Here is a 230,686-nt window from a genome sequence, read left to right as displayed (position 1 = left end):
GAGAGAAGCCTCCGAATACCACAGTGTGCACAGCGCCAATCCGGGTACAGGCCAGCATAGCAACTGCTGCTTCAGGCACCATCGGCATATACAGACAGACCACATCACCTTTACGCACGCCATTTTCTTTCAGGGCATTGGAGAACCGGCACACCTGCTGATGCAGTTCGTTAAAGGTCAGCGTTTTATCATCGTTCGGGTCATCACCTTCCCAGATGATGGCAACCTGATCACCCTTATCGGCAAGGTGACGGTCAATACAGTTTGCCGATACATTCAGAGTCCCGTCTTCAAACCAGCGGATATCGATATGCCCGGTATCAAACGAGGTGTTTTTTACCTGGGTGAAAGGCTTAATCCAGTCGACAATCTTTCCATGCTCGCTCCAGAAACCGGCAGGGTCGGTAACAGACTGCTGGTACATAGAAAGGTAAGTCTCGTTATCAACATGTGCCTGTGCTTTGATGCTCTCTTTTACCGGATACACACTCATTGCTCATCTCCTTGTGCGTTCAGCAAGATTAATATTCCGTTGGGGTAACTGTCGGGGAATATGTGGGATTTCTCAATTAGACTTTAGGATAAAAAGGGCCCTGGGCCCTGGGACGGGCTTCGCCCTAATGGGGGCTGGGGGTTTTTCCTTTTAGCTTCATAGCCAGTTCGATCTCATGGGCTTTTATCTTAAGTACGCTGAAGTCAGTGTCGGCAAGTCCCCATACTTCAGGCGCACATAGACCATTGCCGCAGATATCGCATCCTGTAAGGCGTCGTGTTTGTCTTCTTGCGGGGGGAGTTCCAGATGTTTGCAGATGGCGTCCAGGCTGAGGTCGAAATAGGCGTTGGGGAGGTGCCTTTCAAGGCGTTCGTGGTAGATATGGCTGACTTCAACCAGCCTGTTGGGCAAAGGAAAACCGAAATGTTTCTGGCAGGCGATATCTAAAATGGTTTTGTCATAGCGGATATGATAACCAACCAGAGGCCGGTTACCGATAAATTCAAGAAGGGCGGCTATGGCTTCCTTTTCCGATATTCCGTCCACCAGGTCCTGATGCCGGATTCGGTGGATCCGAACCGACCCTGAGTCCAGCGACTGAGGTGCTCTTAACCGCACGTAAAAAGGCTGACTGGTTATTATACGATTGTCTACAATCTTAGTGGCCGCAATCGTCACTAATTCCGCCCTCTGAGGATTCAGGCTGGTAGTCTCACAATCCAGCGACACAAATTCCCTGTGCTTACAGGCAGCAAAAAGATGGCGATAGGAAGATCCCTTCAACCGGTAATACCACCAAATTCGCTGTAAAAAATTCATTTTTCACTTGCCTTCAAAGAGCCAGAGCAAAACACTCCCCATAACCCCATAACCCCATAACCCCATAACCCCATAACCCCATAACCCCATAACCCCATAACCCCATAACCCCATAACCCCATAACCCCATAACCTTATTCCCTAACCTGATAATGATACCCAAGCCACTGCTTAAACTTCTTAACCACATGCAGACTATGCCTGAGCAGATCCCTTTCCGCCCGTTCCAGCAACTTAAGATCAATCAGGTTATTGCTGTGCTGCTGCGATAACTGCTGTGCCAACCGGAGTTTAAAGAACAGCTTTAATGCCTCAGACAGGTTATCTGCGGTCTCTTTCTCCAGAACCTTTCTTTTAAACAGAGCTTCAATCCGTTCAAAGGTGTTGTTGGGCTCAATGGCGTACTCCAGACTTAGCGCCCTTATGCCATGCACAATGGGAAAGATACCTCCCTGTTTCAGATCGACTCCTTCTTTGGAAGATTTCACATTGCCAAACAGAGTCAGAGGGGTGGAGAAATTGAGAGCCGGGCGGGTAAATTCGGTCAGAATGACCTCTTTGTCGGTCATTAAATGGGTTAAGTGCTGTTTTATGGGGGCAAGTAAGGCCTTATTACCCGCAACCGCGTGAGCGTCAGAAACGATCGCCAGCTTCATTACCTGTTCAGGTCCGGCTGAGTCTACCCATTCGGTTATGGTCTGTTTCCATTCTGATGAGCTTTGCACCCACTCGGGGTTGTTCACCATGACTTTGCCCGGACAAAGCGGATAACCAAGCTGTTGCAGAGTATGGGTAAAGATATCCAGTACCGGGCGATGATCCGGCCACTGAAAGCCATCGCGCAGGATCAGGGCGTTGTCCTGATCGGTTTTCAGGATCTGTTCTCCCCGGCCTTCTGAGCCGAGAACAATCAGACAAAGCTCATTATGAAGTAGCGGTGGGATCACCAGCTCAAAGGCTTTTTCTATAATCTGTTCATTCACCGCGGATATCAGCTCCATAATAAAGCGGGTGCGGATACCGTTGTTCAGCAGCCCTTCCACCAGTTTTCGCTGCCGGTTTGCGGCCAGTGCCAGTTCATCGACCGTGGTTGCCCGGGCAATACTCAGGGTCAGAACGTGGGAGTGAGTGGAGAAAGCACTCAGAATCTGGGTCATATCCAGCATACCCACAGCCTGATTTCCCTCGCAGACCATCACCCGCTTCATCTTGTTTTTGGTCATGTTAATCATGGCGTTAAACAGAAAGTCACCGTCATCCACATGCAGAACCGGGAATGTGGCAATCTCACTGATTCGGGTATCCAGAGGGAGGCCATCCAGCATGACAGCATGGAGCATATTGGTCCGGGTGATGATTCCGTATGGGTGCTCATTGGGCTTTTCGGCGAGTTTAGGGTCATCTTCGCCAAGTTGCACCAGAGCGGCGTCGTTGCCTTTTTCTTTCAGTAACCGGGTTACCTCAACAAGCGTCATATCTGGTGATAAAAGTAAGGGGGGATGATAGATGGATTTGTCTACCTTAGTCAGAATAAACTCAGCCAGATTCTGCTGTTGCTGCGCAGTTTCAATCAGCTCCTGACGCCTTGCCAGGTTGTTGTCAAAGTAAGCGGCAAATTCACCGTTCTGATTGTAGAGTTCCAGAAAAACGTTTTTAGGCAGCAGATAAGACAGGGTATCTTCAAGCGCCACATAGGTGTGCTTTGCCGGTGCTTCAAACTGCGAGCGCACATCAAACATATCGTCATTAGCGTAATGCGCAAACACCTCAGAGCCATCCGGAGAACGCTCTTCTACTGCACCTTTCATCAAAATATGCAACTGAGAACTGCTATCACCGGCCTTAAGCAGAACATCTTTACTCCGGTAATAAGCCACATCCAGCGAAGCTCGCAGATGCTGTTGCTGTTCATCAGACAGACGATCAAAGGGAGGGGAGTGCATATTGAATTTGTCAGGCATAGCTTTGACTTTTTCTTATCGAAGACCTGATGGTAAGTGTGGCAAATTTATGGGGAAGCTCCAGACGACTTTGGTCTAATGATTTTTTTTGGGGGGGGGACGGGGCTAGGGGGACGGACTTCGTCCTTGAGGGCTATAAGGGAAAGCTTAAAACCCCAAAAACAGGATCCCCAAGTAAAATTATTGTTCCCTTTTTTCCCTCCCCCAAACCGTGCATAATACGCCCGAATTCTCTACTACAATCAGGCTAGCGTATGTTTTCCCCCACTCCTTATGGCTGGATTTCCCAGTATTTTATCGGCTTCTTTTTTGCCTATGGTGTCTATCTGCCGTTTTGGGGATTGTGGTTTGAAGGGCAGGGCATGTCTGCTTCGGATATCGGTTTTCTGCTGGGGCTGGCATTTGCTACCCGTTGTATTTCTAACCTGGTTATTACGCCGAGAATTCACAGGGTTGAGCATCTTCTTCCGGCGCTGCGCCTGATTAGTCTGCTTTCTGCGGTGTTTATCGTGTTCCACCTGTTTGCCGGAGGGAATCTCTGGTTACTGGCGCTGGCAACTGTGGTGCTGAATATCTGCTTCGGACCTATTACCCCGCTGTCTGATGCTGTGGCGAACTACTATTCCCGTATGAAAATGCTGGATTATGGCCGTACCCGCCTATGGGGCTCGGCTGCGTTTATTGCCGGTTCTACAATCGTTGGTTATCTGGTGGCAGAGTTTGGTTCCAACATGATCGTTTATACCGCTGCTGTCGGTATGCTTCTCAGCACTCTTCTGGCTATGCGGGCTCCAAACCCGCTTCCTGTTTCGGAAAGTGATGCGGGAGTGGGCAGACCTAAGCTGCTCTCCATCCTGAAAAACAGAGAAGTGATTGGGTTCCTGGTTCTGATTTCTCTGATCCATGGCAGTCATGCCGCTTATTACAGCTTTAGCTCTATCTACTGGAAATCTGCCGGGCATCCGGAAAACATTATCGGCTATCTCTGGAGCTTAGGGGTGATTGCAGAGATCACTATATTTGCTACCAGTAAGCGCCTTTTTGCAGGCTGGAGTCTGAGAAGCATGTTCCTGGTGGCCTCCATCGGCTGTGCAGTTCGGTGGGGACTGACAGCGGGAACCACGGAAATCTGGGCGCTTGTACTTATCCAGTTACTGCACGGCGTTACATTTGCAATTGCTCACCTTGCCGCTATCCGCTTTATTCAGAGCGCACCGGCTAACCAGATGGTGCCGCTTCAGGCGCTTTATAATGCCATTCCGATGGGCGCTGTTATTGCGGTGATGACCACGCTAAGCGGCTGGGGTTATGAACTGTGGGGAGCCGGAGTCTTCTGGTTTATGGCGGCGATGGGTATTCTGGCCTGCTTTATCCGTGTTGAGCCTAAAAAAACCGCTCCGGAGCCACAAACTCAGAGCTAACATTCTGAATTATTGAGTTCTTTGCCTACACTTAAGCCACGGCTTTTTTGTTTGCAGGGAAATGCTGAATGCAGGGATGGATTGTAATTCCGGTATCTCTTGCCTATCTGGGGATACTGTTTTTAATTGCCTGGTATGGAGACAGGAAAACCAGATGGTTGTCTCGCTGGCGGCCCTGGATTTACAGTCTGTCCATCGCAGTGTACTGCACTTCCTGGACCTTTTACGGAACCGTGGGACAGGCGAGCAGTAATACCTGGTCTTTCCTGCCGGTTTATATTGCCCCGATCCTGGTTTTTGTCTTTGGCTGGCGCGTACTGGCCCGGCTGATACTGATTGCCAGGCGGGAGCATATCACCTCCATTGCCGACTTTATTGCAGCCCGTTACGGTAAATCGCAGGGGGTGGCCGTTTTAGTCACTCTTATCGCCGTTATCGGCATTCTGCCCTATATCGCCCTGCAGTTTCGTGGCATTACCATGGGGCTGAATATTCTTCTGCCCGATCTTAATATGCAGTCCGGCTACGGCGATACGATTGTTTCCTGGTTTGTGGTCGGTGCGCTGGCGGGCTTTACCATGCTGTTTGGCACCAGGCATATTGATACCACAGAGCACCACAGAGGCATGATGATGGCGGTGGCTTTTGAGTCCATTATCAAGCTGGCAGCCTTTCTGATGGTGGGGCTGTTTATCCTTTATCTGGCGGTAAGTCACAGCGAAGTCAATTTGCTGAGTATGGCGCAGGAAACCTATCAGCATCCGAATATCCCAAGCCTTATTGTGCATACCCTGCTGACCATGGCGGCGATTATCTGTCTTCCGAGACAGTTTCATACCATGGTGGTTGAAAATGAGCGGGCTCAGGATCTGCATGTGGCCCGGAAAGTCTTTCCCGGATATCTGATTCTGATGGGGCTGTTTGTTCTTCCCATCGCCTGGGTCGGGCAGAGTCTGCTTTCCGGCAGTTCTGCAGATACCTATGTGATTAGTCTGCCTCTTTCTTTCGGTGCCAATGATATTGCCTTGCTGGCTTTTTTGGGGGGCACTTCCGCTGCCAGCGGTATGGTTATTGTGTCTACCATTGCCCTGGCTATTATGGCTTCTAACGATCTGGTGCTGCCGCTTTTGCTTCGGCGGCTTCGCCTGTCTCAGGGGCATAAGCATATTTCGGGTTTACTGTTGAATGTCCGCAGAGTGCTGATTCTGGTGATTTTGTTTGCAGCCTGGGGTTTCTATCTGGTGCTGGATACCATTCCGTCGCTTTCGGTAATCGGCCTGCTTTCCTTTGCGGCTATTGCTCAGTTTGCGCCTGCGCTGATCGGCGGTCTGTACTGGCGGAGCGGAAATAAAAAGGGCGTTTATGTCGGCATGCTGCTGGGCTTTGCAGTCTGGCTGATTACCTTGATGGATCAGACCGGCATGCTGGCTGGTACTGAGGAGACCAATTTTCTTCTCTGGATAACCTATCCTCCGGAGCCCTTTGCCAGCTGGAATATGTCATCGGCTGACTGGGGGATGGCTTTAAGTGGAATAGTGAACTTTGGTGGTTATTTTCTGGTTTCACTCTTTACCCGTCCCAGCCTGAGTGAGCGCTTACAAGCGGCTGCTTTCGTGGGAGCTCCGTTGCCTGAAAGTGATAATGTCAGCCTGTATCAGAGCAGGGTAACTGTGGAAGAGCTGGAAATGCTGGCCTCGCGCTTTGTCGGCACAACCCGGACCCGCAATGCCTTTAACCATTTCTGGCGTCAGCAAAAGCAGACGCTTCTGCCCAATCAACAGGCGCCCTCTTCACTGATCCGCCATACAGAGCGGGTACTTGCCGGTGTGTTTGGCGCTTCATCTGCAAAGTTAGTACTTACTTCTGCGCTTCAGGGCAAGAAGATGCAGCTTGAAGAAGTGGCAACCATAGTGGATGAAGCCTCTGAGCTGTATGACTTTAGCCGTGGTCTGCTGCAGGGGGCGATTGAGCATATCAGCCAGGGAATTACCGTGGTGGACCGGCAGTTAAGGCTGGTGGCCTGGAACCAGCGCTATCTTGAGCTGTTTGAGTTTCCTCCCGGACTTATTCAGGTGGGCAGGCCGATCGCCGATGTGATTCGCCATAACGCGGAGATAGGGCTGTGTGGTCCGGGTGATCCCGAAGAGCATGTGCGCAAGCGGATCTACCATCTGGAGCAGGGCACTATGCATACCTCATCCAGAGTTTACCCCGATGGCAGGCATATTGAGGTGCAGGGAAATCCTATGCCGGGCGGTGGTTTTGTTATGAGCTTTACTGATATCACAGCGTTCAGGCTGGCAGAGCAGGCACTGAAGGAGGCCAATGAAAACCTGGAAAGCCGGGTAAAAGAGCGGACTAAAGAGCTGGAAGAGCTGAACAAACGTCTGGTTAGCGCGACCACCAAAGCCGCCAGTGAATCACAGTCTAAATCACGTTTTCTTGCTGCGGTCAGCCATGATCTTATGCAGCCTCTGAATGCTGCCCGGCTGTTTTCTTCTTCTCTTACCGAAACGGCAAAAGATGCGGAAACTAAAAGGCTCTCTTCCCATATTGAAAGTGCTTTGGGGGCGGTGGAAGATTTAATTGGTGACCTGCTTGATATCTCCAGGCTGGAGTCAGGAAAGCTGGAGGTTAATGTACGCCGCTTTAAACTTAACGATGTGCTGGACAACCTGAGCGCGGAATTTGGTGCGCTGGCAAAAAGTCAGCAGGTGGAGTTTAAAACCATCCCCTCTGATTTGGTGATTGAGTCTGATGCTAAGCTGCTCCGGAGAGTGCTGCAGAACTTTCTGACCAATGCCTTCAGGTATAACCCGGCAGGAAAAGTGTTGCTGGGAGCCAGAAGGGTTAACGGTAAGGTTCGTATTGAAGTCTGGGATAACGGTATTGGTATCGCTCCGGATAAGCAGGAGCAGATTTTTGAAGAGTTTACCCGCGGGGATGTGAATCATATCTCTCAGGGGCTGGGTATCGGCCTTGCTATTTCTCAGGGGATCGCCAGAGTACTGAAGCATGAAATCGGTCTGAGATCCTGGCCGGATGAAGGCTCCGTATTCTCCATTACGGTAAACCGGAGCGAGAAGGCGGAACCGGATTTGGTTGTCGCATCTCAGCCTGCAGCGACGGATACGCTGCAACATCTGAAGGTGCTCTGTGTGGACAACGAGGCGGATATCCTGACCGGTATGCGCGAGTTGCTTGAACGCTGGGGATGTGAGGTTAAGACAGCGCAGGATCTGGTGCAGAGTATGAAATGTCTGGAAGGAGAGTGGCTTCCGGATGTGATTTTCTCTGATTACCGGCTGGATAACGACAGAACCGGGCTGGAGGTGTTGCAGCAGTGCCGTCTCCGTCTGGGGAATTCATTTGAGGGGATCGTTATCAGCGCAGACAAAAACGCAGATATACAGGACGGAATAAAATCCAATGGCTTTGGTTTTATTGCCAAGCCGGTAAAACCTCTCAAATTGAGAGCGGTTCTAAACCGGTGCAAAGGTGCACCGGTTTAGCTTTAATTAGTGATCATGCGCCGCTCCGGCTCCTTTCGGATAGCGGATAGATTCAACCATATCCTGCACATTGTCCGGCACTTCAGCGGTAAACTTGTTCACCACGATAGAAACGGTGAAGTTTACGCACATGCCCAGTGTACCAATGCCTTCAGGGCTGATGCCGAACCACCAGTTATCCGCTGAGTTAGCTGCCGGGTTTACAAACTTAAAGTAGATAATGTAAGCCGCAGTAAATAGGATACCTGAGATCATACCGGCGATGGCGCCTTCTTTATTCATCTTCTTGTAGAAGATGCCCAGAATAATTGCCGGGAAGAAGGAGGAGGCGGCCAGACCAAAGGCGAATGCCACTACCTGGGCAACAAAGCCCGGCGGATTGATACCCAGATAACCTGCACCTATTACGGCGAGTGCGGCGCCTATCCTTGCAGCGGCGAGTTCCTGTTTATCTGTCATATCCGGTTTAAACCCTTTCTTGAGCAGGTCGTGGGATATGGATGTGGAGATAACCAGAAGCAGACCGGCAGCGGTAGACAGTGCAGCAGCCAGACCACCGGCCGCCAGCAGTGCCACAACCCAGTTAGGCAGTTTTGCCAGCTCAGGTGAAGCCAGTACGATAATGTCGCGGTTGATGCTCATTTCATTGCGCCCATCGCCTGAATAGAACATCTTGCCGTCGCCGTTCTTGTCTTCCCATGCGACCAGACCTGTGCTTTCCCAGTTCTTATACCAGCTTGGAGCCTCGGCAGCCGCTACCCCTTTCATGTCTGGGCCGTTGATGGTATCAATCATATTCACCCGGGCAAATGCAGCAACTGCAGGTGCTGTGGTGTAAAGGAATGCGATAAATACCAGAGCCCAGCCTGCTGAGATGCGGGCATCGGATACTTTAGGAACCGTAAAGAAGCGGATAATAACGTGTGGAAGTCCCGCAGTACCTACCATAAGCGCCGCACAGATAAAGAAGACGTCAACCATGCTCTTGGAGCCGTCGGTATAGGCGGTAAAGCCGAGCTCCTGGGTCAGTCCGTCCAGCTTATCCAGCAGATAGGTGTCCGAACCCGCCATGGTTGAACCAAAGCCAAGCTGAGGTACCGGAGTGCCTGTCATCATCAGAGAGGTAAAGATAGCCGGAACCATAAAGGCAAAAATAAGTACGCAGTACTGAGCTACCTGAGTATAGGTGATCCCCTTCATACCGCCCATAACGGCGTAGAAGAATACGATCGCCATACCAATGATGATGCCCATATTGATATCCACCTCAAGGAAACGGGCGAATACCACACCCACCCCGCGCATCTGGCCGGCAACATAGGTGAAGGAGACGAAGATGGCACAGAACACAGCTACCATACGTGCGGTTCTTGAGTAGTAGCGGTCACCGATAAAATCTGGCACGGTAAACTTACCAAATTTACGCAGATAGGGCGCAAGACACAGAGCAAGCAGCACGTAACCGCCGGTCCAGCCCATCAGGTAAACCCCGCCATCGTAACCGATAAACGAGATGATACCTGCCATTGAGATAAATGATGCCGCTGACATCCAGTCCGCTGCGGTTGCCATACCGTTAGCGACCGGGTGTACACCGCCGCCGGCAACGTAGAACTCACTGGTTGAGCCGGCGCGGGCCCAGATCGCAATGCCTATGTAAAGCGAGAACGACAGGCCGACAAGAATAAACGTCCAAGTTTGAATATCCATTTTATAAACCTCTAATTACTCTTCGTGTACGTTATATTTCTTATCCAGCGCATTCATACGCCAAACATAAACAAATATCAGTGCTACAAATGTGTAAATGGAACCCTGCTGGGCAAACCAGAAGCCAAGCTTAAATCCGCCAAACTGAATGGCATTTAGTGGCTCGACAAATAAGATTCCCGCTCCGTACGAGACCATAAACCAGATGGCAAGCAGTGTACCCATGATGGTCAGGTTTTCCTTCCAGTAGGCTTGTGCATGCTCCGTTGTTTCGAAAGACATCGCCTTCTCCTTCCTTTGTCTGAATGGTGTTAACAAACTGTTACGTCATTTAGGTTAGCAGCAGTGAATTCAGATCTCAGTCCAACTTTAGTCGGGGAGAAAAACGAAAAAACGCCCGGATTTCGGGCGCTTTTGGGAGGTTTACGACAAAATGACGCTGTCAATGAAGCGTTACTTTTAGCCTAAGGTCTAACCTTCGGGCTCCAATTGCTGAAGAAGAATAACCGCCTGAGTACGGTTCTGAACGCCAAGTTTGCGGAAGATGGCGGTCATATGGGCCTTAATGGTGGCTTCGGAGACATTCAGTTCGTAGGCAATCTGTTTGTTAAGCAGGCCATCGGAGAGCATACCGAGTACCTTGTACTGCTGGGGTGTCAGCGAGGCGATCTTTTCCGCCAGATCGCTGCAGCCCTGGCTGTTTTTCAGCAGCTCTTCCGGGAAGAAGGGATCGCCATTAAGTACCTGATTCAGTGCACTGACCAGAGAGCGCATATCGCTGGATTTGGGAATAAAACCGAAAGCGCCATGGCTTTTTACCTGACCGACAACACTGGGCTCTTCACTGGCAGAGATCACCACGATTGGCAGGTCAGGGTAGTCGGCTCTGAGGTGGATCAGACCTGACATCCCGTTTGCTCCCGGCATTTTAAGATCCAGAAGAAGCAGGTCCGGTTCAGACTCTTTTTTCAGGAGCTCCAGCAGAGCATCTAAGGAATCGGCTTCCAGCAGGTTGGCTCCGCTTATCGCCATATGAACAGACTGAAACAGTGCGTTGCGAAACAGTGGATGGTCGTCGGCTATTATAATAGTGTAATTTGAGTCCATGACTTTACTTTCTCTCCGTAGGCTCTGAAATTCGGATAAAGCACATCAGAGTAAGTATTGTATGGTTTTGAATATTGGCCAATATTTGAGCGTTAAAAGTCTGAGGAAGGTTGGGTTTTGTTTACAACTTATTAACTTTTAGTGCTGTCCGCTAGTGGTTGCTTAAGTGTTTAACCGGATTCGCAGCGGGTGAGTCGTCATCTCGGAATTGCGTGCAATATCCGAGATCTACTTTCTGGGTGTTGCAGAGTAGAAGGCTTTCTTCAGCTCTACAGCGCGTTGACAGTAGGTTCCGGATAGAAGCTTCGCAACTTCCGGAATGACGTCAGCGGCTAATTTATACCTTGAGCATCAATGTGCTGCAAAAACGGCTCAGCCTCCATAAAGCCGGTCAGTCTGGCTCCTGAGTGATAGTTGCCTTTTGCATCCCAGAAGTCGATTGTCGGCAGGCCCATCACTTGCAGGCGTTTATACAGGGCGATATCTTCCGCACTGTTTTTGGTGACATCAGCCTGAAGCAGCACAAAGTCTTTAAGTCGGGCTTCCACATCAGGGGTATGGAAGGTGTACTTCTCAAACTCTTTACAGGCCACACACCAGTCGGCGTAGAAATCCAGCATTACGGGTTTGTTGGCCTTATTGGCTGCAACCAGCTGTTTCTCAAGATCTTCCACAGACTTGATACGGATAAACGCCACCTGTGGCTGGTAAGCCTCTTTGCTTTCAGCATTAAACCACTGGTTGTAAACCGGCAGTGCTGAACCCAGAATCCCCAGTACCGCAATAATGCCAAGCAGACTCTGTTTCCAGCCGCCAAATTCCAGACTGTTTTTTACATGGTATAGCCAGCCAAATGTGGCAAGGCCAAGTGCTCCCCAGAGGGTGACAGCCCAGCTTTCCGGGATCAGTCTTTCAATAAAGAAAATCGGTGCGGCAAGAAGAATAAAGCCAAACAGAATTTTTACCCTGTCCATCCAGGCTCCGGCTTTAGGCAGTAGCTGGTTACCGAAAACGGCCACTATCATCAGAGGGATGCCCATTCCCAGACCAAGCGCATAAAGGGCGATACCACCGGTAAGCAGATCGCCGCTCTGAGCAACATAGAGAAGCGCACCAGAAAGCGGAGCTGTGGTGCAAGGTGAACAGACCAGACCGGAAATTGCCCCCATAACAAATACGCCGGTGACATTGCCGCCCTGCTGCTGGTTACTCTGGTTGTTCAGCCAGGTCTGAACCGAGGCTGGCAGCTGGATGGTGTACAGGCCGAACATGGAAAGAGCCAGCAGTACAAACAGAATGCTAATCCCGATTAATACATAAGGGTGCTGCAGTGCCGCCTGAAATTGCATGCCTGCGGATGCGACCACCAGGCCAAGAATGGTGTAGGTTAGCGCCATTCCCTGAACATAGATAAAGGAGAGGAACAGAGCCCTTGACTGGCTCAGCTTTCCGCCTCCCAGCACAATGCCGGTCAGGATTGGGTACATAGGAAATACACAAGGTGTCAGAGCAAGCCCGATTCCCAGCGCCAGAAACAGAAATGGTGTCCACCAGCTATCTTCCAGGTCACTGGCCAGAGAGGACTCCTGAGTCATGCTTTTTCTGGCTGGCTTAACCTGTTTCTGCTCAGGTTGCGCCGTTGGAGCGTTTGTGGCGGATGAAGCAACTATCGCCTGCAAAGGCACCAGTTTGGTTTCCGGCGGGTAACAGAATCCGGCCTTGGCACAACCCTGGTATTGAACGATCAGGCGGGCTCCTTCATTGACCGCTTTGAGTGGAACCACTATATGCAGTGGTTCTGTGTAGATATTAACTGCGCCAAAAAACTCATCCTCGTAGGGCTTTCCGTCTTCCATATCCAGAGAACCGATCTCTCCGTTTTCGATGGATACTGACAGTCTTTGCTGATAGAGGTAGTAATCCTCCATCACTTCCCAGTCGAGAAAGACTTTGTCATTTACCTGACTGGCAAGAAACGGAAAAGCCTGGTCAACAGTAACGAAATCTGAGTTGCTGTTACCGAATGCGTTTGAACTGTTGTTATTGCCAAACAGGGCAAGGGATGGATTGGAAAAGGAAAGCAATCCAAATAATAGCAATGAGATGAATGCGCGCATAAATAACTACTGGCAAAAAGCGATATAACTAAGACCGCATGAAAAAAAGAATTCTTACATCATACTAAAAAAAGAATGAAAAATAGTGAGCAATGGAGCAAAAAAGGGGCGAAGGCCCCTTTATCTTAAGGATTACCCCGAAAGGATTAGATGACCATTCCGCCGAAGGCAAAGCCCAGTGCAACCGCAGTAGCAATAGTTACCACGCCGGGAATAAAGAATGGATGGTTGAATACATAGCGTCCGATCCGGGTTGAGCCCGTATCATCCATTTCAACTGCGGCAAGCAGTGTCGGGTAGGTTGGCAGAACAAACAGGGCACTGACAGCGGCAAAGGATGCGACGGCAGTCAACGGTGCAACGCCGATAGCTAAAGCCGCAGGCATAAGCGCAGTTGTGGTTGCGCCCTGAGAGTAAAGCAGCATGGAAGCAAAGAACAGGGTGATAGCCAGCATCCACGGATGTTGTTCAAGGATATGTGCAGAGAACTCTTTTATTTCGCCAATATGACCCGATACAAAGGTATCGCCCAGCCAGGCCACACCCAGAACACAAACGCAGGCGCTCATACCCGATTTGAAGGTGGCGGCGTTGGCAATCTTTGAGGCATCGATCTTAGTATGCATAACAATCGCGGTTGCCGCTGTCAGCATGATTGCCATAATGGCCTGGTTCCGGCCGATGGATGGGTTTTCAATCAGGCCAACTGTGCCGCTGATCATGGTCGCGTAGGAGACAACCGCAATAATAGCGATAAGGAAGATGTAAACCGATGGTTTAGCGGAAGGCAGTATCTCGCGTTGAGTCTGCCCCTGTAGCTTAACCAGCCCCTTTTTCATGCGCTCCTGATAAACAGGGTCATCTTTCAGTTCGCAACCCATCAGGTTGGCAACAAAGGCTCCGACCATACAGGCAGCGAAGGTCGTTGGGATGCAGACGGCAAGCAGTGTCAGATAGTCCACGCCTTTGTCCTCCAGTATTCCCGAGAAAAACACTACAGCTGCTGAGATAGGTGAAGCTGTGATTGCAACCTGAGAAGCGACGACAGCAATAGAAAGCGGCCGGGAAGGGCGCACACCCTGCTCTTTAGCGACTTCAGCAATTACCGGTAGGGTAGAGAAGGCGGTATGTCCTGTTCCTGCCAGCAGAGTCATAAAGTAAGTCACCACCGGAGCGTAGAAGGTAATATGCTTTGGATTCTTACGCAGGAACTGCTCGGCCAGATCAACCAGCCACTCCATTCCTCCGGCAACCTGCATAGCTGCAATGGCGGTAATCACCGACATAATAATCAGAATGACATCAACCGGGATACTTCCCGCATCTAAGCCAAGCACTATGGTGAGTGCAATAACACCGGCACCACCGGCAAAGCCGATACCTATGCCGCCGATTCTGGCCCCTAAAAAGATAAACAGCAGTACTGTAAATAACTCTATGATTACCATTAATTTTTATCCTCTAAACGAATTTCTGAGAAACATGTTGAAACAAAATTGATGTTTTTTGAGCGTGAGTTAACCCTCAGGGCTCTTCGCAGAGCCCTGATAATGGATGGAATATTGGATTGAGGGGCTTAGCCCCGGAAGCTAGAAGTTAGTCGTAACGTTTCGCTTTATACTGAGGTCTCATCAGGTTTTCTGGTGAGAAGATGTCGTCCAGTTCGTCTTCTGTCAGAAGGCCGCGGTCCAGAACCACCTCGCGCACGCTTTTTCCTGTCTCAGCACAGATTTTTCCGACTATGTCACCTTCATGGTGACCGATATAAGGGTTCAGATAGGTAACAATACCGATGGAGTTAAAGACATAGCTTTCGCAGACTTCTTTGTTAACTGTAATGCCGTCAACACACTTATCGCGAAGGTTCACGCAGGCGTTAGTCAGGATGTCCAGAGATTCAAACATACACTGAGCAATCACCGGCTCCATAACATTTAACTGCAGCTGACCGCCTTCGGCTGCAAAGGAGACTGAGGTGTCATTCCCCAGAACTTTAAAGCAGACCTGATTAACCACTTCAGGCACAACCGGGTTTACCTTAGCCGGCATAATGGAAGAGCCGGCCTGCAGCTCAGGAAGGTTGATTTCATTTAAGCCGGCACGAGGCCCGGATGAAAGCAAGCGCAGATCATTACAGATTTTGGAAAGTTTAACCGCCAGGCGTTTTAAGGCGCCGTGCACCATAACGTAAGCACCGGTATCTGATGTGGCTTCAATCAGGTTCTCTGCAGGAGTGCACTCAAGGCCGCTAACTTCTGCAAGATGTTTAACTGCCAGTGTCTGATACCCTTCGGCTGCATTAAGACCGGTGCCGATAGCGGTAGCGCCAAGGTTGACTTCCAGCAGTAGTTTGGAGGTGTATTTCAGGTTCCGGATCTCTTCCTTAATAGTGACAGCATAAGCCTTGAACTCCTGCCCTACCGACATAGGAACGGCGTCCTGAAGTTGGGTGCGGCCCATTTTAAGCACAGTCGCAAACTCTTCGCTCTTAAGTTCAAAGGCACCTTTAAGGTATTCAACGGCATCGGTTAGCTTATGAATACTGTTGTAGACCGCGATACGGAAGCCCGTCGGGTATGCGCAGTTGGTGGACTGGCTTTTGTTGACATGATCATTGGGGTTAACGATATCGTACTGACCCTTCTCTTTCCCCATAAGTTCCAGTGCGACGTTGGCAATCACTTCGTTGGTATTCATATTCACCGATGTACCCGCACCGCCCTGAAAGACATCTGAAGGGAACTGATCCATGCACTTGCCTGTCTCCAGAATGGTGTCACAGGCCTGAATGATTACGTCTGCAATATCTGCGGGGATAACGCTAAGATCCTTGTTTGCCATCGTGGCCGCTTTCTTAGTCATTACCATGCCGCGTACAAACTCGGGAACATCGGAGATGGTGGTATCGGAAATATTGAAGTTTTCGATAGCCCTTAAAGTATGAATGCCGTAATAGGCGTCGGCCGGAACATGACGCTCGCCGAGCAGGTCGTGTTCAATGCGGGTAGAGGAGACATGAGTCGCTGATGGGGAAAGTTCGGAAACCTTAGTCATACGGATCGCCTTAGGAAATAATTATAAATATATAGATTATATAGCCTACTCTGCTTTTAGAATCCGTTCGTCAGAGGCCTGGTTGTTCTTTATCCCATAATTTAATGCGATGATAACGTATTGAGTTTACAAAAATAGTAACTAGGTCACTGTTTATGTCAGGCTTGCGTTAATTAATTTTCAGATCGTAAATTTAGGTAATACTTCTTTAGATTGGGTAGGTTTCGCGTACACTGTGGGGGATATTAAAAGCATTATTAAGATCTATTGAAGGAGAGCTTGTGTTTCCTGTATTACTTCTGTTGTTTATTTGTGTACCTATTATTGAAATTGGCCTGTTTATTCAACTGGGTGGGTTTCTTGGCCTCTGGCCGACCATTGCTTTGGTCATTATTACCGCCGTTGTGGGCGCCTCACTGGTGAGAAGCCAGGGTCTGCAGACTCTGTTATCCGTACAGAGCAGGCTGCAGCAGGGTGAAATCCCGGCTCAGCAGATTGTAGAAGGTGTGATGCTGGCAGTATCCGGCGTGCTACTACTCACCCCGGGCTTTATGACCGATGCCATGGGTATGCTTGTTCTTTTACCAGCTCCAAGGGCGGCTTTGGCTAAACAAATCATGTCCAGAGTGAAGGTAAACACCATCTCCGGCGGCAATGGTTTCCAGGGTGGCTTCTATTCTCAGGGCGGCTTTGACGAAAGCCCGTTTGGTCAGCAGGATCCTTTCCGCTCAAATCAGGAAGACGGAAATACGTTTGAGGGAGAGTATGAGAGGAAGGATGGGGATCAAAGCGATCGGGATAAGTTGAATTAGGTTTTATAGGGCTATGGGGAAAAGAACCGTAGCCTTATTCAAGCTACCCCCCCAACCTGGTTTGAGTATATAATTTTCCCCCTTTTAATCAGACAGACAATACCACATGCTTGATATCGCGCTTTACGAACCAGAAATTGCTCCTAACACAGGCAATATAATCCGACTCTGTGCAAACTGTGGAGCGAACCTTCATCTTATTGAGCCTCTTGGCTTTGACCTTGAAGAGAAAAAAGTGCGCAGAGCTGGTCTTGATTACCACGATCTGGCAAGGGTAAAACGTCACAAAAACCTGCAGGCTTTCATTGATTATCTGGAAAATGAACGTGAAGGAGAGTATCGCCTCTTTGCCTGTACCACCAAAACCACAGGCCATCATGTGGACGCAGAGTTTAGAAAAAGCGATGTGCTTCTGTTTGGTCCGGAAACCAGAGGTTTACCAGCAGAGCTAATTGAAAGCCTGCCAATGGAACAACGAATCCGTATCCCAATGGTACCGGACAGCAGGAGCCTGAACCTTTCAAATGCGGTAGCGATTATTGCTTTTGAAGCCTGGAGACAATTGGGGTTTGAGGGAGCAGTATAACTCTGTAGGACTTTTGCTATTTATAATAGATGAACGAAAAAGCGCGGAAAGGTATCTGACCTGACCGCGCTTTTTGTTGTTTTTACTGAGCCGGTAGCTGGATAAGTACCCGCAGGCCGCCCAGTTCGCTTCTGGATGCGGTTACGCTGCCATTGTGCTGGCGTACTGCGCTTTCGGTGATCGCAAGACCTAAGCCTGCACCTCCGGATTTCCGGTCGCGGGCGGTGGATACCCGGTAGAAAGGGCGGAAGATTTCCTGCAGTTCATGTTCGGGCACGCCTTCGCCGTTGTCTTCGACAGAGATATTCAGCATCTGCTCTTTTAGCTGGAAGTTAACCCGGATAGTGTCCTTTCCGTAGTGAACCGCATTGCGGATAATATTCTCCACGGCGCTCATCAGCAGGTTAGGGTTACCTGTGATCTTACAGTCGGGAATCGGGCTGTAGGTGAGCTCTTTTTCCACCTGCTCAGCTTCGAACTGTGCGTCCTTAACCAGATCATTCCAGAGGTCTGAAGCAGAACGTTCTTCACGGACCTGATGGCTGTTCACCTGCATACGTGAAAGCTCCAGCAGCTCTCCAATCATTTTTTCCAGACGTTCAGCTTCGGTATCAATGCGTTTTAGTTCATCGCTTTCACCCTGCTTCCGGGTCGCCAGGGCATTTGCCATGCGAAGCCGGGTGAGCGGAGATCTGAGTTCGTGGGAGATATCAGACAGCAGGCGCTGATTTCCGGAGATCATGCCATTCACCGCTAGCACCATCTGGTTAAAGGCGGCGCCTGCCTCACGAAACTCTGTGCTGCCTTTTTCCAGTGACGGATCCTGTTCAAACTCGCCGTTTGCAACGCGTCGGGCTGCTTGCTCCAGCCTTCTGGCTGGCTGGCTAAGCGCCCAGGCTAACCAGAGCAGCAATGGTGTACTGACCAGCATTACAGTGAGCAGCAGTTTTACCGGACTATCTAAAATCTGAATCAGGAAGGGGGCAGACAGTTCCTTTTTAGCTCCGATAAACAGCAGCACTTTCTGATTGGCAATGATCACTGGTTTGGGACCGGCAAACATAAACCTGCCGTATTGCCGCTGATGTGGCTTATCAAAGCTGTCAATTCCGGTGACAAAATTCTGGATAAACTTGGACTGCATACGGCCATAGTTGCCGAGCAGGTTTCCGTTAAGATCGGTTAAATAGATGCGTGGTTTATCGTCATCATCGTCATCTTTTTTATCCCAGTCTCTGCGGTTTTTGTTGTTGTCTTTATAACGGTTGTCGATCAGTTGCAGGGCATAGGACAGGCTGCTCATGTTTGAGAACCTGTCTTCAATACGTTCTGCTACCTCTTCAAGCAGCTCTATGTTCCCGCTTTGGGCTTCGTGAGTCTGCCTTGGATCCGACTGGGTGATACTGGTTACGGCCAGCAATACCAGAAACATGGTGAACCAGAATATGGCAAAAATCCGGCCATAGAGGTTAGAAACCTTAGGTATGCGCATTATCCCTCCTCAACCAGAAGATAGCCTCTTCCTCTGAGGGTTTTAATTCGTGGCTTTCCGTCACTTCTTTCCGGAAGTTTTTTTCTTAAGTTAGACACATGCATATCGATAGCACGGTCAAATGGAGCAAGACGTTTGCCGAGAACATCAAGACTCAGCGTTTCTTTTGTCAGGGTTTCTCCCGGATGCTGTATAAGATGAGCAAGCAGGGCGAACTCAGTTCCGGTTAGCTCAATAAGCTGTCCTGAGCAGTAGGCTTCCTGTTTGCCTGGAATGACTTTTATGTCCTGATACTGAATTGAGTCAGAAGATTTACTTTCATGCTTCTGAGTCCGGCGCAGAATGGCTTTCATACGGGCAAGCAGTTCCCGATCGCTGAATGGCTTTGGCAGATAATCGTCTGCGCCAAGTTCCAGGCCAATAACCCGGTCGCTCTCTTCTCCCTTAGCGGTAAGCATCAAAACCGGCGTTTCCCAGTTTTCACGCAGTTTTTTCAGCATATCCGTGCCACTCATTCTGGGCATCATAACGTCAAGCAGAATAAGATCGATCTCTTCTGAGACAGCGGCAAGGCCGGCTTCACCGTCATTGGCTTCGGTTACATTAAAACCTTCAAAGGTTAATACTTCTTTTAACAGGGAAGTCAGTTCTGTGTCGTCGTCGACAAGTAGTATATTGGCCATGCTGCTATATGCTCTTATTCTGAAGTCATAGAGTAAGTATCAACGATCTTACAGGGAAAATTAACCACTTCTTTCCTCTTTACGTATCTTTACGCTTTCTATACGTTGCTTTACTTAGCAGCCTCTATTCTATACTCAAGCGCTGTGAAGACAGCCTTTCCAAAATTATCTAGTAAGGGTTTATATTATGAAAACTGTTAAGAAAATCGTATTGGCTGCTGCTGTTCTTCCTCTGGCTCTAGGTACTGCAAGTGCTTACGCATTTGGCGGCAAGCAGGGTGGCGGTAAAGGTTTTAATGACTTCGGTGGTAAGTGTGGTGGTTTTGACAGAGGTGCTCTTCGTCAGTTAGACCTGACAGATGAGCAGGAAGACCAACTGAAAGCACTACGTGATGCAAAGCGTGAGCAAAGAAAAGCTGACCGTGGCACTCGTATGGCAGACCGTATGGCTGCAATGCAGGGCTTAAATACCGAGGTACAGGATCTGGTTCTGGCTGCTGATTTTGACGAAGAGCAGGCTAAGGCTCTTGCCGCTAAGATGGTAGAAAAACAGTCTGAGCGCCAGGTAGAAATGCTGAAAGCACGCCATGACATGATGAGCATTCTGACGGATGAGCAGAAGGCTGAGCTAAAAGAGATTCAGGCTGAGCGCATGCAGGAATGTACAGAGCGTATGAATGATCGTATGAACCGCAACTAATCAAATGCAATAGTCTTGCTACACTTGTGTTCCTAAAGCAGCCTTCGGGCTGCTTTATTTTTTGATACCCAAGTCACATATTCAAGGTTATAATCTGCGCAAATTAAATCTGAATGATTCTGTTATGAAAGATGAATACGCGCGTTTAGTCTCTTTAGCCGCGTGGCTTGCAACCGGGGTTGCATCAATACTGCTTATTTCAAAAGTCGGCGTCTGGTGGGTGACGGGTTCAGTCAGCTTGCTGGCATCGGTTATTGATTCTGTTCTGGATATCGGCGCTTCGGTGGTTAACCTGTTTGTTGTGCGTTATGCGCTTCAGCCAGCCGATGAAGAGCATACTTTTGGTCACGGAAAGGCCGAATCTCTGGCGGCGCTTGCCCAGACCATGTTTATCTCCGGCTCAGCCTGTTTCCTTATTTTAAGCGGTATCGACCGCTTCTTCAGACCTCATGAACTTGCTTCTCCTGAGTACGGTATTTATGTCAGCTTGTTCGCTATGGTGCTGACTTTCGGCCTTGTCCTGTTCCAGAAATATGTTGTGCGTAAAACGGGCAGCCAGGCGATTGCTGCGGATTCTCTGCATTATCAGACCGACCTGTATATGAACGTCGCGATTATGATTGCGCTTGGTTTGAGCTACTTTGGCGTGAAGCAGGCTGACCCTGTGTTCGCTATCGGTATTGGTCTGTTTATCCTGGTCAGCGCTTTTAAAATGATCAAAGAAGCGATTCAGTCTTTGCTGGACCGCCAGCTTCCGGAATCTGAGCTTGAAACCATCAGAACACATGTGGTCTCTGTGGAAGGCGTTCTGGGGGTACATCAGCTTCGTACCAGAAAATCCGGGCCTGTGCGCTTTATTCAGCTTCATCTGGAGCTCGATGATCATATTCCGCTGATAAAAGCACATAAGATCTCTGATGAAGTGGAAGATCTTTTGATGGAAATTTTCCCTCATTCGGATGTGCAGATACATCAGGATCCTGTATCTGTTGTCTATGGTACAGAGAAAGGACAGAAGGAATTAGGCTGGTAAGGGGAGTCTAAATCTGATAGAAATAGCTCCGTTTTGGCTGTTTCTTGTTCAAAGAGGCTATACTCAGGTTGATTCTGATATGAATCAACAAAGTTTTTGAGCAAAATTGTAATACTCTTACATAAGTAAAAAAATTTCAGTATTTCGTTCTGGCGCTCCTGGTTGATGAGCGAACAAAAGTATTACGGGATACATTCATATTTTCGCCAAATAAGGCAGTTAAATTTTTAATTTTGATTTATAAAATCGAGGGTGAGCATGATTAAGAAGATCGGTGTTTTGACAAGTGGCGGTGACGCACCTGGTATGAACGCAGCAATTCGTGGCGTAGTTCGTACTGCACTTTCTGCAGGTCTGGAGGTATACGGTGTTTATGACGGTTACCAAGGGCTATATGAAAACCGTATCGAGAAACTGGATCGTTCAAGCGTATCTGACGTAATTAACCGTGGCGGTACTTTCCTTGGCTCTGCGCGTTTCCCGGAGTTCAAAGAAGTTTCTATCCGTGAAAAAGCGATTGAAAACCTGAATGCGCACGGCATCGAAGCACTTGTTGTTATCGGTGGTGACGGTTCTTACATGGGTGCTAAGAAGCTGACTGAGATGGGTTACCCATGTGTTGGCCTACCGGGCACAATCGATAACGATATCGCGGGTACTGACTACACAATCGGTTACCTGACTGCACTTAACACAGTTATCGACAACATTGACCGTCTGCGTGACACTTCTTCTTCACACCAGCGTATCTCTATTGTTGAAATCATGGGCCGTCACTGTGGTGACCTGACTCTGATGTCTTCAATTGCTGGTGGTTGTGAGTACATCATTACTCCTGAAAAGTCATGGAGTAAGGAAGACCTGATCGACAGCCTGCTTGAAGGTCTGCAGAAGGGCAAGAAGCACGCTATCATCGCGCTGACAGAGCTGATGATGGATGCAAACGAGCTGGCTAAAGAGATCGAAGAAGCGACTGGCCGTGAAACCCGTGCAACTGTACTGGGTCACATCCAGCGTGGCGGCCGTCCGACTGCGTTCGACCGCGTACTTGCTTCCCGCATGGGTAACTACGCTGTACACCTGCTAATGGAAGGCCACGGCGGCCGCTGTGTAGGTATCCAGAAAGAAGAACTTGTACACCACGATATCATCGATGCAATTGAAAATATGCGTCGTCCGGTACGTGAAGATCTATATCAGGTTGCGGAAGAGTTGTTCTAAGTTTCGACGAAGCCGAAATAGTTAATAAAGACGATCGTGGGGGAGCCTGCGGTCGTTTTTTTGTTTTTGGCCCTGGGCCCTGGGAACGGACTTCGTCCTACAGGCCCTGGGAGTATAACCAACGATCTCCCAGGGCCCAGGGCCTAGCAGGGCGAAGCCCGACCCCAGGGCCCAAAAACTAAAAAAGGCCGACCAAAGCCGACCTTTCTTCAAAACTAAATTCTAGTAACGAACTAAAATTAAGCCTTAGCTTTAGCAGCCGCTTTAGCGATTGCTGCGAAGCCCTTAGCGTCCAGAGATGCACCGCCAACTAGAGCGCCGTCGATGTCTGGTTGTGCGAAGTAAGCTTCAGCGTTTTCTGGTTTAACAGAACCGCCGTACTGGATGATTACTTGCTCTGCTACTGCTGCGTCTTTCGCTGCGATTAGAGCACGGATAGAAGCGTGGATACGCTGTGCGTCTTCTGCAGTTGCTGCTTTACCAGTACCGATAGCCCAGATTGGTTCGTAAGCGATGATAGCGCCGTTCAGAGCTTCAACACCGTAAGCGTCGATAACTGCGTTGATTTGACGTGCACATACTGCTTCAGTTTCACCAGCTTCGTTCTGAGCTTCAGATTCACCGATACAGAATACAGGCTTAAGACCGTTTTCTTTTAGGAAAGCGAATTTCTTAGCAACGTACTCGTCTGATTCGTTGTGGTAGTCACGACGCTCAGAGTGGCCGATGATGATGTGAGAAGCACCGAAGTCTTTCAGCATTTCTGGAGACATGTCGCCAGTGAAAGCACCTTTGTTGTTTACGTCAGTGTTCTGAGCACCAAGGATGATGTCAGTACCTTCGATTAGACGCTCTGCAAGGTCAATGTACAGTGCAGGTGGAGCAATTGCCACGTCAACGCCAGTTACGCCAGCTAGCTCTGCTTTAAGTCCGTTTAGCAGCTCAGTAACCATTTCTTTGCTGCCGTTTAGTTTCCAGTTACCCATCACTACAGGTTGACGCATAGGGATATCTCCAAATGTATTTATGAAAAAAATTAACTTAATTGCGAAAGAATATAACAGATAAATGCGACCAGATCATGACGGTAATCATTTCTTTGGTTGATCTTTACGCTCATATGTACGGAATCGATTTACTGAAAGTGATCCAACAAACAGAATCATAGTCAATCTGTCGGATCTTGTCTCAAATCCGGTATGGTTGACCCCTCTTGTCTAATGTTGAGATAGCCATGCCAAATCTTGTACTAGAATATTCAAACTCGGTGGATGAGCGCGTTAATGTGCAGGGCCTGCTGGAAGACCTGCATGAGATTACTCTGGATTGCGGCTTATTCCAGGCTGAAGATGTTAAATCCAGGGCGCTTCGCTGCCATCACTGGCTGATTGGTCATACCGGAGACAGCGAGGATTTTATCCATATTACTTTCGAGCTGTTATCCGGCAGAACGGCGGAGCAAAAAAATACTCTGGCTGATGCTCTGATGGCTAAACTGAAGGAGCAGGCCGGCGCTGTGAAAAGCCTGAGTATTAACATCCGGGATATGGACAAAGAGACTTTCAAAAAAGTGATAAATGAATTAGGTGGATAAACAATGTCTTTAGCTGAATTACTTTTCTCGTTTAATGGCCGTATAGGGCGTCGTAAGTTCTGGCTGTGGAATGCGTCTTACTATCTGATTATTCTTGCGGTTGCGTCGATTGTCGGAAAACTGATGCCGGAGTTGGCGAAGTATGTGTTTACTGTGCTGCTGATTGTGTTGATTATTCCTGATCTGGCGGTAACGGCAAAACGCTGGCATGACAGAAATAAGTCTAACAAGTGGCTGCTGCTTAATATTCCTTTGATTCTGGGCCGGATGATGTTTCCTGCGGCTGGAGCGGTTGCAGAGGCGAGTCCGTTACAGGCCGGCATTTCATTATCGGCATTAGTCGCCGGCGCCTGGATTCTGGTCGAGTGTGGCTTTCTGAAGGGGGACCCAACCGACAATGACTACGGCCAACCCGACGTTTAACGCTACCCCGATGAACATTTAGAAGGGAAAGGTATCACGTCCGCGGACTGAGACTCATAGTCTTCGATATCTCCCTCAAGTACATCTTTGAATTTCCCTACCTGACTTGATAGCTCCCGCATCAGAACCACATTGGTATGGTGCGGGTTTTTGCAGCTTTTGATTACGCGGTTGATATGACTTTGCTGAGCTCTTAACCTGGGTTGCATCTCTTCAGAGGCGTAGGTGATAACTTCTTCACACATGTCCTGCCTGAACTGCTCAAAAGCGTCCGGGTGTTTTTCTGCAAGCTCTACCAGCTCGTCAAATGGCGGTAGTGGCTTGTCCAGTTCTGCATAGTTCATTATGTTTCTCCTCACCCTTTTTTAATAGGGCCTACTAAAAGTGTAGTCGCGGAAAAACGTTATTTACAAAGTTGTTAGTTGTGCAAAGGCTCTATTTTATAAGCGCAGCGCTGCTCACCATTAACAATATGTTCGGTTCTGGTGATGCTAACATCCTGACCTAAAAGAGAATGAAATACGTTTAGCTCCGACTGGCAGAGCCGTGGAGTATGCTGAGCTGCTTTACAAATCGGGCAGTGGTTTTCTATTAAAATGAACCCATTTTCCTCTTGTTTTAGCTCTATCATATAGCCGTCCTGTTCTCTGAGCATGGCCAGAGCAGAGACTTTTTCCTGTAGTGACTGGGATGGATTAAAGTGCTCAGCGTAGCGGGAAAGTGTTTTAGCTTCCCTGTCTGCAGCTACCTTTTCAAGGCCTTCTTCGCCAAACAGGTTTTCTACTGACTCGATGATCTGAACCGTTAAATCCGAATGCTTATCGGCAAACTGGGCGTGTCCTTTGCCTGTCAGTGACCAGTGTCTGGTTGGCCTGCCCACTTTGACTTTCAGATCGTAGAATTTGACCAGACCTTCATCTTCCAGCGACTGTAAGTGCTGCCTGGCTCCCATAGTTGTCATAGAGAGGTCTTCAGAGAGTTTTTTGGCTGTGATGGCGCCTTCGCGCTTTATTTTCTCAAGGATGATATCTATGGTTTTCACGGTTATGTTCTTATTCTGAGTCTTTTATTGATACTTCTTATTATGAAGCAAGTGGTTAATAAAGCAAATGCTTAACTAAGTTATTGAGAGGATTAAAAAACGCAGCCGGAGCTGCGCTTTAAAGCAATTAGCATTTATAACAAAATCAGCAGGAGAGGCATCTTACAGGATGATATCTCTTACTTCTCTGTCTTTACGATCAAGGTAGTGAGTTGACTTGATGCGGCGGATGGTACGGCAGCGGCCACGGATCAGCAGGGTTTCCGTTGTTGCGATATTGCCCTGGCGTGAAATACCATCCAGCAGATCACCTTTGGTGATACCGGTTGCAGAGAACACAACATTGTCGCTGCGAGCCATATCTTCCATTTTCAGAACCAGATTGGCTTCAACGCCCATCTCTTTACAACGTTCCAGCTCTTGTTCACCGTACTTGCGGTTTTCTTCTGTATCGCCTTTCACTTCGTGTCTCGGAAGAAGACGGCCATGCATATCACCGTCCAGTGCACGGATAACCGCAGCAGAAACAACGCCTTCAGGTGCACCACCGATGCAGTACATAACGTCAACTTCGCTGTCTGGCATACAGGTCAGGATCGATGCAGCAACGTCACCGTCCGGCACAGCAAATACGCGAACACCCATCGCCTGCATTTCTGCGATAACCTCGTCGTGACGTGGTTTAGCAAGGGTGATAACCACCAGGGTATCCAGAGTTTTATTTAGCGCCTTAGCGATGTTTTTCAGGTTCTCTGCAAGAGGAAGGTGCAGGTCAATACAGCCTTTTGCTCCAGGACCCACAACCAGCTTTTCCATGTACATATCAGGCGCTTTCAGGAAGCTGCCTTTTTCGCCTGCTGCAAGCACAGCCAGAGCATTTGCCTGACCCATTGCAGTCATGCGGGTGCCTTCGATTGGGTCAACCGCGATATCCACTGCATCACCGCCTTTACCAACGCTTTCGCCAATGTAAAGCATAGGTGCGTCGTCGATCTCGCCTTCGCCGATAACGATCTCTCCGCTGATCTCAGTTTTGTTCAGCAGGGTACGCATTACTTCAACAGCTGCGCCGTCTGCAGCGTTTTTGTCACCGCGGCCAAGCCATTTATAACCTGCCAGAGCAGCGCCTTCAGTCACTCGTGAAAAAGCCATCGCTAAATCGCGTTTCATGTAAACTCCAAATAAAAAATCGTCAACAGAGAAAAATCGGCGGGATTCTATCATACAAAATAGAAAACGTTTGCCTTTTTTCGCGTTGGTCTCTTGCAGACTTGGTTTCGCTGCAAAGTCAGGAAAACATCAAAATCTGATTTAAACTTGAGCATACGGGCATAATTGGTAAAGATAGGGAGTGCTATCCGCTCAGGCCTGAGTAGAATAAGAGATATTTACAAGGGTGCAACGCACCGCAGCAGAATTACAAAAAGGTAGGTTTAAATGTCGCTAGAAGTGCTAGAACAACTAGAAGCAAAAGTTCAGACTGCAGTTGATACTATTACTCTTCTTCAGATGGAACTGGATGAGTTAAAAGAGAAGAACGGACAACTGGAAGCGGAAGCAAACTCTCTGAAAGAAGGCCGCGAAGATCTGGAACGTCAGAACCAGCAGATGCGCGAAGAGCACGATGCATGGCAGGAGCGCATCCGCACGCTGCTGGGCAAAATGGAAAATGTTGAATAAGAGCTGTCAGCTATCAGCCGTCAGCTTTCAGGAGGGGAAGTTCTCAGGCTTTTATCTCGTGAGTGCATTCTAAGCAATAAAAAAGCTTGCCAACTTTTTTATATAAGTGGCAAGCTTTTTTGATAGCTGATAGCTGATAGCTGATAGCTGATAGCTGATAGCTGATAGCTGATAGCTGATAGCTGATAGCTGATAGCTGATTTACTTCTCTTCTTCCTCGATCTCTTCCAACGGATCTTCCGCGTAATCATCGTCGTCTTCTTCGATATCCAGCTTAGCATCTAATGGTTCCTGAGAAAGGATAATGCCTGTATTGTCAGCGTAGAGATAATCTTCAGGAAGGAAGGTGACACCACCAAAGTTTACCGGTACATCGATCTCGCCAATTTCTTGCGAAGCTGCACCAACAGGAATGGAAGCAAGAGCCTGAATACCCACGTTCATATCTTCAAGGTCGTCGACTTCGCGAACGCAGCCGTAAATAACAATGCCTTCCCACTCGTTTTCTTCTGCAAGTGCTGCCAGCTCTGCATCAATCAGGGCTTTTCTCAGTGAGCCACCACCATCAACTAACAGAACACGACCGTCTCCGTCTTCTTCCAGAATGGAGCGGATAAGTCCATTGTCCTCAAAACATTTGACTGTGGTGATTTGGCCGGCGAAAGAGGCGCTTCCACCAAAGTTACTGAACATAGGTTCGACAACATCAACCTGATCCAGGTAAATATCACATAGTGCAGAAGTATTGTATTCCATATGAACCGTCTTCTATTAGCTGGTTAACTCTTATTCGAGTATATCCGGTCATTAAGTCATTGCAATGACAAGGCGCAATTATCTCACCATAGTTTGAGCTACAACCACCAGCGAAAATAGAATGTTAGTAATTACTGCGCATTTTACCATTACCGGCATCATAGGTGCGATTTGCGCCGGGCGATCTGTGGCCAGTATGGCTTTGCCATGGTTTCTTAATAACAGGGCCGAAATAAGGAACGGAATAATCAGCCAGGTGTTGCTGAGCTGGGTCAGCAGGTAGGCTGAGAACGCGATAAAGGCAGTCCATAGAAGGATTTGGTGGTAGTACTTGGCATTTTTTTCACCAAGCCTTACCGGAACCGTGTACTTACCACATTCGCGGTCATTATCGATATCGCGCATATTGTTGATATTAAGTACGCCAACGGCCAGCAGGCCGCAGCCAAGAGCCGGTGTCAGCAGAGAAAGGTTAATGCTGCCGGTTTGCAGGTAGTAAGAGCCACCCACACCAAGCAGGCCGTAAAACAGAAGTACTGCCACATCGCCTAAGCCCACATAGCCATAGGCTTTACCGCCAACGGTATAAGCGATAGCGCTGACAATCGCCAGCAGGCCCAGGCCGATAAAGATAAGAATATTGGTCAGGCTGTCGAGAGAGTAGAAGATCAGGGCAAGGCCTGAAGCGATGGCCAGAATAACGTTAGCAATAATGGCTTTTTTCATATCACTTCTGGATATGATGCCTTTTTGCATACCACGGATATCGCCAAGACGGTTTTCGTTGTCTGTGCCTTTTTCTGCATCGCCATAGTCGTTTGCCAGGTTCGACAGAAACTGCAGCAACATGGTTGTCAGCAGGGCTAAAAATGTAGTGACTGCGGAAAATTGTCCATCGGCGTGCGCCAGGCTGCTTCCACAGATAATGGATACAAAAGCCAGAGGGAGAGTCTTTGGTCTCGCGGCATCAAGCCAGAAGGAAACTAACTTATTCATTAACTAGATACACCTGAAAATAGTGTATGCAAGTATATCAAGAGTGGAGGGAATAAAAAGCCCACCAAAAGGGGTAGGCGGGCTTTTTGTCTTTTGTGATACGGATTAACCTTTAAAGGATAAATCTGCTTAGGTCTTCATCTTCCACAAGCTCACCAAGGTGGGCTTTGACGTAATCCGCATTAATGGTAAGAGTGCTGCCTGATTTTTCTGTTGCATCAAAGGAAATTTCATCCATCAGACGCTCTAAAACGGTATGCAGACGACGAGCACCAATGTTCTCTGTGGTTTCGTTCACGCGCCATGCAGCCTCTGCAATCTGAGCAATACCATCTTCGGTAAACTCGACAGAAACGTTTTCTGTATCCATCAGAGCAATGTACTGCTCAGTCAGAGAAGCTCTTGGCTCCGTCAGGATGCGTTTAAAGTCATCAACAGACAGGGCTTCAAGTTCTACGCGAATTGGCAGACGGCCCTGAAGTTCCGGGATCAGATCCGATGGTTTCGCTACCTGGAATGCACCGGAGGTGATAAACAGAATGTGGTCAGTTTTCACCATGCCATGCTTAGTTGAAACCGTGCTTCCTTCGATCAGTGGCAGCAAGTCACGCTGAACACCCTCACGGGATACGTCCGGGCCTGAAACTTCACCGCGTTTACAGATCTTATCGATCTCATCAATAAATACGATGCCGTGGTTTTCCACGTTTTCGATGGCATTCTCTTTCAGCTCTTCCTGATTCACCAGCTTAGCCGCTTCTTCCTCAGTCAGTGCCTTGAATGCATCTTTGATCTTCATCTTGCGGTTTTTCTTGGTATTACCGGCAAGATTCTGGAACATGCCCTGCAGCTGGTTGGTCATCTCTTCCATGCCCGGAGGAGCCATGATTTCAACGCCCATTTGAGGTGCAGCTACGTCGATTTCGATCTCTTTATCGTCCAGTTTGCCTTCGCGCAGTTTCTTACGGAAGATCTGACGGGTGTTTGAGTTATCTTCGCCCTGATCTTCTTTCTGACCCCAAGCGTCGCGTGCAGGTGGCAGTAGCGCGTCCAGAATGCGGTCTTCAGCCAGTTCTTCGGCGCGGAATTTTACTTTTTCCATCGCCTGCTGGCCGGTCATTTTCACCGCTACATCGGTAAGGTCGCGGATAATGGTTTCCACTTCTTTACCCACATAACCCACTTCGGTGAACTTGGTGGCTTCAACTTTGATAAATGGCGCGTTTGCCAGCCTTGCAAGGCGGCGTGCGATTTCTGTTTTACCGACACCGGTTGGACCGATCATCAGAATGTTCTTTGGTGTGACTTCTGCGCGCAGGTCTTCTTCCAGCTGCATCCGGCGCCAGCGGTTACGAAGAGCGATGGCAACTGAACGTTTTGCTTTATCCTGACCGATAATGTGACGATTTAGTTCGTGAACGATTTCACGAGGTGTCATTTCCGACATGTGTTCTTCCCCAATTCTTTATTCAGCTGCGATTTCAAGTTCTTCAACAGTGTGGTGATGGTTGGTAAATACGCAGATATCACCGGCAATCTTCAGTGATTTTTCCGCGATTTCACGGGCATCCAGATCAGTGTTTTCCAGCAGAGCAGTTGCGGCTGCCTGGGCAAAGTTGCCACCTGAACCAATCGCGATTAAATCATTTTCCGGCTGAACCACATCACCGTTACCTGTGATGACCAGTGATGCCGTTTCATCAGCAACGGCAAGAATCGCTTCCAGTCTTCTTAGGGCGCGGTCACTGCGCCAGTCTTTTGCAAGCTCAACAGCGGCTTTAGTTAAATGGCCCTGATGCATTTGCAGTTTTGCCTCAAAGCGCTCGAATAGTGTAAAAGCATCTGCTGTGCCACCTGCGAAACCTGCAAGCACTTTATTGTTGTACAGGCGGCGAACCTTTTTGGCATTGCCTTTCATTACTGTGTTGCCCAGGGAAACCTGACCGTCACCGGCTATAACAACTTTGTTGTCCCGACGTACAGATACAATGGTAGTCACGAGATAGACCTCTTTATTTTACTTGTGTATTGCAAAGTATATGAGGATATTTAGAACTGAATTCAAGGATCAAAAAAGCGAGATTTCTTCTATCTCGCTTTTTTGTATGTCTATTTTGCTCTTTGCTGTGCGCTATTGAGCTTCTTTCCAGATTGCGCAAGGCTCAATCTTGGCTCTTTGCAGCTTATGCTTATCCTTCTCAGCATCCCGCTTCAGCGCATATGGTCCAAGTACAACCCGGTACCAGTTGCTGCCTTCTTTCTTGCGGATCTTGCTGCTGATCCCCTGGAATGCGATATCCACTTTACGGCTTTCTGCCTGCTTAAGTGTTTTATAAGCACCGCACTGCATGATGTAAGGGATCTTAGAAACCACCTGCTCTTTAGCCTGGACTTCAATTTCCTTTTTCGGCAGTGATTCCACATACTCCCACTCCTCTTCAGGAGGCGGAGGCAGGGGCTTGTTATTTTTCGCTTTGCTTTGGGTAGTTGCCTTGCTGCTTAATGCCGGAGCTTTAATGGTTTTTGGTGGCTCCGGGTCAGAACTCAGAAAATAGAGGCCATAACCAAACCCTCCAACAAGGAGTACCGCTAAAATTGTTGCTAACCAGGGGAATCTTGGTGAAGCATATTTACGGGTAGGGCTTTTCTTTCTGCCCTGACCGCGTTTTACATAATCTCTGTTTGCCACGTCTTTATTTCTAAACAGTTACCAGCTAAAAGGATATTAAACGAGTTTGTTGTGTGATGACAATCGGATTCAGAAAAACTGAAGCGATGCATAAATTATACATCGCTTTTGGGGTGTGTGTATTTTTCAGGGGAATATCTAGAGTCTTGGTGGCGCAGCGCTGTCACGCACCACAAGATTCGCTTCCAGAAGCCTTGAGCCAGCTCTTACATCACGGCCTTTTAACAGCTCCAGCATCATCAGCATGGCCTGACGGCCAATTTCATATCTTGGCTGCGAGATGGTGGTCAGCGGAGGATCGCAGTACTGAGCAAACTGAATATCATCAAAACCGACAACGGACAGATCCTGAGGTACTCTCAGGCCCAGCTTTTTCGCTTCCTGAATGGCACCAATCGCCATGGTGTCATTGTGACAGAAGATGGCTGTTGGCGGCTCAGGAAGAGCAAGGAGTTTTCTTAAGGCCTTCGCGCCACCGGCAAAGCTGAAGTCACTGTTTACGCAGTAGGTATTGTTCATGGTGATACCAGCCCGGCGCAGAGCCTGCTGGTATCCCTGATGGCGGAACTGGCAAAGAGCCGCGTTTTCCGGGCCGGAAATCTGGGCAACTCTTTTATGCCCCATCTGGGTTAAGTAGTTAACTGCTTCAAATGCTGAGGTCAGGTTATCAATATGGACAGTGGGCAGCTCCAGTTCAGGCGCGTATTCACAGGCCATAACCAGAGGAGGCAGGTTTTTCTGTTCTGGTTTGCTGACATCGAAAGGCAGATCTGTTCCAAGCAGAAGCATTCCGTCTGCCTGTTTGGTAAATACCAGATTTACAAAGGAGCTTTCACGGTTTTTTTGTTGTCCGCTGTCACCAAGAAGAACCAGATAGCCATTTTCCATGGCGGCATCTTCTATGCCCCGGATAATTTCAGTGAAGTAAGGATCACAGATATCAGGGACGATAGTGACGATGGTTTTGGATTCGTTGCGGCGCAGGTTTCTCGCCAGTGAGTTGGGGGAGTAACCCGACTCCATAACAGCATCTTCGACTCGTTTACGGGTAGAGGCTGAAACCTTTTCAGGATTCATTAACGCTCTGGATACCGTAGCAGTAGAGACCCCAGCCAGCTGGGCAACATCCTTCATTGTCGCCATAGAAAATACCCTCTTTCCGGCATGTTAATCGTTATTATTGGGCATGCATTTATATTAATTAACACTGATTTCATATATTGATGATTAGTGTAAGCTTTTGAGCTGCGCCAAATTACGGCAAGATTAACATATTTTACATTCCAGTTGTGATTATTGTCACATGACAGAAATCCAATCCGTACGCCTGTTGATTAGGAGAGATCCTGAGGCTCGATATCCAGTGACCAGCGCACCTTTTTCGCAGAAGGAAGCATATTTATCACAGGCCTGGCGCTGTAGAGCAGTTTTTGCATCTGGCTTCTTCCCGGCGTTTGCAGGATAAGCTGCCAGCGAGACTTTCCTGCTTTCTTCGCCAGAGGCGCAGGCGTAGGCCCCAGAGTCAGGCAGTAGCAGTCGAAGAGCGGGTGAGACTCAAGGGTATGCTTCACCTGACGCAGAAAGTCCTCAACCAGCTCGCTTTTATTGGCTTCTGCCCGGAACAGGGTGAGGAAGGTAAAGGGAGGCAAACCAGCCATTTTTCTCTCTTCCAGCGCGGTTTCGGCAAAGTATGCATAGCCTTTATAGAGCAGAGCCTGAAGCAGTGAGTGCTCCGGATGGTGGGTCTGAAGTATCACTTCACCCGGCTTACTGGCTCTTCCCGCCCGGCCTGCAACCTGAATAAACAGCTGAGCCAGTCTTTCAGAAGCTCTGAAGTCGCTGCTATACAGTGAGCCGTCAACATCCAGCAGGCTGACCAGTGTCACGTTGGGGAAATGGTGCCCCTTTGCCAGCATCTGAGTTCCGATAAGGATCTGGTACTGGTTTTTTCTTATGGATTCAAGGGCAGACTCAAGGCTGCCTTTTCTTCGGGTACTGTCCCGGTCAATACGGAGGGTTTTGTATTCCGGGAACAGGGCGGAGAGCTGAGTCTCCAGCTGTTCTGTGCCAACACCCACAGTGACAAGCTGAGAAGAGCCGCAATTGTTGCACTGGTGGATAACCGCCCGCTGAGAGCCGCAGTGGTGACAGCGGATCTCATTGCTGCTCTGGTGGTAGGTGTAATACGCATCGCAACGCTGGCATTCGGCAATCCAGCCGCACTCATGACACATAAGGGCAGGGGAGTAGCCTCTGCGGTTTAAAAACAGCAGAACCTGGTTCCCGGCACTCAGGTGTTTTCGCATTTCAGCAATAAGAGGCGCGGAAAGGCCACTTTCAAGATAGAGCCCTTTTACATCCAGAACCTTATGAGTAGCAGGTGTGGCAGAGCCCGCCCGCCGGGAAAGTGTTAAATGGTGGTACTTGCCGGTTTTAGCGTTATACAGGGTTTCCAGAGCCGGTGTCGCTGAGCCCAGCACAATAGGGATATTCTCTTTGTGCGCTCTCATAATGGCGACATCGCGGGCATGGTAGCGAAGGCTGTCCTGTTGCTTGTAAGAGGCGTCGTGTTCCTCATCAACAATAATAATCCCCAGATCTTTAAAGGGTGTAAAAAGCGATGAGCGGGTGCCGATGACAATGCCTGCGTCTTTATCCCTTGCAGAAAGCCATGCGTTTAACCTTTCGGTTTCGTTAAGACCTGAATGAATAACAGTAACCGGAACATTAAAGCGCTTTTTAAAGCGGTTAATTGTCTGAGGGGTAAGTCCGATTTCCGGCACCAGAACCAGCGCCTGTCTGCCCGCCTCCAGAACAGGTTTAATCAGGTTCAGGTAAACCTCTGTCTTTCCAGAGCCCGTGACGCCCTCAAGCAGGTAGCAGCCAAAAGCACTATTGCTGTTTACTGTGGCGATAGCAACGGACTGCTCGGTATTCAGCCTGGGTTTATCCTGACCCGTTTCCACATTGTCAGGCCATGGTGTGACCTTTGGCTTTATCTCTGAAGAGGAGATAAAGCCTTTTTCTTCCAGTGTTTTCAATACTGATGAAGAAACTTCTTCTTCCAGCATAACCTGATGTGATACCGGACCGGACTCAAGAAGGTGCAGGACTTTAGCTTGCTGAACCGCTCTTCCAAGTCCTGCCATTAGCCTGTTTTTGCCCTCTTCAGTGATCTGCCACTCTACAATGGAGGCAAACTCGGCCGCTTTACCTTTTCTTAGGGCGGTAGGCAGTGCGTTGGAAAAGGTATCCCCGAGAGGGTACTGATAAAACTGACTGGCCCAGGTAAGTAATCCGTAAAGAGAGTCTGACCAGATGGGGCTCAGGTCGATAACCTCTTTTATCGCCTTTAGCTGGCTTTCAGGAAAATCAGATTTGTGCACCATAGCCGTCACTACACCTACCAGTGTCTGTCTGCCAAAAGGCACAGATACCCGGCCGCCAACAACCGGAAACTGATAAGGCTGAATAAGGTAATCAAACTGTTTATCCAGGGGGACCGGAAGGGCTACCCGGGCTATGGTCGGACGCATAAAAAGAGGTTTACTTGGTCAATTCAGGTCGGAATAGTTTATACCAATTCGGGTAATTATCTAATACGCAAAATAATTGGTGAAAAAACTATCAAATCGGTTGATCCTGAGAGCAGTATTCTTTACTATACTGCGCCTTGACGGTATGGCTATAAACCGTACTATTATTTTTGACTATACGTGTGGTGTCCGGCTTAGAATCGGATGGCGACACGGCCTATTATGAGGTTTTCCCATGAAAACAGGTATCCACCCTGAATACAAAGCTGTAACAGCTACTTGCTCTTGCGGTAACACTTTCGAGTTCAACTCTACTCTAGGTAAAGAAACTATCCACCTGGACGTATGTGACAAGTGCCACCCATTCTACACTGGTAAGCAGCGTATCGTTGATACTGGTGGTCGTGTTGATCGCTTCAACAAGCGTTTCGGTGCACTATCTAGCAAGAAGTAATTACTTTTCTAGTAATACCGAATCTGAAAAGGACGCATTAGCGTCCTTTTCTCGTTTATGCACTAAAATATCCGTTTACTGAATAAAATAAATAAAAATTATTGGTGTGAATGCATTTCTAGTCGTTTTAGGTATAGGAAGTTGCAACAATATCGCTTAGAATTTAGCCCTTTTTATATATTCCTCAATTCAAGGTAACCCCAGTATGTCCGAAGATAACCGCCAAGACTCATTTCGCCAGCAGGCGCTTCACTATCACGCTTATCCGACTCCGGGAAAGATCTCTGTAGAGCTGAGTAAGCCGGCAGACTCTGTTGAAGATCTTGCCCTTGCTTACAGCCCTGGTGTGGCGGAGCCTGTTCGTGAAATCGCGCAGAATGTTGAAAATGTTTATAAGTACACAGCTAAAGGTAACATGGTTGCGGTTATCTCAAACGGTACGGCGATTCTTGGACTGGGTAACCTGGGACCAATGGCTTCTAAGCCGGTAATGGAAGGTAAGGCGCTGCTTTTCAAACGCTTTGCTGGTCTTGATTCGATTGATATTGAAGTTAAGCACCGCACAATCGACGAGTTTGTTGATACGGTAGCGAACATTGCAGATACCTTTGGCGGAATCAACCTTGAAGATATTAAAGCGCCAGAGTGTTTTGAGATTGAGCAACGTCTGATTGAGCGCTGTGACATTCCTGTATTCCATGATGATCAGCACGGTACTGCGATTGTAACTGCTGCCGGTATGCTGAATGCGATTGAACTTCAGGGCAAACAGCTTTCTGAGTCAACCATCGTTTGTCTTGGCGCAGGTGCTGCTGCGGTTGCCTGTATGGAACTGCTTATCAAGTGTGGTGCTCAGCGTGAAAAGATCTATATGCTGGACCGCAAAGGCGTCATCCACACTCGCCGTGAAGAACTGACAGAGCACAAGAAGCACTTCGCAAACAACACGGACAAGAGAACACTGGAAGACGTAATTACCGGTGCTGATCTGTTCCTTGGCGTATCAGGCCCGGATCTGCTACCACCAGAAGCGCTTAAGCTAATGGCTGACAAGCCGGTAGTATTTGCATGTTCAAACCCTGATCCAGAAATCAAGCCAGAGCTGGCACACCAGGTTCGTGATGACCTGATCATGGGCACCGGCCGTTCAGACTACCCGAACCAGGTAAACAACGTTATCTGCTTCCCGTTCATCTTCCGTGGAGCGCTTGATGTACGTGCCCGTGAAATCAACATCGAGATGAAACTGGCAGCAGTAGAAGCGATCCGCCAACTGGCAAAAGAGCCGGTACCGGAGGAAGTCAAGAAGGCTGCTGGTGTTTCTGAGCTTGAATTCGGCAATGACTACATCATTCCAAAACCAATGGACCCACGCCTGCTTCCTCGCGTAGCGAAGGCAGTTGCGCTGGCAGCGGTTGAGTCGGGAGCGGCTCGGATTGAGATGCCTAATGGGTATATGGAAGGTTGATATTTGGCCCTGGGCCCTGGGTTATAGGGCCCTAGGTTTAGATGTCGGAGCTTCAGTTGTTCCGGAGTTATAAGCCTTCAGAAGCGCAAATATTGTCTTTTCCCAGGGCCCAGGGCCGAGAAACCCAGGGCCCTTATCTTGTAAGCCATTTCCTAGGATTCTGCGTCTTACTATTCCTCCGAACCTCAAAATAAAGCGAAGCCTCAGGCTGCCCCCCCGTATCCCCGGCCAGCGCAATAGTCTCACCTGCTTTCACCTTATCCCCTTCCACTTTAAGCAGCGTCTGGTTAAAACCGTAAAGCGTCATATCGCCCTTACCGTGGTCCAGAAGTACCACCAGGCCGTATCCTCTGAGGTATTCAGCAAAGACGACCGTGCCTGAGTAGACCGCTTTCACCGGCTGGTCGTAGTAGGCGTCGATTACCATACCTTTCCAGTTCACCTGGCCGCTCTGTCTTGAGCCGTAGCTGTGCAGAATTTTGCCTTTAAGTGGCCATGGCAGTTTGCCTTTTTGTCTGCTTAGTCCGTCCATAGGAACAGCGCTTCGTTTTGCAGCTTTGGCGATCTCGGATTTCAGGCGGGTTTCGTTTCTTTGTAGTTCGGCCAGATAGTTCTTATTGCTTGAGATGTTTTTGCGGATCTTACCAACCGTGCCTTTACGCTGCTTCTGGGTTTTGGTCAGTTGGTCTCTTTTTTTTGTCTGCTGGGCAAGCAGATCAGCAATCTGGTTTTTTTCGTTGATAAGCTGGCGGTTTTTATCCGCAAGCTGTTTACTGGTTTTATCTAGTTCTGCAATGGCCTTGGCTCTGGCCTGGGCAAGGTGCTGGAAGTACTGACTGATACGAGCTTCTTCTTCACCGTTTTCTGATTCCAGCAGTGCTTTGGCTTCGTTCTGGCGTTTGGTGATGTAATAGGTGGTGATCAGCTTTTCCAGGGTTTCAGTCTGAGTGGCCTTCTGCGCTTCCAGTTTTGCTTTTTGCCCGTTGAACTTGCTGAGATTCTTATTGGCTTTATTGAGTTTGGCCTGGGTCTTCTTTATTTCCTGGCCCAGCTTTGAGATGGAGAGTTCGTGCTTTTTCAGATCCTTTTGCAGGCCGTTCAGCTCTTTTTGCTGGGAAGACAAACTGCTCTTTTGCCGGGATATCTCACTTTTTACCCCGGAGAGCTCTTCCTGACTGGCAGAGGTGCTCAGAGAAAAACAGAAAAGAAACAGACAGCTAATAACAGAGAGTCGTTTCCTGAAGAAATGTCTGAAAGCTGTTGATTTTAAAAGCGTCATCCTTCGCGTATCTCAAGTACCTTATCCAACCCGGATAGTCAGTATACCCAAAATAGCAGATAAAAAAACGCCAGCGTTTTGAAAACGCTGGCGTTGTTAACTATCTGAATAAGCCGTAACTTACTTAACCAGTACCTGACCAGTCATTTCAGCAGGAATTTCCATCTCTGTCAGGCTTAGCATTGTTGGTGCCAGGTCAGACAGTTTACCGCCTTTAACAAACTCAACTTCTTTGTTACCAACGTAGATTAGTGGTACAGGAAGGTTAGTGTGAGCAGTGTGAGTACCGCCTGTTTCAGGGTCTACCATCATTTCTGCGTTACCGTGGTCAGCTGTAAGCAGCATCTGGCCATCAGCTTCTTTGATAGCTTCAACAACTTTACCAACACATGCGTCAACAGCTTCAAGTGCTTTTTCAGCTGCTTCGTAAACGCCAGTGTGACCAACCATGTCCGGGTTAGGGTAGTTACAGATGATAACGTCGTACTTGCCAGACTTGATAGCCGCAACCAGCTTCTCAGTCAGTTCTTCAGAGCTCATTTCAGGCTGAAGGTCGTAAGTTGCCACTTTTGGAGAAGCAACAAGAGAGCGCTCTTCGCCTTCAAATTCTGATTCAACACCGCCGTTGAAGAAGAAAGTAACGTGAGCGTACTTCTCAGTTTCAGAGATACGTAGCTGAGTCTTGCCAGCCTTTGACAGCCACTCACCGTAAGTGTTGTCCAGAGACGCTGGTGGGAATGCGATAGCCAGAGGGATATCTGCTGCGTACTGAGTCAGCATTACAAACTCAATCGCAGGGAATTTAGCACGTTCGAAACCGTCGAATGCAGGAACGAATGAACGAGTGATCTGACGAGCACGGTCAGCACGGTAGTTCATAAAGATTACTGCGTCGCCATCTTCGATAGCTGCAGATTCCTGGCCTTCTGACTTGATAGCCGTTGGTTTAACAAATTCATCGTTTTCTTCACGAGCGTATGCAGCTTCAAGAGCAGCAACTGCTGAATCGAAAGTGAAGTCTGCTTTTTCTTCAGTAAGAAGTTCGTAAGCTTTTTCTACGCGATCCCAGTTGTTGTCACGGTCCATAGCGTAGTAACGGCCAACGATAGAAGCAACACGGCCTTTGCCAAGCTTAGCGAAAAGCTCGTCAAAACGCTTCAGTGAACCTTCAGCGCTACGTGGCGGAGTATCACGTCCGTCAAGGAAGCAGTGCAGGTAGATTTTTTCAGCGCCACGGTGAGCTGCCATTTCAACTGCAGCGTAGATGTGGTCTTCGTGGCTGTGTACGCCGCCCGGAGACATAAGACCCATAAGGTGAACAGCTTTACCAGCTTTGATAGCTTTGTCCATTGCTTCAACAAGCGCAGGGGTCTGCTCGAACTCACCGTCAGCAATAGATTTAGTGATACGGGTAAGGTCCTGGTAAACCACTCGGCCGGCACCAATGTTAGTGTGACCAACTTCTGAGTTACCCATCTGACCGTCAGGAAGGCCAACATCCATGCCAGAAGCAGAAATCAGAGTGTTTGGCTGGGTAGCAAACAGGTTGTCCAGTACAGGAGTGTTTGCGTTTGCAACTGCATTGTTTGCGGTATCTTCACGGTGTCCCCAGCCGTCAAGAATCACTAGAGCCATTGGCTTCTTAGCTGACATAGTATTAACCTCGTTAAATTCCAATTAACTTCAAAAATAAAATTAGCGTAACTTTACTACACTTTTAGGGTAAAACTGTAGGGTAAGATCAAATTATGATCGGTATCCGTTGTTGCTCGGTTACAAATTACAGCTACAAGTGTAGTCAGAAACTGACCTATATGGGATATTGTTGCGAATAATTCTCAACAAATAAAGAACATTTTACCAATTAAATCCATAGAGAAGGTGAACTTTCAAAGATCGCATTCCCATTTATTATTAAGAATTGCTTTCGCCACTCGCATCATACTTCCTTCCTCGTTATACTCACTGCTTCGACAGACTTAGGGCACAGTGCCCGGGCAAAAATAAGTAAGAGTGCAGGACATGCAAGAGTACATCGACTTTTTTCAGGGCAACATGATGCTATCCGTTCTTTGGGTGGGTCTGGCTGTTGCATTAGTTTTAAACATAGTGAAAACAAAAACAGCTGGCTACAAAGAGATTACCTCACCAGAACTAACTCACTTTATTAATAAAGAAGATGGTGTAGTGGTTGATATTCGTACCAAGGATGAATTCAAGCAGGGTCATATTGCAGGCTCAGTTCACGTTTTACCGGCAGATATTAAATCTGGCTCATTCGGTGACCTTGAAAAACACAAAGCTAACCCAATCATTGTGATATGTAAGTCAGGAACGGCTGCTCACGAGAGCGCAAACCTGCTTGCTAAAGCAGAATTTGAAAAAGTTTACTTGCTTAAAGGCGGCCTGATGTCATGGTCAGACGCAAAAATGCCGTTAGTTCGCGGTAACAAGAAGAAGTAAACTCCAGCGCCACTCGGCGCAACCAATATCGTATATATAAAGATTTAAGGATTACAAAATGGCTGAAGCAGCACCTCAAGATACCCAACAGAACTTCACAATTCAGCGTATCTACCTAAAGGACGTTTCTTTTGAAACTCCTAACTCTCCAGAAATGTTCCAGAAAGAGTGGAACCCAGATGTGAAGCTGGATCTTGATACTCAGAGCCGTGAACTGGGTGAGAACGTGTATGAAGTGGTTCTTCGTCTGACTGTAACAGTTAAGAACGAAGAAGAGACAGCATTCCTGTGTGAAGTTCAGCAAGCTGGTATCTTCACTGCAGAGCAAATGGAAGCAGGCCAGCTGGCACACTGCCTGGGTGCATTCTGCCCGAACATCCTGTTCCCTTATGCTCGTGAAACTATTTCAAGCCTGGTTGTTAAGGGTACATTCCCTCAACTGAACCTTGCGCCAGTTAACTTCGATGCTCTGTTCATGAACTACCTGCAAAACCAGGCAGCTCAGGAAGGCGAAGAAGCAGCAGACGCTTAATCGCAAAGATTTAGCTGAAGGCTACTTTATATGTAGTCTTAATATATGCACAGAGCATCTATAATTGGTGCGATGTGCATTTTTTTTCTCTCTATCAGGAAAGGCTATGACAGGTTCGGACGGTAACGAAATCTACGGAAAAGAGATTGAAATGACGGTGATTGGTGCCGGTTCATATGGTACATCTCTGGCAATATCTCTGGCGCGCAATGGCTCGAATGTTGTTATCTGGGGGCATGAAGAAGATCATATGGCGAGGCTGGAAGCTGACCGCTGTAACAATGAGTTTCTGCCGGGGGTCGATTTTCCGGATAACCTGATTGTGGAATCAGATGTTGAGAAAGCCGTAAAAGCGAGCCGGGATATTCTGGTTGTGGTGCCAAGCCATGTGTTTGGTATCGTAATGAATACGCTAAAGCCTCTCCTGAGAGAGGACAGCCGTATCTGCTGGGCCACCAAAGGGCTTGAGCCGGAAACCGGCCGTCTGTTGCAGGATGTAGCTTACGACTGTATCGGTGATAAGTATCCGCTTGCGGTGCTGTCCGGGCCGACCTTTGCCAAAGAGCTGGCAATGGGGATGCCGACGGCAATTGCAGTGGCTTCACCAGATGGTGAATTTCTTAAAGATCTGCAGGGAAAAATCCACTGCAGCAAAAGCTTCCGCGTGTATGCCAACCATGATTTCACAGGCATGCAGTTGGGCGGCGCGGTTAAGAATGTGATCGCGATTGGTGCCGGTATGTCAGATGGTATCGGTTTTGGTGCCAACGCCAGAACGGCGTTGATTACCCGTGGTCTGGCCGAGATGTCGCGACTTGGTGCTGCATTAGGTGCACACTCAGAGACCTTTATGGGTATGGCAGGACTCGGAGATCTGGTACTGACCTGTACCGATAACCAGTCGCGTAACAGAAGATTTGGTCTTGCCCTTGGCCAGGGAAAAGATGTACAAGTAGCACAGGATGAAATTGGTCAGGTGGTTGAAGGCTACCGGAACACCAAAGAGGTGTGGATGCTGGCTCAGCGTATGGGCGTTGAAATGCCAATCGTTGACCAGATTTATCAGGTGTTATATCAGGGTAAAGATGCCAGCCTTGCTGCAAGAGACTTGCTTGCACGGGATAAGAAGACTGAAGACTAATAACGGGACCCGGTCCGGGCCAGCAGACAGATATCGAACACAGACACGCATAAATACATCCATGTAGCTCGATCTCGCCATCCATGGCGAGGACGGTCTGCTTATCGATATCTATCTACTGACCCTCTGAAAGTGGGTATGGCAAACCGGAAGGCAGACAAAGAAACAAAGGTTAGTACAGATGGGACAATGTAAACCGTGCAATGTATGGCGCAGAATTGTAAAAGAAGCTCGTGAGCAGGCTGAGCAGGAGCCTATGCTGGCGAGTTTTTATCATGCCACCATTATCAAGCATGACAGCCTTGGCGCTGCACTGAGTTATATTCTTGCCAATAAGCTAAAGACAGCATCCATGCCGGCAATGGCGGTGCGGGAAGTGGTTGAAGAGGCCTTTGCCAATGACCCTGCTATTACCGAGTCTGCTGCCTGTGATATCTGTGCAACAGTAAGCCGTGACCCGGCTGTTGGTCTGTACTCAACCCCTCTGCTTTACCTGAAAGGCTATCATGCGCTTCAGGGCTACCGGGTATCAAACTATCTGTGGAAGCAGGGACGTATTGCATTGGCAACTTACCTTCAGAATCAGATTTCCGTTGCCTGTCAGGTAGATGCGCACCCGGCTGCACGCATCGGTAAAGGCATCATGCTTGACCACGCAACCGGTATTGTTATCGGTGAAACCGCGGTCGTAGAAGATGATGTGTCCATTCTGCAAAACGTAACCCTGGGTGGTACAGGTAAAGAGTGTGGCGACCGACATCCGAAGATCCGCGAGGGTGTTATGATAGGTGCTGGCTCTAAGATCCTGGGTAATATCGAAGTGGGCGTTGGCGCCAAAATCGGCTCCGGTTCAGTGGTTCTTCAGGCCGTTCCGGAACATACTACGGTAGCTGGTGTTCCAGCGAAAATAGTAGGCCGACCAACTTCAGACAAGCCTTCAGAAGATATGGACCAGCGATTTAATGGTAAGTCTGAACCGCTGGTTGATGGGAGTGGGATTTAATTGAAGGCGACAGGCTACAGGCGCGGACTTCGTCCTACAGGTAACAGGTAAAGTACGTATCTCCAAAATAACCTGTAACCCTGACTCTTATACACAAATATTAAAGTGACCAGAGAATGGTTCTCCCCCTTGAGCGAAAGGCCTAACTGGTTGATAAAGCTAATAGAAGGGGGAGTTAGAGGGGGTTGATTATGCTATGCATGGTTAAACCACCAAAACTTAAACCCATGAGAAACAACCCCTCCCAGCCTCCCCTTCGATGTTACTTCTTCGAAAATCCGGCCTTTCGAGACTAAGGGGAGGAGCATTCTTTGGCTCCTTAAACTTGTGTATAAGAGTCAGCCTGCAACCTGCAACCTAGCAATTTTCCACCCTAAGCTTCAAAGCATAAAAATACCCAAGCCCTCCCCCTACAATGTTCCCAACCGCAATCCCCACAAACAACCCCTGCACTTCATACAGTTCGCTGCCAATCCAGGCCGCCGGTATGGTGAAAACAAACAGCCTTAATACACTCCAGTAAAATGCGTTCAGCGATTTGTGCATGGCGTTTAGGGCGCTGATCAGCAGCATAATAATGCCCTGAAAACCGTAGCTGACCGGGACGATAACCAGATAGAGCCAGATAAGATCATTTACTTCCTGCTCCTGGCCGAAAAGGGCGGCGAGCGGGATGCTTAGCGGCACCATCATTATAAAAATCAGAAGCTGGAACAGTACTGAAAAGCGCATACTTAAGAACAGGGCTTTAAAGCTGCGTTTAGGGTTATCCGCACCAAGGTTCTGGGCCATAAAGGTGGTCAGGATGGAAGCCAGCGACATAATCACCAGCAGCAGAAGGGATTCAATTCTCTGTGCCGCGCCGTATGCAGCGACCGCGGCGGTGCCGTGGCCTGCCAGTAGCTTCATTAATACTGCGCCGGATAGGGGGGTCATTGCACTGGAAAGTCCGGCAGGCGCGCCTATTTTCAGTACCTGCTGCCAGTCTTTAACAACGGATGTCAGGCTTGGCGGTGCCAGCATTTTTTCCCGTTTGATAAGCAGATACAGCGAGCAGCATAGAGCGCCTAACCAGCTTACCGCGCTGGCGATGGCTGCGCCCTGAATGCCCAGCTCAGGAAACGGGCCGATGCCGAAGATAAGCAGGGGATCCAGCAGGCCGTTGATCAGGCCTGCAAGAATCATAATCTTGGCGGGTGTTCTGGTATCTCCCGTGGCTCTGATCACCGCATTGCCTGCCATTGGGATAACCAGGAGGGGAATGGTCAGATACCAGATCAGCATATAATCATTAATCAGAGGCAGCAGCTGGCTCTCGGCTCCGAGCAAAAGAAACAGCGGCTCGACAGTTAATAACCCGGCCAAAGAGGCTAAGGAGATTAATGCAATAGCCAGCAGTATTCCGTGGGAGGCAAATCTGGCAGCGCCATGATGTTCGTTTTGCCCCAACAACCTGCCGATACAGCTTGATAACCCGACACCAATTCCCATGGTGATACAGTTAACCGCAAAGGTCACCGGAAAGGTAAAGCTGATCGCCGCCAGTGCCTGGGTGCCCAGCAGAGAAACGAAGAAGGTATCCACAAGATTAAACAGCAGTATGGCAACCATGCCAAAAACCATAGGTACGGTCATTTGGCGGAGCACCAGTGATATTGGAGAGGTAAGCAGCCCGTGTTTATCTTGCATATGTTTTTGTTTTTATTTGGCGGAAGTGATTAAGAGTAACCTTTTTTTATTGAGCTTTCAGCTGTCAGCCGTCAGCTTTCAGCAGTTTTGAGCACTAAGGTATAAATGAGCAGCAATACAACAGAATCCAAATGTAAAAAAGCTTGTACCCAACTAAAGAGGCGGCAAGCTATTGATAGCCTGACTCTTATACGCAAGTCTAATGGGGCAGAGAAAAGTTCCTCCCCTTAGACACAACAGGTTGGTTTTTAGAAGAAGTTACATCCAAGGGGAGGTTAGGAGGGGTTGCTGCTTAGAGGCTTAAGGTTCTACGATTTAGTTAATCTTTGTATAACCAACCCCCTCTAACTCCCCCTTCTATTAGCTTTATCAACCAATTAGGCTTTATTACTCAAGGGGGAGAACCGTTCTTTGGCCACCTTAGTATTTGTGTGTAAGAGTCAGGCTGATAGCTGCTTAACAACCAGGCCCGCAATCCAGGCAATGCTTAATCATTTCAGGCCCTAAGTGCAGTTTCGCATTCAGGTCGCGAAGCGCTGTACGGACACCTTCTTCGATTACCGGATGGTAGAAAGGCATATCCAGCATCTCCGAAATGGTCATCTTGTTCTGATGTGCCCATGCCAGCAGGTGCGCAAGGTGTTCTGCGTTTGGTCCCATCATTTCAGCACCAAGGAACCGGCCTGTACCCTGTTCGCCGTATACGTGAAGTATGCCTTTATTTCGCAGCATGACACGGGAGCGGCCCTGGTTTTCGAATGAAACCTCGCCTGTTGCAAAACAGCCACATGTGCCCAGGCGCTGTGTAATCTGGCGGTAGGTTTCACCAACCATAGCAATCTGCGGGTCAGAGAAGACAGCAGATATCGCTGAGCGGCGTAATCCGGCTCTAATATCAGGGTAGCGGCCTGCGTTATCACCTGCGATACGTCCCTGATCAGCAGCTTCATGCAGAAGCGGGATCTGGTTGCTTGCGTCACCGGCAATAAAGATGTTGGCTGCTGATGTCTGCAGCGTATAGTGATCCGCAACCGGCACACCGCGCTCATCCAGTTCGATACTGGTGTTTTCGATAGCAAGTTTATCAACGTTGGGTCTGCGGCCTGTTGCTGCAAGCACATAGTCCACTTCAAAGGTTTCAAGCTCATCCTGTTTATTGATAAACATGATCTCAACTTTATCGCCTTTACGCTTCATGCTTTCCACTTTTACATCGGCATCCAGATAGAACTCTTCGCTGAAGGCTTTACCTGCATAGTCCATCACTTCCGGATCCGTTAGTGGGCCAACCTGGCCACCAAGACCAAAGAGTTTTACCTTCACACCCAGGCGGTGAAGTGCCTGACCAAGCTCAAGACCAATAACGCCCGGACCAAATACCGCCACGGACTCCGGCAGGTCATCCCACTCAAAAACATCGTCGTTGATAATCAGACGATCGCCAAGCTCATTCCAAACCGCCGGATAGGCAGGGCGGGATCCGGTAGCAATAACAATACGCTCTGCCGAGATTTCAGTATGATCATCAACAATCAGCGTATTGTTATCAATGAACTTCGCGTAACCGGCAATTTTATCTTCTGCAGGAATCTCATCCACACCTTCAAGAACAAAGCCAACGAAGCGATCACGTTCTCTCTTTACGCGGTCCATCACCTCACGGCCGTTGATATGGATATCGCCCTGCGGGTAAACACCAAAGCCCGGTGCTTTTTCGATCTGGTGAACACTTTCAGCTGCTGCTATTAAAAGCTTAGAAGGCATACAACCAACACGGGCACAGGTTGTTCCGTACGGACCACCTTCGATCATTACTACATTGTCTGTATGTGCTTTTGCAGCACGGTAAGCGCCTAGCCCGGCTGTGCCGCCACCAATTACGGCAACATCAACGTTAATCTTTTTCATGGTTTTTGTTCTCTTAAGTCAGGAGTTCTGGAATGTTTTGGATAACTTAGAAGGTTAATCAGCTTTTAGCCCTGAACCCTTGGGATTTCCCAGGGGCCAGGGCCTATAGGACGCAGTCCGTTCCCAGAACTACGCACCGAATGAGATATTACTTATTCAGGTAAGCTTCCAGCTCTTCGCTTCCCCCAATATACTCACCACCAATAAACACCTGAGGAACCGTTGTTTTACCGGTAATTGCGCGCAGAGTGACTGTTGTTGCATCTTTACCCAGAACCACTTCTTCGTATGCAAGGCCGTTATCAATCAGGTTCTGCTTCGCTTTGGCACAGAAAGGACAGCCTGGTTTTGAGATAACCGTGATGGATTCCTGCACTTTGTACTCCGGTGCAACATAACCAAGCATAGTGTCAGCGTCTGAAACCTTGAACGGGTCGCCCGGCTCGTTTGGTTCGATAAACATTTTTTCTACCACGCCGTTCTTAACCAACATGCTGTAGCGCCATGAACGCTTGCCGAAACCAAGTTCTGCTTTATCAACCAGCATGCCCATGCCGTCAGTGAAGTCACCGTTACCATCAGGAATGAAAGTGATGTTTTCTGCTTCCTGGTCGTCTTTCCATGCGTTCATTACGAAGGTGTCGTTTACCGATACACACAGGATTTCATCAACGCCGTGGTCCTTAAATACCGGGAACAGCTCGTTGTAACGCGGCAGATGGCTTGAAGAACATGTCGGTGTGAATGCGCCCGGAAGGCTGAATACGATAACGGTTTTGTCTTTGAACAGTTCATCTGTTGTTACATTAACCCATGCATCGCCCTGACGAGTTGGGAAAGTTACCTGTGGAACTGCCTGACCTTCTTTAGATGTAAACATAATCTTTATCCTTTTAGTTAAGCCAGCTGGCTTCAAATTTAGTGTAGAAGTCTTATCTCTGTTTCGTTGGGACTATTATTAAAAAAAATCGTTGATAGCTCTAATCGTTTGATACTATAGTAACGATAGTCAATATCTATGTGGTCGGAATTTAGTATGAATATTCGTGACTTTGAATACCTTGTGGCACTGGCTGAACATAAGCATTTTCGTAAAGCGGCAGAGGCTTGTTTTGTCAGCCAGCCAACGCTTAGCGGCCAAATCCGCAAACTGGAAGATGAGCTTGGTGCTCCGCTGCTGGAGAGAAGCAGCAGACGGGTCCTGTTTACCGAGTCCGGGCTTCTGATGGTTGAGCAGGCAAAGCGGATCCTGAAGGAAATTAAGACATTTACTGAAATGGCCAGTCTTCAGGGGAAAGAGATGAGTGGTCCGCTGCATATCGGCTTTATCCCTACGGTTGGCCCTTATCTGCTGCCAAAAATCGTTCCCGGTCTGAAAGAGGATTTTCCTGATCTTGAACTTTTCCTGCATGAAGCTCAGACACATCAGCTGGTTCGCCAACTGGAAGAGGGGAAGCTGGATTGTCTGGTACTTGCCGCTGTAGAAGAGACAGAGCCTTTTATTGAGCTGGAACTGTACGATGAGCCTTTGTGTATCGCCGTATCCTGCGATCACCCATGGGCTGAGAAAGACAAAATTCATATGAATGAGCTAAACGGCAAAACCGTGCTATCTCTGGGGCAGGGACACTGTCTGCGTGATCAGGCTCTGGGTTACTGCTTTGCTGCCGGTGCGAAAGATGATGAGCGCTTTAAGGCAACCAGTCTGGAAACGCTGAGAAATATGGTTGCCGCTGGAAGTGGCATGACACTGCTTCCTCAGCTTTCTGTCCCAGCAGAGAAGAAAAAAGACGGGGTTTGTTATCTGGAAGCGATGGAACCGGTTCCGTCCAGGAAGATTGTACTGGCATACCGCCCCGGCTCTCCGCTGAGAAAGCGATTTGAAGCACTGGCTAAGGTTATTGCCGGTTATGTTGAACTTTAACAGGCAAGAAAAACAAGGATAAAAAAGAGGGCATCAACTTGATGCCCTCTTTTTTACATTAGAACAGCGACTCTTCGCCAGCGTCTCCGCCATTGGAGTAGAGATTCAGGTCATCGCCTGTACTGTCTTCACTAAACTCCTTCGGCTCTGTGCCCCTGCGGAAGTATTCAAACATTGTGCTGCTTCCTGACTTGCGGGTAAGAAGGCCGGTTTCGCTGTCTATTCTTACTCTGACAATATCATTCGGAACAACCTTCTTTTGCTCCGGGACGTTTTCCATAGCCACTCTCATAAAGTCGACCCATGCCGGCTGAGCGGTTTTCGCACCAGCTTCGCCACCTGGATGCTGTTCATCTTTAGACAGGTTAGCGTTTTTGCTGGTGCGGCCAAGTTTACGGTCGTGAGTATCAAAACCAACCCAGACCGTTGCCACAATTCCCGGACCATAGCCGTTGTACCAGGTATCTTTTGAGTCGTTGGTTGTACCTGTTTTACCACCGATATCGCGACGTTTCAGCTTCTGCGCACGCCAGCCCGTACCGTTCCAGCCCGTACCGGCAGACCAGTTACCGCCACCCCAGACGTTGCTGTAAAGCATCTCTTTTACCAGGAATGCAGTCTGCTCGGAAATCACCTGAGGCGCATAGCGAAGTGCGAACTCACTATTTGCGTCAGTGTCTTCTGACAATGAAGGCTCAGCAACATCGGCTTCGTTTTCAGCCAGTTCAGTGTCGAACTTATAGGTTTTTTCCGGCTCAGGCTCTGCCACCTCTTCCACAGGCAGTTCCAGACTTGGCAGCTCTGTTTCCGGGCAGTTTTCACGACAGATAACCATAGGGTTGGACTGGTATTCCAGCTCACCAAACGGGGTTTCCACATGGTCAATATAGTAAGGCTCGATATAGTAACCACCGTTAGCAAATACAGAATAGCCCTGAGCCAGTTTAACCGGTGTTAAGCTGCCTGCACCAAGAGCGATAGTTTCAGAGCGTGGCAGTTTGTCCTCTTCAAAACCAAAGCGGGTCAGGTAGTGTCTGGTTTCATCAAGACCAACCTGACGCAGTACGCGCACAGCCATTACGTTTTTAGACTGTGCCAGACCAATTCTCAGACGGGCAGGACCAACATAAGTCGGTGGTGAGTTTTTCGGTCTCCACGCCGTGCCCATGCTGGAGTCCCACTGGTTAATTGGTGCATCGTTCACCAGAGAAGCCAGAGTCATGCCGTGATCCAGAGCGGCAGAATAGATAAACGGCTTGATACCTGAACCTACCTGACGGATAGACTGAGTTGCACGGTTAAACTTACTGTGAACAAAGTTAAAGCCGCCCACCATTGAAAGTACGGCACCGCTTTCCGGATCCATAGCGACAAATGCGGTGTTGGCATTTGGCACCTGGCTCAGTTTCCAGGTGTAGGCAAATTGTGGCTCTTCATTATAAGTGGTTTCAACCGGAGTTTTTGTCAGATGGCGGACCCAGATCTGCTCACCCGTTGTTAGTATGTCAGAGGCTTTTTCAGGAGCCGGCCCCTGTTTTTCATCGGTAATAAAGCGGCGAGCCCATTTCATTCCGTCCCACTCAATCTGAGCTGAGCCGATATCTTTTATCAGTACGCGAGCAGCCTTTTCGGATACGCCGGTAACAATTGCCGGACGCAAATCACCATAAGTTGGCTGCTTGCGAAGATGTTTGATCATTTCATCTTCGGACAGAGCAGGCTTACCTTCGGTCCATACTTCCTGTTCAGCACCGCGGTAACCGTGTCTTTCGTCGTAGCTTAGCAGGTTTTTGACCGTGGCTGTTTTTGCTGCGTTCTGCAGCTTAGAATCCAGCGTGGTATAAATTTTCATACCGGATGTGTAGGCATCTTCACCGTAACGTTCCAGCATCCAGGCGCGGGCGATCTCGGCAATATACGGCGCACGCAGCTGAATTTCAGCGCCATAGTAATGACCGTCAAGAGGCTCTGCTTTTGCCAGTTCATACTCTTCCTGAGTAATGTAGTTCTCAGACAGCATACGGCCTAAAACCACATTGCGGCGCACAGTTGCTCTTTCTATCGAGTAGATAGGGTTCATGGTTGAAGGTGCTTTTGGCATACCTGCCAGTGTTGCTATCTGGCTCAACGTCAGCTCATTCAGCTCTTTGCCGAAGTAAACCTGTGAGGCAGCACCAAAGCCATAGGAGCGGTAACCGAGGAAAATCTTATTAATGTAGAGTTCAAGGATCTCTTCTTTTGTCAGCAGCTGTTCGATATGGACTGCGATAAAGATTTCCTTAATCTTACGCATAATCCGTTTCTCATTGGATAAGAAGAAGTTCCGGGCTAACTGCTGAGTGATGGTACTTGCGCCCTGTTTGGCTGAACCTGAAATGGCAACAACAAAGGCGGCACGGACAATACCTATGGGGTCGATACCCGGATGGCTGTAGTAGCGGCTGTCTTCTGTTGCGATCAGAGCATCAATTAACTGTTGAGGGATTTCATCATAGGTAACAGGTACACGGCGCTTTTCACCGAACTGGGCAATCAGTTTGCCGTCGCGGCTGTAAACCTGCATAGGTGTCTGTAACTGAACATCTTTCAGCGTTGCTACATCCGGAAGCTCTGGTTTTACATAATAGTAAAAACCAATAATTGTCCCCACTCCAAGAATGATGCAAATCACTGAAAAAACTAATAAGTACTTTATGAACTTCACCGGATAATCCCTGATTAATAGAGGCTGCTAACTTCTAAACGCTGCTACATTTACCTGCAAGCTTAACACATAGCTCTGGGTAAACCTTTTCTGAAAATAATAAATTCATATTTATCGCAAATTAATCATCTTCGGAGTCTGAATTAATGAGAAGTTCTATCGTTACTGGTATCGATATCGGCCACCAAAGCATTAAAACCGTTACTGTCAGACTCGTGGACAAAGAGTTTACTCTTATCGGCAGCAATGAGCTAATTTTAACCAGTGCTATTTATACCGATAGTCATAAAGTCGATCATCAGCAGATTGTCAGTAAATTAAATCAACTGAAAAAACAACTTCCCCTTTTTTGCCACCGCGTAGCAGTTCTGCTGCCGGACGACTGCGTTATCAGCAAAAATGTCAGCGTGGATAGCGAGCTTGATGTTTGTGAAGAAGAGATGGCTATCTATGAGGCATTTTCAAGGCAATCGCTGACTTCAGCAGATAGCTTATCTCTGGACTTTATGAAGGTTGCCGGGTCTTCCGGGAGTATAAGGGAAGAAAGTACCGAATATCTGGTACACGGAACCCGAAAAGATATTGTCGACAGCTATATCAGCGCGGTTTCAGAAGCAGGCTTAAAACTGATTCTGATGGATAGTCAGGCTTATTCTCTGCTGCAGGTCCTGATATTAGCAAAGGATAAACCGGGCCTGGCAAACCGCATGTTGCTTGATATAGGTAAAACCAAAACGACGCTATGCAGTTTCACGCCGGACAAGAAACCATTTCATAAAAACATCGCCTTTGGCACTGATGAGCTCAGAGGGGCAGATGCTGAAAATATTGCTCTCTTCACTCAGTCTCTGGCTGAGCATCTTCAGAGGCAAATCCAGCTCTATTATTCGCCGGACTCATCAACCGGACCGCCGGAAATGATGCTGTGTGGTGGTGGCGCGTCCATTGCCGGTTTACCGGAAAGGCTGTCGGAACAGCTAACATTCAGATGTGTGACTCTCCGTCCTTTTAGTCTTATTAAAAATGAAGGTGCGAAGGGGCAGTTGCCGGAAGATGATGCCTGCTATTGCAGTGCGTTAGGGGTTGCCCTAAGAGCCGCTGGCTGGAGCGGAGGTCAGTATGATTCCTCCTGTTAACCTGCTTCCCTGGCGGGAAACTCAAAGAACAGCGCACCGAAAGCGTTACTGGCGTTTATTTACTCTGACACTGATGTTTGCCGGTGTTTGTCAGCTGATAGCGGCTGAATATATAGATGGAGAAACTGAACTGCGAGGCAGAGAGATAGCCGTATTAAAGCAGTTAACGCAGCAGTATCAGGAGAAGAAAAAACAGGCTGAAGTTACCTCTGCGCTTGTGGAAGAAGTTAAGCGTAAGTCAGATCTGATTTCTGACCTTAAGGATAAAACCAATAACCTGACCCGCCTGATGAACCTGCTTGCCTTCTCTGTGCCGGAAAATATGCATTTAGACAGGCTGAATGTCAGCGCTGGCCGGGTGGAAATAAAGGGAGCGAGCAAAGGGAGTGAAGCGCTGAAAGGCTTTATCACCGAGCTTGAAAAGTCCGGGCTTTTTGCTGAGGTGAAAACCGATGCCATTGCTCGTAAAGAGGGAAGCATGCTGGCTCAATCGCAGAAGTTTGAGCTGTCTCTCCGGCTTATCAGCGATGAAGAAACGGAGGGGGGAGCAGAGTGAATATCAGCCAGTTAGCGCATATAAATCTGGAAGAGGCCGCAGAATGGCCTTTAAAGCATCAGCTGGTGTTTCTGGTGTTGCTGTTTGTTTTTATCCAGGCGATTGCTTCCGGAGTTTATCTGTATCCTAAGATTCAGGAGCTGGAAACCGCTAAGCAGCAACAGGCTCAGCTTAAAGTGGATAACCTGATAGCCGGGAAAAGGGAAGCGTTATTCTCTGAACTGGGAGCCTCGCTGCTGAAAGCGCAAAAATATTACCGTTTACAGTCCACCCGCCTTATCGGTGAAAGTGAGCTTGCCGCTCTGCCAACCTCTCTCAGCCAGATGGCATTCAGGCATCAGCTGTTATTGCAGAAGATTGAATCAGGCCAGGCAAAAAATAGTGCGGGGTTGATTAAGTACCCCGTCAATTTTGAACTGACCGGAAACTATCATCAGCTGGGGAAGTTTGTTCAGTCCGTTTCAGAACTGCCGAAAATCGTACATCTGCAAAATGTGCGCATAGAAAGGCTGAATGCCGATAGTCAGAAAGTTCGGTTTATCGCAAAAGCCTGTCTTTATCAGTTTGATCCTGAAGAACAAAATCCGGCCTTGCCGGGGGCTGTCCCCGGAGAGTCCTTTAGCCTGCCTTATTCTGAAACCGTTCCCTACACGGCTCAAAGCAGCAGAGTTCCCTTTTTTAGCGCCGGTCTGCCGGTTGTTGAGGCCGAACCGGACCCGCAACAGGTTATCTGTGATAGGCCCCCTCAGGAACGGCTACCAGAGCTGTTTGCAGAGTATCCGGCGCATGAGCTAAGGGTGAAAGGTTTGATGGGAAAGGAAGATCATTTGGTGGCTCTGTTGCAGGCTCCGGATGGCCTTGTGGAAATTGTCAGCAAAGGACGGGTGATTGGCAGCAGTGGTGCGCTTGTGTCCGAAATTACTACCGAGTATCTCCTGGCCAGTGAGCTGGTTTCTGATGGTGCAGCTTGCTGGCAGAAAAGGGATGTGAAGCTTGCCGTTCAATAACTTAAACTTCAGACAGGATAACCTATGACCCTATACTTCCGTCGCCTGACGGTATTTGCTTTGTTTGTTTTCTCTCAGATATCCCTGGCAACTCCCGCCTGTCATCCTGAACATAAGCTGGTTTCTTATGATTTTCAGGACATCTCCATCCGCAGCGTGCTGCAATTAATGGGGCAATGTCATGACTTTGATATCGTGGTTTCTGACTCCGTGACCGGCAATATTACCCTGCGGCTGGATGGTATTACCTGGCAAAAGGCGCTGGAGATAATTCTCCGGTCCAAGGATCTTGGTCAGGTTGTGGATGGCCGGGTGATAATGGTCGTTCCTCTGGCTGAACTTGAACTTCGGAGGCAGAAGGAGCTGGAGCAGTACCGTCTGGCAGAAGAGCTGGGGGAGCTGCAATCGCGTATAGTGACGCTCAGCTATGCCGATGCGGAAGATATGGCGGCAATGATAGCCGGCGACAGTGTGACCAGTCTGCTTTCCCCCCGCGGTGCCATTTCAGTGGATAAACGCACCAATACTCTGATTATCAGAGATCTTATCAAAAATATTAATCAAACCGAGAAGCTGGTGAGGTCGCTTGATATACCGGTAAAGCAGGTTCAGATAGAAGCCAGACTGGTGACGGTCAGTGAAGGGGATCTTGAAGAGCTTGGTGTCCGCTGGGGAATTACCAGTGTTGATGACGGCTTTATTACCAGCGGCTCTTTGCAGGGGAATCATGCGCTGGCTAATCCTGAACCTCCGGAATCTGACACTCTTGAACAACTGCTGAACGTGAATCTCGGGGTAGCAAATCCGCAGGCGGCCGGGATCGCATTTTCTATCGGGAAGCTCAGTAATCTGATGCTTGACCTTGAACTGTCGGCACTGCAGGCTGAGTCCAAAGCGGAAATTATTTCCACGCCGCGCCTTATTACCACCAATAAAAAGCCGGCTTATATTGAGCAGGGGACAGAGATTCCCTACCTGGAGGCTGCCGAAAGTGGTGCCACTTCCGTCTCTTTTAAGAAAGCGGTACTGAGCTTAAAAGTGACACCTCAGATTACCCCGCATAATCAACTGATTCTGGATTTGCAGGTATCTCAGGATAAGCCGGGAGAGGTGGTTAAAACGGGGCTTGGCCAGGCGGTTGCTATCGATACACAGCGGATCGGTACTCAGGTTCTGGTAAATAACGGTGAGACAGTCGTGCTTGGGGGAATATACCAGCATGATGTAAGAAATACGGTGAATAAGGTTCCCGTGCTGGGGGATTTGCCGGTTTTGGGCCACCTGTTTCGCCGTAGCTATGAAAATCTGAGAAAAAGTGAGCTGCTGATTTTTGTCACGCCAAAAGTGATTGAGGGATAGATAAAAAGTCGCTTGTTTAACAGTGGATTACTTACCTCTGCGAGTTGGTTTTAAAAGGAATTACGAATTGCCTTCAAAATATAGTTGCAATACACCTGGCAGATCTAGATAATTTCGGGTCTTATCACGAAATATCGGTGAGGAATAGGTGCCACAGAAGCGCAGGAGCAGAGACTTCCTGGACAAAACTGGTGGCGATGTCATTGAATTAACGCTGTAAATTGATGCTGAACATGGCTGAGAAACGTAACATTTTTCTTGTTGGCCCTATGGGGGCTGGCAAAAGCACAATAGGTAGACACCTTGCTCAACAACTGCATATGGAGTTTTTGGATTCCGATACAGTTATCGAAGAGCGCACCGGCGCAGATATCGCATGGGTGTTTGATGTTGAAGGTGAAGACGGTTTCCGCAAACGCGAAGAAACTGTTATTAACGACCTGACAGAAAAGCAGGGTATTGTACTGGCAACCGGTGGTGGCTCAGTAAAAAGTAAAGAGAACCGTAACCGTCTTTCTGCTCGTGGTATCGTTGTATACCTGGAAACAACTATTGAGAAACAACTGGCTCGTACTAACCGCGATAAAAAGCGCCCGTTACTACAGACTGATAACCCTCGTGAAGTGCTGGAAGGACTGGCAGGTGAGCGTAATACTCTGTACGAGGAAGTAGCGGATTATACTGTACGCACCGATGATCAAAGTGCAAAAGTAGTAGCCAACCAGATCGTAAAAATGATAGAAGAACATTAAGTTCAATTATCAGGAGAGCAAACCATGGAACGGATAACGGTCGATCTTGGTGAGCGCAGCTACCCAATCTCAATCGGCGCTGGGTTATTTGATAACCCGGCGCATTTTTCTTCTTTATCCATTAAGAAAAAAGCAGTAGTAATCAGTAATGTTACTGTTGCCCCTCTATACGCTGAAAAGATCACAACACAACTTAAAGCTTTAGGCTGTGAAGTGTCAGTGCTTGAACTGCCGGACGGTGAGCAGTACAAAAATCTTGAAGAGTTTGAAAAAATTCAGAGCTACCTGATTGAAGGTAACTACGCCCGCGATGTTGTATTAGTTGCACTGGGCGGTGGTGTTATCGGTGATCTTGTGGGCTTTGCTGCTGCCTGTTATCAGCGTGGCGTTGATTTTATTCAGGTACCAACCACTCTGCTTTCGCAGGTTGACTCATCTGTTGGTGGTAAAACGGCGGTGAACCATCCGCTGGGTAAAAACATGATTGGTGCTTTTTATCAGCCTAAATCCGTCACCATAGATATTCACTGCCTGAAGACCCTGCCGGAAAGAGAGTTCGCTGCCGGTATCGCAGAAGTGATTAAGTACGGCATTATTTATGATGCAGACTTCTTTGACTGGCTGGAAGAGAACCTCGACAAGCTGTACGCACTGGATGAGCAGGCGCTGACTTACGCCATTGCCCGCTGCTGTGCAATTAAAGCTGAAGTGGTCAACCTTGATGAAAAAGAGTCGGGAATCAGAGCATTACTGAATCTGGGTCATACTTTTGGTCATGCGATTGAAGCAGAACTGGGTTATGGTAAGTGGCTGCACGGAGAAGCGGTTGCATCAGGTACTGTAATGGCGGCTAAAACTGCACAGCTGCAAGGCTATATCTCCGCCGAGCAGGTAGAGCGAATCAAGGCACTGCTTGAGCGTTCGAAGTTGCCGACACATACGCCTGAGTCTATGTCATTTGATGACTTTATGAAGCATATGATGCGCGATAAAAAAGTACTTTCAGGTCAGTTACGTCTGGTTCTTCCTACCAATATCGGAACTGCTGAGGTGGTTGCCGATGTACCTGCTAATATAATAGAAGAAGCCATCGATTTTTGTCGTAACTAAATAAAAACAGGGTTATTTGATGAGTTTTGCCCACGAATTACGAGTCTTGGATTTAGATTCACAGATTGAATTACTAGAGAGGCTAAGGCTTCTGAGTCGTTTCGGGTCAAATCTCATCAACCTTTCCGGCCCTGAAGGCTGTGGCAAAACCTGGATCGCCCAGCGTTTTCTGGAAGCCTATTCTCAGGATAAAAATCAGGCACTCCTTATGTGCCACCCTAATCAGTCTGATGAGCAGAGACGCGCTATTCTGCTGAATCAGGTGGTGGCAAATCCCCTTTTCAACGAAAGCGATCCTGTCATTGAAAGCTTTGCCCGCATGGTCGGAGATGCCGCTTGCGACTTGGTGCTGGTTGTCGATGATGCTCATCTGCTGAGCGGAACCCTGCTTGCAGAATTATGGACTCTGGTTCTTGAAGCGCAGGCTATTCCTTCCTGGAATATAAACATTGTCTTGTTTTCGAACAGAAATAGTTTAGACCCGGTTCTTTCTCGGTTAAGCTATGGACAAGAGTTAAAACCGATCTCCCTTGAGATAGAAGCACTTAGAGAAGATGAAGCTGCTAAGTTTCTCGAGCTTTTAGTGCTGAAGTATGTTCACGGGGAGGATGAGAAGAAAAGAGTTCGTAAGCAGGCCAGAATGGTTCCTGAACTACCGGGAGCGATAATGGCGTTAGGGGAACGCAAAGTGGAAAGAAAAATTATCATTCGTTCAATTATCGGGTCGCCACTTAAAATCGCGGTACTGGTTCTTGCACTTCTGCTGCTTGTTGCTGGTGGCTATATCTGGTTCCTGACTCAGCCAATGCCAGCCAAACCAGACACCATGGCGGAAGAAAGTCAGCAGGCTGAAACCGAAACAGAAACGGTTACAGAAACCGCTGAAAAAATGGTGCTGACCGCTGACGGTCAAAGCAATATGCCTGATATGGGCGCTGAGGATACTCCTGCGGTTGGCCCTGATGGTGCAGAGAATGATTCTGAAGATGTTTCCATTGAAACCGTTGGTGAAGCACCAAGCGTCGGTGAAGACGGCTACGGTCAGCGTGTTGTTGTACCATCTACCGTTGTTGATGCACTTCTGGAAGGTAAAACGCCATCTGAAACCGTAATTATCGATGAAGCGGTTGAAGATGCCAAAGAGCAGGCTCAGGAATCGGCGCAGCCGGTGGAAACAACTCAGGTGCCACAGCAAGAGCAACCGCCTCTGATTACCTTCTCTTTTGCTAAAGATGAGCTGATGGCAGTTTCAGACCGTAACTATACGATTCAGCTGGCGGCACTCACTTCGCTGGAAGACGTACAGGATTTTCTGGCTGAGCACGGCATGGAAAACCGGGTGCGTATCTATCCGACAGTTCGGGGTGAGCAGGATTGGTACATAGTTACCTACAAAGATTACCCGACAATTCAACAGGCAAGGGATGGGCGAAGTGAGCTCCCTGCTTCTGTCCAGACATTAGATCCCTGGGCAAAATCCATGCTGCAGGTGCACAGGGAGATCGAGCGTGGAAATTAACGCTGAGCTTGTGCAAAAAATGTGGTACATTCCGCTCCCCTGTGTTGTTTCTGGTAGTAAGAGCGGTAAATGAAAAAGAAACGAGCCTTTCTTAAGTGGGCTGGCGGAAAATTTGGTCTGATTGAAGACATTCAGGGCCATCTGCCTGAAGCCAGCATGCTGGTTGAGCCTTTTGTCGGGGCCGGTTCTGTATTTCTGAACACCGACTACGAAGAGTATCTTCTGGCGGATATTAATCAGGATCTGATTAATATTTATAACCTGCTAAAGACGCAGCCGGAGAAGTATATTGCCGAGTCTAAGCGTTTCTTCAAACCGGAATGTAACCGCAAAGAGTTCTATCTGGATACCAGAAAGCAGTTTAATGCCTCCGAAGATATCTGGTTTCGCTCCGTTGCTTTTCTTTATATGAACCGCTTTGGTTTTAACGGCCTGTGCCGTTACAACAAAAAAGGCGGCTTTAATGTTCCCTTCGGCTCCTATAAAAAGCCCTATTTTCCTGAAGATGAAATGATCTTCTTTTCTGAGAAAGCACAGAAAGCGACTTTTGTCTGCGAAAGCTATGTGGATACCTTTGCCAGGGCCGGGAAGGGAAGCGTTATATACTGCGATCCGCCGTATGCGCCTTTATCCAACACAGCTAACTTTACTTCCTATGCCGGAAATGGTTTCTCTCTGGACGATCAGGCAAACCTGGCTGAGGTTGCAGAGAAGACAGCCAAAGAGCGTGGTATCCCGGTACTTATTTCCAACCACGACACCAGTCTGACCCAGCGCCTGTACAAAGGTGCCAAACTGGATACCGTTCAGGTAAAACGCACCATCAGCAGAAACGGTGCCGGACGCAATAAAGTCGACGAGCTGTTTGCTCTTTTCGAACCGGAAGGAAAGCAGAGCCCAGATCGTTTGAAAATGAGTCTGGTTTAGAATGTATTTAACGTGATTATCTGATTTTCCGGCTAGGAGATTTGTTCGTCATTGGGTAGAATTGCCGCCAGATTCAGCAATGTGTCCCCCAATAACAAATCATGAGGTCTGGTATGAAAGATTTTTTAATTGCGCCGTCTATTCTGTCTGCGGATTTTGCTCGTTTAGGTGAAGATGTAGAAAACGTGCTAAAAGCTGGCGCAGATGTTATCCACTTTGATGTAATGGATAACCATTTCGTACCAAACCTTTCATTCGGTGCGCCAATCTGTAAGGCACTTCGTGATTACGGCATTACTGCTCCAATCGACGTTCACCTGATGGTGAAGCCGGTTGACCGTATTATTCCTGACTTTGCAAAAGCGGGCGCAACCATGATTACGGTTCACGCGGAAGCAACCGATCACCTGCATCGCAGTATTCAGCTTATCAAAGAGCACGGTTGCCAGGCTGGTGTGGTATTTAACCCGGCTACTCCACTGGAATACCTTGATTACATTATCGACGATATCGATATGATTCTTCTGATGTCAGTTAACCCTGGCTTCGGTGGTCAGTCATTTATTCCTTCATCGCTGGATAAGCTGCGCGATATCCGTAAGCGTATTGATGCTTCTGGCCGTGATATCCGTCTTGAAGTTGATGGCGGTGTTAAAGTGAACAATATCCGTGAAATCGCAGAAGCGGGCGCAGATATGTTTGTTGCGGGTTCTGCTATCTTTGATCAGCCTGATTACAAAGCGGTTATTGATGAGATGCGTGCAGAACTGGCTAAGGTTAACCGCTAATGTCAGACAAAATTAAGTTAATTGCATTTGATCTGGATGGTACGCTGCTAAACAGCGTGCCAGACCTGACGCTTGCTGTTGATAAGGCGGTGCAGACTCTTGGCTATGAAGCCGTTACGGAAGCTCAGGTTGGTGAATGGGTTGGTAACGGTGCTGATATTCTTATCGCAAGGGCTATAAGCCGAAGCCTTACTGTTGATCCTGAGCTGGACCCGGAGTTACGTCAAAAAGGTCGCGACCTGTTCAATAGGTTTTATGCTGAATGCGGGCACACGCTAAGCCATCTGTATGAAACTGTGTTTGAAACACTGAATACGCTATACCAGGCAGGCTATAAACTGGCTGTTGTGACCAACAAGCCTTCTATGTTTGTGCCTGAAATCCTTGAGCAGCAGAAAATTAATGAACTGTTTGTGGATGTGATTGGTGGTGAAGACTTCCCTAAGCGCAAACCGGATCCTATGGCTCTGAACTGGCTGCTGGAAAAGCATGGTCTGACGGCCGATGAAATGCTGATGGTGGGGGATTCCAGGAACGATATTCTGGCGGCAAAAAACGCAGGCTGTCCTTCTTTTGCTCTGACCTATGGCTACAACCACGGAGAGCCTATTTCAGACTCAAACCCTGACTACGTAGCAGACAGATTGGCTGAAATTCTGGATATTTTGCCAACGGCAGAACAAAGCTAAAGAAATTCGCTTTCTCCTCTGGAAAAATACTTGTTAATAAGTACACTGGTTCGATTGCTGCAGACTATGGCGGCAATTTTATTTTTTGTAATTGAATAAACGAAGAAGTAATTAAAGGAAATCATAATCATGAGCAAACCTATTGTATTAAGTGGCGTGCAGCCATCAGGTGAACTAAGTATTGGTAACTACTTAGGTGCTCTTCGTCAGTGGCACCAGATGCAGGACGATTATGATTGCCATTACTGTGTTGTTGACCTGCATGCGATTACCGTTCGTCAGGATCCTAAAGCGCTGCATGAAGCGACTCTGGATGCACTGGCTATCTGTCTTGCTGTTGGTGTTACGCCTGAAAAAAGTACTCTGTTCGTACAGTCTCATGTACCTGAGCACGCTCAGCTGGGCTGGGTTCTGAACTGTTACACTCAGATGGGTGAACTGAACCGCATGACTCAGTTTAAAGATAAGGCGCAGCGTTACGCGAACGATATCAACGTGGGTCTGTTTGACTATCCTGTACTGATGGCTGCCGATATTCTGGCATATCAGGCAAATCAGGTTCCTGTAGGCAGTGACCAGAAGCAGCACCTTGAGCTTGCCCGTGATATCGCGAACCGCTTTAACAACCTTTACGGTGACACTTTTGCTGTTCCGGAACCGTACATTCCGACAGTGAATGCGCGAGTGATGAGCCTTCAGGATGCAACCAAGAAGATGTCTAAGTCAGACGACAACCGTAAGAACGTAATTACGCTTCTTGAAGACCCTAAGTCAATCACCAAGAAGATTAAGAGTGCGGTAACGGATGCTCAGGATCCACCACGCGTTGCTTACGATGTGGAGAACAAGGCGGGTATCTCAAACCTTATGGGTCTGATGCACGCAGCAACAGGCCAGAGCTTTGAACAGATTGAAAAAGACTTTGAAGGTAAGATGTACGGTCACTTCAAGGTTGCAGTAGCAGAAGCGGTTGTTGCTATGCTTGAGCCGGTACAGGCTGAATACAAGCGTATCCGTGAAGACAGAGTTTTCCTTGATTCTGTAATGAAAACTGGCGCAGAAAAAGCGTCTGCACAGGCTGCTGAGACGCTTAAGAAGGTTTACGAAGCTGTGGGCTTTGTTGCCCGCCCGTAAGCAAATTTAGTTTATTGAAAGCCACTGGGACTGTCTGCCTCAGTGGCTTTTTTGTTTGTAGTGCCGGAAATTTCTCTTGCCTTTCCTCTTTTGTGCTGCAAAATACCGCACTTAAATTCATACCGTGCGAGTAACTATGCTTCTGATCCTTGATAACTACGATTCGTTTACTTACAACCTCTATCAGTATTTCTGCGAGCTTGGTGCAGAAGTAAAGGTGGTGCGTAATGACGAGATCAGTATCGCGGAGATTGAAGCGCTCAATCCTTCTCACCTTGTTATCTCTCCCGGTCCCTGTACGCCCAATGAAGCAGGGATTTCTCTGCAGGCGATAGAACACTTTGCCGGAAAGCTGCCTTTAATGGGAGTCTGTCTGGGGCACCAGGCCATCGCTCAGGTGTTTGGTGGTGAAGTGGTGCGGGCCAGAGAAGTGATGCACGGAAAAACATCGCCGATAACTCACAACAATAAAAGTGTGTTTCAGGGGCTCAATAATCCCTTAACTGTTACCCGCTATCACTCTCTTGTGGTGAAGCCGGAAAGCCTGCCTGAATGTCTGGAATTGACAGCCTGGACAGAGAAGAGTGACGGCTCTGTTGACGAGATTATGGGCTTTCAGCACAAAAGCCTGCCGATTGATGCCGTACAGTTTCACCCTGAGTCGATTAAAACTGAGCAGGGGCATGAATTGTTGGCGAACTTTTTGAGACGTTAACAAGTTCTGCACTACTCAAGGTAAAGGTGGTCAGTAGGTATCGATAAGCAAACCCTCCGTGCCAGGGAAGGCACGGTGGAGCCCCATGGATGGGTTTATGCGTGTTTGTGTTCGATACCTGCTTACCACCTTGAGTACGTAAATCGCGACTTTCATCACTATTTTTACCATTCTTGCCTTACTTCTGTTATAAATTGAAATATGAAAATTTATTCGCAGAAGATATCCCTTCATCTTCTTTAACCCCCTATTTTCCTGAGATCTGTTTATCTTTCAGGGAATGCTTGGAAAATTTTCTGTATAACAATGATAAACAAGTGAATAAATAAGCAATAACTATATCTTCTGGCTGGTGTGTAAGAACTTATTCAGGCGATTTTGCTATTGAAATAGTTAATAAGTTGTTAATACTGATCAGAAACAGGACAAAATACCAACTGCATTGGTACCAAGAAGGAGTATTAATACGATGGAAAATAAAGTCGAACGCAGCTTGTTTGATGAAGTAATGGTGCCTTGTTATAGCCCGATGGAGATGATTCCTGTCAGAGGAGAAGGCTCACGGGTATGGGATCAAGATGACAACGAGTATATCGATTTTGCAGGCGGGATCGCCGTAAGTTGTCTTGGTCACTGTCATCCGGTAATGGTGAATGCTATTACGGAGCAGGCAAATAAACTCTGGCACCTGAGCAACGTACTGGCAAATGAGCCGGCAATTCGTCTGGCGAAGAAGCTGACGGAAATTTCCTTTGCTGACAAGGTGTTCTTTGCTAATTCAGGCGCAGAAGCCAATGAAGCCGCTCTGAAGCTTGCACGCCGTGTGACTGCAGATCGCTTTGGTGAAGAGAAATCCGAAATTATCGCTTTCAATCAGGGCTTCCACGGGCGTACTTTCTTTACGGTTACTGTGGGTGGTCAGGCTGCATATTCTGATGGCTTCGGCCCTAAGCCGGGTGATGTTGTTCATCTGGATTACAACGATATTGAAGCATTTAAAGCGCAGATCTCAGATAAAACCTGTGCGGTAATGATGGAGCCCTTGCAGGGTGAAGGCGGCATTGTTTCCCCGACAGCTGAATTTGTTAAAGCGGTACGTGAGCTGTGTGATAAGCACAATGCACTGCTGATCTTTGATGAAGTTCAGACAGGTAATGGTCGTACCGGTAGTTTCTATGCTTATGAAGGTCTGGGTGTAACTCCGGATATTCTTAGCACAGCTAAGTCTCTGGGTGGTGGTTTTCCGATCGGTGCCATGCTGACGACCGATGAATATGCACCTCACCTGAAAGTGGGTACTCATGGCTCGACTTATGGCGGTAACCCGCTTGCCTGTGCTGTGGCAGAAGCTGTGGTGGATGTGGTAAGTAAGCCGGAAACACTTGCAGGAGTGAAGGAAAGAGAAGCGCTTATCCGTGAAGGTCTGAATAAGATCAACGATAAGTACGGCATTTTCAGTGAAGTTCGTGGTCAGGGGTTGTTGCTCGGCGCTGCTTTGAATGAAGAGTGGCAGGGACGCGCACGCGATGTTCTTGTTGCTGCAGGTAAAGAAGGACTTATGGTACTTGTCGCAGGTGCTAATGTTGTACGCTTTACTCCTTCACTGGTGATTCCTGAAAAAGATATTGAAGAGGGGCTTGCCCGACTGGATAAAGCAATCTCAACCATTGTCTAAATTAAGGGACTGAGAGCCTGAATGGTTTAGCAGAACCATTCAGGCTATCCCTGCGCTAATATGGCTAAACGCATCTGGAGGGACGTGTGATGCTTGTAGTTAGACCAATTAAAAAAAACGATTATGAAGCGCTGAGAGTCTGCGCAGAAGAGTCCGGGCATGGGTTTACTTCTCTGCCTGTGAATGAGGAACTGCTAACCAACCGGATTAACCACTCCGTTACCAGTTTCGAAAAAAAAGAGGTCCATGAGCCCGGTGATGAAGGCTACCTGATGGTGGGCTTTGACAGTGAAACCGGGGAAGTCGCCGGTACCACTGCGGTTGAGGCTTCCATTGGCTGGGACGTTCCTTTCTATACCTACCACATCAGTAAAGTTGTTCACTCTTCACCTAAGCTGGGTGTTAACAATGTAGTGAAGCTACTGACTTTCGGTAATAACTACACAGGTTGCAGTGAGATTTGTACCCTGTTTCTGAGACCCTCTTTCCGTGGTGGCCTGAACGGGAAACTGATGTCCCGCTGCCGCTTCCTGCTTATGGCTGAACATCCTGAGCGCTTTTCTAAGGTAGTGCTTGCCGAGATGCGGGGGGTTTCCGATGAAGAGGGCAACTCTCCTTTCTGGAAATGGCTGCAGGATAATTTTTTCTCCATCGATTTTACTCTGGCTGACTATCTGACCGGTATTGGCAAAAAAGGCTTTATCGCTGATCTTATGCCTAAGCTGCCAATCTATATCAACCTGCTGAGTGATGAGGCTCAGGCGGTTATTGGTAAGGTTCACCAGAATACGGTTCCTGCACTCAAGCTTCTGGAAAAAGAGGGCTTTGTCTGCCGCGATTATGTGGACATATTTGATGCAGGTCCGACGGTTGAGTGCGATTTGCAAAACATTGAATCTGTACGAAACTCTTTCAGAGCAAGTGTAAAAGTGAAAGAACATTCCAGTTCACAGGATTATCTGGTCACCAACACTTCGTTTGAAGATTTCCGGGCTGTTGCCACTAAGGCTGCTTACGATAAAGCGAGTGAGTCGGTCATTGTTACCCCGGAAGTCGCAGATGCTCTGCAGGTCGAACAGGGCGACTTTGTACGTATGCTGGCTATGTAGCCTCTTATAACCACAACTAAGGAAAGTGTTATGACTCAGTGGATCTCAGGTCAGTGGGTGCAAGGACAGGGAGAGGAGATGACCTCAGTCAGCCCTTACAACGAGAGGGTGATCTGGCAGGGCGTTAGCGCAACTCCGGCTCAGGTTGAGCAGGCCGTTATGTCTGCCCGCAGGGCATTTATTGAGTGGAAAAAACTAAGCTATGCAGCCCGGGAGAAAATCGTTCTGGCTTTTGCTGAGGAGGTGAAAGCGAACATCGACGGCATCGCAGAAGTGATAGCCGAAGAAACCGGCAAGCCTCTTTGGGAAACAAAGACGGAAGCTGCTGCGGTTGCCGGTAAGGTGACGATTTCTATCCGCGCTTATCAGGAGAGAACCGGACAAACAGAGCGGGAGGCTGGTGGCAATCAGATAGTTTTGCGCCATCGTCCGTTAGGCGTTATGGCCGTATTCGGCCCTTATAACTTTCCTGCACACTTACCCAATGGTCATATGGTTCCGGCTCTTCTGGCAGGAAATACCATTGTTTATAAACCTTCCGAGCAGACCCCGGCTACCGCTGAGTTTATTATAAAACTGTGGGAAAAAGCGGGTTTACCCGACGGGGTTATCAATCTGGTTCAGGGGGCGAAGGAGACAGGGGTAACTCTGGCTGAGTCGAAAGGGATTGACGGTTTGCTGTTTACCGGCAGTGCCAATACAGGGCATATCCTGCACAGACAGTTTGCCGGACATCCGGAAAAGATGCTGGCGCTGGAGATGGGCGGAAATAACCCCATGGTTATCTCGGAAAAATATGGCGACCTTGATGCAACGGTTTATACCATTATCCAGTCTGCCTTTATCAGTGCCGGACAGCGTTGTACCTGTGCCAGAAGGTTGTATGTTCCTGTTGGAGCTAATGGTGACGCGCTGATTGACAGGCTTGTTGAAGTGACGGAAAAGATCCGGGTTGATGAGCCTTTTGCCGAACCACAGCCATTTATGGGGCCGCAGATTTCTGTGCAGGCGGCCAGGAATATTGTTTCTGCCCAGAGAAACCTGATCTTTCTTGGTGGTGTGAGTCTGGTTGAGGCAAGACATACTTATGCCGCTTTTGTTACTCCGGGAGTGATTGATGTGACCGCAATAGCTGAGCTGCCGGATGAAGAGTATTTCGGACCGCTGCTTCAGGTGGTTCGTTATCAGGGATTAGAGAAAGCGGTGGAGCTTGCGAACGATACCCGGTTTGGTTTGTCGGCAGGTCTGGTATCTACCGATGATGCCGAGTGGGAATACTTTGTTGAGCATATCCGTGCAGGCATAGTTAACCGCAACCGGCAGTTAACCGGAGCCAGTGGAGATGCGCCATTTGGCGGCCCGGGAGCATCGGGGAATCTTCGCCCTAGTGCTTATTACGCGGCGGACTACTGCGCTTATCCTATGGCGTCTATGGAGGGGAGTGAGACTGTGCTTCCGGATACGTTAAGTCCTGGGGTTAAGCTCTAGGTTTAGTGGTACCCGGTGAAGAAGGCGGCATGATATTTCAAAAACGCATAAACCCATCCATGGGGCTCCAACTTGCCATCCCTGGCAAGTAGGTTTTGAAATATCACACCACCTCCTTCACCTCACGTAAACTCCGGCGCGTATTAGTGACCGATGAGTTGGGAACTATATGAAGTTGATAGGTTAAGGGGGATATATGTCACCGGACCAACTGTTTCATTCATTATGGCAGGACTATACCTCCCGCCTTTGCCCTTCTGCACAAAAAGTGCATGATCTTCTTCAGGAAGATGAAGCGCTGATCAACGATCATATCGCCATGCGTACCTTTGGTGTTGAAGGACTTGGTATCGATGTACTTGCTCAGCATTATCTGGAGCTGGGTTACAAAGAGTGCGGAAACTATGTGTTTGAAAGTAAGAAGCTAACCGCCAAACACTTTGAGCACCCTGACACCACTCAACCTAAGGTATTTATCAGCCAGCTTGAGGTCGGGTTATGTTCCGAAGAGCTGGGTGCCATAGTTAAGCGTTTAGTTTCGCAGGCAGACGGTTCAAAACTGGCGGTGAATGATTTTCTCTATGGCGGCCGCCTGTGGGATATCAGCTATGAAGACTATCTCACGCTGTCAAAAGAGAGCGAGTACGCCGCCTGGTTATCGGCCCATGGGTATGGTGCTAACCACTTCACTGTCAGTGTTAACCAACTGAATACTTTCGATGAAGTGAAGCAGGTAAACGATCATCTGCGCAAAGCAGGCTTCAGAATCAACGAGTCAGGCGGCGAAGTAAAAGGTTCACCCGACGTGCTTCTGGAACAGTCTTCAACCATGGCCGATAAAGTTGAAGTGCAATTCTCAGACGGTAAGCAGCTTATCCCCGGAGGATTTTACGAGTTCGCCAGACGTTATCCGATGGCGGACGGGAACTTGTATCAGGGATTTGTTGCGGCTTCGGCGGATAAGATATTTGAGAGTACGGATAGATAATGGTGAAGGGGACGGACTTCGTCCTTGAGGGTAATAGGGCTATAGGGTAGCGTCCCCATAGCCCCATAGCCCCATAGCCCCATAGCCCCATAGCCTTTATTCTATATTTAAATCCAGCGTAGTCTTACTAGGCTTCCCCCCAACCTCCCTGGTCAACTTAGGTACCAAATACCCCGAGGTTTCCTTCATCACTCCGCGCATAATCTCCTTCGCTCTTTCATCATCGATAAAGAAATGCGCTGCGCCCTGAACTTTGTCCAGTACGTGCAAGTAGTAGGGCTGGATTCCTGCATCGAACAGGGATTCGTTGAGAGTGACTTGAGCTTTAACTGAGTCGTTAACACCTTTAAGCAGTACGCCCTGATTTAGCAGGTGGGCACCGGCGAATTTGAGTTTTGCAAAGGAGGCTTTGAGTGAGTCATCGATCTCATTGGTGTGGTTGATATGTGAGACCACCACCACCTGAAGCCGGGTGCTCCTGATTAGATGGCAGAGATCATCCGTAATTCTGGAAGGGATCACTACAGGCAGGCGGGTGTGAATTCTCAGTCTTTTGATATGCGCGATTTTACTGATCTGTTCAAAAAGCCAGGATAACTCCTGATCTTTTGCCATCAGGGGATCGCCGCCGGAGAGAATCACTTCGTTAAGCTCAGTATGTTGTTTAATGTAGTTGATGCTTTCCTGCCAGACCGCTTTTGAACCCTTGTTATCGCTGTAGGGAAAATGCCTGCGGAAGCAGTAACGGCAGTTGATTGCACAGCCGCCTTTTAGGATCAGTAGAGCCCGGTTTTTATACTTGTGAAGTAATCCCGGCTGATCGTTATCCTGTTCTTCCAAAGGATCGGCGCTGTAGCCCGGATGAAGCTCCAGTTCTTCGCAGACTGGCAGCACCTGTTTAAGAAGAGGATCCTTAATATTTCCCTTTTCCATCCTGGCGACAAAGCTTAATGGTACCCGCTGGGCAAATTGCTTTCTGGCTTCTGAGTACTTTTCAGGCCAGTCTGACTCAGGAATATTAAGCAGTTGAAGCAATTTCTCAGGGTCTGAGATCGCATTAGTCAGTTCGTTGGTCCAGTTTTGCGTGGCAGCGACTGATTTTCGGGTTATTATATGCGGCATTAAATTTGACTCGAAAATACGATAAGAGGAAACAATGGCTACAGTTAGCACTAATGAATTCAAAGGCGGCCTGAAACTAATGCTTGATAACGAGCCTTGCGTAATTCTTGAAAACGAATACGTTAAGCCGGGTAAAGGTCAGGCGTTCAACCGCGTGAAAATTCGTAAACTACTTTCTGGTAAGGTGCTAGAGAAAACATTCAAGTCTGGCGAAACCTGTGAAGTTGCAGACGTAATGGATATCGATCTAGATTATCTATACTCAGACGGCGAATTCTACCACTTTATGAACGCAGAAACATTCGAACAAATTGCGGCGGATGCAAAAGCGGTTGGTGACAACGCTAAGTGGCTGGTAGAAAACAATACTTGTATGATCACTCTGTGGAACGGCAACCCAATTACAGTGACTCCGCCTAACTTTGTTGAGCTTGAAGTAACTGAAACAGACCCAGGCCTGAAAGGCGATACTCAGGGTACTGGTGGTAAGCCTGCAACACTTTCAACTGGCGCTGTAGTTCGCGTTCCTCTGTTCATTCAGATTGGTGAAGTTGTTAAGGTTGATACACGTTCTGCTGAATATGTAGGTCGTGTTAAGTAATAGAATATAGGTTGCGGGCTATGGGGACGGACTTCGTCCTACAGGGCCTGGGAACTTATTTTGAAAAGGGTTGGTGTGTTTGCACCAGCCCTTTTTTATTAGATAAATTTAGGCTTCTACTGGTTTGCGCCAGTCGTCGGAGCCGGAGGTGCCTGCGTTTACGTGGTCCCAGGTGATTTTGCGGTAGGACATGGACACCGTCAGGTTTTGGGTAAAGTCGGCGTTGGTCGGATCCTGGCAGTGGGGCATTTCGCATTTGATGTCTACGATTGAGGCGCTTTCCAGAGCTGTGGTAAAGAAGTTCTCCTGCTTGCCTTCAATGGACGTTCGGTACCATTTGAGTTCTACCTTCTTCATTTTCTCTCCTGAAGAAAGTGCGTTGTACAACAGCGGCACGGCTTTATTTAAAGAGACAGTGAACATGAAAGGCTTATGTACGCGCTGGCCGGATGGCTGTCCTGACTGCGGGTCGGTTGGCACTGTGACTGTGTGGTCAAACTGCTGTACCAGCATTTCATCTTCATGACCTTCAACATAGGAGTCACCAATAGAGTCAGCGGTGCAGGCTCCGGCCGTAATTAATCCCTGGGTTTCTCCTTCGATGGAGATATAGCATGGAGTTGGCATTGTCGTTTCCTTCTTTAGTGGATCGCATTTATTGCGACAGTTAATCTTCAGAAAGTGAAAAGCAATGAGTAAGCCAAATAAAGAATTGTTTAAAATCAGCGAGTTGAGGATGGGCAAGCAAAAGCTTACTTGTGAGGAGCAAGTTATTGCAAAGTGCTGGCAGGAATCTACTTTCAGCAAGCAGTAGAGTTGTTTGGTTTATGTGACTTTACAGCGCGCTGAAAGTAGATCCCCGCTTTCGCGGGGATGACATCATTCAGCTTATCATTAGCTTTAAGTCAGCAGCGACTCAGGCTGACTTAAATCATAAAGATAAACACCACTGACAGCAGAGAGATAAAACCGGCAATAAAGTAACAGGCGATTTTACCCACAGGGCCGACATGCAGCTTAAGGTCATGCATACCGTGATGAACACGGTGCATTGCATGCCACATAGGCAGCGCTAAGGTACCAATGATAAACAGCGCACCGATAAAGCTGGTGGCAAAGTCTGCTACGCGTTCATAGCTCATGGCCTCTGCATCAATGATTCCCAGCGGAGCCAGAATCCCCAGTACCAGAACGGTTACCGGAGTAATCATTGCAAACCAAGTACCGCCGGCACCGAATAGTCCCCACCATACAGGTTCGTCTGAACGTTTTGGATTTTTATCAACCACAATAAGCTCCTTATACGATGATGAGAACGATCAGTGAGATAGCCGCAACAGCGCCCCACTGAGCCAGAACGATGGTTTTCTTATCAACAAGTTTACCCTGCAGGCGAATTGGCATTACCTGAGGCATCATGCTGAAAAAGGTTTGTGCGTGGAAAAGGCTTCCGGCAAGGGCAACGATATTGATCGCAACAACAAGCGGGTTGGCCATAAACTCCAGCCATGCACTCCAGGCTTCTGGTCCCTTAACTAAGCTACCCAGACCAAAGGTCAGAAACAGGGTAAAGAAGATAAGAGGCAATACAGTTGCCTCACGCAACATGTAAAGACGATAGAACTGACTCTTCTGCCACCATGTCGCCTTCATTTCACGAACATAAGGTTTACGGTTACTCATCCTTAAGCCTCCTGTGGTTTTATCATGGCGATCACAAAGTCTTTTGAAGACTCAAGTTTACCCTGGTTAACAGCGGCAGCCGGGTCAACGTTCTTAGGACAGACTTCAGAGCAGAAACCGACAAAGGTACAGCCCCAGACGCCGTTCTCGCCGTTAAGCAGCTTCATACGCTCATCCTGACCGTTGTCACGGCTGTCCAGGTTATAGCGGTGAGCAAGGGTAATGGCTGCAGGGCCTAAGAACTCAGGGTTCAGACCGAACTGAGGACAGGCTGCATAACAGAGGCCACAGTTAATACAGGCAGCAAACTGCTTGTATTTCGCCATTTGCTCCGGAGTCTGGTTATTCGGGCCATCTTCAGGTGTGCGGTCATTCCCCAGAATGTAAGGCTTAAGTGCTTCAAGACGTTCGATAAACGGCGTCATATCCACAATCAGGTCTTTTTCGATAGGGAAGTTTGCCAGAGGCTCGATTAAGATGCCGTCCGGGTAATCGCGTAGGAAGGTCTTACAGGCCAGCTTCGGATAGTTGTTCACCATCATGCCGCAGGAGCCACAGATTGCCATACGGCAGGACCAGCGGAACGACAGGTTTTTATCTAAGTTGTCCTTGATGTAAACCAGAGCATCAAGCACAGACATGGTTTCATCGAAAGGTACTTCAAATGTCTGTTTGTATGGCTGCGCATCCTTTTCAGGGTCATAACGCAGAATATCGATTTTTTGAACTCGTGTTGTCATTATGCCTGCTCCTCTGCTGCCTTAGCTTCCTCTGCTTCTTTTGCAGCAGCTTCTTCAGCGGCTGCACCATACAGGCGAGCTTTTGGTTGAGACTTGGTGATGATTACATCGCTGTAATCGATATCCGGAGCAGCGTCTTCCTTGTAGAAAGCAAGTGAGTGTTTCAGGAAGTTAACGTCATCACGTTCCTGGCAACCTTCATCCAGACGCTGGTGGGCACCACGGGACTCGCGGCGAAGGATCGCTGAATGTGCCATCGCTTCCGCCACTTCAAGGCCATAACCAACCTCAATGGCGTAAAGTAAATCTGTGTTAAAGACTTTGCCTTTATCTTTAATACTGATCTTCTTGTAGCGCTCTTTCAGTTCAGCCAGCTTGCCGATGGTCTCTTCCAGCAGATCCTGACGGCGGTAGATACCACAGCCGGACTCCATGGTTGAGCCCATTTCCGTACGGATAGTGGACCAGTTTTCATCGCCTTCCTGATTCAGCAGGGCATTGATTCGCTCTTCCACGGCCTGAACCTGAGCGTCAATTGCCTCATCATTCCAGTCGGTAAACTCTTCTGCGCGTTTTACTGCGCTTTCACCGGCAACGCGTCCGAACACCACAAACTCAGCCAGTGAGTTTGAGCCCAGACGGTTAGCACCATGAAGACCGGAAGAAGCACATTCGCCCACAGCAAACAGACCTTTAATCTTAGTCTCACAGCTAGGATCACACTCAATACCGCCCATGGTGTAGTGAACAGTTGGTCTGATTGGGATAGGCTCTTTCGCCGGGTCGACGTTAACGTAAGCTTTTGACAGTTCGCAGATAAACGGCAGACGCTCCTGAAGATACTCCTCACCAAGGTGAGTCAGATCCAGATGCACTACATCACCAAGCGGGTGCTTGATGGTGTTGCCTTTCTGCTGTTCATGCCAGAAGGCCTGAGAAACCTTGTCACGAGGCCCCAGTTCCATATATTTGTTCTTTGGCTGACCAACCGGAGTTTCCGGTCCCATGCCATAATCCTGAAGGTAGCGATAACCGTCTTTATTGACAATGATACCGCCCTCACCACGACAACCTTCTGTCATCAGGATTCCGGTTCCCGGCAGTCCGGTCGGGTGATACTGAACAAACTCCATATCACGCAGTGGTACGCCGTGACGATAAGCCAGCGCCATACCGTCACCGGTTACAATGCCGCCGTTGGTGTTGGTGTTGTAAACACGACCTGCGCCACCGGTTGCCAGTACAACAGATTTTGCTTTGATAGTAACAAGCTCACCTTCGGACATATGAATGGCAACCAAGCCCTGAACTTCTCCGTCATCAACCAGCAGGTCAACCACGAAGTATTCATCGAATCGTTTGATTTGTTCATACTTGATAGAAGTCTGGAACAGGGTGTGCAGCATATGGAAGCCGGTTTTATCCGCGGCAAACCAGGTGCGCTCAACTTTCATTCCGCCAAAGCGTCGTACGTTAACTTCGCCATTATCTTTACGGCTCCACGGACAACCCCATTGCTCCATCTGGATCATTTCGCGGGTGGCGTTTTCAACGAAGTATTCAACGACATTTTGTTCACAAAGCCAGTCACCACCGCCAACGGTGTCATTAAAGTGGTTGTCCAGGCTGTCTTCATCTTTGATGACTGCGGCTGACCCGCCTTCTGCGGCCACTGTGTGTGAACGCATCGGGTAGACTTTTGAGATAAGAGCAATCTCTAAATCCGGGTTAGCTTCAGCTGCTGCTATTGCAGTACGAAGACCAGCGCCGCCGGCGCCGATGACTGCGATATCTGTGGTTATTGTTTGCACAGTTATCCTCCAGTATGTTTTGCAAAATAACCGGGATGAAACAGGCTTCATCCCGGTTTATTTGCGCAGATTGTAATTATTAATGATTTCCCTGAAGTCAGTGTAAGTGAGCAATGTCAGGAAAACATTGATGCTACTAGTTTTTTTGTTATAGAAATGTCGGTAAAAGAGTAAAAAATTATGTAGTGTGATAAATGTCACTCCAAGAGCGTTTTTGAGTTACAATTTGTTTAATATCACCAAATACTTATATAAATATGAACAATCAAGACTGGCAACCCAATGCAACCATTTCGCAACTAAAAAAACGTGCAAATCTTATTGCTGAGATCAGGCAGTTTTTTGCCCGGAAAGAAGTGCTGGAAGTGGACACGCCGGCCATGAGTCATGCCACGGTCACGGATATCCACCTGCATACTTTTAAAACGGACTTTGTCGGCCCGGGCTATGCGGAAGGTCAGAAGCTATACCTGATGACCAGTCCCGAATTTCATATGAAACGGCTTTTAGCCGCTGGCAGCGGATCCATCTATCAGATCTGCAAGTCTTTCCGCAACGAAGAGAATGGCCGTTACCACAACCCTGAATTTACCATGCTTGAGTGGTACAGGATCGGCTTTGATCATCATGATCTTATGGATGAGATGGATGAGCTGCTTCAGTTAGTTTTAAAGTGCGGCAAGGCAGTGCGAACGACTTATCAGCAGGCTTTTCTCAGTGTGCTTGAGGTATGCCCGCTGGAAGCCTCTATGGAAGAGCTAAAAAAAGCGGCTGCTGAGCTCGGCCTGCAGGATATCGCGGAGAAAGAGGAAGACAGAGACACTCTGCTTCAGCTTCTGTTTAGTGTTGGTGTCGAGCCGCATATCGGCCAGCAGACACCGGCTTTTGTCTACGACTTCCCGGCTTCTCAGGCGGCACTTGCCAAAATCAACAGGGATGATCCAAGAGTCGCTGACCGTTTTGAGGTTTACTTTAAGGGTATAGAGCTGGCGAACGGTTTCCATGAACTTGATGACCCGAATGAGCAACTGGAAAGGTTTGTGGAAGATAATCAGCAGCGTAAAGTGATGGGGCTGGAGATGCAGCCTATAGATCACAACCTGATTGATGCACTGAGAGAAGGACTGCCGGCATGTGCCGGTGTCGCGCTTGGTGTAGACAGGCTGGTAATGCTGGCGCTTGGCTGTGAGCATATTGATGAAGTGACGGCGTTTTCGTTTCCGAGAGCGTAGAAGGAAGGGGAATAGGGCTATGGGGGCGGGCTTTGCCCTGTTGGGGCCTGAGTGCCGCGGAAGGATAGGAGAGCCTCCATTTTGTTAGCGGAATGGAGGCTCTCTTTGTTTAGGTAATAATTATTGCTGCGGTGTATACGATAGCCAGACCAATCACACCCATAATGATGCCGGTTTTGGCCATGTCTTTGCTCTCTATCAGGCCGGTGGAGTAGGCCAGAGAGTTTGGTGGGGTGGAAACCGGAAGAATCATACCCAGCGAAGCGGAGAAGGCGACGACGACCATCAGACCCTGAATCCCACCGATAGCTGACAGGCTTTCCATTGATGCGCCAATCGCAGCGGCAATCGGCATTAACAGGTTTGCTGTTGCTGTGTTGGACATAAAGTTTGCCATCAGCCAGCAGACAAGGGACATCACAATGACCACCGCCAGTGGTGACAGTGATTCATAGTCAATGGCGTGGGCGAGGGCTTCTGCAAGGCCGGTTTTATCCAGGCCGATACCTATGGCGATACCACCGGCAACCAGCCAGAGTACATCCCAGTTGATAAGCTTAAGCTCATCTTTGCCCATAATCCCTGTCAGAGTGAAGACGGCCAGCGGGATAATGGAAACCACGTAGGTGTTCATGCCGTGAACCTTAGTGGTCATCCAGAGCAGAATGGTGGCTGCGAAGGTGACGTAGACGGTAATCGCCCGCCAGCTTTTCCTAAATTTACCATCCAGCCTCAGTACCATTTCGGCCTGTCCTGACGGAAAGAGTTTTTGCAGCAGGAACCAGGCGATAGCAAGCTGGATCATCACAAACGGCAGGCCCATCATCATCCAGGTTAAAAAGTCGATGCTGTTTTCACCGGTCAGATACTGAAGTGCAATGGCGTTGGGCGGAGTACCGATTGGGGTGGCGATACCACCAGTGTTAGCGGCAATGGGAACGCATAATACCAGAGCTTTAATCCCCAGATCGCCTTTGGGCGCAGATGCTACTATAGGGCCTAAAAGAGCCAACATCATTACCGTGGTTGCGGTGTTGGACATAAACATGGAGAAGGTGGCTGTAATCAGCATCAGGCCGAGCATGATAAAGCGGGGCTGGGTGCCGAAGGGCTTTAAAAGAACCCGCGCCAGGTTGTTGTCCAGCTCATATTTGGAAGCTGCGATGGCCAGGGCAAAACCACCCATAAACAGGATGATGATTGGCGATGAAAAGGCACTGAATATGTCTTTGTAGTTCATCAGGATGCCCATGTCATGCCCTTCCGGCGGGGTCCTGAACAGGTGTAGTCCTTTATTGGATATCATGATTAATTCAAGAGCGATAATCAGGATAGAGGTGGCAAACACGGGCACAGGTTCAAGAACCCAGAGCAGCGCTGCCAGTAAGAATATCGCCAGAAGGCGGTGTTGAATGAGTGTGAGATCGTCTATCGGAATAAGATCTATAGGAAGGAAAAGTACCACTGTGGGAATCGCAAAGCAGATAAATAGCTTAATGAGTGTCCCCGTATCTATTTTTTTCTTCTTCTTCATCTTCAGCCCAGCCTTATACCCGGTACAGCGTTGCTGTCAGGGTCTTAATTTTTAAAAGTGACTGTAACTTAGCTTAAAGTAAGCAAAAACAGGTTGCTAAGATCGGGGTTTAGTTTTGAGATGCGGAGGGGAAATATGTTGGGTTGGTTTGTTTTTGGTCAATTTTTTGGTTCGGTGGGAATATAGTGTTTTGGGTTACAGGTTACAGGTTACAGGTTACAGGTTACAGGTTACAGGTTACAGGTTACAGGTTACAGGTTACAGGTTACAGGTTACAGGCTGACTCTTATACACAAGTTTAAGGAGTCAAAGATTGCTCCTCCCCTTAGCCTCGAAAGGCCGGATTTTCGAAGAAGTAACATCGAAGGGGAGGCTGGGAGGGGTTGTTTCTCATGGGGTTAAGTTTTGGCGGTTTAACCATGCATGGCATAATCAACCCCCTCTAACTCCCCCTTCTATTAGCTTTATCAACCAGTTAGGCTTTTTCGTTCAAGGGGGAGAACCGTCCTCTGGTCACTTTAATATTTGTGTATAAGAGTTAGGGTTATAGGTGTGGTACCACCGTGCCTGGGATTAGGTACGGTGGCGGGGGAAGGTTAATTTGAAGAGTCTTCAGTATTTACTATGTGCGCGTAAGGCGTACCTAGTATGGTTTTTTCACCTTGTTGCATAGAGTCATCAAATCGAATCTTGTCTTTGGCAAACAGGTTGATAACGGTTGAGCCCAGTTTAAAGCGGCCCATCTCTTCACCTTTCTTCAGTACGACAGCTTTAGGGCCTTCGGCAGGGTAATCCCAGCGGTAAACTGTGTTTCCTCTTGGCGGGGTGATGGTGCCTGACCAGACAACTTCGATACTGCCGACAATGGTTGCGCCCACAAGAATATGCGCCATAGGGCCAAATTCTGTATCGAAAATGCAGACGACACGCTCGTTGCGGGCAAATAGCTCAGGTATATTTTCAGCAGTCAGTGGGTTTACCGAGTAAAGCTCACCCGGAACATAGATCATCTGACGCAGTGTACCGTCGCAAGGCATGTGTACACGGTGGTAGTCGCTTGGAGAAAGGTACAGGGTTGCAAAGTTGCCCTCTGCAAACTCTTCGTATAGGTCTTTATCGCCACCCAGCAGTTCCTGAGCGGAAAAGTCATGACCTTTTGCCTGAATCAGGCGGCCGTTTTCGATTGGGCCGAACTGGCTGGTTCTGGCATCTGCAGGATGAACAATGACGGATTCACCTTCAGCAACTGGTCTTGCGTCCGGGTTCAGTTCCCGGACAAAGAAGTTGTTGAAGGTATCGTAGTAAGCCGGATCAGAATACAGAGCTTCGCTCATGTTGATCTTGTACTGTTTGATAAACAGACGAATGACAGCGGTGGTTAAGCCACCCAGCTTTGCTGAAGCGAATAGGCCTGCAAGTCTGGTGATGGCATGTTTAGGCCCCCACTGCTGGAATCCAATTTTGATTTTATCTGAAAGTTTCATATCTGTTTTTACCGAATCAATCCTATTTATCAGGCGCGAGATGTTACTGAATCTGCCGCCGTTTACAAGTCAGCTTTTTTACTTCGTGAGTATTGTCTGTTTGCTTTGTTCTCAGTCATACTTTCAATTATGCGGTGATAACTGTCAAAACGTGCCTGGCTGATGGTTCCTTTTTCTACCTCTTCACGCAGGATGCAGCCCGGATCGTCCTGGTGTTTGCAGTCGCGGAATTTACAGCCGCCCAGATAAGGACGAAACTCGACAAAGGCTTCAGTGACTTCATCTGGTTCCAGATGCCATAGCCCGAATTCGCGAACCCCCGGCGAGTCAATCAGATCACCACCGTGAGGGAAGTGATAAAGACGGGCTGCGGTCGTCGTATGCTGACCAAGTCCGGAGTTTTCTGATATCAGACCTTCTTCTGCATTGACTTCAGGCAGCAGGGCATTCACCAGGCTGGATTTACCCACGCCTGACTGGCCGACAAAGATATTGATCTTATCTTTCAACTCAGCTTCCAGCTCTTCAATGCCGGCTCCGGTTTCTTTACTGACAAACAGAACCTTGTAGCCGATTTTCTCATAGGCCTTTAGCTGGTTTTTATAATCAGCCAGTTGATCTTCGTTTAATAGATCGATTTTGTTCAGCACAATCAGCGGAGCGATATGCAGTGTTTCTGAGGCGATCAGATACCGGTCGATAATATTCAGCGACAACTCAGGCAGTACGGCAGAGACAATTACCATCTGATCCACATTTGCGGCCACCGGCTTCAGGCCGTCGTAGTAGTCAGGCCTGGTCAGCATTGATGTGCGGGTTTCCACCGCTTCAACCACACCGGAAATACCGGCCATGGACTCCAGTCCAGGTCGCCATACGACTTTGTCTCCGGAAACCAGGCTCTCGATACCTCTGCGCAGATTGCAGCGGTGGATCTCTTTGGTTTCCGAATCTTCGATATCAGCATGCTGGCCAAAGCGAGTAATCACCAATCCGGATTTGGTTGAGCCAAGCATATTCTCATCCCACTGGATGGTCTCTTCCTGCTTTAATCTCTTTTTCTGGTTGCTGCGTACTCTGCGTACCTGACCTTTCGTCAGCTTTTTCTTTTTCGCCACGGTATTCCTATTATCTGCCTCAATATATAGGCATATTGCTATGGTTGTTTGTTGCCCGGACGAGTATGATATACCCAAGCTACCCAAAGGCGGTAGAGTATTTCAAAACAAAAATAGGCAATTCATCTATGTCATTCAGCGATCAGAACTTAATTTGGATCGATCTTGAGATGACGGGCTTAGATCCCGAGCAGCACAAGATCATTGAAATAGCGACCATAGTAACGGACAGCGAGCTTAATATTCTGGCAGAAGGTCCGGTATTAGCAGTTAAGCAACCAAAAGAAGCGCTGGATAATATGGATGAGTGGTGTACCACGACTCATACAGCAAGCGGCCTGGTTAAGCGGGTTGAAGAAAGTGCGATAGATGAGAATGAGGCGGTCCGCCAGACTATTGAGTTTCTGGAAAAGTGGGTTCCAAAAGGAAAGTCCCCGATTTGCGGAAACAGCATTGGTCAGGACCGACGTTTCCTGTACAAACATATGCCTGAACTGGAAGAGTACTTTCACTACCGTTACATCGACGTAAGTACTCTGAAAGAGCTGACCCGCCGCTGGAAACCTGAAGTGCTGGATGGTTTCTCTAAACAGGGCACTCACCTTGCCTTAGATGACATTCGTGAATCTATTGCAGAGCTTAAATACTACCGGGATACCATTTTCACTATCTAAGTTGTATTTGCTTATCAGTTAAAATCAGTGATTTAGTGGCTGTGATTGGTTTTTTTTTCATCAAACTGTAAAAAAAAACACTTTTTTTAATAGAAAGACTTGCATCACAAAAAAATGCTCTTATAATTCGCAGCCCTAAACGACGAAAGACGTTTAAAGCGACACTAGCTCAGTTGGTAGAGCGCAACCTTGCCAAGGTTGAGGTCACGAGTTCGAACCTCGTGTGTCGCTCCACTTTTCTCAAGGTGGAAAATTATAGTCCTCATCGTACTTAACGGTGACACAATACGGACGCGGGGTGGAGCAGCTTGGTAGCTCGTCGGGCTCATAACCCGAAGGTCGTCGGTTCAAATCCGGCCCCCGCAACCAAATTCTTTTTGAAAGAATAGTGCGACACTAGCTCAGTTGGTAGAGCGCAACCTTGCCAAGGTTGAGGTCACGAGTTCGAACCTCGTGTGTCGCTCCACTTTCTTTCAATGTGAAAAGTTATAGTCTTCATCGTACTTAACGGTGACACAATACGGACGCGGGGTGGAGCAGCTTGGTAGCTCGTCGGGCTCATAACCCGAAGGTCGTCGGTTCAAATCCGGCCCCCGCAACCAATTTCTTTTTGAAAGAACAGTGCGACACTAGCTCAGTTGGTAGAGCGCAACCTTGCCAAGGTTGAGGTCACGAGTTCGAACCTCGTGTGTCGCTCCACTTCTTTCAATGTGAAAAGTTATAGTCTTCATCGTACTTAATGATGATATGCGACACTAGCTCAGTTGGTAGAGCGCAACCTTGCCAAGGTTGAGGTCACGAGTTCGAACCTCGTGTGTCGCTCCACTTCTTTCAGGGTGGAAGTCTATAGTCTTCATCGTACTTAACGATGACATGCGACACTAGCTCAGTTGGTAGAGCGCAACCTTGCCAAGGTTGAGGTCACGAGTTCGAACCTCGTGTGTCGCTCCACTTTCCTTCAAGGTGGAAAAGCAATAGTCTTCATCGTACTTAACGGTGACACAATCGGACGCGGGGTGGAGCAGCTTGGTAGCTCGTCGGGCTCATAACCCGAAGGTCGTCGGTTCAAATCCGGCCCCCGCAACCATTTCCTTCAAAATGGTATGTCCATGGCTCTTATAGCCATCCGCTCTTTTTCATGCTGTGAAGCATAATCCCCAAAATATAAATTTCTCTAAGCCTTTTTTGAGAAAGTCTCAGGTTTAATATCAGCGAAACTGATGCTGGTTTTTCCACTGCCCGAACCCAGAGCTAGTGGTAATTCAGTTCATCCTCAGAAGAAGATTCAACAGACTTATCCACAAAATCTGTCTTGTGGATAACTTAGTGCATAATTCATTTTTATCAGAGTTTTGTGAGCCACAGAAAAAAGATCTTTTTGTTATATGCAAGGGCTTGACTTATTTGCTGTTTTCTTAACTCCATGTATATTAAGAGAAAATTCAGTGAAATTAAGATCTTTCTGATTTAATACCTCGATCATTAGATTACATTTTTTTGATCTTTGTCATTAATGTTGAGTGTGTCTAACTTTTTTCTGGCGTGGGAAATTCTTGGCAAGATGATTTTTTTTCCACATTTCTTATTTTGGGAGCTATATCAAGCTAAATGCGCAAAATAAAAATCCTAATCAGCAAGTAAATACCTGCTTACTTACCGGGCCTATGCGTCGCGGGGGAGTCCTTTCTCTATAACCCGGATTAGCCGTTCTTTCTTTCTGTCCTTTAAAGGAATCTGAGCCAGCTGTTGTTCGGTTGCCCAGCTTATATGCTCGTCCAGTACTTCTGATATTCCTTTTTTGGCTTCCAGTGCTTCAATATACTTGCCTGAATATGGAGCATTACCAATGGCAATCGTTAAGTTTCTCAGCCACTGCGTGTAACCAATGCGCCTGATTGCTGAACCTTCCATTTTTTTCAGAAATTCTTTCTCTTCCCAGTTTATCAGGTTGAGCAGATCGGGAGATTCAAAGTCCACACGCCTGTGGAAGTCATTTTGCTGTGTGAGCCCGGCGTGCCGGTTCCAGGGGCAGACTAACTGGCAGTCATCACAGCCATAAATACGGTTGCCAATGGCTTTCCGGTACTCTTCCGGGATAATGCCATCGAACTCAATCGTCAGGTAAGAGATGCACTTTCTGGAGTCAACAACGGCATTGTCCACAATGGCTCCGGTCGGGCAGGAGGTAATGCAGGCGGTGCACTTTCCGCACTGATCGGATTCCGGTTTGTCGACGGGAAGGGGCAGGTCAACCAGAAGCTCTCCTAAAAAGAACCAGGATCCCGCTTTTTGATTGATGGTGAGTGAGTTTTTCCCTGTCCAGCCCAGGCCAGCTTTCTGCGCCAGAGGTCGCTCCAGAATAGGCGCAGAGTCGACGAAGGGGCGGGCTCCGAGTTTGCCGGCTTCCTGCTCAATTTTCTGGGCAAGTTTTTTTAGCTGGTTTCTGACCAGCTTGTGATAGTCACGGCCTAAGGCATAACGGCTGATATAACCTTGGTCTGGGTTGCTCAGGTTAGAGGCGAACTGCGCTTCAGGCGGAAGGTAATCCATTCGTGCGCTGATGACTCTCATGGTTCCCGGAAGCAGTTCATCCGGTCTGGCCCGCATCATTCCGTGTCTGGCCATCCAGTCCATTTCGCCATGGAAACCGGAATCTAACCAGTTCTGCAGGGGCTTTTCATGTTCTGACAGGTCGATATCGCAGATCCCCACTTGCTGAAAGCCAAGTTCGGCACCCCAAAGTTTGATTTGTTCAGCAAGTTTTATGTAATTCATAGCGATCATGACCAGCGATATAAGCGGGGGCGAGATTGTATCCGAAGCACCTTAGTATGTTAACAATAAAAGGGGGATAATCCTTTGAATAAAGTGCATCAGCCTATAATATTAGCCTGACTGAAGGCTTGTATCTCAAAACGAACAGAGTTTACTATGATGCCTTCACTGGTTTTTATATAGTCTAGTTTCTTAAGTAAGGCTGCAATGAATACAAAACAACTGATTCTGGAGAACGAAGCGTCGACGATTGCGCTTGGTGAAAGTTTAGCGAAAAGCTGTACCCGGCAAACCACCATCTATTTGCATGGTGATTTGGGGGCAGGAAAAACGACCTTCAGTCGGGGTTTTGTTAAGGCGTTGGGCCATCAGGGGAATGTAAAAAGCCCTACTTATACTTTGGTTGAGCCATATCAGCTGGCTGATTGGCAGGTTTATCACTTTGATCTTTATCGCCTGGCTGATCCGGAAGAACTCGAATTTATGGGAATTCGTGACTACTTTACACCGGACGCTATCTGTCTGGTCGAGTGGCCGGAGAAGGGCGAAGGATTGTTGCCATGCGCTGATCTTGATATAGAGATGCGCTATTCGGGAGAGCAGAGAGAAGCTCGTCTTGTTGCAAATAGTGATTATGGTAAGGATTTGCTTAGTCGTTTGAGGTAGTGTTGTTTTTCAAGCAAATTAGAGCGCTGTATTTACTGCTCTTTCTCACTCTGGTACCGCTGTTTTCAGCAGGTGCATCTGCTAATGTTCTGGAAAAGGTCCGGGTGTGGCCTTCTCCGGATGAAACCCGCGTTGTTATCGATCTCGCTTCTGAAGTTACCTATAGCTATTTCACTCTGACTAGTCCATCCCGCCTGGTTGTTGATCTGAAAAATACAACGCTGAAGACCAGACTGCCGGTTACTGTATCGGACAGTAAAGTTCTGAAGAAAATTCGTAAGAGCACTCCGCCGGACAAGAGTACCTACCGCCTGGTTTTTGAGATGAAAACTCAGGTTAAAGCAAATTTATTTAAGCTGAAACCGACACCCGGCGGGCAGTATGGCCACCGGCTTGTTATCGATCTGCCACACTCTGCGCAATCAACGAAAGCAGCAGCACCGGCATCTTCATCTACAAAAGTCAGTAAAGATGTATCTCAGTTCAAAGGCAGTGCCGATATTGTTATCGCCATCGATGCCGGACACGGTGGGGAAGACCCTGGCTCGATTGGTCCGACAAAGAAATACGAAAAGCACGCCACTCTGGCGATTTCTAAGAAAATTGCCGACCAGATTAATAGCGTGAGCGGGATGAAAGCTGTGCTGACCAGACGCGGCGACTATTTTGTGAATCTGAATAAACGTTCATCTATCGCCCGCAAAAATAAAGCGCATATGCTTGTTTCTATTCATGCGGATAGTTTCCGTTCTCCTCAGCCAAGGGGTGGCTCAGTATTTGTGCTGAATACCCGCCGGGCGAACAGTGAAATTGCCCGCTGGGTAGAGAACCATGAGGCTCAGTCCGAATTGCTGGGTGGTGCCGGTGAGGTGCTGGCTAAGAATACAAAAGATAAAAACGTCAGTCAGACCCTGCTTGATCTGCAGTTTAATAACTCTCAGAAAGAAGGCTATAAGGTCGCTACCAATATTCTCCGGGAGATGGGTAAGGTAACTAAGCTTCATAAGTCTAAGCCGGTGAATGCGAGTCTGGCTGTGCTGAAGTCTCCGGATATTCCGTCTGTGCTGGTGGAAACCGGATTTATTTCTAATCCGACGGAAGAGCGTTTACTGTTCCAGCGTACCCATCAGGATAAACTGGCGCGGGCATTGAGAGTGGCTCTTGTGCAGTATTTTGAAGAGAACCCGCCGGAGGGCACTCTGTTTGCGCAGAGAAAGAGCGTTAAGAAGCATAAGGTGGCGCGTGGTGAGTCGGTTTCTCTGATTGCTAAAAAATATGGTGTATCTACCAAATCCATTATCAGTTTTAATAATCTGAAGAGCACCAGTCTGGCTGTGGGGCAGGTGCTGTCGATTCCGGGTGGCTCTGTAGCGGTTCAGAAAAAAGCAGCGCCAACGAAGCCAAAAGTCAGGACGAAAGTGATTACTCACACCGTTAAGTCTGGTGAGTATCTGGGTAAGATTGCGAAAAATTATAAGGTTTCCGTTGCCAGTATTAAGAAGCAAAATAAGCTGAAGCGGGAAACGCTTTGGGTTGGGCAGAAGCTGAAAATCACGGTGAAAGTAACGGATAAGCCGCCGAGAGTGCATAAGGTTAAGCGCGGAGAGTTTCTGAGCAGAATTGCCAATAGCTATGGTGTCACTGTGGCAAGTATCAGAAAGGCGAATAGTCTTCGTTCAGATGAACTGGCGATAGGGCAGAAACTGATTATTCCTAATAAATAGTCCTTACCCACCTGCTTCTTACCCGCTGTATAAGCTGCATAATAAGCAAAAATTTAGAGATTCTAGTGACTATAAAAATTCTGCCGGCGCGACTGGCAAACCAAATTGCGGCAGGTGAAGTGGTTGAGAGGCCGGCATCTGTTGTAAAGGAACTTGTTGAGAACAGTCTGGATTCTGGTGCTACCCGTATCGATATTGATATTGAGAAGGGGGGCAGCAAGCTTATCCGTGTCAGAGACAATGGTCGCGGTATCCCTAAAGATGAGCTTGGTCTGGCGCTGAGCCGTCATGCGACTTCCAAAATTCATACGCTGGATGATCTGGAAGCGATAATGAGCCTGGGCTTTAGGGGGGAAGCGCTTGCCAGTATCAGCTCTGTTGCCCGTCTGACTTTAACTTCCCGCACTGCGACTCAGGATCAGGCGTGGTCCTCATACAGTGAAGGGCGGGATATGAATGTAAAAATTCAGCCTTCTGCCCATCCGATTGGCACTACGGTGGAAGTTCTGGATCTGTTTTTTAATACTCCGGCGCGCAGAAAATTCCTCAGAACAGAAAAAACCGAATTCTCTCATATTGATGAGCTGCTAAAGCGTATTGCACTTAGCCGTTTTGATGTGGCTATCAATCTGAAACATAACGGCAAAGTGATTCGCCAGTACCGCGCTGCGAAAAATGATCTGCAGAAAGAGAAACGCCTGGCAGCGGTGTGCGGGGCGGCTTTTGTGCGCAATATGCTTAAGGTTGAACTGGAGCATAACGGTTTAAAGCTTAGCGGCTGGATTACTTCTCCGGAGGGGGCCCGTCAGCAGAGCGATCTTCAGTACTGTTATGTGAATGGCCGTATGATGCGTGACAAGCTGATCAATCATGCCATCAGGCAGAGTTATGAAACCACTTTGCGCCCGGATCAGTTTGCAACCTATGTTCTGTTTATCGAGCTGGATGCGCATCAGGTGGACGTCAATGTACATCCGGCAAAACATGAGGTGCGTTTTCATCAGGCAAGGCTGGTGCATGACTTTATTTATCAGGCATTGGCTGGCGCTCTTGCCCAGAGTAAATATATTGATTCTCCTCAGCAGACGGAGTCCGCTTACCATAAACCAGAAGCTAAGCCTGCACCGGCAAATCAGAATGAAGTTCAGGAGCAAGTAACGCAGGCTATCTCTGATATACCGGCTTATCCGGGACAAATGCAATACAGCAGAGAAGAAACAAAGCCAAAGCGTGCAGAGAATAGCCGCTCTGAAACAAGCAGAGCTGAAGCAAATAACCCCTGGGTGGAATCTAAGTCAGTTGCACCGGCAAAAAGCAGAAAAGAGCAGGAGAAAAGCCCGGATAAAGCGCAGCTTAAAGCTTATCAGGAGTTGTTACGTACACCGGATTTTGAACCTTCTCAGGAGCGCGTCAGCAACAGAATTGAAGAGCCTGTTGGAAATGTGGGTAAGGCTGTCTCTGTTATCGCCAATGAATACCTGATGATGACGGCTGATAGCGGCCCTGTGCTTATTTCACTTCATAAAGCGGAGTGGTACCGGGTATTTGGCCAGCTTCAGGTAAGTAAGAAGAATCTGGTCCCTCAGCCTTTACTTGTCCCACTTTCTCTCAAAGTGGATGACTGTATGCTCAAGGCATTAGAAAACAGTCAGCCTCTTCTGGAGCGATTTGGCATCCAGATAAAGGTCAGAAACGGTCATTCCATTATGGTTATGGGTATGCCAGGGCCATTAAGGCAACAAAATTTGCAACAGTTGCTTCTGGATCTGTTATCTTACGCGGTTAAAGAGGATTGCGGGCTGGATGAGCATAAGTTAGCTCACTGGCTGGCAACGCAAATTACCCAGGTGAAAAACGGCTACACTTTATCTGAAGGCATCCAGCTCATTTCTGAGTTAGAGCAGATCTGGGAAGGGATCTGGCCTGCGGGGCTTCCTTTGGACGACAGGCATTTTGTTCAGAAAGTCGATTTTTCAGCCACGATTGCAAAATTTAGATATGAATAAAGAATTACCACTGGCTCTGTTTTTGATGGGGCCGACCGCATCGGGCAAAACGGACTTAGCCATCAAGCTCAGGCAGAAGTTTCCTGTGGAGATAATCAGCGTTGATTCAGCGCTTATCTACAAAGGCATGGATATCGGAACGGCAAAGCCGGATGAGCAAGAGCTTGAGCTGGCGCCGCATCGTCTGATCGATATACTGGATCCCGGTGAAGCCTATTCGGCAGCCGATTTTCGTCGCGACGCATTAGCGGAAATGGAAAAAATTGTCGCACAGGGCAAAATTCCATTGCTTGTTGGCGGAACTATGTTGTATTACAAGGCTCTATTAGAGGGACTATCCCCGCTTCCTGCTGCGGATCCCGAAGTAAGAAAGCAACTGGAACAGGAAGCTAAAGAGCTTGGATGGGAGAAACTGCATGATCAATTAAGAGAGATTGATCCCGTTTCTGCAGAAAGAATTCACCCAAATGATCCACAAAGATTGTCCAGGGCATTGGAAGTTTTCCGAATTTCAGGTAAAACTTTAACTGAGCTGACAAAAACTCAGGGAGAACCTATCCCGTACAGAGTTAAGCAGTTCGCAATAGCACCCAAGGAAAGGGCTGAACTCCACCGTCGAATCGAATTAAGATTTGATAAGATGGTTGAAGCCGGATTTGAAGATGAAGTTAAGGCGCTCTATGCCCGTGACGATCTTCACCCGGATCTACCTTCTATCAGATGTGTCGGATACCGGCAGATGTGGGACTATTTGGACGGGAATTGCTCATTGGACGACGCGGTTTTTCGCGGCATATGTGCAACCCGTCAATTGGCCAAGCGACAAATTACCTGGTTACGCAGCTGGGATAATTTAACTTGGTTAGATAGCGAGAACATAGAACAGGCACTAGAATTAATGACTGATGCAATCGTATCAAATTGATTTTGGTGAGTATCGTGTATAATGTGCTCGTTTTGGCGTGAAAGTGTGTTGATTATGAGCTATAGCTTAATATGCGCACTTTTTGATTCATTTAGCTGAAATGCATAAAGCAGCCTGAAAATTGCCGCAGAGCAACTAGCTAAATAATTACAACTACAAACATAAGGAAAATAAAAATGGCTAAGGGGCAATCTCTACAAGACCCATTTCTAAATGCATTACGTCGTGAACGTGTGCCTGTATCAATTTATCTAGTGAACGGTATCAAACTACAAGGTCAGATCGAGTCTTTTGACCAGTTTGTTATCCTGCTGAAAAATACTGTTAACCAGATGGTATATAAGCACGCTATTTCTACTGTTGTTCCTGCACGCGCAGTAACACATCACAGTAATTCCGATCGCCCTCAGGGTGACCGTCCACAAGAGAAATCTGAAGATTAATAGTAAAATAACTAACTTGTTATTAAGGAGTTGATTGCTTGTTTGACCGTTATGAAGCCGGTGAGCAGGCTGTTCTTGTTCATATCAACTTCACGCAAGAGGGAGAGTGGGAAGATTTAAGCGAATTTGAAATGCTGGTCTCCTCCGCCGGAGTCAACACGCTACAGGTTATTACCGGTAGTCGTCAGGCTCCGCACCCTAAGTATTATGTTGGAGAGGGAAAGGCTCAGGAGATTGCACAAGCTGTGCAGTTAGCCGGAGCTGAAATTGTGATTTTCAATCACGCCCTCTCTCCTGCCCAGGAAAGAAACCTAGAACACTTGTGTAAATGCCGGGTATTGGACCGGACCGGTCTGATCCTTGATATTTTTGCTCAGCGAGCGCGTACCCACGAAGGTAAGCTGCAGGTTGAGCTGGCACAGTTGCGCCACATTTCTACCCGCCTGATCAGAGGCTGGACTCACTTGGAGAGACAGAAAGGTGGTATTGGTTTACGTGGGCCGGGTGAAACTCAGTTAGAAACTGACCGACGTTTATTGCGTGATCGTATTAAAGCAATCTTGCGTCGTCTGGAGAAAGTAGCAAAACAACGCGAACAGGGAAGAAGGGCCCGGAGCCGGGCAGAGATTCCTACCATTTCACTTGTCGGTTATACCAACGCCGGTAAGTCGACACTGTTCAACCGGATCACTGAAGCGGGGGTATATGCCGCCGATCAGCTGTTTGCTACTCTGGATCCGACATTAAGAAAAATTGAGCTTGCTGATGTTGGCCCATCGATCCTTGCGGATACGGTAGGCTTTATCCGTCACTTGCCACATGACCTTGTTGCTGCCTTTAAAGCAACACTACAGGAAACTCAGGAAGCTGACATTCTGCTGCATGTAGTAGATGCCAGTGATGATCGTTTCCGGGAAAACATCGAGGCTGTCGATATTGTTCTGGAAGAAATTGAAGCGAATGAAGTTCCTTCTCTTATCGTAATGAACAAAATTGATAATCTGGATGGGCAGAAACCACGTATAGAAAGAGACGATGAGGGGATTCCCCGAAGAGTCTGGGTTTCTGCAATGGAAGGCTTAGGTATTGATCTGCTGTTTGAAGCACTGACTGAACGATTGGCGAGCCAAATGGTTCAGTACCGTCTTCGTATTCCGCCACAATTTCAGGGAAAGCTGCGTAGCACATTTTTTGAAATGAAGTCGATTCAGGGCGAAGAATATGATACAGATGGTAACTTATTGATCGATATCCGAATGCAACAGGTAGATTGGTCTAGACTTGAAAAAAGAGAAGGGGCAGTTCTGGGTGACTTTATCGTTCACTAAAGGACTGCTACAGTATAACGTCATACTAAATGATGGAGCTTTCTGATGGCGTGGAATGAGCCTGGTAATAATAACGGCAATAATAATGGCCGCGATAATGACCCGTGGGGGAATAATGATCGCGGCGGAAAAGGTGGCCGTGATCAAGGACCGCCAGACTTGGATGAGGTTTTTAATAAACTGAGCCAAAAGCTGGGTGGAAAGTTTGGTAAGAAAGGTGGAATGCCTTCTGTCGGTGGCAGCGGTGGCGCGATTGGTTTCGGCCTGATTGCTGTTGTTGCTATCGCAATCTGGGTGTTTGCCGGTTTCTATACCATTGGTGAAGCGGAAAGAGGTGTAGTGCTTAGGTTAGGTAAGTACGACCGTATTGAAGATCCAGGTCTGAACTGGCGTCCTCGCTTTATCGATGAAGTTACTCCTGTAAACGTTCAGGCAATTCGTGCACTGCGCGCATCGGGTACCATGCTGACTAAAGATGAGAACGTGGTTACCGTAGAGATGGGTGTTCAGTACCGTGTTTCTGACCCGTACAAGTATCTGTTCCGTGTAACTAACGCAGATGACAGCTTGCGTCAGGCAACTGACTCAGCGCTGCGTGCGGTAATCGGTGACTCTTTGATGGACTCTATCCTGACCAGTGGTCGTCAGCAGATCCGTCAAAGCACACAAGAAGAGCTGAATCGTATTATCGATAATTACGATATGGGTCTGCTTGTTGTTGATGTGACTTTCCAGGATGCCCGTCCGCCGGAGCAGGTTAAAGACGCATTCGATGACGCTATCGCGGCGCGAGAGGATGAGGAGCGTTACATTCGTGAAGCGGAAGCTTACGAAAACGAAATCCTGCCTAAAGCAACAGGTCGTGCAGAACGTCTGAAGAAAGAAGCACAGGGTTACTCAGAGCGTACAATTAACGAAGCACTTGGTCAGGTTGCTCAGTTTGAAAAACTGCTTCCGGAATACCAGGCTGCACCTGAAGTTACCCGTGATCGTCTGTACCTGGATACTATGGAAGAAGTTTATACAGCGACCTCTAAGGTTCTGATTGATTCAGAATCAAGCGGTAACCTGCTATATCTTCCGGTTGATAAACTGGGACAGTCCAGTGGCGAAACGGCAACAAGACGTAAAGCTAAGACAACATCAGCCTATGATGAAATTGAGCTGGAGTCTCAGCGTACTGATACGCAGACTAACTCCACATCCCGTTCAACTACAACGCGTCAGGGGAGATACTAATAATGCGTAAGTTAATGATCCCTGTATTGGTTGTGGCAATAGCTTTAACCCTGATGTCATTGTTTGTTATCCCTGAAGGCGAGCGCGGTATCGTGATCCGCTTTGGCCGGGTACTGAAAGACAACAATGAAGTGTCTCGTATTTACGAGCCGGGTCTGCATGTCAAGATGCCTCTGTTTGATCGCGTGAAGACGCTGAATGCGCTTATTCAGACAATGGATGGTCGTGCTGACCGTTTCGTTACCTCTGAGAAAAAAGACGTAATCATCGATTCCTACGTAAAATGGCGTATTGAAGACTTCGGTCAGTACTACCTGGCAACTGGTGGCGGTGATACGCTGACGGCACAGGCGCTTCTGGAACGTAAAGTAACAGACGTACTGCGTTCTGAGATCGGTTCCCGTGAAATCAAGCAGATCGTTTCTGGTCCTCGTTCTAACCAGGACGCTGTTCCTGTCCCTAGTAGCGAAGGTTTGACTGAAGCTAGCCTTCAGGCTCTTGAGATTGACGGTCAGCGTGATGTCATCATGGCAAACGTACTTAAGGACACTCAGGTAAGTGCAATGAGTGACCTTGGGGTACGAGTGGTTGACTTCCGTATGAAGAAAATCAACCTGCCGGATGAAATCAGTGACTCTATCTACAAGCGTATGCGCGCAGAGCGTGAAACGGTTGCTCGTAAACACCGCTCTCAGGGCCGTGAAAAAGCTGAAGTTATCCGTGCACAGGCTGAGCTTGAAGTAGCAACGGTTCTTGCGGAAGCGGATAAAACAGCTCGTGTAACACGAGGTGAAGCAGACGCAAAAGCTGCGGGTATCTACTCAAATGCATACAACAAAGATCCTGAGTTCTTCAGCTTCCTACGTTCACTGCAAGCCTATGAGCGTTCATTTGCTGAGAAGAGCGATATCCTGGTTCTGGATCCTAAGAGTGACTTCTTTAAGTATATGAATGAAGCGAAAGGTTCGGTTTCGTCGAAATAATTTGCTCTTTGTAAATCGTAAAAGGCTCCCGGTGCGGAGCCTTTTTTATTGGGCTATGGGACGGGCTTTGCCCTTGAAGGTTATAAGGCTATAGGGAAAATCTCCCATAACCCCATAACCCCATAACCCCATAACCCAAGACCATTATATTTCGGTCAGGCAACCATAAACGCAATAACAGCCCCCGCAACAACAAGACACCCGCCAACTCGCCTGAGCTGATTGTCCGGCTGTTCACTTAGCTGCGCCACCATTTTTCTCCAGCCATTCGGGGCTATCAGCGGACCTATTCCTTCTGCTATCAAGACAAATCCCAGTGCCAGAAAAATTGCTCTGTCCATTTAGTTACCCCTAATGTGAAAATTTATACTTATCAAGATACTGGATTTCCAATTTACATTTGCTTTCGCAATTATGACATTTTTATGCTCAAAAAATGACTGCAAGATTTTTTTATCGGTGCTAGAATCCATTTTTAACTAGCAAGCAGACTTGGGAAAGATGGGAAATAACGTAGTCGTTCTTGGCACCCAATGGGGTGATGAAGGTAAAGGGAAAATCGTAGACCTTTTAACGGATGAAGCAAAATACACTGTTCGCTATCAGGGCGGGCATAATGCAGGTCATACTCTAGTCATCGACGGTGAAAAAACCGTTCTCCACTTAATTCCATCAGGTATCTTACGCGATAATGTGAAATGTATTATCGGTAACGGTGTTGTTTTGTCTCCTGATGCTTTAATCAAAGAGATGAAGCCACTGGAAGAGCGTGGAATTCCGGTTCGTGAACGTCTGTTCATTTCTGAGGCATGTCCGCTGATTCTTCCGTACCATATTGCAATGGACCAGGCTCGTGAAGCCGCTCGTGGTAAGAAAGCACTTGGTACAACAGGCCGTGGTATCGGTCCTGCTTACGAAGATAAAGTTGCTCGTCGCGGTCTTCGTGTTGGTGATCTTTTTGATAAAGAAGCATTTGCTGAAAAACTGAAAGAAGTAATGGATTTCCATAACTTCCAGCTACAGCACTTCTACAAAGCAGAGCCAGTAAGTTATGAAGACGTTCTTGAGCAGGCTATGGGCTACGCTGATCTTCTGACTTCTATGGTTATTGACGTAACTGATGAGCTTGATGCAGCGCGTAAGCGTGGCGACAAGATCATGTTCGAAGGTGCGCAAGGTACTCTGCTGGATATCGACCACGGTACATACCCGTACGTAACCTCTTCAAACACAACCGCTGGTGGTGTTGCTGCAGGTTCTGGTTTCGGTCCACGTCATATCGGTTACATCCTTGGTATTGCGAAAGCTTACTGTACTCGCGTTGGTTCTGGTCCTTTCCCTACTGAGCTGTATGATGGTCTGGACAAGCAAGACCCTGTAGGCAAACACCTGGGTGAAGTTGGCCACGAGTTTGGTGCGACTACCGGACGTCTGCGCCGTACAGGCTGGTTTGATGCTGTTGCTATGCGTCGTGCAATCCAGATTAACTCTCTGTCTGGTTTCTGCCTGACTAAACTGGACGTACTTGACGGTCTTGAAGAGCTGAAAATCTGTACTGGTTACAAGATGGAAGACGGCTCTGTAATGGAAGTTTCTCCAATGGCGGCTGATGAGTTCGAAAAAGTAACGCCAATCTACGAAACTATGCCAGGCTGGTCTGAAAACACATTCGGTGCAAAATCTCTTGATGCACTGCCACAAGCAGCACTTAATTACATCAAGCGCATCGAAGAGCTGACAGGCGTTCCTGTAGATATTATCTCTACTGGCCCTGACCGTAACGAGACTATTATTAAGGTTCATCCTTTTAATTCTTAATCATTTTTTGATTACGGAATGGATAGAAGGCCAGCTAGGGATAGTTGGCCTTTTTGTTTTTTAGGGCTATGGGGCGGACTTCGTCCGTGAGGGGGATAGGGCTATAGGGAAAAGCTGAAAAAGCTTGACATCATGTGCAGTCGAATCAAATCTTGCATAACCCCATAACCCCATAACCCCATAACCCCATAACCCCATAACCCCATAACCCCATAACCCCATAACCCCATAACCTTGACCCTTGAACCAAGATCACCATTCCCCCCACCCGCAACGCCCGCCTAAACTTTCTACGCTATATTTCCCTAAAGCGAACAAAATTTCTGCCGATAACAAAGCACGGTTTGAGAAAAGAGTGCAGCCATGAAGCTGAAAGCGATAGCAGCTTCGTTGTTACTTGTTCTGAGTTCACCATTTGCCAGTGCGGCTGATGAGGTGGGTGAGCCAGTTCCGATTTACAGCGAAGCGGAATTGATAAATTTAATCAACAAGAATAAACATCTTGAAAGAATAAAAGCGGATAAGTGTCAGATTGTGGAAGATATCGTTGCCCGTGCAACGCGTATCAGCCTGCCTGCTTACGAGTTTTTGTATGGTGACATGCTTTCATGGGGGGTATGTGTAGACCAGGATGTAGAACTGGGTCTGTATTATATTGAGAATGCGGCTCATCAGGGTTTACCGGCCGCTCTGGAGCAGTTAGGCAGATATTATTCTCGGGGTACTTTAGTGCAGCAGGATAAGGAGAGAGCGATACCTTACCTGAGAGAAGCAGCGCAGATGGGGAACCTGAATGCCCGAATTCATCTGGCTGAACTGCTGTTACGTGATTACGGCAGTCCGCTGGATTATGAAGATGCCTACCGCTGGTTATATAACTCAGTGACTGCAGATAAACGCACACACAGAAGAATCAAAGTGTTGCGTGATGGCCTTGAGCAGAGAATGCCTCAGAACATCATCGCCAGAGCGAAACGCCGTGAGGTATTCTGGTAACAGAGTAAAAACCGTACTCTTTTCGAACTCTATCCCGCGCCCTGCTCAAGCAGGGCGTTTTATTTATGTAAGTTAACTAATACTTCTATATACTTAAGGCAACAAGACCCTTCTAGGACAGGTTTTATAATGACCGACAAAAAAATCCAGGATCAATTTGCTGATCGTGAATCCCAAAAGTACGAAAATCCAATTCCGAGCCGGGAATTCATTATTGAATTTCTGACGGAAGCGAATGTGCCTATGAACAGAAATGATCTGTTCGAGGTGCTGGGACTTTCCGGCGAGGATCAGTATGAGGGATTGCGTCGCAGGCTAAGGGCGATGGAACGTGATGGTCAGTTAGTGTTTACTCGCAGGCAATGCTATGCACTGCCTGACAAACTTGAGATGGTTAAAGGCTATGTTATCGGTCATAAAGATGGTCATGGCTGGGTAAGGCCGGAAGGCAGTGTCGGCAAAGAGAATGACTTGCTGCTGCCTTTTCATCAGATGCGCAGTATTATTCACGGTGATTACGTGCTGGTTCAGCCGGCCGGAACAGACAGGCGCGGACGCAAAGAGGGCAGGCTGGTACGCGTTCTGGAAGAGCGAAAGACTCAGATTGTCGGTCGCTTCTTTATGGATCAGGGCTTTGCCTATGTGGTTTCTGATGACTCCCGTATCAGTCAGGATATTCTGATCCCGAACGAGCACAGAGCGGGTGCCCGTATGGGGAATGTGGTTGTTATTGAGATCACCGACAGAGCTACCCGTACTCAGGGAATGATGGGTAAAGTGGTTGAAGTGCTCGGTGAGAATATGGCGCCGGGTATGGAAACCCAGATCGCCATCCGTACCCACCAAATCCCGCAGGACTGGCCGGAAGAGGTTGAAAAACAGATTGCTGACCTTGGTGAGGAAGTGCCGGAAGAGGCCAAACAGGGCAGGGTAGATCTGAGAGACTTACCTCTGGTGACTATAGATGGCGAAGATGCCCGAGACTTCGATGATGCGGTTTACTGTGAGGCCAAGCCAAGCGGTGGCTGGCGCTTGTGGGTTGCAATTGCTGATGTGAGCTACTATGTCCGCCCGGATACGGCTCTGGACAAAGAAGCGATTAACCGGGGTAACTCTGTCTACTTCCCATCTCAGGTTGTGCCTATGCTGCCGGAAGTGCTGTCCAATGGCCTTTGTTCTCTGAACCCCCAGGTAGACCGCCTCTGTATGGTATGTGAGATGACAGTATCCGCAGCAGGCCGTCTGTCAGGCTACAAGCACTACGAAGCGGTAATGAACTCCCATGCCCGTCTTACCTATACCAAGGTTGATGCCATCCTTAACGGCGATAAAGAGCTGCGCGAAAGATACGACCCTCTGGTTCCGCATCTCGAAGAGCTGCACAAGATGTATAAGGTGCTTAAGCATTCGCGAGAGAACCGTGGCGCTATTGAATTTGAAACCGTAGAAACCAAGTTTATCTTCAATGCAGAACGTAAGATTGACCGCATTGAGCCGGTTATCCGCAATGATGCTCATAAACTGATTGAAGAGTGTATGATTCTGGCCAATATCGCTTCAGCCTCGTTGGTGGAAAAGCTGAAAGAGCCGGCTCTGTACCGTATTCACGAATCTCCGGGAGAAGAGCGCTTAACCGGATTCAGGGATTTCCTTGGTGAGCTTGGACTGAATCTGGCTGGTGGCCTGGAGCCGTCTCCAACCGACTATGCCAACCTGATGCACGCCATCGGTGAAAGACCGGACAAAGAGCTGATTCAGATTATGCTGCTGCGCTCAATGAAGCAGGCGGTTTACAACCCTGATAATGCCGGACACTTTGGCCTGGCGCTAAAACGTTATGCGCACTTTACCTCACCGATCCGCCGTTATCCGGATCTCTTGCTGCACCGCGCCATCAAATATCTGATCGCGAAAAAAGAGGGGCGCAACAAGGATCGCTGGACACCAACCGGTGGCTTCCATTACTCCTTTGATGATATGGACTTCTACGGCGAGCAGTGCTCGATGACAGAACGTCGTGCTGATGATGCAACCCGTGAAGTGGCTGACTGGCTCAAGTGTGAATATATGCAGGATCACGTGGGTGAAGAGCTGGAAGGGGTCATCGCCAATGTGACCGGCTTTGGTTTTTTTGTCAGGCTGACAGAGCTGCACATTGACGGCCTTGTGCATATATCCACGTTGGCGAATGACTACTATCAGTTTGATCCTATCGGTCAGCGACTGATTGGTGAGAGCTTTGGTCATATCTACCGGCTTGGTGATCAGGTCAAAGTGAAAGTGCTGTCGGTAAATCTGGATGACAGACAAATTGACTTTGAATTAGTCGAAACAAGTCGTAAGCTACGCGGCAAAGGAAAAACAGCCAAAAAACGTGCCGCAGAAGCCGAGAAAAAAGCGTCTTCTAAAAAGAAAGCGGCAGTGAAGGCGCGTAAGGGCGGGAAAGCAAAAGCGTTAATTGAGCCGACCAAACGCCCTGACGGTTCATCGGAAGAGTCAGGAAAGAACCCAGCACGCAAGAAGACTAAAGCTGAAAAAGCACGTAAGAAGAAGTCACGCGCTAAAGTGAATAAGTCGAAAGGCAAGCGAAAATAACCCCTCTAGCTCCCTCCTGAAAAGGGGGGAGAATTTGGAATTGAAGAGAAATCATGAGTAACGAATTTATCTACGGTATTCATGCCGTAAAAGCCGTGCTGGAAAGAGATCCGGCACGATTTATTGAAGCCTTTGTTCTTAAAGGGCGTCAGGATGACCGTCTGTTGCCGATCCTGAATGAACTTCAGCAGTTCGGTGTTTCTATCCAGCAGATGGGCCGAAAGGCACTGGATGATAAAGCACGGGGCGCTAACCATCAGGGCATTATTGCCAAGGTGAAGCCTGCTAAGCAGCTAAACGAAAACGATCTGGATGAGATTATTGCTCAGAATGAGCAGCCACTGTTTTTGATTCTGGATGGCGTGACCGATCCGCATAATCTTGGTGCCTGCCTGAGAAACTCTGACGCAGCAGGTGTAGCGGCCGTTATTGTACCTAAAGACAAGTCTGCACCTCTTACTGCAACCGTAAGTAAAGTTGCCTGCGGCGCAGCAGAAACAGTCCCTCTTATCCGGGTAACCAACCTGGCCCGTACAATGCGCGCCATGCAGGAGCAGGGCGTATGGATTGTCGGTACAGCCGGTGAAGCGACCCACGATATCTACCAGTCCAACCTGAAAGGCGGATCGCTTGCTATCGTTATGGGTGCCGAAGGAGACGGTATGCGCCGCCTTACCCGTGAAACCTGTGATGATTTGATTAAGATTCCTATGGCGGGGAGTGTTTCGAGCCTGAATGTTTCTGTGGCAAGCGGGATTTGTTTGTTTGAGGCTGTCAGGCAGCGGAAATAAAGGCCCTGGGCCCTGGGGTCGGGCTACGCCCTGCTGGTGCCTGGGAAGTCAGATCATAGCGACTTCCCAGGGCCCGATAGGGCGTAGCCCGTCCGAGGGCCAAGCACCAAACCTGAGGTGTTGAAATATCCAAACTAAATTCAATTTTCCCCTTGCCCTCCCCGCTTCATTTCTATACAATTTGCCGTCCTTAATTCCGGTCTATTTTATTAGTTCCTTGCTTCCTCTGGACGGACCGGGCCATTTGTGGAAGCTGAATAATCCGTAAGGAGCAACCAATGCGTCATTACGAAATCGTATTCATGGTGCACCCAGATCAAAGCGAGCAAGTTGCTGGCATGATCGAGCGTTACACTGGTTCTATCACTGAAGCTGGCGGTACTATCCACCGTCTGGAAGACTGGGGTCGTCGTCAAATGGCTTACCCAATCAACAAGCTTCACAAAGCTCACTACGTTCTTATGAACGTTGAAGCTGACCAGGCTGTAATCGATGAACTAGAAACTGCTTTCCGTTTCAACGATGCAGTTCTACGTAACATGATCATGCGTACTAAAGCTGCTGTAACTGAGCAATCTATCATGCTTAAGCAAAAAGAAGAGCGTGCAGAGCGTGCTCCTCGTCGTGAAGAGCGTGCAGAAGCTAAACCAGAAGCTGCTGCTGAGTAATTTACTCAGTAATTAGTACAACTTTACTCAAATTTAAGATCAGGAGATAGCCCATGGCTCGTTTCTTCCGTCGTCGTAAATTCTGCCGTTTCACTGCAGAAGGCGTACAAGAGATTGATTACAAAGACGTAGCAACTCTTAAAAACTACATCACTGAAGCTGGTAAAATCGTACCTAGCCGTATCACTGGTACAAGCGCTAAGTATCAGCGTCAGCTAGCTCGCGCTATCAAGCGTGCTCGCTACCTAGCTCTACTGCCATACACTGATAAGCATCAGTAATCGGCACCGTTTATTAAGAAAGAGGATTAAACAATGCAAGTTATTCTACTTGATAAAATCGGTAACCTAGGTGGTCTTGGCGATACTGTTAACGTTAAATCTGGTTACGCTCGTAACTTCCTTATCCCTCAGAATAAGGCAGTAATGGCAACTAAAGCTAACGTTGAAATGTTCGAAGCTCGTCGTGCTGAACTAGAAGCAAAAGTTGCTGAGCAACTAACTGCTGCTGAAGCTCGCGCTGAGAAAGTAAACGCTCTTGAAGCTGTTGTTATCGCATCTAAAGCTGGTGACGAAGGTAAACTATTCGGTTCTATCGGTACTCGTGACATCGCTGACGCAGTTACTGCTGCAGGCGTTGAAGTTGCTAAGAGCGAAGTTCGCCTTCCTGAAGGTGCTCTACGTACAACTGGTGAGTTCGAAATCAGCATCCAGCTTCACTCTGAAGTATTTGCTACAATCAACCTACAGGTTGTTGCTGCTGAGTAATTTTCGGCATCAAAGCGAATTGAAAAACACCAGCTCCGGCTGGTGTTTTTTTTTGCCTCTAAAACAGTTACAAACAATCGAGAACCGTTATAATAGCGGGCTATCGTTATCAGAATCTCAGGTTAATAAGAGTCGTTATGGCTGAAGTCCGAAACAACAAACAAGCTGATTCACAAGTAGACGCAATTAAGGTTCCACCTCACTCTTTAGAAGCAGAACAGTCGGTTATCGGCGGCCTGTTGCTGGACAATGAGCGTTGGGATACCGTTGCAGAAAAAGTGCTTGCTACGGATTTTTACAGCCGTCCGCACAGACTTATTTTTGAGGGCGTTCAGGCCCTTCTTGAAGATAGCCAGCCTCTTGACCTTATTACTCTGTCTGAGCACCTAGAACTGCGGGAGCAGTTGGAGGATGTTGGCGGATTTGCTTACCTTGCTGATCTGGTAAAAAACACTCCGAGTGCGGCGAACATCAATGCCTATGCTGACATTGTTGCCGAAAGGGCAATGGTCAGAAGCCTTATCGGGGTGGCCAATGAGATCGCCGATGCCGGTTATGATCCTCAGGGCAGAAACTCCGAAGACTTACTGGATCTGGCCGAGAGAAAGGTATTTGCCATTGCGGAATCCCGCACCAGCGAAAACGAAGGCCCTCAGAATGTAGACCGCATTCTGGAAAGTACTCTGGAGCGTATCGAGCTTCTTTATAAAACGCCTCAGGATGGTGTGACCGGGGTAGATACCGGCTTTACCGATCTCAATAAGAAAACCGCAGGCTTGCAGGGTTCGGATCTGATTATTGTTGCGGCCCGTCCTTCTATGGGTAAAACCACCTTTGCCATGAACCTGTGTGAAAACGCAGCGATGGGGCAGGATAAACCTGTACTTATCTTCTCACTGGAGATGCCCTCGGAACAGATTATGATGCGTATGCTGGCCTCCCTTTCCCGGGTGGATCAGACCAAAATCCGTACCGGTCAGCTTGATGATGAAGACTGGGGCAAAATTTCTTCTACCATGGGAATTCTTATGGAGAAGAAAAATATGTATATCGATGACAGCTCAGGTCTGACTCCGACAGAACTCCGTTCACGTGCCCGTCGTATTGCCCGTGAACATGGCGGACTAAGCATGATCATGGTGGACTACCTTCAGCTTATGCGTGTTCCGGCACTATCAGATAACCGTACTCTGGAGATCGCCGAGATATCCCGCTCCCTGAAAGCGCTGGCAAAAGAGCTGAATGTTCCTGTTGTGGCACTATCACAGCTTAACCGTTCCCTTGAGCAAAGGGCGGATAAACGTCCGGTAAACTCGGATCTTCGTGAATCGGGCTCCATCGAGCAGGATGCGGACTTAATCATGTTTATCTACCGGGATGAGGTATATAACCAGGACAGTTCACTAAAAGGAATTGCAGAAATTATTATCGGTAAGCAGCGTAACGGTCCTATCGGCTCGGTTCGTCTTACTTTCCAGGGGCAGTTCTCCCGCTTCGATAACTATGCTGGCCCTGATTTTGACGAAGAGTGATAAAGAGTAAGGAGTATTTCGTTCTATGACCAATGTGAAAGCCGCAACCGCGTCTGTTGATCTGTCTGCCCTGCAGCACAATTTCGATAAGTTGAGAGCTCAGTCGCCTGAAAGCAAGCTTCTGGCAGTGGTTAAAGCAAATGCCTATGGTCATGGAATGGTAGAAGTCGCGCAGCACCTGGATTCAGCAGATGCTTATGGCGTGGCGAGGATTGAAGAGGCGCTTAAGCTTCGCTCTGCTGGGATTGAAAAGCCGGTTCTTTTGCTGGAAGGTTTCTATGTTGCTGAAGATCTGGAAGCCATAGTTACTCACAATCTTCAAACAGTTGTACATACCAGCGAGCAGTTACAAGCTCTGGAAAATGCCAGTCTGAAAAGCCCGGTACAGGTCTGGTTAAAAATCGATACCGGTATGCATCGCCTGGGTGTCAGACCTGAACAGCTTGATGAGTTTGTAACCCGCCTTGAAGCGTGTCCAAATGTTGCGGACTCTGTTCGCTATATCAGCCATTTTGCTTCTGCTGATGAGCTGAGCAGTCAGGTCACGCCGGATCAGACAGAACTCTTTCTTAAGCTAACAGAAAACCTGACCGGTGAGCGCTCACTGGCAGCGTCGGCCGGTATTCTTGCATGGCCGGAAAGCCGCCTGGAGTGGAACCGTCCCGGAATCATTATGTATGGCGTTTCTCCTTTTAACGATCAGGATGCAACAAGCCTTGGTTATAAGCCGGTAATGACGCTTAGATCCTGCCTGATTGCGGTCCGTGATGTGAAAAAGGGAGAAAGCGTTGGCTATGGCGGTACCTGGACCAGTGAGCGGGATACCAAAGTCGGAGTTATTGCGATTGGTTATGGTGACGGCTACCCGCGTACTGCGCCAAATGGAACGCCTGTCTGGGTGAATGGCCGCATTGTGCCACTTTCCGGTCGGGTTTCGATGGATATGCTGACGGTCGATTTAGGACCTGAAGCACAGGATAAAGTCGGTGACGAAGCTGTTTTGTGGGGAAACCAGTTACCGGTTGAAGAGGTTGCCAAACATGTTGGGACCATCGCCTATGAACTGGTAACCAGGCTGACTTCCCGGGTAGAGATGGACTATCTTGCTACTCACCGTTGATTGTTACCACTATCCTTCTTGAGCCTGCAAAGTCTCTGTGCTCTCCAAGGTAGATTCCCTGCCATGTTCCAAGAGCCAGATCTCCCTTGCTTACCGGAATGGTAACCGAGCTTCCCAGTATCGATGCCTTGATATGTGCCGGCATATCATCATCACCTTCGTAGGTGTGAAGGTAATAACTGGCGCGCTCCGGAACAAATTTGCTGAAGTGGCTTTCCATATCAGTCCGTACCGTAGGATCGGCATTTTCATTTATGGTTAAGCTGGCAGAGGTGTGCTGGATAAATATATGAACAATTCCAGCTGTGATTGTTGCAATCTCAGGAATCTGTTGTTGAATTTCATCAGTAACTAGATGAAAGCCACGTTTTTTGGATTTAAGTTGTATGGTTTTCTGTATCCACATACCGGTAGCTCTCTTTTTCATTGGCAAAGGTGGTGATAAAGGATAGTGTTTTCAAATGCGTGGCATTATTAACGGGATGTTATCTGATGTAACTCAAAAAGCGTACATCCCAGTTACGCAATAATCTCATCTGAAAATATATAACAACGATTTATGCTTTAGCATAAACAATGGACCTCTTTTTTTTATAACAGGGATTCGGTTCTCGTAGAAATCCTTTTACGAACAACTGAATATAAAAACTACTGTAACATCGGGATAGAAAGCATGTTGAAAAACATTAACCCAACTCAAACTCAAGCTTGGAAAGCTCTGACAGCTCATTTTGAGTCTGCTCAGGATATGGAACTAAAAACGTTGTTCGCTCAGGATGCAGATCGCTTTGATAAGTTTTCTGCAAAATTTGGCTCAGATATTCTGGTTGATTACTCCAAAAACCTGATCAACCAGGAAACAATGGAAAAACTGTTTGCACTTGCGGAAGAAACTGATCTGAAAGCTGCTATCGAAGCTATGTTCAGCGGTGAGAAGATCAACCAGACTGAAGGCCGTGCTGTTTTGCACACTGCGCTACGTAACCGTAGCAACAAGCCTGTTATGGTTGACGGTGAAGATGTAATGCCGGCAGTTAACGCTGTTCTGGAAAAAATGAAGTCTTTCACTAACCGCGTTGTTTCTGGTGACTGGAAAGGTTACACAGGTAAAGCTATTACTGATGTGGTAAACATCGGTATCGGTGGTTCAGACCTTGGTCCGTACATGGTGACTGAAGCTCTTGCACCATACAAGACTCACCTGAACATGCACTTTGTTTCTAACGTTGATGGTACTCACATCGCGGAAACTCTGAAGAAAGTTGACCCTGAAACAACTCTGTTCCTGGTTGCTTCTAAGACGTTCACTACTCAGGAAACCATGACAAACGCGCACACTGCACGTGACTGGTTCCTTGCTGCTGCTTCTGATGAAGCTCACGTTGCTAAGCACTTTGCTGCTCTTTCTACTAACGGTGATGCAGTATCAGCGTTTGGTATCGATACAGAAAACATGTTTGAGTTCTGGAGCTGGGTAGGCGGCCGTTACTCTCTATGGTCTGCAATCGGTCTTTCTATTGCACTAGGTGTTGGTTTTGATAACTATGTTGAGCTGCTAACCGGTGCTCACGAGATGGATAACCACTTCACTTCTACTCCGCTGGAGCAGAACATCCCGGCTATCCTTGCACTTATCGGTATCTGGTATAACAACTTCTATGGCGCTGAATCGGAAACTATTCTGCCATACGACCAGTACATGCACCGTTTTGCTGCATACTTCCAGCAGGGCAACATGGAATCGAACGGTAAGTACACTGACCGTGACGGCAACCCTGTTGACTACCAGACTGGTCCAATCATCTGGGGTGAACCAGGTACAAACGGTCAGCACGCTTTCTATCAGCTGATCCACCAGGGTACTAAACTGATCCCTTGTGACTTTATCGCTCCGGCTATCAGCCACAACGCTGTTGGCGACCACCATCAGAAGCTGATGTCTAACTTCTTTGCTCAGACTGAAGCTCTGGCATTTGGTAAGACAAAAGAGCAGGTAGAAGCTGAATTCGCTGCTGCAGGTAAGAGCGCTGAAGAAGTGAAAGATCTGGTTCCTTTCAAAGTATTTGAAGGTAACCGTCCAACTAACTCTATCCTGGTTAAGCAGATCACACCAAGCACTCTTGGTAGCCTGATCGCTATGTACGAACACAAGATCTTCGTTCAGGGCGTTATCTGGAACATCTTCACTTTCGACCAGTGGGGTGTAGAACTTGGTAAGCAACTAGCAAACCAAATCTTGCCAGAACTGGCTGATGAGTCTGCAGTTGATACTCACGACAGTTCAACGAATGGTCTGATTAACGCGTTTAAAGCGTATAAGGCGTAGGAGAAAGGGCCCTGGGTTATTAGGCCCTGTGCCCTCGGAAGTTGGGAGATTTAGTTTTCCAGACTTTCAGGAATAAAAAAAAAGCTGATGCATAGTGCATCAGCTTTTTTATTCCTCTTTCCCAGGGCCCAATAACCCAGGGCCTAGGGTCATAATTTATTCAAAGCAAATCTCAATAAACGCATTACCCCACTCTGAGGTAAACGGCATAATGATAATGGCACCTTCGCATTTATGACGAATGGTGTGTCCTTTACCTGATACAACAATCGGTGTTGCCATATCAAATTCGAAGCCACTGTCTGAAAGGATGCGTTTCGCACCACCGGTAACCATGTTGGTGATTTCACCGACCATGTCAGTCACTTCTTCGTTCAGACCGTTCGGCCTTTCGCCCAGCATGTTCTGCATAATTTCCAGAGCAAGGCCTTCGTCAAAAGTTATCGACATAGAGCCCCGGGTCTGGTCACCAACCATACCGATAAGGCCTGAAACATCACCACGAGCAATTTCGTCTTTTTTCACTCGGGGCTTCTGAGGCTTCAGTTCCAGTGAAGCCATAGTTTTTAGGACATTCATTAATGAAGCTAAAAACGGATTTACAAATTCTGCGCGCATAACAGTCTATCTATCTTGTTTTTTTGTATCTGATAAGCACTTACGGCAAGTACCATGGGTTTCAATGACATTGTCAGATATTTTAAAGCCGTGTTCCCTGGCATTCTTTGCCAGGAGATCTGGTAGAGTATCATCTAGTAACTCTATTACGTTACCACATTTGTCACAAATAAGCAGTTGAGAATGATGTTTACCTGTACCGCAAGAACAACAACATATGTAACTGTTATCAGATTCTACTTTGTGGATAAAGCCCTGTTCAAGCAAAAAGTCTAGTGCTCTGTAAACAGTGGGTGGCTTAGCTTGAGGTTCTGTTGCTTTTAACTGCTCCAGCAAGTCATAGGCGCTGGATGCTCCGGAACTCGCGCTAATCAATTCAAAGACCCGCTTACGCTGGGGAGTAAACCTAACTCCACGTGTTTCACATATTTCTGAAACTTGCTCTACCAAAGAACTGACCAAATTACTCACCATTTGATGCGAAATGTACTTAATTTGCCTTATCTTTAAGACATCTGGTCATACAGTAAGCTAAAAGGCTTGTACTGATCAAGTATATCGCATGAGTTCTCACTGTTTTGGAATTATTTAGTAACTAATACCTTAGTTTATTCCTGAGGTCAGCCCGGAAGCGCTGAAGTGACATTTTCCTTCTTGAGTGTATAATGCGCGAACTTTAAATTATCGACTACTAATATTCTGTATGCAGGGCTACAGCTCTGTATACCCGTTTGAGGCAACACCATGACAAACGCTGACAACACCAGTAAATATGATAGCTCCCGGTTTTCTATTGCGCCCATGCTCGATTGGACAGACAGACACTGCCGTTACTTTCATCGTCTGCTGACTTCTGAAACTCTGCTTTATACAGAGATGGTAACAACCGGCGCTATTATCCACGGTAAAGGTGACTTCCTGGCGTACAGTGAGGAAGAGCATCCGGTGGCTTTGCAGCTTGGTGGTTCTAATCCGCAAGACCTGGCGACATGTGCCAAGCTGGCGCAAGAGCGTGGGTATGACGAAATTAACCTTAATGTGGGTTGCCCTTCTGACCGTGTGCAGAATGGTAAGTTTGGTGCCTGTCTTATGGCTGAGCCGGAGCTGGTGGCTGAGTGTGTCAGTGCAATGAAAGAAGTGGTAGATGTTCCTGTAACGGTGAAAACCCGGATTGGCATTGATGATCAGGATTCCTATGAGTTTCTGACCACCTTTGTCTCAACCGTACACGAGAAGGGCGGCTGTCAGGACTTTACTATTCACGCAAGAAAAGCCTGGCTTAGTGGTCTTAGCCCGAAAGAGAATCGTGAGATCCCACCTCTGGATTATCCGCGAGCCTATCAACTGAAGAAAGACTTTCCGCATTTAACTATTGGCGTAAATGGCGGTGTTAAAACTCTGGAAGAAAGCCTTGAACATCTTCAGCATCTGGATGGCGTGATGGTTGGCCGTGAAGCTTATCAGAATCCTTATCTGCTTTCACAGGTGGACCAGGTAATCTTTGGTTTGGATAAGCCCGCGAAGAAACGCCGCCTGGTTGTGGAAGAGATGTATCCTTATATTGAAAAGGAGCTGGTAAACGGCGCATACCTTGGTCATATCACGCGTCATATGCTGGGCCTGTTCCAGAATATGCCGGGTGCTCGTCAGTGGCGCCGCTATATAAGCGAAAATGCTCATAAGAAAGGAGCGGGTATTGAAGTGGTTCAGGCTGCTCTGGCTAAAATCCCTTCTGAGTTAGATGTGTAAATATCACCAGATAAACTGGTAAATTTCGCCAAATACCAATAAGGCCGGATACTTTTAGTATACGGCCTTTTTTGAACTCCTTTTATTTCAATGAATTAAAGCAGTGCTGAAGTTGGCTTGCTTCCTGCAATATTCAGAGAAAAGAGGAGAGTTGCCATGTTAGAGTTTGTTTTTCTGCTAGTGTTTTTAGGAATGCTTTTATTTACTGGTATATCTATGCTGACAATACTGGGAGCGATGGCAGTATCTTTCCTGGTAATGTTTCTTGCGGGAATGCTTGGATTTGCTCTTAAGCTGCTTCCCTGGTTGATCGTGATTGCCATTGTTGTGTGGATATATAAGGGAAGCAACAGAGGACGCAGGTATAATCACTACAGGTAGCCTGTAATGTCATTAGTTTGTCATATCTAACTAATTGCTTTGATGCTACTTATATGAGTTGTTATTCTGTTTTGCTGGTTACTCAGTGTTTATAGCAAATAGAGGCAACGTATGAGAAATGGCATACCTTATATAGCGGCGGGGATTTTATTCTTCTATCCGCCGTTAGCCTCCTGCTCCGAAATGATCTCTGCACAAGTTGCTGCAGATTACTGGTACCCCTCCAGTAAACTAAACAAAGAGCCATCTGTTGATGATGAGGCCGTCTCTTTGTTTGCTGCGATTGAACATGAGTTCAGCTACCTTCCCAATGTCAAAATCCGATATAGCAATGTTGATTCCCGCAGTATTGACCTGGATAAGTATGACTTCACGTTTTACTACAAGCTGATAGAAGATGAGTCCCTTCATTTTAACGCAGGTATCTCAGCCTCTCAGTACACAGATACTCAGCTTATCGATGAACAAAATGATAAATACAGTTTCGATGGCTGGGTTTGGAGTCTTTACGCCGCAGGTGCTATCCGGATCCCTGATACAGCGATAGAGATTATTGGTGAATATGATTTCTCTGACAGGAACGGAAAGAAAACAGCGGATGTGTTGGCAGGCCTCGAGTATGCTTTTGATGCCGGAAGCACGAAGGTATCACTCAGAGGTGGTTATAGAGTAATGGATTATACCTTTACTGAAATTGCGGACCGGGAGATGGACTGCCTGATAAATGGTTGGTTTGCCGGAGTTAAGCTGGCTTACTAAATTGCGTACCTTTGTTTTCTATGGATCAGTTTAATAGCACCGTTTTCTAATGCGGTGCTTTTTTATATCTAAATTTAATTAAAAGTAGCATATTGCTGTGTTTGAGCCATGCTTATATAGGTAAATAGTCAGTAACGTCATAGTCGATTGGATAACACGGGGGCGGATATGACACTTACAGAACTAAGAACTCTTTATAGAAGCAACCAACTGGTGGAGGCGATCATTGAGCCTTCTATTCAGGAAGAGGGTTGGGTTGTCGAATTCCGCCATGCTAAGGGTGGATTCGTCATTATGACAGACATACATGGAGAAGAGTGCCAGTACTACGATTTGGATCTTGCATCTAAGTCAGCTATGGCTGTGGGATTTAAGCAGGTTCGGGTAGAAGAAAAGTAAAACACTTTATTATCGGGTTTAGTCATCCTCTTCAGAAAAACAAATCGGGGCCTTCCTGTCAGGAAAGGCGCTTTCCTTGTCTATTTTTTGGTCTGGATTTAATAAATCTGTGGATAAATTGTGATTTTTGGCTTAATAAACATGTACAAATAAGCCTTTCAGAAAGATTCTCGTGAAAAGTGATTTTTTTTAGAAAAAAGCCAAAAAAACGCTTGCCAAGAATAATTCGATCTCTATAATGCCCCCTCGCTGACACGGTAAGCCTCGCAAGAGTTTAGCCGATGTTCAGAAGGTCAAAATGAAAATGCGAAATAAATTTTGTTTCTACTGATAAAGTAAAAACAAAAAAGTGAAAAAAGTATTTGACACTGTGATTTATCTCGATAAAATGACCGTCCGTTTTGAGAGTTCTGTAACAAGAACGTAATCAAAACCTGCTCTTTAACAATATAAACCTATCAATCTGTGTGGGCACTCGTTGATGACAATCAAAATAGTTTCTTCGGAAACAATTTGGTTTCAATGAACTGAGTGACCAATACGAATGAGTAATCATTCGGCACAGTCAATTCAACATTACTTAGTAATGAAATCAGTATTCATTGAGCCGACAAAATCTTAAATTGAAGAGTTTGATCATGGCTCAGATTGAACGCTGGCGGCAGGCCTAACACATGCAAGTCGAGCGGAAACGACATAAACAATCCTTCGGGTGCGCTTATGGGCGTCGAGCGGCGGACGGGTGAGTAATGCTTAGGAAGTTGCCCTGTAGAGGGGGATAACCATTGGAAACGATGGCTAATACCGCATAACCTCTTCGGAGTAAAGTGGGGGACCTTCGGGCCTCACGCTATAGGATACGCCTAAGTGAGATTAGCTAGTTGGTGAGGTAAAGGCTCACCAAGGCGACGATCTCTAGCTGGTCTGAGAGGATGATCAGCCACACTGGAACTGAGACACGGTCCAGACTCCTACGGGAGGCAGCAGTGGGGAATATTGCACAATGGGCGCAAGCCTGATGCAGCCATGCCGCGTGTGTGAAGAAGGCCTTCGGGTTGTAAAGCACTTTCAGCAGTGAGGAAGGTAGTAAGTTTAATACGCTTATTATTTGACGTTAGCTGCAGAAGAAGCACCGGCTAACTCCGTGCCAGCAGCCGCGGTAATACGGAGGGTGCGAGCGTTAATCGGAATTACTGGGCGTAAAGCGCATGCAGGTGGTTTGTTAAGTCAGATGTGAAAGCCCGGGGCTCAACCTCGGAAGGTCATTTGAAACTGGCAAGCTAGAGTACTGTAGAGGGGGGTAGAATTTCAGGTGTAGCGGTGAAATGCGTAGAGATCTGAAGGAATACCGGTGGCGAAGGCGGCCCCCTGGACAGATACTGACACTCAGATGCGAAAGCGTGGGGAGCAAACAGGATTAGATACCCTGGTAGTCCACGCCGTAAACGATGTCTACTTGGAGGTTGTTCCCTTGAGGAGTGGCTTTCGGAGCTAACGCGTTAAGTAGACCGCCTGGGGAGTACGGTCGCAAGATTAAAACTCAAATGAATTGACGGGGGCCCGCACAAGCGGTGGAGCATGTGGTTTAATTCGATGCAACGCGAAGAACCTTACCTACTCTTGACATCCAGAGAAGCTAGAAGAGATTTTAGTGTGCCTTCGGGAACTCTGAGACAGGTGCTGCATGGCTGTCGTCAGCTCGTGTTGTGAAATGTTGGGTTAAGTCCCGCAACGAGCGCAACCCTTATCCTTGTTTGCCAGCGAGTAATGTCGGGAACTCCAGGGAGACTGCCGGTGATAAACCGGAGGAAGGTGGGGACGACGTCAAGTCATCATGGCCCTTACGAGTAGGGCTACACACGTGCTACAATGGCGCATACAGAGGGCGGCAAGCTTGCGAAAGTTAGCGAATCCCAAAAAGTGCGTCGTAGTCCGGATTGGAGTCTGCAACTCGACTCCATGAAGTCGGAATCGCTAGTAATCGTGGATCAGAATGCCACGGTGAATACGTTCCCGGGCCTTGTACACACCGCCCGTCACACCATGGGAGTGGGCTGCAAAAGAAGTAGGTAGTTTAACCTTCGGGGGGACGCTTACCACTTTGTGGTTCATGACTGGGGTGAAGTCGTAACAAGGTAGCCCTAGGGGAACCTGGGGCTGGATCACCTCCTTAAACGATAGATTGTTGTTGATTAGTGTCCACACAGATTGATGGTTTATAAAGTAAAGAGAAAAGAAAGTGCCCAACACTTTCAACAGTTTTGGTTCTGCTTTTTTAAAAGTGGAAACAAATATAGTGTCCCGTTCGTCTAGAGGCCTAGGACACCGCCCTTTCACGGCGGTAACAGGGGTTCGACTCCCCTACGGGATACCACTTCTTTTCGAAGTAAAAAGGGTCGTTAGCTCAGTTGGTAGAGCAGTTGGCTTTTAACCAATTTGTCACAGGTTCGAATCCTGTACGACCCACCATTTTCTCAAGATATGGGGCTATAGCTCAGCTGGGAGAGCGCCTGCCTTGCACGCAGGAGGTCAGCAGTTCGATCCTGCTTAGCTCCACCATTCTTGGAAAACCTCAGTTTTGCTTCTGCTTTTTCAAAAGCGGAGACAAACAAGCTGTGGGCGATTAGCTCAGTTGGGAGAGCACCTGCCTTACAAGCAGGGGGTCACTGGTTCGAGCCCGGTATCGCCCACCACTCTCTAAGTATTTTTGGACGTTGTAATCCAAACCAATAAGAAGTATCGAGTTGGTTGGATTTTTGAGCTCTGAGAATCTTTAGAAAGTGCGATTCTTTAAGTAGAAAGTAACACTTTGCTCTTTAACAATTTGGAAAGCTGACAAAATAACAATTGATTATTGTTATTTGTAAAAGTTCTCAAATCTTAATCGAAAGATTAAGTACCAAAACAACACATTCAAGTGTTCTTGGGAACAACATTTATGTTGTTCATATTTGAGTCCGGCAAAATCGTGTCTGCATCATGTCCTGTTTGTCTTCACTTTTCAAAGTGAAAGCAAAGAGTTAATTGCAGACAACTTTGGTTGTTTAACAAAGACCCTTTGGGGTTGTATGGTTAAGTGACTAAGCGTACACGGTGGATGCCTTGGCAGTCAGAGGCGATGAAGGACGTATTAACTTGCGATAAGCCCAGATTAGGCAGTAAAAGCCACTTGAGTCTGGGATTTCCGAATGGGGAAACCCACTTACATAAGTAAGTATCCTTAACTGAATACATAGGTTAAGGAGGCGAACCGGGGGAACTGAAACATCTAAGTACCCCGAGGAAAAGAAATCAACCGAGATTCCGAAAGTAGCGGCGAGCGAAATTGGACTAGCCCTTAAGCTTTTAATGATACAGGTGAAGGCTCTGGAAAGTGCCGCGATACAGGGTGATAGCCCCGTAACCGACATGTCATTTTAAGTGAAATCGAGTAAGGCGGGACACGTGATATCCTGTCTGAATATGGGGGGACCATCCTCCAAGGCTAAATACTACTGACTGACCGATAGTGAACCAGTACCGTGAGGGAAAGGCGAAAAGAACCCCTGTGAGGGGAGTGAAATAGAACCTGAAACCGTGTACGTACAAGCAGTAGGAGCCCCATCACTAAGCTTGGTGATGATGTGCTCATTGCGAGTACTTTTGCTGATGGCGGTTAACAATGCGTCTTTTTGCATTGTTCAACCTACCAAATCAAGCAGAGGTGGCTTAGTGATGGGGTGACTGCGTACCTTTTGTATAATGGGTCAGCGACTTATATTCAGTGGCAAGGTTAACCATTTAGGGGAGCCGTAGGGAAACCGAGTCTTAACTGGGCGCATAGTCTCTGGATATAGACCCGAAACCAGGTGATCTAGCCATGGGCAGGTTGAAGGTTGAGTAACATCAACTGGAGGACCGAACCGACTAATGTTGAAAAATTAGCGGATGACTTGTGGCTAGGGGTGAAAGGCCAATCAAACCTGGAGATAGCTGGTTCTCCCCGAAAGCTATTTAGGTAGCGCCTCGGACGAATACTACTGGGGGTAGAGCACTGTTAAGGCTAGGGGGTCATCCCGACTTACCAACCCTTTGCAAACTCCGAATACCAGTAAGTACTATCCGGGAGACACACGGCGGGTGCTAACGTCCGTCGTGGAGAGGGAAACAACCCAGACCGCCAGCTAAGGTCCCAAATTATAGCTAAGTGGGAAACGATGTGGGAAGGCTAAAACAGCTAGGATGTTGGCTTAGAAGCAGCCATCATTTAAAGAAAGCGTAATAGCTCACTAGTCGAGTCGGCCTGCGCGGAAGATGTAACGGGGCTAAGCTATAAACCGAAGCTGCGGCTGCATACTTTGTATGCGGGGTAGGGGAGCGTTCTGTAAGCCGTTGAAGGTGTATCGTAAGGTATGCTGGAGGTATCAGAAGTGCGAATGCTGACATGAGTAACGATAATGGGGGTGAAAAACCTCCACGCCGGAAGACCAAGGGTTCCTGTCCAACGTTAATCGGGGCAGGGTAAGTCGACCCCTAAGGCGAGGCTGAAAAGCGTAGTCGATGGGAAACGGGTTAATATTCCCGTACTTCTTACAATTGCGATGGGGGGACGGAGAAGGCTAGGTGGGCCTGGCGACGGTTGTCCAGGTTCAAGTGCGTAGGCTTGAGAGTTAGGTAAATCCGGCTCTCTTTAAGGCTGAGACACGACGTCGAGCTGCTACGGCAGTGAAGTCATTGATGCCATGCTTCCAGGAAAAGCCTCTAAGCTTCAGATTGTAAGGAATCGTACCCCAAACCGACACAGGTGGTCGGGTAGAGAATACCAAGGCGCTTGAGAGAACTCGGGTGAAGGAACTAGGCAAAATGGTACCGTAACTTCGGGAGAAGGTACGCTCTTAACGGTGAAGTCCCTTGCGGATGGAGCTATTGAGAGTCGCAGATACCAGGTGGCTGCAACTGTTTATTAAAAACACAGCACTGTGCAAAATCGTAAGATGACGTATACGGTGTGACGCCTGCCCGGTGCCGGAAGGTTAATTGATGGGGTTAGACTTAGGTCGAAGCTCTTGATCGAAGCCCCGGTAAACGGCGGCCGTAACTATAACGGTCCTAAGGTAGCGAAATTCCTTGTCGGGTAAGTTCCGACCTGCACGAATGGCGTAATGATGGCCACGCTGTCTCCACCCGAGACTCAGTGAAATTGAAATCGCTGTGAAGATGCAGTGTACCCGCGGCTAGACGGAAAGACCCCGTGAACCTTTACTACAGCTTGGCACTGAACATTGAGCCTACATGTGTAGGATAGGTGGGAGGCTTTGAACCCGTGTCGCCAGATACGGTGGAGCCATCCTTGAAATACCACCCTTGTATGTTTGATGTTCTAACTTAGCCCCATTATCTGGGGTGAGGACAGTGCCTGGTGGGTAGTTTGACTGGGGCGGTCTCCTCCCAAAGAGTAACGGAGGAGCACGAAGGTGGGCTAATCACGGTTGGACATCGTGAGGTTAGTGCAATGGCATAAGCCCGCTTGACTGCGAGAATGACAATTCGAGCAGGTGCGAAAGCAGGTCATAGTGATCCGGTGGTTCTGAATGGAAGGGCCATCGCTCAACGGATAAAAGGTACTCCGGGGATAACAGGCTGATACCGCCCAAGAGTTCATATCGACGGCGGTGTTTGGCACCTCGATGTCGGCTCATCACATCCTGGGGCTGAAGTCGGTCCCAAGGGTATGGCTGTTCGCCATTTAAAGTGGTACGCGAGCTGGGTTTAGAACGTCGTGAGACAGTTCGGTCCCTATCTGCCGTGGGCGTTGGAGAATTGAAAGGGGCTGCTCCTAGTACGAGAGGACCGGAGTGGACGAACCTCTGGTGTTCGGGTTGTCATGCCAATGGCATTGCCCGGTAGCTAAGTTCGGAATCGATAACCGCTGAAAGCATCTAAGCGGGAAGCGAGCCTTGAGATGAGTTCTCCCTGGCAGTTTAACTGTCCTAAAGGGTTGTCGTAGACTACGACGTTGATAGGCAGGGTGTGTAAGCGTTGTGAGGCGTTGAGCTAACCTGTACTAATTGCCCGTGAGGCTTAACCATACAACACCCAAGGGGTTTTGATGGACTCAAAGCAAGAACGAATAAACTTGAATGTGAATTGAGAATCTGGCCCTGGGCCCTGGGAACGGACTTCGTCCTACAGGCACTGGGAAAAGAAAAGACAGCTTTCCGAATTGATAAGGTACTTTGTCCCAGGGCCTATAAACCCAGGGCCCAGGGCCTTATAAAAAGAATTTGCTTGGCGACCATAGCATTGTGGACCCACCTGATCCCATGCCGAACTCAGAAGTGAAACGCAATAGCGCCGATGGTAGTGTGGGGTTTCCCCATGTGAGAGTAGGACATCGCCAGGCTTTGAACACCTTTTTGTTTTCAGATTTTTCGGAAAAATCTAAAGGCAAAAACTGATAGCTGACAGCTTAGGACTGACAGCTTGATGAGTGGAGCGGTAGTTCAGTTGGTTAGAATACCGGCCTGTCACGCCGGGGGTCGCGGGTTCGAGTCCCGTCCGCTCCGCCACTTTATATGAAACCTCAGTCGAAAGGCTGAGGTTTTTTTGTGTTTGGGATTTATGTGCCTATTTCGGTTTTTGTGGTATGGGCTATGGGACGGACTTCGTCCTTGAGGGGGATAGGGCTATAGAGAAAAGCTTAAAGAGCTTGACACCATATGCAGCCAATTCAAACTTTGCATAGCCCCATAGCCCCATAGCCCCATAGCCCCATAGCCCCATAGCCCCATAGCCCCATAGCCCCATAGCCCCATAGCCCCATAGCCCCATAGCCCCATAGCCCCATAGCCCCATAACCATTTCCCAATCCCGATCACATTTTCCTCGACATCTCCGCCGCCATACGCTAAATTGGCTATATAGACGTCTAGATAGCTTATGGAGAGAGTTGTGCCTATTAAGATTCCTGATCAATTACCTGCGACCGATGTACTAAGAAACGAAAATATTTTCGTTATGCCTGAAAAACGGGCATCTACACAGGAAATTCGTCCGCTTAAAGTCTTAATTCTTAACTTGATGCCTAAGAAGATCGAGACTGAAACTCAGTTTTTACGTCTGTTGTCCAACAGTCCGTTACAGGTGGATGTTGAGTTATTAAGAATTGATAACCGCCCGAGTAAGAACACACCGACTGAGCACCTGGATACTTTTTACCGACAGTTTGAGGCTGTAAAAGACAGAAACTTTGACGGCCTGATTATTACGGGTGCGCCGCTGGGTCTGGTTCAGTTTGAGGATGTGGTTTACTGGGATCATTTGCAGACAATTATGACCTGGGCACACAAGCACGTTACATCGACTATGTATGTCTGCTGGGCTGCACAGGCCGGTCTGAAGCTGTTTTATGATCTGCCTAAGCGTACGCGTAAAGAGAAGCTGTCTGGTGTGTATCATCATCAGATTCATCATAAGCATCATTCTCTGCTAAGAGGCTTTGACGATACATTCCTTGCTCCGCATTCACGTTATGCAGACTTCTCTCCAGAGTACCTTGAAGAACATACTGACCTGGACATTCTTGCTACTTCAGATGTTGCAGGTGTTTATCTGGCAGCAACTAAGGATAAGCGAAACATCTTTGTAACCGGACATCCGGAGTATGATTCTCGTACCCTGCACAATGAGTATGTTCGCGATCTGGGAGAAGGGATGGATCCTGCTATTCCTGTGAACTACTATCCAAATGATAATCCGGATAACCCTCCGGTAGCGAGTTGGCGCAGCCACGGACACCTGCTGTTCTCTAACTGGCTGAACTACTGCGTATACCAGCAGACACCGTACGATCTTGAACACTTCTCTGAAGACAACTTTACCGTTGATGAGTAATTCAGCGATCCATCATTAAAAATATTCAACTAGAATATGCAGAATAATCAGCACCCGGGCTCCTTTCCTCTGTGATAGGATGCCCGGAGCGTAAATATTTATTTAGGAAGTATGCACTGTGGCCGAAAGCAATATCCGTCAAATAATAGAAGAGCAGCTTAAACAAAGAATTCTGATCATCGATGGTGGCATGGGCACCATGATTCAGAGCTATAAGCTTGAAGAGAAGGACTACCGTGGTGAGCGTTTTGCCAACTGGCAATGCGACCTTAAAGGGAATAACGACCTTCTGTCTCTTACTCAGCCTGAAATCATAAAAGAAATCCACTCTTCTTATCTTGAGGCTGGTGCGGATATTCTGGAAACCAACACCTTTAATGCAACCACTATCGCCATGGCCGACTACGAAATGGAAAGCCTGAGTGAAGAGATTAACTACGAGGCAGCAAAGCTTGCCCGTCAGGTTGCAGATGAGTGGACGGCGAAGACTCCGGAAAAACCACGTTTTGTTGCAGGTGTATTGGGCCCGACAAACCGTACTTGTTCGATCTCTCCGGATGTAAATGATCCCGGCTTCAGAAACATTAGTTTTGATCAGCTGGTAGAGGCTTACTCTGAATCCACCAAAGCCTTGATCAAAGGCGGCGCTGATCTGATCCTGATCGAAACCATATTTGACACTCTTAACGCAAAAGCCTGTGCATTCGCGGTAGATACTGTATTTGAAGAGCTGGGTATTAAGCTGCCGGTAATGATCTCCGGTACGATTACCGATGCATCAGGCCGTACGCTTTCCGGTCAAACCACAGAAGCTTTCTACAACGCCCTTCGCCATGTAAATCCTATTTCCTTTGGCCTTAACTGTGCACTTGGACCGGACGAACTGCGTCAGTACGTAGAAGAGATGTCCCGCATTTCAGAAACCTTTGTTTCTACCCATCCGAATGCTGGTCTGCCGAACGCTTTTGGTGAATACGACCTGTCTCCTGAAGATATGGCAGAGCATATCGGTGAATGGGCTGACAGCGGATTCCTGAACATGGTTGGCGGCTGTTGTGGTACGACGCCTGAACATATCAGAGCTATGTACGAGGTAACAAAAACTAAGAAGCCTCGTGCGCTGCCCGAGTTGTCTGTTGAGTGTCGCCTTTCCGGACTTGAGCCACTGAATATTGCGAAAGAGTCGCTGTTTATCAACGTTGGTGAACGTACCAACGTTACCGGTTCTGCACGCTTTAAACGTCTTATTAAAGAAGAACTGTATGATGAAGCGCTGGAAGTTGCTCGTCAGCAGGTTGAGAACGGTGCGCAGATCATCGATATCAACATGGATGAAGGCATGCTTGATGCCGAAGCCTGTATGGTTCGCTTCCTGAACCTGTGTGCTTCGGAGCCTGAGATTGCCAAGGTTCCTATCATGGTTGACTCCTCTAAGTGGGAAGTGATGGAAGCCGGTCTTAAATGTATTCAGGGCAAGGGCATCGTTAACTCTATTTCGCTGAAAGAAGGCAAAGAGAAGTTTATCCAGCAGGCGAAACTGATCCGCCGCTACGGTGCTGCTGTGATTGTGATGGCCTTTGATGAAGTTGGTCAGGCAGATACCCGCGAGAGAAAGCTGGAAATCTGTACCAATGCTTATCGCATTCTGGTTGATGAAGTTGGCTTCCCGGCGGAAGATATTATCTTTGACCCGAATATCTTCGCTGTTGCGACGGGTATTGATGAGCACAACAACTACGCAGTGGACTTTATTAATGCCGTTGCGGATATCAAGCGCGATCTGCCGCATGCGATGATCTCCGGTGGTGTATCAAACGTATCATTCTCTTTCCGTGGTAATAACTACGTACGTGAAGCGATTCACGCAGTATTCCTGTATCACTGTTTCAAGAACGGTATGGATATGGGCATCGTAAATGCCGGTCAGCTTGAAATTTACGACAACGTGCCGGAGAAACTGCGTAACGCGGTTGAAGATGTTGTGCTTAACCGACATGCGGATGCGACTGAAAACTTGCTGGAAATTGCTGCTGAATATCTTGAGAAAGCGGTAGGCAAACAGGAAGACGCTTCTGCTCTGGAGTGGCGTACCTGGCCTGTAGAAAAGCGCCTTGAACACGCTCTGGTAAAAGGTATTACTGAATTTATCACAGAAGATACTGAAGAAGCCCGTCAGAAAGCAGCAAGACCTTTGGAAGTGATTGAGGGTCCGCTAATGGACGGTATGAACGTTGTTGGTGATTTGTTTGGTGAAGGTAAAATGTTCCTTCCTCAGGTGGTGAAGTCGGCGCGTGTGATGAAGCAGGCTGTTGCTCACCTTGAACCATACATTAATGCTGAGAAGCAGGCCGGGCAGTCAAGCGGCAAGATCCTTCTGGCTACCGTAAAAGGTGATGTTCACGATATCGGTAAAAATATCGTAGGCGTGGTACTTCAGTGTAATAACTTTGAGATTATCGATCTTGGCGTGATGGTTCCTTGCGAGCAGATCCTGAAAGTTGCTAAAGAAGAGAATGTCGATCTAATCGGTCTTTCTGGTCTGATTACGCCTTCACTGGATGAAATGGTCCATGTGGCGAAAGAGATGGAGCGTCAGGGAATGGATATTCCTCTGATGATCGGTGGTGCTACCACTTCCAAAGCGCACACAGCCGTTAAGATTGAGCAGAATTACTCACATCCTGTGGTTTATGTGAACAATGCTTCCCGCGCGGTTGGTGTCTGTACTTCACTGATTTCAGATGAGCTTCGTCCTGCCTTTGTTGAGAAGCTGGATCAGGAGTACGAAAAGGTTCGCGAACAACATAACCGTAAGACGCCAAGATCAAAGCCGGTAACACTGCAACAGGCAAGAGACAACAAGCTTGCGACTGACTGGGACACCTATACGCCACCAGTACCGGCAAAACCGGGCGTTCATGTATTTGAAGACTTCGACATTGCCACGCTTCGCAGTTATATCGACTGGACACCATTCTTTATGACCTGGTCTCTGTCAGGTAAATATCCAGCAATTCTTGAACATGAAGAAGTGGGCGAGGAAGCGAAGAAGCTGTTCAGTGATGCCAACAACTGGCTTGATAAAATTGAGGCAGAAAAGCTGTTTAAAGCCAGCGGTATCTGTGGCCTGTTCCCGGCTAACAGTGCTGGAGATGATATTGAGGTTTACACAGATGAAAGCCGCAGCGAAGTGGCTAAAGTGCTTTACCACCTTCGTCAGCAGACCGAAAAAGCGAAAGGCGCGAACTACTGCCTGTCGGATTACATTGCTCCGAAAGAGAGTGGTAAACAAGACTGGATTGGCGGCTTTGCGGTAACCGGCGGCATTGGTGAGCGCGAACTTGCGGATGAGTTTAAAGCCAAAGGCGATGACTATAATGCCATTATGGTTCAGGCTGTGGCTGACAGACTGGCCGAAGCCTTTGCGGAATACCTGCATGAGAAGGTACGTAAGGACATCTGGGGATATTCGGCGGATGAAAGCCTGAGCAATGAAGACCTGATCCGTGAAAACTATCAGGGTATTCGTCCTGCACCGGGTTATCCGGCCTGCCCTGAACACACAGAGAAGCAGGCTATCTGGGATCTGCTGAAGGTAGAACAGGAAATCGGTATGCAGCTGACTTCCAGCTACGCAATGTGGCCGGGAGCGTCAGTGTCTGGCTGGTACTTCTCTCATCCTGAGTCTAAGTTCTTCGCGGTTGCTCAGATTCAGCGTGATCAGCTTGAAGACTATGCCCAGCGCAAAGGCTGGACGCCAGAAGAAGCAGAGAAATGGCTGGCGCCAAATCTCTGATCTTTAGCTGGTTCTGCGTCTGAATGCTGCCAGCGCAAGTATTAACAGAGAGGCGGGGCCTACCGGGCCTCCCGAATCACTATCACTTGAGCTGGTGTCGCTGGTGGATTCCGCGATAGCCTCTGTGGAAAAGCGGAGGCTGTAGCTGTTACTCTCAGCGCTCAGGCTGGCGGTAAATGTATCCCCACTGCTGATTGCACTGTTAAGATCAAAGCTGATGCTGCAGCTTCCGTCTGTTGAATAAACCGTGCTGTCGCTGCAGCTGTCACTCCAGGTGATTACCTCAGATGCTGAACTCTCATCATCAAAGCCGAGGCTGCCTACGGAAACTGAGTCAGTGTCGTTGTAGTTATAAACACTGATCAGGCCGCTCTCAAAGGTTCCTGCATCAGTATCATAACTGGCCGTTCCCTCTTCCACGACCTGAAAACCATCAATGGTGCCGGTTATCCAGCTGCGTAGTACGCTTATCTTGGTGTAGCCGCCTGGGGCATTAAGGCAACTGCTGCTGCCCCAGCTCACCAGACCCACAAGAGTCATCTCACCTTCGGCAGTGATATATAAAGGGCCTCCGCTGTCTCCGTCACAGGTTGCTATGGTGGAGCTTTCTGCGTTGCTGACTTCTCCGGCACAGAACATTCTGTCACTGACGGACCCTGGCCAGTACGCCTCACAACTGTCATCATCGATATAGGGCAGATCAGCTTCCTGCAGAGTGTCGGGCGCTACGCCACTGACAGTGGTATAGCCATAACCGAGAGCAGTGATGTCATCACCTTCTTCCAGCGTGTTAAATCTGTCTGAAGTGGCCAGAGAAGGGCCGGGTTGGTAGTAAGTGCTGTCCAGCTCCAGAAGGGCAATATCATAGTCATAGCTATAACCCGTCCCGTTAGGATCCGTGCTGTCGGTATAGCTTGGGTGAATAGTGATACTGTTTATGCTGTAGCTTGAAAGGCCAGCACTGGTTGCGTCGGCAAGAGATGAGTAGTGAGTGGTACCGCCAATCAGAAGTGTAATAGTGTCAGTATCGACAGCGGTAACTGCGTTACTGTTGCTTGTATCAAAGGAGTCAAATACACAGTGAGCCGCAGTTGCAACCCAGCCCGAGCTGATAAGGACACCGCCACAGATAAAGGCGTCGCCGCTGTACAGTGCCACCATCCATGGGTATTCACGGGAAGAGTCATCGCCGCCGATAATATAGGCGGTGGCCTCTTCAGCGTTTGCCTGAGGGGGCAGAATTAAAAACAGCTGTGCCAGCAAAAGAAATAGCATCCGGCAGCTTTTACTGACTGACTTTTGTTCTCTTACTTTTTTCATCACTTTTGTACCTGCGCTACTGGGCCTGAGAGTTAGATAATCACTCCTGGCTAAGTTGAATTTAATGCTTATAGCGGAAGGGTATCATCGCCCCAGAGTGGTACGTGAAAATCTCCTTATTTGTCTCAAAATCTCCATAATCATAAAAAACACCCCGGCGAATCGGGCCGGGGTGTTTTGTAGCTTAATACCAATACCAGTAATTAGCTGTTCAGTGATTGCGCAGGAAAAATCGCTAAGAGCAAGGCAAAATTTGCAGTAACTAGTGGATCTAATTACAAAAATTTTAACGCAGCTATTAGCGATTTTAACAAGCAAGGATGAACAGATAATTGCTGGGATTGGTATAAGCTCTGACTGAAAGATTAATCTTCAAACAGCTCTTCATGCAGCATCTGCACCGCTCTTCTTGCCTCTGACTCTTCAATCAGGAAGCAAAGGTTATGTGCACTTGCGCCATAGCAGATCATTTTCAGGTTAAAGTCTTCCAGCGTACCAAACACCTGTTTTGCGTAGCCACGTGCTTGACTCATGTTATTACCGATAAGTGCAATAAGAGACAGTCCGTGCTCAACATCCACGGTACACAGTGCTTCCAGCTCTTTTTGTGCTTCTTCCGGTAGCTGAGGTGCGCCGCCGGCAGTATTAGTCTGATCCAGAGTCAGAGAGACACTGATTTCTGAAGTGGTTATCAGATCCACAGAGATTTTGTGCTTAGCCAGAATCTGGAATACTTCAGCCAGGAAGCCGTAGGCCTGGAACATATTTGCGCTGCGAAGCGTGATCATCGTCTGGTTGCCGCGAAGCGCCACTGCGCGGAATAGTGGTGAGCTGTCTGCTTCCTGACGAACCCAGGTGCCGCCTTTTTCCGGCTCTTTTGAAGAGCCGACAAACACCGGAATGTTGTGGCGTAGTGCTGGCACCAGTGTAGAAGGGTGCAGGATCTTTGCACCGAAGTTTGCCATTTCAGAGGCTTCGCTAAAGCTGATCTCCGGAATTGGAGAGGCTTTTGGTGCGATACGCGGGTCAGTGGTATAGATACCCGGAACATCTGTCCAGATTTCAAGACCACTTGCTTCCACCGCTTCTGCAATCAGAGCGGCGCTGTAGTCACTGCCGCCACGGCCAAATGTTGTGGTCGCTCCGTCTTCGTCGGAACCAATAAAGCCTTGAGTGATAACCACATCGTTTGCCTGGCACAAAGGAACAAGCTGCTCTTTTGCAAGCTGAGAGATGGTTTCAAGCTGTGGCTCAGCCTTACCAAAGGCGCTGTTTGTGCGCATAACATCGCGGATATTAAAGCGGGCGGCTTTCATTCCGCGCTCTTTCATAATCTGAGTCAGAATGTGAGTCGACATACGTTCGCCATAGGCAACGATATGGTCAGTCAGCTTTTCACTTGCCTGGAAAGAGGCCGCTTCACCAGCAGATGCAACGGATTTCAGCAGGGATGCTATCGCTTCTCTGGTCTCTTCCGGCTCTTTTAGCTGATCAATCACGCTGTAGTGGATGTTTTCCAGGTGATTAACGATCTCCTGGCGGCGGTTTTCTTCCTGCACACCGTTTGCCAGTTCAACCAGCAGGTTGGTGACTCCGGAACAGGCACTGCTTACGACAAGCTTGGTTGCCGGGTTACTTTCGACAACAGCTGCACAGCGGCTCATGGCTTCAAAATTGGCGACACTTGTGCCACCGAACTTAGCTACATTGAATGCGCTCACGGCATTTCTCCCAAAACTTCTTTGATACAAAAACGTGCTACTTTTTCTAGCGATATTATTTTGAAGAGAGATTCATTTAGAGCAGAGGAGATGCATAGGTAGGATGCGTACCTCAGAAGCCCTTCACCAAGTTTGTTTGGTGACAGTTAGCAGGATTCAGCCTGACTAACCGACAAACATTCACCAACAATGAATATTCATCTCGGCATTACTCCCCATCAGCGGTAAGTTTTGGAGTTGTGGCTCCACTTAACACCTGCCTGGGTAATGCTCCTCTTCTGTATTGCCTTTTATTGAACGTTTTTAAGCCATGAAAGTCAATTGGAAATATGAATGTTTAGTGAAAAAAAATTCATCAACTTTTATCTCCAGGCTTTAAGCCGGCCGACTATCGGTCATCTGGATCCGATAATCCCTGCATCTTATCATCAGCAACCAGCACTTTTATTGCCACATTGGAAAAATCGATTTCAGGGAACAGGAATTTTGCCTCGGCTCTGATCTGTTCTGCTTTACTATGCTCACCGATTCCCTGATAAGCCAGGATCAGATTGCTGTAAAGTGCAGGGCGGGGTACCTGCTGAATAACATCAAGTGACCACTGAATATACGGCTTGATCAAAGAGGGTTCATTTCTGTAAAGCCCTATATTCAGATAAGTGCTGTAGATATCCCAGTCAAATCTGTGCTTCCAGATCCCTGCATTGGTTACCTGCTCCAGAATATCCGGGTCCCTTGAGCCCGGCTTTTCAAACTGGGTCAGAACATAATTAGTATGCAGATTGGTGATCAGGAAGCTGCTTGCAATTATCGGAAGAAGCAGGCTGGTTATCCGGAAATTAAAGCGGGTGAAGCGGGTAAAGTTGTAGGTCTTGTATCTGGCTCCCCGTTGATCCAGCCAGAACAGAAAGATGACAAATGAAATCCAGTGAATAGCTGAATGATAAAACGGATATTCCAGCTGACTGTGAATGAGTATTGGCAGGAACAGGCCAAATATAGCTAGCCGGGTTCCTTTTCTGACCGAGAGCAGTTTAGCCAGGACAAAAATGACCGCCAGAGAAATACCAAGCAGAGGGACAATACCACCTTCAACCGCCCAGTAAAGCAACTCGTTATGCGGATGGTCCATTGAAGGGTACCCGGCAGGGTAACTGGAATTTAACTGATGTTGTCTGGCAGTATACAGAATGTATTCAGGTTCAAAGCGCCCGTAGCCGTAACCGGTAAAGGGCTTCTCGATAAACATATCCACAGTCTGCGGGAAGGTGAACTGCCGGGGGCTGTCAAAAGAGACCTTGTTAGTGATCTGCTCGCCACCTCCGGAGGTAAAGCCAATTATAACGCCCAGTCCGACTCCCGCGGCAACGGAAGCAATCCAGCCGGTAAGTCGTTTTGTGGTTGAAAAGCGGTACAGGTAGCGAATCATACACAGAACGCCAAGGCCGGCGCCAAGCCAGCCTGTTCTTGATGCCAGCAGAATCAGTAGTGGAGAGGTGATCAGCGGCATCAGATAAAGCAGGGATGTTCTTGATAATTTCTGTCCGTACTTCTGCTGCTGCCGGGCAAGAAGGTATCCGGATAGCACCAGTCCTGTGGCCAGGAAACTGGCCATGACATTGGGCTGCTGGAATATCCCGTAGGGGCGGGACAGTTCTGGGTTGAAACCTAGCAGGTTTCCTTTTTCCAGCAAGAAATATTGTACATAACCGAACAGGGCTTCAATCACTACGGCGACCACAATAAACCAGAGCAGCCTCTGCTTATGCTGGTTGCTGAGTGAAAATTGCTGGAAGGTAAAAAACAGAAGCCAGCCAGCCCATAAACCGAGAAGCCGGCCGGTGCTATTGTCAGGTGAAGCGTTGGTATACAGAACCGGAAGCGTCATAATTGCACAACTGATCAGAAGAGCCAGCGTCAGCTTGGTATAGCGGAACGACATATTGCGGCCTGTCTGATACAGGCCGATGCCGATGGCGATGCTGATTGCAATCCAGGTGGTGTTGTTGAAGGAGATCGCTAATCCGGCACCACCCGGATTAGGCATAAAAAAGTGCATAGCAATAACAAAAGTAAATCCCATCGCGTACATAAAGCGTCGGTTTAACGGAGCTTTGACTCCCTGAGGGGCCAGTTTCGTTCCACTGAGGTGAACAATTGCCATGGGGTAAAAAGTCCTTTGTTACTGGGCTAAGTCACTACTTTACCTTTTTTTTCTCTGTCAACATAGGCTTTAGGAAGCGGGCAGTGTGCGAGCCATCCACAAGAGCCACCTCTTCCGGTGTGCCTTCTGCAATGATTTCACCACCGCCTTCACCGCCTTCAGGTCCCAGATCGACGATCCAGTCTGCCGTTTTGATTACATCCAGATTGTGTTCAATAACCACAACCGTGTTTCCGTGATCTCTTAGCCTGTGAAGTACCGTCAGCAGTTGCTGTATATCGTGGAAGTGCAGACCTGTGGTCGGCTCATCAAGGATATACAGGGTTTTACCTGTATCTCTTTTGGAAAGCTCTCTGGCCAGTTTTACCCTTTGCGCTTCACCACCGGACAAGGTGGTTGCAGCCTGTCCCAGACGAATATAGGAAAGACCAACATCCATCAGAGTCTGCAGCTTTCTGGCGATAACCGGAACCGGATCGAAGAACTCTCTGGCATCTTCAACCGTCATCTCCAGCACTTCATCGATGGACTTGCCTTTATATTTCACTTCCAGTGTTTCGCGGTTATAGCGCTTGCCTTTACAAGAATCGCAGGGAACATACACATCGGGCAGGAAGTGCATTTCCACTTTAATCACACCGTCGCCCTGACAGGCTTCGCAGCGTCCGCCTCTGACATTAAAGCTGAATCTTCCCGGTTTGTAGCCACGGGATCTGGACTCCTGGGTACCGGCAAAGAGTTCACGAATCGGTGTAAAGATCCCGGTATAGGTTGCCGGGTTAGAACGCGGGGTTCTGCCTATCGGGCTCTGGTCAATATCGATCACCTTGTCAAAGTGCTCAAGCCCTTTGATCTTCTTATACGGTGCCGCTTCTGCCGTGGTTGCGCCATTCAGCTGGGTATGGGCGATCTTAAAGAAAGTATCGTTGATCAGTGTGGATTTACCTGAGCCGGATACACCGGTAATACAGCTGAACAGCCCCACCGGAAGTGAAAGGTCCACGCTTTTCAGGTTATTACCGGTTGCGCCGATGAGTTCAACGGTTTTTGCCGGATCCCTTGGCGTTCTCTGCTGCGGTACAATAATGGCCTTTTCACCACTCAGATACTGTCCTGTCAGTGAATTGGTGTTTTCAATAATCTCATCCATGGTGCCCTGAGCGACCACTTCACCACCGTGTACACCGGCTCCCGGGCCGATATCGATCACATGGTCTGCGGTGCGGATAGCATCTTCATCGTGTTCAACCACCAGAACTGTGTTGCCCAGATCGCGCAGGTGAGTCAGGGTTTTCAGCAGTCTTTCATTATCCCGCTGGTGGAGGCCGATAGAGGGCTCATCCAGAACATACATTACGCCAACCAGCCCTGCACCAATCTGGCTTGCCAGTCTGATACGCTGCGCTTCACCACCGGAAAGGGTTTCAGCACTGCGCGACAGGTTAAGGTAGTTAAGCCCAACATTGACCAGGAAATGCAGCCGGTCGTTGATCTCTTTCATGACTTTTTCAGCGATCTGCGCTTTCTGGCCAGTCAGTTCCAGGCTCTGGAAGAAAGACATGGCTTCGCTGATGCTCATCTCAACGATCTGCGGCAGCGCGGTTTCACCGATAAATACGTTTCTCGCTTCTGTACGCAGACGGGTGCCATCGCAGGTCGCACAGGTTCTGGTTGAAATATATTTCACCAGATCTTCACGCACTGCGTTGGATTCTGTATCTCTGTAGCGGCGCTCAAGTGTATTCAGTATCCCTTCAAAAGGATGGCGCTTTACCCTGATGTCGCCCCGGTCATTAATATACTTAAACTCAACCTCTGTTCTGCCGGATCCTTTTAAGATGATCTCTTTCGCCTTGTTGGCCAGGGACTTGTAGGGAGCATAAAGATCAAAACCATAGTGCTCTGCCAGAGAGGTGAGCATCTGGAAATAGTAGTAGTTCTTCTGATCCCAGCCTTTGATGGCACCTTCGGCGATACTCAGGTTTTCATCCACTATGATTCGCTCAGGGTCAAAATACTGCTGCACCCCTAAGCCGTCACAGGTCGGGCAGGCACCTGCCGGGTTGTTGAAGGAGAAGAGTCTTGGTTCCAGCTCCTGCATACTGTAGCCACAGTGCGGACAGGCAAAGTTTGCCGAGAAAATAATATCTTCGTTTTCTTTTTCGTCCATCCAGCATACCGCAGCGATACCACCTGAAAGCTCAATGGCAGTTTCAAAGGACTCGGCCAGTCTTTGCTGTAGATCTTCACGTACCTTAAAGCGGTCTACCACTACTTCAATGGTGTGCTTTTTATGCAGCTCCAGAGTCGGTGGATCGGTCAGGTCGCAGATCTCTCCGTCTATCCGGGCGCGGATAAAGCCCTGAGCGGCCAGGTTTTCCAGAGTTTTTACGTGCTCACCTTTACGCTCCTTGATGATAGGAGCTAAGAGCATCATTTTTGAACCCACAGGCAGTTCCAGCACTTTGTCGACCATCTGGCTGATGGTCTGGGCAGCAAGAGGGACATTGTGGTTCGGACATCTTGGTTCACCTACGCGGGCGTAGAGCAGACGAAGATAATCGTAAACCTCGGTAATGGTACCTACGGTCGATCTCGGGTTGTGCGATGTGGATTTTTGTTCAATGGAAATCGCCGGAGACAGACCTTCAATATGGTCAACATCAGGCTTTTCCATCAGGGATAAAAACTGTCTGGCGTAGGCTGACAGAGACTCTACATAACGACGCTGACCTTCAGCGTAGAGTGTGTCGAATGCCAGTGAAGACTTACCTGAGCCGGACAGGCCGGTAATAACAGTAAGTTTATCGCGGGGAATGGTCAGATTGATATTTTTGAGGTTATGCGTGCGAGCGCCTCTGACTTCGATTTGTTCCATTTTGTGAGCCTGCTGCTTTACTTCTAATCTGACAAGTATCGCATAGCTTGAAAAAAGAGCAAAGAAATACTGTATAAAAAAACAGTTGTTCAAAACTGAAAATCCCGGAGATTATCCGGGATTTTCTATGGGTAACAGGCTGAAGAAGATTACTTTTCTTTCACTGTAGAGTGCTTATCCAGCTCCTGCTTTTTCTTATCCTGTTTGTAGATATTTTCGTAGCAGAAGTTTGTCGCTTCGATATAGCCTTCAACGCTACCACAGTCAAAGCGCTGACCTTTAAATTTGTAAGCCAGTACACAGCCTGACTTAGCCTGTTTTAGCAGGGCGTCAGTGATCTGAATCTCGCCACCCTTGCCAGGCTCTGTGTTTTCGATAAGCTCAAAGATATCCGGAGTCAGGATATAGCGGCCGATAATAGCAAGGTTACTTGGTGCTGTGCCTTTCTCTGGCTTTTCCACCATGTCGTCTACGCGGTAGATATCATCTTTAATCATTTCACCCGAGATAACACCGTACTTTTCAGTCTCATCTTCAGGTACTTCCTGAACGGCAACAATGGAGCAGCGGAACTGTTTGTACAGAGCAACCATCTGCGCAAGTACGCCGTCACCTTCCTGGTTCACACAAAGGTCATCAGCCAGTACTACAGCAAAAGGTTCGTCACCAACAAGCTCACGTCCCATCAGAATGGCGTGACCTAAGCCCTTCATTTCTCTCTGGCGGATATAGGTGAAGTGCGCAGAGTTCATAATACGGCGAACATCAACCAGCAGGTTTTCTTTGTTAGTGCCGCTAATCTGGTGTTCCAGCTCATAGTTGATATCAAAGTGGTCAAACAGAGAGTTCTTTCCTCGTCCGGTCACAATGCCGATACCGTCAAGGCCGGCTTCGATAGCCTCTTCAACGCCATACTCGATAAGTGGCTTGTTCACCACAGGCATCATCTCTTTAGGCATGGATTTAGTCGCAGGAAGGAAACGGGTTCCGTAGCCAGCTGCAGGGAAAAGACACTTTCTGATCATGTTTAAGCCTTTGTAATTCATGTTGACGACCATTTGGGAAGGAACATTATCATATATTTATGCCATGGCAATGTTACATTTCTCATAATGCCGTCAATTTTTCATCAGGGCAGAAATTTGTGTGCCCAGACGATTGCCTGATTCCGGCTTCTTACTCCTAATTTTTTAAATATTTTATAAAGATGAGACTTCACTGTGTGTTCGCTGACATAGAGTTCATCGGCAAGCCGGTTGTTAGACATGCCGGCTTTCAGTGACTGAAGCACTTCGATTTCTCTTTTGGTCAGGTTGATAAAGTGCGGTTCTGTGTGCCTTAGCACTACGGATTGATAGTAGCTCAGAAGCTGGCATGAAATCTTATCAGACAGCGAATAGTCTCCCTCCAGAATGGACTGAACACCGGACAGAAGGTCAGGTTCACTATCATGGGTACAAAAGTAGCCTTTTATATGCCCCAGCTTGATCAGTTCGGATGTGACTATTCTGTCCGGTGCGTTGTAAACGATGGTATGGCAGATGTTCGGGTTGGGCAGGGTGTTTTCCAAAAACGGGATGCTGTGAAGCGCCATGTTGAATTCGATAATAATATAATTGACGACTTCGGAAGATAAGAGTGGTGGCAGTTCGCTAAAAGGTATTCTTGCTGGTGCATACTGTAATTGTTCTAACTGTTTTAAGGCAGGAAAATGAGCTTCTCCATTGTCCGGTTCAATATAAAACAGATGCGATTCATTGAGCATTCGACCCCTCCTTGCTGAATCATTGCCAACAGAATGCATACTAAATGTGTATAAGCCGCAATGTTATAAGTGAATGGGTTTGGGGCTTAGTTTTGCGTTTGACTTCCCTTTTTCATAAGTAACTTATAAAAACATCAATGGAAAACTTATCTGGCTTATCGCAAAAGAAGGCAGATTCGTTGATGCAATAAGTTGTTTAAAAACAGCGGGTAATAAAAAACAGTGTAATTCTGTCTGCTTGATGATTTGAGCTTAGATTGTTACGTGCTATCCTTGCCCCCCTTAACGATATTTATAGATTTTCGGACTAAACGGAGCAGAACATGGCAAGCCGTGGAGTAAACAAAGTAATTTTAGTAGGCAACCTTGGGGGAGACCCTGAAGTTCGCTATATGCCAAGCGGCGGTGCTGTGGCAAATATTACAGTAGCAACTTCTGAAACCTGGCGTGATAAAGCAACAGGTGAACAGCGTGAGAAAACAGAGTGGCACAGAGTGGCTCTGTTCGGAAAACTGGCTGAAGTAGCGGGTGAATATCTGCGTAAAGGCTCACAGGTATATATTGAAGGTCAGCTACAGACTCGTAAGTGGCAGGATCAGAGCGGCCAGGACAGATATACAACAGAAGTTGTAGTTCAGGGCTTTAACGGCACAATGCAGATGCTTGGCGGTCGTGGCCAGGGTCAGGGCGCACCTATGGGTGGCGGTCAGCAGCAGGGCGGTTGGGGACAGCCTCAGCAGCCGGTTCAGCAGCAGCCAATGCAACAGCAACAGCCTGCGCATCAACCTGCTCCGCAGCAAGCACCACAACAGGCGCAGCCGCAATACAATGAGCCACCAATGGACTTTGATGACGACATTCCGTTCTAGATTACGTTTTTTTCAGTAATGTAAAAATAAACGAGAATATAGTTACTAACCCAGCGTAATTGCTGGGTTTTTTATTTTTTACAGCTTTACTTGCGTTTTTGGTTTTTAGTTCAATACTTTATGTATTGAAAGAGTAAAAATAAAAGTGAGTATTTAGATGCTGAAACTGAAGAAAGTGAGGTTTTCTGAAGGTGAGCGTTATGTGTTTCTTGAAGAAGAAAACGGTATGCCTCATTTTTATTCAACGCTTTGGAATACAGTAAAACTCCGTCCGGCTAACATACAAGCTTCCACGATAGAGAATCACTTAGAGCACCTGAAATGGTTTCTGGAATGGGAGGAAAGGGAAAAACGAAGTCTTTTTTCTGAATTTCAGCAGAAGCAGTTTTTGAGCCATAAAGATCTTGAAAAGATCCGCCATCATATGTCGCTGGATATTAGTTATCAAAAGGCCAAGATAAGACTGAAAAAGAAGGTCATTAGCCTTAGCGGTATGCCTCAGATAGTTGACTCGGAAGCCACTGTGAGTAAACACACACAGTATAACCGACTAACTTCGGTGGCTATGTATCTCACATTTCTTGCAGAAGTTGCGACTCAACGCATTAGCACCATGGATACGGTTAAAGCGATTGAGTTGATGGAAAAGTCGCTGAAAAGAACGAGACCAAGAGGACGAAAAGGGAGTACTACGGATTCACGTACCACTAAGGGGATCCCTTCTGAAATATTAGAGGAATTTATAGCAGTATCACGACACGATAGTGATCGGAATCCTTTCAAAAACAAGGCTGTCCGGTTGCGTAATGATTTAATGCTTCGTCTTATGGATGAAACAGGGATTCGAGTCGGTGAAATGCTTTCTCTTCCAATCAATACCATGACCTTATCTGGGATAGGTCCAAAAAGCCTTTTTGTTATTAGAAATCATGATGATGTTTTGGATACGCGAACAGATCAACCTGTAGTCAAAACCAAAGAACGTCAGTTGATACTTAAAGAGGATACAGCAAAACTGATTAATCAGTACATCATGAATTATCGCAAAAAAACACTCAAGGCCAAGATGCACCCCTACCTATTTGTTTCTCATCATGGAAAAACAAAAGGTGAACCAGTGTCTTATTCCACATTTGAAAATACTATCATTCCTACATTGAGAGCGGTCGATCGAAAGTTTTCGGTCATTTATCCTTACTTCTTTAGACACAACTATAATGACAGGCTTTCCGATAAAATAGATAAAAACAACATGCTAGCTGAAGAAGGAATTGAAGGGTATACGTACATACCATCGGCAAAAGAGGAAAAAATGCGTATGCATGTGATGGGGCATAGTGATCCGAAATCGGCTGCACCTTACACCCTGCGCCATGTAAAAAAAGAAGCAGACAGGATTCAATTACAAGAACAAGAAACAATGCAAGATATTTTGAAGCAAGGATTAGAAGTTGTGAAAAAAGGGTAGGTAGACATGAAGGTAAAACATCCTCGGTTTTTACCAAGCCAAATAAGGGTATCGAAATTAGGGTACAGTTTTGATATGTACAGTAATCTATGGGCTCTAAGTAAAAACATAACTATTAGTTTTTCTGATGACGTTTTAGCTATTGACTCAACAGTACTCGAATCTTTTAGGAAAGCATTAGCTCGAGTGGCTGAAGAGCTGTCAGCTGGCCATACTTCAAATATGTATTTACGCTTCCAAAGATTTATTCGCGATACAAATGCGCTTGAAGTTGATCTTTTCGCGCTTAAGAATTGGAGAGCGATGCTGGATGAAAGGCACGAATGGTATTTAGGCAGCCTAAGAGCTTTCTTAGTTAGTTGGCATGACTGGGGTTACAAAGGGGTGTCTAGTGAAGTAGTCGAATACCTTGAATCACTTAGATTGAAAGGATGCGTCAAAGGCGAGGCTGTGGCCAATCGATGCCCATATACCGGAGCATTTACCGACAATGAAGCTTTGGCTTTGGATGCAGAGCTCATTCGTTTGTTCAAAGGTGATGCTATTACTCTAGATGCCTTTACCTATATTATATTGCTTAAGGCAACCGCTCGCAGACCGATTCAACTTTCCTACTTAAAGCTAAACGATATTAGGGAGGAAGTCTCTGATATCAATGACGTCACTGGCAATAAGACTATCAACTATAAGCTCAATATTCCAAGAGCGAAGCAGGTTGGTATTGGCTTTCGCGAAGCAATGAGAACCCTTACTATCAATGAAGAACTTTACCTAACTCTTCAAAACCTTGGGAGTCAAAATCGTAAGCGGTTTGAATCTCTAGTTAGCATGAAATTATCGCAAGAACAAATCATGCAAATCCCCCTGTTTGTTGATTGGACATTGTTAGAAAAATTTGTAAAAGAAGGCTTGTTTACTTCAGAAATGCTGGAAACCGATGTATTTCATGCACCTACTGTTGTTTTAAAAATGATGTTAGAGCACTTCGCTAAACAGCAGTTTGCTATCAGCGAGCGGACTGGCGATGTGATGCGCATTTCAGCTAGACGCTTCAGACGTACAAGAGGCACTAATCTCGGCAAGAAAGGTATCAGCGTTGAGGTCATTGCAGAGGCTCTTGACCATTCCGATACTCAAAATGCTGGTGTTTATACGGAGAATACTGTCGAAACAGCAACGTATGTTGATGAAATTATGGGGCCAGCATTAGCACCACTGGCGGCCGCCTTTAAAGGTAAAATAATTGAAGAACCTAGCGAAGGGGAACGCGGTGATGACCCTAGTGCGCGTATCCCTAACTCTGACTGTGAAGTAGTTGGTGCCTGTGGTACTCATGATTTTTGTGTTCTGGGTTATGAGGCATGCTACTTATGCGATAAATTCAGACCACTTCTCTACGCCCCTCACGAGAAGTTTCTGTCAGACCTATACAAGGAAAAGGAAGTTCGCCTTAAGCAAACCGGAAGTGTCCAGTACGCTTCAACCAAAGACCGCTTAATTCTTGCTGTAGAAGACGTAGTAGCACAATGCAACCAAATGAAGCAAGAACGCGAACACTAAGGGGGAAGCGATGAATAGTAATGTTGTGTATTTTTCTCCCAAGCAAACACAAACTGCGAAAGAAAATCTGGATGCTTTTATTAAATTTTGCAAAGAAAAACTAACAGCGTTTGGGTCTTATGGTGAGGTTGATGGTGAATCAGGTATACCCCTCTGGGATATGAACCGATGGGAAACTGTCAGAGGTGATAAGCCTGTTCGAGCACGCTTCTCAAAGCTCGGAGAGAGAAGTCCTTCAGCATCATATGAATCGTTGTCCTCGCCATTTATTGATTTTGCAAAAGCCTATATCAAGTACAGTTATACTGAACAACCATTTCTTCAACCCCATTTTCGACTTCTTGCTCTTAGAGTTTTGGAACAAGTATTACTAAATATATATGGTGAAGCCGACCTATTAAAGCTTGATGGCCGGGGGCTGGCTCATATCCCTACGGTAGTAACAGGCGAAGGGATGAGTCCCATGGTGGCTAATAAAATGGGTTACCAGCTAGAGAAAATTCTTACGTTTTGTCGCAAAAACTTGTTCATACCGAACTTGCCTTCATGGGCAAACATTTATCCAAAGCAGAAAGATTTCACCATTTTTTTAACCGATGAATTTAAAGAAATTCAGTCTGAAAAGTTACCCACAGATGACGAAATGTATTTATTGGCTGATTTTTTCCGTGAAGCACCTAATTTAGATATAGAAGCGGAATACTACAGTTCTTTGTTTGTATTTTTAATGGTTGCGCCATCTCGGGCAGGCGAGTTGCTAGATTTGACATTAAATCCGTTTGTATGGGAAACCAATAAAGCTGGCGAAGAAAAGCTTGGTATCCGTTGGTATCCTGCTAAAGGCGGTGACTCTGGAGTGAAGTGGGTACCTGACTGCATGAAAGATGCCGTGCTAGAAGCTTATGAACGCCTGGTTCGAATTGGTCATCCCGCCCGGGAGATGGCACAGTTTGCGATTGATCATCCATACGTACTTCCACTTACAGGTGGACTACGTAGTGATGAGCTGTTAAATCCAGATATGCCAATGACGGTGGAACAGTTTAAAGGTGTTATGGGCTTTAACAATGAAGGGCTGACAAGCTTTCCTGCTAATAAATGGATCAATAAGATTCGAGAAGATAATAATGGTAATGTAACTTTTAGAGCTTTAGGGGAGACTTTATACCAGCAGAGTATTCACTCGTTCAAAAAGTTTCCGGTGCTTTCTAATAGGCAACCCCAAGCCAATGTTACGGAATCTCTACTGTTGCATAGAGAGAATGAATTTCACAAAACGGCTTCACCTACACTTTTTAGCTTCAGGTTACCAACGGTTACTGAGATTAACAATAGATTATCCGGTAGTAGCGGCAAGGGATATAAGTCTATTTTTGAGAGAACTGATTTTAGACTAAAAGATGGCAGTTTTCCTTATTTGACTACTCATCAGCCTCGACATTGGCTCAATACCAAAGCGCAGTCTGGCGGGATGGATGAATTAGTGCTGGCACGTTGGTCTGGCCGGGCAAAGCTAACGGACAACCGCAGTTACGATCATCGGACTCAGGAAGAAAAGGCACGTGAAGTCGCTTTATTAATGAATGATGATGAGATTACGATTCCTATCAAAATAAAAGCAAACCTGCCTGTTACATTTAAAGATATTGGCAAGGATCTCGATGGTGCGGCAATCGTAACTGAGTTAGGTATATGTGAACACGATTACGCTATGGCACCTTGCGGTAGGCATGGTGATTGTGAAACTTGTAAAGAGATGGTTTGTATCAAAGGTTTCAGTAGCTCTTTGGATCAATTAAAGAAAAGAGAGAAGGAAGTAGAAACGCAATTTGAAAAAGCATCCAGAGATCATGAGCGAGGTATTTTTGGAGCGGATCGTTGGGTGTCTGGTCACGCTTGGCGTTTGGCTCATATAAAAACAAAAATCACTTTACTTGAGGATGAGCGCATTCCCGATGGAACCCCTATCCGCATCCCCGAGCAGTATGATCCTTCACCAGTGAAGGAAGCGTTAAGTGACAAAGGATTTGATGTGGGCGGTGTGGAAGTTGAGGCGGAAAAAGTTGCCAATGATGTATTCAAGTTACTGGAGTTATAGCCATGCCTAAACTTACTATTACTCATGAAGATATTTCTCAGGTTGTTGCTCTTATAGATACCTGGCAAGGCAAACTCACATGGGACTTGCTGACAAAAAAAATCACTGAACTCTTTAATATTCATGGTGGTGTTACCCGACAAAGTCTGTCGTCAAAGGCTGAAATTAAGTTGGCTTTCCAGCAACGCAAAGAAAAACTCAAAGAAAAAGTAGAATCTGTCCCCAATTATTCTGTCGAGTATTTGCGAAACCAGGTAGAAAGATTGGAAGCTGAGCTCGAACGTGAAAAAGAAAAAACTGCGCGTTACGAGGCTCGCTTCGTGCGTTGGCAATACAATGCTTATCTTCATAATGCGGGCATAGAATCATTGGATGATCCTGTGGAGGCGCTAGAGAATGAAGAAATGCTGGAGATGCTAGAAAAGCCTCTCAGTGCCTTAAACCGTCAGCATAGAAAGAACAAATAGCTATGTAACCTAAGGTATGCTTTTGTTACATACTGATAGCACTCTCACAGGTGCTATTTTTGTATGTAACAAAAGGTTGGGGAGTAATAATTTGACGCTCGGTAACATAAGGCGTAGGGTTTATGTTACATATAAAAGATTCACGCAAGCACTATGACAACACAAAAAATTGGCTACGTTAGAGTTTCGAGTTCAGAGCAAAACGTTGATAGACAGTTAAGCGATTTACAGCTTGATAAAATATTCACGGAGCGCAAAAGCGGCAAGTCACGCAAAGAGCGCACTGTGCTTGCTGAATGTATTGATTATATTCGTCAGGGAGATGAGTTGTATGTACACAGTATCGACCGGTTAGCTCGTAATTTAATCGACCTACAGGGGGTAGTGGATACAGTGACCAACAAAGGTGCTTCCGTTCACTTTTGTACTGAGAAGTTAAAGTTTACTGGCGATGACGACCCATTCTCAGAGCTGTCGCTTCACTTATTAGGGGCGTTTGCCAGTTTTGAACGTAAGTTGATCGCAATTCGGCAAAAAGAAGGTATGGCTGCAGCCAAGCGGAAAGGAAAACACGTTGGTCGGCCCAAGGTCATCACGGAAGAAATTATTCAAATAGTCCGTGAGAGAGCCACTAAGGGAGATTTAAAGAAAGATATTGCTCTGGATTTGAATATTTCTAGGCAAACCGTTTATCGAATTCTCAAGAGTGAATAGGATCTGTTATGGCAAATGGGCAGCAAAAGGCACAGCAAAACCTTGAGGCATTTGAGGTGTGGAAAGCCACTCAGACCAACGATGACTTTAAGCAAATCGTGTTCCGGGGGCAGCTAAATCGAGGTGAGGTTGCAAAAGCAGTCGGCTGTGGTAAGTCGGCACTGAACCAAAATCCAGCACTGCGCGAAGCCCTGAAAGCGTTAGAAGAGAATCTACGTGATAAAGGGGTGTTGCCACCTCTAACCGAGTCGGCCAAGAATGCTGCGGATAAGCCTAAACAGTATGACAATACGGCAAATAGAAGGGCGCGGGATGACAAGCGCCTGTCCTCACTGGAAGCTGAGAATATTGAGCTAAAGTCCAAAGTGAAGGAGTTGGAACGCAAGCTTGAGCGCTTTGGTGAGCTGTCTGAAACCTTATCAGAAATGGGATTCATGCCTCGATGACACTTTCCATACATGAGGACCGGTTACGTGTCACCAGTATCCCCTTTTCCTCATCAGACATGGTGATATTTAGCGGTGTACCGCTTAATAAAAATTCCTACAAGACCAATAGCGGCAAATACTATGTCACGATAAAGGCTGCTCCCGATGCAATCCCTGTGCAGCCTGCCGTTGGTCAGCATTGGTCGGTGAAAGGGGCTAGACGGATAGAACATATGGACATGGGTGATTATGTGATGCAACAGCATACCTACGAATCACCAGAGCATATTGAATGTAGCTTGCCAGAAACCAGTGAGCAGTTAATCCGTTTTATTGCCAGAGAAAGTGACTTTAAAGGTATCGGTGAAGGTAAAGCAAGAGCGCTGTGGGAGTTTCTAGGCAAAGATTTCCATAACACCTTGAAATATGACACCGTTGAATCGAGAGAGCGTCTTAGAAGCGTTCTGAGTGAAGGTTCCATTACTGCTTTGTTTGAAGGGTATGCTAAGTACAAGAACCTAGCTCACTGCAATTGGATGACTGAACAAAAAATTCCTGCCAGTGTCCAACAACGTTTGTTAAAGCATCATGGTGAACAATCCATTGAGGCGATAAGACAGAACCCCTATGTATTAGTAGGGTTTGGTATGTTGTATCAAGACGTTGATGCCTTAGCAACAAACAGTGACTTAGAGTTTAAGGTTGAAAGCAGCGATGACCGGCGACTAAGCGCTGCCCTTGAAATTGCAATTCGGAAAGAAATAGAGAAAGGCCATACCTATACGATGCATAGTAAGGTGCGCCCTTGCTTAAGCAAATTACTCAAAGATAAAAAACTGGTCGTTAAAGCGTTCAAGGCGGGCTATGACAAGGCGCAATATATTCTTAATCCTGAAACTGGCACATACCATCCAACGGCGCAATTACTCATGGAAAATGTCGTTTCCAAGCGCCTAAAAGCACTAGCGAGCCAAGACAATCTCTATGACGATCGCGCCAATGCTGCCTATTGTTTTGCGGCAAATGAATTGCCCTATGAACTAACCAAAAAACAAACGGAAGCGGTCATAACCTGTTTAGATAATGCGGTAAGCTGTATTACCGGTGGTGCTGGCACGGGAAAAACAACTGTGCTTAGAACGGTGTTGCGTGCTTATCATCAAATGGGGTTTGAAATACATGCTGCTGCGCTTAGTGGCCGTGCTGCCATGCGGTTACATGAGTCCATCGGTTTTATTACTTCAACGATTGCAAAGCTACTCAGAGATGAACCTATTGAGCTGAATGCAGATCAATCAAACCATTTATTGGTGATTGATGAAGCCAGTATGGTTGATCTGCCGACCATGTATCGACTGATCAATCACATTCATCCATCGGTGCGTATCATTCTGGCAGGTGATCCGGACCAACTCCCCCCTATTGGTTGCGGTAAAGTACTTGCTGATATCGTGGCGGCAAAAACCATCGCTAACACCATGCTGGACATTGTGAAACGGCAGGAAGGTGTAACGGGTATCCCCGAGTATTCAAAATGTATCAATCGAGGTGAGGTGCCAGAACGACTGACTACCGGTACTATCCATTTTCATGAGACAGGCAAGGAAAATATTGCTCAGATTTGTTGTGAGCTTTACCAACAATCGCCAGGAAACAGCCGTATCATGGCTCCTACGAAAGCTCTTGTTTCTGAAATCAATAAACTTACCCAAGAAGCGGTGAACCCGGATGGGCGTCAGCTAGAGTTTCAGTTACATGGTGATCGGTTTTTCCTGAACCTTAAATTAAATGACACCATCTTGTTTACGCAAAACCATTACGACAAAGGAATTCAGAACGGAACTCTTGGTGCACTAACAAGCGTGGAGTCATCGGGGGATAGTTACGGTGAAGTAACGCTAGATACCGGCGAAAAAGTTGAAGTCACTCAATCGGTGCTGGACTGCATGGAGTTGGGTTATGCAGTAACCCTCCACAAAGCCCAGGGCTCTCAATTTTCGCGCATCATCGTTGTACTAAGCAAAGTTAAAATTGTAGATAGGTCATGGCTTTATACTGCAATTACAAGGGCTGAGGATGAAATACATATTGTAGGTAGTGCAGCAGATTTCAAGGAAATTACAGAGCATTCCAGTAATGCTAATAGTCGTAACAGTTATTTGCTTGAACTCTTAAAAAACTAATCACCTTGAAGCCTATTGTTCTTGTTGTTCTTTGGGCAAGAGGCTATCAACGTAATCCAGGAGCTGTTCTTGCTGCATGGAAGATAGCTTCGAAATCGCGATAGCCAACTTAGCCGAAGTATCATCCTCACAAAAGAAGTAGTTCAGAGGCACTCCTAGTTCCTTTGCTATCAGCTTCAGAGTCTGCACATCCGGTGTATGCTTGCCTTTCTCATACTGATTCATCCGTGGACTTGCCGAGCTTTCATCCATGCCTATGCGTATCCCAAGCTCTTTTTGGGATATGTTTGCTTTTTTTCGTGCTTCTTTAAGACGCAATGGGATTGGGTTATTGGACGACACTTATCTTTCATAATCTTTAGTCTCTACATAACTAAGATTTTCTTAGTTTTGCTTATTTCTGTATACTAAGCAATCCTTAGTTTCTGTAACGAGTTAAAATGACGATGAGTGGTAAGTCATATCTTAATAATAGAGTTTACATCTTATTGATAGATAAGAATTTAGATGGTTTAACCATACCTGAATTTAGAAACGAGCTAATTAAATCCTCAAGAGATTTTACTAGCACACATGATGCAAGAAAGTTTATATACCGGCATATGTTGAAGCTAAAACAACTGGGTTTGGTCACAACTAAAGGCAAAGGAAGGAAAACGACTTATCACAAAACCGAGTTATTTCATGCTACTGAATTTACACCAAGTACTCGAACAGTCACATCTGGTGCACTAGAGACAACCAGTAGTTCCGAGAAAAGTAATTTAAATGACCTAATACAAGAAAAGTTACGTTTTGAAGTGGAACTGAAGATAGCACTGACAGAAGTCGATGAATATCGACATCTTGCCGAACGGCTACCGGATATTGAAACAGAGCTACTCACTAAGTCGGAAGAATCACGAGAGCAATCTGTTGTATATCTTGTTAAAGTCAATGCCCTAAACCACGCTATTAGCCTAATACAACGCGCGGAGTCGTCATGCTAAGGAACTGGCAAGCTGAAAGCGTATCCCTTGCAGTTGAAAACTATTTATCTGGTAAGCGCCACTTTCAAGTTCAAGCGACACCCGGTGCAGGTAAAACAGTCATGGCTGCAGAGGTAGCAAAAAGGCTGCTTGAAGCCGATGAAATAGACCTGGTTCTTTGCTTTTCGCCTTCCCTAACTATCGCTCAGGGCATACAAGGAACCTTTGCGTGGAAACTAAACTGTGGATTCCACGGAGGCCTGGGTGCACTCGGAGCGTCCTTTACCTATCAATCAATGAAGTATCAGAAAGAAAGCTTCTGGAGTACATTACAGAAATATCGTGTGCTAGCTGTATTTGATGAACTTCATCATTGCTCAGGAGATGAATTAGAAAACGCAAATGTGTGGGGAGAGCAGATCCTTTCGCAGATTTCCGGTATCGCTAAATACACCTTGGGACTCACTGGAACACCCTGGCGTTCGGACTTGATGCCTATTACTTTGGTTGAATACATTTATCCGGACGGGGATATTAAGTGTGACTATCAGTACGGACTTAAACAAGCGATCAGAGACAATGTATGCCGGGCACCCAAAATAGTGCTGGTCGACAACGATCAGCTTTCCGTTTCAGATGATGGAGAAACAAAAAACTACTCCTCCATCTTAGAGCTATTGAAGCAATCATCGGTATCGTATCAAAACATTTTGCATAACAAAGAAGCAATGACCTATTTGCTGGGATTAGGTTGCCAAAAACTAAAAGAGATACGGTATGACAATCCAAATGCCGGAGGGCTGGTTGTAGCGGCATCCGTTAAGCATGCCATTGATATACAAAAAATATTGTCGACGGTATACAACCAGTCTACTGAAATCGTTACTTATCATCATGATAAACCATTAGATACAATAGACCAATTTAGGCATGGGGATACGCAATGGATAATCAGCGTTGGAATGATCAGTGAAGGAACAGACATTCCTCGTTTACAAGTGTGCTGCCACTTAAGTGCCGTCAAAACAGAACTCTATTTCCGACAGGTTTTAGGTAGAGTACTACGTACTAACGATGCCTTGAACCAGCAGGCCTGGTTATACACTTTTGCTGAAGAAAGCCTGGTCGCATTTGCAGAAGAAATTGAGAAGGATATTCCCGACTCTTGTCTGTATATCAAAGCGGATAAAGCTGCCCCCCCTTGTCCGGGAGATAGTACGCTGGACACCCCAAGTACATCAGAGCCCAAGGCCGGAAAACCGCCAAAACAAGAAGGTGACCTATTTTGGGGCCCAGAGACGCCATCACCTACACCTACAGGTTCCAATACAACGGTGGGCACAACTCCGAACCCTCTCACCGGCTTAAGCGAGATTAATCTGGGGCAGTTTAGAGAAAGAGTGATCGCAGCATTTTTAACATTGTGAGTCACTCGTGTATCTATATATCTTACACCTTATTAGATACACGGCTTAACTCAGGCATACCACTCGTCAGCCAACACTTCAGCCTGCTCAAGCACTAGCTTGATAGCCTCCTCAGCAGCATCCGGTGGGTATTTCCAACGGCGTAGAAGTCGGCGGACAAGGTTACGCATACGAGCACGAACACTCTCCCGCTTTTGCCAGTCAACAGTAGCAGACTTCCTAAGTTGGTGAGTTAGCTCAATCGCAAGCTTTCGAAGGTTGTCATCACCGAGTTCTCTAACAGAAGCCTCGTTGGTAACCAAAGCGCGGTAGAAAGCGATCTCGTCTACAGAAAGGTTTAACTTACCCATCATTTCAGCATCGGCCTGCATCTCTTTGGCCCACTGGATCAGCTCTTCAATAACCTGAGCAGTTTCAATATTCCGGTTATGATACTTTTTTAGGGTGCCCATGATACGGTCAGAGTACTTTTTCTCCTGAACCACATCATTTTTCATCCGAGCCTTTACCTCATCCCGAAGTAGCTTTTCCAGAAGCTCGACTGCCAAGTTACGTTCCTTCATGTGCTTAACATCTTCAAGGAACTCTTCAGAAAGCAGGCCAATGTTTGGCTTGTCGAGCCCAACCATCTTAAAGATATCATCAACACCTTCAGCCACAACAGCGTTGTCCAGAATCTGTTTCAGAGCAGAGTTTCGTTCTTCATCACTACGTTTTTTGTCTACCGTAGAATGCTTGATAAAGGCGGTTTTGATTGCTGAAAAGAACGCGATCTCATTTTTATATCCCTGTGTTTCGTCCATGGTGTTGCAAAGCGAGAAAGCTTTCATCAATGCAGCCATTACATCAAGGAAACGACGCTTACCATCTCTCTCGCCTTTAGCGTTAGTCAGGCCAGATAGGTGGTTAACAGCCCCCGGAAGCAACCTAAGTGCATCGGTCTCATAATCCGGGCGGTAATTAAATACGGAGCCCTCAACAGGAGTTGCGAACATCCCTCGGACAATATCTACTTTTTCCATCAGAACAGAAAACGCTTCTGCTGTGTCAACGGTTGGCTGCCCCTTACCTTGGCTATTGGTATAGGTTTTTAGAGCATTTTTCAGCTCGTTTGCGATGCCGATATAGTCAACAACTAGCCCGCCGGGTTTGTCCTTAAACACCCGGTTAACACGGGCGATTGCCTGCATCAGGTTGTGCCCCTTCATCGGCTTATCGACATACATGGTATGACAGCATGGCGCATCAAAACCTGTTAGCCACATATCACGTACGATAACCAGTTGCAGTTCATCTTCCGTGTCTTTATAGCGTTTCTCAAATAGCTTTTTGGTCTTCTTATCGTAGATATGGGGCTGAAGCTTCTCCTTGTCCGCTGCCGAACCAGTCATAACGATCTTTATCGCCCCCTTATCAGGATCTGGATTGTGCCACTCCGGCTTCAGAGCAACGATAGCATCATAGATATCAACGCAAATCTCACGGCTCATTGCGACTATCATCGTCTTGCCGGGAAAGGTTGCAGTCCGGGTAGTAAAGTGCTCAACCAAATCTTTGGCAACCTGCTCTACACGAGGCTTGGCCCCGACCAACTTCTCCAGAGCAGACCATTGGGATTTAATCTTTTCGCGGGATTCAGTCTCTTCATCCTCACCAATCTCGTCGTCTACCTGATCGTTGAGCTCGTCAATTTCTTCTTGGTTGATATCCAGTTTCGCAAGACGTGATTCGTAGTAAATAGGCACGGTAGCACCGTCGTCCACAGCGTCTTGGATATCGTACACAGAAACGTAATCACCAAAGACACCTCGGGTATCCTTGTCATCCATAGCGATAGGCGTCCCTGTGAAGCCTATAAACGAGGCATTAGGCAAAGCGTCACGCATATACTTAGAATAACCGTAAACGTACTTATGACCCATTACAGAGCCATTTTCGTCTTTGATCTTTGTAAGTTTTGCCTTGTTCCCGTATTGGCTTCGATGGGCTTCGTCGGAGACAACAACAATATTGGCTCGTTCAGATAGCACCGGGTGCTCTGTTTCCTCCGCTAAAAGAGCAAATTTCTGGATAGTGGTGAAGATAATCCCACCAGATTGACGACCTAAAAGCAGTTCCCTTAGTTCATCTCGATCATCGGCCTGCTGCGGGATCTGCTTAAGCGTCTCCTGAGCCATGCCAAATGTATTAAACAACTGTCCATCAAGATCATTTCGATCTGTGACTACAACGATAGTTGGGTTGTTCATTAAAGGCTGTTGCAGAAGCTTGCTGGCATAACAAACCATAGAGATAGATTTACCGCTACCTTGGGTATGCCATACCACTCCCGCTTTACCAGAGCCCTGTCTAATGTTATCTAATGCAGGAATGGCCGTCTCAATAAAATTCCCGGTTTTATTGGCCGCAAGCACAGTGGCATCAACGGCGGCACGCACAGCATGGAATTGATGATATCCGGCTATTTTTTTTATGATGTTGTCATTGTCCGTTTCAAAAAGAACGAAGTAGCGGATGTAGTCCAATAACAGCTCTTGCTTAAAAAAGCCTCGAACCATGGTTTCTAATTGAAACTCTAGCAACGGCTTGTCATCTTCAGATGAGACTGTTTTCCACGGAAGAAACCGTTCTTTGTTTGCGGTTAATGATCCCACACGAGCAGTCCATCCATCACTAATGATCAGAGCTTCGTTAAATACAAATAGATCTGCGATCTCGTCTTTATAGGTTTGGAGCTGGTTGTACGCATTCCAAATGTCTGCGTGTTCATCAGCAGGATTTTTAAGCTCCAGCACCGCAATAGGTAATCCATTGATAAACACCACTACATCCGGGCGGCGATTCCCTTTGGTTCCTGTGATGGTGAACTGGTTTACAACCAAGAATTCATTCTTGTCAGGATTATTAAAATCAATCAGGGAAACATGCGTATGCTTTGTGACAGGAACGCCGCCTTTGATAGCAGTGAACTCAACAGGAACCCCTTCTATGACGTACTTATGGAAACCCCGGTTATTTTTAATCAGGATCGGAGATTCTGGAGTGGTTATGGTAGTAACTACCCGGCTTAGCGCTTCCTGTGGAACAGTTGGGTTGATGACTTCAAGTTGAGTTAATAGCCGTTGTTTTAGAACGACTTGGTGATAATCTTCTCGTTCAGGCGAATCCCCATCAGGAGCAATATCATAGCCGTTTTTGTAGAGATAACCTTGCCCGGTAAACCACTCCAGACATTGAGTTTCCAACTGATCTTCAGTAATCATTATGTTATTTCCTGACGTTATCTATTTGTTCCACGCACTTGTTATTAGTCGGCCTGTTTGATTGTAAATGCCCACTTGTTCTATGTAGTGGTGAAAATCTGAATTTTCTAAGACGATGCGGTTTGCAGACTGCCAATCGACACCGTTGCGCTCTTTGGCAGGGATAAGTATTTGGCTGTCAAAAAGAGACTCGGTATCAAGTATCAACACACCTATTCCGTGGAGGCTGCTAAGCATTTGAAGTTCTGCCTCTACATCAGCGTTTAATCCCGTAGCAACTAAATAACCGAAGTTGGCCCAACTAGAATTAGAAACCGCTTGGAAGAAGCATTTACGTACATTTCCCTTGGTGAGGTGCTTCTTGACTTCGAATGACCAGAGACGAGTTGAGCTGTGATTTCCACTGCGCACACAGGTACGGACAATTTCATCCCACTCTTGATCAAGAGGCTCCAGAGCGACAATATCTGGATGTAACCAATGATTACCACCGCTACCATGAGTATTCTTCGACTTTCGCTCATCAATACGTTGGCAAAATAAACCAAGGTCTTTACTGAGATACTCAATTAGCATCGGATACAGATCATGCTCACTGAAGCTTTGCGACACTAACGGGGTATCAACTTCTGGCTCATCAATATCATCATTTGCATCGTCAATAGAAAGAGTTTCTGGATTATCATTCCAGTAATATATTCGTGGACGAGGCTTATCGCGAGTTGCCACATTGGCACATGCTTTTTGAGCCCTTCTGGTACGCTGACCTCCCACTTCCGCTGCTAGTTGTGCGATGAGTTTCTCTTCGGTGTCGTAACGAGGATTCATCTGCTTTTCTGCAATTGCCTCCGGGTAACGAACCATAAACTCTTTTGCGAGATCCCGAGCAGTAAATTTTTTGTCGGGATTCGCTTTCAGCGTTTCGATAATCATTTCTACTCGGGTAGTCATCAACTTACCTCTGTCAATTCGTCGTTTTGTGCTAACTCGATTTCGCCGGAAAGCAATTTAGGAAGCAGGGTATCGCGCACTCCAGATAGCGTTTCATTTTGGTTATGATTCTCTGAAATCTTTTCCATCAAAGGAGTCATTAAGCCATTAAACTTATCCAGCAATTCCTTTGGAGGTAGTAGAACAGGGATTGTTCTTAAGGTCTTCAAAGTCAGATATTGCTGAGTAGTTCCTGCCATTCTTACCTCGAGATAATGCTTCATTTTGTAGCTCTGAAGATGCCAGAAAAACAACCAAACAAGATCTGGTCGCTGCGATGTTTTAAACAATCCAACATTTTTTATCGCAAATTCAACAGGATCGTCATGAACAACAACAACTTCACCAACAGTTCCAATCATAGTTAAGAGAATATCGAGGGTATCAACTTTGCTACGCAGGTTAACTTTTTCAAAGTCATCATCGCTAATTAGGTATGCCGATGAGGTATCTATTTTTCCCTTAGTTATGTGCTTAGAAGTAACAAGATAATGGCCTTCTTCAGCTTTTTTAGGGGAGTCATGCGTGCCATCTTTAACTTCAAACAGATCTTGAGTTACTTTTATTTCCCAACCTTCCGGTATCAGACCTAAGTCGCTTTCAACGAGCTTTTCCGGGAAAAGCGAGGCAGTGGCCTTGTCCATGCCTTCCGTTTGCTCACCATTCATTTTGGCTGTTACCGGATCGAAATCGACAAACCATGACTTGAAGATGGCTTGCGCCATATCTTCTAGAGTTTGGTTGGTTTGGGTGTTGACCGAAATCTTTCGATCTATTTGTTTTAGTACGTTTGATATCTCTTTTTGAATCCTCAAAGGAGGCAGATTCAATTCAAACTTTGAGCAATCAGGAACACGAATATGGCTCACAACAGAACCACTACCCTCATGCATATTGAACTGGTGCTGTAAATCTTTTGATAAAAAGCTATATAACAAAAAGTGAGGATCAATTTTTGATTTGTCCGCTCTGTACTGCATTATTCTTTGACCGAGAAATACCGTGTCGTCAAAATCGACTATACCAACTTCTCCCATCGGAGCTTCTCTTGTAAGCAATACATCATTTCGAAGCACCTTTGCTCGTCGAGTCCATTTTTCGTAAGTATCTTCGGTCACGAATCGGCAATCATCACGAGAAATCTTCCCCCCTTTTATATTTGGGGTTCGGATCATTTTATATGGAGTCTCATACTCGACTCGTGGAGCTGTTTTATTCACACAGTCAACTATTAACTCGCATACTTCTGAGATCTGAACTCTAGGCCAGTTACAGCTCATATCCTAACCCCGCCAGATTCTGTTTAATTTCAGCTTCTAGTTTGGCAGACTCAACAAACTGATCACTTAGCTTCTTTGTAAGTACTGCCATCTTTTCAGCAAAAGGAACTCCATCATCCTCTTCCTCTGCCGCTCCTACGTAACGCCCCGGAGTCAGCACGTAATCGTGCTTAATGATTTCTTCTAGCTTTACTGACTTACAAAATCCAGCCTCGTCCTCATACGCTACAGCATGAACTTCTTCACCTGTCTTCCATGCATGGTATAGGTCAGCCACTTTCTGAATGTCATCACGGGTAAAGTCACGCAGAACACGGTCTTTCATATAACCAAGGTTACGTGCATCGATAAACAGCACTTCACCGTTACGACCACGCAACTTGCGTCCAGCCTTATCAACACGAGGATTCTTGTTCTTGGTCAGGAACCAGATACAGGCAGGGATCTGGGTATTGGTAAATAGTTGCCCCGGAAGTGCCACCATGCATTCGATCAGATCATTTTCGATCAGAGCTTTACGGATCTCGCCTTCATTATTTGTGGTCGAGCTCATAGAGCCATTTGCCAATAGTAGCGCTTGCGAACCATCCGGAGCCAAATGATGAACCATATGCTGCATCCATGCGAAGTTGGCGTTTCCAGCGGGCGGCAGGCCGTATTTCCAGCGAGGGTCGTTATCGTCTACACCCGTATTCCACTCTTTCATGTTGAATGGAGGGTTTGCCATGATGAAATCAGCGCGTAAATCCGGATGCTGGTCATTGGTATAGGTACTAGCTGGCTCTTTACCGAAGTCATAATCCAAACCACGGATTGCCATATTCATCGCGGCTAGCTGCCAAGTGGTGTGGTTATACTCCTGACCGTAGATAGAAATTTTCTGCTTCTGAGTCACCGGATCGAAGTGCTTTTCGTTTGCGTAGCGCTCGATAAACTTCTCTGACTGAACGAAGAAACCACCGGAGCCCATTGCAGGGTCATACACTCGACCTTCGAATGGTTCAATCATCTCAACAATAAGGCTTACGATGGAAGCTGGCGTATAGAACTGACCACCTTTCTTACCCTCTGCCAAAGCGAACTGACCCAACATGTATTCGTAGACATGGCCTAAGATATCTTTACTGTTCAGAGATGCATGGTTAAACGGGATGGTAGCAATCAGGTTAATCAACTCGTTTAACTTGGATTGGTCTATACGAAGTTGGGAGTAGTGCTTGTTCAGAACGCCTTTCAGCTTAGGGTTATCTCGCTCAATTCCTTCCAGTGCGTTGTCGATTAGGTGTCCTACAGAGGTAATGCGCTTGGTTTTTCCCTCGATTTCAAGGTCGGCACCACCGATAACCAGAGGGCCATTGTCTTGCAAGAACTGCCAGCGGGAGCCCACTGGTAACCAGAAAACATTTTTCTCTGTGTAAAAATCGCGTTGTTCGAGTTCGATGTTGATCTCTTCGATCAATTCTTCTTGAGAGTAGTTCTCAGGATCTAAATAGTACTCATGATCTGGATTCGATAGATCTGCCTTGATCTCCTCTTGGCGGATCTGAAATGCATCGGAAACGTATTTAACAAAGATCATACCCAGCACGGCGTGCTTGTATTGTGCGGCATCTAGGGTGGAGCGCAGCTTGTCTGCAGCAGTCCAGAGCTTGTTATCCAGCTCCTTCAGGAATTCTTGTTCTTTCTGGTTCATTTTGCGTAACTTTTTGACGTTCGAATCGGGAAATAATACTCCTAAGTTGGTGAGTTTTCATTGGTTTGTGCCATGGTTTAACTGATTTGTTACGAAAAGAGGGACATATCATGGTGGGTGGATGGAACAAAGGAATGCGAGTCGGGCAGAAGAAGGCGCTTAAGCTGGAAGATATCTGGCGCATCCGCATTCGATTAGAGCTTGAAGAGCGATTGTTTGAGTTGGCACTGTTTAATCTTGCCATTGACTGTAAGCTCAGGGCTTGTGACTTGCTAAACCTGAAAGTACAAGACGTTAGCCGTAGTGGCTGCGTAATGTCTAGAGCCATCGTGCGGCAAAAGAAGACCCATCAAGAAGTTCACTTTGAGATCACGCCAAAGACTCAGCAAACACTGTCACAGTGGATCATTCAAAATACATTGGCACCAGCAGACTATCTGTTTCCTAGCCCGCGACGAGATGGGCAGCCAATCTCATATCATTACTACACCACATTGGTTAACCGTTGGGTGACTGATATCGGTCTAGATAAAACACAATACGGGACACATTCCTTGCGCAGAACCAAGGCTTCCTTGATCTACGCTAAAACCAAGAACTTACGGGCTATCCAGTTGCTTCTTGGTCATGCTAAGCTCGAAAGCACTATTGAATATTTGGGTGTTGAGATAGAGGATGCGCTGACAATTTCTGAGAATTGTGAGACTTAAGGAAGAACAATAAGTTAAAACAGAGCATATTTAATTAGTGGCATACCCATGAAAATAAGGTGAGATATGGAACTGGATAAATTTGTGGCAAAAACCATTAGTATGATCTCAAAAGGAGTTCATGACGCTCAATCTGAATGTTCCGGTTATGGTGCAATTGTTAATGATGCTCCGGGTAGTATGCACAGAGATACTGGGGTATACGGCAGTAATTGTTCTGTATTACAGTCTATTGAGTTTGATGTTGCGATAACGACAGAAGATACATCTAATGGAGAAGGAAAAATATCAGTCATGGGTATCGGTCTAGGAGGTGGTACACAATCAAAAGATACATACACTTCTCGCGTAAAATTCAATGTGCCAGTATCGTTTGCTCAACCCGAGTAATATTTGAAGAAGTTTTGTGTTAGTGGCGTCATATCTGCTACACAAATAATTATTAGTTTAAATAATAAACGTCAGTGACAGGTCGCTTTTATGAACACACTAGGGCTACGAGCCTCCCCAACAGAAGTCACTTTCTGTGTATACAACGCAGAGGAAAAGCAGTTGATTAACGTCGAGGAAATAAAAATACCGAACGCACTTGAGATTCCAGAAAAGCTCAAATACGTACGTGCAACCATACTTGATGTATTGCATGAATATAGTATCGATTTTGCTGGTATCCGACTAACTGAAACTATTGCAAAATCCTCATGCAAAATGCGCATTCAGATTGAAGGTGTTCTGCAAGAGGCTTTTGCTTCAAGTAATCTGACTAAATATTATCAAGGTGGCTTGGCGACAATCGCAGCCAAGGTGAATGAAGATAAAACTCAGCTCAAGCGCCTCATAAACACAAAAGCCATAGACTTTGAACAAGTTGCTGATTGGCAAAGTTTCAACGAGAAAGAACGAGAGGCTATAGTTACCGCTTTGGGAGCAATTTATGCCTAATTACCATGTTGCTGCTGTGCAGTTTGAACCTATTGAGGAAATAGGCCAAGAGGGCAAGAATTCTAGGGTGTTTAAAATTAGAGATAGCGCCTTGAACGCAGAGATGGTTCTCAAGCAAGTCCCAAAAATTAAATTTCAAACTCCAGAACAGTTTTTTGACGAAGCCAGAATGCTATATGCAATACAGCATCCTAATGTTGTTGAAGTAAATTATGCGTGTTTTGACAATGACTTCGTTTATATGACCATGCCTTTTTACTCTAACGGATCTTTAAGTAGGTTCATGAATGGGCGCTTTCTAACGGTACGCGAAATTATTAGATACTCAATTCAGTTTCTAAGTGGGCTTCATCATATACACTCAAATGGGTTACTGCATTTTGACTTGAAGCCGGACAACATAATGCTTTCGGTAAGAAATGAAGCGATGCTCTCAGATTTTGGATTGGCAAAATATATGGATGCATATGGGTTCAATACACCAAGACAAATATACAGCAGTCATACACCTCCTGAACTTATAAATACCAAGTTACTCACTACGACATCTGACATATACCAAGCAGGTCTGACGATTTATCGCATGTGCGTTGGAAGTGATAATTTTAATAGTCAATATGCTAAGTTTGGAACTGGTGCAGATTTCGATCGCGCCCACTTTGAGCAGGAATTAGTAAATGGTATATTCCCTGACCGGAATGTACTCCCAGAACATATTCCGAATAAATTGCACTCAGTAATCAATAGGTGTTTAGCTGTTGATCCGGTTGATAGGTATCAGGCTGTAATAGAGGTTGTGAATGCTCTATCGGATGTAGACGATAGATACTTTGATTGGCAGTATGAGAACTTAGGACATATTCGAAAATGGTCTAAGACTTCAGATACGGGTGTATTACACTGTATAGAGCTAGATGAGAATCAGAAATCAGAGGCTTATAAAGTTAATGGTCAAGGACGCCGTACTAGAACAAGTAAATATACAAAGCCTAAAATCACCACTAGAGAGCTTAACCGCTTCTTTAAAGGTGAATAACTCCCTCATATAGAACCTTTGAGGAAGGAGTTACTTTATGAATAAAAAGGATCGCAACAATAGAAAAGGTTTCGCTAATAGAGCTTCATTAACTTGTCCAAATAAACAAGGACTTAGTTACAAAGAGCGATTAAAGCTGGCCTCAAAAGGAAAGGACTCAAGCGGTATTGATATGAGTGCTCCGATAGACTCATCCGGGTACATGGTCATAAGATGACAGAAGCCGCTCTAGTAGCGGCATTTCTATTTTTTAATGCAATTATTCAACGAGTTATAGAAGTAAAACTTGCCGGAACCGCCGCGTGACACCTTAAACACAAAACGCAACGCATAGTAAAAATGCCATGCGTTGCGAATCACTCTTAAACAACTTGTGAAATGTTACTTTTTCTCGGAACTACCCGAGCTTGAACCTGAATTACCATTTCCTGCACTTGATTGACCACTTGATGCAGGAGTACCCGGAGCCATTTGCATTGTTGGGATATCTGCACTTGCTTCAAAATCACGCCCCGGAGCAGCTTGCATTTTAGGGATGTCGGCACTGTCGGTGACGAAAACAGTTTTAGTCGTAGCTTTTTTATCACTCATGTTATGACTCTCTACATTGCATATTACAAAACCAACTACCAATGATATTGCTAGAATGAAAAACACTCCAGTTATTCTATTCAACATGTGGTTGATTTTTTGATATATGTTAGGTTCTAAGTGAGCGTTAACTATTCCCTTTATATAATAATTTTCGGCTTTAACGAGCTCTTTTGATATTGCATGATTTCCAACAAGATATGCGACTAACGTAGAAACTACAGTAAATAAAAACAAGGCCCATGCTGCTTTTATGCTCCATAAATATGAAGCTGTTTCCAAAGGAACAATGAAACGTATGGCAGTTAGCGATAAAGCTAATCCCGCTGATGACAGTGACAAAATAGCTTTGTCATAGCCCTCACTGTTTGACAGTTGACGCTTAAGAAGATCCTCTCGATATGTATCATGTATCTCTTCACACCGTTTTTGTTCTTCTGGGGTACGTTCATATCTGTTTTCTCGACTCATAACTACCTTGTACATTTAACGCTTTATCAACAGCTTTATGCCGTAGTTCTCACTATGAGTACAGCACCCTATCAAGCCTTTAAGTTCCAGATCTTACTGCAATAAAGGCAAAAAAAACAATGGGCGTTGCTATGGACAGTAGTTGCATAGCTTAATGCACGGGTTAATTTTGTAGATGCTACTGAATAAAAGCTATGACATATTGTACCTAGCAACAGTGGGTTATGTACTTGCTAGTAAGTGACCGCCGAATCCGTTTCACAACACTATAAGCTAGGAGTTGTTATGACTGAGGGGGTTGAAAACACACTTTGGGGCAAAAGCGCTTTAGGTAGTTTGCTCTAACGAGCTTTTGTCCCGATGTGACCCGGAAAGCCCGGAACCTGATCACACCCGAAATCTGGTAGCTCTAGAACAGGTTTGGACATTTTCAACTTACGATGAGAGGCTGATTTATCCCTACGGATAACTTTTAGTATTGTAAAACGCAGTCAGCTCCCACCGCTCACGGTAGTTGAGATGCAAGGAACTCAGATCCCTTGGTAATTGCGAAAGAAAGTGGAATTGAACGCTACTTAGGAGCATACTTTATATTCAATACAAAAGCTTTCTATAACAAATGGATAGATTAACTGTTCTTACGCATCTAGTTACCATACTTACTGCATTTGCAGCATTTACAGTACCAATCGCCCTTGAAGTCCTAAACCGCATTAAAGGGCGGTATGGTTCAGCTTCTTACATGGAAGTTATTGAAGAAATTATGGGTTTCACCATAAGAAGCTTATTTGGTCGATTAATAGCAGCTTTAATCTTCATTATATTCTCTATCCTGATTCTCAACTCAACTGATTCTAAAGTTATCCCTGATAATATAGTCGTGTTAATAGAAGGTGTATTTGCTGTAGCCGCTTCAGTTCTATTACTTCATGAAGTTATCTTTATCAAAACAGTTCTTCTAGCTACTCGTTCTGACAAACTCGTCCTTGACTATCTAATCAGTAAAATCTCAACGCCATCACTGACTGAACAATCCTATAACGATGAAGTAGAGCTGTTAGTGCAAATAGCTCGCTACAACATTGAAAATACGGTTGCTCCCTACAAAGGCTCAATTGAAGAAAGGCTGTTCGTATTAATAGAAGATTCATACAGCGGTAAGTCATCAATTGGCACCCAAACCATTAGAGGCCTGCTTGATGGCTTATCTGTCACTCTGAACTCAACCAGAAACACCCAAAGAAGGGACAGATATATTTCATACCAAAGGGACTACGGACATCACTTAATTCTATTCATCGATAGAAAACTTGGAGGAGCAAGAAGCTCATGGGCAAACAATCACCTATATGAAGAGACTGATAGAGAACTGAACTCAGATAGTCACTGGTTAGCAAAAGCAGACTTCCTCGCTTACGTCAACATATGGGACATTCGAAATCCCAACACGTTAGCTTTCATTGATGGGCATATTTACGACACAATCGAGCTACTTGTACTAAGAAAGCCAGAACTCGTAGCTGAGCTGATCGAGAACTATAGACAGTTCATTCACTATGAAGGGCACTTCCAAGAAGAACTACATAACTTGTCTTCCCTATTCGGTGATTACAACCCAAATCATTTCAATGAGATCTATCGGTTTACTGAGACACACAAGGACAAGTTATCTTGCGACCCACAGAGTTTTTTCAATGAATTTATTCTTTTACTAGATAAATTTGTTCAGGACAAACTTTCATCTTCAAGCCATACCGAAGTAGAGCGTTTAGAGATTCTCAGTAGAGCAACAAAATACGAGGGCGATATGCTCGAAGAGATGATTAAAGAAGTTAGTGCTTTATATGCTCGAAGGACCACTCAGTATGCGATCAGGGCGCTTGCTAGCAAAAGTCTATGGAAATGCATATTAGATTGCCAAGAGAGTTTTAACCCAGCGGCATCAGGGGTTCATATGTTAGGCATAGAACTACTGCCAGTATCTATGAGTTCGATAGTTCAAGAACTCGGTAAATCATATGGCTTTAGACGGTTAGAAGCACAAGAGTTGAATCTTGCATACATCAGAGCTACTCCTTTGTTAGTAATGTATGTACTCTATCGCTGGCGACTACAGAATCTGACAAAAAACGTTCACACCTTCATAGCAAGTACGGACACCAACTTGCACATAGGTGAGCAGACTATTCGTAATGCACAAAGACAACTGGAATCATTAGATAAGGTAATTTACTTTGCTAAGTCCTCCACATATGCAGAGGTATTCTGTTCTTATTTTGGCATTGAACACGAAACTCAGAGATTTAAGAATGCAGTGATACCCATTCTGGAAAAAGCCAAAAAAAATGTTAATGACAAACGCATTAACATGATTGACACTCAAAAACTGAGTGAAGATGTACAGAATCGTTTCATTGAGAACTGTTTCGTATCGCAGAGAGACATTTTCGAAACAAACCCTCTATTGAAATCGTATTCACTAACCTATTACAAACCAGAAGGGTTCCGAGTTTCTTTTCATTCATACAGAAGATTTCAGTTTCTGGACGATACTGATGTTCACCAATCATTTAACCATTATAGATTGCTAGATAAGTTGCATAATGCAATCGCACTTAAGGCTATTAATGAGCGAGGTCTAGATTTAGCAACGCTAGATCTTAACAAGATGGATGATAATGATTTGCTCGTAATATCTCACAAAGACTGGCAAAACATCTACGAGTCAATTGATAAGGATAAATATGGTGATTTAAAGCTACATACGGCATTCTCCAAGAAGCCCCTTGGCAAATACTACATTCACAATACAAAATCTGATCCTCTAGTGACCCTATACCACCCAGTGATTGGAGATACCAACGTAGACCTTTTAGCACTCTATAAGGCGTCCTATGAATTCAATTTCGAAGAAAGCGACGGGCTCGTAAATATAACAGCAAATGTATATATCGACTATTAACTTAAACTGAGTAGTATTGCAGTGACAGTCCAATTGAACAACTTGCTAAGCTTCTAGCCAAAAGAAACACGTAAACTGTAATACGAACTGAAGCCACTCACTCTAAAACGTTCTGGGCTAAAAACGTTTTAAAGTGGTAGCTCTAAGTCGGTTTTGTCCCATAGGGAGCGCTATAGGGTTAGGCCCGACTTTTTCCGCAATTGTGCACAGTATCGTTGATGGATAGCGTATTAAGTTGCCTAATTATCACGTTGACGTGGTTTATGGATGATACTATCTGTAAGATAAAGCTGACAAAGACTAAGATAAGATATTGAATTTAAAAGAGATTGAAAATATGCCTGCAACAATCACGGTAAGTAAAAGTGCGATATTTGAGTTAATAATGGCCGGGTTAGAGGCATACGCGGTAGAGCACGATGCCAACGAAGATATAGCCATAGAAACAGGTGCTCACCTTTGGGGGTACATCAATAAAACCCAACCATTTAAATGTCGGATAGATCACGTATCGGTTGAAACTTCCGCGGAAAGAAAACGTTCATCCGTTGCATTTGCCCCCAAATCTCTTCAGATAAAAAAAGATATCGCGAGCGTCTTCGGTGACCAATACCAATACATTGGCACTGCTCATTCCCACCCCTACTTAAGAGAAGACGCGGTTGATGCCTCCGTGATTCGAAATAGTAAATTGTACGAGCTTTCTAATGCTGATCATAAATGCGAAGTTGGCTTCCCAGAAATAGAGGTTGCAGGGAAATTATATAGTGTCGCTCTTATATTAACCGTTCACTCTATGCTTAGAGCAAATGATAGAAAGGATGGTACGTTTTTCGGTGAGCCACTCGTTGAATTTTCCCTTGGAAACATCAAATTTTGGCTGTATGGCCGAGTATTTGAACACAAAAGCAAGAATTCCCTGAGTGATGACGAACTTCTATCCTTTGAGCGCTATAACTTGGAAATTGAAGACTTCTCTGACGATGAAACTCTTCCCATACCCAAGAGCACAGTTCTAGAAAGTAGCATCGCTTGGGACGCACTATGTTCGGATTTTGGAAGGCTCAAGTTCAAAGACAGTGACTCTGAATACAACTTAGCAGAAGTTGCGGAGCGTCGGTGGTAAGGCACAGCAAAATCTTAAGTGAAGCGCTTTGCTAAGGCGCTTTTGTCGGGTAGACGACACTTGTTACCAAGTGCCGTCCCCCTAAGAACCGTACGTGCAACTTTCACTGCATACGGCTCAAGCCTCCACTAAGGCGTATTATGTTACCCAGCAACCTCTCTCTACAGAGCAGCTAAAACAGGATTAAACCAAGTGTGCCTACCTACTTTCTCTCGCTTACGCTTAGCTAAATAAGCGTCAAATTGAGGATCGTAGGGCGTTGCCGCACTTTTGATTTTCACATGTCTTTTAATTGGAGTATGAGCAATTTGAACAAGATTGAACTGACAATCCATATTCGCTATTTTCTGCCAACCGTGAAACTGCCATTGACCTTTACGATTAATAAAGTATTTCCGTGCTACCCAATGTCTGCTTTTGGTTATATGGCGTCGAATAGCCCACCTCCATAACATCCAGAATATTTTATTGCCTACATAGCCAAAGACTCGTTTAGCAACACAGTGGCGGTAGTAGTTCGCCCATCCTCTCAGCTTTGGATTCATCATTTTGATGAGATCGTTCACTGGGATAGTAGGATGTTTCCTGAGAAGATCCCGCATGTTGCTCAAGAATGACAGCACATTGCTCTTGCTCGGTTTAATAAGCAGTTTATCGTTGTACTTTCTGACGTTGAAGCCAAGAAAGTCAAAACCATCATTAATATGAGTGATATGCGTTTTCTCTTCAGAGAGTGTTAAGCCTCTTTCCTGTAGGAAGCGGATCAATTGTGGTTTGACCTCATCAACGAGCACTTCCTTTGAAGTACCTGTGATGACAAAATCATCTGCGTATCCTATAAAATGGATTCTATCGTCAGTCTTACGGGCTATCGACTTGACCAGCTTTTCCAATCCAGCAAGCGTTAACAGCATAAGCGTCGGGGAGCATATACCCCCCTGAGGCGTTCCCTCTGCCGTTTTATAGAATAATCCTTTATCGATAAATCCATACCCAAGCCATTGCTTCAGCATTCTCTTGTCCGTTTGAATGTTGTCGATTAGCCATTGATGACCAATCTTGTCGAAGCAAGCTTTGATGTCTCCCTCAAGAACCCATCGCCCTGAATTCCTTTTGCTAAGGCAGTTGAAGCACTGTTCGATAGCATCAGCCGTACTACGGTTAGGTCTAAACCCGTAGCTGTTAGGGTCAGCGATTGCCTCGGACACAGGCTCCAGAGCAAGAAGATGTAGAGCTTGTTGCGCTCTGTCTATCATGCAGGGAATGCCTAATGGTCTGAGTTTGCCGTTTTTCTTAGGGATATAGATACGCCTGAGAGGTTTGGCTTTATAGCCTTTCCTGCTCAGTTGATTGACCGCAGCCATACGAAGGGTATCCGTGTTCCAGATGACACCGTCTATTCCGGGTGTTTTGCTGCCTTTGTTTTGTGATACTCGTTTAACAGCAAGCAATTTTGCTGCTCTTGAGTGAGTCAGTATCCATTGCAAAGCTTTTACTTTGCCTTGTTTACCTTCTCTGGTTGCTTTTGCAATGCGCATCTGAAGCTTTAATACGTGCAGCTCAACGGCCTTCCAGTCGATGGATTGCCATTGAGTGCCGCTGGGAGAGGCACTAACTTCATTCGAAGTCATCATTTGCGTTTTCTCCTTGAATAAAGTTCTTCAAATCATCTTGCAACGGGAGACCAGCCGGAAGTGGGCTCACTTTCGCGCCAGACAACTGTCTGTATCTGCATCATTACAATGCCGCATTTGCTTTTTCCAGCCTCCTCTACCTGCATCACTATCGGCTGACAGACAGCTTTCCCAGAAGGAGCGATACAGGCTTACCGTGTTCCGCATGGAACGCAATGTCGGGTTAGATGCCCGCTATAGTGCGGAGGGTTTAGCGATCACGAAAGAGTACGGGACAACCTCTTTCCAGCCCTCATTGCCGTTTGGCAGCAGCGTAAAAACCACTTCCGCTGTTTCTCGAATGACGCACCTTAGGCGGGTTCACTTACATTCATCATACCGACTCCCTAGCACTTACCCGACTTGTGTGGTTGTCAGGAGGAACATCCTCTCACGATTTCTTTCCCGTCCGGTGAACCGGACTTTGTTACATTGTCAGACTCGCTTCTTTATTCAGAGTCATAGGGTCATCTGGTGATACAGATGGTTCACTCTTGCAACGCGGTGAACAGCGTTCCATGCGACTTCACGTCGCACGTCCCGAATAGAGCCAGAACACCTGGCTCCCTCCCTGAACCCGGAATCATACTCCGGAACTGTCCTCGACTCGGGGTGACTTGCAAAACCAGTAGTGCTTGCAGTATGGTTTGCTGGGAGCAGTGGTCAGAAAGCAAAGGCATAGCTATGAAGTCAATAAAGCAAATGACAAAAGCTCGAAATGCGAAAATTGAAAGCATGAAAGCATGAAAGCAATTAAAGCTGCTTACCAGAAGGCTAAGGCTGAAGGAAACATAAAGACCTATCGAATTACGCGAACCTGTTACATAATGGGGTGGATTTAAGTGTAAGCTTAGGTTGCTTTGTTGTTGAATTTAAGGATAGACTAGACGCTATCAATGACAGCGGGACTTTTTCAGTACATTGATGTCTACTCTGATGAGTCGCAGGCCGCGCCGCGATAACCAAAGACCTCCGCAATTTCAATAGCCCTGTTCTCTTCCGCTCATATAGAGTATTGACCACAGGTTGCGCGTAATAGAGCCACTGACTTTTATATACAGTTAGTGGCTCTTGTCGTCTCTGGTGTTCGAAAAAGAAAAAGCCCCGCAACGGAGCTTTATTAGCTTTAAAACTTACTTGTAGTACTGATAACGTCGCTTGGAATTGTGTTTCCAACTTTTTGCTAGATAATTCACATTCGCCGGGTAGTCGTCCCATGGATCAGCTAAAGGTTTTCCTCGCGCAGCTCGTAGCTTGATTGGATACTGTCTATACTCAATCTCATGGAGGAAAAAGTAACTCTTTTCCTGCTTGGTTGAAAATTGCTTATGAGTTCCGCTACGGACACCAGGATACACATCCCCAAAATAATGCCCATGCACCTTCACTTGACTTCGGTACTGTTGCTTTAATTTTTTCATTTACCCTCCAGGTTTACATAACCTAGAAGGGATCCTCCGCAAAGTAGTACATTCTTGTCTCCATTGCCTTAACTCTGCACTATGCTGTTCAGGTCCACTGAGATTGCTGTAGCCTATCATTGATAGTGCTACTCATTGCCAGTCCCTTTTTCTCTAGCTACTAAGTCAATACCGTGCTCAATTCCATGAATTAACTCATGCTCAATAGCTTTATGAGGAGTACTCAGCCGCCCAACAACTCGACCAATTTCATTACCTAAATCGCACAACTCAATATCGCCTTCATATAGCTGGGCTAACGCTACCCTAAGTTCTTCAATAAAGGCTTTTGGATTGATTACATTTGACTCAGACTCATCAAAAACATCCACTCGCTCGGACATGAAATCATCAGATACTCTTTCTGTTTCAGCAAAAGACAACCAATCGTCTTTACTTTCTGTTGCGATAAGCTCATCAGCGTGTGCATTGTATGCTGTCATGCCTTCAAGCAATTCTTCTTCCGTAAGCCTTTTTTTACTCATCACATACACCCAAGATATGAGGTTTAGATTCGCTTAATTATAGCAAAACCATTTTCCTCCGCTTCATACAAAATGCTGCTAGAACAAGGAATGGGGCAGAATGTTAACTATCTGAACTAAAGAGCTTATTGAGGATTAGCAACATAGCCTTTGAACCTTACAGGATAATTAGTTGGGGCTCAATCTCCCAGAACTTAGAAGTGTAAAATTAAGCCGAGAAATTGATGATCCTTCCTTATTATTTTTACATTTACATGCGGTTTGTAAAAATAGACGTAATCTTGTGTGTGTGGCTTTGGTCGTAATGGGAAGTGTCATTCACTCACTCACTTACTGGCAAGAATAATACGTAACCTACCGTTCTAGGAAACGCTTATTGTCAGATTTATATAAAAAGCCGCTTTTAGCGGCTTTTGTCGTTTATAGAGACACAATACCAATCCCAGCAATTATCTGTTCATCCTTGCTTGTCAAAATCGCTAATAGCTGCGTTAAAATTTTTGTAATTAGGGCCACTAGTTACGGCAAATTTTGCCTTGCTCTTAGCGATTTTGCCTGCGCAATCACTGAACAGCTAATTACTGGTATTGGTATAAAGTCCCACTTTTATCGACATCCTCCACATTTTATTCAATATTATGCGGAATAATTACAGGTTAGCCATATAGTTAAGATATCTCACTGGTTTTGTTGTTAAACTGTATCAAGTGCTCAAGGTATAACTGCTGGATAGAAAGGGAATTTAGCGTTCATGAGATATACCCCGACGCTTAAGTTGAGTACCCGCTTAACTGCGTTTGTGACTGTTATTGTGATTAGTGCCATGTTTATCCTGTTTATAGGAGGCACACTCTCGTTTAAAAGGGTGGGGCAGGACTATCTTAACGGTTATCTTGATGGCATTGTCAGGGTTATCGATAAGGAGATGTCGGATCCCAAAGCTTCGCAGAATATGCACAGCTGGCTGCCAAAACTGCTGCAGGCAAGCAATATTGCCGAAATGGAGCTCTCTTCACCCGCCGGAACTATCTACGGATACAAAGACACTTCCCTGCAAATAGATAAAAACAGGCTATTTGAAAAATCCTACGTTCTGTCCAATAACAGCGAATATGTTCTCTCGGTTAAAGCTGTTCCTTTGTATCTGGATTCCGGTTATTCACTCAGTGCTTTGTCTTCAATCACACTGGCAATTGGTCTGGTTATCTTCTGCCTTATTCAGGGCGTGCGCTGGCTTAAAGTGCAGCTCAGAGGCAGTGAACTGCTTGAAGAGCGCGGAAGAATGATTCTGGCCGGCCGTGTGGATGATTATGCCAAAGGCGATCATCAGGAGTGGCCCTATACCGCAAGTGAAGCGCTGGATTCACTGATTGAAGAGCTGCAGGATGCGCGGCAGGAACGAAGCCGCTTTGACACCTTTATTCGTACTCACACCTTTCTCGACCAGCTAACCGGCGCTGCCAACCGGGTTCTGTTTGACAGTAAACTGGAGGCTGCGCTGCAGGAAAGTGACTCTACAGGTGGGGTGCTGCTTATCCGGGTCAGTGACTGGGACAGTGTCTTTGAGGCCAACAGCAAGAGCGCCTCGGACGAGTTTATTGTTGAAGTGGGCGGTGTGATATCCAATATTGTCCAGCGCTTTCCTGAAGTGGTGTTTGCCCGTTATTACGACTCCGACTTTGCTGTGCTTATCCCGAATCAGACCAGTAAAGACGTTACTGTTGTGGCTAACCAGTGTATTCGCCAGCTCGAAAGGATAACGCCTCTGGAGCCTCTTGAAAGTGATAACTGGTTCCATATTGGAATGACTTTCTACTCACAGGGCGAGCCCATAGGCCGGATTCTGGGTGAAGCGGAAACCGCCCTGAAAAGTGCTCAACTGCAGAGTGTGAATACCTGGAGCCGTTTTCAGAAGCAGATTAACCCGAATGATACCCGGGGAAGCGTTCGCTGGAGGGCCTTATTTGATAAATCCTTTACTCCGGAGGACGTGCTGGTCTATGAGCAGCCATGTTACCTGATTAACGGAGCCACAAATGAAGCTAAGCTTTTGCACAATGAGCTGTTTGTCAGGCTGAACGACGAGGGAGTCGGTGTGCTTAAGGCATCCCGTTTTATGGCTGCCATTGAACAGGTTGGCTATGAAGCTCAGATGGACAGGGTGGTTCTGGGTACCGTTATCCGCTTTATTAAAGCGTCCAGCCTTCAGCAGGATTATTCCGTTAATTTGAATGTGGTGCCGTTTAAAAACAAGCTTCATGTCCGATGGTTACGGGATGAGTTGCTGCAGATGACCACGGCAAAACGTCATCAGCTGAGTTTTGAATTTGTTGAAGGGGCAGTGGTGACAAACCTCGACTTTGTGCGGCCGGTCATCAAGATGATTTCCGGGCTGGGATGTTCGGTCATTATTGGCCAGGCGGGGAAAACCATCGCCAGTACGCACTACATTAAGGATCTTAATGTCGACTATCTGAAACTTCACCGGAGCCTTGTTAAAAGAATAGAACAACGGCAGGAGAACCAGCTCTTTATCCGCAGTCTGGTCGGAGCATGTGAAGGCACAGATACCAGAGTTATCGCCGTTGGTGTTGAAACCGGTAAAGAGTGGAAAAGCCTTGTTGAGCTGGGAGTGGATGGCGGTCAGGGCCGTATGTTCCAGTCAGAGACCCAGATAATACCTAAACCTAAAGCACCTCTGGTTCAGATCGGTAAAAGGAACCGCTGGCGCAAAAAATACTAAGGAATGGTAGCAGCAGATGAATATTAGCTCACTGATATCCAGACTTACGTTAAGTAAAGAAAAGCAGGGACAGATTAGCATCCTGATTCTGGGTGATGCGCTCTATATATCTGGTATAGAGCAGGGCTCAGATAATGTGGACCGATATCCGATAGACTCCGGCTGGGAGTCTACTCTTAGTGGCGCCTTGTCGGCCTCCGATTTTCGGCATAGAGAAGTGTGCGTCACTCTCGCTTCGGATTTTTATCAGAACTATCAGATTGAAAAGCCTCAGGTTCCGGTTGAAGAGTGGCCGGGTGCTTTACCCTTCCTGCTAAAAGATCTGATCAGTGAAAAAGTGACCGATATTGTGGCAGATGGTTATCCCCTGCCTGACGGTAATAAAGCGCAGGCTTATGTATTGCCGAAAACGGTACTTACATCGCTGAATCAGTTGCTTAATGGCGCGGGTGCTGAGCTGGTAAGAATTGTGCCGGAGGACGAAGCCTGGGGCTATGTGCAGGAAGAATTTGCCAACTTTATGCTGCTACACCGCAGTGAAAAGGCAAACTTCAAAATTGGAGCCTATACCGCGAAACAGAACCGCTTTCAGCGCATTATTCGTGGTGTGACTCCGCCGCTAACCGGTACCGCCATGGGAGAGTTTCAGCTGGATAATCTGGCTCTGGAGCTGCAGCGTTCCACTGACTACCTCTCTTCGCAGATTCGTGATGTCAGCTTTAACCACCTGTATATCTGTTGTGACGAGGAATCTCAGTCAGAGCTGATTCCTGCGCTGTCCGAGCGGCTGGCAATTAAGGTTCTTCCTCTGATTGAGGGGGACTCTGCCCGCTGTGGTGATGTACTGGCGCAGGCCGTTAAGCATCTTCCGGCTACCGGGGTGAACCTGTATCCGGAGTTGCTAAAACCGAAAAAAGAAATACTGAACCTGACCAATATGGCCGCCCTGTGGGGTGTGGTGGTTGTGCTCATGGGGGCACTGTACGGTTATCAGGTGGTACAAAACTCGAGTGATAAGTCGAGGCTCAGCCAGCTAAGAAGCGAAATGAGTTCACTGAGCCAGGAAGTTAAAGGTCTGCAGAAAGAGCTTGCTGGTCACAAACCTTCCCCTGCCAAATTAGCCGCAGCGGAGAGGCTGAAAAAAGAGATAGAGGACAAGGAGAAGTCTCTGTCTGCCATTCATCAGTTTAATGAAGCTGAGCAGGCCGGTTACTCAGGCGTGATGCAGGCACTGGCAAAGCTTGAGAGTCAAAGCATTTCCATTTCCTCTATCGTAATGGACCAGAATCAGCTGAATCTGGCAGGGCTGGCTAAAACGCCCGGCAGCGTTCCGAGGTGGGTTAAGCAGTTTAAAAATGAGGTGGAACTGGTTGGCCGAAGTTTTGAAAAACTGGTTATCGGCAGAAATGAGCAGGATGTGATCACCTTTTCTTTGATAGCCAGCAGAAGCGCTATCAGCGAACAGACGTCCCCATCGTCCAGTGGAGGCAAATAATATGGCAGAGTTCTGGAGCAAATATAGCGAGAAATTTCTGGCCCTGTCACAGAGAGAGAAGCTGCTGATTTCACTCGGTGGTGCTGTGGGGCTGTTCTTTATTCTGCTGACCTTGCTGGTGGAGCCGGCTATGGATATCGGCAGCTCAATGCAAAGGCAGATTAAGAGCGAATCAAACCAGATAGCTCAGGTGCGTTCACAGATTCAGCTGATAAAAGAGAGACTGAAGAAGGATCCGGACAGAGAAGTCGACGCTCAGCTAAAAAGGCTTCATGCCAAGAGTGAGAAGCTGTCAGCTTCTCTGTCAGAAGAGTTAAGCAGTCTGCTTTCCCCAAATCAGATGGCGGAACTGCTTGAGGGTGTTCTGGATAACAGTAAGTCACTTAAGCTGATTTCACTAGAGTCTTTACCGGCTGAACCTGTGATTAAAGGCGAGAAGGATACCACTGACTACTATATTCATCCGGTAAGAATCGAGCTGACGGGTAAGTATTTCGATATCAAAAATTACCTTTCCGTACTGGAAGAGATGCCGATGAAGTATTTCTGGAAAAGTTTTAACTATCAGGTTGAGGAGTACCCTCAGGCAAGGCTGATACTGGAAGTGTATACGCTGGGTACAGGACAGGAGTTTATTGGTGGATAAAGGCACGCAGCTGAGCTGCTTATTATTGTGCGCGCTTTTGCCTTTCGCATCGCTCGCTCAAAAGGATCCGACAGCTCCGCTGGACTGGGCTCAGTCCAAGTCTCAGCAGAAAGAGAAAGGGGTGGCGAAACGGCGTTTCCCTCTTCCTTCTTTGCAGAGCATTATCTGTGAAAGTGGCAATCTGAAATGTTATGCCATAATTAACAATGAATTGGTAAAGAGCAGTGACTCAATTTCAGGTTACCGGGTCAGAAGTATTACTTCTGAATCAGTCACGGTAAGCAGAGGAGGAAAGCAATGGACGTTAGAGCTTTTCCCGCAAGATATAAAACAGTAGGTTCCATGGTGGGTATGCGCAGAGTTTTAATTGGTGTAGTGATTGCTTCCCTGGTGGGGTGCTCTATGGGGCACAGAGACCCGGTGGAAATTAAAGAGGCGTTAAACCAGGCTGCGAATAATGCAACAAACCGCAGTCTGGACGAACTGCCGGAATCGGTGCAGAGCGATCTGATGCCTGAACTGGCTTTGATGGATGATACCGATTCAGCAAAACGGATAAAGCGCTTTAGAGTTCAGGCGAAGGGTGTCGGGGCTCAGGCCTTTTTTGCCGGTATAGTCAAAGGGACTGAGTTCAGTACCGTTATCCATCCGAATGTCTCCGGTGATATTACCCTGAGCCTGACAGATGTCACTCTGGATGAGCTGCTTGACGTGCTCAGAGACATGTACGGTTATGACATAGTTAAAAACGGCAAGATGATTCAGGTCTATCCGGCGGGCATGCGTACTGAAACCATCCCGGTGGATTATATCCAGTTTACCCGAAGCGGGCGCTCACTGACTTCCATTTCAACAAGCACGGTTACCACAGAAGGTTCCGGCAGCAGTGACTCTGACAGCTCCTCTGACAGTTCAAATACCACATCAGCGGGCACCACGATAGAGACACAAAGCGAAAGTGATTTCTGGGCTCAGCTACAGATTGCGATAAGTGGCCTGATTGGCAGCGAAGGCGGCCGCAGTGTGGTGGTATCACCGCAGTCCGGCTTAATTATGGTAAAGGCCTATCCTGACGAAATCAGAGAAATTAAGCAGTTTCTCGGGGCTTCTACAGAGCGCCTGAAGAGGCAGGTGATACTGGAAGCCAAGATCCTGGAAGTAACCCTGAATGATGGCTATCAGCAGGGGATTAACTGGTCAAATATGTCTCTGGGGAGCAATACCACAGTTTCACGTACCGCTGCGTCTTCTACTTTGCCGGGTATGGATACCATTGGTGAATTGCTGGGCGGGCAGACCAATATCACTATCTCAGACGGCAGTTTTGAAGGGGTGCTGAATTTTATGGCGACCCAGGGTGATCTCGATATTCTTTCCAGCCCGAGAGTCACAGCGACCAACAACCAGAAAGCGGTCATTAAAGTGGGTACCGATGAGTATTATGTGACCGATTATGAAGCAAGTTACGAAGATACAGACGGCGATGGTGACAGCGATGACCTGGTCGCTGATTACGAGCTAACGCCGTTTTTCTCCGGCATTTCTCTGGATGTTACTCCGCAGATTGATGACACAGGCCATGTGCTGTTGCATGTGCATCCCGCGGTTATCGAAGTCAGCGAAAAGAACTATGACTTTCTGGATGATGCGCCGATGGCAAGCAGTACCATCCGTGAGTCCGATTCGGTTATCAGAGCCAAAGACGGTGATGTAGTGGTGATTGGCGGCCTGATGAAAACCTATACCTATGATCAGACCTCTAAAGTACCTCTGCTTGGCGATATTCCGGGGCTTGGATACCTGTTCAGAAATATCAGTAATGTTACGGAAAAAACAGAGTTGGTTATCCTGCTGAAACCAACTGTTGTGGGTGTGCACACCTGGCAACAGGAAATTGAGCGTTCAAGGGATTTACTGCAGGAATGGTTCCCTGAATCGGAGTAGCAATGTATCAGACGTTTTTTGGCTTAAATCAGGCACCTTTTGGCCTGACCCCGGACACCGGATTATTTCATGGCCTTCCTCCACATTATGAGGCCATTCAGACGGTGATTTCTTCCATAGAAATGGGAGAAGGGGTGATAAAGGTAACCGGAGAGGTGGGAACCGGTAAGACCATGGTGTGCCGCATGTTGCTTAATCAGCTTCAGGATTCGGTTCAGCTGATTTATCTGCCAAACCCTGTGCTCTCTGCTGATGAGCTGAAAAAAGCCATCGCCAAAGAGCTGGATATCATTGTGCAGCCTGAGCAGACCATTGTGGACGCGATTCAGATGAAGCTGCTGGAGATTCATCAGGCCGGGAAAAGAAGTGTTGCCATCATTGATGAAGCGCAGGCGCTGAGCGATGAGGCGCTGGAAACCTTAAGGCTGTTCGGTAACTTTGAAACAGAAGAGAGCAAACTGTTGCAACTGGTTATTATCGGCCAGCCTGAGCTGGATGCCCGCCTTCAGGCTGAGCATTTGCGCCAGTTCAGGCAGAGAATTACTTTTAATGCCACCCTGAGACCTCTGGATCTGGATGAAGCATCGGCTTACATCAGCCACAGGCTGCAAACTTGTGGTGGCAGGGATGCTATTTTCAATTTAGCAGTGAAAAAGGCTATCTGGAAATCCAGTAAAGGGATACCTAGGCTGATTAACCAGATCTGTCATAAGTCGCTGATTCTGGCGTTTAATGAGCATAGTGTGACCGTCACCAATAAGCATCTGTATGCCGCTTTGCAGGATACCTACGATGCCCGCAAACCCAGATTTAAAACTCCGTACCTGTGGGGGTGGAGCTAGGCATGAGTGTAATAAATAACGCGTTAACCAAAGTTGCAGAAAAGGAAGAGGGAAAAGCCTCTCCGCTAAAACAGGCGGAAATACCTAAGGTGAAAAGTTCAGGGAAGCTGGCTTGGGCAGTAGGCGGTTTTGCACTGAGCATTGCGGTTGGTGGCTGGGCGGTTTCCACTCAGTTTGATGATGGGACAGAGAGCTCAGTCAGCGCGGCATCAGCGGTATCAGAGCAGCCTGAAGCGGTTAAGAGTGAAGAAGTGACCGTTATCGCGGGTAAGGCTGAAGATACCTCCGGCACAGAAAAAGTAAGCGGAGCCGTTTCTCCTACGAGCCAACAGGTTTCATCAGAAGATATTAAGGTATATGAAGCTGCCAGCTTAACCACAACAGAACCCAAGAGTCAGTCTGTTGTGCCGGAAAAGAAAAAGCAGATAACAGCAAAAGCTCAGGCTGTTAAAACCAGCCCTGTAAAAGCCAAGCAGAAGGCTTCGAAAGTCGCTAAGGTGAGCAAAGCGCAAGAAGCTGAGGAGAAACCTCTGGCGTTGGCACAGGTTGCCACCCACAAGCCGGATGTGGAACCGGTTGCGGCAAATATGACAGTTGAGCATGTTGAGCTAAGCCCTGAACAGGTCGCCAGAACCGCGATTGAAAGAGCCAAACGGGCACTGGATGCCAATGATCTGGATACCGCCATTCGCGAATATGAAACCGCACTTAAATACCGTCCCCGTGACGATAATACCCGCCGCAAACTGGCCGCGCTTTACTACGGGAAAAGCAATCTGCGTAAATCCGTCGATGTTCTGCGTAAAGGTATCCGGCTTGAAGAGGGCAATCAGAAGCTGCGGATAGCCTTGAGCAAAATTTTACTGAAAGAAGGTCAGTCAGAAGCTGCGCTAACGCCTCTGTCTTATCTTCCGGATAATCCGGGGGTTGAATACCTTTCTCTGAGAGCGGGGCTGGCACAACAGATAAAAAATAACCCTCTGGCTCTTGAGTCCTACCGGCTTCTGGTTGAGAAAGAGGGTGACAATGCCCGCTGGTGGCTTGGACTGGGCATTCAGCAGGAAAGAAGTCAGCAGCATCAGGATGCCATTCTCTCCTACGAAAAAGCGCTGGGCCGGGTGGGCGTTTCTAAAAAAACACAGACTTTTATTCGGGAGCGTTTGTCCCTTCTGAAGAGCCTGAAGGAGACAAGCAGTGGCGATTAAACTGAAGAAAAGGCTGGGTGACCTGCTGGTTGAAGAGGGCATTATTACCGACGACCAGGTGCAAAAAGCACTGACAGCGCAAAGGCAGACAGGTGCCAAGCTTGGCTCAACGCTGATTCAGTTGGGATTCCTGTCTGAACAGCAGATGCTGGAGTTTCTTTCCCAGCAGCTCTCTCTGCCTTTAATCGACCTTAGCCGGGCCAATGTGGACATTGATGCGGTGCAGCTGCTGGGTGAAGTTCACGCCCGCCGGCTCCGTGCTCTGGTGATTGATCAGGATGGCGATATTCTGAAAGTGGCCATGAGTGATCCGGCCGACCTTAGCGCGCAGGAATCCCTGCTGGACCGGTTATCCCAGTATCAGCTTGATTTTGTTATCGCGCCGGAGTCTCAGCTTGTTGACGGCTTTGACCGCTATTACCGCCGGACCAAAGAAATTGCCTCCTTTGCCGAGCAGCTTCAGGCTGAGCATCAGTCTTCCGAGACCGTCGATTTCGGTGTTCTGGATGAAGAGGGCGATGATGTTACCGTTGTTAAGCTGATTAACTCGTTGTTTGAGGATGCGGTGCAGATAGGGGCTTCTGATATCCATATCGAGCCTGATTCTAATGTGCTGCGCCTGAGGCAGCGTGTGGACGGTATTTTACATGAAACTCTGCTGAATGAGGTGAATATCGCCTCTGCACTGGTGCTGCGCCTAAAGCTGATGGCGAACCTGGATATCTCGGAAAAACGTCTGCCTCAGGATGGACGGTTTAATATCCGGATTAAGGGGCAGTCCATTGATATCCGTATGTCTACCATGCCGGTGCAGCATGGTGAATCCGTGGTGATGCGTCTGCTTAATCAGTCTTCGGGGATCCTGAAACTGGAAGAGACCGGGGTTCCTCAGGATCTTTTGCTCAGGCTGAGAAGACAGCTTAAACGCCCGCACGGAATGATACTGGTTACCGGGCCAACCGGTTCAGGTAAAACCACGACACTTTACGGTGCGCTTTCGGAATTAAATGAAGCGTCCAAGAAAATCATCACAGCGGAAGATCCGGTGGAATACCGTTTGCCACGGGTTAATCAGGTGCAGGTGAACCCGAAAATCGATCTGGATTTCTCTACGGTGCTGAGAACCTTTCTGCGTCAGGATCCGGATATTATTCTGGTGGGTGAGATGCGGGACCATGAAACCGTTGAAATCGGTCTTCGGGCCGCGCTGACCGGCCACCTTGTTTTAAGTACTCTGCACACCAATGATGCCGTGGATAGTGCGCTGCGTATGATGGATATGGGCGCGCCGGGATATCTGGTTGCCAGTGCGGTAAGGGCGGTACTGGCTCAGCGGCTGGTCAGAAAGGTCTGTCCTGACTGTGCGGTTCAGGATCATCTGGATGGCGCAAAGAAAAACTGGGTTGAAAGCCGTTTTCCTAATCAGGTTAATTCCGGCTTTGTAAAAGGGAAGGGGTGTCAGAACTGCAACCTGACCGGCTATAAAGGCCGGATTGGTGTCTTTGAACTGCTGGAACTGGACGAAAAGATGATGGACGCGCTAAGGGCAAATAAAGCGGTGGACTTTGCCGTGAGTGCCCGTCAGGCAGAAGGTTACAAACCACTTCTGGTTGCGGCCATGGAGCTTGCTCTTAAGGGCGTGATCAGCCTGGATGAAGTGATGACTATGGGCGAGGGTGACTCTTCGGGCAACAGTGAGCCAATCTATATTTAAGGGTGAGGGATGGCGAGTTTTAAGTATCAGGGAAGAAATTCTGACGGTAGCAAAATTACCGGCAATGTTGAGGCGCCGACGGAAGAGCTGGCTGCCGAGGCTCTGATCGGTAAAGGTATCATTCCTGTTTCCATTACACCCGGCAGAGGTGCTGAGTCAGATTCGGCCTTTGATTTAACCAAATTTCTTACGCCTACCATTCCGCTGGAGGTGCTGGTTATCTTCTGCCGCCAGATGTACAGCCTGACCAAAGCCGGGGTTCCCCTGCTTCGGGCAATAAAGGGGCTGACAGACAACAGTCACAATAAGCTGCTGAAAAAAGCGCTGGAAGATGTGGGCAGTGAACTGTCAAACGGCCGGAGTCTGTCTGCGTCCATGAGACGGCACTCCAACGTATTCAGCCCGCTTTTTGTTTCCATGATCAATGTGGGGGAGAACACTGGTCGTCTGGATGATGTTCTGTTTCAACTGGCTCAGTATTACGAAAATGAACTGGAAACCCGCAAGCGTATTAAGTCGGCGATGCGCTATCCGACCTTTGTGATTCTTTTCGTGGTTGGTGCCCTGTTTATTTTGAATGTAAAAGTGATCCCTCAGTTTGCCTCTATGTTCAGCCGCTTTGGTGTGGATCTTCCGCTGCCCACCAGAATACTTATTGCCACCTCGAACTTCTTTGTGGACTACTGGGTCTGGATGATTGTGGCTATGGTGCTTGCTTTTATCGGGTTCCGTACCTGGGTTTCAGGCCTTGCAGGCAGGGAGGCGTGGGATAAATTCAGGCTCAGGGTGCCGATTGTGGGTGATATTGTTAACCGGGCCCAGTTAGCCCGTTTCTCCCGGACTTTTGCGCTGATGCTGAGATCCGGGGTTCCGCTTAACCAGTCGATAGCGCTTTCTGCCGAGTCCATGGATAACAAGTTTTTAGAGCTTCGTCTGATGGAGATGAAAAATGCCATTGAGGCCGGGGGCAGTGTTTCCGGTACGGCGGTGAATACCGGGATCTTTACTCCCCTGGTGATTCAGATGATAGCCGTTGGCGAAGAAACGGGCCGGATTGATGAACTACTGCTGGAAGCGGCCGACTTTTATGATCGGGAAGTGGATTATGACCTTAAAACGCTGACGGCCAGGATTGAGCCCATTTTGCTTGTTATCGTTGCGGGAATCGTTCTGGTTCTGGCTCTGGGTATTTTCCTGCCGATGTGGGGCATGCTGGATGCAATTCAGGGGTAGCCGGAATGAGAGCGGCTAATGGTGTGGTTATGAGAAAAAATATCGATCAATCACCGGGGTTTACTCTGATAGAGATGGTTGTTGTTATCGTCATCATCGGATTGCTGGCGGTAACGGCACTGCCTAAGTTTCTGGATGTGGCCGACGAGGCGCAAAAATCCAGTATTAAGGCGGTATCCGGCAGCTTTGCCACCGCAGTGCTTTCGGTCAGAGCGCAGTGGGAAGCCGAAGCCCGGCCAGTTAACAGTGCCGGAGGAAATTCGGTTAACTATGATGGCACAGATTTTCTGCTGACCAGCTCAGATAATACGGGCTTCAGAGATGGCTATCCTATCGCGTTAGATGAGAGCGGAGCGTCTGCATCCGTTGCAACCGATATAACCTGCAAAGATTTAATGGAAGAGCTTTTGCAAAGCTCCTTATCTGTAAATGTGGAGGGAAGCACCTCCGGGGACGATAACTACTCAGCGGAGGCCATCGGAAGCTCTGAGTGCCGGTACACCCAGTTGGAAAGCTCAGATGAATATTATTTCAGTTACGATATTACCGCTGGCAGGGTAAGCGTCTCATTGGAATAACAATATTTTAATAATAATTACTTAGAACATTGCATCTAGTGTTGAAAAAAAGTGGTATCACGCTAATTATTATAATTAGCACTGTTAATTTTTTTATGAATAGAAATAACAGAACTGGTGTTTTACGGGGAGCGCACCGCGTTATGTTAAAGCGATACTAAATATTTTATGAGAGATAGTATTATGAAAAGACAAAGCGGCTTTACACTAATTGAGCTGGTGGTAGTGATTGTTATCCTTGGTATTTTGGCGGTTACGGCTGCGCCTAGGTTCTTAAATCTTCAGTCTGAAGCTCGGGCGTCAACCCTGCAGGGGATGGTAGGTGCGATGCAGGGAGCGGCGAGTGTGGTGTATGCTAAATCTGCAATGGAAGGTGAAGAGTCTGATGCACTTACAGTAGGTAGTGATGTTGATGGTATTGATACCGCTTTTGGTTACCCTGCTGCTTCAGCGACTGGTATTGTTGATGCTGTTACCGGTTTAGAGGATAGTACTCAGTGGCTATATGCATCGGATACGGTTACCAGCGGGAATCCGGCTGCGTTGCTTGTGACCTTAGCTGAGCAGGTTGACTCTGCATCAGAGACTAATATTGAAAACTCTGGATGCTACATAACATATACAACCGCAGCTGATGCGAGTACGCCAGCTACTGCTGTCATTACAGATGATAGCGGTTGTTAAACAAATATCTACAGAGAAAGGCTTGCATCGGTAAGCCTTTCTTTTCTCGTTCCCATGGTGAAGTGTGGGAACGAGGATGATATGTTCAAGGATGTATAAGGTCGCTGGCAGATGAAAATCCCCTCCCGGTACAGCCCGGGATTTACCCTGATCGAGCTTGTCGTTGTTATTATCCTGCTTGGGATTGTTTCCGTTTATGCAGCCAGCCGCTATATGGGGAAATCCGGCTTTTCTGCCTATGCCGCTCAGGAGCAGGCTATCTCAGTGATCCGCCAGGTTCAGCTTGGCCGGATGTATTCTAATGTCTCAGACTCTGCCCTCTCTGACCGTTATAAACTTCAGGTCAGCAGTAGTTGTCTTGGTTCTGTTGCAGGATGCGCGGATGGTGAAAGCAGCAGTGATAACCTTGTTCTGGATGATGACCTGACCATCAGCACTTCCTCCTCATCACCGGTGCTTTTTGACCTTCTTGGAAATCCGGCCAGCGGTGGTACCGTGACTATTACTATTTCCAGTGATAATGACTCTGTTGGCGTCTGCATCAATGAGCAGGGGTATGTCTATGGCTGCTAAGTCGGTAAAAGGCTTTACCCTGATAGAAAGTGTTATTGCCATTATTATCATGGCCTTTGCCATGCTTTCCCTGACCAGTTTTCTTTTTCCTCAGGTTGCCGATTCTGCCCGTCCTCATTATGAGGTGCGGGCATCTGCGCTTGCTCAGAGTCTGATGGCCGAAGTTCTGGCGAAAAACTTTGATGAACTCAGTGACCCGGATGGCGGTGAATTCCGCTGTGGTGAAGACCCGGCAGACTGCACCGCTGAAGCTGATTTCGGCCCGGATGGCGAGTCAGGCCCGGTGGCTTACAATGATGTGGATGACTATATTGGCACATGGCAGACAGACTGTGCCTCAGGAGATAGCAGCTGTAATAACCTGAGTGATATTTTCGGCAATGATATTTCAGATGAGTATGCCAACTTTACCGCTGAGGTGGCCGTTGTTTATGAGGACAACTCCGATATTACGCTAAGCGTCAGCACCTATGTGGCGAAACGTATCACAATTACCATTACCGCCGGAAAGTATGGCGACTTTAGCTTTTCCGCCTACAGGGGGAACTACTGATGAAGCGCAGTGGCTTTACCCTGATTGAAATGGTGATGACCATAGTGGTAAGCGGAATTATTGTTCTGGGTATCACAGGTTTTCTTCAGCTTGGCATTACGGGCTACTCGGATACTATTGCAAGGCAGAAGGTGCAGAATCAGGCCCGCTTTGCCATTGAAAAAATGTCCCGAGAAATGCGCCATGCCGTGCCTAACAGTTTTGAACTGAATGGCAGTTGCCTCCGGTTTTATCCCATCAAGTATTCCGGCTTTTACACTCAGGTGGAAGCCCAGTCCGTTGCTAACAATACCATTATGTTTATGACGGATAATCAGGCAGTGGCAAGTGCCGACTTTGAACCGGGTGACCGTTTGGTTATTAATCCCAGCAGCTTTGGTGATCTGACTTCAGATACTGCTTCCGCACCGGTTGAAGATTGTGATATCAGCTGTAGTGAAAATAACGGGATTTACACCATAAGCGATACCTTCAGCAGTTATTCGGTGGGTAACCGGCATTACATTTACGGAGAAGATTATGTTACCTACTGTCTGACATCAGGCAGTGTAACCAGAGCTGAAGGTGCGACCGGCAGTGCGGTAACCGTTGCAGACAGCCTGGATGGCAGTAGCTCCTTCAGCTATGAGTCTCCTACTTTGCAGCGGGGCGGGCTGGTTCATATGGACCTTCTTTTCGTTAATGATGACGGTGAAGAGAGCAGCTATAAACATGATGTGCAGGTGTTAAATGTCCCATAAGCAGCCAAAACGGATCAGAAAACAGCGGGGCAATATGATTCTTATTGCCGTGTTTGTGATCGTGGTGATGGGGATGCTGGCGGCTAACCTGACCCGGATACGCTGGTCAAATCAGGATACTCTTACCAGAGAATATCTGGGAACACAGGCGTGGTTTCTTGCTCATTCCGGCAATGAATGGGCGCTGACGGTGCTGTTTCCGCTTGGTAATGATCAGGAGGATCCGGATGACCTGTTACCCCGTTGCCGGGATACCATCAACGGCACAACAGGAGAAGATGCGCTTGCTGCGCTTATTTCACAGGCTGGCTTATCCTGTGAAGCCACGGTCACTTGCACCTATCCGCCGGTTGATAGCACGGATCCGAATACGCTGGACGACACTATTCCGGATGAGTTGCAGTTTTATAAAGTGACTACGGTGGCTATTTGTGGCTCATCCGGATTTCAGGTGCAGAGAGAGCAGGAAGTCTGGGCCAGGGGAGTGAAGGAATGATAAAGAAATTAGTCATACTGCTTAGCCTTATCTATTCTTCTTTCAGTTTTTCCGCGGCAAGTCCGGAAGGCGTGCTCGGGTGTCAGAACCTGAATATGAACAGCGCATTTACTATTAGTTTTTCGGTTGATGGGCCGTCTGATGATCAGTATCTCTATCTGTACCGCAGAACAGGGCTGTTCAGTACCGAGTCTGAGTTTATATGGGCTGGTTTTGATGACTACTGGCGGCGGTTTTATTTCACTAACTATTACATTGATTATCTGTTTAACGATACAAGCTTAACGGATGAGTCATACAATATAAAAATTACCCACACCTCAGATGGTGTGCTGACTTATTACATTCAGACATCTTCAGATTCAACCTGGTTAGAAAAGGAAGTGAAAACGAGTACAGAGAGCTCTTCGGGTTTTAGTCTTTATTACAACAATATAAGCAATGTACAGTGTGAAGATAGCGTGCAGTCACCGACAGGTGACGAGCCAGGAAGCTCTCAAGGATTTGCATTCTCTGAAAGTATGTGTCCCGCAACAGCAGTACAGAGCTGGGAAAACAGCGGAACCTCCACTCTGAATATTAAAAACGGTGCAAAAATTTATGATGCTGCAGACGGTTATAAAATTGGCTTTGAAGATATATCAGGCAAGGATATCCAAAGGAACCGGTGCCGACTGACAGGGAGTGGTACCAAGTACACATGTCAGCCAAGAGGTGAATATATATTAGGCTTTGATGTAGACAGTATCAGTGTGCCTGACAGTGCGGATTTTGATTATGGCACTTATAAAGAAATAAGTGGTACAGAAACCTTTTCAGCAGGTGTGCACAAGGTTGATGGTGAATTTAAGGTTACCGGTACTTTAAATATTAATGGTGACGTCACACTCTATGTTACTAAGTTTACTCTTGACGGCGGTAATGTCAGATATCAGACAGAAGGCTCTCATCTGATCGTTATTAATACCGGTTCAGATACCAGCGAGTTAAAAGACGGTACAGCCTATGGCCATTTTATCTCCAGAGAGCTGACAAAGGTGCTGGATGGAATGAAATTATACGGCACAGTTACAGCAAAGGATTTAGAGGTGGATGATGCTAATGTCTATTTCCAGGAGCCGGACTGTACAACATCACCTGTCACCGGGGATAACTACTCGGTTGCCATCACTCCATCGCAGCAGTACCTGCTCCAGTGCGAAACCTCGCCACAGGTCACCATAGATGTCACCGATGAAGACGGAAGCAGTGCGCCTTCAGGAGTTAAGGTAAACGTCAGTTTTTCCCCATCCGGAATAGGAACTGCCGGAGAATACAGTACCGACAGCAACGGGCAGGTAGTTCTGGATCTGAGCCTTTCTGCTGCTTTAGATGATTACAGTATAACGGCCACTCTGGTGGATGATACCGATGAGTCAGACAGCGCCACAGTGAGCGTTGTTCCCTATAAGTTTGATATCCCGGAAGCAGACGGAATTGCAGGTAAAGAAGAGATATTTTCAATGCGTGTGCTTGCCTGCAAAGATGATACTGCGACCCTGGTTGAAGAGTATTCCGGAAGCAAAACGTTAAGTGTTACCACCTCCATTGAAGTGCCTGCAAGCGGTGCAACCGACGGTAATTTCCAGGTAAAAAGTGACACTAATTCCACCTGGTCTTCCAGTCAGATAACTCTTGAGTTTACCAATGGCGAAGTGGATTCAGATGCAAGCAGTCCGGATGAGATTGCCTATCTGAGATACTACGAGTCGGGAACCGTTAATCTGACTATCAGCGACAGTAACTTCGACTGCCCGGAAGGCTACAGCTCCTGTGTGACTTCTAACGGACAATCTATTTTCTGGGACGGGCTAACCGGCTCTGTGGATGTGGATTTCCGCCCATGGACTTTTGCAATCTGTGACTCTGAAAACAGTGATATGGACGGCAATATTACCGATGCCTCCAGCCTGGGCTACAAAGCCGCCGGTGAGCAGTTTGATCTGCATATCTACCCGATAATCTGGCAGCAGAGTGCAGCCGAGTCTGATCCTGAAAATGACGATATTGATGTATCCGGCTACTGCGATACCGATAATGTGACGCATAACTTTTATATCTCGCCATCTGCAACGGTCACTCTGGACCATGAAGTTGCGCAGCCTTCTTCGGGTGAAAACGGCACCCTTAGTGGAACTAAGAGCTTTGCCCACAGCGCTAAATCTTCTGAAGGGGACTATTACCTGTCTGAACTTGAGTGGAGCGAAGTTGGTGTGTTGCGGGTTAAGGTTGATGCAGGTACTTATCTTGGAATGGATATTAATCAGGGTTATAGGGAGATAGGGCGCTTCTACCCAAACCATCTGGCGCTGGTGACTTCTGGTGGAGCAGATACCTGGACATATAAAGACGGGCATGCGGGTTTTGCATATATGGGTCAGTCCATCGAGCATAATTTCTTTGTCCAGGCGATGACGCGGGATGACAGTCCGGTCGCGAACTATCTCTATTTTGACTCTGATCTTGTGGCCGATCTTGAATACTACGCCATGTCAGGAACGACTTCTTTAACCGATCGTCTGCTGGACGGAACGGATTCCGTTGTGGATGAGACCAGCACCTCCTGGACTGCCGGAAGTGACTGGACTCTGATTGATGACTCCCCGGATTATGCTCAGTTGCAGGTCAATTATTCCGAATTTACCTTTGTAAAAAATGCAGTGGCAAGCTCTCCTTATGAGACTGAAGCGGACGGACCGTATAACTCCGGCTTTGGTGTCCAAATCATTACAGATAGCGGTGGAAATACCCCGGACGGCATTTCATTTAATAGCGACAGAACGGGCAGTGCAGCCCTGTCTGCACTGTTTTCCGAGCAACCGGATTTCAGATATGGCCGTATGGCACTGACCGATGTCGGTGGCAATAGTGATGCTCAGATTTCAGTACCGCTCAAAGTTGAGTACTGGGATGGAAACGAGTTTGTGACCAACACAGATGACAGTGGCAGTGCGTTTAATAGCGGCTATTACTGCCGTCAGATTATCTGGAGCGACTCTGCCAGTTCGGATGCCGGCTTTACTGTAACCACAGAAGATCCGGCTCAGGATGAAATGAAAGCTTACAGCGGTGAGTTTGATAATCTGGTTGCTACTCACAGTGGCGATGATCGTGAACAGATCCGCCTTTGGCTTCGCCAGCAAAGTACTGAACCAACTAGCGGATTTGACTGCTATAATTTGAGTGGAACTGTTGATCAACCCTGGCTCAGATACAACTGGCGTGATTTAGGTGACGAAGACCCTTCAGTTGTTGTGGTTTTCGGTACTTACAGGGGAAATGACAGAGTGATTTTCCGGGGAGAAAGCCGTCTTACAGGGCAATGAAAACCTTAATAAAAGCGGTTTTTGTTATGAATGTGAAAAAAAAGCGAGATTAAGCACAGGTTTATGCTTCAATGCCTTGCTGTAATTGCATGGCATTGGTACATTTAGTGCAATTTTGTCTTCTAATATTATCCAACGAGCGAAGAGTATGTTTAAGAAACTTCGTGGCATGTTTTCAAATGACCTGTCAATTGATTTAGGTACTGCCAACACTCTTATTTATGTAAAAGGTCAGGGCATTGTCCTTGATGAACCATCTGTAGTAGCAATTAGCCAGAAAAGAGCAGGCGGCGCAAAGAGCGTTGCAGCGGTTGGTCATGAGGCTAAGCAGATGCTGGGTCGTACTCCAGGCTCTATTTCTGCTATCCGCCCGATGAAAGATGGTGTGATTGCTGACTTCTATGTAACAGAAAAAATGCTTCAGCACTTTATCAAGCAGGTGCATGACAACAGCGTACTGAAACCAAGCCCACGCGTTCTGGTTTGTGTGCCTTGTGGTTCTACTCAGGTTGAGCGCCGTGCGATCAAAGAATCTGCACTGGGTGCCGGTGCACGTGAAGTTTATCTGATCGATGAGCCAATGGCGGCAGCTATCGGTGCTGGTCTGCGCGTTTCTGAGCCAACCGGTTCTATGGTAATCGATATCGGTGGTGGTACCACTGAAGTTGCGGTTATCTCTCTGAACGATGTGGTTTACTCATCTTCAGTCCGTATCGGTGGTGACCGCTTTGATGAAGCGATTATCAACTATGTTCGCCGTAACTACGGAAGCCTGATTGGTGAAGCAACCGCTGAAAAGATCAAGCACGAGATCGGTTCTGCTTATCCGGGGGATGAAGTGGAAGAGATAGAAGTTCGCGGCCGTAACCTTGCTGAAGGTGTGCCACGCAGCTTTACTCTGAACTCAAACGAGATCCTTGAAGCGCTTCAGGAGCCTCTGACGGGTATCGTTTCGGCGGTTATGGTTGCGCTTGAGCAGTGTCCGCCTGAACTGGCTGCTGACATCTCTGAAAACGGTATGGTTCTGACCGGTGGTGGTGCACTGCTGAAAGATCTTGACCGTCTGTTGATGGAAGAGACCGGTATTCCTGTAGTTATTGCTGAAGACCCTCTGACATGTGTTGCACGTGGCGGTGGTAAAGCACTTGAAATGATCGACATGCATGGTGGCGATCTTTTCAGTGAAGAGTAATTTCATTCGCAATCCGATTTTTGGTGATTTGGAATGAAACCGATTTTCGGCAGGGGACCATCCCTTGAGCTACGGCTAGTTTTATCCGTTCTATTATCAGCCAGCCTTATGCTGGCTGATAGTCGTATGGATGCGTTTTATAATGTCCGTTATGTGCTAAACAGTGCGGTCGCTCCTATCCAGTATCTGGCTAACCTTCCCAGGGTCATGTTTGATGACCTGTATGAACGCCTTAATTTCCGGCAAACTCTGATCGAAAACAACGCATCACTTAAGAATGAAATGTTGCGTCTTAAGAGCGATGTTGTGCTGCTTGACCAGTACAAAGAAGAGAACCAGCGTCTGAGAAAACTGCTGGGATCCTCTTTTGTCCGTGATGAGAAAAAAGTGGTTACCGAAGTAATGGCGGTGGACTCCTCGCCTTACCGGCATCAGGTGGTGATTGATAAAGGTCATGTGGACGGGGTTTATATCGGTCAGCCGGTGATCAACGAAAGAGGGATTGTCGGTCAGGTGACATTTGTTGCTTCGCACAATGCCCGTGTTCTGCTGCTGGTGGACTCAAACAACTCAATTCCGGTTCAGATTGTGCGTAACGATATCCGGGTTATTGCTTCCGGTAACGGCGACATAGATTCCGTCTTCCTTGAGCATATTCCGCTGAGCACCGATGTTCAGGTCGGCGATATGCTGGTAACCTCCGGTCTTGGTGGTGTTTATCCTGAAGGCTATCCGGTGGGCTATGTTGAGACGGTACAGAACGACAATACCCGCCAGTTTGCTTATATCAAAGCCACACCGGCTGTGCAGTTTGACCGTCTGAGATACCTGCTGCTTATCTGGCCGAATGAAGACAGACAGCATCATGTAAAAGAATCGCTGGAGACGTTAGAGAATAAAGAGGGTGGTTCAGATGGGAAATAGCCTGCTTCGCGGAAAGGGTATTATCTGGCTGACTTTTCTTGCTGCTCTGGTTTTCCAGACCATTCCCTGGCCGGGTGAACTGGACCTGCTGCGTCCGTCCTGGCTGCTGCTGGTTACTTTTTACTGGGTTCTGGCACTGCCACACAGAGTGAATGTGGGTACAGCGCTGATGCTGGGCCTGTTCTGGGATCTGCTCTTGGGCTCAACGCTTGGCATTCGCGGCATTGTTATGTCAGTGATGACCTTTATTGTGGCCACCAACTTTCTGGTGCTGCGTAATATGGCGCTGTGGCAGCAGGCAATACTGATTGGCTTCTTTACCGTTGCGGCAAAAATGCTGGAGTTTGGCGGTGAGTTTCTTATTCAGGATGTGACCTTTGATCCCATGTCTTACTGGGCGGGTCTAGTAAACTGTATTCTATGGCCATGGATGTTCCTGTTGCTCAGAAGAGTTCGCCGTCACTGGCATATCCGTTAAATAATCATGATTTGTTGGTTATGGAGTAAAGCAAATGCCAGCTGATAAAGCGCTTTATTTAGCATCGGGCTCTCCAAGAAGAAAAGAGCTTCTGACACTGCTGGGCTATGACTTTCAGACGGTTATTCCGGATATTGAAGAAGCACGCCTGAGCGGCGAAACACCGCAGGAATATGTCCAGCGCCTCTCTTTTGAGAAAGCCAAAGCCGGGCTTGCTTTAACCCAGGGTGAATGCGTTGTTATCGGCTCTGACACCATAGTGGTTCAGGGTGAGCTGGTGCTGGAGAAGCCAGAAGATTTTGCTGATGCGTCAAGAATGCTGATGTCTCTGTCCGGAAGGAAGCATCAGGTAATGACGGCGGTAACAGTGATGAGTCATCAGGAGAGCAAGACTCAACTGATAATTACAGACGTATGGTTTAAACAACTAACAGAACAAGAAATCAGACAATACTGGGAGTCTGGTGAACCATGCGACAAAGCAGGAAGCTACGGAATTCAAGGCATCGGCGGACGATTTGTTTCAAGAATTGAAGGCAGTTACCACGCGGTAGTTGGCTTGCCTATGATGGAAACTGACCAGCTCCTGCACCATTTTTTATAAATTATTGAGGGGCGCTTTATGAGTGCAGAGTTACTTATTAACGTAACCCCAAGTGAGACCAGGGTTGCTATGATTGAAGGCGGCATCCTTCAGGAAGTTCATATTGAACGCGAGTCTCGCCGGGGAATAGTCGGAAACATATACAAAGGCCGCGTGTCCCGCGTATTGCCTGGAATGCAGGCTGCTTTTGTTGATATCGGCCTGGAAAAGGCTGCCTTTCTGCACGCTTCAGATATTGTCCCTCACACAGAATGTGTCTCTGAAAACGAGAAACAACAGTTTCAGGTTCGTGATATCTCTGAGCTTGTCCGCCAGGGACAGGACATTGTTGTTCAGGTGGTCAAGGATCCTCTGGGAACCAAAGGTGCCAGACTGACCACTGATATTACGCTTCCCTCCCGCTACCTTGTTTTTATGCCGGGTGCCAGCCATGTGGGGGTTTCGCAGCGAATTGACAGTGAAGCAGAGCGTGAACGTCTTAAAAAGAACGTAATCCCTTATTGCGATGAAAACGGTGGCTTTATCATTCGTACTGCGGCAGAAGGCGCGGATGATACTGAACTTTCTCAGGATGCTCAGTTCCTGAAAAGGCTTTGGGTTAAAGTCATGGAGCGAAAAGCGAAATACAAAACCCGTTCAACCCTGTACGGAGAATTGGGGCTGGCTCAGCGAATTCTGCGTGATTTTGTCGGCACCGAGCTGAACCGCATTCAGGTGGATTCGCGTCTTGCCTTTGAAACCCTTAAAGAATTTACCTCAGAGTTTGTTCCCGAGCTGACGGATAAGCTAGAGTTATATGAGGGTGACAAGCCTATCTTTGATATGCACGATGCTGAAAATGAAATTCAGCGTTCCCTTGAGCGTAAAGTTGATCTCAAGTCCGGAGGTTATCTGATTATTGACCAGACAGAGGCGATGACCACGGTTGATATTAATACCGGTGCTTTTGTCGGCCGCCGTAATCTGGAAGAGACCATCTTTAATACCAATATTGAAGCGACTCAGGCCATTGCCCGTCAGCTTCGCCTGAGAAATCTGGGCGGTATTATTATTATCGACTTTATTGATATGGCATCAGAGGACCACAGAAACCGGGTTCTGCAGTCTCTGGATCAGGCGCTCTCTGTGGACAGAGTTAAAACCAATATCAATGGCTTTACCCAGCTCGGCCTGGTTGAGATGACACGAAAAAGAACCAGAGAAAGTATTGAACATGTTCTCTGTACCGGGTGTCCAACCTGTGAGGGGAGAGGGACAGTTAAGACCATTGAAACGGTTTGTTATGAGATTCTGCGTGAAATCACCCGTGTGAACAGAGCTTATGATGCGGATAAGTTTGTGGTTTACGCATCGCCGGCGGTGGCAGAAACACTGGAAGGCGACGAGTCTCATGCACTGGCTGAACTGGAAGTCTTTATCGGTAAGCAGGTAAAGATTCAGGGAGAACCTCTCTATATTCAGGAACAGTTTGACGTTGTCATGATGTAATGGAGCCTTTGTGGCTATGTTTATTGCCCGTCTTGGGCGTTTTGTACTTTGGCTGACAGTAACAGCAATGGTGATGCTCGCCATTGCTGTTACTGCTTTGCGCGTTGCGCTCCCCCGTCTGAATACCTACCAGAGTGAAATTGAGTTTTGGGTTAAGGAGCAGACAGGTATCCCTTTTAAAGTCAGCAGCGTAAAAGGCTACTGGCGGAACACTCACCCCTCCGTTTCTCTTGAAAATCTGGAAGCGCAGTTTGAGGGCTCAAACTCTGTCTCCTTTTCCGTTGAAGAGGTTCAGCTGGAGCTGGATCTGTTTGATACTTTGTTTACCCTCAAGCCCCAGGTTGCCATTCTGAACGGACATGGTCTGAAGCTGGATATCAGCGGAATAAACCTGCTCAATACGGGAACCGGTTCGCAATCCGGTGAAAACAAGAATTCAAACAACGCATCAAAGACACTGAGGCAACTGGATAAGCTGCTTTTACGACAGTTCCAGGACTTCACCCTGCTTGACTCAAGTATCAAATACCAGTCATTTACCGGTGATATCCGCCAGATTGATATTGAATCCCTGAAATGGCGAAACAGGGAAAAAAGGCATCAGCTGGATGGTGTTGTCAGTATTTCCGATACGCATATCAACAGCCTGGCCGTTATCGCCGACTTTGAAGATCACGGCAGCTTTTTAGATATCTCGGGTGATTTCTACATCCAGTCAGAAAACCTGCAGGTTAAGCCGTGGCTGACCAGGTATCTGACCAGAGAAACCGGCATCAGCAGCGGACAGCTCAGCTTTAACAGTTGGCTGAGTTTTGAGCGCAGCAAACCGGTTGATGCCTACTTAGAGTTTCTTCCTTCCGAGCTGAACTGGGAAAAGCAGGAAGATCAGCACTCTCTGTTTCTTGAAACGGGCGTGTTAAAGCTAAGCCCTACCGCAGAAAACGGTCTGCGTGTTAGTGGGCATTCACTTCTTCTTAGAACCGATGATGAAGAGTGGCCGGAGCTTGATCTGGCTATGGAGTGGAATAACAAGCAACTGCAGCTCAATCTTTCTGAGCTGGATATTGAGGCGCTGCTTCCACTGGTGCATTTAATGCCTGAGTCTGAATCAGTCTCTGAGTGGATTAATAAACTCGGTCCTAAAGGTATTGTTGAGGATATCCGTGTTGGCCGAAATTTTGACTCTGGGGATATCAGATATTCGGCTTCCTTAACTCAGGGCGGGCTTAAACAGTGGTATCTGCTGCCTGAAGTTCATGAGTTACAGGCGCTGGTATTCGGTAATCAGAATGAAGCTAAGGCTAAGCTGACTCTTATTGACGACACCCTCCCATACGGAGATGTGTTTCAGGCACCGCTGAAAATCAAAAAGGGCGAAGTGGATATTGTCTGGGAATCCTATGAAAACGGCTGGAGACTCTGGTCCGATAAAGTCTTTGTTGCCAGCCCGGATGTTCAGGCTCTTGGTGAATTCAGACTGGATTTCCCTAAGGACCAGCCTGCTTTCCTTTCCATTTATGCAGAAGCCGATCTGGATAAGGCGGGAGAAACCTGGCGTTATCTGCCCACCAGAGCGCTGGGACAGAACCTGACCAACTATCTTTCAACTGCGATTCAGGGGGGCAGGGCAGAAACCGCTCAAATCCTCTGGTATGGCGATCTGAAAACATTCCCGTACAGAAATAATAATGGCCAGTTCCAGGCTAAAGTTGCTCTGCAAGATGCCCAGTTTAGCTTTTTAACCAGTTGGCCTGTGGTTGAAGATCTGCAACTGGATCTGCTTTTTGAAAATGAGTCCATGTACCTGAAGTCAAACTCAGCGAAGACAATGGATGTGCTGGCCAAAAAGATAACCGGTAAGGTTAAGCATCTTGGCCCGAGCGGCGCTATTGAGATTGATGTTGTTGCCGATGCTAAAGGTAATGCCGTACGCGACTATATGATGTCTACTCCGCTGGTTGATTCAGTCGGTGCAGCATTGACAGCCGTGCAGGTTCAGGGTGACGTTCATTCTGAATTTAAGCTCAACATCCCATTTAGCGCTAAGAAAGAGCCGCGTGCCTGGGGTTTTGCTGAGCTGAACAAGAATACCATCAATGTAAAAACACCGGCCATGACACTTAAGAAAGCGCGTGGAAAGGTGTTGTTTGATAACGATGTTGTCAGCACCTCCGGACTCTCAGCCATTTTGCTGGACCAGCCTGTCTCCCTGGACTTTAAAGGTGAGAATCAAAACAGTGGTTATGGGGTAAATATCGACCTGGTTGGTGACTGGGAAGCCGCTCCGCTTGTTCCTTACATCGGTGGTGGCTGGATGGAAAGACTGCAGGGGCATGCGCCCTGGGCGATGGATATCGACTTGCAGCTAAGTGATATTGGCTTTACCTATCAGATAGACACTAAAGCGAATCTGGAATTTGTCACCAGCCAGTATCCGGCACCTTTAGCAAAAGCTCTGGGCGAAAAGTGGACGGCCAGAATGCAGGCTTCAGGTAATCAGGAGAGCATTTCCGCCAGGGTTCAGCTTCCGGGAGCTAAGTATCAGACCGAGATTGATATTACCGGCGACAGACCTGTGCTGAAAGCGACCAATATCCTGCTGGGCAAAGGCGCTTATAAAATCAGTCCTATCGTGGGGCATCATCTGACGGTGCGTACTGACAAGATCGATATGGACCGGTGGCTGGATATTGTATTTGGAAGCCATGGTCAGAAGAACACTGCTCAGCTTAGCCAGATGAATACCCCTGAGATCCCTGCTCCGGAGCGGATAAACATCAGCGTAGAGAGCATGAAGCTGGCCACCATTGACTGGAATGACGTCAGCTTTACCGGTAAGAAAAAAGGTAATGCCTGGAAGCTGAGAGCGGAAAGCTCGGAGGTAAAAGGGAAGGCAACCTATTTAGACTCTAATGACTTAAGCGTGGATCTTGAGCGTCTGCATGTCTATATTCCGGCACTTAATCAGTCAGAAGATGACAGGCCAATTGTTGAGTCAGATGAAGATGAACCTCTGATCACTGAGTTCGACCGGACTTTCCACCGCACAATGCCAAACCTGAATCTGTCTATCGATGATTTATGGATTCAGGGTTACAAAGTGGGGACAGCAAATGTTGATCTGCTGCGGCAGAGAGACCGGCTGGTATGGAACAACGCTGAGTTTTTAAGTGGCAGTAATCAGGTAAGATTAAACGGCTGGTGGGAGCTGACAGAAAACGACAGCCGTTCTACGTTCGGAATGTTCCTTAAAGGTGAAGATAACACCGAGCTGATGGAGCGGTTCGGCATTAGTTCCGGCATCCAGAGAGCGCCTTTTGAGATTAGCAGTAAGATGTCCTGGCAGGGCTCACCGTGGGCTGCAAAAGTGGAAACGCTGAACGGAAGTATGAGCACAGAATTTGGTAAAGGCGTTATCAGTGATGTGAGTGGTGCCGCTAAACTGCTGGGCCTGTTCAGCCTGGACTCCATTATCCGCCGAATGCAGCTTGATTTCTCGGATGTGTTTGATGAAGGTCTTGCTTTTAATTCCATTACAGGCAGCGGCAAAATAACCAATGGTATATTTGAAACTTCTGATATCCAGATGGATGCCATGGCCGGGGATATGTCCATAAAAGGTAATGCAGACCTTGTCCGCCGCCTTGTGGATGCGGAGGTGGAGTTTGTCCCTGATTTAACTTCGGGTATACCGGTAATCACGGCCTTTGCGGTAACGCCTCAGACTGCGGTTCTGGTATTTGCCATTTCCAAGGTAATTTCACCTGTTGTGAGTGTATTTACTAAAATACGTTATGAGGTAAAAGGTCCGCTGGATGCACCGGAAGTAAAAGAAGTATTGCGTAATCAGGGCGAGTACACCGTACCTGAAGAGCTGAAAAAACGTAACAAGTAGGAGATGGAGTCATGCAAAAAGTCGGAATAATCCAGATGACTTCCGGACCGGAACCGGAAAAGAACCTGAACTATATAAAAGCCCAGTTGGAAGTGCTGGCAAGTTCAGGTGTGTCGCTTGTGCTGACTCCTGAAAATGCGCTGGTTTTTGGTAATAAAGCGGACTACCACCGGCATGCAGAGATTCTTGGTGACGGCCCGGTTCAAAATGAACTTGCCCGGCTTGCGGCGCAGTATCAGATTTGGCTGGTGATTGGCAGTATGCCGATCAAGAGGGAAGTGGGTGTGACCACCACAACTCTGGTATATGCACCGGATGGCGAGTTAGCCGCTTATTATGACAAGCTGCATATGTTTGATGTAGATGTCGCCGATAACCACTCAAGATACCGGGAGTCGGAGACCTTTGCCTCCGGAAACCGGGTCTCTCTGGTGGAGACACCGCTTGGACGTATCGGCCTAACTATTTGCTATGATGTCCGTTTTCCGCACCTGTTTTCTGAGCTCAGGCATCAGGGTGCTAATGTGATTCTGGTTCCGGCCGCCTTTACCGCAACAACAGGCAAAGCGCACTGGGAGACTCTGCTGAAAGCCAGAGCCATTGAAAACCAGTGCTGGATTATTGCTGCCGGGCAGGGTGGCGTCCACCCTTGCCAGAGGGAGACCTGGGGACATTCCATGATTATCGATCCATGGGGCAATATTGCTATGCAGCTTGACCAGAAGGCAGGCGTACTGGTTTCTGCCATTGATCACAACATAACAAAGTCAGTTCGTGCCAATATGCCTTTAGCAGAGCATGCACGATTCACTTCAATATTTAAAAATTAATATAGGCACATAATGACAATTACCCGTGTAGAACAGGCACTACTTTCACCAACAGGACTGTCCGGGCAGGATCTTACTGACACGCTGGCAACCATAGCTACACGTCAGATTGATTATGCCGATGTCTATTTTCAGTCCAGCTGGCATGAGTCATTAGTGCTGGAAGACAGTATTATCAAAGACGGCTCTTTTAATATCGACAGAGGTGTCGGTGTCCGGGCGATCTCCGGCGAGAAAACAGGGTTTGCCTATTCAGATCAGATTGATGCTGAAAGCCTTAAGCAGAGCGCGGTAGCCGCAAGAGGCATTGCTCATGCAGGCCAGAGTGGCAAGCTTCAGGCATTTTCCCGTCACTCAAATCAGATCAATTACAGCGCTGACAATCCGCTGGAAAGTCTTGAGAAGCAGCAGAAAATCGATCTGCTGAAAGAGCTCGATGCTTATATCCGCACTAAAGAGCCTCTGGTTCAGGAAGTCTCTATCAGCCTGAGCGGTGTGTTTGAGCAGGTATTGGTTGCAGCGACAGACGGTACTTATTCTGCTGATATCCGCCCGCTGGTAAGACTGTCGGTGACAGTTCTGGCACAGAAAGGTGACCGGCGTGAGCGCGGAAGCTCAGGTGGTGGTGGCCGTTACACCTATGAAAAATTTATAGCCGACGAAGATGGCCGCAAGGTCGCGTTCTTCTATGCTGATGAAGCGATCAGACAGGCAATGGTTAACCTTGACGCGGATTCAGCACCGGCTGGTACTATGCCGGTGGTACTGGGTTCCGGCTGGCCGGGTGTGCTTCTACATGAGGCTGTAGGCCATGGCCTTGAGGGCGACTTTAACCGTAAAGGCTCTTCAGTATTCTCCGGTAAAGTAGGAGAGAAGGTTACCTCAGATCTCTGTACTATTGTTGACGACGGAACCATGGCCGGCCGCCGGGGTTCAATCAATATCGATGACGAAGGTGTGGAAGGCCAGTACAACACGCTAATTGAAAATGGCGTGCTGAAAGGTTATATGCAGGATAAGCTAAATGCCCGTCTGATGGGTGTGGATCCTACCGGTAACGGCCGCCGTGAGTCTTACGCACATCTTCCTATGCCGAGAATGACCAATACCTACATGCTGCCGGGCGAACACTCTCCGGAAGAGATCATCTCGACAGTTAAGAAAGGCCTGTATGCACCAAACTTCGGTGGTGGTCAGGTGGATATCACTTCAGGCAAGTTTGTGTTCTCAACTTCAGAAGCTTATCTGATTGAAGACGGCAAAATCACCCGCCCGGTGAAAGGTGCCACTCTGATAGGCTCTGGTATAGAAGCCATGCAGCAGGTCTCTATGGTCGGCAATGACCTGAGTCTCGACCGGGGTGTCGGGGTCTGCGGTAAGGCAGGGCAGAGTATGCCGGTTGGAGTTGGCCAGCCAACGTTGAAGCTGGACTCGATTACGGTCGGGGGGACGGAATAGCTGAATTTGGGCTATAGGCTATGGGGGCGGGCTTCGCCCTTTAGGGTTATAGGGAAAAGCGGGGTAGGTGATGTCGCTTGAAGTTCAATATACTTAGAGTAACATCCCCATAGCCCATAGCCCATAGTCTCATAGCCCTGTAGCAGAGCTATATCTAAAACTCCCCCTCATTCCACTCCTTCAACAACTGAAAAATCTCACGAAACGCCTTAGGCGGTTTATTCGCTTTCTTTTCTCTGTTGGCCTGAAGGTATAGCTGGCGGAGCCTTTGTCTGTCAGCAGAAGGATAAGTTTCCAGGATCTCGTTGATTACTGAGTCGCCTTCCTCAACCAGTCTGTCGCGTAGTTTTTCCAGTTTGTGCAGCTCAGCGGTTGCCTGAGAGTGTTTATTTCTCAGTTTATCCAGAGCGGCCTGAATTGGCTCAGGGTCGATGTTTCTCATCAACTTGCCAATGTACTGAAGCTGGCGGCGCTTCGCTTCGTTCTTAAAGCGCTGTGCGTCTGCGATTGCTTCTCTGAGGTCATCGGGCAGCGGAAACTTTTCAAGCTGCTGAGGTTTGATATCAACCAGCTCTTCACCCAGCTTCTGCAGCTCTTCCATGTCATTTTTCATCTCGGTTTTACTTACCCAGATGATCTCTTCTTCCTCTTCCCATGGGGCTTTTTGGTTTTTACGTGCCATTTTTTGTCGTTCTCGTATTAATCTGGAGAGATATTCCACTATTTTAGCAAGATTTATGGGGAGAATGCGAAAACCTTGTTATTCTATAGCTAAGCAGTTAATAAAGAATGAATTACGATGGACGTAAAACAACAGATTAGCCACCAGAGAGCAGAGCTCGAAGGTGCGGTAGCTAAAGCTCTGGACATGGCTACCGGAGTCGCAGACGCGGCGGAAGTGGCAATTACCAAGACAACGGGCATCAGCGTTTCAACTCGTATGTGCGAAGTTGAAAATGTGGAATTCAACAGTGACGGTGCCCTGGGCATCACGGTATACCGCGGAAACAGAAAAGGCAGCGCCTCTACCTCTGACCTGAGCGAGAATGCCATCAAGCAGACGGTAGAAGCGGCGCTTGATATTGCAAACTACACCTCTGAAGATCCTTGCGCAGGCCCGGCACCAAAAGAATTTATGGTCAAGGATATCCCGGATCTGGATCTGTTCCACCCGGATGAGCCTGAGCCGGATCACGCTGCCGCTATTGCGATTTCAGCAGAGAAGGCTGCGCTGGAGTATAGCGACCGGATCAAACAGAGCGACGGTGCAAGCTACGACAGCCACTATGGTGTAAAAGTTTACGGTAACAGCCATGGTCTTCTTGCCAGCTATCCTTCCAGCCGTCACAGCGTTAGCTGCTGTGTAATTGGTGAAGGCCAGAACGGGGTAATGGAGCGCGACTATAGCTACTCTGTTTCACGCCGTGCTGAAGAGCTCTGGACGCCAGAGTCTGTTGGTTTAAAAGCAGCTGAGAAAACAGTTAGCCGCCTTGACGCTCAAAAACTGAAAACCGGACAGTTCCCGGTTATGTTTGCCGCCGATGTGGCTACAGGCCTTGTGGGTCATCTGGTTATGGCTATCAGCGGTGGTAACCTGTACCGGAAATCTTCCTTCCTGCTCGACCATCTTGGCAAGAAAGTCCTGCCAGACTGGTTCAGTATTGAAGAAAAGCCTCATGTACTCAGAGGACTAGCATCCAGTCCGTTTGACAGTGAAGGTGTGGCAACGATCGACCGCAAGATCATCGATGACGGTGTTCTGGCAACCTATCTGCTGACCAGCTACGCTGCAAGAAAGATGAATATGGATCCTACAGGCCACGCAGGTGGTATCCACAACTGGTATGTTTCATCAACAGGCCAGACGTTCGATCAGATGCTGAAAGAGCTGAATACAGGCTTCCTTGTGACAGAGCTGATGGGACAGGGTGTGAACACAGTAACAGGCGATTACTCCCGGGGTGCTGCCGGTTTCTGGGTAGAAAACGGTGAGATCAAATACCCGGTTTCAGAAGTGACGATTGCAGGCAACCTGAAGGATATGTTCCAGAATATCGTCGCGGTTGGCAGCGATACGGAAACTCGTTCTCAGATTCAGACTGGTTCGGTGATTATCGAAGCTATGAAGGTGGCTGGAGAATAGTTGTTCAGGCTATGGGGGCGGGCTTCGCCCTTTTTGGGTTATAGGGCTATAGGGAAAAGCCGGGTAGGCCTTCCTTGACATGAAATGAACTTGGGATCAACATAGCCCCATAGCCCCATAGCCCCATAGCCCCATAGCCCCATAGCCCTTATATAAATATCGTAGCCAACCCCAAAAACACCGACAACCCCACAACATCCGTAACCGTCGTCAGCGCCATTCCTCCGGCTAGCGCAGGGTCTATCTTCATCTTCTTAAGCAGAACCGGGATAACAACGCCAGCAATACCTGCCACCAGAAGGTTGGTCATCATGGCAGCGGAGATGATACCGCCCAGCAGCCAGTTGCCTTTCCAGACCACGACGATACCGCCGATAATACAGGCCCACAAAATGCCGTTCAGGAAGCCGATTCCGGCCTCTTTCAGCAGAAGTTCTCTTTTGTTACTGTCACCGATTTGTCCCAGGGCAAGGCCACGGATCACCAGGGCAACGGTCTGGTTGCCGGCAACACCACCCATGGACGGAACAATGGTCATCAGTACGGCTATTGCTGCCATCTGATCCAGCGTTTCTTCAAACATATTGGAAACTGAGGCTGCCGCCAGCGCGGCCAGGACGTTTGCGCCCAGCCAGATGCTTCTTTTTCTGGCAGATTTGATGACAGGAGCAAAGGTATCTTCGTCATCATCCATACCGGCCATACTCATCATGGAGTGGTCACCTTCGTCACGGATGATATCTACCACGTCATCGATGGTGATACGGCCCACCAGGTGCTGGTTTTCGTCGACAACCGGTGCTGATACCCAGTCACGGCGTTCGAACAGCTTAGCGACATCTGAGTCGCTGGTTTCGACGGGAATGGCTTCATCGGCATCGTCCATCACTTCACTGACCTGAATGTCAGGCTGAGTGGTGATAAGTGTTGTCAGGGACAGGTGGCCAATCAGGCGGCTCTCTTCATCAATCACATACAGCGCATCGGTAACATCCGGCAGTTCACCCTTCATTCTCAGGTAACGCAGGACTACATCTACGTCAACGTCGCCACGAATTGTGGTTACGTCGGTATTCATGATCCCGCCAGCGGTATCTTCAGGATAGGAAAGGGCCTTTTCTACCCGAAGTCGGTCAGCAAGGTCCATCTGGGACAGAACTTCTCTGGAGACATCATCAGGAAGGCTTCGAAGGACGTAGGCTATGTCATCGGTATCCATCCCCTCGGTTGCTTCCACAAGCTTTTCCGGGGCCATTTTGGATACAAGGCTGTCTTTTACGTCTTCGTTCAGCTCATCAAGGATTTCACCGTAATCTTCCGGGTCGGTGAGCTGCCATAAAACATCACGGGCTTTACGCGGGGAGGCTTCCAGAAGGTGTGCGATATCTTCCGGTTCCATATCCTGCAACTGACGGCGGACATGGACAAAGCGGCCATTATCTAAGGCATCAGTAACTTCCTGGAGGATTTGATGAGTTTCTGGCGTTTGTTCGAGTTCTAGTAACGGCTCTGCCATTCTCCCCTCCGCAATAAAGTACTAATAGACTGAATAATAGCTTAATTTTAGTAGCTGTTTAATAAGATCTTATTACGGTGACAAAATAATCTGAAGTCAGGTGTTCTAATAGCTCAAAAAGTGACCTTTAACTATTCGTTTTCTTCAAACTTATCTTCAATCAGATGGCAAATGGCGTCCAGAGCCTGCTGGGCTTCGCTTCCTATAGAACGGACGGTGACATACTGCCCCTGGGCGGATTCAAGCATGATGAGCCCCATCACGCTGTCTGCACCCATCTCTTTCTGCTCTTCGTTGCAGACGGTGACGTCTGCGTCAAAGCTCTGCGCCAGCTCAACCAGTTTTACTGCTGCTCTGGCGTGCAGTCCCAGACGATTCTGAATCAGGACTCTCTTACTGCACTCCATAACTCACCTACTTATGATGCTTTTCTAACGACTTATGCCGGATAAGAACCTGCTTGCCCTGCGCTTTAAAATACTGCCCGACCTGCTCGGTCAGGTACACAGAGCGGTGTTTTCCTCCGGTACAACCTATGGCTATCGTAAGATAACTACGGTTGTTTTTCTCAAGCATAGGTAGCCATTTTTCCACAAAAGCCTGAATATCAGACTGAAAATCGGGCACGCTGGGGTGCGAGCTTAAAAAGTCTGCGATAGGCTGGTCCAGGCCGGTAAGCGGTCTGAGTGATGGCTCCCAGTGCGGATTCGGCAGAAAGCGCACATCAAAAACATAGTCTGCATCCGTCGGCAGGCCATATTTAAAGCCAAAGGACTCAAATACCATCACCAGCTCTTTGGTTTCTCTGCCGAGCACACGCATGCGGATGGTTTCGCTCAGATCGTGCAGAGACTGATTACTGCTGTCGAGGACAAGGTCGGCTTCTTCCTTCAGGCTGCCAAGAAGCAGTCGTTCTTTTTCCACCGCCTGTGCCAGAGACAGCTTTTCATCATTAAGTGAAAGCGGGTGAATTCTCCGGGTTTCGCTGTAACGCTTAAGCAGGGTTTCCTGAGTGGCATCCAGAAACATCACGGTGACATCAGAATGCTTTTTCAGTTTATTCAGCGTGGGTGAAACGGTATCCGGGTCATTGGGCAGGTTGCGGATATCAATACTGACGGCAACATTTTGCTTACTCTCTTTGACTGAAGCGATAAATTGCTCCAGCAGATTGACCGGGAGATTGTCGACACAGTAGTAGCCGAGATCTTCCAGAACCCTTAATGCGACGCTTTTCCCTGCGCCTGACTGCCCGCTTACAACAATTAAGCGCGGCTTCTCATCCGGTTGAGTTATCTGGTTCATTATTGGCTGATCATTATATTGTACAGCTCTTCGTCACTTTCGGCATTTCTAAGCAATTTCAGAGTCTGTTTGTCATTGAGACGCTCCGCCATGCATGCCAGTGTCTTCAGGTGTTCTTTGCACTGTGCATCGGGAACAAGAAGGGCAAAAAGCAGATCGACAGGTTTGTTGTCAATCGCATCAAAATCGATAGGTTCTTCACATTGGATTAAGACGGCGATGGCTTCACCGCTGGTGAACATTCTGGCGTGTGGAATGGCTATCCCGTTTCCGATACCGGTACTGCCCATTTTTTCTCTGTTGAGTATGCACTCAAACAGTTCTGTTGAATTCTGGCCGGTGTGTTGTGCGGCGATCTGGCTGATAAGCTCCAGTGCGCGCTTTTTGCTTGTGCACTGGACTGCACTTTTCGTGCAGTCCAGTGTCAATACATCGCTAATTTGCATGGTTAATGACTGCTTAACTTTTCTTTATGTTTGTTCAGTTGACGTACTAGCTTGTCAACCAAGGCATCTATCGATGCGTACATGTTATCATCTTCAGCGGTTGCGTGAATGTCTCCCTGACTCACGTGAAGCGTTGCTTCGGCAATATGATTTAGTTTTTCTACCCTTAATATCACATGAACATTTGTGATGTGGTCAAAAAATCGTTCGAGTTTCTGGAACTTTGAATGAACATAGTCTTGCATTGAATCGGTAAGATCAACGTGATGGCCTTTAATATTGATTTGCATAGACTTTCCTTCTTTTCTTATTGCCTACAGTAGGCGTTTACGCTGACTTGAAGGGGCGATGCCAAGTGATTCTCGGTATTTGGCAATCGTACGTCGAGCGACCTTAATCCCTTGGTCAGCCAACAAAGCAGCAATCTTGCTATCACTCAGTGGTTTGGCGGTGTTCTCCGCTGCTACCAGCTTCTTGATCAAAGCGCGAATTGCTGTAGATGAACACTCTCCGCCACTATCCGTACTTACGTGGCTGGAGAAGAAATATTTGAGTTCGAATATCCCTCTCGGGGTATGCATGAATTTCTGAGTTGTGACCCTTGAAATCGTCGATTCGTGCATATCAACAGCTAAAGCGATGTCGTTTAAAACCATAGGTTTCATCGCCTCTTCTCCATACTCGAAGAAATCCTGCTGATGTTCAACAATACATCGTGCAACTTTGAGCAGAGTCTCGTTTCTGCTTTCAAGGCTCTTAATCAGCCACTTAGCTTCCTGAAGGTTGCTTTTTATGAACTGGCTGTCCGGGCTGTTGCCTTTGCCAAGAGAAGCGTAATGCTGATTTACTTTCAGGCGGGGTACGCTGTCTGGATTGATGGCGACAGTCCATTTACCCCTGTCTTTAAATACTGAAACATCAGGGATAACGTATTCGGTTTCATCCGGCGTGATACTGCTGCCAGGGCGCGGGTCAAGCTGCTGAATCAGTCCCATGACCTCTTTCAGCTCAGCTTCTTTCAGCTTGCTCTCTTTGGTGATCAGCTTGTAATCGCGGTTACCCAGATGATCAATATGGTTTTCAAGAACCATTTTGGTCTCTGCAAGCCAGGGCGTCTCTTCCGGATAAGTTGCCAGTTGAAGCAGCAGGCATTCCTGCAGGTTACGTGATGCAACACCAAGAGGGTCAAATTGCTGAACGCGTTTTAGTACCGCTTCAACTTCATCCAGCTCGATCTCTTCGCTGTCCATACTTTCCAGAATGTCTTCTGCAGAGATGGTCAGGTAACCGTAATCGTCCACCGCATCAATGATGGCTGTGGCAATGGTCCGGTCTGTATCGGTAAACGGTGTCAGATCCAGCTGCCAGTGAAGGTAATCCTGAAGGCTCTGGCTGGTTTCACCCTGATAAAGGGGCATGTCATCGTCCATGGCAATGCCGGTATTGCCGGTATTTGCGCTGTAGACGTCGTCCCAGGAGGCATCAATTTCAAGGTCGTTGGTGATTTCTGAACGCTCAATGATCTCTGAGCTGTCATGCGGATCGGGCTCCGAAGTGATCTCGTCAGGTGTGTCGGCAGTGGCTTCTTCTTTAGCTGGTTTAGCAGTATCTTCTGCTGCAGCGGCTTCTTCCTGACCTTCATCGACATCCAGAAGTGGGTTGGACTCCAGTGCATCCTGAATTTCCTGCTGGAGATCCAGTGTCGATAATTGCAACAGACGAATCGCCTGCTGCAACTGAGGAGTCATTGCTAACTGCTGTCCTAGCTTGAGTTGTAATGAAGGTTTCATTCAGTCGTTACTGCCTTGTTCGATTTATGCTTTCGCACTACCTTAATTATAATATTTTTCCCACACTTTAATCATAGTCGGAATTGTTCGCCGAGATAAACTTGTTTTACCTGTTCGTTGGCAAGAACCTGCTCTGGCGTACCTTCTGCAATAAGGTGTCCCTGGCTTACGATATAAGCTCTTTCACAAACGTCCAGAGTTTCGCGAACGTTGTGGTCGGTAATCAGTACGCCCAGGCCCCGGTCTCTTAGGTGCTCGATGATCTTTTTTATATCAATAACGGATATCGGGTCAACACCTGCAAAGGGTTCATCCAGCAGGATAAATTGTGGATTGGCTGCCAGCGCACGGGCTATTTCCACACGGCGTCTTTCACCACCCGACAGTGCCATACCGGCACTCTTTCTAATATGCTGGATATTGAACTCATCCAGAAGATCTTCCATCTTGTCCTGACGATCTTCGCGACTCAGTTCACTTCGGGTCTGAAGCACCGCCATAATGTTATCTTCTACCGACAACTTACGGAATATGGATGCTTCCTGTGGCAGGTAGCCGATACCCATTCGCGATCTGCTGTGCATCGGAAGGATACTGATATCTTCATCGTCAATGGAGATAGTGCCTTCGTCACGAGCCACCAGGCCAACGATCATATAAAATGATGTGGTTTTACCAGCACCGTTTGGCCCGAGAAGGCCAACAATTTGCCCGGATTCAACTTTCAGACTAACGTCTGCGACAACTTTCCGGTTTTTGTAGCTTTTTGCCAGATGTTCTGCTTTTAAGACTGCCATATCACTGATTATTTGTCTGAGTAGGCTGGAGCACCGTCATTACACGCTCGCCTTCATTGCTGTCGGCCGTTAGCTTCTGTGATGAAATTCTATAGGTGATTTTTGAACCCTGAATCGTACTTTCATCCTGAGCCAGCCAGGCCTCTTTTAACATGGTTAGCTTGTCATCTGCCACGTTATAATACAACTCCTGCGCTCTTCCCTTCAGAGTCTTACCTTCATCGGTAAGCTGAGAAAAAGTGGCAGGTTGACCATAGGCCTGAATCTCCTTCAGAGAATCATCAACCTTGTTCCGGATAACAATTAGTGTATCCGCATTAATGCTAATGCTACCTTGTTTGAGCTTAACATCCCCGGCGAAAGTAACCTTATTACTTTTCATGTCCAGATTTTGAGTATCAGAATCAATATAAATCGGTTGTTCTGAGTCACTCGATAATGCAAATGCATTAGAAGCCGTAAACAGGCAAGCAATCAAACTAAGGTGTGAGAGTTTCATATCTACCTTGTACTTTGTTATATAAGGTGGCGACATTTTCACCGAAATTTCCTTTCATCGCCTTACCTTTAGTTTCAAACTGTGGGCCCACAAGTAACACCGCCGTGTCAGCCCAAAAATCTCTGTTATCCAGATGAATCAACAGCTCATCTGTTGCCATGGTATCGAAGCCGGCATCTGGCAATAGATTTTTCGCCAGTACATTGCCATATAATCGCAGAACGTGGTCTTTGTCCAGTACGCCGCGCTCAGCATTGATTTCCCACTCTTGCGTTTCACCTTCTTTATAGACGAATAGCACAGGGTACTCAAAAACAGTATCCCCACTTTTTGCAAAGTGATCCAGATGCTTTGCGGTTACGCGATAGCTGCGAATACCGGCTTCTGTGTAACTGGTGTTATCTACATTTTCTCCGCTAAGTGCCGGTAGCTCAAGATCCGGGTTAATCTGCACCGGTTCAACAACGGTTCCCAGATACAGGTAGTAGCTTGAATAGGCTACGACAATCAGCAGAAAAGCATAAATAGCACGGGATACCGTCATATGCTCAGGCCTTTATGTGAATCCAGTTCATTACGGGATTCTAAAATTAAGTCACACACTTCCCGGACGGCACCATATCCGCCCTTGATATGAGTGATGTAATTTGCTCTTTGTGCCAGCAGCGGATGGCCATCGGCAACACACACTTTTAACGCCACTTTTTCCATTACCGGCCAGTCGATAAGGTCATCACCGATATATCCGGTTTCTTCCGGCGCTATATTTAGCTTAGAGCAGATATCTTCATAAGCCTTCACTTTATCATTCTGACCCTGATAAATAAGTGAAATACCCAGAGCTTTCATTCTGTTTTCGACAATCTGAGACTTGCGGCCGGTGATAATGGCAATCTCTACACCTGCGCTCATCAAAGATTTTACGCCATGACCATCGCGGGTATGGAAGGTTTTCAGCTCTTCGCCGTCATTGCCCATGTAGATAAGCCCGTCTGAGAAGACACCGTCAACATCACAAATCAGAAGCTTAAGCCCTTTTGCGATTTCAAATACGTCTTTAGATACGGTGCCGTATAGGGTTTGAACCTGCTCAGTCATTACATTACTCCCGCTTTCAGAAGGTCATGCATATGGACAGCACCAACAAGTTTGCCCTCTTCACACAGAAGCAGTGCGGTAATGCTTTTTTCCTGCATCAGGTTGACCCCCTCCACAGCAAGCAGGTTTGGCGAGGCAACTTTTGGATTGCTTGTCATGACTTCACCAATGGCTGTCTGGTGAATGTCCACTTGCTTATCCAGCATGCGGCGCAGGTCACCGTCGGTGAAAATACCGATGACGGTATCGTCAGCATCCACAATTGCCGTCATGCCCAGACCTTTTTGTGAAATCTCTAAAAGTGCATCTTTAATTGAAGCGTCAGGGGATACTTTTGGCAGTGCGCTGCCTGAATGCATAATGTCTTTTAGTTTCAGCAACAGTTTTCGGCCCAGTGCTCCACCTGGGTGAGACAGAGCAAAATCGTCAGATGTGAAACCTTTGGCTTTCATCAGAGAGACGGCCAGTGCATCGCCCATTACCAGAGTTGCAGTGGTACTGGCTGTTGGTGCCAGGCCAAGGAAACAGGCTTCCTGAGGAACGCTAATCTGCAGGTGTATGTCAGCCAGTTTCGCCATGGTTGACGCAGGTTTGCCTGTCATACTGATAATGCGGATATTCAGGCGTTTCAGTACCGGAAACAGGCTAAGAATTTCTGAAGATTCGCCGGAGTTTGAAATAGCGATAACAATATCGCCCGGTTCAATCATGCCAAGGTCACCGTGCGCAGCTTCACCCGGATGAACAAAGAAAGAGGACGTACCGGTACTGGCCAGTGTGGCCGCAATTTTGTTGCCTATGTGTCCTGATTTGCCCATTCCCATAACAACAACTTTGCCGGTGTTGTTTAAAATGAGTTCGCAGGCGGCTTCAAAATTCTGATTTATGTACTGAGAAAGTTGCTGAAGACCTTTGATTTCGATATCCAGCACTTCAAGTGCTGCATTTTTATAGTCAAAGCTTGTCATGTATCTGTTTCCCCGAAATCGGCTTAAGCTGTCATGTTAATAAAGAGATAGACCTGGTAACCCACGAAGCATAAAAACAGCAATGTGGCTTCAATCCGGTTTACGCTGCGTGATTTGCCAAGCGCAAATAGTACCAGAAGCATAGATACGCACAGCATGACCCAAAAATCACGGCCCATGGCGTGTTCGCTCAATGTCGTTGGGTTCAGGACTCCGGGAATCCCCATAACTGCGAGTATGTTGAAAACGTTAGAACCGACGATATTACCAACCGCCATATCGTCTTCGCCTTTTAGTACGCCAGCCAGTGAAGCAGCCAGTTCAGGAAGGCTTGTGCCGATAGCGATAATCGTCAGGCCGATCACCAGATCACTCATACCAAAGTATTTAGCGATAATAACGGCATTTTCAACCAGCATATCTGCAGCTAATGGCAGCAGAATCAATCCAATAACTACCCAGAAGCTTGCTTTGCCGTTGCTGACATCGTCAGGAATTTCTGATTCCTGCTCTTCGATAAAGGCATCTCCGTTCTGCTTCTCTTTCTGGCTGATCCTCAGCATGGTGATGATAAAAGAGGCAAAAAGAACAAAAAGCAGCACACCTTCGTAAAAACCGAGATAGTTGTCCCAGAGAATCACGCCCGCTAAAAGAGTGACCACAATCATCAGGGGAAGTTCACGGCGGATAACCCCTGAGCTGATGGAAAGCGGTTTAATAAGTGCAGTAATACCCAGAATAAGGGCGATATTTGCGATGTTAGAACCCAGAACGTTACCAACGGCGGTATCTGTTTTTCCGTCCAGCGCAGCTGTGGCGGATACCATCATCTCCGGAGCAGAAGAGCCCATCGCCAGAATAGTCATACCTATGACTAAAGGTGATATACCAACATTTCGTGCTAACGCAGCAGCGCCATATACCAGCTTGTCTGCACTCCAGACAAGAAGTAATAAGCCTACGAGCAGCAACGCAACGGCTTCAATCATTGTGATTCCTACAAAATTACACTGTTAAACATGTGGCCGCTAATTCTGACGGTTAGCGAAGAAAAAGGGAAGTTGAACTTTGAATTATACGCTGATAAAGATGTCAAATTCTACCTCAAATAGAAGAGAGCTTAGTGAAGTTTACTTTACACCAAACTTATATCGCCTATCATAGCTCTTTTCAGGACATTGATACCTATATCGGATTGAAAAATAAATATGTCAAAGGATCTGGTTACAGTTAACAACTTAAGCTTTTCCCGCGGGGCCCGGCAGATATTCAATAATGTCAGCCTGAAAGTGCCGGAAGGTAAAGTGACGGCCATTATGGGCCCGTCAGGAATTGGTAAAACCACTCTGCTCAGACTGATAGGCGGACAGATAATGCCTGAGTCCGGGGAAATCTGGTTTGATGGTCAGAACATTCCTTCTCTGAACCGTGCAGGCCTTTACAGAGCAAGAAAGAAAATGAGCATGCTGTTTCAGTCCGGTGCTCTTTTTACCGATATCAACGTTTTCGACAATGTGGCCTTTCCGCTGCGTGAGCATACCGAGCTGCCAGAAGATATTATCCGCACTATGGTTTTGCTTAAGCTTGAAGCGGTTGGTCTGCGTGGTGCTGAGACGCTGATGCCCAGTGAGCTTTCCGGTGGTATGGCAAGACGAGCCGCTCTGGCGCGTGCTATTGCGCTTGACCCTGAAATGATTATGTACGATGAGCCTTTTGTTGGTCAGGACCCGATCACCATGGGCGTTCTGGTGGAGCTGATACGTAACCTTAATCAGGCCCTGGGGTTAACTTCCATCGTGGTATCGCACGACGTACCAGAGGTAATGAGTATTGCGGATCTGGTTTACCTGCTTGCTGACGGCCGGATTATTGCATCAGGTACACCTGAGGAATTAAGAGAGAACCAGGACCCTATGGTGCAGCAGTTTTTACTCGGTCAGGCTGACGGACCAGTGCCATTCAGATATCCTGCCTCTGATATAACAAAAGGTTTGTTTGAGAATGCTTAACTCTTTTCAGGATTATTTAACCGGGCTGGGGCGGCGAACCTTAGAGCTGCTGAGCGCATGGGGACGAGCCAGTCTGATGCTGTTTGGCGCCGTTGCAAATAAGCCTCAGCCAGTAAAGAACTTCCCGCTGCTGATGAAACAGCTGTATAGCGTTGGTGTTCAGTCGCTTGCCATTATTGTTGTTTCCGGCCTGTTTATCGGAATGGTGCTCAGCCTTCAGGGGTTTGTGGTTCTGATTGATTATGGCGCCGAGGGCAGCCTGGGTCAGATGGTTGCACTCTCACTGCTCAGAGAACTTGGTCCTGTTGTTACCGCGCTTCTGTTTGCCGGCCGTGCCGGTTCTGCCCTTACTGCTGAGATTGGCCTGATGAAAGCCACAGAGCAGTTATCCAGCCTTGAAATGATGGCGGTGGATCCTCTGAAACGAATTATCGCACCGCGCCTTTGGGCTGGCCTGATATCTATGCCTCTGCTTGCTATGATCTTTATGGCGGTAGGTATCTGGGGCGGACAACTGGTGGGCGTAGACTGGAAAGGCATTGACCACGGCAGTTTCTGGTCGGCTATGCAATCTTCAGTTGAACTGGGTAAGGATATTGGCAACAGCTTTATCAAATGCCTGGTGTTTGCTATCACGGTTACATGGATAGCACTATTTAACGGATATGATGCGGTACCTACTTCGGAAGGTATCAGTAAAGCAACGACTCGCACCGTTGTTCACTCTTCTTTAGCAGTATTGGGACTCGACTTTGTTCTGACTGCCTTGATGTTCGGGAATTAAAAATGCAACAAACACGTAAATTGGAATTATGGGTCGGCGCTTTTGTTCTTGCCGGTGTTACGGCGGTATTGGTGATGATCTTTCAGGTGGCAAATGTTACCGGTTTAGGTAATGGTGCGACTTATGAGCTTAAAGCATATTTTGATAATATCGGCAGTCTGAAGGTTCGCTCCCCGGTGAAAATCGGTGGTGTGGTTGTGGGCCGGGTAAGTGCTATCGACCTGGATACAGAGAACTATGTTCCTGTGGTTACTCTGTCTATTGAGGAAAACTACGGTCACTTTCCTGAAACATCCAGTGCTCAGATTCTGACATCCGGCCTGATTGGCGAGCAGTACATTGGCCTGGTTCCCGGCTTTATTGATGAAGAAATCGATATGTTGGGTGATGGCGACTATATTGAAGATACAAAGTCTGCGCTGGTTATGGAAGATTTAATCGGGCAGTTCTTGTATAACTCAGGCAGTTCTGAGGAGGAGTAAGTTGTGATGGGACTTAATAAAACATCGGGCTTCTTTAAGCTGTTTGCAAAGCTGGCAATGGGTCTGTGCATGATGCTGAGTTCGGTGTCTGCGTTTGCAGGTGCTTCAGCAGCAATTCACGTGGATAAAACCCAGCCATATGAAATGATGAAGGCGGTATCAGAGCATACTTTTGCCAGACTGAAGGCTGAAAGGGAAAATATCCAAAAGGATCCTCAGGTCTTAAAAGCTGTAGTTGAAGAAGAGTTAATGCCTTACGTTAACTACCGTTATGCTGCGCTTAAGGTGCTGGGTACCAACCTGAAAAGGGCAAAAAGAAAAGATGTTGAGGTATTTGTCGATGCATTTCATAAGTACCTTGTTACCTCATATGCTCAGGTTCTGACTCTTTATACCGATCAGACGGTGGAGTTTGAGCCAGAAAAGTCCATTCCGGAGGGTAAGCGAATCACAGCGATTAAGCTGGATGTTATCGACCCGCCACGTCCGAATATCAAGATCGAATTTAAGCTGAGAAAGAATAAAAAGACCGGAGAGTGGCTGGCATTTGACATGATTGCCGAAGGTGTGAGCCTGCTATCCAGCAAGCAGTCTGAGTGGAACGGCAAGATCCGCAAAGAGGGGATTCCGTCGGTAAGCCAGGAGCTGTACAAGCTGGCTGACAACCCAATCCGCTTTGAAGGTGAGCAGGAATGAGTCATTCTCAGTGGCAGAGTCAGGAATCCGGAGCAATCAGCCTGACAGGTGAGCTGACCAGAGAATTTGTTCCCGGACTCTGGGCTTTTATAAAAGACTGGAAGCCTGCTACTGACAAAGTTGAAATTTCACTTTGTGAGGCAAGTCGCATAGATTCATCGGGAATGGCACTTTTAATTCACCTGATTGAGCATGCAAAAAAATTTAACTGTCATATAATGCTGACCTTCGTGCCTGATGAACTGCTTACTTTATTTCAGATAAGTAATGTAGATAGCATGATGGCTAAGCATATCGGGCATACAAAGAATTAAGCGGGAAATATCGTGGAAAGTAGCGACGTTAAGAAAATTATTGAAGACGCATTAGATCTTCAGGAAGTCCATGTTAAAGGCGACGGTAGCCAGTTTGAGGTAATCGCAGTAGACGAGCGCTTTGCAGAGCTTAGTCGGGTGAAAAAACAGCAATTAATTTACGCTCCTCTGATGGAGTACATTCAGAGAAATGATATACATGCTGTTTCTATAAAAGCACTGACGCCTGACGAATGGGCTCGTGATAAAAAACTGATGTCGCTATAAGGTAGATAATGGAAAAGTTTAGAGTTAAAGGATCCAGCACTCCGTTGCAGGGTGAGGTATCAATTTCTGGTGCAAAAAATGCGGCACTACCAATTTTATTTGCCTCTATTCTGGCAGAAGAGCCTGTAGAAGTAGCGAATGTTCCTAAGCTTCGTGATATTGATACTACGATGGAGCTGCTAGAGCGCCTGGGCGCAAAGGTTCACCGTAACGGTTCAGTTCATGTTGATGGCAGCACAATTAATGAATATTGCGCGCCTTATGATTTGGTAAAAACCATGCGTGCTTCCATCTGGGCACTTGGTCCGCTGGTGGCTCGTTTTGGTAAAGGTCAGGTATCGCTTCCGGGTGGCTGTGCTATTGGAGCGCGTCCGGTTGACCTGCATATTCATGGCCTTGAGCAGCTTGGTGCCACAATTACGCTTGATGAAGGTTATGTAAAAGCGGAAGTTGACGGCCGCCTTAAAGGGGCGCATATCGTGATGGATAAAGTTAGCGTAGGCGCGACCATTACTATCATGTGTGCAGCAGCGTTGGCAGAAGGTACAACTGTACTGGAGAACGCCGCATGTGAGCCGGAAATTGAAGATACTGCAGATTTTCTTAATAAGCTTGGCGCAAAGATTTCTGGTGCCGGTAGCAACACTCTGACTATAGAGGGTGTTGAACGTCTTGGTGGAGGTAAACACTCAGTGGTTGCTGACCGTATCGAAACCGGTACCTTCCTGGTTGCGGCGGCAGTCTCTAAGGGGAAAGTGATTTGCCGAAACACAAAAGCGTCTCTGCTGGAGGCGGTTCTGGCCAAGCTTGAAGAGGCTGGCGCGAAAATTGAAACCGGAGAAGACTGGATCAGTCTGGATATGACGGACAGAGAGCTAAAGGCGGTGGATATCACAACCGCACCTCACCCGGGATTCCCGACAGATATGCAGGCGCAGTTTACTCTGCTGAATATGATGTCTAAAGGTGGTGGACGTATCACAGAAACCATCTTTGAAAACCGGTTTATGCATGTGCCTGAGCTGCAGCGAATGGGCGCTAAGGCAAGAATTGAAGGTAATACGGTATTATGTGGTGACGTTGACAGCCTGAGCGCGGCACAAGTTATGGCAACGGACCTGCGCGCTTCTGCGAGCCTGGTGATTGCCGGTTGTATTGCCAAGGGCGAAACCATTGTAGATCGTATCTACCACATTGACCGTGGTTACGACAAAATTGAAGACAAACTGGCTGCGCTTGGTGCCAACATTGAGCGAATCAGCTAGGAAGGAATAACCATGGTTGCATTATTTCGTATCATTGCGGTTGCTGTTTTTGCCATCGTGATGTTTATTGGCGGTGTGGGGTACTGTTTAACCAGTCCTCGCAACCCGAAACACGTATTTACCTTTGGACGTCAGTTTCACAAAATAGCCAGAATTTTGGGTTATAAACTGGAATTCCGCCTGCCGGAAGATGCCTACGAGCGTGGTCAGCATGTCTATATTGCCAACCACCAGAACAACTGGGATCTGTTCACCGTTTCCGGTGCAGTAACACCTAAGGTTGTAACAGTGGGTAAGAAAAGCCTGGTTTGGATCCCGCTGTTTGGTCAGCTTTACTGGATCACAGGTAATATCCTGATTGACCGTTTCAATAAAGCGAAAGCGATGAGCACTATTGATCAGGTGATCGAAAAGGTAAAAAGCAGCGACGTTTCTGTATGGATGTTCCCGGAAGGAACCCGCTCCCGCGGCCGCGGCTTACTGCCGTTTAAAACCGGCGCGTTCCATACCGCAATTGGTGCCGGAGTGCCTATCATTCCTATTGTTTGCAGCACAACCCAGGGCAAGCTGAAGCTAAACCAGTGGGATAACGGACATGTAATCGTAGAGATGCTGCCACCAATCAGCACTGAAGGCTACGACAAAACAAACGTCCGCGAACTGGCAAATGTGTGTCGTGAGCAGATGGTTCAGAAGCTTGAAGAACTGGACGCTGAGGTGGATGCGTTGAATTCGGGTGAGAAGAAGTTGAACGAGGCGTAATTTGGGCCCTGGGTTCTGGGACGGGCTTTCGCCCTGCTGGGCCCTGGGAAATCTGACGTTGGTACTTCCCAGGGCCCAGGGCCTTGCTGTTATTTCCTAACCGCAATCGCCTCAATCTCAATCTTCACATCTTTCGGCAGACGAGCCACCTCAACACAAGATCTCGCCGGGTAGTTTGCCACTTTATGTTCGTCGAAGAAGTTACCGTACACTTCGTTTACTGCGCCGAAATCGTTCAGATCTTTCACGAATACGGTCATTTTCACGATATCTGCTACCTGTAAGCCTGATGACTCAACAACTGCTTTGACGTTTTCAAGTGACTGACGTGCCTGCTTCTGTACGTCTTCTGATACGATCTCGCCGGTTGCCGGAATTACAGGGATCTGGCCGGAGGTCATTACCATATTGCCCAGGTCAACACCCTGAACATACGGGCCGATTGCTGCTGGTGCGTTTTCTGTGTGCAGAACTTTAGTCATTCGATATCCTTATTTTTTTAGATTATTACTGAGGGTGCCAGTTTGCATTGCTATCAGGGTAAGGTCAACTAAGTCCCAGACGGCTACGAACTATTTTCTCACACTCATCAATTCTTGTAATATCCCTCGGAGCCACCATAACAGTATCGTTACCGCCTACGGTGCCCAGAATTTCTTTGTGGGGCTGCATATCTATAATTCTGGCAACCAACTGAGCACTGCCCGGATGGGTTTTTATTACCACCACAAGCTGATTATTTGATACAAATTCAATCTGAGATGAGACTGCTGAATCTACCTGAACCTGCTCGTTTTCAAGGGTAAGGCAGTATACTTTCTTGCCATACGGATTCGGGACTTTGGCTACGCCAAGGCGGGTTAGCAGCCTTGATACTGTTGATTGACTGACATCCACAAACCCAAGATCAATCAGGCCCTTGCGGATATCGTCCTGAGTGGAAAAGCTCTGCTGTTGCAAAAGGCGCTTGCAGGCTGCTGTAATGTTTTCCTCACATTGCATTTCTGATGCAGCTGAAATACTTGAATCAGTCACAGTCAGCTCCTTATATGTTCGATCGTACTTTGGTTGTTTCGTTGTGATTCTTAAGGCTTCCTGTCAAAGGAGTTGAGATGATAACAGCTTGATTAAAAGGGTTTTTCGAGTGTATTCACCAATTTATTCGATTGAAAAACAGGGGTTATTTCTGTGCTTTATGAGGATTTATGCTGATGCAGCGTATATATATCCGCAAGTGATAACGGCATCTGGGAAAACTAAAGGTAAGACAATAGGTTAGGGTAGACAGGTTTGGTTGCGAGGAGAGTTTTCATGCTGACAGAAAGATTTTTGACGGGAAAAAATTTGCGAAAACCCTGCATAAACTCACAGAGTTTTCGCTATTCATTTATCAGACGCGCTCAGTCATGATTTCTCTCGAGAATACTTTCTCACAGTATTTGCACTTCAACTGAATATCTTCTTTTTTAGTGATAACGGTAAAGCTGCTGTCTACCGGTTCGCCATGGGAGATACAGTTGCTGTTGGGGCAGGCAAAAACAGCTTCGATTTTTTCCGGCAGTGACAGGTTCATTTTCTTTGTCACTTCGTACTCTTCAATCTGGTTTACCGTAGCCATAGGGGCATACAGAGCAAGTTGGCTGGCCTGCTCCTCAGTAATGTAGATATTTTCAATCTTGATAAGATCCTTAGCGCCCAGTGCAGAAGAAGGCAGGTTTAAACCAACCGTGATACGCTGTTTGCTTTCCTGCAGATTGAACAGGCGCAGAACTTTAATACCAACGTTTGCCGGGATGTGGTCGATAACAGAACCATTTCTGATGGCTTCTACCTGAAGTTGTGCTTTGTTACTCATCCTTTGGTCTCCTGATTAAAGTTCTTCATTCAGTACAAGTGCCAGCAGTGCCTGGCGCGCATATACACCGTTTTCAGCCTGCTGGAAGTAGTAGGCGTGCCGGGTTTTATCTACGTCAGTGGTGATCTCATCAACACGTGGCAGTGGGTGAAGCACTTTCATGTTCTCTTTTGCATCCGTCAGCATAGAGCCTGAAAGGATAAATGCGGACTTGATATGGGCATATTCTGACTCGTCAAAGCGCTCTTTCTGAACCCGGGTCATATACAGCACATCCAGTTCCGGTATAACCGGTTCCATATCCTTGTGCAGGCTGTACGGGATACCCGCATCATCCAGCTCTTCACAGATATAATCAGGCATTGCCAGCGCGTCCGGAGCGATAAAGAAGAAGCGGTTGTTATCAAACTTAGACAGCGCCTGTGTCAGAGAGTGAACGGTTCTGCCGTACTTCAGGTCACCAACCAGAGCCACATTCAGGTTATCCAGACGGCCCTGAGTTTCGTAAATGGAAAAGAGATCCAGCAGGGTCTGAGTCGGGTGCTGATTCGCTCCGTCACCACCGTTAACAATAGGAACGCCGTTAGAAAACTCAGAGGCTAAGCGCGCAGCGCCCTCCTGCGGGTGACGCATAACAAAAGCGTCCACATAAGATGAGATAACCTGAACTGAGTCAGCTAGTGTTTCGCCTTTTTTTGCCAGTGATGTATTACCACCGTTATCAAAGCCGATTACCGTGCCTCCCAGGCGCTGGATTGCTGTCTCAAACGACAGACGGGTACGTGTGGACGGTTCAAAGAAGCAGCTTGCTACAACCTTGTTTCTCAGCAGCTCCGGATTTGGTGTCGCTTTTAGTTGACCTGCAGTTTCAACAATCAGTTCCAGTTCGCTACGGCTAAGTTCAGGAATTGAAATGATATGCTTTTGAAATAGCGAGTTCGCCATGGCTCTCTTCCCTCAGTAATTTCCAGACAAAAAAAAGCCCCCTAAATAATGGAGGCTTTTCTTAAAATAATAAAAACAGAAAATAAACCCGCTGCTTCAGGCAGTCGGCAAAGCATCAGCTTGTGTTGTTCCCAACAGTTCATTTTCCATCTCTCTATAGACAAATTGTGGAGGATTATACGCCCAAAATTCGTGAGCGCAAGCGATTGCGTCACTATTTTCCAGCATAAAAAAGCCGGCCACAGAGGCCGGCATTCAGTTTTTCAGGTTAGATTACGATCGCTTATTGTCCCAGCGTCGCAACCATCACAGCCTTAATCGTATGCATACGGTTTTCTGCTTCATCGAATACGATGGAGTATTCAGACTCAAACACATCCTCAGTGACTTCAAGGCCCGACATGCCGTATTTCTCCGCTACTTCCTTACCGATTGTGGTTTCATCGTTATGGAAGGCTGGCAGACAGTGCATAAAGCGTACATGCGGGTTACCGGTCGCCTTAATGGTGTCCATATTTACCTGATAAGGAGTCATCAGTTTAACGCGCTCATCCCAGGCTTCCTGAGATTCACCCATAGATACCCAAACGTCGGTATACAGGAAGTCACAGCCTTCAACGCCTTCTTGTACGTTTTCAGTCAGCGTGATTTTTGCACCTGTTTCACCGGCAATCTCCTGGCAAGTTGCAACCAGCTCTTCTTCAGGCCAGAACTGCTTTGGTGCCACCAGACGAATATCCATCCCCATTTTTGCAGCACCAACAAGCAGAGAGTTACCCATGTTGTTGCGTGCATCGCCCAGGTAGGCAAACTTGATTTCATGCAGCTGCTTACCACGTCCGTGCTCAAGCATAGTCAGGAAGTCAGCCAGAATCTGAGTCGGGTGGAACTCATTGGTCAGGCCGTTCCAGACGGGTACACCTGCGTACTGGCCCAATTCTTCTACAATATCCTGACCAAAGCCACGGTATTCGATGCCGTCATACATACGTCCAAGTACGCGGGCAGTATCTTTCATGGATTCTTTGTGGCCGATCTGAGAGCCGGATGGACCGATATAAGAAACCTGAGCGCCCTGATCAAAAGCGGCGACTTCAAATGCACAGCGTGTACGGGTTGACGATTTTTCGAAAATAAGAGCGATATTTTTTCCTTTCAGGCGAGGCTGTTCGTAACCATTGTATTTAGCTTTTTTAAGCTCAGCGGACATTTCAAGCAGATGCTGAATCTCGCGAGGAGTAAAGTCTAAAAGTTTCAGGAAGTTACGGTTGCGTAGATTAAATGCCATATCAGTTTCCTCTTATAAAATTCTTTTGCCTCGGGTCAGTTTTTCAAAGTATAGTTGCCAAAGCCCGGGCCATAACCATATGTTTAACTTATTATTGAACAAAAGTGAATAACTATTCTGTTATTTTGCAATAATATTTGTTCCGGCTTCACCTTTTAAGATGCGTAAACCATCTTCAAGAGAGCCAATACCCACCAGTTTTCCGCCTGATTTAATAAACTCACAGGATGCATCGATTTTCGGTCCCATGGAACCGGCATCAAATTCAAATTTGCTCAGCTCTGCCGGCGTGGTTTTACTTAATGCTTCCTGGGTCGGTTTGCCCCAGTCAAGATAAACGGCGTCAGCATCAGTGAGAATTAAAAGCGCATCTGCTGCCAGCTGTTTTGCCAGAAATGCCGCAGACATATCTTTATCAATCACAGCCTCAACACCGGTAAGCTTACCCTCTTCAACTTTTACCGGGATACCGCCACCGCCGGTGCAGATCACCAGATGTTCCTGGCTGATTAGTGAAGTGATGGCTTCATGCTCGACAATTCCCGTGGGAAGCGGGCTGGGAACCACACGCCGGTAGTGCTGACCGTCTGGCTTAACCGTCCAGTGATATTTTTCCGCCATTTCACGGGCTTCAGCCTCACAATATACCGGGCCAATCGGCTTTGTCGGATCAGCGAAAGCCGGATCTTTGGGGTCGACCGTCATCTGGGTAAGCATGCAGGTCACTTCCTGCTCCGGCAGAATGTTTTTTAACTCCTGCATCAGCATATAGCCAATCATGCCCTGTGTTTCTGAACCGAGCACATCCAGCGGGTAGGGGCTGACTTTTTTATATTCCAGCCCCTGAAGTGCAAGAAGGCCGACCTGAGGACCGTTGCCATGCACAAGTACCACATTGTACTCCTTAGCGATACCGGCAATGGTTTTTGCTGCGACAGCGATATTCTGGCGCTGGGTTTCCGCTTCCAGAGGTTCAGCTCTGCGCAGCAGGGCGTTGCCGCCGAGTGCCACTACAACCGTTTGTTTTGTCATTATGTTACCTTCTCCTTATTAAATGCCGTCACGTTCAATAGGGCAGCTCATGCAGCGTGCACCGCCACGGCCGCGTCCCAGCTCATCGCCCGGAATAGGCAGCACTTCAATACCGGCCTTATCGTATTTCTCATTGGTGTAGACGTTGCGTTCATAGCCGACAACTACGCCAGGTCTGACGGTCAGTACGTTGTTGGCATCGTTCCACTGCTCCCGCTCAGCTTCAAAGGTATCGCCACCTGTGGTAATCAGGTTCAGCTGGCCGACACCCAGCGCCTTTTCTATTGCGCTAACGAAGTAGCCCTCTTGTTTAACGTTGACCTGTCCGGACTCGTCTCCGGAGAGGCTCCAGCACTTGACGTCTTTTCTCATCACCTCAGGATAGACAGAGAAAGTATCTTCACGCATATGCGTCATTACCGTATCCAGATGCATGCAGGAGCGGTGTTTTGGCAGTTCAATGGCAATCACCTGCTGAGCCTGACCATGTTTAAACAGGCTGGATGCCAGTTGTTCAACACCCTGCGGGGTTGTGCGTTCAGACATGCCGATTAGCACACTGCCTTTACCGATCACTAACACATCACCGCCTTCGATGGTGGAGTAGTCGTAATTACGCTCTTCATCGCCGAAGTATTTTATAAAGTCCTGCCCTGCAAAATCAGGATGCCAGCGGTAGATGGCTTTCAGGTGGTTTGTCTCTCTCTGGCGGGCTCTTTTCGCCATTGGGTTGATAGAAACGCCACCATAAACCCAGCAGGAAGTGTCGCGGGTAAACAGATGGTTCGGCAGTGGCTTGATAATAAAATCGTTTTTGTCGTGGATACTGCGCATCATAGAAGATGAAGGCAGAGGCATATCGCCGTAGCTCAGGCCACCAAGAAGAATCGAAGCCAGCTCCTGATTACTTTGATCACCGAGAAAGTTGCGTACATCATTGGCGAATCTTGTACCGAAACGGTATTCTGAAATCTGAGTGTTAAGCAGCCACTCTTTCGCTTCCGGAACCGCCAGGGTTTCAGCCAGAAGATCCTGAAGCATTAAAACTTCTACTCCCTGACTCCTTAAGGTCTCAGAAAAAACATCGTGTTCTTTGCCTGCCTGCTCTACCGCTAGCACATCATCAAATAACAGATCGTGGCAATTAGATGGTGTCAGATGATTTAAGGCTCTTTCAGGACGATGAAGCAGAACTCTGCGTAACTGGCCTATTTCTGAACCAACATAGAACTTACTCATATACAGTCTCTCTATATCCAGCCAAACTTTTAGTCTGGTTACTATTGAAAATATTAAAAATAGAAATTTCTTTTTTCTGTTTCGCGATAAATTTATTTTTACGTATTGGCTGAATACTTGTTTAGAGCATTGTCACAGAGTTATTTATGCTTGTATTTTTGAGTTCATTGGTTTTTTATTCTCAATAAGAAAGAATAGGTTTAGGAATTATTATGCATGTTTTGCTTGTTCTTATCTGGCTAAGAGGTTGATTTTTATGTTCTGAATAACTATTTGAGGAACAATATTCAATATGGGTTTATTCATGCAGGATAAGATTATGCATTTAATCTGGGTTTATATTGTTTGTTTCTTCTGTTTTATATGGTTTATGTTTTATTTAGTTTTTACTTTTTTGACTTGAGTCCTAAAAAATATTTTAATTACGGCTTCTATCGTTAAGGTTGAATTTAACAGAAGATATTTTATAAATGCTGAAACAATTGAAGGTTTAACTGCAATAATATGCACTTTCTATTTAAAATAACTAAAATGCTGTAAATGCAAAAAGGCTGCCCGCAGGCAGCCGCATATAAAAATTGAACTGGCGTTTATATTACATAACCGCACCGATACTTAGTAATACCATAATCAGAACGGTCAAAATCCCCAGTAGTGGCGCTACCCATTTTAACCAGCGGACATAAGGGACTCTTGCAATCGCAAGGCCCCCCATAACCACGGCTGAGGTTGGTGTGATCAGGTTCACCACGCCAGATGCAGACTGATATGCGGTGACCACCAGATCCCGCCCTACATTGGCAAAGTCAGCTAGTGGTGCCATGATTGGCATGGTCAGTACTGCCAGTCCGGAAGAGGAAGGTACAAGGAAAGAAAGCAGGATCTCCAGCCAGTACATCACATTAATAAACATCACCGATGAAAGGCCGGAAACGATATGCTCTGCGGAGTTCAGAATGGTATCTGTGATCATGCCCCGGTCCATTACCACAACGATGCCCCGGGCAATGCCGATAATAAGTGCAACGCCCAGCAGGTCACGCGCGCCTTCAATAAAGCTGCCGGTGAACTCCTCTTCACTCATACGGGCAACCAGCCCGATAATAATAGTGGCACCCAGAAATAGAGCTGATATTTCGGCCATCCACCATCCGGCAACAGCAACACCGTAAATCATAATTCCGAATGCCACGGCAAACAGAGCCAGAATGATTTTGCGGGTAGCTGTAAACTCAAGTGATTCTCCGGTTTTATTACCCAGGAAGTGCGCTTTGTTTTCCTCGTACTTATCGTAGACGATAGATTTTGTCTGGTCGGCTCTGACCATCTTAGCGTATCGCATGACATAGCCAACACATAACATCCAGCCGACTACCAGAATCACAATGCGCAGCACCATACCGTCGGTAAAGGGAATACCTGCGGCATTGGCGGCGATAACGGTAGCGAATGGGTTAATGGTGGAGCCAAGAGTGCCAATGCCAGCACCAAGCAGTACGGTCGCCGCTGCGACAACAGGGTCAAAGCGGGCCGCCATCATTACCGGTACAAGCAGGGTATAGAAGGGCAGAGATTCTTCTGCCATTCCGTATACGGTTCCCCCGGTGGCAAACAGAGCCATAAGGATGGGAATCATAAGTTCTTCCCTGCCTTCCAGTCTCTGGGTCACCCTTTCTATGCCAGCATCTATTGCACCGGTTTTCGTTACCAGGCCAAGAAAGCCGCCGATAATCAGGATAAACAGCGAGACATCTATCGCCGCTGCTTCGTAAGAGTTGTGGTCGTAAAAGCCGTCAATGGGCGCCATAAGTACATCGACGACTCCCTGCGGATTACTTTCCACCGGCTTATAGGTTCCCGCTACCGGGACCTCTTTGCCTAATTCTTCGTTCATCTGTCTGTCATACTGACCTGCAGGAACAATCCAGGTCAGCATGGCTACAATAGCAATCAGTACGAAAAGAATGGTGTATGCAGAAGGAAATTTAAAGTTGGAAAAGAATCCGCCTTTACCTTCCTGTTTTACTGTTTCCGTTGTCATAGCTTTCTCCTTACAGCCAAATTCGGGCAAAATCTGGTTGTGAAATACCGCGCCAAAAATAGTTTCAGCGTTAAAGGTGGTGAGTAAATTGGTATTTATATTAGGGAGGAGAGGTGGAGTTAACCTTGCTGATTATCACAATATTTTTGGTTTAGTGTAGGGTATTCTGACGACCTGATAATCTGCTTTGATTTAAATATCACTTTATTTGGGTTGCTATGCTTGAATTTTATCTGGTTAAATTTTCGGGTTTTATTCAATGTTTCCCGGTTTGAATATAATTTAGCTAAGTATTCTTAGGAAAAAGAGAAAGCTAGTGCCAATATTTATGCGTATCATAGAGAATAAGTTTCAATCTGATTCCCTGCTATATGAATATTTTTGGAAAAATATTCATTTTATTCAGAGCAAAAACAGAAGTGACAAATTATCTAAAGTTAGAACCGGATCTAAATATAAAAAGCCACTGCAATATAAAAACATAACAGTGGCTTATTAATTGGCTTGTAAATATTTGTGGCTTTAAATTCCGTCTCTCTCTATCGGGCAACTCATACAGCGGGCACCACCCCGTCCGCGGCCCAGTTCGTTTCCGGGAATGGTCAGAACCTTAATGCCGGCTTTGTCATACTTTTCGTTGGTGTACACATTACGCTCGTACCCAATCACAACGCCGGGTTTCACTGTCAGCACATTGTTGGCATCGTTCCACTGCTCACGTTCCGCTTCATAGCTGTCTCCGCCGGTGGTGATTAGTTTTAACTGATCGACTCCCAGAGCCGACTCCAGAGCCGGAATATAGCCCGACAGTTGCTGCGCATTGATATCACCGTTCGCTTTTGGTGTCAGGTGCCAGGTTTCCAGATCATTGCGGATGATCTCAGGGTAGACCGAGAAAGTATCGGTATCGATATGCGTCATGACCGTATCAAGGTGCATACAGGAGCGGTGCTTTGGCAGGTTAAGGGCGATAACCTGTGTTGCCTGCCCGGTTCTGAAAAGGTTGGCTGCCAGATTTTCCACACCCTGAGGAGAAGTCCGTTCAGACATTCCAATCAGTACGGCACCTTTACCAATCACCAGTACATCACCGCCCTCAATATTGGCGTTGTCGTAGTGAAGATCTTCGTTACCGAAGTACTTGATAAACTCTGAACCGGCGAAGACCGGATGCCAGCGGTAAATGGCTCTCAGGTGGTTAGTTTCTCTCTGGCGTGCTTCTTTCATCATCGGATTGAGTGAAACACCGCCGTACACCCAGCAGGAGGTATCACGGGTAAAGAGATGGTTTGGCAGAGGCTCAATGACAAAGTCCAGCGGGCGGTGCATTTTAGGCTGCATCGATGAGGACTGAATCGGCAGCTCAGAATAGGCAAGGCCACCCAGTAAAATACTGGCCAGTTGCTCGTTATCCATCTCTCCCAGGTATTGTTGCAGCTCTTTTGCAAAGGTAGGGCCAAAGCGAAAATCAGAGATCTGGTTTTTAAGCAGCCACTCTTTTGCCTGCGGAATGGCAATGGTTTCCACCAGTAGATCATGCAGAAGCAATACTTCGACGTTTTGCTCTCTTAACGTCTGGGCGAAAATATCGTGCTCTTCTCCGGCCGCTTCAACGGCAAGCACATCATCAAAAAGCAGCTCCTGACAGTTTGAGGGAGTGAGGTGCGTAAGTGCCCGTTCAGGCCGGTGCAGAAGAACTCTTCTTAGCTGACCTACCTCAGAACCTACGTATAACTTACCCATTTTGTTTCCTTACATCTCTGTTCCATACATTCTTTATGACAAGTATGAAGTCGTTTATCAAGCATAGAAGCTATTATCATATGCTGAAAATCTGAAATTATCTTGTTGGATGCTGAAACAGCAATGATTATCCCGTTTGCAGGTGGCTTTTCTCTGCGATCCATGCGATATTTCACCGCGAGTTAAACATTCTTTCCTAGCTAACTATCTGGAGCACAAAAATGTCTCACGAAGATGAATACCTATCTGTTGAAGAACTCATTGCAATTCAAAAAGAGGATACCCGAGAAATTATCGCGGCTCTTTTAGAAGATGGTAGTGATCCAGACTCTCTGTACGAAATTGAGCATCACCTGTTTGCTGAAGATTTTGAAACTCTGGAAAAAGCTGTGGTTGAAGCTTTCAAAATGGGCTTTGAAGTGCTTGAAGCAGAAGAAACAGAGGATGAAGACGGTAATAAGTTTTTGTGCTGTGATGCCACTATGGAGTCAGCACTGAATGCTGAGGTGATTGATGCACAGGTTGAAAAGCTGGTTCATCTGGCTGAAAAGTACGACATTATCTACGATGGCTGGGGCACCTACTATGAGGGTGAGGACGCTATCTACGATGAAGAAGGTGATGACGAAGATTTAAGTGAGTAAACTATAACTCGTGTGTTAATCAATCTTTAATATCAATCTGGTACATTTGTACTTTGTAGCTAAGATCTTTAGTAAAAACTTATATTAAAACTTAGATCTTTTTCTAAACTGTCAGTAGGGCTTCTTTTTCAAGTTGGTGGGTTCTATATATTAGGGCCTGTTTTGCACTGAACCTTATTGAGGTAAAAATGTACCTTTCTTTAATTCAAAGAATTATTTTGGGTTTTACTGTCGTTATACTCTTTGTGATAGCGATAGGCACTTCCTCCTACTTCTCTCAGCTTAAGATGTCCCGGCAGCTTGAGCTTACCGCATCTACGTTAACTGAAATGCTGGATGACTCCAATGTTCTGATGCAGCATCTGCAAAATGTTAACCGTGCAATGCTGGTGCATGCGAACACTCAGGCTGAAGATAACCGAGCTCAGCTACGGGGTATTTTCGCCCGGTCCAGAACCTCATATGAACAGACCTTAGAATCACTTCGAAGCAAGCTTGATGCTTTCCCTGAGCTCGCTGATGCACTGACCCAGATTCAGGGAGGCGCGACTGCGGTTCTGGCAGATGCCGCTAAACACCTTGCCCTTCATGATCAAAGGATAGAGGCAAGAAATGTTTCTAAGGTGGAACTGGGGGCTTTTGAGGAGGAGTGGCTTTTCTTCCAGCAGGATATGCAGGATCTCTATGATGAAGCTCAGTCTGAAGAGATGCAGCAGATGGTCTGGGATATCGAGTATATTGTCACTCAGGGTAAGGGCGCTGATAGTTACCTTCAAAAAGTGCTGGCTGCCGCAAACAAAGAGCAGGCTCAGGCAATAGAGAGCGAGCTGATTCTGTATCTGGACCGCTTTAAAGAGAAGTCAGAAAGAATCATTAAGGGAATGCCTGACAGCGAAGATACTCTGAATGTGTATGTCGAGCTGCTGGAAAGAGCCGTTGCTAATCCTGACGGTTTGCTTCAGCGTCACCTTTTCTTTATTGGACTGAATGATCAGAGCGGCGAACTGCTTGGCTTAATTGCCCAGGAGCTGAATACGGTTATTGATGACTCAACAGAGCTTGCCGCTAAAGTCCGGGAAATATCTCAGCAGGCAGTGGTGACTGCAAAGCAGGAGTCAGCAGATGCTTTATGGCTGAATCTGCTACTTGTTATTGTTTCACTTGCCATCGCCATCGGTGTGGCCTGGACTGTGGTTGTTACCGTGCGTAAGCCACTGCAGGCGATTATCTGCAACCTGATGAGGCTGGAAAAAGGTGACCTTACCCAGAGAATTGATATCGATTTCCGTTCTGAACTTGGCCAGATTGGCCTGCATGTAAATCAACTGGCCGACCAGCTTTCCAGCCTGATCTCTAAGGTTCAGGAATCGGCACGTATGCTTAGCAGTGTGGCTGGAGAAAGCCAGCAGATGAGCCAACAGATGAGTAAAGATGTCGGTGAACAGCAAAGACAAACCGACTCCATCGCCACGGCTGTTACTGAAATGGAACATGCGGTGCATGAGGTGGCCTCTCACGCAGTGGAAACCAGCACTGAAGTGGATGGTGTGGTTCAGCTTGCCGGCAGCAATATGCAGAATATGCAGCAGAACCTGACCTTTGTCACTGAGCTTCAGGCGTCACTGACAGATGCGACCGGCGTGATTCAGGGGCTGTCTGCAGAGTCGGAACAAATCGGTGAAATACTAAGTGTAATTCAGTCTATCTCTGAGCAGACAAACCTGCTGGCACTGAATGCAGCAATTGAAGCGGCACGTGCCGGTGAGCACGGCAGAGGCTTTGCTGTGGTGGCTGACGAAGTCCGTTCGCTGGCGACCAGAACCCAGCAGTCTGCCGATGAAATCAATACCATGATTATCAGCCTTCAGGATAAGTCTAAGCAGGCAGTAACCATAGTTGAGTCAAACCTCGGCCATGCTGAGCAGTCGGTGGAACAGACCAATCAGACCTATGAAGCCTTGCAGCATATGGTTGACACAATGAAGAAAGTGAACGATATGAGCCGCTCAATTGCGACGGCTTCTGAAGAGCAGAGCGCTGTTGCGAAAGAGGTGGCACAGAATATCGTTGGTATTTCAGATATGGCGACCAATATCGATAGTGACTCCAACGAAGTGGCGCGAAACAGTGAGTCACTGAACAGTCTTTCCAGCGAACAGACTGAGCTGGTGTCTCAGTTTAAGATTTAGAACCTCCGTTGTTACCAGATCATTTTTCAGTGCACGAATGCTGAAAAATGATCTGGATCAATTCCTGTATTTGTCCTTATAATAGCCAAAATCAAACAACTTCCAGGATTTTATGCAGCTATCACTGGCCGGATATTGGCAAATCTCTCCGCTTACTGACTTAACCGTACCTCAAAATGATATTTTTCTTCCTGCACCATTAAGTGCGGCTTTGCCTTCTGAGCTGAGCGAAGAGGGGATTGCAGAGCAGGAGTGGCACCTGATGCACGATATTGAACTGGATGACGCCATGCTCTCATACCCTGCCATTGACCTGATTGTTGGTGGTATTGATTACTTCTCTGAAGTGCGTATTAACGGTGAAGCGGTATTTGACTGCGACTCAACCCAGCTCAGTTACCGGAAGGATATTAAACGTTACCTTCGTCCGGGGAGAAACCGCTTTGAGATCCTTTTCTTAGAAGCAGACGAGGACTTTTTGCTGGAGGACGAGGTTGCCTGTCCGCTGGGGCTGGCTCTGCCAAAGAAGCGGGACAAGCGGATGGGAGTCTGGGAAGCGCCGTTTCTGCACTTTGTGAATAATGTGCGGCTGGACTATATCTCCACAGAGCAGATTTGGCATCAGGGTGGCGGATGCGAGTTCCGGGTGGATCTCTCTTATCATATCTATTCTCCCGGTCTTGTTTCTGCCCGGGTAAAATTTAACGGCATGACCTTAACCATGCCGCTGGATCTGCGCAGCCAGGAGAGTAGCGCCCTGTTTCAGGTAGATGCTCCGCTTGCATCAACCGCATCTGACTCCGGCTATTATCTGCTGGAGGTTGAGCTGGACGGGCAGAAAAGGACGCTGCAAGTGGAGTTGAGTCCGGAGAAATGTGTGTCGCATTATCCGGCTTAGGTTGAGCTTTCTAGCTATCAGCTGCTCTAAAGCTCTTTCAGCATCCTGACTTCGCAGTCATTATGCCCGGTATCACCAAGCTGCTGCTGGATTTGCTCAAAACCAAGCTTTTTATATGACTCAACTGCTTCTGACAGTTTATCCGTCGTCTCAAGATAGCACTGTGTAAATCCCTGCTCACGGGCAAATTTAAAGCACTTAAGTGCCAGTGTGCGTGACAGGCCTTTACCTCTTAGTTCTGGCAGGAAGTACATTTTTTGCAGCTCGCAGATGCTTTCTTCTCCTTTAAGAGGTGCAACTCCGGCACCGCCTAAGATACGGCCATCCTGCTCAATAACCCAGTAGCGGGACTGTTGCTGGCTATAGGCCTGGCTCAGGTTATCTAAGTGAGGATCTGCTACGCTAAAGCCCTTATCAGCAGTCAGTCCGTATTCTGCGGAAACATTTCGAATAACATTGGCAATGATCTTGTCGTCACCCTCAGTCAGCTCACGGATGGTGTACTCTTTTTGCAGTCTGGCCGTGCGCATCGCTTTGTTATAACGGATCAGGCTTTGCTCAAGCATGATCAGTTCATCGGCATCAATTTGATCAATGATGTCCTGATTTTTAGCATCTTTGTGCGCATTAAGCCTGTCTACCGCTTCTTTACCTTTCGCTGTTAGTCTCGCGATATGGATCCTTTTATCATTGGGAGCGGAAATGGTTTCTGCCATTTGTTGTTTGGAAAGGTTTGAAATTGTCCGGCTGGCATTGGACTTATCGATTTTTAGTTTTTCGGCCAGATCGGTGACAGAGCATGGCTCAATATCAAGTTCGATAAGGGCGTGGATTTGCACCGGAGGCAGGCTAAGATCACCAAAGCTGGTTTCCAGCATGCCGAGCTTTCTTACTAACGTCCGTGATAACTGGCGAAGGTTTTTAGGATTCATTTTTGTTCTCAAATTTTTACAACAAGCTAACAAAAATTGTACCGTACTTATCATAGGAAAATATAGTCATAGATAAGTACGGCGAACAAAAAAGTTTTTAACTATTTAATTTATATGGTTGTAAATTAGATCCCGGATAGACATCGGGATATTTTTCAGTAAGGTGATGGCGCTCTTCGGTCATTCTCTGCTCAGAGATACCTTTTGATAACTTTATCGCAACCTCTCCGCCGTGTTGCCTTAGTGCAACGCCTTCAATTTCTACATCTTCGTCGTCAAGAAAATGGACAATACCTGAAACTTTTACTCCTAAAGAGACAGGTTCGGTACTTCTGAACAGCAGACGCATGCCAAGCTCTGATATTTCGCAAACCTGAAAAGTCTGTCCAAGCATTTCTACGGATGGCCGGTCAGAATTAGGGTAACGCAATCTGTAAAACATACGCCTTTCCTGCATAGGTAAACTATCTCTCATAAAAACCTCCAGGATAAACTGAGTTACTAACAGGTATATCAATACCAGATACTGCAAGTATAGATAACTCTATTTAGTATTGCGTGTTATAGAAATGCGAATGTGATGCCATTTTTTTTCTGAAAAATCATTTTTATCAGGTTAAGAATTGTATGAATACCTAAATGTCCTCTTGTAACCAGCAGGAAAGCCACTACATTTGAAAGAGAGTATTCAAATCACAAATAGAATAAGTGAGGGACCAAGTGAAAAAGTCACTGATTTTACTTTCGGCAATTATTGCAGTGTCTGGTTGTCAGTCTACGCAGCGTCAAAATGCAACAACCGGGGAAATGGAAACAAATTCAACCACTAAAGGGGCGCTTATCGGAGCGGTATCTGGTGCGATTATTGGGGTCGCTACCGGGGATAATGCTAAGGAACGCAGAAAAGGAGCCCTGATTGGTGCTGCTGCAGGTGGGGCTGCAGGTGCTGGTATCGGTTACTATTTTGACCAGCAGGAAGCGGCACTTCGTGAAGAGCTGCTTAACTCGGGTGTACAGGTACGCCGTGTTGGTGAAGACCAATTAGTTCTGATAATGGAGAACGGAATTGGTTTTGCCACTGACTCTCACCTTCTCGATTCCGGTATTTTTAACACTTTAAACGGTGTAGCGAAGATTCTGGTTGAGTACCCGGAAACACAGCTTGTGATTAAGGGACACACAGACAGTACAGGCAGCGATTCGTACAATCAGACGCTTTCTCTGAAGCGGGCTGAGTCAGTAAGGTCGTATCTGATTGGACAAAACGTTGCGGTGAACCGCCTGACATCAGTGGGCATGGGTGAGAGTTCGCCTATCTGCTCAAACAGTACTGTACAGGGAAGAACCTGCAACCGTCGTGTTGAGATTAGTATTCATCCAATGAATTAAACTTTATTGCTGCAGAGCCGGTTTCCCGGCTCTGTTATTTCTTATTCTTGTTTACCCTGCATCCAGGGTCAGTAGCGCCTGACTCTGTTCCTTCTTCAGTTCAGTTTTGCTATCCAGAATAAATATGCGGCCCGGTTCAATCTCATTTCCGACCAGGAAGGCTTTTACTGCCTGAGCCCTGGTTTCAGCAAGAGAGCCGAGATCATGCTCAGAGATTTCCTGAGCGTTTAGCAGTTGGTTATACATGCCGATATTGAGCAAGGTAGTCACCTGCTCCTGATCGATTTCAGCTCCGGCTTCGGTTGATTCCAGTACTTTCTGCTCTGCCTTTGCTCTCTCTGCTGCGAGATCTTGTTTCAGCTCCTGAGTAAACAGCTTCTCTAAGGCCAGAGTGAGAGGTCCCGACTGCGGGATCCGGCTGGCGGTCAGATCTTCAGGCAGTTCGGTCAGGCCGCTTTCGGTCAGCAGTTTTTTCTGCAGGCTCATTTCTGCAAGAGCGCGGCTGTCATCTGCCGGGAGTACTGAGCCTTCAACATTCACTCTTAGCTGAGGTCTGGACTGTAGCGCTTTGGCCAGCTTTTCAAGACGGTTTTCGCCAGCGCTGTTTAATGTGGCAATGCCTGGATCGAACTCGATAAAGTTAAGCTCTTCCTCGCTGCCAACCAGATTTGATAGCAAAGAGAACGGCGCCGTTACCGCTTTAGTAATGATGTTCACTATCGCCTTGGCAACAATTCCGCCAATGCTGAACTCTGGGTTTTCAGTATCGCCAGCCACCTCAAAGCCAAGATCAATAACTCCGTTTCGGTCCTGAAGCAGAGCGATAGCCAGCGAAACAGGCAGGCTGGTGGCAAGTTCAGATTCGCTGCGTTTACCAAGCTGTAATTGATCAACAAGGATATGGTTTTTGCCTTCCAACTGGTTCTGTTCAAGGCGGTATTTGATATCCAGTGAGAGCTGCCCCTTATCGATATAGTAACCGGCATAGGTTCCTGAATATGGATTTACTGAAGTGAGCTCGGCACTGTCCAGTTTAAAGTCCAGGTCAAGATACGGCGGCTGAACCAGCGGGTTAACCTCTCCGGTTAGGGAGATTGGCGCATACTTATCAATTTTACCTTTCAGGTCCACTTCAGCCGTGGTTCCTGGTGTAGAGGAGAGCTGCTTAATATAACCTTCAAGATTGTGAATACCTGAGGCAAAGTTTGGTTTCAGGGCTTCATCAGAGAAAAATGCTGAACCATTTACGATCTCTATCTTATTGATATTCATGGCAAGGCCGGACTCGTTTCCGGCGCTCTGTTCAGGCTCTGCTTTGGCTGTCGTTTCAGAGTCGGTTACTGCTGCTTCATTTTGCTCCGGAGAGTTTTCGGAAGCCGCAGGTTCAGATTTCACAACCTCACCAATATTGGTGCGTTTATCTTCTGCAATTAACACCTTGGCGTAAGGCTGGTTAAAGGTAATGGTGTCGATATCCAGAGAGTTACCCTGCTGATCAAACTTCACTGAATTGACCGACATTGCCTGCCACTTCACCAGAGGCTCATTTTTCAGAGTATCTTTAATCAGCAGATTATCGATACTTGCCCGGCCATTGTAGGTTGCTTTGCCTTTGCTATTGGCACTGAAATTACCTTCTGTGCTTGTAGTGCCGCTGTCCAGTATCAGATTGAGGTGAGGATCCAGATAGGGCTGGAACTGTTTCAGATCCAGTTTAGTCAGTTTAATTGAACCGTCAGCACTTTGGTTACTGGCATCCAGTTTACCCTGACTGCTGAACTGGCCCAGTTGCTGTTGTGGCTTTTGGCTGGTATCTGAGCTAACGCCAAGATCCAGTTTATAGTCAAGCGGCTGGCTAAGATCGCTGATCACTTTTCCTGTGCTGATATTCAGAGGGTAAATCCGCCAGTGAACGCCCTGGCTGACAAACTGCTCCTTCAGGTGGATGTCGGTATTTGCCATCTCAAAAGCGTTCAGTTTGACCAGCCATGCTTCTTCATCTGCCTTATCCGCTTCTGGTTCCGCTGCCGCGGCTTGTGTGGATGGGCCTGCTTTTGGTGTAAAAAGATCCGCAAGATCAACGCCGTTATCGCTCAGCTTAGCGTCCGCCCATAAGTCTGAGAGCTTAATCCCGGCGACGTTTACGTTTTTCTCCGAACTGCTTAGCTCAATGTCATTCACTTCAAGCTTTTCTGTTTTCACTTTCGGCGTGTCGTTATGCACAAACTCCAGTCCGGAAAGTGAGAAGTGGCCTTTTTCGCTACTGAAGTTAAACAGTTCACCTGCCTGTTTCAGGTGATACTCAGTTGCAAAGTTCACTTCCCCTTTGTTTAGCTCGGCTTTTATCAGGTTGTCAGACAGAGGCCAGAATGGCGCTAGCTGAACACCGGTAAGGTTAAGTTTCCCTTTTGCTTCAACAGGCTGTAGCTGGAACTGACCTTCAAGGTTTAACTGGCTCTGATCTGCCCCGGTAATGGCCAGTGTATAAAGGTTGGCAGAGCTATTCAGTACCGGAGGATTTGCGCTGCTTTGCTGTAGCTCTGGCGTGCTTAGGGTAAATTCACGGGTGCTGAGGTTATTCAGCGTAAAGCCGATATTCTTGTACCCAAGCCTGGCTCCGGTAATGTTATCGCTGAAGTTAAAGCTAGCCTGCTGGATTTCAATACTGTGTGCAATTAGCGGGAAAACTTCTGCGGATGTCTCCTGTGCCGCCTGGCTATCCTGATCCGGGTTCTCAGCCTGCTGCTTAGCCATATGGTTAAGAATGCTGCTGAAGTTAAACAGGGTTTCAGAATCAGAGGTGCTCAGACGGGCAATACTGATGTCCGGCTGGCTGAGAGTGAGATGATCAATTACAGGTGCCAGCGCAAAAATGCTTTGCCAGAAGTTAATTTCCAGCTCTAATTGTTTCAGGCTGACAAAGCTGTTTGCTTGTTTCTGCTCTGCAATACTGAAACCGTCAACCCGGACTCTTAATATGAAAGGATTGATCGCAACCTTTTCGATTCTGACTTCTCTTCCCGTTAGCTCTGTCAGCTTTTTTGGGGCCTGAGACTGAATAGCCGCAGGAAGAGCCAGGCCAACAATGATGGCATAGAAGGCATAGGTCATGACTAAATAAGAAGAGATTCTTACTATTCTGGGTGCTGATTTAAAGCGGCTGATTAAGCGGGCAACTGTCGTTTTCATACTAAAGCTCTCACCGGTAAAGAGATATTTTTTGTATCAATAACATAGTTCTAACTTATCTGATGTCTTTGTATTTCTCCAGTAAATAGTATGCGGTTTTGTTATTTATCCTTATGGCGAATTTTTGATTTGTTGCTGTTGTTATAATATAACGGCTACATAAATTTTAGTTTGGTTGCTATTTCCAATGTATATGCGTTCTTTACTTCGCTGTTTTCTGCTTTTTTTGCTACTTATCCCGGGAGTGGTTTCTGCTCACCCGCACTCCTGGATTGACCTGAAAACCTCGATTCAGGGTACAGAAAAAGAAATTACCGGATTTCGGATGGAGTGGACTTTTGATGCCATGACTTCGGTTTATATGATTGATGGCGCTGACTTATCCGAGGCAAACAGAGAGGCCTCGCTGCAGAGCATTGCCGATGAAATGCTGACCAATATGCTGGGCGATCACTACTTTACCTACTTCTATAACGGCGAGGATCCAATCCGCTATAAGCGTGGCAGGAATGCTAAGCTGTCTATGCACCGTGGTAAGGCGGTGTTTTCTTTTGATCTGCCCTTATCACAACCTCAGCCTCTGACTGCTTCATCTATTAAGCTGCTTATCTTTGAGCCTAGTTACTATGTTGATATGTCGTGGAAAGAGACAGAAGATGTGGTGCTGTCCGGTGCTCTGGCTAAGAGTTGTAAACTAGAGCTTGTTGAACCTAATCCAACAGCGGAGCAGATGAGTTACGCGCTATCACTGCCAATGGATGCCGACCCGGATAATACGCTAGGGCAACTTTTCACCCAGAAGGTGATGTTTAATTGTAAAGGTGCAGAAAATTTATCCGGAGGCAGTGGTGAGTAACGCAGGTTCTGCAAATGCGATAAAAGGATTTTCGGCTATTTTAGTTCTGACCGGACTGGCTTTTGGCGGATATCTGCTCTGGCAGTCATGGCCCCAGATCCTGCTTCACAGCATGAAGTGGCAGAAGGAAATTAATGCAGAGTTAAGCGAACTGCTCTATGAAATTAAAGAGCAGAGTCTGATAGCAGGTGTGTATCTGGCAGGGTTAAGCTTTTTGTATGGCGTGCTGCACTCGGTGGGGCCGGGACACGGTAAAATTATAGTCACTACCTTTTTGGCAACGCATCCGGCTAAGATAAAACATGGTCTGATATTAACCTGCCTGTCGGCGTTAATGCAGGCGCTGGTGGCGATTGGTCTGGTGACGTTTCTGCTTTTAATTTTTGGAAATTCTATGCGGGATGTGACCAGTAAGGCGGATCTGTTTATTAGTGCCAGTTTCCTTGCCATGTGCGCGCTTGGGGGCACAATCATCTGGCGGACATCTAAGATCCTGTACCGGCATAAGAAAAATGCCCGTCACGCAGCTCCCACTTGTTGCAGGCATCATCACCATAGTGTCTCGGCTGCTGATATCAACAGTGCCAGTAACTGGAAATCCTACGCAGGCATTATAATCAGTATAGGTATCCGTCCCTGCACCGGAGCTATCATGGTTCTGATGTTTTCCCATATTACCGGTATTTACTGGGTGGGGGTTGTCAGCGCTATTCTTATGGCTGTTGGTACAGCAATCACCACTTCAACTATTGCTCTTCTGACTGTATCAGGAAAGAAAATTGTCCGGCGCTATCTGGCGGCGAAAGCGCGTAGCCATCATTTAGCCGGAACCGCTCTGCAGTTTGTTGGCGGGACTTTGTTGTTTACCCTTGGAGTTATTTTGCTTAGTTCCAGGAGCGTCAGTGTGGCGCCTTTTTTAATGTAAAAAGCCATCTGCATTGCAGATGGCTTTAACAACTTAAGAATAGCAGGGATTGGGATTACTTGATTGTAACGCCCAGAACAAATTCCATTTCGTTGTTGTCACGGCTGTTTGTAGATGTAACGCCAGCTGTGTTTGTGTAATCCCAACGAACAACTTCGTAAGCAACAGCTGCTTTCAGCGTGATGTTGTCATTAAGAGCGTTAGAGTAAGATAGCTTAGGCTCTACGTGTGCATAAACGATAGTTTCTTCAGTATCTGGAGTGTAGTAAGCTTCAACATAGTTTTCTACGCTGAAAGTCAGACCAGAACCCAGAGGAAGAGAGTAAGTCAGGTAATCTTCTGTACCTGCCTGGTAGTCATACTCGTTTTCTGATGAATCGTAGTAGTTGAAGTTGTACCATGCAAGGCTTAGGCTCCAGTTATCAGAAAGGTCACCGTCCAGGTAGAAGTTAGTTTCTGCACCGCTTAGGTTTTTCAGCTTGTTGCCGTCTTTGTCGCCAACCTGAGCCCATAGTTCAATGCCAAGAGAAAACTCTTTACCCGCAATCTCAATACCTTTGTCGAAGTAAGGAGCAATGATGTACTGGTTCTGAGACCATGAATCGCTGTTATCAGTTGCGTTCCATGCTGCATCGTAACGGTACAGGTAGTTGATAGATGCATCAAAACCTGCGAACTCACCAACGCTCTGAGCGATACCGAACTGAGTATCCCAACCTTCAGTGCGAGCTTCACTAGGCTCACTGGTGTAATCTTTAT

The 230,686-nt window shown here is 47.2% G+C and carries 196 protein-coding genes, 13 tRNA genes, 3 rRNA genes, 2 pseudogenes and 1 riboswitch (2 of these 215 cut by a window edge); of the genes and pseudogenes, 131 read left to right on the top strand and 83 right to left on the bottom strand.

Going from position 1 to position 230,686, the window contains the following annotated elements; all coding sequences use genetic code 11:
- From acs to L3Q72_RS13855, 3 genes are all read right to left on the bottom strand, one after another.
- Nucleotides 1-493 carry the 5' end (the start) of an acetate--CoA ligase gene (gene acs / locus L3Q72_RS13865; RefSeq protein ID WP_275130506.1) on the bottom strand. The gene continues 1,451 nt to the left of window position 1, outside the view, so the window shows 493 of its 1,944 coding nt (coding positions 1-493); the start codon lies at nucleotides 491-493; its stop codon lies beyond the left edge, outside the window.
- A gap of 183 nt (nucleotides 494-676) precedes the next feature.
- Complete coding sequence (locus tag L3Q72_RS13860; RefSeq protein WP_275130505.1) at nucleotides 677-1,312, bottom strand: 3'-5' exonuclease; 636 nt, start codon at nucleotides 1,310-1,312, stop codon at nucleotides 677-679.
- Nucleotides 1,313-1,446: 134 nt separating this feature from the next.
- Entirely contained in the window at nucleotides 1,447-3,273 is a 1,827-nt protein-coding gene (locus tag L3Q72_RS13855; RefSeq protein ID WP_275130504.1) for a DUF294 nucleotidyltransferase-like domain-containing protein, read from the bottom strand.
- Nucleotides 3,274-3,527: 254 nt separating this feature from the next.
- On the opposite strand from L3Q72_RS13855, the gene L3Q72_RS13850 reads away from it, so the two are divergent.
- Both L3Q72_RS13850 and L3Q72_RS13845 read left to right on the top strand, forming a co-directional pair.
- Nucleotides 3,528-4,694 carry a 3-phenylpropionate MFS transporter gene (locus L3Q72_RS13850; RefSeq protein ID WP_275130503.1) on the top strand — a complete coding sequence of 389 codons (1,167 nt, stop codon included), beginning with the start codon at nucleotides 3,528-3,530 and terminating at the stop codon, nucleotides 4,692-4,694.
- Nucleotides 4,695-4,762: 68 nt separating this feature from the next.
- A complete protein-coding gene (locus L3Q72_RS13845) occupies nucleotides 4,763-8,206 on the top strand; it encodes a PAS domain-containing hybrid sensor histidine kinase/response regulator (protein WP_275130502.1) in 3,444 nt (1,147 codons plus the stop codon).
- A 6-nt stretch (nucleotides 8,207-8,212) separates the two neighbouring features.
- Here the strand turns inward: L3Q72_RS13845 and L3Q72_RS13840 are convergent, their stop codons facing one another.
- The 6 genes from L3Q72_RS13840 to aspA form a co-directional block, all read right to left on the bottom strand.
- Nucleotides 8,213-9,916 carry a sodium:solute symporter family protein gene (locus tag L3Q72_RS13840; RefSeq protein WP_275130501.1) on the bottom strand — a complete coding sequence of 568 codons (1,704 nt, stop codon included), beginning with the start codon at nucleotides 9,914-9,916 and terminating at the stop codon, nucleotides 8,213-8,215.
- A 15-nt stretch (nucleotides 9,917-9,931) separates the two neighbouring features.
- Nucleotides 9,932-10,198, bottom strand: coding sequence for a DUF4212 domain-containing protein (locus L3Q72_RS13835; RefSeq protein ID WP_275130500.1), 267 nt, complete (start codon nucleotides 10,196-10,198; stop codon nucleotides 9,932-9,934).
- 189 nt (nucleotides 10,199-10,387) lie between these two features.
- On the bottom strand, nucleotides 10,388-11,023 hold the full coding sequence (locus tag L3Q72_RS13830; RefSeq protein WP_275130499.1) for a response regulator transcription factor: 636 nt from the start codon (nucleotides 11,021-11,023) through the stop codon (nucleotides 10,388-10,390).
- A 332-nt stretch (nucleotides 11,024-11,355) separates the two neighbouring features.
- Complete coding sequence (locus tag L3Q72_RS13825) at nucleotides 11,356-13,140, bottom strand: protein-disulfide reductase DsbD (RefSeq protein ID WP_275130498.1); 1,785 nt, start codon at nucleotides 13,138-13,140, stop codon at nucleotides 11,356-11,358.
- A 146-nt stretch (nucleotides 13,141-13,286) separates the two neighbouring features.
- The gene (locus L3Q72_RS13820; RefSeq protein ID WP_275130497.1) at nucleotides 13,287-14,588 is read right to left on the bottom strand and encodes an anaerobic C4-dicarboxylate transporter; all 1,302 of its coding nucleotides are present in this window, start codon (nucleotides 14,586-14,588) and stop codon (nucleotides 13,287-13,289) included.
- Nucleotides 14,589-14,736: 148 nt separating this feature from the next.
- Nucleotides 14,737-16,194, bottom strand: coding sequence for an aspartate ammonia-lyase (gene aspA, locus L3Q72_RS13815; protein ID WP_275130496.1), 1,458 nt, complete (start codon nucleotides 16,192-16,194; stop codon nucleotides 14,737-14,739).
- A 281-nt stretch (nucleotides 16,195-16,475) separates the two neighbouring features.
- On the opposite strand from aspA, the gene L3Q72_RS13810 reads away from it, so the two are divergent.
- Both L3Q72_RS13810 and trmL read left to right on the top strand, forming a co-directional pair.
- The gene (locus tag L3Q72_RS13810; protein ID WP_275130495.1) at nucleotides 16,476-17,006 is read left to right on the top strand and encodes an FxsA family protein; all 531 of its coding nucleotides are present in this window, start codon (nucleotides 16,476-16,478) and stop codon (nucleotides 17,004-17,006) included.
- A gap of 106 nt (nucleotides 17,007-17,112) precedes the next feature.
- Nucleotides 17,113-17,592, top strand: coding sequence for a tRNA (uridine(34)/cytosine(34)/5-carboxymethylaminomethyluridine(34)-2'-O)-methyltransferase TrmL (gene trmL, locus L3Q72_RS13805; protein ID WP_275130494.1), 480 nt, complete (start codon nucleotides 17,113-17,115; stop codon nucleotides 17,590-17,592).
- Nucleotides 17,593-17,674: 82 nt separating this feature from the next.
- On the opposite strand, the gene cpxA is transcribed toward trmL, so the two are convergent.
- Complete coding sequence (cpxA, locus tag L3Q72_RS13800) at nucleotides 17,675-19,084, bottom strand: envelope stress sensor histidine kinase CpxA (RefSeq protein ID WP_275130493.1); 1,410 nt, start codon at nucleotides 19,082-19,084, stop codon at nucleotides 17,675-17,677.
- Nucleotides 19,084-19,767 carry a response regulator gene (locus L3Q72_RS13795; protein WP_275130492.1) on the bottom strand — a complete coding sequence of 228 codons (684 nt, stop codon included), beginning with the start codon at nucleotides 19,765-19,767 and terminating at the stop codon, nucleotides 19,084-19,086. Before L3Q72_RS13795 ends, cpxA begins: the two co-directional genes overlap by 1 nt.
- A 187-nt stretch (nucleotides 19,768-19,954) precedes the next feature.
- Between L3Q72_RS13795 and L3Q72_RS13790 the strand changes: the two genes are divergently transcribed.
- The 3 genes from L3Q72_RS13790 to pfkA all read left to right on the top strand — a co-directional run bounded on the left by L3Q72_RS13790 (nucleotide 19,955) and on the right by pfkA (nucleotide 22,721).
- A complete protein-coding gene (locus L3Q72_RS13790; RefSeq protein WP_275130491.1) occupies nucleotides 19,955-20,467 on the top strand; it encodes a CpxP family protein in 513 nt (170 codons plus the stop codon).
- A gap of 124 nt (nucleotides 20,468-20,591) precedes the next feature.
- Entirely contained in the window at nucleotides 20,592-21,500 is a 909-nt protein-coding gene (gene fieF, locus L3Q72_RS13785) for a CDF family cation-efflux transporter FieF (RefSeq protein WP_275130490.1), read from the top strand.
- A gap of 258 nt (nucleotides 21,501-21,758) precedes the next feature.
- Nucleotides 21,759-22,721 (top strand): 6-phosphofructokinase, encoded by a 963-nt coding sequence (pfkA, locus tag L3Q72_RS13780; protein WP_275130489.1) that lies wholly within the window; start codon nucleotides 21,759-21,761, stop codon nucleotides 22,719-22,721.
- Between the two features lie 239 nt (nucleotides 22,722-22,960).
- Here pfkA and tpiA read toward each other — a convergent pair whose 3' ends face one another.
- Nucleotides 22,961-23,725 (bottom strand): triose-phosphate isomerase, encoded by a 765-nt coding sequence (gene tpiA, locus L3Q72_RS13775; RefSeq protein ID WP_275130488.1) that lies wholly within the window; start codon nucleotides 23,723-23,725, stop codon nucleotides 22,961-22,963.
- A 230-nt stretch (nucleotides 23,726-23,955) separates the two neighbouring features.
- Here tpiA and L3Q72_RS13770 point away from each other — a divergent pair, with 230 nt between their 5' ends.
- Entirely contained in the window at nucleotides 23,956-24,315 is a 360-nt protein-coding gene (locus L3Q72_RS13770; RefSeq protein ID WP_275130487.1) for a 5-carboxymethyl-2-hydroxymuconate Delta-isomerase, read from the top strand.
- 3 nt (nucleotides 24,316-24,318) lie between these two features.
- Nucleotides 24,319-24,738 carry a DUF805 domain-containing protein gene (locus L3Q72_RS13765; protein ID WP_275130486.1) on the top strand — a complete coding sequence of 140 codons (420 nt, stop codon included), beginning with the start codon at nucleotides 24,319-24,321 and terminating at the stop codon, nucleotides 24,736-24,738.
- Between the two features lie 2 nt (nucleotides 24,739-24,740).
- Here the strand turns inward: L3Q72_RS13765 and L3Q72_RS13760 are convergent, their stop codons facing one another.
- From L3Q72_RS13760 to glpX, 3 genes are all read right to left on the bottom strand, one after another.
- Nucleotides 24,741-25,082, bottom strand: coding sequence for a DUF3135 domain-containing protein (locus L3Q72_RS13760; protein ID WP_275130485.1), 342 nt, complete (start codon nucleotides 25,080-25,082; stop codon nucleotides 24,741-24,743).
- 74 nt (nucleotides 25,083-25,156) lie between these two features.
- On the bottom strand, nucleotides 25,157-25,780 hold the full coding sequence (locus L3Q72_RS13755; RefSeq protein WP_275130484.1) for a metalloregulator ArsR/SmtB family transcription factor: 624 nt from the start codon (nucleotides 25,778-25,780) through the stop codon (nucleotides 25,157-25,159).
- A 162-nt stretch (nucleotides 25,781-25,942) separates the two neighbouring features.
- On the bottom strand, nucleotides 25,943-26,950 hold the full coding sequence (glpX, locus tag L3Q72_RS13750; RefSeq protein ID WP_275130483.1) for a class II fructose-bisphosphatase: 1,008 nt from the start codon (nucleotides 26,948-26,950) through the stop codon (nucleotides 25,943-25,945).
- 267 nt (nucleotides 26,951-27,217) lie between these two features.
- On the opposite strand from glpX, the gene zapB reads away from it, so the two are divergent.
- A complete protein-coding gene (gene zapB / locus L3Q72_RS13745; RefSeq protein WP_275130482.1) occupies nucleotides 27,218-27,460 on the top strand; it encodes a cell division protein ZapB in 243 nt (80 codons plus the stop codon).
- Between the two features lie 201 nt (nucleotides 27,461-27,661).
- On the opposite strand, the gene rraA is transcribed toward zapB, so the two are convergent.
- The 7 genes and pseudogenes from rraA to priA all read right to left on the bottom strand — a co-directional run bounded on the left by rraA (nucleotide 27,662) and on the right by priA (nucleotide 35,437).
- On the bottom strand, nucleotides 27,662-28,216 hold the full coding sequence (gene rraA, locus L3Q72_RS13740) for a ribonuclease E activity regulator RraA (protein WP_275130481.1): 555 nt from the start codon (nucleotides 28,214-28,216) through the stop codon (nucleotides 27,662-27,664).
- A 78-nt stretch (nucleotides 28,217-28,294) separates the two neighbouring features.
- Nucleotides 28,295-29,212 (bottom strand): 1,4-dihydroxy-2-naphthoate polyprenyltransferase, encoded by a 918-nt coding sequence (locus tag L3Q72_RS13735; RefSeq protein WP_275130480.1) that lies wholly within the window; start codon nucleotides 29,210-29,212, stop codon nucleotides 28,295-28,297.
- Between the two features lie 112 nt (nucleotides 29,213-29,324).
- Nucleotides 29,325-30,659 (bottom strand): HslU--HslV peptidase ATPase subunit, encoded by a 1,335-nt coding sequence (gene hslU / locus L3Q72_RS13730; RefSeq protein WP_275130479.1) that lies wholly within the window; start codon nucleotides 30,657-30,659, stop codon nucleotides 29,325-29,327.
- Between the two features lie 18 nt (nucleotides 30,660-30,677).
- Nucleotides 30,678-31,211, bottom strand: coding sequence for an ATP-dependent protease subunit HslV (gene hslV / locus L3Q72_RS13725; RefSeq protein ID WP_275130478.1), 534 nt, complete (start codon nucleotides 31,209-31,211; stop codon nucleotides 30,678-30,680).
- Nucleotides 31,212-31,343: 132 nt separating this feature from the next.
- The gene (locus L3Q72_RS13720; RefSeq protein ID WP_275130477.1) at nucleotides 31,344-31,901 is read right to left on the bottom strand and encodes an SPOR domain-containing protein; all 558 of its coding nucleotides are present in this window, start codon (nucleotides 31,899-31,901) and stop codon (nucleotides 31,344-31,346) included.
- Between the two features lie 138 nt (nucleotides 31,902-32,039).
- Nucleotides 32,040-33,047, bottom strand: a pseudogene (gene cytR, locus L3Q72_RS13715) (DNA-binding transcriptional regulator CytR); the annotation flags it as partial.
- A gap of 188 nt (nucleotides 33,048-33,235) precedes the next feature.
- Nucleotides 33,236-35,437: a primosomal protein N' gene (gene priA, locus L3Q72_RS13710; protein ID WP_275130476.1), complete on the bottom strand. Its 2,202-nt coding sequence runs from the start codon at nucleotides 35,435-35,437 to the stop codon at nucleotides 33,236-33,238.
- Between the two features lie 235 nt (nucleotides 35,438-35,672).
- Here priA and rpmE point away from each other — a divergent pair, with 235 nt between their 5' ends.
- Complete coding sequence (rpmE, locus tag L3Q72_RS13705; RefSeq protein ID WP_275130475.1) at nucleotides 35,673-35,891, top strand: 50S ribosomal protein L31; 219 nt, start codon at nucleotides 35,673-35,675, stop codon at nucleotides 35,889-35,891.
- Between the two features lie 205 nt (nucleotides 35,892-36,096).
- Nucleotides 36,097-37,359 carry a malic enzyme-like NAD(P)-binding protein gene (locus tag L3Q72_RS13700; protein ID WP_275130474.1) on the top strand — a complete coding sequence of 421 codons (1,263 nt, stop codon included), beginning with the start codon at nucleotides 36,097-36,099 and terminating at the stop codon, nucleotides 37,357-37,359.
- 133 nt (nucleotides 37,360-37,492) lie between these two features.
- Here the strand turns inward: L3Q72_RS13700 and L3Q72_RS13695 are convergent, their stop codons facing one another.
- Both L3Q72_RS13695 and gpmM read right to left on the bottom strand, forming a co-directional pair.
- Nucleotides 37,493-38,638 carry a murein hydrolase activator EnvC gene (locus L3Q72_RS13695; RefSeq protein ID WP_275130473.1) on the bottom strand — a complete coding sequence of 382 codons (1,146 nt, stop codon included), beginning with the start codon at nucleotides 38,636-38,638 and terminating at the stop codon, nucleotides 37,493-37,495.
- Between the two features lie 120 nt (nucleotides 38,639-38,758).
- Nucleotides 38,759-40,291 (bottom strand): 2,3-bisphosphoglycerate-independent phosphoglycerate mutase, encoded by a 1,533-nt coding sequence (gene gpmM, locus L3Q72_RS13690; protein WP_275130472.1) that lies wholly within the window; start codon nucleotides 40,289-40,291, stop codon nucleotides 38,759-38,761.
- A 369-nt stretch (nucleotides 40,292-40,660) separates the two neighbouring features.
- Here gpmM and L3Q72_RS13685 point away from each other — a divergent pair, with 369 nt between their 5' ends.
- The 4 genes from L3Q72_RS13685 (at nucleotide 40,661) to cysE (ending at nucleotide 43,777) form a co-directional block, all read left to right on the top strand.
- On the top strand, nucleotides 40,661-41,101 hold the full coding sequence (locus tag L3Q72_RS13685; RefSeq protein ID WP_275130471.1) for a rhodanese-like domain-containing protein: 441 nt from the start codon (nucleotides 40,661-40,663) through the stop codon (nucleotides 41,099-41,101).
- Between the two features lie 58 nt (nucleotides 41,102-41,159).
- Entirely contained in the window at nucleotides 41,160-41,633 is a 474-nt protein-coding gene (gene secB / locus L3Q72_RS13680; protein ID WP_275130470.1) for a protein-export chaperone SecB, read from the top strand.
- A gap of 106 nt (nucleotides 41,634-41,739) precedes the next feature.
- A complete protein-coding gene (gene gpsA / locus L3Q72_RS13675) occupies nucleotides 41,740-42,774 on the top strand; it encodes an NAD(P)H-dependent glycerol-3-phosphate dehydrogenase (RefSeq protein ID WP_275130469.1) in 1,035 nt (344 codons plus the stop codon).
- A 181-nt stretch (nucleotides 42,775-42,955) separates the two neighbouring features.
- On the top strand, nucleotides 42,956-43,777 hold the full coding sequence (gene cysE, locus L3Q72_RS13670) for a serine O-acetyltransferase (protein WP_275130468.1): 822 nt from the start codon (nucleotides 42,956-42,958) through the stop codon (nucleotides 43,775-43,777).
- A 357-nt stretch (nucleotides 43,778-44,134) separates the two neighbouring features.
- Here cysE and L3Q72_RS13665 read toward each other — a convergent pair whose 3' ends face one another.
- From L3Q72_RS13665 to L3Q72_RS13655, 3 genes are all read right to left on the bottom strand, one after another.
- The gene (locus L3Q72_RS13665; protein WP_275130467.1) at nucleotides 44,135-45,466 is read right to left on the bottom strand and encodes an MATE family efflux transporter; all 1,332 of its coding nucleotides are present in this window, start codon (nucleotides 45,464-45,466) and stop codon (nucleotides 44,135-44,137) included.
- Nucleotides 45,467-45,922: 456 nt separating this feature from the next.
- On the bottom strand, nucleotides 45,923-47,374 hold the full coding sequence (locus L3Q72_RS13660; RefSeq protein ID WP_275130466.1) for a dihydrolipoyl dehydrogenase: 1,452 nt from the start codon (nucleotides 47,372-47,374) through the stop codon (nucleotides 45,923-45,925).
- A 148-nt stretch (nucleotides 47,375-47,522) separates the two neighbouring features.
- Nucleotides 47,523-48,254: a glutathione peroxidase gene (locus L3Q72_RS13655; RefSeq protein WP_275130465.1), complete on the bottom strand. Its 732-nt coding sequence runs from the start codon at nucleotides 48,252-48,254 to the stop codon at nucleotides 47,523-47,525.
- 156 nt (nucleotides 48,255-48,410) lie between these two features.
- Here L3Q72_RS13655 and oxyR point away from each other — a divergent pair, with 156 nt between their 5' ends.
- On the top strand, nucleotides 48,411-49,298 hold the full coding sequence (oxyR, locus tag L3Q72_RS13650) for a DNA-binding transcriptional regulator OxyR (RefSeq protein ID WP_275130464.1): 888 nt from the start codon (nucleotides 48,411-48,413) through the stop codon (nucleotides 49,296-49,298).
- Between the two features lie 58 nt (nucleotides 49,299-49,356).
- Here the strand turns inward: oxyR and L3Q72_RS13645 are convergent, their stop codons facing one another.
- The gene (locus L3Q72_RS13645) at nucleotides 49,357-52,002 is read right to left on the bottom strand and encodes a PBP1A family penicillin-binding protein (protein WP_275130463.1); all 2,646 of its coding nucleotides are present in this window, start codon (nucleotides 52,000-52,002) and stop codon (nucleotides 49,357-49,359) included.
- Nucleotides 52,003-52,148: 146 nt separating this feature from the next.
- Between L3Q72_RS13645 and pilM the strand changes: the two genes are divergently transcribed.
- From pilM to L3Q72_RS13565, 16 genes and pseudogenes are all read left to right on the top strand, one after another.
- Nucleotides 52,149-53,138 (top strand): type IV pilus assembly protein PilM, encoded by a 990-nt coding sequence (gene pilM, locus L3Q72_RS13640; RefSeq protein ID WP_275130462.1) that lies wholly within the window; start codon nucleotides 52,149-52,151, stop codon nucleotides 53,136-53,138.
- On the top strand, nucleotides 53,122-53,694 hold the full coding sequence (locus L3Q72_RS13635; RefSeq protein ID WP_275130461.1) for a PilN domain-containing protein: 573 nt from the start codon (nucleotides 53,122-53,124) through the stop codon (nucleotides 53,692-53,694). The genes pilM and L3Q72_RS13635 overlap by 17 nt, the downstream gene beginning before the upstream one ends.
- Entirely contained in the window at nucleotides 53,691-54,701 is a 1,011-nt protein-coding gene (locus tag L3Q72_RS13630) for a pilus assembly protein PilP (protein WP_275130460.1), read from the top strand. Before L3Q72_RS13635 ends, L3Q72_RS13630 begins: the two co-directional genes overlap by 4 nt.
- Before the next feature lie 108 nt (nucleotides 54,702-54,809).
- Nucleotides 54,810-56,060, top strand: a pseudogene (gene pilQ, locus L3Q72_RS13625) (type IV pilus secretin PilQ); the annotation flags it as partial.
- 233 nt (nucleotides 56,061-56,293) lie between these two features.
- A complete protein-coding gene (gene aroK / locus L3Q72_RS13620; RefSeq protein WP_275130459.1) occupies nucleotides 56,294-56,812 on the top strand; it encodes a shikimate kinase AroK in 519 nt (172 codons plus the stop codon).
- A 24-nt stretch (nucleotides 56,813-56,836) separates the two neighbouring features.
- The gene (aroB, locus tag L3Q72_RS13615; protein ID WP_275130458.1) at nucleotides 56,837-57,922 is read left to right on the top strand and encodes a 3-dehydroquinate synthase; all 1,086 of its coding nucleotides are present in this window, start codon (nucleotides 56,837-56,839) and stop codon (nucleotides 57,920-57,922) included.
- A gap of 19 nt (nucleotides 57,923-57,941) precedes the next feature.
- Nucleotides 57,942-59,441, top strand: a complete 1,500-nt coding sequence (locus L3Q72_RS13610) for an AAA family ATPase (protein WP_275130457.1) — start codon at nucleotides 57,942-57,944, stop codon at nucleotides 59,439-59,441.
- A gap of 69 nt (nucleotides 59,442-59,510) precedes the next feature.
- On the top strand, nucleotides 59,511-60,368 hold the full coding sequence (locus tag L3Q72_RS13605) for a Dam family site-specific DNA-(adenine-N6)-methyltransferase (protein WP_275130456.1): 858 nt from the start codon (nucleotides 59,511-59,513) through the stop codon (nucleotides 60,366-60,368).
- A 113-nt stretch (nucleotides 60,369-60,481) separates the two neighbouring features.
- Nucleotides 60,482-61,156, top strand: coding sequence for a ribulose-phosphate 3-epimerase (rpe, locus tag L3Q72_RS13600; RefSeq protein WP_275130455.1), 675 nt, complete (start codon nucleotides 60,482-60,484; stop codon nucleotides 61,154-61,156).
- Nucleotides 61,156-61,845, top strand: coding sequence for a phosphoglycolate phosphatase (locus L3Q72_RS13595; RefSeq protein ID WP_275130454.1), 690 nt, complete (start codon nucleotides 61,156-61,158; stop codon nucleotides 61,843-61,845). Before rpe ends, L3Q72_RS13595 begins: the two co-directional genes overlap by 1 nt.
- Nucleotides 61,846-61,974: 129 nt before the next feature.
- On the top strand, nucleotides 61,975-62,979 hold the full coding sequence (trpS, locus tag L3Q72_RS13590; protein WP_275130453.1) for a tryptophan--tRNA ligase: 1,005 nt from the start codon (nucleotides 61,975-61,977) through the stop codon (nucleotides 62,977-62,979).
- 136 nt (nucleotides 62,980-63,115) lie between these two features.
- Complete coding sequence (locus tag L3Q72_RS13585; protein ID WP_275130452.1) at nucleotides 63,116-63,694, top strand: aminodeoxychorismate/anthranilate synthase component II; 579 nt, start codon at nucleotides 63,116-63,118, stop codon at nucleotides 63,692-63,694.
- Nucleotides 63,695-64,163: 469 nt separating this feature from the next.
- A complete protein-coding gene (locus L3Q72_RS13580) occupies nucleotides 64,164-65,369 on the top strand; it encodes an aspartate aminotransferase family protein (RefSeq protein WP_275130451.1) in 1,206 nt (401 codons plus the stop codon).
- Between the two features lie 89 nt (nucleotides 65,370-65,458).
- On the top strand, nucleotides 65,459-66,478 hold the full coding sequence (gene astA, locus L3Q72_RS13575) for an arginine N-succinyltransferase (RefSeq protein ID WP_275132119.1): 1,020 nt from the start codon (nucleotides 65,459-65,461) through the stop codon (nucleotides 66,476-66,478).
- Between the two features lie 30 nt (nucleotides 66,479-66,508).
- The gene (gene astD, locus L3Q72_RS13570) at nucleotides 66,509-67,966 is read left to right on the top strand and encodes a succinylglutamate-semialdehyde dehydrogenase (RefSeq protein WP_275130450.1); all 1,458 of its coding nucleotides are present in this window, start codon (nucleotides 66,509-66,511) and stop codon (nucleotides 67,964-67,966) included.
- 196 nt (nucleotides 67,967-68,162) lie between these two features.
- Nucleotides 68,163-68,954, top strand: coding sequence for a DUF1338 domain-containing protein (locus L3Q72_RS13565; RefSeq protein ID WP_275130449.1), 792 nt, complete (start codon nucleotides 68,163-68,165; stop codon nucleotides 68,952-68,954).
- Nucleotides 68,955-69,050: 96 nt separating this feature from the next.
- Here L3Q72_RS13565 and epmB read toward each other — a convergent pair whose 3' ends face one another.
- A complete protein-coding gene (gene epmB, locus L3Q72_RS13560; RefSeq protein ID WP_275130448.1) occupies nucleotides 69,051-70,076 on the bottom strand; it encodes an EF-P beta-lysylation protein EpmB in 1,026 nt (341 codons plus the stop codon).
- Between the two features lie 34 nt (nucleotides 70,077-70,110).
- On the opposite strand from epmB, the gene efp reads away from it, so the two are divergent.
- A complete protein-coding gene (efp, locus tag L3Q72_RS13555) occupies nucleotides 70,111-70,677 on the top strand; it encodes an elongation factor P (RefSeq protein ID WP_275130447.1) in 567 nt (188 codons plus the stop codon).
- Between the two features lie 108 nt (nucleotides 70,678-70,785).
- On the opposite strand, the gene L3Q72_RS13550 is transcribed toward efp, so the two are convergent.
- From L3Q72_RS13550 to frdA, 5 genes are all read right to left on the bottom strand, one after another.
- Nucleotides 70,786-71,304 carry an Hcp family type VI secretion system effector gene (locus L3Q72_RS13550; RefSeq protein WP_275130446.1) on the bottom strand — a complete coding sequence of 173 codons (519 nt, stop codon included), beginning with the start codon at nucleotides 71,302-71,304 and terminating at the stop codon, nucleotides 70,786-70,788.
- A 299-nt stretch (nucleotides 71,305-71,603) separates the two neighbouring features.
- Nucleotides 71,604-71,966 (bottom strand): fumarate reductase subunit FrdD, encoded by a 363-nt coding sequence (frdD, locus tag L3Q72_RS13545; protein ID WP_342752139.1) that lies wholly within the window; start codon nucleotides 71,964-71,966, stop codon nucleotides 71,604-71,606.
- A gap of 10 nt (nucleotides 71,967-71,976) precedes the next feature.
- Complete coding sequence (frdC, locus tag L3Q72_RS13540; RefSeq protein WP_275130445.1) at nucleotides 71,977-72,360, bottom strand: fumarate reductase subunit FrdC; 384 nt, start codon at nucleotides 72,358-72,360, stop codon at nucleotides 71,977-71,979.
- 2 nt (nucleotides 72,361-72,362) lie between these two features.
- Nucleotides 72,363-73,103, bottom strand: a complete 741-nt coding sequence (locus L3Q72_RS13535) for a succinate dehydrogenase/fumarate reductase iron-sulfur subunit (protein WP_275132117.1) — start codon at nucleotides 73,101-73,103, stop codon at nucleotides 72,363-72,365.
- Nucleotides 73,100-74,911, bottom strand: coding sequence for a fumarate reductase (quinol) flavoprotein subunit (gene frdA / locus L3Q72_RS13530; protein WP_275130444.1), 1,812 nt, complete (start codon nucleotides 74,909-74,911; stop codon nucleotides 73,100-73,102). The genes L3Q72_RS13535 and frdA overlap by 4 nt, the downstream gene beginning before the upstream one ends.
- Before the next feature lie 257 nt (nucleotides 74,912-75,168).
- Here frdA and epmA point away from each other — a divergent pair, with 257 nt between their 5' ends.
- Entirely contained in the window at nucleotides 75,169-76,143 is a 975-nt protein-coding gene (gene epmA, locus L3Q72_RS13525; protein WP_275130443.1) for an elongation factor P--(R)-beta-lysine ligase, read from the top strand.
- Between the two features lie 109 nt (nucleotides 76,144-76,252).
- Here the strand turns inward: epmA and L3Q72_RS13520 are convergent, their stop codons facing one another.
- The 3 genes from L3Q72_RS13520 to rsgA all read right to left on the bottom strand — a co-directional run bounded on the left by L3Q72_RS13520 (nucleotide 76,253) and on the right by rsgA (nucleotide 80,279).
- Entirely contained in the window at nucleotides 76,253-77,677 is a 1,425-nt protein-coding gene (locus L3Q72_RS13520; RefSeq protein WP_275130442.1) for an SLC13 family permease, read from the bottom strand.
- Between the two features lie 596 nt (nucleotides 77,678-78,273).
- On the bottom strand, nucleotides 78,274-79,161 hold the full coding sequence (gene asd, locus L3Q72_RS13515; protein ID WP_275130441.1) for an archaetidylserine decarboxylase: 888 nt from the start codon (nucleotides 79,159-79,161) through the stop codon (nucleotides 78,274-78,276).
- Between the two features lie 62 nt (nucleotides 79,162-79,223).
- Nucleotides 79,224-80,279 (bottom strand): small ribosomal subunit biogenesis GTPase RsgA, encoded by a 1,056-nt coding sequence (rsgA, locus tag L3Q72_RS13510; protein ID WP_275130440.1) that lies wholly within the window; start codon nucleotides 80,277-80,279, stop codon nucleotides 79,224-79,226.
- Nucleotides 80,280-80,407: 128 nt separating this feature from the next.
- Here rsgA and orn point away from each other — a divergent pair, with 128 nt between their 5' ends.
- The 9 genes from orn (at nucleotide 80,408) to L3Q72_RS13465 (ending at nucleotide 82,040) form a co-directional block, all read left to right on the top strand.
- Nucleotides 80,408-80,953: an oligoribonuclease gene (gene orn / locus L3Q72_RS13505; RefSeq protein ID WP_275130439.1), complete on the top strand. Its 546-nt coding sequence runs from the start codon at nucleotides 80,408-80,410 to the stop codon at nucleotides 80,951-80,953.
- A gap of 158 nt (nucleotides 80,954-81,111) precedes the next feature.
- Nucleotides 81,112-81,187 (top strand) — tRNA-Gly (locus L3Q72_RS13500).
- Nucleotides 81,188-81,245: 58 nt separating this feature from the next.
- Nucleotides 81,246-81,322: transfer RNA gene (locus tag L3Q72_RS13495), tRNA-Met, on the top strand.
- A 21-nt stretch (nucleotides 81,323-81,343) separates the two neighbouring features.
- A tRNA-Gly gene (locus L3Q72_RS13490) sits at nucleotides 81,344-81,419 on the top strand.
- Between the two features lie 59 nt (nucleotides 81,420-81,478).
- A tRNA-Met gene (locus tag L3Q72_RS13485) sits at nucleotides 81,479-81,555 on the top strand.
- 21 nt (nucleotides 81,556-81,576) lie between these two features.
- A tRNA-Gly gene (locus tag L3Q72_RS13480) sits at nucleotides 81,577-81,652 on the top strand.
- A 50-nt stretch (nucleotides 81,653-81,702) separates the two neighbouring features.
- A tRNA-Gly gene (locus tag L3Q72_RS13475) sits at nucleotides 81,703-81,778 on the top strand.
- 50 nt (nucleotides 81,779-81,828) lie between these two features.
- Nucleotides 81,829-81,904, top strand: a tRNA-Gly gene (locus L3Q72_RS13470).
- Nucleotides 81,905-81,963: 59 nt separating this feature from the next.
- Nucleotides 81,964-82,040: transfer RNA gene (locus L3Q72_RS13465), tRNA-Met, on the top strand.
- A gap of 575 nt (nucleotides 82,041-82,615) precedes the next feature.
- Here L3Q72_RS13465 and queG read toward each other — a convergent pair.
- A complete protein-coding gene (queG, locus tag L3Q72_RS13460) occupies nucleotides 82,616-83,728 on the bottom strand; it encodes a tRNA epoxyqueuosine(34) reductase QueG (protein WP_275130438.1) in 1,113 nt (370 codons plus the stop codon).
- A 207-nt stretch (nucleotides 83,729-83,935) separates the two neighbouring features.
- On the opposite strand from queG, the gene tsaE reads away from it, so the two are divergent.
- The 8 genes from tsaE to hflC all read left to right on the top strand — a co-directional run bounded on the left by tsaE (nucleotide 83,936) and on the right by hflC (nucleotide 93,042).
- Nucleotides 83,936-84,394: a tRNA (adenosine(37)-N6)-threonylcarbamoyltransferase complex ATPase subunit type 1 TsaE gene (gene tsaE, locus L3Q72_RS13455; RefSeq protein WP_275130437.1), complete on the top strand. Its 459-nt coding sequence runs from the start codon at nucleotides 83,936-83,938 to the stop codon at nucleotides 84,392-84,394.
- A 26-nt stretch (nucleotides 84,395-84,420) separates the two neighbouring features.
- Entirely contained in the window at nucleotides 84,421-86,118 is a 1,698-nt protein-coding gene (locus L3Q72_RS13450) for an N-acetylmuramoyl-L-alanine amidase (RefSeq protein WP_275132116.1), read from the top strand.
- Nucleotides 86,119-86,183: 65 nt separating this feature from the next.
- Nucleotides 86,184-88,124, top strand: coding sequence for a DNA mismatch repair endonuclease MutL (gene mutL / locus L3Q72_RS13445; RefSeq protein WP_275130436.1), 1,941 nt, complete (start codon nucleotides 86,184-86,186; stop codon nucleotides 88,122-88,124).
- A complete protein-coding gene (gene miaA, locus L3Q72_RS13440) occupies nucleotides 88,117-89,049 on the top strand; it encodes a tRNA (adenosine(37)-N6)-dimethylallyltransferase MiaA (RefSeq protein WP_275130435.1) in 933 nt (310 codons plus the stop codon). The genes mutL and miaA overlap by 8 nt, the downstream gene beginning before the upstream one ends.
- 176 nt (nucleotides 89,050-89,225) lie before the next feature.
- The gene (hfq, locus tag L3Q72_RS13435) at nucleotides 89,226-89,492 is read left to right on the top strand and encodes an RNA chaperone Hfq (RefSeq protein WP_275130434.1); all 267 of its coding nucleotides are present in this window, start codon (nucleotides 89,226-89,228) and stop codon (nucleotides 89,490-89,492) included.
- 38 nt (nucleotides 89,493-89,530) lie between these two features.
- On the top strand, nucleotides 89,531-90,820 hold the full coding sequence (gene hflX, locus L3Q72_RS13430; RefSeq protein ID WP_275130433.1) for a ribosome rescue GTPase HflX: 1,290 nt from the start codon (nucleotides 89,531-89,533) through the stop codon (nucleotides 90,818-90,820).
- Nucleotides 90,821-90,865: 45 nt separating this feature from the next.
- Complete coding sequence (gene hflK / locus L3Q72_RS13425; RefSeq protein WP_275130432.1) at nucleotides 90,866-92,059, top strand: FtsH protease activity modulator HflK; 1,194 nt, start codon at nucleotides 90,866-90,868, stop codon at nucleotides 92,057-92,059.
- A gap of 2 nt (nucleotides 92,060-92,061) precedes the next feature.
- Nucleotides 92,062-93,042 (top strand): protease modulator HflC, encoded by a 981-nt coding sequence (gene hflC, locus L3Q72_RS13420; RefSeq protein ID WP_275130431.1) that lies wholly within the window; start codon nucleotides 92,062-92,064, stop codon nucleotides 93,040-93,042.
- A 155-nt stretch (nucleotides 93,043-93,197) separates the two neighbouring features.
- Here the strand turns inward: hflC and L3Q72_RS13415 are convergent, their stop codons facing one another.
- On the bottom strand, nucleotides 93,198-93,383 hold the full coding sequence (locus tag L3Q72_RS13415) for a DUF2065 domain-containing protein (protein ID WP_275130430.1): 186 nt from the start codon (nucleotides 93,381-93,383) through the stop codon (nucleotides 93,198-93,200).
- Nucleotides 93,384-93,543: 160 nt separating this feature from the next.
- On the opposite strand from L3Q72_RS13415, the gene L3Q72_RS13410 reads away from it, so the two are divergent.
- The 9 genes from L3Q72_RS13410 to alr all read left to right on the top strand — a co-directional run bounded on the left by L3Q72_RS13410 (nucleotide 93,544) and on the right by alr (nucleotide 103,329).
- Nucleotides 93,544-94,860, top strand: a complete 1,317-nt coding sequence (locus tag L3Q72_RS13410) for an adenylosuccinate synthase (RefSeq protein WP_275130429.1) — start codon at nucleotides 93,544-93,546, stop codon at nucleotides 94,858-94,860.
- A 363-nt stretch (nucleotides 94,861-95,223) separates the two neighbouring features.
- Nucleotides 95,224-95,856 (top strand): tetratricopeptide repeat protein, encoded by a 633-nt coding sequence (locus L3Q72_RS13405; RefSeq protein ID WP_275130428.1) that lies wholly within the window; start codon nucleotides 95,224-95,226, stop codon nucleotides 95,854-95,856.
- 129 nt (nucleotides 95,857-95,985) lie between these two features.
- Nucleotides 95,986-98,451 carry a ribonuclease R gene (gene rnr / locus L3Q72_RS13400; protein ID WP_275130427.1) on the top strand — a complete coding sequence of 822 codons (2,466 nt, stop codon included), beginning with the start codon at nucleotides 95,986-95,988 and terminating at the stop codon, nucleotides 98,449-98,451.
- A gap of 53 nt (nucleotides 98,452-98,504) precedes the next feature.
- Nucleotides 98,505-99,242, top strand: a complete 738-nt coding sequence (gene rlmB / locus L3Q72_RS13395) for a 23S rRNA (guanosine(2251)-2'-O)-methyltransferase RlmB (RefSeq protein WP_275130426.1) — start codon at nucleotides 98,505-98,507, stop codon at nucleotides 99,240-99,242.
- A gap of 278 nt (nucleotides 99,243-99,520) precedes the next feature.
- Nucleotides 99,521-99,910: a 30S ribosomal protein S6 gene (gene rpsF, locus L3Q72_RS13390; RefSeq protein ID WP_275130425.1), complete on the top strand. Its 390-nt coding sequence runs from the start codon at nucleotides 99,521-99,523 to the stop codon at nucleotides 99,908-99,910.
- A gap of 53 nt (nucleotides 99,911-99,963) precedes the next feature.
- A complete protein-coding gene (gene rpsR / locus L3Q72_RS13385) occupies nucleotides 99,964-100,191 on the top strand; it encodes a 30S ribosomal protein S18 (RefSeq protein ID WP_000090471.1) in 228 nt (75 codons plus the stop codon).
- Nucleotides 100,192-100,224: 33 nt separating this feature from the next.
- Nucleotides 100,225-100,677 carry a 50S ribosomal protein L9 gene (gene rplI / locus L3Q72_RS13380; protein ID WP_275130424.1) on the top strand — a complete coding sequence of 151 codons (453 nt, stop codon included), beginning with the start codon at nucleotides 100,225-100,227 and terminating at the stop codon, nucleotides 100,675-100,677.
- Nucleotides 100,678-100,814: 137 nt separating this feature from the next.
- The gene (locus L3Q72_RS13375; RefSeq protein WP_275130423.1) at nucleotides 100,815-102,209 is read left to right on the top strand and encodes a replicative DNA helicase; all 1,395 of its coding nucleotides are present in this window, start codon (nucleotides 100,815-100,817) and stop codon (nucleotides 102,207-102,209) included.
- A 25-nt stretch (nucleotides 102,210-102,234) separates the two neighbouring features.
- On the top strand, nucleotides 102,235-103,329 hold the full coding sequence (gene alr, locus L3Q72_RS13370) for an alanine racemase (protein ID WP_275130422.1): 1,095 nt from the start codon (nucleotides 102,235-102,237) through the stop codon (nucleotides 103,327-103,329).
- Here the strand turns inward: alr and L3Q72_RS13365 are convergent.
- Nucleotides 103,316-103,735, bottom strand: a complete 420-nt coding sequence (locus L3Q72_RS13365) for a secondary thiamine-phosphate synthase enzyme YjbQ (protein WP_275130421.1) — start codon at nucleotides 103,733-103,735, stop codon at nucleotides 103,316-103,318. The genes alr and L3Q72_RS13365 overlap by 14 nt on opposite strands.
- A 267-nt stretch (nucleotides 103,736-104,002) precedes the next feature.
- Here L3Q72_RS13365 and pgi point away from each other — a divergent pair, with 267 nt between their 5' ends.
- The gene (gene pgi / locus L3Q72_RS13360; RefSeq protein WP_275130420.1) at nucleotides 104,003-105,655 is read left to right on the top strand and encodes a glucose-6-phosphate isomerase; all 1,653 of its coding nucleotides are present in this window, start codon (nucleotides 104,003-104,005) and stop codon (nucleotides 105,653-105,655) included.
- A gap of 156 nt (nucleotides 105,656-105,811) precedes the next feature.
- Here pgi and L3Q72_RS13355 read toward each other — a convergent pair whose 3' ends face one another.
- Both L3Q72_RS13355 and zur read right to left on the bottom strand, forming a co-directional pair.
- Complete coding sequence (locus tag L3Q72_RS13355) at nucleotides 105,812-106,273, bottom strand: chemotaxis protein CheX (protein ID WP_275130419.1); 462 nt, start codon at nucleotides 106,271-106,273, stop codon at nucleotides 105,812-105,814.
- A gap of 6 nt (nucleotides 106,274-106,279) precedes the next feature.
- Nucleotides 106,280-106,747, bottom strand: a complete 468-nt coding sequence (zur, locus tag L3Q72_RS13350; protein ID WP_275130418.1) for a zinc uptake transcriptional repressor Zur — start codon at nucleotides 106,745-106,747, stop codon at nucleotides 106,280-106,282.
- Nucleotides 106,748-107,017: 270 nt separating this feature from the next.
- Between zur and dusA the strand changes: the two genes are divergently transcribed.
- The 14 genes from dusA (at nucleotide 107,018) to metH (ending at nucleotide 121,229) form a co-directional block, all read left to right on the top strand.
- Nucleotides 107,018-108,022 (top strand): tRNA dihydrouridine(20/20a) synthase DusA, encoded by a 1,005-nt coding sequence (gene dusA / locus L3Q72_RS13345; RefSeq protein ID WP_275130417.1) that lies wholly within the window; start codon nucleotides 107,018-107,020, stop codon nucleotides 108,020-108,022.
- A gap of 156 nt (nucleotides 108,023-108,178) precedes the next feature.
- Nucleotides 108,179-108,403, top strand: a complete 225-nt coding sequence (gene pspG / locus L3Q72_RS13340) for an envelope stress response protein PspG (protein WP_275130416.1) — start codon at nucleotides 108,179-108,181, stop codon at nucleotides 108,401-108,403.
- 111 nt (nucleotides 108,404-108,514) lie between these two features.
- Nucleotides 108,515-109,162, top strand: a complete 648-nt coding sequence (locus L3Q72_RS13335; protein ID WP_275130415.1) for a TIGR04219 family outer membrane beta-barrel protein — start codon at nucleotides 108,515-108,517, stop codon at nucleotides 109,160-109,162.
- 168 nt (nucleotides 109,163-109,330) lie between these two features.
- Nucleotides 109,331-109,561 carry a hypothetical protein gene (locus tag L3Q72_RS13330; RefSeq protein ID WP_275130414.1) on the top strand — a complete coding sequence of 77 codons (231 nt, stop codon included), beginning with the start codon at nucleotides 109,331-109,333 and terminating at the stop codon, nucleotides 109,559-109,561.
- Between the two features lie 620 nt (nucleotides 109,562-110,181).
- Nucleotides 110,182-111,734: ribosomal RNA gene (locus L3Q72_RS13325) — 16S ribosomal RNA — on the top strand.
- A 125-nt stretch (nucleotides 111,735-111,859) separates the two neighbouring features.
- Nucleotides 111,860-111,935: transfer RNA gene (locus L3Q72_RS13320), tRNA-Glu, on the top strand.
- Nucleotides 111,936-111,954: 19 nt separating this feature from the next.
- Nucleotides 111,955-112,030, top strand: a tRNA-Lys gene (locus L3Q72_RS13315).
- 14 nt (nucleotides 112,031-112,044) lie between these two features.
- Nucleotides 112,045-112,120 (top strand) — tRNA-Ala (locus L3Q72_RS13310).
- Between the two features lie 58 nt (nucleotides 112,121-112,178).
- Nucleotides 112,179-112,254 (top strand) — tRNA-Val (locus L3Q72_RS13305).
- Between the two features lie 377 nt (nucleotides 112,255-112,631).
- Nucleotides 112,632-115,629: ribosomal RNA gene (locus L3Q72_RS13300) — 23S ribosomal RNA — on the top strand.
- 198 nt (nucleotides 115,630-115,827) lie between these two features.
- A 5S ribosomal RNA gene (gene rrf, locus L3Q72_RS13295) occupies nucleotides 115,828-115,943 on the top strand.
- Together the 16S, 23S and 5S rRNA genes with 5 tRNA genes alongside form the textbook arrangement of a ribosomal RNA operon.
- 89 nt (nucleotides 115,944-116,032) lie before the next feature.
- Nucleotides 116,033-116,109: transfer RNA gene (locus L3Q72_RS13290), tRNA-Asp, on the top strand.
- Nucleotides 116,110-116,491: 382 nt separating this feature from the next.
- Nucleotides 116,492-117,433 carry a homoserine O-succinyltransferase gene (gene metA / locus L3Q72_RS13285; RefSeq protein ID WP_275130413.1) on the top strand — a complete coding sequence of 314 codons (942 nt, stop codon included), beginning with the start codon at nucleotides 116,492-116,494 and terminating at the stop codon, nucleotides 117,431-117,433.
- Between the two features lie 118 nt (nucleotides 117,434-117,551).
- Nucleotides 117,552-121,229, top strand: coding sequence for a methionine synthase (gene metH, locus L3Q72_RS13280; protein ID WP_275130412.1), 3,678 nt, complete (start codon nucleotides 117,552-117,554; stop codon nucleotides 121,227-121,229).
- Between the two features lie 3 nt (nucleotides 121,230-121,232).
- Here the strand turns inward: metH and L3Q72_RS13275 are convergent, their stop codons facing one another.
- The 6 genes from L3Q72_RS13275 to L3Q72_RS13250 form a co-directional block, all read right to left on the bottom strand.
- On the bottom strand, nucleotides 121,233-122,549 hold the full coding sequence (locus L3Q72_RS13275; protein WP_275130411.1) for a serine protease: 1,317 nt from the start codon (nucleotides 122,547-122,549) through the stop codon (nucleotides 121,233-121,235).
- Between the two features lie 365 nt (nucleotides 122,550-122,914).
- On the bottom strand, nucleotides 122,915-124,270 hold the full coding sequence (gene lysC / locus L3Q72_RS13270; protein WP_275130410.1) for a lysine-sensitive aspartokinase 3: 1,356 nt from the start codon (nucleotides 124,268-124,270) through the stop codon (nucleotides 122,915-122,917).
- Nucleotides 124,271-124,378: 108 nt separating this feature from the next.
- A riboswitch (Lysine riboswitch) is annotated at nucleotides 124,379-124,556 on the bottom strand.
- A gap of 102 nt (nucleotides 124,557-124,658) precedes the next feature.
- The gene (locus L3Q72_RS13265) at nucleotides 124,659-126,434 is read right to left on the bottom strand and encodes a PglL family O-oligosaccharyltransferase (RefSeq protein ID WP_275130409.1); all 1,776 of its coding nucleotides are present in this window, start codon (nucleotides 126,432-126,434) and stop codon (nucleotides 124,659-124,661) included.
- Between the two features lie 34 nt (nucleotides 126,435-126,468).
- Nucleotides 126,469-129,312, bottom strand: a complete 2,844-nt coding sequence (gene uvrA / locus L3Q72_RS13260) for an excinuclease ABC subunit UvrA (RefSeq protein ID WP_275130408.1) — start codon at nucleotides 129,310-129,312, stop codon at nucleotides 126,469-126,471.
- Between the two features lie 149 nt (nucleotides 129,313-129,461).
- Nucleotides 129,462-130,337, bottom strand: a complete 876-nt coding sequence (galU, locus tag L3Q72_RS13255) for a UTP--glucose-1-phosphate uridylyltransferase GalU (protein ID WP_275132115.1) — start codon at nucleotides 130,335-130,337, stop codon at nucleotides 129,462-129,464.
- 104 nt (nucleotides 130,338-130,441) lie between these two features.
- A complete protein-coding gene (locus tag L3Q72_RS13250) occupies nucleotides 130,442-131,077 on the bottom strand; it encodes a LuxR C-terminal-related transcriptional regulator (protein WP_275130407.1) in 636 nt (211 codons plus the stop codon).
- 323 nt (nucleotides 131,078-131,400) lie between these two features.
- Here L3Q72_RS13250 and L3Q72_RS13245 point away from each other — a divergent pair, with 323 nt between their 5' ends.
- From L3Q72_RS13245 to L3Q72_RS13210, 8 genes are all read left to right on the top strand, one after another.
- Nucleotides 131,401-131,946, top strand: coding sequence for a single-stranded DNA-binding protein (locus L3Q72_RS13245; protein WP_275130406.1), 546 nt, complete (start codon nucleotides 131,401-131,403; stop codon nucleotides 131,944-131,946).
- A gap of 157 nt (nucleotides 131,947-132,103) precedes the next feature.
- A complete protein-coding gene (locus L3Q72_RS13240) occupies nucleotides 132,104-133,414 on the top strand; it encodes a site-specific integrase (RefSeq protein WP_275130405.1) in 1,311 nt (436 codons plus the stop codon).
- A gap of 6 nt (nucleotides 133,415-133,420) precedes the next feature.
- Nucleotides 133,421-134,974 (top strand): site-specific integrase, encoded by a 1,554-nt coding sequence (locus L3Q72_RS13235; RefSeq protein ID WP_275130404.1) that lies wholly within the window; start codon nucleotides 133,421-133,423, stop codon nucleotides 134,972-134,974.
- A 10-nt stretch (nucleotides 134,975-134,984) separates the two neighbouring features.
- Entirely contained in the window at nucleotides 134,985-137,072 is a 2,088-nt protein-coding gene (locus L3Q72_RS13230) for an integrase (protein WP_275130403.1), read from the top strand.
- Nucleotides 137,073-137,074: 2 nt separating this feature from the next.
- The gene (locus L3Q72_RS13225; protein ID WP_275130402.1) at nucleotides 137,075-137,539 is read left to right on the top strand and encodes a hypothetical protein; all 465 of its coding nucleotides are present in this window, start codon (nucleotides 137,075-137,077) and stop codon (nucleotides 137,537-137,539) included.
- Between the two features lie 153 nt (nucleotides 137,540-137,692).
- Nucleotides 137,693-138,253, top strand: a complete 561-nt coding sequence (locus tag L3Q72_RS13220) for a recombinase family protein (protein ID WP_275130401.1) — start codon at nucleotides 137,693-137,695, stop codon at nucleotides 138,251-138,253.
- An 8-nt stretch (nucleotides 138,254-138,261) separates the two neighbouring features.
- Nucleotides 138,262-138,699: a VPA1267 family protein gene (locus L3Q72_RS13215; protein ID WP_275130400.1), complete on the top strand. Its 438-nt coding sequence runs from the start codon at nucleotides 138,262-138,264 to the stop codon at nucleotides 138,697-138,699.
- Nucleotides 138,696-140,864, top strand: coding sequence for an AAA family ATPase (locus L3Q72_RS13210; protein WP_275130399.1), 2,169 nt, complete (start codon nucleotides 138,696-138,698; stop codon nucleotides 140,862-140,864). Before L3Q72_RS13215 ends, L3Q72_RS13210 begins: the two co-directional genes overlap by 4 nt.
- Nucleotides 140,865-140,876: 12 nt before the next feature.
- Here L3Q72_RS13210 and L3Q72_RS13205 read toward each other — a convergent pair whose 3' ends face one another.
- Complete coding sequence (locus L3Q72_RS13205) at nucleotides 140,877-141,206, bottom strand: helix-turn-helix transcriptional regulator (RefSeq protein WP_275130398.1); 330 nt, start codon at nucleotides 141,204-141,206, stop codon at nucleotides 140,877-140,879.
- 98 nt (nucleotides 141,207-141,304) lie between these two features.
- Between L3Q72_RS13205 and L3Q72_RS13200 the strand changes: the two genes are divergently transcribed.
- Nucleotides 141,305-141,853, top strand: a complete 549-nt coding sequence (locus L3Q72_RS13200) for a phage tail tape measure protein (RefSeq protein WP_275130397.1) — start codon at nucleotides 141,305-141,307, stop codon at nucleotides 141,851-141,853.
- Entirely contained in the window at nucleotides 141,847-143,259 is a 1,413-nt protein-coding gene (locus L3Q72_RS13195; protein WP_275130396.1) for a DEAD/DEAH box helicase family protein, read from the top strand. The genes L3Q72_RS13200 and L3Q72_RS13195 overlap by 7 nt, the downstream gene beginning before the upstream one ends.
- 50 nt (nucleotides 143,260-143,309) lie before the next feature.
- Here the strand turns inward: L3Q72_RS13195 and L3Q72_RS13190 are convergent, their stop codons facing one another.
- The 4 genes from L3Q72_RS13190 to L3Q72_RS13175 are packed head-to-tail and all read right to left on the bottom strand — an operon-like array spanning nucleotide 143,310 to nucleotide 150,485.
- Entirely contained in the window at nucleotides 143,310-146,522 is a 3,213-nt protein-coding gene (locus L3Q72_RS13190; protein WP_275130395.1) for a type I restriction endonuclease subunit R, read from the bottom strand.
- Nucleotides 146,523-146,543: 21 nt separating this feature from the next.
- A complete protein-coding gene (locus L3Q72_RS13185) occupies nucleotides 146,544-147,473 on the bottom strand; it encodes an HrgA protein (RefSeq protein WP_275130394.1) in 930 nt (309 codons plus the stop codon).
- Nucleotides 147,473-148,792, bottom strand: a complete 1,320-nt coding sequence (locus L3Q72_RS13180) for a restriction endonuclease subunit S (protein ID WP_275130393.1) — start codon at nucleotides 148,790-148,792, stop codon at nucleotides 147,473-147,475. Before L3Q72_RS13180 ends, L3Q72_RS13185 begins: the two co-directional genes overlap by 1 nt.
- Entirely contained in the window at nucleotides 148,782-150,485 is a 1,704-nt protein-coding gene (locus L3Q72_RS13175; RefSeq protein ID WP_275130392.1) for a class I SAM-dependent DNA methyltransferase, read from the bottom strand. The genes L3Q72_RS13180 and L3Q72_RS13175 overlap by 11 nt, the downstream gene beginning before the upstream one ends.
- 113 nt (nucleotides 150,486-150,598) lie before the next feature.
- Here L3Q72_RS13175 and L3Q72_RS13170 point away from each other — a divergent pair, with 113 nt between their 5' ends.
- The 4 genes from L3Q72_RS13170 (at nucleotide 150,599) to L3Q72_RS13155 (ending at nucleotide 153,173) form a co-directional block, all read left to right on the top strand.
- Nucleotides 150,599-151,195: a tyrosine-type recombinase/integrase gene (locus tag L3Q72_RS13170; RefSeq protein ID WP_275132114.1), complete on the top strand. Its 597-nt coding sequence runs from the start codon at nucleotides 150,599-150,601 to the stop codon at nucleotides 151,193-151,195.
- A 66-nt stretch (nucleotides 151,196-151,261) separates the two neighbouring features.
- Nucleotides 151,262-151,585, top strand: coding sequence for a hypothetical protein (locus L3Q72_RS13165; protein WP_275130391.1), 324 nt, complete (start codon nucleotides 151,262-151,264; stop codon nucleotides 151,583-151,585).
- A 90-nt stretch (nucleotides 151,586-151,675) separates the two neighbouring features.
- Nucleotides 151,676-152,137: a hypothetical protein gene (locus L3Q72_RS13160; protein ID WP_275130390.1), complete on the top strand. Its 462-nt coding sequence runs from the start codon at nucleotides 151,676-151,678 to the stop codon at nucleotides 152,135-152,137.
- The gene (locus tag L3Q72_RS13155) at nucleotides 152,130-153,173 is read left to right on the top strand and encodes a serine/threonine-protein kinase (RefSeq protein ID WP_275130389.1); all 1,044 of its coding nucleotides are present in this window, start codon (nucleotides 152,130-152,132) and stop codon (nucleotides 153,171-153,173) included. Before L3Q72_RS13160 ends, L3Q72_RS13155 begins: the two co-directional genes overlap by 8 nt.
- Before the next feature lie 381 nt (nucleotides 153,174-153,554).
- Here L3Q72_RS13155 and L3Q72_RS13150 read toward each other — a convergent pair whose 3' ends face one another.
- Entirely contained in the window at nucleotides 153,555-154,235 is a 681-nt protein-coding gene (locus L3Q72_RS13150; protein ID WP_275130388.1) for a hypothetical protein, read from the bottom strand.
- A 619-nt stretch (nucleotides 154,236-154,854) separates the two neighbouring features.
- Here L3Q72_RS13150 and L3Q72_RS13145 point away from each other — a divergent pair.
- Nucleotides 154,855-157,197, top strand: a complete 2,343-nt coding sequence (locus L3Q72_RS13145) for a hypothetical protein (protein ID WP_275130387.1) — start codon at nucleotides 154,855-154,857, stop codon at nucleotides 157,195-157,197.
- Between the two features lie 313 nt (nucleotides 157,198-157,510).
- A complete protein-coding gene (locus L3Q72_RS13140; protein WP_275130386.1) occupies nucleotides 157,511-158,323 on the top strand; it encodes a hypothetical protein in 813 nt (270 codons plus the stop codon).
- Between the two features lie 161 nt (nucleotides 158,324-158,484).
- Here the strand turns inward: L3Q72_RS13140 and ltrA are convergent, their stop codons facing one another.
- The 3 genes from ltrA to L3Q72_RS13125 form a co-directional block, all read right to left on the bottom strand.
- Complete coding sequence (gene ltrA, locus L3Q72_RS13135) at nucleotides 158,485-159,957, bottom strand: group II intron reverse transcriptase/maturase (protein WP_275130385.1); 1,473 nt, start codon at nucleotides 159,955-159,957, stop codon at nucleotides 158,485-158,487.
- Between the two features lie 1,172 nt (nucleotides 159,958-161,129).
- Nucleotides 161,130-161,417, bottom strand: a complete 288-nt coding sequence (locus L3Q72_RS13130) for a hypothetical protein (RefSeq protein WP_275130384.1) — start codon at nucleotides 161,415-161,417, stop codon at nucleotides 161,130-161,132.
- Nucleotides 161,418-161,545: 128 nt separating this feature from the next.
- Nucleotides 161,546-161,941 (bottom strand): hypothetical protein, encoded by a 396-nt coding sequence (locus L3Q72_RS13125; RefSeq protein ID WP_275130383.1) that lies wholly within the window; start codon nucleotides 161,939-161,941, stop codon nucleotides 161,546-161,548.
- Between the two features lie 751 nt (nucleotides 161,942-162,692).
- On the opposite strand from L3Q72_RS13125, the gene csrD reads away from it, so the two are divergent.
- The 24 genes from csrD (at nucleotide 162,693) to tldD (ending at nucleotide 191,621) form a co-directional block, all read left to right on the top strand.
- Complete coding sequence (csrD, locus tag L3Q72_RS13120) at nucleotides 162,693-164,684, top strand: RNase E specificity factor CsrD (protein ID WP_275130382.1); 1,992 nt, start codon at nucleotides 162,693-162,695, stop codon at nucleotides 164,682-164,684.
- Nucleotides 164,685-164,700: 16 nt separating this feature from the next.
- A complete protein-coding gene (locus tag L3Q72_RS13115) occupies nucleotides 164,701-166,179 on the top strand; it encodes an MSHA biogenesis protein MshI (RefSeq protein WP_275130381.1) in 1,479 nt (492 codons plus the stop codon).
- Nucleotide 166,180: 1 nt separating this feature from the next.
- Entirely contained in the window at nucleotides 166,181-166,825 is a 645-nt protein-coding gene (gene pilO, locus L3Q72_RS13110; RefSeq protein WP_275130380.1) for a type 4a pilus biogenesis protein PilO, read from the top strand.
- Nucleotides 166,818-167,162 carry an MSHA biogenesis protein MshK gene (locus L3Q72_RS13105; protein ID WP_275130379.1) on the top strand — a complete coding sequence of 115 codons (345 nt, stop codon included), beginning with the start codon at nucleotides 166,818-166,820 and terminating at the stop codon, nucleotides 167,160-167,162. Before pilO ends, L3Q72_RS13105 begins: the two co-directional genes overlap by 8 nt.
- A 14-nt stretch (nucleotides 167,163-167,176) precedes the next feature.
- Nucleotides 167,177-168,769, top strand: a complete 1,593-nt coding sequence (gene mshL, locus L3Q72_RS13100; RefSeq protein ID WP_275132113.1) for a pilus (MSHA type) biogenesis protein MshL — start codon at nucleotides 167,177-167,179, stop codon at nucleotides 168,767-168,769.
- A gap of 2 nt (nucleotides 168,770-168,771) precedes the next feature.
- Nucleotides 168,772-169,611, top strand: a complete 840-nt coding sequence (locus L3Q72_RS13095) for an AAA family ATPase (protein ID WP_275130378.1) — start codon at nucleotides 168,772-168,774, stop codon at nucleotides 169,609-169,611.
- A 2-nt stretch (nucleotides 169,612-169,613) separates the two neighbouring features.
- The gene (locus tag L3Q72_RS13090) at nucleotides 169,614-170,816 is read left to right on the top strand and encodes a tetratricopeptide repeat protein (RefSeq protein WP_275130377.1); all 1,203 of its coding nucleotides are present in this window, start codon (nucleotides 169,614-169,616) and stop codon (nucleotides 170,814-170,816) included.
- Nucleotides 170,806-172,530: a GspE/PulE family protein gene (locus tag L3Q72_RS13085; RefSeq protein ID WP_275130376.1), complete on the top strand. Its 1,725-nt coding sequence runs from the start codon at nucleotides 170,806-170,808 to the stop codon at nucleotides 172,528-172,530. The genes L3Q72_RS13090 and L3Q72_RS13085 overlap by 11 nt, the downstream gene beginning before the upstream one ends.
- A gap of 9 nt (nucleotides 172,531-172,539) precedes the next feature.
- Nucleotides 172,540-173,763 carry a type II secretion system F family protein gene (locus L3Q72_RS13080; protein WP_275130375.1) on the top strand — a complete coding sequence of 408 codons (1,224 nt, stop codon included), beginning with the start codon at nucleotides 172,540-172,542 and terminating at the stop codon, nucleotides 173,761-173,763.
- A gap of 5 nt (nucleotides 173,764-173,768) precedes the next feature.
- A complete protein-coding gene (locus L3Q72_RS13075) occupies nucleotides 173,769-174,341 on the top strand; it encodes a prepilin-type N-terminal cleavage/methylation domain-containing protein (RefSeq protein ID WP_275130374.1) in 573 nt (190 codons plus the stop codon).
- Nucleotides 174,342-174,524: 183 nt separating this feature from the next.
- Nucleotides 174,525-175,025 carry a prepilin-type N-terminal cleavage/methylation domain-containing protein gene (locus L3Q72_RS13070; protein WP_275130373.1) on the top strand — a complete coding sequence of 167 codons (501 nt, stop codon included), beginning with the start codon at nucleotides 174,525-174,527 and terminating at the stop codon, nucleotides 175,023-175,025.
- 111 nt (nucleotides 175,026-175,136) lie between these two features.
- A complete protein-coding gene (locus L3Q72_RS13065; protein ID WP_275130372.1) occupies nucleotides 175,137-175,598 on the top strand; it encodes a type II secretion system protein in 462 nt (153 codons plus the stop codon).
- Nucleotides 175,588-176,151, top strand: coding sequence for a type II secretion system protein (locus tag L3Q72_RS13060; RefSeq protein ID WP_275130371.1), 564 nt, complete (start codon nucleotides 175,588-175,590; stop codon nucleotides 176,149-176,151). Before L3Q72_RS13065 ends, L3Q72_RS13060 begins: the two co-directional genes overlap by 11 nt.
- Nucleotides 176,151-176,891: a type II secretion system protein gene (locus tag L3Q72_RS13055; RefSeq protein WP_275130370.1), complete on the top strand. Its 741-nt coding sequence runs from the start codon at nucleotides 176,151-176,153 to the stop codon at nucleotides 176,889-176,891. Before L3Q72_RS13060 ends, L3Q72_RS13055 begins: the two co-directional genes overlap by 1 nt.
- Nucleotides 176,881-177,387, top strand: a complete 507-nt coding sequence (locus tag L3Q72_RS13050) for a hypothetical protein (protein ID WP_275130369.1) — start codon at nucleotides 176,881-176,883, stop codon at nucleotides 177,385-177,387. Before L3Q72_RS13055 ends, L3Q72_RS13050 begins: the two co-directional genes overlap by 11 nt.
- Nucleotides 177,384-180,752 carry a DUF6701 domain-containing protein gene (locus L3Q72_RS13045; RefSeq protein WP_275130368.1) on the top strand — a complete coding sequence of 1,123 codons (3,369 nt, stop codon included), beginning with the start codon at nucleotides 177,384-177,386 and terminating at the stop codon, nucleotides 180,750-180,752. Before L3Q72_RS13050 ends, L3Q72_RS13045 begins: the two co-directional genes overlap by 4 nt.
- A gap of 148 nt (nucleotides 180,753-180,900) precedes the next feature.
- Nucleotides 180,901-181,944: a rod shape-determining protein gene (locus L3Q72_RS13040; RefSeq protein ID WP_275130366.1), complete on the top strand. Its 1,044-nt coding sequence runs from the start codon at nucleotides 180,901-180,903 to the stop codon at nucleotides 181,942-181,944.
- Between the two features lie 33 nt (nucleotides 181,945-181,977).
- On the top strand, nucleotides 181,978-182,868 hold the full coding sequence (gene mreC, locus L3Q72_RS13035; protein WP_275130365.1) for a rod shape-determining protein MreC: 891 nt from the start codon (nucleotides 181,978-181,980) through the stop codon (nucleotides 182,866-182,868).
- Nucleotides 182,858-183,346, top strand: a complete 489-nt coding sequence (gene mreD / locus L3Q72_RS13030) for a rod shape-determining protein MreD (RefSeq protein WP_275130364.1) — start codon at nucleotides 182,858-182,860, stop codon at nucleotides 183,344-183,346. The genes mreC and mreD overlap by 11 nt, the downstream gene beginning before the upstream one ends.
- A 34-nt stretch (nucleotides 183,347-183,380) precedes the next feature.
- Nucleotides 183,381-183,950, top strand: coding sequence for a Maf family protein (locus L3Q72_RS13025; protein ID WP_275130363.1), 570 nt, complete (start codon nucleotides 183,381-183,383; stop codon nucleotides 183,948-183,950).
- 18 nt (nucleotides 183,951-183,968) lie between these two features.
- Nucleotides 183,969-185,438: a ribonuclease G gene (gene rng / locus L3Q72_RS13020; protein WP_275130362.1), complete on the top strand. Its 1,470-nt coding sequence runs from the start codon at nucleotides 183,969-183,971 to the stop codon at nucleotides 185,436-185,438.
- 16 nt (nucleotides 185,439-185,454) lie between these two features.
- Nucleotides 185,455-189,333: a YhdP family protein gene (locus L3Q72_RS13015; protein WP_275132112.1), complete on the top strand. Its 3,879-nt coding sequence runs from the start codon at nucleotides 185,455-185,457 to the stop codon at nucleotides 189,331-189,333.
- 11 nt (nucleotides 189,334-189,344) lie between these two features.
- Nucleotides 189,345-190,163 (top strand): carbon-nitrogen hydrolase family protein, encoded by an 819-nt coding sequence (locus tag L3Q72_RS13010; RefSeq protein WP_275130361.1) that lies wholly within the window; start codon nucleotides 189,345-189,347, stop codon nucleotides 190,161-190,163.
- 12 nt (nucleotides 190,164-190,175) lie between these two features.
- Nucleotides 190,176-191,621: a metalloprotease TldD gene (gene tldD, locus L3Q72_RS13005; RefSeq protein ID WP_275130360.1), complete on the top strand. Its 1,446-nt coding sequence runs from the start codon at nucleotides 190,176-190,178 to the stop codon at nucleotides 191,619-191,621.
- A 154-nt stretch (nucleotides 191,622-191,775) separates the two neighbouring features.
- Here the strand turns inward: tldD and yjgA are convergent, their stop codons facing one another.
- Entirely contained in the window at nucleotides 191,776-192,303 is a 528-nt protein-coding gene (gene yjgA, locus L3Q72_RS13000; RefSeq protein ID WP_275130359.1) for a ribosome biogenesis factor YjgA, read from the bottom strand.
- A gap of 117 nt (nucleotides 192,304-192,420) precedes the next feature.
- Between yjgA and pmbA the strand changes: the two genes are divergently transcribed.
- On the top strand, nucleotides 192,421-193,764 hold the full coding sequence (pmbA, locus tag L3Q72_RS12995) for a metalloprotease PmbA (protein WP_275130358.1): 1,344 nt from the start codon (nucleotides 192,421-192,423) through the stop codon (nucleotides 193,762-193,764).
- A 148-nt stretch (nucleotides 193,765-193,912) separates the two neighbouring features.
- On the opposite strand, the gene mgtE is transcribed toward pmbA, so the two are convergent.
- The 12 genes from mgtE to L3Q72_RS12935 all read right to left on the bottom strand — a co-directional run bounded on the left by mgtE (nucleotide 193,913) and on the right by L3Q72_RS12935 (nucleotide 203,172).
- A complete protein-coding gene (gene mgtE, locus L3Q72_RS12990) occupies nucleotides 193,913-195,280 on the bottom strand; it encodes a magnesium transporter (RefSeq protein WP_275130357.1) in 1,368 nt (455 codons plus the stop codon).
- A 131-nt stretch (nucleotides 195,281-195,411) separates the two neighbouring features.
- Complete coding sequence (locus L3Q72_RS12985) at nucleotides 195,412-195,687, bottom strand: HPr family phosphocarrier protein (RefSeq protein ID WP_275130356.1); 276 nt, start codon at nucleotides 195,685-195,687, stop codon at nucleotides 195,412-195,414.
- Nucleotides 195,688-195,694: 7 nt separating this feature from the next.
- Nucleotides 195,695-196,585: an RNase adapter RapZ gene (rapZ, locus tag L3Q72_RS12980; protein WP_275130355.1), complete on the bottom strand. Its 891-nt coding sequence runs from the start codon at nucleotides 196,583-196,585 to the stop codon at nucleotides 195,695-195,697.
- Entirely contained in the window at nucleotides 196,585-197,031 is a 447-nt protein-coding gene (gene ptsN / locus L3Q72_RS12975; RefSeq protein ID WP_275130354.1) for a PTS IIA-like nitrogen regulatory protein PtsN, read from the bottom strand. The genes rapZ and ptsN overlap by 1 nt, the downstream gene beginning before the upstream one ends.
- A 2-nt stretch (nucleotides 197,032-197,033) precedes the next feature.
- Complete coding sequence (gene hpf / locus L3Q72_RS12970; RefSeq protein WP_275130353.1) at nucleotides 197,034-197,321, bottom strand: ribosome hibernation promoting factor; 288 nt, start codon at nucleotides 197,319-197,321, stop codon at nucleotides 197,034-197,036.
- Nucleotides 197,322-197,345: 24 nt separating this feature from the next.
- Nucleotides 197,346-198,821 carry an RNA polymerase factor sigma-54 gene (locus L3Q72_RS12965; protein WP_275130352.1) on the bottom strand — a complete coding sequence of 492 codons (1,476 nt, stop codon included), beginning with the start codon at nucleotides 198,819-198,821 and terminating at the stop codon, nucleotides 197,346-197,348.
- 71 nt (nucleotides 198,822-198,892) lie between these two features.
- Nucleotides 198,893-199,618 carry an LPS export ABC transporter ATP-binding protein gene (gene lptB, locus L3Q72_RS12960; RefSeq protein ID WP_275130351.1) on the bottom strand — a complete coding sequence of 242 codons (726 nt, stop codon included), beginning with the start codon at nucleotides 199,616-199,618 and terminating at the stop codon, nucleotides 198,893-198,895.
- Nucleotide 199,619: 1 nt separating this feature from the next.
- Entirely contained in the window at nucleotides 199,620-200,117 is a 498-nt protein-coding gene (gene lptA, locus L3Q72_RS12955) for a lipopolysaccharide transport periplasmic protein LptA (protein WP_275130350.1), read from the bottom strand.
- Nucleotides 200,098-200,661 (bottom strand): LPS export ABC transporter periplasmic protein LptC, encoded by a 564-nt coding sequence (gene lptC, locus L3Q72_RS12950; RefSeq protein ID WP_275130349.1) that lies wholly within the window; start codon nucleotides 200,659-200,661, stop codon nucleotides 200,098-200,100. The genes lptA and lptC overlap by 20 nt, the downstream gene beginning before the upstream one ends.
- Nucleotides 200,658-201,215, bottom strand: coding sequence for a 3-deoxy-manno-octulosonate-8-phosphatase KdsC (gene kdsC / locus L3Q72_RS12945; RefSeq protein ID WP_275130348.1), 558 nt, complete (start codon nucleotides 201,213-201,215; stop codon nucleotides 200,658-200,660). The genes lptC and kdsC overlap by 4 nt, the downstream gene beginning before the upstream one ends.
- On the bottom strand, nucleotides 201,215-202,183 hold the full coding sequence (gene kdsD / locus L3Q72_RS12940; RefSeq protein ID WP_275130347.1) for an arabinose-5-phosphate isomerase KdsD: 969 nt from the start codon (nucleotides 202,181-202,183) through the stop codon (nucleotides 201,215-201,217). Before kdsD ends, kdsC begins: the two co-directional genes overlap by 1 nt.
- 23 nt (nucleotides 202,184-202,206) lie before the next feature.
- The gene (locus L3Q72_RS12935) at nucleotides 202,207-203,172 is read right to left on the bottom strand and encodes a calcium/sodium antiporter (protein ID WP_275130346.1); all 966 of its coding nucleotides are present in this window, start codon (nucleotides 203,170-203,172) and stop codon (nucleotides 202,207-202,209) included.
- Between the two features lie 219 nt (nucleotides 203,173-203,391).
- On the opposite strand from L3Q72_RS12935, the gene mlaF reads away from it, so the two are divergent.
- The 8 genes from mlaF to L3Q72_RS12895 are packed head-to-tail and all read left to right on the top strand — an operon-like array spanning nucleotide 203,392 to nucleotide 208,762.
- A complete protein-coding gene (mlaF, locus tag L3Q72_RS12930) occupies nucleotides 203,392-204,192 on the top strand; it encodes a phospholipid ABC transporter ATP-binding protein MlaF (RefSeq protein WP_275130345.1) in 801 nt (266 codons plus the stop codon).
- Nucleotides 204,185-204,976, top strand: a complete 792-nt coding sequence (gene mlaE, locus L3Q72_RS12925) for a lipid asymmetry maintenance ABC transporter permease subunit MlaE (protein ID WP_275130344.1) — start codon at nucleotides 204,185-204,187, stop codon at nucleotides 204,974-204,976. The genes mlaF and mlaE overlap by 8 nt, the downstream gene beginning before the upstream one ends.
- A gap of 2 nt (nucleotides 204,977-204,978) precedes the next feature.
- Entirely contained in the window at nucleotides 204,979-205,458 is a 480-nt protein-coding gene (gene mlaD / locus L3Q72_RS12920) for an outer membrane lipid asymmetry maintenance protein MlaD (protein ID WP_275130343.1), read from the top strand.
- Nucleotides 205,459-205,515: 57 nt separating this feature from the next.
- Nucleotides 205,516-206,154: a phospholipid-binding protein MlaC gene (locus L3Q72_RS12915; RefSeq protein WP_275132111.1), complete on the top strand. Its 639-nt coding sequence runs from the start codon at nucleotides 205,516-205,518 to the stop codon at nucleotides 206,152-206,154.
- Nucleotides 206,151-206,468: a lipid asymmetry maintenance protein MlaB gene (locus L3Q72_RS12910; protein ID WP_275130342.1), complete on the top strand. Its 318-nt coding sequence runs from the start codon at nucleotides 206,151-206,153 to the stop codon at nucleotides 206,466-206,468. Before L3Q72_RS12915 ends, L3Q72_RS12910 begins: the two co-directional genes overlap by 4 nt.
- Nucleotides 206,469-206,480: 12 nt before the next feature.
- On the top strand, nucleotides 206,481-206,735 hold the full coding sequence (ibaG, locus tag L3Q72_RS12905) for a BolA family iron metabolism protein IbaG (protein WP_275130341.1): 255 nt from the start codon (nucleotides 206,481-206,483) through the stop codon (nucleotides 206,733-206,735).
- Nucleotides 206,736-206,743: 8 nt separating this feature from the next.
- A complete protein-coding gene (gene murA / locus L3Q72_RS12900; RefSeq protein ID WP_275130340.1) occupies nucleotides 206,744-208,000 on the top strand; it encodes a UDP-N-acetylglucosamine 1-carboxyvinyltransferase in 1,257 nt (418 codons plus the stop codon).
- A 12-nt stretch (nucleotides 208,001-208,012) separates the two neighbouring features.
- Nucleotides 208,013-208,762 (top strand): 1-acylglycerol-3-phosphate O-acyltransferase, encoded by a 750-nt coding sequence (locus L3Q72_RS12895; RefSeq protein WP_275130339.1) that lies wholly within the window; start codon nucleotides 208,013-208,015, stop codon nucleotides 208,760-208,762.
- 89 nt (nucleotides 208,763-208,851) lie between these two features.
- On the opposite strand, the gene L3Q72_RS12890 is transcribed toward L3Q72_RS12895, so the two are convergent.
- The 9 genes from L3Q72_RS12890 to arcA (L3Q72_RS12850) all read right to left on the bottom strand — a co-directional run bounded on the left by L3Q72_RS12890 (nucleotide 208,852) and on the right by arcA (L3Q72_RS12850) (nucleotide 218,905).
- The gene (locus tag L3Q72_RS12890; protein ID WP_275130338.1) at nucleotides 208,852-209,244 is read right to left on the bottom strand and encodes a RidA family protein; all 393 of its coding nucleotides are present in this window, start codon (nucleotides 209,242-209,244) and stop codon (nucleotides 208,852-208,854) included.
- Between the two features lie 64 nt (nucleotides 209,245-209,308).
- Nucleotides 209,309-209,764 carry an arginine repressor gene (locus tag L3Q72_RS12885; protein WP_275132110.1) on the bottom strand — a complete coding sequence of 152 codons (456 nt, stop codon included), beginning with the start codon at nucleotides 209,762-209,764 and terminating at the stop codon, nucleotides 209,309-209,311.
- A 388-nt stretch (nucleotides 209,765-210,152) separates the two neighbouring features.
- On the bottom strand, nucleotides 210,153-210,617 hold the full coding sequence (gene pyrI, locus L3Q72_RS12880) for an aspartate carbamoyltransferase regulatory subunit (RefSeq protein ID WP_275130337.1): 465 nt from the start codon (nucleotides 210,615-210,617) through the stop codon (nucleotides 210,153-210,155).
- 15 nt (nucleotides 210,618-210,632) lie between these two features.
- Entirely contained in the window at nucleotides 210,633-211,562 is a 930-nt protein-coding gene (gene pyrB / locus L3Q72_RS12875; protein WP_275130336.1) for an aspartate carbamoyltransferase, read from the bottom strand.
- 283 nt (nucleotides 211,563-211,845) lie between these two features.
- The gene (gene argF / locus L3Q72_RS12870; protein WP_275130335.1) at nucleotides 211,846-212,850 is read right to left on the bottom strand and encodes an ornithine carbamoyltransferase; all 1,005 of its coding nucleotides are present in this window, start codon (nucleotides 212,848-212,850) and stop codon (nucleotides 211,846-211,848) included.
- Nucleotides 212,851-212,970: 120 nt separating this feature from the next.
- Complete coding sequence (gene arcC / locus L3Q72_RS12865; protein WP_275130334.1) at nucleotides 212,971-213,882, bottom strand: carbamate kinase; 912 nt, start codon at nucleotides 213,880-213,882, stop codon at nucleotides 212,971-212,973.
- Nucleotides 213,883-213,900: 18 nt separating this feature from the next.
- Nucleotides 213,901-215,121 (bottom strand): arginine deiminase, encoded by a 1,221-nt coding sequence (gene arcA, locus L3Q72_RS12860; RefSeq protein WP_275130333.1) that lies wholly within the window; start codon nucleotides 215,119-215,121, stop codon nucleotides 213,901-213,903.
- Between the two features lie 595 nt (nucleotides 215,122-215,716).
- Nucleotides 215,717-217,162 (bottom strand): YfcC family protein, encoded by a 1,446-nt coding sequence (locus L3Q72_RS12855; RefSeq protein WP_275130332.1) that lies wholly within the window; start codon nucleotides 217,160-217,162, stop codon nucleotides 215,717-215,719.
- Nucleotides 217,163-217,684: 522 nt separating this feature from the next.
- The gene (gene arcA / locus L3Q72_RS12850) at nucleotides 217,685-218,905 is read right to left on the bottom strand and encodes an arginine deiminase (RefSeq protein ID WP_275130331.1); all 1,221 of its coding nucleotides are present in this window, start codon (nucleotides 218,903-218,905) and stop codon (nucleotides 217,685-217,687) included.
- A gap of 221 nt (nucleotides 218,906-219,126) precedes the next feature.
- On the opposite strand from arcA (L3Q72_RS12850), the gene rraB reads away from it, so the two are divergent.
- The 3 genes from rraB (at nucleotide 219,127) to L3Q72_RS12835 (ending at nucleotide 222,636) form a co-directional block, all read left to right on the top strand.
- On the top strand, nucleotides 219,127-219,549 hold the full coding sequence (gene rraB / locus L3Q72_RS12845) for a ribonuclease E inhibitor RraB (RefSeq protein ID WP_275130330.1): 423 nt from the start codon (nucleotides 219,127-219,129) through the stop codon (nucleotides 219,547-219,549).
- Between the two features lie 188 nt (nucleotides 219,550-219,737).
- Nucleotides 219,738-221,738 carry a methyl-accepting chemotaxis protein gene (locus L3Q72_RS12840; RefSeq protein WP_275130329.1) on the top strand — a complete coding sequence of 667 codons (2,001 nt, stop codon included), beginning with the start codon at nucleotides 219,738-219,740 and terminating at the stop codon, nucleotides 221,736-221,738.
- A gap of 112 nt (nucleotides 221,739-221,850) precedes the next feature.
- Entirely contained in the window at nucleotides 221,851-222,636 is a 786-nt protein-coding gene (locus tag L3Q72_RS12835) for a hypothetical protein (protein WP_275130328.1), read from the top strand.
- A 26-nt stretch (nucleotides 222,637-222,662) separates the two neighbouring features.
- Here the strand turns inward: L3Q72_RS12835 and L3Q72_RS12830 are convergent, their stop codons facing one another.
- Nucleotides 222,663-223,568, bottom strand: a complete 906-nt coding sequence (locus tag L3Q72_RS12830) for a helix-turn-helix domain-containing GNAT family N-acetyltransferase (protein ID WP_275130327.1) — start codon at nucleotides 223,566-223,568, stop codon at nucleotides 222,663-222,665.
- Nucleotides 223,569-223,665: 97 nt separating this feature from the next.
- Nucleotides 223,666-224,043, bottom strand: coding sequence for a PilZ domain-containing protein (locus L3Q72_RS12825; protein WP_275130326.1), 378 nt, complete (start codon nucleotides 224,041-224,043; stop codon nucleotides 223,666-223,668).
- Between the two features lie 245 nt (nucleotides 224,044-224,288).
- Here L3Q72_RS12825 and L3Q72_RS12820 point away from each other — a divergent pair, with 245 nt between their 5' ends.
- Complete coding sequence (locus L3Q72_RS12820; protein ID WP_275130325.1) at nucleotides 224,289-224,957, top strand: OmpA family protein; 669 nt, start codon at nucleotides 224,289-224,291, stop codon at nucleotides 224,955-224,957.
- Nucleotides 224,958-225,008: 51 nt separating this feature from the next.
- Here the strand turns inward: L3Q72_RS12820 and L3Q72_RS12815 are convergent, their stop codons facing one another.
- The gene (locus L3Q72_RS12815; RefSeq protein ID WP_275130324.1) at nucleotides 225,009-228,146 is read right to left on the bottom strand and encodes a DUF748 domain-containing protein; all 3,138 of its coding nucleotides are present in this window, start codon (nucleotides 228,144-228,146) and stop codon (nucleotides 225,009-225,011) included.
- 187 nt (nucleotides 228,147-228,333) lie between these two features.
- Here L3Q72_RS12815 and L3Q72_RS12810 point away from each other — a divergent pair, with 187 nt between their 5' ends.
- Nucleotides 228,334-229,002 (top strand): DUF1007 family protein, encoded by a 669-nt coding sequence (locus tag L3Q72_RS12810; RefSeq protein WP_342752136.1) that lies wholly within the window; start codon nucleotides 228,334-228,336, stop codon nucleotides 229,000-229,002.
- The gene (locus L3Q72_RS12805; RefSeq protein ID WP_275130323.1) at nucleotides 228,995-229,927 is read left to right on the top strand and encodes a nickel/cobalt transporter; all 933 of its coding nucleotides are present in this window, start codon (nucleotides 228,995-228,997) and stop codon (nucleotides 229,925-229,927) included. The genes L3Q72_RS12810 and L3Q72_RS12805 overlap by 8 nt, the downstream gene beginning before the upstream one ends.
- Nucleotides 229,928-229,982: 55 nt before the next feature.
- Here L3Q72_RS12805 and L3Q72_RS12800 read toward each other — a convergent pair whose 3' ends face one another.
- Nucleotides 229,983-230,686 carry the 3' portion of a hypothetical protein gene (locus L3Q72_RS12800; RefSeq protein ID WP_275130322.1) on the bottom strand. 199 nt of this gene lie beyond the right edge of the window, so the window shows 704 of its 903 coding nt (coding positions 200-903); its start codon lies off the right edge, out of view; its stop codon occupies nucleotides 229,983-229,985.

It is taken from the genome of Vibrio sp. JC009 (assembly GCF_029016485.1).
In the GTDB taxonomy this organism is placed as follows: Bacteria; Pseudomonadota; Gammaproteobacteria; order Enterobacterales; family Vibrionaceae; genus Vibrio.
This window is presented reverse-complemented; position numbering and strand designations above follow the sequence as displayed.

Coding starts and splice junctions, on each gene's coding strand:
- L3Q72_RS13860 (WP_275130505.1), bottom strand. CDS start 1,312: ATGAATTTTTTACAGCGAATTTGGTGGTATTACCGGTTGAAGGGATCT.
- L3Q72_RS13855 (WP_275130504.1), bottom strand. CDS start 3,273: ATGCCTGACAAATTCAATATGCACTCCCCTCCCTTTGATCGTCTGTCT.
- L3Q72_RS13850 (WP_275130503.1), top strand. CDS start 3,528: ATGTTTTCCCCCACTCCTTATGGCTGGATTTCCCAGTATTTTATCGGC.
- L3Q72_RS13845 (WP_275130502.1), top strand. CDS start 4,763: ATGCAGGGATGGATTGTAATTCCGGTATCTCTTGCCTATCTGGGGATA.
- L3Q72_RS13840 (WP_275130501.1), bottom strand. CDS start 9,916: ATGGATATTCAAACTTGGACGTTTATTCTTGTCGGCCTGTCGTTCTCG.
- L3Q72_RS13835 (WP_275130500.1), bottom strand. CDS start 10,198: ATGTCTTTCGAAACAACGGAGCATGCACAAGCCTACTGGAAGGAAAAC.
- L3Q72_RS13830 (WP_275130499.1), bottom strand. CDS start 11,023: ATGGACTCAAATTACACTATTATAATAGCCGACGACCATCCACTGTTT.
- L3Q72_RS13825 (WP_275130498.1), bottom strand. CDS start 13,140: ATGCGCGCATTCATCTCATTGCTATTATTTGGATTGCTTTCCTTTTCC.
- L3Q72_RS13820 (WP_275130497.1), bottom strand. CDS start 14,588: ATGGTAATCATAGAGTTATTTACAGTACTGCTGTTTATCTTTTTAGGG.
- aspA (WP_275130496.1), bottom strand. CDS start 16,194: ATGACTAAGGTTTCCGAACTTTCCCCATCAGCGACTCATGTCTCCTCT.
- trmL (WP_275130494.1), top strand. CDS start 17,113: ATGCTTGATATCGCGCTTTACGAACCAGAAATTGCTCCTAACACAGGC.
- cpxA (WP_275130493.1), bottom strand. CDS start 19,084: ATGCGCATACCTAAGGTTTCTAACCTCTATGGCCGGATTTTTGCCATA.
- L3Q72_RS13795 (WP_275130492.1), bottom strand. CDS start 19,767: ATGGCCAATATACTACTTGTCGACGACGACACAGAACTGACTTCCCTG.
- L3Q72_RS13790 (WP_275130491.1), top strand. CDS start 19,955: ATGAAAACTGTTAAGAAAATCGTATTGGCTGCTGCTGTTCTTCCTCTG.
- fieF (WP_275130490.1), top strand. CDS start 20,592: ATGAAAGATGAATACGCGCGTTTAGTCTCTTTAGCCGCGTGGCTTGCA.
- pfkA (WP_275130489.1), top strand. CDS start 21,759: ATGATTAAGAAGATCGGTGTTTTGACAAGTGGCGGTGACGCACCTGGT.
- tpiA (WP_275130488.1), bottom strand. CDS start 23,725: ATGCGTCAACCTGTAGTGATGGGTAACTGGAAACTAAACGGCAGCAAA.
- L3Q72_RS13770 (WP_275130487.1), top strand. CDS start 23,956: ATGCCAAATCTTGTACTAGAATATTCAAACTCGGTGGATGAGCGCGTT.
- L3Q72_RS13765 (WP_275130486.1), top strand. CDS start 24,319: ATGTCTTTAGCTGAATTACTTTTCTCGTTTAATGGCCGTATAGGGCGT.
- L3Q72_RS13760 (WP_275130485.1), bottom strand. CDS start 25,082: ATGAACTATGCAGAACTGGACAAGCCACTACCGCCATTTGACGAGCTG.
- glpX (WP_275130483.1), bottom strand. CDS start 26,950: ATGAAACGCGATTTAGCGATGGCTTTTTCACGAGTGACTGAAGGCGCT.
- zapB (WP_275130482.1), top strand. CDS start 27,218: ATGTCGCTAGAAGTGCTAGAACAACTAGAAGCAAAAGTTCAGACTGCA.
- rraA (WP_275130481.1), bottom strand. CDS start 28,216: ATGGAATACAATACTTCTGCACTATGTGATATTTACCTGGATCAGGTT.
- L3Q72_RS13735 (WP_275130480.1), bottom strand. CDS start 29,212: ATGAATAAGTTAGTTTCCTTCTGGCTTGATGCCGCGAGACCAAAGACT.
- hslU (WP_275130479.1), bottom strand. CDS start 30,659: ATGTCGGAAATGACACCTCGTGAAATCGTTCACGAACTAAATCGTCAC.
- priA (WP_275130476.1), bottom strand. CDS start 35,437: ATGCGTCCGACCATAGCCCGGGTAGCCCTTCCGGTCCCCCTGGATAAA.
- rpmE (WP_275130475.1), top strand. CDS start 35,673: ATGAAAACAGGTATCCACCCTGAATACAAAGCTGTAACAGCTACTTGC.
- L3Q72_RS13700 (WP_275130474.1), top strand. CDS start 36,097: ATGTCCGAAGATAACCGCCAAGACTCATTTCGCCAGCAGGCGCTTCAC.
- L3Q72_RS13695 (WP_275130473.1), bottom strand. CDS start 38,638: ATGACGCTTTTAAAATCAACAGCTTTCAGACATTTCTTCAGGAAACGA.
- gpmM (WP_275130472.1), bottom strand. CDS start 40,291: ATGTCAGCTAAGAAGCCAATGGCTCTAGTGATTCTTGACGGCTGGGGA.
- L3Q72_RS13685 (WP_275130471.1), top strand. CDS start 40,661: ATGCAAGAGTACATCGACTTTTTTCAGGGCAACATGATGCTATCCGTT.
- secB (WP_275130470.1), top strand. CDS start 41,160: ATGGCTGAAGCAGCACCTCAAGATACCCAACAGAACTTCACAATTCAG.
- gpsA (WP_275130469.1), top strand. CDS start 41,740: ATGACAGGTTCGGACGGTAACGAAATCTACGGAAAAGAGATTGAAATG.
- cysE (WP_275130468.1), top strand. CDS start 42,956: ATGGGACAATGTAAACCGTGCAATGTATGGCGCAGAATTGTAAAAGAA.
- L3Q72_RS13665 (WP_275130467.1), bottom strand. CDS start 45,466: ATGCAAGATAAACACGGGCTGCTTACCTCTCCAATATCACTGGTGCTC.
- L3Q72_RS13660 (WP_275130466.1), bottom strand. CDS start 47,374: ATGAAAAAGATTAACGTTGATGTTGCCGTAATTGGTGGCGGCACAGCC.
- L3Q72_RS13655 (WP_275130465.1), bottom strand. CDS start 48,254: ATGTTTACATCTAAAGAAGGTCAGGCAGTTCCACAGGTAACTTTCCCA.
- oxyR (WP_275130464.1), top strand. CDS start 48,411: ATGAATATTCGTGACTTTGAATACCTTGTGGCACTGGCTGAACATAAG.
- pilM (WP_275130462.1), top strand. CDS start 52,149: ATGAGAAGTTCTATCGTTACTGGTATCGATATCGGCCACCAAAGCATT.
- L3Q72_RS13635 (WP_275130461.1), top strand. CDS start 53,122: ATGATTCCTCCTGTTAACCTGCTTCCCTGGCGGGAAACTCAAAGAACA.
- aroK (WP_275130459.1), top strand. CDS start 56,294: ATGGCTGAGAAACGTAACATTTTTCTTGTTGGCCCTATGGGGGCTGGC.
- aroB (WP_275130458.1), top strand. CDS start 56,837: ATGGAACGGATAACGGTCGATCTTGGTGAGCGCAGCTACCCAATCTCA.
- L3Q72_RS13610 (WP_275130457.1), top strand. CDS start 57,942: ATGAGTTTTGCCCACGAATTACGAGTCTTGGATTTAGATTCACAGATT.
- L3Q72_RS13605 (WP_275130456.1), top strand. CDS start 59,511: ATGAAAAAGAAACGAGCCTTTCTTAAGTGGGCTGGCGGAAAATTTGGT.
- rpe (WP_275130455.1), top strand. CDS start 60,482: ATGAAAGATTTTTTAATTGCGCCGTCTATTCTGTCTGCGGATTTTGCT.
- L3Q72_RS13595 (WP_275130454.1), top strand. CDS start 61,156: ATGTCAGACAAAATTAAGTTAATTGCATTTGATCTGGATGGTACGCTG.
- trpS (WP_275130453.1), top strand. CDS start 61,975: ATGAGCAAACCTATTGTATTAAGTGGCGTGCAGCCATCAGGTGAACTA.
- L3Q72_RS13585 (WP_275130452.1), top strand. CDS start 63,116: ATGCTTCTGATCCTTGATAACTACGATTCGTTTACTTACAACCTCTAT.
- L3Q72_RS13580 (WP_275130451.1), top strand. CDS start 64,164: ATGGAAAATAAAGTCGAACGCAGCTTGTTTGATGAAGTAATGGTGCCT.
- astA (WP_275132119.1), top strand. CDS start 65,459: ATGCTTGTAGTTAGACCAATTAAAAAAAACGATTATGAAGCGCTGAGA.
- astD (WP_275130450.1), top strand. CDS start 66,509: ATGACTCAGTGGATCTCAGGTCAGTGGGTGCAAGGACAGGGAGAGGAG.
- L3Q72_RS13565 (WP_275130449.1), top strand. CDS start 68,163: ATGTCACCGGACCAACTGTTTCATTCATTATGGCAGGACTATACCTCC.
- epmB (WP_275130448.1), bottom strand. CDS start 70,076: ATGCCGCATATAATAACCCGAAAATCAGTCGCTGCCACGCAAAACTGG.
- efp (WP_275130447.1), top strand. CDS start 70,111: ATGGCTACAGTTAGCACTAATGAATTCAAAGGCGGCCTGAAACTAATG.
- L3Q72_RS13550 (WP_275130446.1), bottom strand. CDS start 71,304: ATGCCAACTCCATGCTATATCTCCATCGAAGGAGAAACCCAGGGATTA.
- frdC (WP_275130445.1), bottom strand. CDS start 72,360: ATGAGTAACCGTAAACCTTATGTTCGTGAAATGAAGGCGACATGGTGG.
- epmA (WP_275130443.1), top strand. CDS start 75,169: ATGAACAATCAAGACTGGCAACCCAATGCAACCATTTCGCAACTAAAA.
- L3Q72_RS13520 (WP_275130442.1), bottom strand. CDS start 77,677: ATGAAGAAGAAGAAAAAAATAGATACGGGGACACTCATTAAGCTATTT.
- asd (WP_275130441.1), bottom strand. CDS start 79,161: ATGAAACTTTCAGATAAAATCAAAATTGGATTCCAGCAGTGGGGGCCT.
- orn (WP_275130439.1), top strand. CDS start 80,408: ATGTCATTCAGCGATCAGAACTTAATTTGGATCGATCTTGAGATGACG.
- queG (WP_275130438.1), bottom strand. CDS start 83,728: ATGAATTACATAAAACTTGCTGAACAAATCAAACTTTGGGGTGCCGAA.
- tsaE (WP_275130437.1), top strand. CDS start 83,936: ATGAATACAAAACAACTGATTCTGGAGAACGAAGCGTCGACGATTGCG.
- miaA (WP_275130435.1), top strand. CDS start 88,117: ATGAATAAAGAATTACCACTGGCTCTGTTTTTGATGGGGCCGACCGCA.
- hfq (WP_275130434.1), top strand. CDS start 89,226: ATGGCTAAGGGGCAATCTCTACAAGACCCATTTCTAAATGCATTACGT.
- hflK (WP_275130432.1), top strand. CDS start 90,866: ATGGCGTGGAATGAGCCTGGTAATAATAACGGCAATAATAATGGCCGC.
- hflC (WP_275130431.1), top strand. CDS start 92,062: ATGCGTAAGTTAATGATCCCTGTATTGGTTGTGGCAATAGCTTTAACC.
- L3Q72_RS13415 (WP_275130430.1), bottom strand. CDS start 93,383: ATGGACAGAGCAATTTTTCTGGCACTGGGATTTGTCTTGATAGCAGAA.
- L3Q72_RS13410 (WP_275130429.1), top strand. CDS start 93,544: ATGGGAAATAACGTAGTCGTTCTTGGCACCCAATGGGGTGATGAAGGT.
- L3Q72_RS13405 (WP_275130428.1), top strand. CDS start 95,224: ATGAAGCTGAAAGCGATAGCAGCTTCGTTGTTACTTGTTCTGAGTTCA.
- rnr (WP_275130427.1), top strand. CDS start 95,986: ATGACCGACAAAAAAATCCAGGATCAATTTGCTGATCGTGAATCCCAA.
- rlmB (WP_275130426.1), top strand. CDS start 98,505: ATGAGTAACGAATTTATCTACGGTATTCATGCCGTAAAAGCCGTGCTG.
- rpsF (WP_275130425.1), top strand. CDS start 99,521: ATGCGTCATTACGAAATCGTATTCATGGTGCACCCAGATCAAAGCGAG.
- rpsR (WP_000090471.1), top strand. CDS start 99,964: ATGGCTCGTTTCTTCCGTCGTCGTAAATTCTGCCGTTTCACTGCAGAA.
- rplI (WP_275130424.1), top strand. CDS start 100,225: ATGCAAGTTATTCTACTTGATAAAATCGGTAACCTAGGTGGTCTTGGC.
- L3Q72_RS13375 (WP_275130423.1), top strand. CDS start 100,815: ATGGCTGAAGTCCGAAACAACAAACAAGCTGATTCACAAGTAGACGCA.
- alr (WP_275130422.1), top strand. CDS start 102,235: ATGACCAATGTGAAAGCCGCAACCGCGTCTGTTGATCTGTCTGCCCTG.
- L3Q72_RS13365 (WP_275130421.1), bottom strand. CDS start 103,735: ATGTGGATACAGAAAACCATACAACTTAAATCCAAAAAACGTGGCTTT.
- pgi (WP_275130420.1), top strand. CDS start 104,003: ATGTTGAAAAACATTAACCCAACTCAAACTCAAGCTTGGAAAGCTCTG.
- L3Q72_RS13355 (WP_275130419.1), bottom strand. CDS start 106,273: ATGCGCGCAGAATTTGTAAATCCGTTTTTAGCTTCATTAATGAATGTC.
- zur (WP_275130418.1), bottom strand. CDS start 106,747: ATGGTGAGTAATTTGGTCAGTTCTTTGGTAGAGCAAGTTTCAGAAATA.
- dusA (WP_275130417.1), top strand. CDS start 107,018: ATGACAAACGCTGACAACACCAGTAAATATGATAGCTCCCGGTTTTCT.
- pspG (WP_275130416.1), top strand. CDS start 108,179: ATGTTAGAGTTTGTTTTTCTGCTAGTGTTTTTAGGAATGCTTTTATTT.
- L3Q72_RS13335 (WP_275130415.1), top strand. CDS start 108,515: ATGAGAAATGGCATACCTTATATAGCGGCGGGGATTTTATTCTTCTAT.
- L3Q72_RS13330 (WP_275130414.1), top strand. CDS start 109,331: ATGACACTTACAGAACTAAGAACTCTTTATAGAAGCAACCAACTGGTG.
- L3Q72_RS13275 (WP_275130411.1), bottom strand. CDS start 122,549: ATGAAAAAAGTAAGAGAACAAAAGTCAGTCAGTAAAAGCTGCCGGATG.
- L3Q72_RS13265 (WP_275130409.1), bottom strand. CDS start 126,434: ATGGCAATTGTTCACCTCAGTGGAACGAAACTGGCCCCTCAGGGAGTC.
- uvrA (WP_275130408.1), bottom strand. CDS start 129,312: ATGGAACAAATCGAAGTCAGAGGCGCTCGCACGCATAACCTCAAAAAT.
- galU (WP_275132115.1), bottom strand. CDS start 130,337: ATGATCAGAAAGTGTCTTTTCCCTGCAGCTGGCTACGGAACCCGTTTC.
- L3Q72_RS13250 (WP_275130407.1), bottom strand. CDS start 131,077: ATGCTCAATGAATCGCATCTGTTTTATATTGAACCGGACAATGGAGAA.
- L3Q72_RS13245 (WP_275130406.1), top strand. CDS start 131,401: ATGGCAAGCCGTGGAGTAAACAAAGTAATTTTAGTAGGCAACCTTGGG.
- L3Q72_RS13240 (WP_275130405.1), top strand. CDS start 132,104: ATGCTGAAACTGAAGAAAGTGAGGTTTTCTGAAGGTGAGCGTTATGTG.
- L3Q72_RS13235 (WP_275130404.1), top strand. CDS start 133,421: ATGAAGGTAAAACATCCTCGGTTTTTACCAAGCCAAATAAGGGTATCG.
- L3Q72_RS13230 (WP_275130403.1), top strand. CDS start 134,985: ATGAATAGTAATGTTGTGTATTTTTCTCCCAAGCAAACACAAACTGCG.
- L3Q72_RS13225 (WP_275130402.1), top strand. CDS start 137,075: ATGCCTAAACTTACTATTACTCATGAAGATATTTCTCAGGTTGTTGCT.
- L3Q72_RS13220 (WP_275130401.1), top strand. CDS start 137,693: ATGACAACACAAAAAATTGGCTACGTTAGAGTTTCGAGTTCAGAGCAA.
- L3Q72_RS13215 (WP_275130400.1), top strand. CDS start 138,262: ATGGCAAATGGGCAGCAAAAGGCACAGCAAAACCTTGAGGCATTTGAG.
- L3Q72_RS13210 (WP_275130399.1), top strand. CDS start 138,696: ATGACACTTTCCATACATGAGGACCGGTTACGTGTCACCAGTATCCCC.
- L3Q72_RS13200 (WP_275130397.1), top strand. CDS start 141,305: ATGACGATGAGTGGTAAGTCATATCTTAATAATAGAGTTTACATCTTA.
- L3Q72_RS13195 (WP_275130396.1), top strand. CDS start 141,847: ATGCTAAGGAACTGGCAAGCTGAAAGCGTATCCCTTGCAGTTGAAAAC.
- L3Q72_RS13190 (WP_275130395.1), bottom strand. CDS start 146,522: ATGATTACTGAAGATCAGTTGGAAACTCAATGTCTGGAGTGGTTTACC.
- L3Q72_RS13185 (WP_275130394.1), bottom strand. CDS start 147,473: ATGACTACCCGAGTAGAAATGATTATCGAAACGCTGAAAGCGAATCCC.
- L3Q72_RS13180 (WP_275130393.1), bottom strand. CDS start 148,792: ATGAGCTGTAACTGGCCTAGAGTTCAGATCTCAGAAGTATGCGAGTTA.
- L3Q72_RS13175 (WP_275130392.1), bottom strand. CDS start 150,485: ATGAACCAGAAAGAACAAGAATTCCTGAAGGAGCTGGATAACAAGCTC.
- L3Q72_RS13165 (WP_275130391.1), top strand. CDS start 151,262: ATGGAACTGGATAAATTTGTGGCAAAAACCATTAGTATGATCTCAAAA.
- L3Q72_RS13160 (WP_275130390.1), top strand. CDS start 151,676: ATGAACACACTAGGGCTACGAGCCTCCCCAACAGAAGTCACTTTCTGT.
- L3Q72_RS13155 (WP_275130389.1), top strand. CDS start 152,130: ATGCCTAATTACCATGTTGCTGCTGTGCAGTTTGAACCTATTGAGGAA.
- L3Q72_RS13150 (WP_275130388.1), bottom strand. CDS start 154,235: ATGAGTCGAGAAAACAGATATGAACGTACCCCAGAAGAACAAAAACGG.
- L3Q72_RS13145 (WP_275130387.1), top strand. CDS start 154,855: ATGGATAGATTAACTGTTCTTACGCATCTAGTTACCATACTTACTGCA.
- ltrA (WP_275130385.1), bottom strand. CDS start 159,957: ATGATGACTTCGAATGAAGTTAGTGCCTCTCCCAGCGGCACTCAATGG.
- L3Q72_RS13130 (WP_275130384.1), bottom strand. CDS start 161,417: ATGAAAAAATTAAAGCAACAGTACCGAAGTCAAGTGAAGGTGCATGGG.
- L3Q72_RS13125 (WP_275130383.1), bottom strand. CDS start 161,941: ATGAGTAAAAAAAGGCTTACGGAAGAAGAATTGCTTGAAGGCATGACA.
- csrD (WP_275130382.1), top strand. CDS start 162,693: ATGAGATATACCCCGACGCTTAAGTTGAGTACCCGCTTAACTGCGTTT.
- L3Q72_RS13115 (WP_275130381.1), top strand. CDS start 164,701: ATGAATATTAGCTCACTGATATCCAGACTTACGTTAAGTAAAGAAAAG.
- pilO (WP_275130380.1), top strand. CDS start 166,181: ATGGCAGAGTTCTGGAGCAAATATAGCGAGAAATTTCTGGCCCTGTCA.
- mshL (WP_275132113.1), top strand. CDS start 167,177: ATGCGCAGAGTTTTAATTGGTGTAGTGATTGCTTCCCTGGTGGGGTGC.
- L3Q72_RS13095 (WP_275130378.1), top strand. CDS start 168,772: ATGTATCAGACGTTTTTTGGCTTAAATCAGGCACCTTTTGGCCTGACC.
- L3Q72_RS13090 (WP_275130377.1), top strand. CDS start 169,614: ATGAGTGTAATAAATAACGCGTTAACCAAAGTTGCAGAAAAGGAAGAG.
- L3Q72_RS13080 (WP_275130375.1), top strand. CDS start 172,540: ATGGCGAGTTTTAAGTATCAGGGAAGAAATTCTGACGGTAGCAAAATT.
- L3Q72_RS13075 (WP_275130374.1), top strand. CDS start 173,769: ATGAGAGCGGCTAATGGTGTGGTTATGAGAAAAAATATCGATCAATCA.
- L3Q72_RS13070 (WP_275130373.1), top strand. CDS start 174,525: ATGAAAAGACAAAGCGGCTTTACACTAATTGAGCTGGTGGTAGTGATT.
- L3Q72_RS13065 (WP_275130372.1), top strand. CDS start 175,137: ATGAAAATCCCCTCCCGGTACAGCCCGGGATTTACCCTGATCGAGCTT.
- L3Q72_RS13060 (WP_275130371.1), top strand. CDS start 175,588: ATGGCTGCTAAGTCGGTAAAAGGCTTTACCCTGATAGAAAGTGTTATT.
- L3Q72_RS13055 (WP_275130370.1), top strand. CDS start 176,151: ATGAAGCGCAGTGGCTTTACCCTGATTGAAATGGTGATGACCATAGTG.
- L3Q72_RS13050 (WP_275130369.1), top strand. CDS start 176,881: ATGTCCCATAAGCAGCCAAAACGGATCAGAAAACAGCGGGGCAATATG.
- L3Q72_RS13045 (WP_275130368.1), top strand. CDS start 177,384: ATGATAAAGAAATTAGTCATACTGCTTAGCCTTATCTATTCTTCTTTC.
- L3Q72_RS13040 (WP_275130366.1), top strand. CDS start 180,901: ATGTTTAAGAAACTTCGTGGCATGTTTTCAAATGACCTGTCAATTGAT.
- mreC (WP_275130365.1), top strand. CDS start 181,978: ATGAAACCGATTTTCGGCAGGGGACCATCCCTTGAGCTACGGCTAGTT.
- mreD (WP_275130364.1), top strand. CDS start 182,858: ATGGGAAATAGCCTGCTTCGCGGAAAGGGTATTATCTGGCTGACTTTT.
- L3Q72_RS13025 (WP_275130363.1), top strand. CDS start 183,381: ATGCCAGCTGATAAAGCGCTTTATTTAGCATCGGGCTCTCCAAGAAGA.
- rng (WP_275130362.1), top strand. CDS start 183,969: ATGAGTGCAGAGTTACTTATTAACGTAACCCCAAGTGAGACCAGGGTT.
- L3Q72_RS13015 (WP_275132112.1), top strand. CDS start 185,455: ATGTTTATTGCCCGTCTTGGGCGTTTTGTACTTTGGCTGACAGTAACA.
- L3Q72_RS13010 (WP_275130361.1), top strand. CDS start 189,345: ATGCAAAAAGTCGGAATAATCCAGATGACTTCCGGACCGGAACCGGAA.
- tldD (WP_275130360.1), top strand. CDS start 190,176: ATGACAATTACCCGTGTAGAACAGGCACTACTTTCACCAACAGGACTG.
- yjgA (WP_275130359.1), bottom strand. CDS start 192,303: ATGGCACGTAAAAACCAAAAAGCCCCATGGGAAGAGGAAGAAGAGATC.
- pmbA (WP_275130358.1), top strand. CDS start 192,421: ATGGACGTAAAACAACAGATTAGCCACCAGAGAGCAGAGCTCGAAGGT.
- mgtE (WP_275130357.1), bottom strand. CDS start 195,280: ATGGCAGAGCCGTTACTAGAACTCGAACAAACGCCAGAAACTCATCAA.
- L3Q72_RS12985 (WP_275130356.1), bottom strand. CDS start 195,687: ATGGAGTGCAGTAAGAGAGTCCTGATTCAGAATCGTCTGGGACTGCAC.
- rapZ (WP_275130355.1), bottom strand. CDS start 196,585: ATGAACCAGATAACTCAACCGGATGAGAAGCCGCGCTTAATTGTTGTA.
- ptsN (WP_275130354.1), bottom strand. CDS start 197,031: ATGCAAATTAGCGATGTATTGACACTGGACTGCACGAAAAGTGCAGTC.
- hpf (WP_275130353.1), bottom strand. CDS start 197,321: ATGCAAATCAATATTAAAGGCCATCACGTTGATCTTACCGATTCAATG.
- L3Q72_RS12965 (WP_275130352.1), bottom strand. CDS start 198,821: ATGAAACCTTCATTACAACTCAAGCTAGGACAGCAGTTAGCAATGACT.
- lptB (WP_275130351.1), bottom strand. CDS start 199,618: ATGGCAGTCTTAAAAGCAGAACATCTGGCAAAAAGCTACAAAAACCGG.
- lptA (WP_275130350.1), bottom strand. CDS start 200,117: ATGAAACTCTCACACCTTAGTTTGATTGCTTGCCTGTTTACGGCTTCT.
- lptC (WP_275130349.1), bottom strand. CDS start 200,661: ATGACGGTATCCCGTGCTATTTATGCTTTTCTGCTGATTGTCGTAGCC.
- kdsC (WP_275130348.1), bottom strand. CDS start 201,215: ATGACTGAGCAGGTTCAAACCCTATACGGCACCGTATCTAAAGACGTA.
- kdsD (WP_275130347.1), bottom strand. CDS start 202,183: ATGACAAGCTTTGACTATAAAAATGCAGCACTTGAAGTGCTGGATATC.
- L3Q72_RS12935 (WP_275130346.1), bottom strand. CDS start 203,172: ATGATTGAAGCCGTTGCGTTGCTGCTCGTAGGCTTATTACTTCTTGTC.
- mlaF (WP_275130345.1), top strand. CDS start 203,392: ATGTCAAAGGATCTGGTTACAGTTAACAACTTAAGCTTTTCCCGCGGG.
- mlaE (WP_275130344.1), top strand. CDS start 204,185: ATGCTTAACTCTTTTCAGGATTATTTAACCGGGCTGGGGCGGCGAACC.
- mlaD (WP_275130343.1), top strand. CDS start 204,979: ATGCAACAAACACGTAAATTGGAATTATGGGTCGGCGCTTTTGTTCTT.
- L3Q72_RS12915 (WP_275132111.1), top strand. CDS start 205,516: ATGGGTCTGTGCATGATGCTGAGTTCGGTGTCTGCGTTTGCAGGTGCT.
- L3Q72_RS12910 (WP_275130342.1), top strand. CDS start 206,151: ATGAGTCATTCTCAGTGGCAGAGTCAGGAATCCGGAGCAATCAGCCTG.
- murA (WP_275130340.1), top strand. CDS start 206,744: ATGGAAAAGTTTAGAGTTAAAGGATCCAGCACTCCGTTGCAGGGTGAG.
- L3Q72_RS12895 (WP_275130339.1), top strand. CDS start 208,013: ATGGTTGCATTATTTCGTATCATTGCGGTTGCTGTTTTTGCCATCGTG.
- L3Q72_RS12890 (WP_275130338.1), bottom strand. CDS start 209,244: ATGACTAAAGTTCTGCACACAGAAAACGCACCAGCAGCAATCGGCCCG.
- L3Q72_RS12885 (WP_275132110.1), bottom strand. CDS start 209,764: ATGCAATGTGAGGAAAACATTACAGCAGCCTGCAAGCGCCTTTTGCAA.
- pyrI (WP_275130337.1), bottom strand. CDS start 210,617: ATGAGTAACAAAGCACAACTTCAGGTAGAAGCCATCAGAAATGGTTCT.
- pyrB (WP_275130336.1), bottom strand. CDS start 211,562: ATGGCGAACTCGCTATTTCAAAAGCATATCATTTCAATTCCTGAACTT.
- argF (WP_275130335.1), bottom strand. CDS start 212,850: ATGGCATTTAATCTACGCAACCGTAACTTCCTGAAACTTTTAGACTTT.
- arcC (WP_275130334.1), bottom strand. CDS start 213,882: ATGACAAAACAAACGGTTGTAGTGGCACTCGGCGGCAACGCCCTGCTG.
- arcA (WP_275130333.1), bottom strand. CDS start 215,121: ATGAGTAAGTTCTATGTTGGTTCAGAAATAGGCCAGTTACGCAGAGTT.
- L3Q72_RS12855 (WP_275130332.1), bottom strand. CDS start 217,162: ATGACAACGGAAACAGTAAAACAGGAAGGTAAAGGCGGATTCTTTTCC.
- arcA (WP_275130331.1), bottom strand. CDS start 218,905: ATGGGTAAGTTATACGTAGGTTCTGAGGTAGGTCAGCTAAGAAGAGTT.
- rraB (WP_275130330.1), top strand. CDS start 219,127: ATGTCTCACGAAGATGAATACCTATCTGTTGAAGAACTCATTGCAATT.
- L3Q72_RS12840 (WP_275130329.1), top strand. CDS start 219,738: ATGTACCTTTCTTTAATTCAAAGAATTATTTTGGGTTTTACTGTCGTT.
- L3Q72_RS12835 (WP_275130328.1), top strand. CDS start 221,851: ATGCAGCTATCACTGGCCGGATATTGGCAAATCTCTCCGCTTACTGAC.
- L3Q72_RS12830 (WP_275130327.1), bottom strand. CDS start 223,568: ATGAATCCTAAAAACCTTCGCCAGTTATCACGGACGTTAGTAAGAAAG.
- L3Q72_RS12825 (WP_275130326.1), bottom strand. CDS start 224,043: ATGAGAGATAGTTTACCTATGCAGGAAAGGCGTATGTTTTACAGATTG.
- L3Q72_RS12815 (WP_275130324.1), bottom strand. CDS start 228,146: ATGAAAACGACAGTTGCCCGCTTAATCAGCCGCTTTAAATCAGCACCC.
- L3Q72_RS12810 (WP_342752136.1), top strand. CDS start 228,334: ATGTATATGCGTTCTTTACTTCGCTGTTTTCTGCTTTTTTTGCTACTT.